This window comes from Ruegeria sp. CDSA236 (assembly GCF_059611285.1).
The window spans coordinates 505,301-729,021 of sequence record NZ_JBXWPG010000001.1 but is presented as its reverse complement, the minus strand read 5'-3'; the positions used below and the strand labels follow the sequence as shown (position 1 = coordinate 729,021).

The window sequence follows — 223,721 nt, the reverse complement described above, 5'->3', positions numbered from 1 at the left end:
TTGCCGGTCGCTTCGGTCCGGTTGTCGCCGGTCAGGGCCAGCAGATAGTGAAGATCGGCGAAGATCAGGCAGCCATCTTCGGTCCGGGCGGCGCTGAGGTCGGCCAGTTCCTCCCAGCGGTTTCCAACTTTGACGCCCTCAAGCTCGAGCCGGGACAAAAGCGACGTGGCATTCGATATGTCTCGGTAATCGTCGGTTTTGTCCTGCCGGACATACTGGTCATACAGTTCCATAACCTGATCGACCTGGCCCAGGTCCAGATGCATCAGCGCCTTGTGCCACCAGACATGATAGCGAAAGTTGTTGCAATGCGCCCAGGCATCCTCGCGTCCGGCCAGCCAATCAAGACCTTGCTGCGCATTGCCGGTCATCTCGTGCACATGGGCCACTGCGTGCAGACCCCAGGCATCATCCGACACCATCCACAGTGCCTGACGTCCGGCGATTTCGGCTTTTTCATAGGCACCGGTTTCCTCAAGCGCGAAGGAATGGCACCCCAAAAGATATCCGCGGCCGGCGTGGTCGGGTTCATAAGCAGGCAGGACACGTTCGATCGACCGTCGCATACCAGCGGCATCTCCCAAGACAAACCGTGTTGCATGGCTGAGTTTCATCGCCAGCGAGTCCTGTGGGTGGAGGCGCAGAATTTCTTCAAACTTCTGGATTGCATGTGAGGGCAGGTCGGACAGGTAAAGGGCCAACGCGTCGACATAAAGCCGCTCGCGCTCAGTTACCGGTTGGCGATCCATAGCGGTGTTGGCAGCATTCAACGCTTCCGCTGCAACTGGCATCATCTCGCGCCGACCCAGCAAGACCAGGAACAGGCCTTTGATGGCGTGACCAAGCGCGAAATCGGGCTCAAGCTCTAGCACTTTGCCCAGATGCTGGGGTGTGACAGCTGAATGCGCCATGAAACCAAGCAGAACACCATTCCACGCCTCGACACTGGCCGAATGGCAAAGAGTGTTCATCTGTCCGAAAACATCTTGTTTCATGCGCGGGATCCAATCCATTTGCGATTTATTACTTTATTCGATTTAGCAGAGAGTCAGGCGGGGTCGTATCAGTATCGGCCCTGCTCTCGAATTGGTGAAAAGCTGTGTGTGGAAAACGTGAAAAAATCCGCCGATTCAACGGCATGTTTCAGCAATATGCCGCCTAGTAAGGCATTGTGTTTCAATCTTCAAATGGGTTCTTAGCGTTCAGGACTGCTGCAGTGTCCGCTCCGAACTGTGGCGGAGCCGTCCGGTAGGTAACCGGTGTCCGCGACAATTTCAGCGGGTTTCCGATCAGTTTTACCTCGGCCGGGGCGGCCTGCATCGCGATCTGCATTTGCCGCGCCGCGACCTGCTCGGTGTCAAAAACCTGATCCAGGGTCTGGACCGGCCCAACTGGTACTTTGCGTGCCTCAAGTTCTGCGATGACGGTTGTGGTGTCATATGACTGAACCGCAGGGCGCAATAGAGCGTTCAACGCATCCCGGTTTTCCAGCCGCGCCGGATTCGTCGCAAAGCGGACGTCATCCGCCAGATCAGGTTGGTCGATGAATTCGCAGAACCGGCGGAACTGACTGTCATTACCTACAGCAAGGATCACATGGCCATCGGCGGTTTCATAAACGTCATATGGAACAATATTTGGATGACCATTCCCACGGCGTTGTGGCACATTGCCGGATGTCAGATAATTCACGCCTTCATTGATCAGCCACGCAATCTGGGAATCGACCAGAGCCAGATCAATTTGCTGTCCCTCTCCGGTCTGGTCCCGATGGCGCAATGCTGCCAGAATGCCAACGCAGGCATACATACCGCACATGACATCAGCGATACCAACTCCAACTTTCATCGGCGCCCCTTGGGGATCGCCGGTCAGAGACATGACACCGCCATAGCCTTGCGCCATCAGGTCATATCCGGGCTTTGATGCGTTAGGCCCATCCTGCCCATAGCCTGAGATCGAACAATAGACGAGGCTAGGGAATTCCTGCGAGAGCGATTTGTAATCCAGCCCGTATTTCGCTAGCCCGCCGGGTTTGAAATTCTCGATCAGGATGTCCGCAAACGAGGCCAGCCGCCGAATTTCCGCCTGACCTTCGGGTGTGGTTATGTCGATGGCGACTGATTTCTTGTTGCGGTTGGCTGACATGAAATAGGCACTAAGATCCGATGGAACCCCGTCGGCATCTGCGACATAGGGTGGGCCCCACTGGCGCGTGTCGTCCCCTTTAGTGGCAGGGTTTTCGATCTTGATAACGCTGGCACCCAAATCGCCCAGCAACTGTGTGCAGGTCGGTCCGGCCAGAATGCGGGACAGGTCCAGAACCTTGACGCCCTTCAGGGGTCCTTCAGATCCGGCCATCATATCCTCCGCGATCAATCTCAGCAGCAATTACGGTGAACCTATCAGACTTGGTTGCCGCTTCCAGAGCATCCCTCAGTTCGGCGCGGGTGCGCACCGTGTGACCATTCCCGCCGAAGGCCCGGCCCAAAGCTGCAAAGTCGTGGCGGTCGAAATCGACGCCTACGTTCCCCATTTGCCGCTGACGCTGTTTCAATTCGATCAGGGCAAGGCTGGCGTCGACGAACACCAGGAAAATCGGGTTACCACCCATCTCGGCAACGGTCGACAGTTCTCCGGCGACCATCAGGAACCCGGCATCACCGGAAAAGCTGATGACCGGGCGCGTGGGTTCGGCCAGCTTCAGCCCGATGGCCATTGGCAGAGCGCAGCCCATGGTGCAGAGCGCCGAAGATTGGATCAGCCCGCGTTCTTCGGAACATCCCCACATCTGGCTGAGAAGGATGCGATGCGCGCCACTGTCAGCGGTGGCCAATGTCTCGGCAGGAAGAACCGCGCGGGTTTCCGCAATTACCGCGGCGGGACCCCATACGTCATCAGTAGGGAAGGCTCGCGCCAGGGCGGCCCGAACCTGTTCGGGTTCGCCGCCGGGCCAGGTGGCGCGGGCAGGGTTGCCCTTTGCAATGGCCTCGAGGGTCGCGCCGGTATCAGCCACCAGGTTCAACCCGGCCTGATGCATGTAGTGATCGTTCGGAACCGCCGAAATGTCGATGACGCGCTTTTCTTCGGGGTCCCAAATCTCGCGCCAGCCTGGGCGCATTTCGATCGGGTCATAGCCCAGACACAACACCAGATCGGCCTGTTCAACCAGCGGCACCAGATGGGTGTCAGCAAGCGGCGACAGGCCCGCGCCGCCAAGGCACAGTGGATGATCCTCGGGAACCACGCCCTTGGCCTTGTAGGTTGTCACAAAAGGAATGCCAAAATGTTCAAGGAACGCCTGCACCACATTGCGCGAGTCGTCATATAGAACATCCAGGCCGATAATCGCGATGGGCCGTTCGGCCTGTGCCACCCAGCGGCGGGCTTTTTCAACGCAATCCCCCTCGGGCGCGACGGCGGCAGGTTTGACAAGACGGCGGCGTTTGACATCGGTCACAGGCGCATCCGCAACCGAAATCGGCACGTCGATATGCACCGGTCCTGGGCGCGGTTGATTGGCCAGCGACACCGCTTTGTCTGCGATAATATCCGCGCCTTTGGCGGTCAGCATGAACGTCCCTTTGGTGATCGAGCGATAGACCCGTGCGTGATCCATGACCTGATGGGTGTATGTCAGCGCCTCATCTGCGTCGACACAGCCGGTCAGCACGATCATTGGCACCCGGTCCTGCAACGCATTGGCGACCACATTGATCCCGTTCATCGCGCCTGGGCCGAGTGTGGCCACCAGAATGGCCGGGGCGCCGTCGCGGTGATGCACCGCCTCGGCCATAAAGCCGGCCGCGTTCTCGTGTTTGGTCAGGTGAAAGGTTATCCCCGCCTTTTCCAACGCATCCACTAGGGTCAGCACCTCGCCACCTGGCATGCCAAAAGCGTGGCGGCAGCCAGCCTCATAAAGCCGTTGGGCCAGAATGTCCGCAGCGCGGGGCGACGAGTCCTGCATCAGTAAAGCTCCGAAAACTGTTTCAACGCAGATTGCGGAGGACAGACCCGGACGCAAGGCGCATCACGCCAGTGTGACTATTTGACAGCGGCTTCGGCCACGATCTGAAAGGTGTCATCCAATTCCTGGGCAATGTCCCTCAGGGGGTCTCCGCCCTCATAGATATAGGGCGCGAATACAAAGCTGGGCGTTTTATAGGATAGGGTGGCGGTGCCGTCCTCGTTTTCGGTCACGTAAAACCGGATCGGTGCTTCGATCATTGCGCGCACCGAGGTTTCCAGCACGCGCACCGCATAGTCATTGTTGAAGGCGCCGATCACCAGATTGCCTGGGATTGTAATTCCCCGCGCGGCGGCGGCTTTGGTGGGGCCGGCCTGCGTGACCACGATCAGACCGTTTGCCTTAACCGCCGATTTGGTGTCCGAGACTAATTCATCATAGCTTTTGCCCGTTGGATACACGGCCCATCCCGAGAGCGGTTCGTCGGCCCAGGCGGGCAGGGCCAGCAGGGCGAAGACGGTCCAAAGCAGTTTCATCCAGAGGCTTCCTTTTAAGGTGTCTGCAGGAATCCTGCCAGAAATGTGAGAACGTCGCACTCACAATCTTGTGTGCATTCGGGATTGCGCCGCGTCGCTTAAAGCCGCAGAAACGGGCGCAGGACGAAGGGAAAGGGCTGGTTCGGATGCGCCTGATGATCTGCAAAACCTGTGGCACCGCACGCGATCGGGCGGCCGAGGTGCAGGCTGTGAAGGACGCACTGAAAAGGGCTGGATTGACGGATCAGGTCGAATTGAGCGAACACGCCTGTTTCAGCGGCTGCGCGGAACCCACGGCGCTGGCTATACAGGCGCTGGGGCGCGCATCTTATGTGTTTTCGGGTGTCGATGTGGTGGCGGATGCTGCGGATATCGCTGAAACTTGCCGTACTTACCTGAACAGCCCGCAGGGCTGGATCGAAGACGCCCGACCCTGCGGGCGGCTTCGGATGTGTTTGCGTGCGCGTATTCCGGCGCTTTAGTCGACCTGAACCGTAACCGCAGCACGAACCGGCACGTTATCGACCGAAAGCGGGTTATGGCTGTTGGAATTCAGCGAAACCGAAACCTCGACCTCGCCTTTGGGCAACTGATCAATATGCATCCAACTGCCGTAAAGCCGGGCGAGCTTTTCTCCGTTGATGTAAACATGCGCGTGCCCTTCGCCTGCCATGTCTGCGGTCGATGCGTTCTGCGGTGCGAAGGTAAAGTTTTTTGGCATGACATGCAGGTTCCAGCCAGACATAGGATCCTGTGTCAGAGCGATGTCCAGTGTAGGTGCATCTGTGCCTGCCGGTAGGTTCAAGGCCGTGGAATGATCGTGGGCCATGGTCTCAGTGGGTGAGGCTCCGTGAAGAGACGGATCAGAATGGTCGTGGCCATCAAATGTGACGCCGTTTGCAGCAGCAATTACAAATCCTGTACCGCCGCCAAAGACCAGACCGATCACGAATAGAGCAAGTGAACGGGTCATTGTATTTCCTTGAAAACATAGGGAAACGCGCCAAGTTTACACCCGGCGCGTTCAATCTAAGTGCGATCAGGCCGTTGCTTCGGAATGTTGCGCTTCTTTCTGCCAGAAATAGCCAGCGAACGCGCCAACCAGAACCCATGCAACCAGACCGATTCCAAAAGCTCGTGCCGCGAACAACGCTCCAATTTCAGTCGGCACAGGGCCGGTGAAAACATCGGGCTCGGGTGCACCGATAAGATGTGGCACCAACAGAAGTACCGCGGCGATCACATAGCTGATCAGGTTACCTCCAAAGGCGATCAACCACATGGCGACAAGGGCTGCTGCAACTGTTGCGAACCACCAGACCTGACGCGCATAGACATCGGCTGCCGCGACACCCGGCACTTCGGGCGCAAGGGTGAAACCTGGTGCAAGGTGGAAAGCGATAAATCCGGCCAACCCCCAAAGAACGCCGGTCCGGCCATCAATCTGATGCCCTTGACCTTCGGCTACCGACATCAGCGCAACCATCACCAGCGCATAGCCGGTATAGGTCAGCATGGTAAAGATGACACTCAGCGCATCACGCGTCAGTTCAGAGAACATGCGCGGCAGTTCGGGATGAGCCGATACGGTCTCGGCCCCGAAATGCACCAGCTCTCCGGATTCATAAAGCTCGGCATGCAACAATACTGGTTGCACAAATACCAACTGCAGCAAGGCGGCAATCAGCCCCGCTGCAGCACCAGCGAACAACGCGCTGGTCAATATACGACTGAACACGGTCTTAGTGGCAGGGGAAGCCGGTCGCGTGACGCACGTCATGCGCTGCATCATGCAGGGCCGCTGCCTGAACGTGACCGGTCAGCGTAATGAGGCCCAGACCCAGAACCACTGCAAACATGACCGGAACAAAGCCTGTACGCGCGGCGGATGCTGTTTTCGTTTGTGTTGCCATTTTGTATTCTCCTCTGCCGCCGCACCCGACGGCCGGTGTTTCGTTTTTGCGCCTGGCAGGTCTCCTGGCTTGCGGGTCGATGCCTCTGTTCGCCTTCCCCCCGGAGAACCGGGAGTGGCTGGTTGAACAGGGGCTCTCCGCTTACAGTCGCGGGGGCGGCTTTGGAGTTGACCACCGAGGCAGTCGCACCAAATTCCCTCTTAGCATCCGGATTTCTCCGGCAGGACCAGACACCCCCATTTAGCCGCTATAGCTGTGGCGGTGCAATCATCATTTGCGACGTATTGTGTCAGATTATGCGCTTTTTCAGCAAATAAATATCCATGATCCAACCATGGTCGGCACGGGCATGGGCGCGGCGGTCCAGAATCTGCTGCGCAACCTCGGCCAAAGGGCCTTTGATCAGGATTTCCTCTTTCATGCCGACATATGCGCCCCACCAAATGTCCAAGTCTTCCATGTCCAGGTTTTGGAATGAACATTCACCATCCAGCATCACCGCCACGTTTTCTGCGGTTTCCGGCCATCCTTCGTCCCGGATGCGACGACCAGTTGTGACGATATAGGGCGCGCCCAGTTCGTTGATCGGAATCGCATGGGCCGCCGTCAGCGCTTGCAGCGCTGTGATGCCGGGAATCACGCGTGTTTCTGGCTGAGGGGTCAAACGTGCCGCGATTCGCAGCGAACTGTCATACAGCGACGGATCCCCCCAGATCAGCAGCGCCACATGACGGGCCTTCGGGTGGGCTGCGATGGCCTCCTGCCAGCGCAATGCAATCGCGTCGTGCCATTCGTCCACTCCGCGTAAATAGCCATCATCGGCACGGCGTTTGGGAATGTCGAAATACGCGATTTGCGGAGGAGTATCCGCGACCTGAGCGATGATCTGCTCGCGCAGCCCTGCCAGATCGGCCTTGTTTTCGCCCTTGCGGGGGATCAGGATCAGGTCCGCCGAACGGATCGCCTGCGCCCCTTGAAATGTCACATGATCCGGGTTGCCGGTGCCAATACCGATCAGCGTCAGGTCAATCATTTTCGAACTCTGCCAGAGGTCCATACAGGATCAGGGCCGGGGCGGTGCCGATCTCGGTTTCCAACTGCTGCGACAAGGCACCGATGGTCGAGCGTTGCAGCTTTTGTTCGGGGGTCGAGACGGATTCGGCCATCAATGCAGGCGTGTCCAGCGGTAGGCCGTGCGAATGCAGGGCGCCAACCAAAAGGGGAAAGGTGCGCTTGCCCATAAATACGACGGTCGTAGCCTGTGGATCAGCCAGTGCTGCCAGGTTCAGATCTTCGGGCAGTTTGCCACTGACATCGTGGCCGGTGACGAATTGCACGCGCCGCGCGGTCAGTCGCCGGGTCAGCGGAATGCCTGCCGCTGCCGCCGCCGCTACCGCCGAGGGGATGCCGGGGATGATTTCATAGTCGATCCCGGCCTCTTGCAGGGCCACCAGTTCTTCTTCAAGCCGGCCGAACATGCCGCCATCACCGGATTTCAACCGCACAACATGCTGACCGGTTTGTGCATATTCGACCAACAAGCGGCTGACGTGATCCTGCTTGGGCGAGGGGCGCCCGGCGCGTTTGCCGACACCAACCAGATCAGCATCCTCGCGGGCGTGGCTCAGGATCGGGCCGCTGCTGAGGTCGTCAAACAGCACCGCATCAGCTTTCTGCAACCTGTCTACCGCCTTCAGCGTCAGCAATTCCGGGTCGCCGGGGCCTGAACCGATGAAGGACACAAAACCACTCATGCCGAGGCCTCGGCGATCAGATGAAAGAATGTCCCGGTGACATTGCCTCGCACCGATCCGGTTTGCGGGCCTTCCGCGCCTTCGGCGTCGAACACGCGTGCCAGCGGCGCGTCAGGCTGTTCGATGATCGAGCAATAGTGGAACTCATGCCCGCGTAGCGCTGTGCCTTCGGCAAATCCAGCCATCGAGGCCAGTAATTCTGCCTTGCGATAACCCAGGTTGAACTTGCGCTTTTCATAGGAGGTCACAAGGCCCAGAAGTCCCGCCATTTCGTGCCGGGCACCCTCTTTGTCGATCAACGCCTGACCCAGCGCCATGTAGCCCCCGCATTCGCCATGCACAGGTCTTGTCTCGGCATGTTTGCGCAGCCCAGTCTGGAAGGTGTTGGCGGCGGCCAATGTGCCTGCGTGCAACTCGGGATACCCACCCGGCAGCCAGACCAGATCGGCATCCGGGGCAGGGGCTTCATTCGCCAGTGGTGAAAACGGTAGGATTTCTGCACCCGCCGCGCGCCAGCCTTCCAGCAAATGCGGATAGGTGAACGAAAACGCAGCATCCCGGGCCAGTGCGATCCGCTGCGCCGGAGGGCGGGGCAGCACGGCTGACGATGGCCTATTTGGGCTTGAGGAAGCCGCCCGCTTGATCGCCTCCAGATTGACATGTTCACGCAGGAACGCAGCATAGCCGACAATGGCGCTTTCCAGATCGGGATGTTCCACCGCCTGGATCAAACCCAAGTGCCGCTCGGGAAGTGTCAGGTCTCCGCGTCGTGGCAGAACGCCCAGAACCGGCAGGCCTGCACGTTCCATACCCAACCGAGTCAGACGCTCGTGGCGCGGGCTGGCGCAGCGGTTCAAAATTACCCCGGCAAAGGGCAGGTCGGGGTTGTACATCCGAAACCCCAGCGCCGTGGCTGCAGCTGATTGCGCCTGACCGCCGACATCCAGAACCAACACCACAGGCCAGCCCATACGCTGCGCGGTTTCCGCGCTAGATCCATGGCCAATCTCACCGGGTTTGGCGACACCGTCGAACAGACCCATCGATCCTTCGGCTACGACGATATCCGCGCCGTCAGCCTGTGCCGATATTGCGTTCAGCAGAGGATCGCCCATCGCCCAGCTGTCCAGATTGAACGAGGCGCGCCCAGCCGCCGCCCGGTGAAAGGCCGGGTCGATATAGTCAGGGCCGCTTTTGAAAGGTTGAACGGTCAGGCCATCCTCGGCCAGCGCACGCAGCAGGCCCAGCATCACGGTGGTCTTGCCAGTCCCCGAAGACGGTGCCGAAATCAGAATGCCCGGAGGGTTAGTCATCACCATGGCTCCAGCTTGACCAAGGGCTGTCCGCGCTTTGCGGGCGATACCGGCGGTCGTAATCCTTTGAATACAGGCAGCTTTCGCCAAACCCTTCACCAGCCAGTGCTGGACCCACCATGATCAGCGCTGTGCGTGAGATGCTCTCGTCCAGCGCGTCTTTCAGCGTCGCCAGCGTCGCACGGATGATCCGCTCGTCGGGCCAGCTGGCACGATAGACCACGGCCACCGGGCATTCGGCGCCATAGGCCGGGGTCAGATCGGCGATCACAGTGTCTAGATTGCCGATCGACAGGTGGATGGCCAGCGTCGCCCCGGTACGGGCAAAATTCGCCAACGTCTCGCCCTCGGGCATCGACGATGCGCGTCCCGGTGTCCGAGTCAGGACCACTGATTGCGCAAGTCCGGGCAGGGTCAGTTCCGTGCCCAGAGATGCGGCTGCAGCGGCAAAAGACGGCACGCCGGGGGTCACGCTGACCGGGATGCCCAATTCCTTGAGGCGGCGGATTTGTTCGCCCATCGCCGACCAGACCGACAGGTCGCCGGAATGCAGTCGCGCAACATCCAGACCGGCCTGATGTGCGGTCTCGATCTCGGCCATGATTTGATCCAGATCCATCGCCGCCGTGTTCACGATCTTGGCGTCGTCGGGGCAATGGCCCAGAATTTCCTCTGGCACCAGCGAACCCGCATACAGGCAGACCGGGCAAGCGGCGATGATATCGCGCCCCCGCAGGGTCAGCAGGTCGGCGGCGCCCGGTCCAGCGCCAATGAAATGAACGGTCATGTCTGTCCTCCGATGGCGATGGCGCAGGTGGCCAGCCGGTCGTCTGAAATCTGTCGGGGTGAGATCAGCCGCGCACCAGGTCCGGCGGCGGCAAGGGCGGATGCTTCGGCGACGCTGCCGGTGCCATAGGTGGCGCGGCTGCGGGTCGAGCAGGTGAGGGTGCGCTGCCCAGCCAAATCGGCGGGAGCAATGAAATGCAAGGGCAGGGCAATGGCCGAGGCCAAATCTGTCAGCGCGGCGTGGCCTTCCTTGTCGGCAACCGTGGCCAGCGCGTCCACAGAATGCCCAACACTGGCCTGATCATAGGCGGTGCGCAGGCTGTCCAGCGTAGCGGTCGAGGAAAATCCGATGCCTGCGACGATCATAGCGTCACGCTCCATTGCACCACCGGATAAGCCGATTTCCATCCGCGCCGTGGCCCCAGGGTTGAGGCTTGTGCCAGCTCGATACGCAGCAGCTCGCCGCCCAGCTTATCCTGCCATTGCGCCAGCAGAGCTTCGCTCTCCAGTGTCACAGCATTGGCCACAAGCCGCGTTCCAGATGGCAGAGCCGCTTGCAGCCATTGCAACAGATCCCCGCTTAGCCCGCCACCTATGAACACCACATCGGGCAGGGGCAGGCCGTCAAGCGCATCCGGGGCGGTGCCGTGCACCACCTGCAGCCGGTCCTGACCCAGCGCGTCGGCATTTCGGCGAATGCGCTCGGCGCGGTCTTCGCGGGGTTCGATCGTTGTGGCGCTGAGCGTTGGGTCACACATCAGCCATTCGATGCTGATTGACCCGGTGCCGCCGCCAATGTCCCACAGATGCTCGTCCCGCTGCGGGGCCAGCGCCGATAGGGTCAGCGCACGGATAGGGCGTTTGGTGATCTGGCCGTCGGTCTCAAAAATCTCATCCGGTTTGCCAGAGGCGCGCGGAAAGGCTTGTCCACCGCCAGCAACCTCGAGCCCGACGCAGACCGGGTGATCGAACCCACCCAACAGCGCCTCGGTCAGCGAGACACTGCGCGCCCGTTCGCGCGGGCCGCCCAGGGCCTCCATCACATGCAGGTGTGTGTCGGCAAAGCCGGTGTCAGTCAGATAGGTGGCAAGTTCCGTCACGGCCTTACCATCGCGCAACAGCAGAATCGCGCGCAGGCCGGGGGCCAGATGCGGGCGCAGCCGGGTCAGCGGGGCCGCGTGCAGACCAAATGTCTGCGTGCTTTCCAGCGGCCAGCCCAACCGCGCAGCGGCCAGCGAAAACGTCGATTGGCCGGGCAGGGCGGTCCATTCCCCGGCCTCGAAATTCCGTGCGATCACGGATCCGGCACCGAACCAGAACGGATCGCCCGAGGCCAGAACCACGGTTGATCGCCCGCGAAAACCGGTCAGGATCGGCAGACCATCGGCAAAGGGCATGGGCCATTCCACCTGCTGGGCCCCGAAATCGGGAACCAAGAACAGGTGTCGCGGTGGCCCCATGATGATTTCGGCGCGTTCCAGCACTTGACGGCTTGCGGGGGGCAAGCCATCCAGTCCATCTTCGCCCAAACCCAAAACGGTCAGCCATGGAGCTTCAGACATGTCCAACCTCCTGATATTGGGCGGCACGACCGAGGCCAACGCGCTGGCAAAAGCCATAGCTGAGCGGGGTATTCCCGCGACCTATTCCTATGCAGGACGTGTGGACAACCCGCGCCCGCAACCTCTGCCGGTACGTGTTGGCGGGTTCGGTGGGGACGAAGGGCTGGTGAAATATATCCATGACCACAGCATAAGCCACGTGATCGACGCGACCCACCCTTTTGCCGCCGGGATGAGCCGTAACGCGATTGAGGCCTGCCATGAGGCACAGATTCCGCTGGCGGCGCTGACACGGCCCGAATGGACCACGCAACACGGCGACAACTGGCAGCGTGTCCCGGATATCGCTGCAGCCGTGGCCGCCTTGTCCGGTGATCGGCAGCGCGTGTTTCTTGCGGTCGGGCGCATGCATCTCGAAGATTTCGTCAGCCAGCCCCAGCACCATTACCTGTTGCGGCTGGTGGATGAACCCGATGTCCTGCCCTTGCCGAATTGCGAGGTTGTCGTGGCGCGCGGACCCTTTGCCGAGGCTGATGACCGGGCGTTGATGCAGCGCCACGGCACGCAGCTGGTGGTATCCAAGAACGCGGGCGGCGCCGGCGCGCGCGCCAAACTGGACGCCGCGCGGGCGCTGGGCGTACCGGTGCTGATGATCGACCGTCCAGCCCTGCCGCAGCGGCTGGAACTGTCGAGCGTTCCGCAGGTTCTGGACTGGCTGGCTCATTCCGGGGTGAACCTCGGCGTATAGACGATCGGGTCACTGTCGCGTTCGATCACGCGCGTCAGGGATGAGCCGACGATCACGACGGTTTGCATATCGGCCATATCGGGCGTGGCCTCGGCCAAAGTCGAAATCCGGATCGCCTCATCCGCACGCGAAACAGCGCGGGCGAACAGGATCAGCCGTTCGGGTTCGCATTCCTCACGCAGAATTTCCAGTGTTTTGACAAAGCCTTCGGGGCGGGATTTCGAGCGGGGGTTGTAAAACGCCATCGCGAAATCCGCTTGCGCGGCCAGACGCAGGCGCTTCTCAATCAGAGGCCAAGGTTTGAGGTTGTCACTCAGGTTTATGGTGCAGAAATCATGCCCCAGCGGGGCACCTGCACGTGCTGAGGCCGCAAGCATCGCGGTGATCCCGGGCAGCACCTCAACCGGTAGGTCACGCCATTCACGGGGGCCGTTTTCCAGCGCTTCGAACACCGCTGCTGCCATGGCAAATACACCCGGATCGCCCGAGGATACGACCACTACGCGCTTCCCTTCGGCCGCCATTTGCAACGCATGCTGCGAACGGTCGATCTCAACCCGGTTGTCGCTGGCATGCAGCGTCAGGCCGGGGCGTTCGGCGATGCGCGCGACGTAAGGAATGTAGCCGACGACATCCGTCGCCTCAGCCAGCGCAGCGGTCACTTCGGGCGTCACCAAAGCCTCGTTTCCTGGCCCGAGTCCTGCGATCTTGACCCAACCGCTCATGGCCGCCGCCCTTGTCCGTGAACGATGATGATCGAGAAATACGGAGTGATCCCCTCGCAATTTTCCGACAATTTGCACAAGCGTTGATTGGGCATCTGAGCGTATTCCACGATCCAAGCACGGTCATACAAACCGGCCGTCTTCAAGGCCCGCTTCACTTTGTCGATATTGCGCCCGATCTTCATCACTACCAGCGCGTCGGTTTGCGCCATCCGATGTGCAAGATCATCCTCGGGCAATGTGCCTACCAGCACGGTCAGAACATCATCGCCCCATGTGATCGGATCGCCAGTTGCGGTCCATGCGCCGGACATTCCGGTGATCGCAGGCACGACTTCTACTTCAGCTCCGCTGCGTAGGCGATTGTAAAGATGCATGAATGATCCATAGAAAAACGGATCTCCCTCACACAGGACCACCACGTCTTCGCCCTGATCCGACAGTGTCTTCAGATGCGCGGCACAATCTTCATAAAACGCCGAGAGCAGCTCATTGTACCGCGGATCACTCAATGGAATTTCTGTGGTCACGGGGTATTCCATCGGGAATTCCACCGCGCCTTCTGGGATCATGCCATTGACGATCTTGCGGGCCTGACCACTGCGACCCGGTTTGCGGAAAAAGGCCACGTGACGTGCTGTGCGCAGTAGGCGGTCGGCCCGGACGCTCATAAGGTCCGGATCGCCGGGGCCGAGGCCCACGCCGTATATCTTGCCCGCGTTCATTCGGCGCGGCTCGCGATGGCGTTGATGGCTGCGACTGTGATGGCACTGCCGCCGAGGCGGCCCTTGACGATGCAGGACGGCACTGGCTGCGCCTCCCACAGAGCGTCTTTAGATTCGACCGCACCGACAAAGCCCACCGGGCAGCCGATGATGGCCGCAGGGCGCGGGCAGTCGGGGTCTTCCAGCATGTTCAGCAGTTGGAACAGGGCGGTGGGCGCATTACCGATGGCCACCACGGCGCCTTGCAGATGCGGGCGCCACAACTCCAGCGCAGCGGCGGACCGGGTGTTGCTCATCTCGGCAGCCAGCGGACGCACACGTTCGTCGTGCAGGGTGCAGATTACCTCGTTTTCGGCGGGCAGGCGGAACCGGGTCACACCCTCGCTGACCATGCGGGCGTCGCACAGGATCGGTGCGCCGTCTTCCAACGCGGCACGGGCCGAGGTCACAAAACCGGTTGAGAAATGCACGAACTCTTCCAACCCCACCATACCTGCCGCGTGGATCATCCGAACGGCGACCTGTTCCTCATCGGCGTCGAACCGTGCCAGATCGGCCTCGGAACGGATGGTGGCAAAGCTTTGTTTGTAGATCGCCGCGCCGTCGGTTTCGTATTCATAGGGCATCAGGAGAAGTCCATGGTCATAAGTGTTTCGGGGCTTAACCCGCGCAGGTTTGGCTCATCTCCCGCGCGGCCTTGTTTGACAAGATCAAATCGACCATCGTGGCCGACCAGGGTGACATCAGCTGGTCCCATGCGCGCGCATCCTTTAGCACAGCCCGAGACATGCAAGTGGCCGGGAATACGCGAGGCCAGCGCGCGGGCGATATCGCGGGTCTCCACCTGCGCCTGCGGGCAGAGCGGGGCGCCGGGGCAGGCGTCAGTGGTCATCAGCGGGTCGGTGCCATCGGTGACGAACGCTGGGGCGGGTATCGCCGCCCCGCCTTCCATCAGGAACAGCCGCCAAGGGGTGACCCGCAGCGCAGAGGCACCGCAGGTCTCAATCAGCCCCGCAAGCCCGCGCGCTGGCAACTGACCGAACGCGGCTCCGTAAAACGCACCCAGCTCCACGATGCCCGGTTCAGGCAGAGCGCCAACATCACCCGGTGCGCTGCCTTGGCATTCTGACGGCAAATCCTGTGACGCAACCAAGCGGGCCATGCGCCGGGCCTCGGGAGTTTGGTGATCCGCGAACCATTCGGCCAGCGCGATCAGGTGGTCGATGGCGATTTTTTCGGTCACGCGACGCCCTGTTTCGGCGCCATCAGCGCGTAGGATCAGCCCGTCGGGGCCTGTCTCCAGCCGGATATCCGCCGAATCCCCGACCAACAGGCGATTTGGTCCGGTGTCGATGGCAAACCCAAACTTGGCTGGTAGCGACGGCAATTCACCCAACCGGTCGATCAGTTCCTGCGTCAGTCGTGCGGTAAGATCGCCGGATTGGTAGAGCGGCGTCACCAGAATATTGCGCCGCACCTCGATACCCGGTTCCGCATCCAAAAGGTTCAGCGCAGCGAGTTCTTCTAGCAAAGGTTGGTGATCGGCCTCGGCCACACCGCGCAGTTGCAGATTGGCGCGGTTGGTCAGGTCAATTGTGCCATTGCCAAACCGGTCGGCAAGTTCGCACAGGCCTAACATCTGCGCAGCCTCAAGGCGCGCCAGCCGCGGCCGAACCCGCACGACCAACCCGTCCCCCGACATCATCGGGCGATGGGCGCCGGGGCACCAGCCCTGAACGATCGGTGCACTCATCCCAACCCCTCCAGATCGGCTCGGATCGAGTTTCGGCGCGTGTTCCACAGGCCAGCCTCGAGCAGCGCACGGAACCGATCCTGCATGGCCTGATGCGCCTGTGGGTTCTTCTCTTGCAGAAAGGCATCAACCTCGGCGTTACCCAGTGTGGCATCGTGGTAGATGTCAAACAGATGCGGTGCAACGGTTCCCGACAGATGGGCAAAGCTTGCCATATGATCCAGCGTTGCCGCGATCTCGGCGGCGCCGCGGAACCCGTGCCGTTGCATTCCTGCGATCCAGTCAGGATTAGCCGCGCGCGCGTGGACAACGCGGCTGATTTCCTCAGACAGGGTTCGGGCGCGGGGGATGTCTGGGTTGGTATTGTCCAGATGGTACAGCTGCGCAGTACCGCCAGTGACTTTCTTGGCGGCGGCAAAACCGGCCTCATGCGTGGCATAGTCATTGGCCAACAGCAGATCGGTTTCGGTCAGGTCCTGAAGGTGAACAAAGCTATCGGCGTGGGCAACGCGTTGGGTTATACCATCGACATCCCGTGCAATTTGCTCGCCCTCAAGCGCAAAGGAACTGGCATCCAGCCAAGCCTGACCGGCCTGTGCGCGCGCTTCGTCCGTATAGATTTCGGATAGCTGCGTCATGTTCAGGCCATAGCTGCCGGGGGCGGGGCCATAGACACGGGCGGCCGGTGCCTGCCCGGCATATGGGTTCCAGTCTGCTGCCTCGTCCCGTTCACACAATGCTCGCACTGCCTGGCCATACAGCGCAGAAAGCGTCGGGAATACATCGCGGAACAGGCCCGAGACACGCAAGGTCACGTCTAGCCGTGGACGGCTGAGATCAGTGATTGGCAGCACCTCGATGCCGGAAACCCGCTCCGACCCCTTGTCCCAAACCGGTTTCACACCCAGCAGGTGAAGCGCCATGGCGAATTCTTCACCCGCAGTGCGCATCGTGGCCGAGCCCCAGAGGTCGACAATCAGCCCCTTGGGGTAATCGCCTTCTTCCTGCAGATGCCGCCGCACTAGTTCCTCGGCCAGTTTGACACCTTGGGTATAGGCCGCGCGTGTTGGAACCGAACGCGGATCGGTGGTGTAAAGATTTCGCCCTGTCGGCAGCACGTCCGAGCGCCCGCGATAGGGTGAGCCAGACGGGCCAGCCTCGATCCGTTTCCCGGCCAGTGCGTCCAAAAGTGATTGACGTTCCGCATGCGCCGAAGGCGTGGCATCAAAATTGCCGGTCACTTCGGGGACGCGGCCAAAGACGTGCAAGCCGTCGCCGAACTGGCTTTCTTTGATGTCGCAGACAAATCGGTCGATACGGGTGATCGCTTCGGCGGTACAGCTTGCCTGATTCAGACCCAGATCGCTTTCCAGACCAATGGCCTGCGCCTCATCCCGTATGTCTTCTTGTAGTCGGTCGCGGCGTTTGGGGTCCAGCCCGTCGGCGTTCGAGAATTCGTCCAGCAGGGATTCCAGCAGCACCATACGGTCCGGCGTGTCACTTGTTCGCATCGGGGGCGGGATATGGCCCAGTGTAACCGCGCCGATCCGGCGCTTGGCCTGTGCGGCCTCGCCGGGGTCATTCACGATAAAGGGGTAGATCACCGGCAGATCTCGGACCAACGCCTCAGGCCAGCAGTTTTGGGACAGGGTGACCGATTTGCCTGGCAGCCATTCCAACGTGCCATGCGCGCCGATATGGATCAGCGCATCCGCGCCATGCCCCTTACGCAGCCAGAGATAGAAGGCAACATAGCTGTGGCGCGGGGTGCGCGAAAGATCGTGATAGTCGTCATCGCGCAGCTCGGGCGTGCCGCGTTCCGGTTGCAGCGCGATCAGTGTCTTGCCCCTGTTCAAGGCGGTAAAGTGGAACGCACCATCGGCAAAAACCGGGTCGTCCTCAGGCTTGCCCCAGACGGATTGCAGATCCGTTTGCAACTGTTCCGGCAAGTCTGCCAGCGCGGTCTGATAGGCCGCGAGCGGCCAAGACAGTCGCGCATCCAGAAGCGTCTCGGCAATCGGCGCGCCAGGTGCGGTGTCATAGCCTTCGGCCTGCAGATCAGACAGCATCGCCTCGGCCGAGGCCAGCGCATCCAGGCCAACCGCATGGGCCATCTGCCAGTCCTTGCCGGGATAAGTCGACAGCACCAACGCTGGGACCTGATCTGGCTTGGGTTTGTCGCTTAGGCGCAGCCAGCCGTCCACCCGATCAATGATCGCCTCAACCCGTTCCGGCTCGGGGCGGTGGGCAAAACGGGAATATTCCAGATACGGGTCGCGCTTGCCCGGTTCCTTGAACGAAGCGATGCCCGCCGAAATGCGGCCATCCACCTCGGGCAGGACCACATGCATTGCGAGGTCGGCGGGGGACAGCCCGCGTTCCGCATCGACCCAAGCCTTGCGGCGTGCGGTGGACAAGGCGACCTGAAATACCGGCACATTGGCGGCGTCCAGCGGGGACGTTCCCGAGGCGCCTTTGCCCGAAAAGGAGGTGGCGTTGATGATTGCCGAGGGGGCCAGCGCTACGACCTGTTCGCGCAGCCAGTCAGCGGCGGTAGGGGCTTTGAGCGACGGCGCAAATAGGCCAACAGCCTGAAACCCACGCGCATGCAGACGGTGGATCAGGGCCGCGACCGGGGCAGTGTCTGCCGAGGTCAGATAGGCGCGATAGAAGGTCACGAGGATGCGCTTGGCATCACCGGCGAATGCGGTATCCGCCGGGATCACACCGCGATCCGGGCACCATACGCCACATTCCGGGATCGTCTTGGCCCCCATCACCGGGCCAGAATAAAGCCCCGCGGCCAGTGCCATTTGCGCCAGCGCAGCCTGCGCTGCGACCTCACCGCCTGTGTCGCAAAGATGCGCCAGCCGCCGCAGGGTTGAAACGGGCAGGGTAGAATAGTCATCCAGTCGCGTATCTTCACGTCCATCCGCAGGCAGCACAGCAACGGCCATGCCCTTGGCGTGGGCCAGTGCCAGAACCTGCTGCAACCCGTAGGACCAGTAGGGCACGCCACCGATCAGGCGGATCAGAATGCCTTTGGCGCCCTCCAGCGTCTGCTCGACATAGGTGTCGACAGAAAGCGGGTGCTTCAGCGCCGTCAGATTGGCCAGCCGCATGGTCGGCATCCGACCTTCGGGTCCACCACCACGATGCCAGCCTGCCGCGAAAGCGCCAAGGTCACTGTCGGAAAAGGACAGCACCACCAGATCCGCCGGGCTCTGGCCCAGATCGGTTGGGGTCTCCGTTTCCTCTAACCCGTGGCTTTCGCGGAAGACGACGTGCATGGCTTACTCGGCGGCCTCGGTTACACCCACGAGGATTTCGCGGATTTCAGCCTCTTTGATGTCGTCATGCTCGGCGATGACCACCAGACGCGAGCGACGCTCTTCACCTGGCTCCCACGGGCGGTCGTACTGATGACGCACACGGGCCCCGACGGCCTGCACCAAAAGGCGCATGGGTTTGCCGGTAACAGCGGCATAGCCTTTGACCCGCAGGATGTTCAGTTCATTCGCCAGACGTTCGATATTGGCGACCAGCTGGGCCGGATCGGTCTGTTCCGGCAGCTCGACAATGATGCTTTCGAAATCATCATGCTCGTGATCGTGGTGGCCATCGTGATGGCTGGGACGTGCCTCCATGTCATCTTCGGCAGCGGCCTCAAGCCCCAGCACAACACGTACATCCACAGCGCCTTCGGCCACTTCGACCACGGGCAGCGGGCGCGGAGCCTCTGCCGCGATGATTTCCTTGGCCTTGGCGACCCCCTCGGGGCCAGCAAGATCAGGCTTGGTCAGCAGAATGATGTCGGCGCAGGAGATCTGGTCCTCGAACACCTCGGATAGCGGCGTTTCGTGATCAATCGAGTCATCGGCCAGGCGCTGGGCATCCACCGCAGCGACATTCGGGGCAAAGCGACCGGCGGCCACAGCTTCGGCATCGGCCAGAGCAATTACGCCATCCACGGTGATTTTCGAGCGGATATCCGGCCAGTCGAACGCTTTCAGCAGCGGCTTGGGCAAGGCCAAGCCAGAGGTTTCGATCAGAATGTGATCGGGGCGCGGCTCTAGCGCCATCAGCGCCTCGATGGTCGGGATGAAATCATCTGCCACGGTGCAGCAGATGCATCCATTGGCCAATTCCATGATGTTTTCCGCCGGGCAATCGGGGATCGCGCAGGATTTGAGGATATCGCCATCGACGCCAACATCTCCAAACTCGTTGACCACAATGGCCAGGCGCTTGCCCTGCGGGTTCTGCATCAGATGACGCACGAGCGTGGTCTTGCCCGAGCCCAGAAAGCCGGTGATCACAGTGACGGGCAGTTTTTCGAGATTGCTCATATCTAAGCTCCAATCGGGGGAATGCGGGCCGCACAGTTTTTGCGGAAATGTTCAGGACGTTCGCGCCATTTAACGAGGCCATCTTGGGTCGCGAGATATTTGGTCGCGCCTTCAACAATGGTCTCGACATGATCGGTTTCATCGAGATGCTCATAGACAAAGGTCCAACGTTTGGGTCCGCCACGCAGCACAATCGAGCAGCCCTGATCGCAATTTGAAAGGCATTCTACTGCCTTCAAAGTGACGCCATCAGGAAGTTCTGCCTGCTCCAACGCCTTGTGCAGCAACGCCCCAGGACGATCTGCATCATTCTCGACGGGCAGGCCGCGGCGGCAGGTCGTGCACACCAGCAGTTCAACAGGTGTGGTCTCGGTCATGTCTCTCATCCCCCCAAATCCTCTTCGCGGGGGACGGGGTTTCATGCGGGCCACGTATTGCGACATGGGCCCGACACCGGATCACCCCGTCCGGTTTCAACTTCGGATGTTGGCAGGTCTCCCGGCTTGCGGATGTCAGAGGCTGGCCTCTGGCAGATGTCCCGCCTTCCCGGCCTGTCTGGCCAGTGGCTTTGGGCACCCTCTCCGGTCACGGTCGCGGGGGCGGCTGCGTTTGACGGTTGACCGCTGACGCATTCCCTTTTCATCTGCATGTGCAGACACCAACGGATGGGACATGCGGCACGGGCAGGGGGCTTGTCAAGCGCGGCAGACGCACGGAAATCATCGAGAATGGAAAAGCGACCTGCCAATGCCTGTCAGCGGCATGTTTGGTCAGCCATATGCAAAATGACCGCAGGCGAACTTGGGCTTTGCGCCTCGAAGATATCCAGACGAAAGGATTCGCGGGCCCGTTACTTCAAAGGGCATATCGCGTGGAATCGATAGAGCGGTCAAATTTACCGGCCGAGCCAGTGAGTTCACCGCCTTCTGATCAATCCGGTGTCAAGCTTCACTCAGCAGAGCACTGCCGTGGCGAGACGGCGTGTCGCAGGCTCGAAAAGCCGAATGCGAAGCAACTGTTTGAAAGTATTGGAGGCGAGTACCTGTTTTGAAATCGAACCCTGTCAGAATTAATAGATAATAAAAACAGATACTTAAACCCATCTCGCATTCTTCGTAACCAAGAAATGTTGCGGGATTTGTTGCGGGATTTTGGTCAGCTCATTTAGAGATCCAAATTTTGTCGTGCTGCTGTGGGTAAGTGTTTGCTGACGCTTTAACTTCGGACGAAACATAGCCTCTTTGAACCCGCTTTAAACCAGTCCAAAACTTTCGAATTTCCAATATGCGAGAGTTCTTTGAGTAGTCGACGTAATGATCTTCATTCTGACCGTCTTTTCGTCTCATAATGGAGGCGTGTTTAGGATAGTCGCCTTTGGCGATCTGTAACACATGGTCGGCGGAGTGGAGCGTGTTTAAAGCACCTTCCAAGACAGCCTCGGTAGCTGCCCTGAAGTCTTCGTGACAAAGTGCGAGGCACGAAATGAACCCTCGTGCAAAGAACTTCAAGTCCAAATGCTTAAAGCCCAATGCACTAACTTCATCTCTAGTGCGTCGTTTGAGTCTGTCAGAACTACAGAAGTCCTCGACCGAAATCTTAGGGTCAGTTGTAATTCGTAGGCGAGTCGGTGTGTCATCTCTGACGTTGTCCGTTGGTGACTGATTAAAGTCGCCGAATGCGAGAGTTCCCAGAGGCAAACGGTTGTGCAAAGCATGATTGCGAAGCTCGTACATAACTCGGTACTCAAGGCTGCCATCAAAAACAGAACTGAAGCTGCTTTGAAGGTCTATTTGTCTTCCAACAAGTTTAGAAAGCAAAGACATGCGCCTATGCAATTGTTCCTCGTAGACTCTAGACGCCGTAAGTACTGAGATCAGCTTAAGGTTCACATTTTGCCTAGCGTCGTCGAAGAAGTGATCAACGTCTCGTTGCATGTCCTTCTCGAAAAGATACCTAAGTCCGACGCTGATCAGGCTTTCTTCAAACTCGATGAAGGCATTTGCCAATAGGGTAAATGTGTCTTCTACGTCCCAAATTGGCTTGATGACATTCTTGGCATGAAGGATTTCATTGAAACGATCTTCGTCAATTTCGACAGCCATTCCCCCAATAAAACCTTCCGCGAGAAGAAACTGTGCCATGAAAATACCTGTTGCTGTCTAAGCGTTTGCGACCCAAAAATCCGCTCCATTTTAAATGAGAGCGAAACACGGATTTAGAGGGAACAAGTCCCCAAAAAGTCAACAAGAAACGTGTTGCGGGAAATGTTGCGGGATTTTGCAAAAAGTTAACGTGCGAAAGCCGGGCAACTATTTGAAATCAAACAGTATCAGATGGTTAGGTTTTTTCGGTGTTAACTTTTATGGAGGCGAGTACCGGAATCGAACCGGTGTACACGGATTTGCAATCCAGAAAGAGCGTAAGCGAAAACAACGGCTTAAGGGTGCAAAACACCCCCTGACAAAAAGTGAACAAAAAGCGAAAGTTTCAAAGCCAAATTCGCCGTTTCAAAACGAAAAAGGCCCCGTCACAGCGGCAACTGTGAACCGGGGCCAAATAGAAAAAGCCTGTCAGCTTTCGCAGTACGTTAGCATGAGCAAGCGCCACACCGCAAACGCTCAGTCGGCTTTTTCGCGGCCGTTGACCGGTGAGGTGGTCCAATGAGCTGGCGCATCGCAAATGAATGCGCCGAGCGCCGCTTTGGCAGTGCCGCACGCAAGCAGATCATCATGTTTCTGGCCGACAAGGCGAGCGATGATGGCTCTGGTATCTGGTGCTCCAAGGGGACTATCCAGCGCCACACAGAGCTCAGCGAGAGCACGGTGAAGCGCACGATCATCGACTTCCTGCGCGAAGGCATTCTGATCGAGACAGGGCGGCGGCATTGCAAGAACGGCTACACCGTCATTTACCGCATCGTTCTGGAGCGCGTGGCCGCGCTCGAACCCACGGCTGAGCCCGACATCGAGACGGGGGTCACTGTGAACCCCGTCCAGCATGACCCCGGTACGGGGTCCACGGTGAACGGGGTACGGGGTTCACGGTGGACCCCAAACCATCCTAAAACCATCCATAAACCACCTACGCGCAAGCGCGAGGCGGCGGAGGAGGTTGAAGATCTTGAAGCTGAGAAAATCTTGGCGGCCTATCCCGAAGACAGGATCCGAGATCGGCGGACCAGTCTGCGCCTAATCGCAGCGGCTGTGAAAGCCGAGGTGGAGCCCGATGATCTGAAACAGGCGGTCAAAGCCTATGCGAAGGAAAGCGAGGGCTTCACGCGCAGCAAGGTCTGCTTCTCAGACAATTGGTTCAAGATGCGCCGGTGGGAGAAGGGACTGGCCCAGATACAGGCCGATCGCAAAAAGGCGCGAGAGGCCGAAGCCAATGGCCGTGCGAGTCTTGCCGAGTGGATTCACGAGTGTCATCCTCTGTGCCGCCACATCACCAACCGGCAGATCGAGGACTTGATCGCGTCAAAGCTGGTGACGCCTGAACAGGTTCGCGCGGCGGGGCTGCAGGTATGAGTGCAGCTCGCATGTTACGCTGTGGCGCAAAATTTATATTTTTACGTTGCGGCGTAATTTTCTTTGATTTACGCTGTGCCGTAAAAGGAGCCGCATCATGGACCTCACTGCACGAACGGCCGAGCAGATCGGCGAGGCACTACGCCGGACGCGCAAAGCGCGCGGCTGGACCCAAAGCGATATCAGCGCGCGCACGAATTTGCGCGTCGCGACGATTTCGTCGCTCGAGAATGGCGACGCGGGAACCAAGCTCGCCACTGTGCTCGCTGTCATGGCGGCTCTTGGGCTTGAGTTCCGATTGGTGGAGCGCGGTGGCTCGCTTGAGATTGAGGATATCTTCTGATGGCCAAACGCGGGCGTAGCGGCACGATGCAGGTGCTTCTGAATGGAAGGCTGGTGGGGGCTTTGCGTCTCGCAGGCTCGGGCGCAATCAGCTTCACCTATGATCCGGACTGGCTGTCGTGGGAACACGCCATGCCCATCTCTCTGTCCCTGCCTTTGCGTGAAGAGGCGCACCAGGGCGGACCTGTGATTGCCTACCTGGAAAACCTGTTGCCCGACAATCAGGCGATACGTGAACGTGTCGCCGCTCGGGTGCGCGCTGGAGGTACAGACGCATGGCACATGCTGGAGAAGATCGGGCGCGATTGCGTAGGTGCCTTGCAGTTTGTTTCGGGTGAGATCCCCGAAGTTGGCGCGCTCGAGGGCGAGCCCGTGTCTGAGGCGCAGATAGCGGATATGCTGCGCAACCTTGCAAGTGCTCCGCTTGGCTTGGACGAGGAAGACGACTTCCGCATTTCCATTGCAGGGGCACAGGAGAAAACGGCGCTGCTGCGCCATGAGGGCGCATGGATCCGTCCATCGGGGCTTACCCCAACGACCCATATCCTCAAGACCCAGCTGGGTGTTTTGCCCGCAGGGATTGATCTATCCGACAGCGTTGAAAACGAGTATTTCTGCATGAACTTCTGCCGTGCCATGGGCATGGATGTCGCAGAAATCGAGATTGCCGACTTCGAAGACGTACGAAGCCTTATCGTAACGCGGTTCGATCGGCGCTGGACCAAGGATGGCCGATTGATCCGCCTCCCGCAGGAAGACTTTTGTCAGGCGCTCTCGGTCCCACCCAGTCAAAAATACCAAATGGATGGCGGGCCGGGGATCACCGAAGGGGTCGGGTTGCTGAAGGGCAGTGATGACCCCGAGGCGGATCAGCGCGCCTTCTTCCGCGCACAGGTGCTGTTTTGGCTCCTGGGAGCGACGGACGGGCACGCCAAGAATTTCAGCATCGCATTGCGCCCTGGTGGTTTCCTTATGACCCCGCTTTATGACGTGCTGAGCGCGCAAAAAGCCGTGGATGATGGTCAAATCCGCCAGAACCGGATGCGCCTCGCGATGGCGGTCGACGGGCACTATCGGATCAATGAGGTGGTGCCTCGCCATTTCCTGCAGGCTGCAAAGACGGCTGGTTTTGGTGTGGCGCTGGCGGAAGAGGTCTTGTCGAACATCGCGATGGGGCTTGAACCCGCCTTGGACAAGACACTTGCAGACTTGCCGGATGGGTTCCCGCAGCCATTGGCCGAAGCCATTGTTGCTGGCGCACGACGTCGCTCAGCTGCCTTTGATGCCGTATGATCCGCAGGTCATATTTCCGCTTTATGATCGGTAGATCATATTTACTGAGAGAAATCTGCAGGCCCAGTACAGGAGTTGCAGCGTTCCAGGCCAGCTTTGACGGTCCAGCACAGGGATTGATGGCCAACCCAGATCCTCAGCGCCGTGTTTCTGATTGCTGAACATAAGCGGGCAGCCGTGCCGGACGCGGTGCAGGCCCCGCTTCAACAAGAAAATTCCCCTGCGCCAGCGCATTCCTCGCGAGACAAGTTTCTCGCTGACAGCCCCTTGGTGCCAGCTTTGGTCATGTTCATCGAAACACTCAAAGTGAGGATCAAAAAATGGCTACTCAAACTCTGAAACTGAACGTCAAAACCGGCGAAAAAGACGGCAAGAACTTCTGGGACCGCTGCGGCGTCCTCTTCGTGAACACCGACGACACCGGCAGGTCCGCAAAGGTGAAACGTCGTCGACCGTGGTCAAATACGGGACGTTCACCCGAGAGAACGAATTGGGCATCGAGGAAGAGCTTCCCTATGCGCGCGCATACCGCGTTTTCAATGCCGATCAGATCGAAGGTTTGCCGGAGGACTACTACATCCGGCCCGAGGCCCCGCGCGACCTGGGGACGGCGGCAGACCCCGAACTTGAAGCGTTTTTCGGCCGGACGGGTGCTGAGATCCACACTAGCGACGACCCACGCGCCTATTACAGCCCCGCCAAGGACCACATCCACATGCCGCCGATTGCCACGTTTCACGATGCAGCAGGCTATTATGGGACGTTGGCCCATGAGCTCATCCATTGGACCGGCAGCGAAAAGCGGCTTGAGCGGATCAAGAAATTTGCGAACCGTGAGGCCTATGCCTTTGAAGAGCTGGTGGCGGAAATCGGCGCTTGTTTCCTTGGGGCTCAGATTGGCGTTGCTCCGGAGTTTGACCAAAGCGCAGCCTATGTCGAAGGGTGGCTGAACGCTCTCAAAGAGGACAAGCGGGCGATTTTTCGCGCGGCGTCCGAGGCGCAGAAGGCAGCCGATTTTGTCCTAGCAGCCGCAGGTCAATCGAAAGCGGCCGCAGCATGAGCGGCCCCGCTATCTTGCCCCCGATGACGTGCCGCAAATGCGGCGCGTCAAACCCTGTGATTTTTCTGGCACCGGTCATCGTTAAATGCAGTTGTTCGTGCGTTTGCTTGGATTGCGCCGAGGCCCGTTCGTGGCTGGACCCGGACGGCAACTTGAAGCCCGGTGTTGAGCTTTGAGCACCTGCGCCCCGCCTCATGTGGCGGGGCGCAGGCATTTTGAACCATATGACAAATTGTGGCCCGTGCTGCTGCGCACGAGCCGCCCTGAGAAACGGACTGTGCGGAGGCTCGACCGGCTTTCAGCCCACTCACCTCCTTCAGGCTTCTTTTAATTTGATTGGTCCGCCCAACATCCCTGTCGCGTCCCGTCGATGGGCAAGCGCCGCGCGGGCGCGTCGTCAAAGCCTGCAACCCGTGTCCTCGCGCGGGGCGCGCTGCGGGCCGCACCAGTTGCTGGCTTTGACCCATTGACTGGCCGCTCTTGGGCCGTGGGTCGGGCTGTGCCCCCACCCACTCTGTTCCGCCGAATACATGCGTATTCGGTCAGATCAGATGGCCGGTGTGCAGCCCATCGGCGGAAGGGGGCGCACGCCCCAACCGCAGCATCCAAAAGGAGGCCACAAATGGCTCACAAATATCAGTCCCCGAAATTCTGGACCTGCGACTGTGATCGGATGACCGGCGGTCACATCATTGACGGGCTCTATAGCACCTGCATCTATTGCGGGAAGCATCGGCACGAGCTGAAGGAGATCGTTGTTCCGTCAGGTTTGGGCGGCGTGTTCTGTGTCGAGATCCTCAGCGTCGAGGATGATTGCGCCAAGATGAAGGTGGCCAAAAGCTCGAACGGCTTTGACGCGCTACCGCCCTTCACTGTGTCGTTCAAAGACATCGCGCCGCGTTGGAAACACAAGGCGGGAGAAATCCAATGATCCCTGACTTTCATAGCGATGATTTTGCGACTGCGCGTCTGGAAGATACCGTCAGCTTGCGCAGCGCCGCCCGCGAGGCCCGCGCCACGCTTTACGCGGTGTTGAACCGGCTGGAACTGAACGATCTGGACGGTGAGGAGCAGCCCTATATCGACGATTGTCTTGGGGCTCTCGCAATCCTTGAGGAGGCGTTGCGATGACCTTGGAAGACATCAAAGCAGCAATGGACGCGGGCAACCGCGTTCATTGGGTCAACAGCGGGTATGTGGTGACGCGTGATCGCCTTGGGCAATACCTCATCACATTCACGCGGAACGGGTCGGCTATCGGTTTGACCAGTTGGGATGGCACCCGCCTGAACGGCAAGCCTGACGAATTTTTCATCGAGGAAAACGCCGAGGATTGCCATGAAGTATTCTGACATCAGGCAGGCGGCCCGTGAGGGCCGTGCCAGTGTGCATCTGCATGGGTTCTGTAATCTGCACGATGGCGGGCAGGAGTATTGTGATGATCCAGCACGGATCGATGGCTGGGCGATCTATGTCCGAGTGGAGACCCCGGATGATCCGCAACAGCCCTTTCATCTGCACGAGCTGCCCGACCATCAAACCTATGCCAGCGCCGAAAGCGCGGCCCGCGCAATAGCGCTGCAATTGCTTGGCGATGCGGAGGCGTGGGACCACGATTAGTGGTGCCGCGCCTCGCGCATGTGGCCGGGCTTTGCCCGGCGGTCACAGCCTAGGGCTGCTCCAAACGGAATACAGGCAGTTGATGCAATATTATAATATTGAATCAATTGTGGCGAAATGCCATAACAGGGCTGCCTGTATGATGCTGGCAAGAAATAGGGGTGATTACTTCACATGGGCCGACCGCGCGCACCACGGCACAAGCGACTGACGCAGAACCAGCGTTTTGCCATCGTGCGCAAGCGTGCCGAAGGGGTGCCAATCGAGGATCTGGCCCGTGAATTCGGCGTCACGACCCGCAGCATCTTCTACACGTTGAAGGCCGATCAAAGCCGCAAGTTGGATGCGCGTGTGCGCTCCGAACTGGTGAATGTCCGGCTGACGCCAAAGGAGCTTGCGAGCTTTGATGCGGTGCTGACGCGGCATGATATCAACAGCCGCGCGGAGGGATTGCGGCGGTTGATCCATGCCTCAAACGATCTCTTTCTTCCCGACGATGAACTGGCCAATCAGATGCAGGGGCTCTCTGCCTCGCTCAATCGCGCCGGCAACAACGTTAATCAGATTGCGCAGCGCCTGAATGAGGCAAAGCGACAGGGTAAGACGCCGCCCTACGGCAATTCCGCCCATGCCCAAGTGCGCGCCTTGGCCGGGCTGATCTTCGACATCGCGGACCAGGTTCAGGACATGGCGCAGCGCCGCCGCAGCGCGCTGTCCGGCGAGGTTGCCCGCGTTCTGGGAGGCTTTGCCGATGGCCCGGAATAGCGCCGTTGCCGCCGCGCAGGAGGCCTTCTTTGATCTCGACTGGAGCCGCATTCGCGGCAGCGTCCCGCGTACCCGTGCCAAGCAAATGGCCCGCGCCGCCATGGGGCATTCCCCCGCGATCTTCAAAGCCATTCGCGACGGGGGCACACACAACAAATCGCAGCTGCGCAACCAGCTGGAATACCTGACCACCAAGTCGAGCTTCATAATCGACAGTCGTGGCTCCTATGACGGTCAAAGCAATCTGTCAGCCAAAGAGATCGAGCAGGTCGCACGCCGGTTTTCAGCGCAGTGGAATGAAGGATTCCACCCAAAGCTCGGGCACACTTCTCATCTATTGATGGCTTTCCCGATTGGCACGCGCGGCGAGGATGTCGCCGAGATCACGCGCGAGATTTGCGAGAGGTTCTTTCAGGGCGAAGGCAGCCACTTTGACTACATCGCCGCCGTGCATGAGGACCGGGACCACCCGCACGCCCACATCGTTCTGAACCGGCGCAGCAAGGACGGTGAATTCTTCTTTCTGAAGGAAGGGCACCACTTCAACTACGACAGTTTTCGCGAGGCGATGGTCGAGGTGTCGGACCGCTATGGGCTGCGCCTTGAAGCGACGCGAAAGCTCGAACGTGGGGTGACGACAAAGACGCCAAGCGATGTAGATCAGCGTCGCGCGAAAGCCACGGGGCAGCAGCCGACCGAACGAGAGCGTGTGGGAGCAGAGCTTGACCGTGCCTTGGCTGAAGTCGCCCAGAACGCGCGGCTTTATCGCGGCCTGGCTGCCGAGGCCTCGCGCGAGAACCAGCATGACATTGCAGCTGCCTTGGACAAGGCCGCGATGCTTTTGGCGCAGGGCAAACCGATAGAAGCAGATGGAAAGGTATATGGCATGGCCGAAGAACAGCATTCGTTTGATGAGGTCGTGGATGCCTTTCACGACAAGATCAACCAAGCTGAACTCATTGTGGCGGACGCGCCTGTAGAGCGGCGCACGGCGCTCGAACATGAGCTGAACGACATCTATCGCTCTTTGTCACATCTGAGCCCAATGGGAACGCAGTCCCACACCTTGCTTGAAGACGCGTCCAAGAGTGGGATTTATTCCGCTGCGAACATACGGGCCGAGGCCCAAGGCGCTTTGCAGGATCCGGCGCTTGCCGAACGCCTCGAACAGGCTTTGAAAGGCACCGGCATTGACGCGCAAGAGGTGACACGTCGTGTCGAAATCGGCGCGGGTAATGCCGCGCTCGAGCGGCAATGGCTTGGGCAGGATCTGAAGGCGATTGCCGAAAAGGAAGGCTTTGACCTGTCACGCGCCGATGAGCTCGAGAAAGCGATCGACCGCCTTGACCAAGTGCACAGTGATCTTGGTCGATTGTTGGCTGATGCTGAGGTTCTCAAGGATAGTGGGTCGGTGGAGCCTGACCGGCAGGAAGCCATCACCGACCGGCTTCCGCCGATCACTGCTGAAATCCTGAGCCGTATGAGGGACAACCCAACCGCAGATCCATTCCGCAGCGATCTGGAGCGCGAGACCTTCAGGGCCGAACTGGAGGATCTGGCCGGTGAAGAAAACACCCCGGACTTGGCAATTGGCGATGAGACTGCGCTGGAGGAACATATCGAAGACCGCCTGGACCGGCTCTATGCGGCCAAGGCCTATCTGCAGAGCGATGCCGCTCTGGCGAACAGTGTGGCGATGGAGCACGTCCTCGACGAGATCGCCAATGAAGAAATCGACATTCAACGCGCGCGGCACGTCGATGCCGATAGCGAAAAGGGCATGACGCATGGGTAAGGCGCGGATCGCACTTGGCGTTATGAGCTTTGCTCTTCTGGGAGCGGTGTTGGGCTATGTTCTGGCGGCAGCCTTTCTGACATTCCGATGGTTCGGGGTTGGGGCGGATATCGATTTCCTGATGCTGGGGCGTGGCTATTGGGATCTTCGAGCGACCCATCCGGGCGATATACAGATCGTTCACTTGATTGTCGGGATCAGCACCAGTGCCGGTATTTTGCTCAGTGCCGTCCTGATGAACGATGTGCTGACCAAATTTGGGGAAACCCACTGGCAGCACATGTCCGAGATGAGGCGGAACGGCTTTTTCGGCAAGCCTGGCCATGGCTTCGTCCTCGGCAAAATGGGCAAACCCAAGAGCCGCAAACCCTTCGTGATGTCCAAGGTGTTCCCCCATGCCCTGATCGTCGCCCCGACCGGGCGCGGTAAGACGACGGGTTTCGTCATCCCGAACCTTCTGACCTATCAGGGCAGTGCCGTGGTGCTGGATGTGAAGGGCGAAAACTTCGAGGCGACGGCACGCCATAGGGCAGCGCGGGGCGACAAGGTGTTCCGGTTTGCGCCCACTGATTGGAAGGATGGCCGCTCGCACCGGTACAATCCTTTGCTGCGAATATCGGCGCTGGAAAACGTCGACCGCCAACAGATGGAGCTGCAACTCCTGGCCTCGCTGTTTCTGCAAGCAGATAACGACCGCGTCCAAGGGCTCCTCGATGGCGGTATCGATCTGTTCGTGGCGGCAGGGCTTTTAGCGTTCGAGCGCAAGCGACCGACCCTGGGCGAGATCTACCGGATCACGGCCTCTGGCGGTGACAAGCAAAAGGAATATCGCCGCCGCGCCGATGAAGTGGTCAATCCAGCCGCCAAGCTTATCTTCATGCGCATGGCCTCGACCAACAATGACACGCTGACGTCTTATCTGTCGCTCTTGATGACATCTGGCCTCAAACAATGGTCCAACCCCGCCATAGACCGGGCAACCGCAACATCAGACTTCGATTTCCGCGACATCCGAAAGACGCCGTTTTCGGTCTATCTCGTGGTTGAGCCGCTCATGGTGAAACCCCTCGCGCCACTGATCCGCTTATTCTTTTCCGATTTGCTGGCATCGTTGCAGGACCATGAACCCGGCAAAGACGAGCCTTGGCCGGTGATGATTATGCTCGATGAGTTCAACCGCCTCGGCAAAATGCCCATCGTTCTGGACAGCATCGAAACTCTGCGCTCTTACCGCGCCAATCTCGCGATCGTCACCCAGACCATCCCTGCGCTCGATGAAATCTACGGCGAAAATGCCCGGCGTGCCTTGCAGGGCAACGCGGGCATCAAGCTCTATCTGACCCCCTCAGATGAAAAGACCATCGAAGAGCTCAGCAAAGCCGTTGGCAAAACTACCAAGCGCGTTGTGACCCGCTCACGGTCGGTCGGCCGCAACCCATTCGCGGGGCGCAGTATGTCTGAACGGACGGAAGAGACGCCTTTGTTACCTGAGGATGAGGCCCGTCGCATGGATCTTGATGACATCGTTCTGGTGGTCGACGCGCAAATGCCCGTGCGCGCCAAGCGGATCAAATACTATGAGGATCGGTTCTTTAAGCAGATCTTCGACAAGCAAACCGGCGATCTGCCATATCCGTCAGCTGGTGACCAGATGCGCGGGCTGCAAGGGCAGATCAAGGCGCTGGAGGCTAAGATTGGAGCGCTTGAGATGCCGAAAGCGGTTTCAGGTGACGGCTCTGGAGGTGGTGAGAAACGGCGCGATGAGATTGAAGAATTGGCGTCCGGTAGTCAAAATGCTCAGTCAGATGAACAGGCCAGTTTGGGTGATTATCAGGCCGGAACTGAAAGGGTGGAACGGTTCATGGAAGAGGCTGCTCGGAGATAACGGGCCGATTCCAGACTTTCGCTGCAGGTGCAAATTCACTTCTAGGCTAAGAATTCTTAGTTGGTTCGACGTCAAGAACGATGACGTCAAATCGCTCCCGTTGTTCCTGCGACAGCATTTCCTTCAAGGTTCGTTCCAAATCTTTTGCGTTGGAAGGTTTAGCGATTCCTGCTGGTGCCTTTGGTAGCGCTCCGGCGCTCAATCCAAACCAAAAAACCAGATAGATACCGAAGCCGTCCGCACCTGGATCATCGGCATAGTCTTGAAGTTGCTCCGTAACTGCCGTCCACAATTCAGTGTTGTAATGGCGCTTTGCTTCTATTGGCAGGTTTCTTCCAGCCCCGGTTGCAAGGAGAATGTCTGCCCTTCGCCCACCAGCTCGCTGCGCTTCTGACAAAGCCAAATCAACGGAAAAGCTTTCCAACTTTGGCCGAATGACGGTCAAGGCCTGGTCTCGGCAGACATTTTCGATTTTTGGATTTACAGCCTTCCCGTTTTTGTCGGTATTCCAATAGCCACTCCAAGCAGGAAGATCTCCTCGGCTAATCTCTTCCTGATAGCCCCTGAGGACCTCAACCATAACGGCGCGGAGGTCTGATGCGTTGATAGGGGGACCTCCGGCCAATGTCTCTTGGACCTGCTTTGTTGATGGATGATTGAAAGTGTCATCCCTTATTTGCTTCAAGTTGTTGGAAATTGCGTGGCGGAGTTCACTTTCCCAGGCTTTCAGAACAGGCAAATCACGCAGCTGAGTGAGCGTTTTTCTTGCTTCTCGATCGGCGATTTCAGCCAAGCTGTTGATTGAGTGCTGAATGGTATCTCTAGGGCCGAACATGTCGCCAGCAGGCGAGAATTCTGGTCCAAGAATTTCAACCACGGCTCCGTGATAAGAGAGTCTGTCATGTGTTCCAGCGAGTGGGAACGACTTAGTGACGGTTTCATTGACGTTTGAAAGCTCTGCCAGAGCCTTGCCGGCCTTTGCGAAGGTACTCAGAAATTGTTTTCTCCACTCGCAAGGGGAGATTGCAAATGCAACCACTGACCAGACTTGCTTATTTTCCTTTGAGACGGCGTTATCTGACATTTTCGCTTTACAGACTTTCAGAATTTCCTCGGCAGGCCACTGATGTACAGTTGCTTTGACCAATGATCTCAGAACTTTGGGAGGGAAATCATGGCGCTTGTCAAACAACTTAGACAACGCCAGGGACGCAGTTTTTGATCGTGTTTTGCCGCAGGAGAAGTCATGAACCAAATCGATGTCGATTGTATCGTCACCTTGTTTTAGCGCGATACGGGCGTCCAGCTCTCCCAGCCAAAAACTGACCAGCAAGTCGCTTGCAAGCTCGCCCTCATGATCCAGCTTGCGAAGTGCCCAGCCTTTCAACTGGCTCCGATGCTCTTCGTCTTCGCAAAAGAACCTATTCAGGAGGACCAATAAGGCGGCTTCAAGGGGTAACTTATCCAGCGCCTGAACGTTCTCTTCCTTCATGTGAATGCTTACCGCTGCTACGATGGCGGTTTCCATGCAGTTACGGCTTTGTTTCGCCCGTAAGCGCCCAAGCTCGGACACAGAGATACCGAGCCCTATTTCAGCTCGACGCATGAAACCGGCTATGATCGAGTCGGAAATTTCAGCTGTGAAATGGTTTTGGAGGTTGTCTGTCGACCACTCGCGCTTCAAGCTATCCACAAAACCGAAATAGACCATCGCTGCATGGTCGAGGTTACCTTCTCCGGACCTTAGAAGCGAGTGGCCCTTGTCCCAGTTTTCGATTCTCTTTGCTCGATCACTCTCGGCCTCCAACGCTCGCTCAGCTTTGTTTGCCGCTTGCCTACCCATGTGTTCAGGAATTTTGCAGCTCACCAAACTGGAAAGAATTACTCCCTCACCAAGATTCTCTTTGATTACGTCATAGGCGTCCCAGTAGACGGGCGCTGGACCATCCAATCTTCTGCAAACATCTGCAACGGCTGCGAGCAGTCGCTTATCGGCATCTTCGATGGGTTTCGCATCCACCAACGCAATGAAATCACTACCAAATAGCTTCGAGTAGAAGCCTCGGGCCAACGCCCGTAGACTTGCCATTGAACTCTGCTTTTCTTTCGGTTTGACCCAAGGAGAAATCAGCCCTCGAATGCACTTTTCAGATGGAGCCCGACCGGTCGCTTCCGTGAAGTTGAAATATGGCATCCATGGCCCGTCGTCCGGAGTTACCGAGTTCAAGACTTCTTTGAATAGCATAGTTTCATTGTCAGGGGCCTTGTCCAGCCATTCGGCGACCGCTTTCTTCGTCTCCCTTGAATCATTGTTCCAACGATTATGGCCAGCATTCTTCAGCCACTTCCAAAGAGTATTCGCAGTCAGTAGCTCCTGAGATCGGATCGTTGCTGATAAGATCCGGTCCAGATCATGAGAGATCCCATAGCTTTTTCTACGTTTATCGGATTTGGGTCTCCAACTTTCGACGGGCACGTCGAAGAATTCCACAATTGGATCAGCCTCCAAGCGGCGCACCAGGCGCGAAAGACGTCCAATTGTGTTGTCTTCTTCCGATATTTCGTAGTCAGTGAATATGGAAATTACGTCTGAAAAACCTAGATCCTCCGCGTCAAAGCGTGCTGCGATGTAAGCGCGTAGATTTTCTCGTCCGTTTGAGGGAGGCTCTGTGTCTAAGTCGTCAAACAGGGATCGCATTGCTGCCTGGGGCCGCGCTTCTCCGTTCATCCATGCGTCAAAAGCTCTCCAGCGCTGCCACTCGGCGCGCTTGGGGTCCAATGCTATGCTTCGCAATAGCGGCCGCAAGCTTTCCACAGGTTTGCCTGTCGTGAGGATATCGTAAACAGTAGCAAGTGAGTGACCTGGTCCGGCATTGCCGTTCAATATAGCCTTCAGGGTGGGTGCCAAGTCTTCGCCTGCCAGGGTATTTAGCGCGGTATCGCCCTCACTATGCGAACGAAAGAACGGATCATCCCTATCGAGTGAGAGGAGTAACTGTTTACGTGTTTTGGCAGAAAAGGCACCGGCGTCCCCATAGGCCACGACCGTCAAAGGGTCCTTGGCACATAGAACTGCGGCGAGATCTTGCTTGCCCAGCTTTTCCAAATGAGCAGCCAGCCAAGCATATATCCCCCGCAGTTCGGTGGGGGATTTTTGATCTGTGGAGCAGATAAGAGCCAGTACGCGAGATAAAGGAACGCGCGAAATGTGCGAAGTACCTACGGCCCTCTTCGCCAGAAATCGTGCTGCAAGAAACTCGGCTACACTTCGGTGGATGGGCTCAAACTCTTCACCCTCTCCGGTAAACAAAGGCGTGTCGAGCGTCTCGTCGACAAGAGCATTTTCTAAACCTATCTCATCGGTTCGTTGGAGTTCAGTTGCATCGATGGTGCTTGGTAGCATGGCATTTGACGACCAAAATGCACGGGCGCCCGTAACAAGTAGCAGAGCGCTAAGCTCTTCTGCTGTGCTCAGTATTTCAGAAGCAGATTTTGCAGGTTGAAACCGACGTTCTTCATTGTTTTCGTGGCACAATTGGCTGGTTGCAGCTTCGAAGACATCATACCTAGTTTCGGGCCAATCGCCCTTTGCGGACACTACCTTTTCCAGTAGAATAAGGCTAAGTGGGTTTTCAAGGAACGCACCGGCACCCTTCTTTAATCCTTCGTCGTAGAATTGTTCAGGGCTTTCTATCCCAGTGGATGCGAGTATCGTAATCGCCTCTTCCCTCTCAAGGGGTAGCAACCTTGCAACGACGATGTCATCAGTATGCCCATACTGCTCATTGATTGCGTTTAAATCTGCGTCCTTACGCCAATCCTGTGATCGGCAGGATAAAAGCCAACCGTTTGGGCATTTTTTTTGCAGCGATATCGCAAGAAAATTGGCTTTATCTGCGGCGGAACCGTCAGAGCGATATTCGTCAAGAGCATCAAGATAAGCTCTCTCAGAGAAACAGTTTTCAGTCGGCGAATTTACCAGAGTTCTAACGTTGATCTTTTGAGAATGCGTGTCTTGAGCTTCTTGTCTCAAGACAGCAGATTTTCCCATACCAGGTTCGCCGATCAAGACCACGCGTTTGAAGCGTCGAAGGTCGCGAACAGAACGAATCAAGTGGGCGTCTTTGCTGATACCCTCAACAACGCTTACTCGGCGATCCAATGCGACTTGAGATGTTTTGGTATTCAAAAGTCGATCCACTCGAATTGTTCCATTGTCGGCCATAGCTCTACCGTTGCATGAAACCCCGTTGCAACAACCTTGTAGCGACGTTGTTCAGGCGCGATACTGGAGTGGGGAAGGACTAACGTCGTGTCCAGCACCTTCCGACGCTGCGGCGCAGCAATAGGGCGACTATCAAATGGCCGCTAAGGGCTCACTGCGTGAGGCCAACTAGCAGTAGTCATCGAATGTTTCGCCACGTTCCCAAGGCAAGCCTTGAGCTTCAGTCAGGGCCTTTTCCGCTCCGTCGCGCATAAAAAACGTGCCCTGGCTCTCATGAACAAACATTCCTTTTTCAAAGGTGATTTTTGAGATTGACCATGGTTTGATGGCGTCCTCGCCGTGTTCGCCGAGCAAGTAGATGGCATTATCTCCGCCAATCATCGCCACGTCTCCGACCTTTGTTTCTCCCCAAGGGGAAATTACTGCGACCGCCCCCTTCACCAAGCGGGATAGGTATTCTTTGAGTGGCTGTTCGGCTGCAGTGCCGGGACAAAGAGGAAATTCAGCTGGCACGCGCCAGTTGCGTTGAAGGGCTCCAACCGTCTTGGATGCGACCAGTTCTTCAACTGGTTCTTCAACCGTCGCTTGGCCCCGGCCAAAAACCCAGTCCCCAAGCCGGCCTCCTGTTGAGGCTTTTTCGGACGCTGCCCAACTAAGCATTCGCTGCCGACTGTATTCGGCTTCTGATCGCGAGACATTCCTCATCCACTCGAAATCTGCGGTGAGTGTCCCATTCTTCGGAGTTCGCGGGTCAGCGAGAAATTCCTCGATGCTGCCATACAAATTCTGGATCCGCTTCGCAGTGATCGGGTTGAGGAGAATATTCTCCAGGCGCGTGACCCATCGTAGGTTTTCAGGACGGTTGTTTCGGCGGTTTGTATCGATGTGATCTACCACATGACTCTTACTCGGTTGTTCTCCATGAAATGCTGTCGCAACAATCCGATGAAGTTTATGATCCGAGATGGTCATATAGCCATCGCTTTTGCTTGGATTTCCAAACGTCCAAGTCTCATCAAGCGGTCGCTTCCTCTGATCTTGCCGTGCACGGCGAAGGACCGAACCATTATCGCGAACGCAGTAGCTTTCCCCACGATAAATACACTCAACTTCCGTGTTGAAAATTGCCAATCCTTCCACGATCGGGCTCCTTCTATAATCTTTCAGCATATCACGCGGGACATCTTCCACCCTGAAATCGAAATGGTGTGTTGAGATCACGGCATCAAGGTTGAAAGGCGAGTTTGGCTGCTTGGCAACGCAGCATCAAGCTCGGACTCAATGTCCGTAGGGGCCGGTAGAATTGGGCTTGGGAATGATTTCGGGTGGGAGATAGGATGCTAAGGCATCGCGTATAAGTTTGAAATATGGTTGATATTAGCGGGGCAGAGATCGGATTGAACTATGAAGATGTTAGACGACGAAGACCTGCAAACACTTCAGCATGAAGTGCAGCGGTTGCTGGGTCGGTGCATGTTACGGCTACAACAGTATGAGCGGCTGATTAAAGCCATGGTGGCGCATCAAAAGGTCTCAGGACCGTTTCATGACTTGGAGCGGGCAAAGGCAACGCAGATTGACGAAGCGGCCCGCAAGACGCTCGGCACCTTGGTTGGTGATCTTCTTGGATCGTATATTGTTGCCGATGAGATCGACCCTCCCGAAATGACGACAACCAGTTCTCCAGAGAACGTCAATTGGTTCGCCATGCAGATGTCACTTGGCTTGCCGGATGCAGAGTTCGTCCGCGTTGAGAGTGATCTGAGAGAAATGGTAGTTCTAAGGAACAATTTGGTTCATCACTTTATCGACCAGCACGACCTCTGGAGCCCGGATGGATGTCGTGCCGCGCAAGATGCATTGATCATGGCATACGATCGTATCGACCATCACTTCGGACAACTTCGTGAATGGGCCGAAGACATGGACAAAATACGGCATACGATGTCAGAATTCTTGCAGTCGAAGGAATTCGAAGAGCTATTTGTCAATGGAATTGCCCCCGACGGAAAAGTAAATTGGGACGCCTCGGGCATTGTGAGCGCGTTGCGAGAAGCATTCGGTGCGTTAGCTGTCGGTGGGTGGGTACCTGTGGCTGCAGCTGGCAAATGGGTTGCCAAGCGTTACCCCGATCAACTGCCCGCCAAGTATGGATGCCTCAGTTGGCGACAGGTTGTGCATAACGCACCCATCTTAGAGCTTCGGTATCTTGAAATGGATGGACAGCGCACCGCTTGTTATCGTGAGAAGGATAGTTCCGCGACGCAGCAATAATTTCGCTAACGTTGCATGATAACTATGTTATATCCCACAGTCGCTTTGAAGTCTGCATGGCTACAAGTTCGATCTTGTGATTGCAGGGTAAGTGCGGAAACCTATTCTAGACGCTTCGCTCGATCTGCCACCCTCTGAACCATCGAAACGGTCGCACCACCTGCCTGACGTATCCCAGCCCCAGCGATTTCAGCATTTGACCTTGTCCCAAACCGTGCTCGCGCCCGGGACCCCTTGGTGCCGACCAATCCCTTGGCGAAGCCGTCGGGCCCCGGAATGCTTGGCGGTCCGGCCATCATGAAATTGCCCGAGATTGAACGGACGATCAGGGGGGTGGCGATGATCATGCCGCCAGCGAGGAACATCATCATGAAGAAGGGCACCAGCGCGCCGATGTTGCTTGCGCCGGAGGGATCTCCGAGTTCAGTCATGAGCGAGCGGGACATGCCGACGACGGTGGAAAACACGCCTGCGATTACGAGGGGGTAGAGCGCGTAGGACACCGTGCTGGACAGCCAGCGGTGGAAATAGTCTTTGCTGACGTCGAACAGCGAAAGCGCGATCATGATGGGAGCGATGCCGATCATGAAGGCCAGCATGATTTTCGCGAAGATCAGGACAAGGCCGCAAAGCGCGCCGATGACGCCGAGGAGGAAAGCGCCGATCGCACCGATCATGGCTCCGGCCATCCAATGCATGTTGTCACCGGCCGCGTTCAGATAGTCGCCAAATTCTTCGATGAGATCGTCGAAGGCCTCGGCAAAGTAGGATGCGCCTGCACCGCCGCCGCCAAGCCCGGCCACCATGCCGCCCGCGAGCTGGTCGAGCCCGCTGATGAGGGCGCTGGCTACTGCGTTGAATTGGACCCAGTTCATCGCAAAGAGGGAGATCAGCATGAGCTTGAGGGCGAACCAGAAGGCGGTCCGCCCATCCATGGATTTGTACTGAAACACCATGTTGAGGAAGATGCCGATCACCCCGAGCGTCGAGGCCACCGCAATGACGCTGCCAAGCTGTCCGGCGACGTTGCCAAAGGTGGTTTGGGCTGCGTCATCCAGAAAGTTATCGGTGGTCTCTACCATCCAAGTGACGACACCCATCGGATCCTCCTCGGTTTGGCTTAGGTGCTGTCACCAGTGCGACGTTTCAAGAAGGCCTTCAGGATATGCTCACCGTCGAAATCCGGCACGACGGAGACCAGCTCCCAGCCATCTTGGCCAAGGGCGGTCAGCTGCGTCTCGATCTTCGGTGGCTTTGTCTTGGCGGTTTTGATCTGTTCAATCTTGTATTCAAACATGGGCTGTTTCCTTTGAATGGGCCGGATCAACCGGCAGGTAGAATTCGGTAATGCCGCGCGCACCTTCATGGCGACCGGCTTGGATGATCACATCGATCGAGCGTGTGATGTAGTCGTTCATGTCCTGGTAGGTCATGGGCACATTTGTCTTCAGGGCTGCGATGGCGAGGCGCTGGACTGCCAGCTGAGGGGTTTCTGCGTGCAGCGTGGTGAGAGAGCCACCATGGCCGGTGTTGATCGCCTCAAGAAATGTCATGGCCTCTTTGCCGCGCACTTCGCCCAAGACGATGCGGTCCGGCCGCATGCGCAGGGTGGAAGTCAGCAGGACATCAGCGCTGCGCGTGGCTTCATCGCGATCAGACATCAGCGTGACGATATTGGGTTGCGTCGGTAGCAACTCAGCGGCCTCTTCGATGGTAACGATGCGCTCGTCGGCAGGCACGAAGGAGAGGATCTTGCGCGCAGTGACGGTCTTGCCGGTCGAGGTGCCGCCGGACACGATCATGTTGAGCTTGTGCGTTACGCAGAATTTGATCGCGGCGTCGATGTCGCCGGTGGCCACGACATCGCGCAGCTCGGAATTGCGTTTGCGTCTTGCCCCCTCATTGCTGCGCTCTTTTCCGAACAGGTAGGACAGTTTGATCTGATCCAATGGCAGGTCCGCAAAGAACCGCAGGGAAATCGCGTAGCCGCCATTAACAGCGGGGGGCTGGATGACTTGCGCGCGGATCGGGCGGTCACGGTAGGCGATGCTGACCGACACGATCGGTTTGGTCCGGCTGAGCGTGGTGTTCGCGGCGGACGCAATCTGATTGCCGAGGTCTTTGATCTCATTGGGCGAGAACTGTCGATTGACGCGCCGCATGAAGTGATCCCCCTGAAACTCGGCCCACAGCGTACCGTCAGGATTGATGCAAAGCTCGATCAGCTTGGGGTCACGCGCCTCGGGGATTTTGTCCATCGAGCTTTGCAGGTAGCTGGCAGCCATGATCAGAAGATCTCCAGATCGCGGTCGACCATCACGGTGACGCGGGCACCTTGATCGACATAGATCACGGGCGAGACAGAGAGATATTCGCCGATCGCGCTTTGGGCGCTGTCTTGCAGGTCATCGCCAATGCCCTCCAGAACATCAGAGGTGATCTCATCTTCGGTGTTTTGGGCTGCCACGGCGGGCAAGGCTCCGATCAGAGATATCAGGGCGGCTGACCCGAACCGCGTGCCAAAACGGCTGTCGACGAAACCGGTTGTGCCGGAGCGGCCCAGTTCATCGCCACCGAAGGCGCTGATTTCAACGGTCTGGTTGCTGGGCAGTATGATCCGGTCCCAGGCGATAATCACGCGTTGCTGTGCGATGTCGAGACCAGATTGATACCGCCCGATCAGACGCGCGCCGCGCGGGATCAGGATCCGTGAGCCGTCATAGGCGTGGACATCTTCCGATACCATCGCGCGGACCTGTCCTGCGAGCGAGCTGTCGATTGCTGTCTCAAGCACAGCCTGGATCATCGTGCCCTGAACAACTGTGTTTGACGGGTTCACGATCACTTGGGCTTGTGTCACCTCGGCAGGTTCAGCACCATTGCGGACAAAGTCTGTGTCGCCATCAAGCCGCCGTTGCTGCGTGGCGGTTTCATTGTTGCCGCTGCCCGAGCCGCCGAAAGCAATGATTGGGCTGGCGATACGGGCTTGCAGCTCTTCAAGTTCGGCTTGCCGCCGCCGTTCCAGCTCCTGAAGGCGCAGTTCCTCGGCCGTCGGGCCGGTTGGTGCAGGCGAGCGCGGGGCTTCCAGGCGTGCAAGCTCCAGATCGTTCTGCAGGCGCTGGATTTGCCGCGCACGTTCTTCCAACTCTTCGCGCAAGGCGGTTTGCGTTGCTTCTGCCTCGCTGCGCAGGGCGTCGATTTCTGCGCCCAAGGTATCCAGTGCCTCGAGGTCGACAGTTGGGGCTTCAGGTGCAGGTGCGTTGCGCATGGCTTCGAGCTCGCGCCGCATGGCGTCCATTTGCGCGCGCAGCTCTTCTGTTTCGCTGTCTGGTTCCGGCTCCGGCGGCGGGGTTGTGTCAATCGGTGCAGGCGTGGGCTCGAGCGCACCAAAGCCCGGTCCGGCTGCTTGGAACTCATCAGGAGACGCAGTTTCCAGACTTTCGGGGGCTGAGCCGCCAGAGAACAACAACATGAGTCCCCCAAGGGCTGCGATTGCCACAATGCCTAGGGCAATCGTGCCAGCAGACGGCCGCGATTTTCGGTTTTGTGGTTTTCCTTCAAGCGCTTCGAGGCGCTTCTTAAGCTCAGCTGTTTCACTCATCGGGATTTGCCTCGCTCATCTCTTGGATGCAAATCTCGTCCTCGCCGAGCCTGAGAACCCATCGATCGCTTACACCTGACACGCGGATCACTCCATCCGGTCGCGCGAGCGCATTCACGCTGCGCTCATTGCCGCCGGACCAACGAAAGATCGCAGGCAGCGGTGCGTTTGCGGCAAAGCGGAAGTAGGTGAAGGTGCCGTCATCCCAAATCTCGCGCGGGGTGATTTCGGACCGCGCGCTGACGCCATAGGCGTGGTTTGAAGGTTGGCTTGCGGCCACACGAGATTGACGTGGTGCCGCCTCAGGATAGGTGAAGCGAATAACGTAGAAGGTCGGCGAACTCGCCTCAGTGACGTTGAAATAATAGCTGCGCCGATTTGTGTAGACGGTGATGTTTGTATGTGCGCCGCGCGTAACAGGCTTGATCGCAAAAGCCTGGCCACCGGGTACGCCGTCGAGAAGGAACCCTTCAGTGTCGCCCGCAATGATCGAGCGGATGGTCTCGCCTTGGCCAAACTCGATGCTGGTCACATGGGTCAGGCTGGTGCGGATGCGGTAGACCTGCCCATCCTGATAGGTGGCCAACCGGACGCGGGCATCATAGGGGCCTTGGCGCGGCTGGGTTTCTGCATAGGCGATGCCAGAAAGCGGTACGAGGAAAGCGAGGATCAGGAACAGGCGGCGCATTGGTTACTCCAGACGATCCGAGCGGATCGCGTATTCGGTGACTGTGAAGCCAAAGGGGTTCTGCCAGACATCGTCGATCGACCGACTATTCTCGGGACGAAACTCAAACATCAGCGTTGCGGTGAAGCGACCGTTTTGAGAGCCGCGCGGTGAGTTGAGCCGCTTGCGAAGACGCACCTGGGCGCGATTGGCGCTGATGTGGGTGATCGAGAGCACTTCGACTTCAAGCCGGGCATCCGTTCCATAGCTATCCGGCGGATAGGCCTCATGGCCGCTGGTCCAAAGCGCGCGCAGCCCTGCGGCGGCCGCGCCGTCCGACTGGTCCAGGACCCGCCGCACGCGCACATCATTGTCGAGCTGATTGTATGTCTCTCGATCAATGACATAGCGGTAGACCTGTGCCTCAATGATAGCGGGGCGTTCCGTGAGTGAGACCGCTTCAACCACGGCATTGGGGAGGGCCATGCCGGTTTCGCTATCAAAGGGCACGATCATGGGCGGCGGGTCCACGTCGAGCAGGGCAACGAGGGTGGCGGCGAGGCAACCTGCCATGCCAAACGCCATACCTGTCAGCCCCAGCTTCTGCCACATAAGCTCGCGTCGTCGTGCTCCGTAGACGAGCTCTTCTTCGATGATTTCTGCCTCGCTGCTCATGGGGTCAGTCCGCACGCAGGTCTGGCAAGGTGAAGTCCATGTAGCGGCGCTCTTCAGCCAGTGTCGCGGCATCCACCACGCCAGATTGGCCAGCGCCGACCGTCTGGATGGCTTCGAGTTCCCACATGCGCGTCATGGCAATGGCCAGCTCGGCTGTGACGCGGGTGTTGTGATCGACGGCTTCCTTGAGCGTTTCCATGTCCGGGATCAGGGAGACCAGCTGCTCGACCCGTTCAAGGGATTGCGCGGCCTCGTCATAACTGTTCTCAGCGGCTGCTGACATTACGGCCCCAGTGCCCGCCTGACTGGCAATACGCTCGGCCCCCGGATTGCCGCTGCTGGCCATGTCCGACAGGCTGTCTTGGTCAAAGCCCGCATCTTCCAGGGCTTGCGTCATGCGGCCTTCCATTTGAGGGGCGGCATTTCCAATGAGGCCGCTGAAATCGCCGCTTTGGATTTGCCGGATGGTGCCGAGGAGATCTCCGAATTCCTGATCGAGGAGCCCGTCGAGATCACCGCCCATGGCCATCTCGATGATGTCCGTCGCGCCGGTCAGCGCGGCGTAGGTCTCGTTGAGCGTGTCGAGTTGCTGCTGCACCAGATCGAGCTGTTCGAGAAGCGTGTCGAGCTGGTCGGTCTGGATCCCGAAATCCTCCAGCATCTGCTGCAGCTGACGAATTTCCTGCGCGATGTTGCGCGTGTCGACCGTCGGAACGCCTTGGGCAGACACAGGTGAAGCAACCAGCAACGTGCAAGTGGCAACGGTGGATAGAAAGCGGGCCTCCAGATCGAATTGCATGAAGTCTTGTTCTCGCGCCTGAGCGGCCGCCATGGCCAGTTCTGCGGCGCTAAGCGGACGGGTATGGGCGGCCTTGAGGCGCGTGCGAATTGAGATCAGTCGAGCGAGCTCGGCCCGCGCGTAGGTGTTGAGCGACATGGCCGCATGAATGTCATCTGTCTCGCCAATGCGGGTTATGATGTCCTGCACGCGAAGCGCGGCCGCTTGCACCGAGACCATGGAATAGTCGCCGTAGATCCCCGCACCGAAAGAGGTCAGGCTCATGGTGGAATTGGCGAGCAAAACCGGATCGATGGTGCCAAGCGCATCAACGCCACCGACACGAGCAAGGTAGAGATTGTAGCGCTCAGGGATTACTTGAACGTAGTGCTGGGTCTCAGCAAAGGGCGGCACGCCGCTGTAGCGCTGCACATTGCCGGGACCGGCATTGTAGGCCGCCAGACCGTGAATGATGTTGCCGTCAAACATGGTGAGCATCTGCGCCAGATACCGTGCACCGCCCGTGAGCTGGATGTAGGGGTTCTCGTAGTAGGCTGGGTAGATACCCAGATCCTGCGCCGTACCTGGCATGATCTGGGTTAGGCCGAATGCACCAACAGGCGAGCGCGCGCCGATGGTGAAGCGGCTTTCTTGCCAGATCAGCGCCTGCAACAGGCAGCGCCATTGCTTGGGCGACAGACCGGCCGCGCGCACGCCGGACATATGATGCGTTTCTTGGGCGGCGCGAATGATCAGCTGTTCGATCGAGCCCGAGGCATCGCCGAACATCTGGGCTGCGCCGGGATTCGGGTCTACCGGGCCATAAAGAGTTTCAGCGGCGCTCTCTGGCGATGAACCAGCTTCCAGGCTTGCGACCAGTGCACCTGAGTTCCCGCTGACCAACGTCGTGGCATCAAGGATGTCTTCCAGCGCCTGAATTTGTTCTTGCTCGAGCTCTTCAAGCTCTTCCTCTTTGGTCAACCGATCCCGCTGAAGCGCCAAATCTTGTTCGCCCTGCTGCAGCACACGCTCGCGCTGCAAGAACATGCCCGCATCAAACGTGGGCACGCCTTGGGCCGAGGCAATTGGCGCGGCCAGCGACAACAAGCCCGCTAGGATATGCGGGCGAAAACTATTCACTCAGTCCACCAATCGGCCCGAGCGGCTCGAAATTGCAATTGCTGCGGCTCACCTCGGCAAAGGAGTTGAAGCATTCAGCTTCAGACGGTCGGTATTCCGCGCAGGCTGTCAGGGTCAAAAGGGTGAGGGTCAAGGCGAACAATCTACGCATCAATCTGTCTCCAAAATTCGGGGTTCTGGCGATAATCCGCGCCGACCAGCGCTTCGCCTTTCTCCATGCCGCCAAGGATCGTGAGGTAAGTGCCAAGGGCGCTCAGATCAGCATCGATTACCACCGAGCCTTGATCATCACGCACCAGTGCCAGACGGGAGCTGCTGCCTGTGCCGAGCAATACGCTCAGCTCTTTGTCAGTGAGCCCCAGCATGGTGTAGTCGCTGGCCGAGGCGCGGATGTTGGGAAGCAAAAGCTGCGTCGGTACGGCCTCGACAATCGTCTTGCCGATGCGGGTTTTCTCAAGCTGGCTTGCGTATTGGGTCATCATCACGACGACGGCGTTTTGTTTGCGCGCCGTGACAAGCCAGTTGCTGAGCCGGTCCGCGAAATACGGGTTGTCGAGCGCCTTCCAGGCTTCATCGATGATGATCAGCGTCGATTTGCGATCCTCGATCACCCGCTCCACCCGACGAAACAGGTAGGACAGGACCGCCATGCGTTCCTTCTCGCTTTCGCTGTCGAGAATGCCGGTCAGGTCGAACCCCACGACATCACCATCGAGCGAGAAGGTATCCTCAGAGCTTTGCCCGAATATCCAGCCATAGCGGCCATCTGAGGTCCATTCCTGAATTCGTTCGAACAGATCCCCTTCATCTGCACCCGCCACAAAAAGTGAGGCCAAATCCTGCCAGTTGCGAAGGGCAGCATCACTGGCTCCGGCGTTCTGGCGTACCACCTCTTGAATGCGGTTGATCTGAACAGGGCTCAGAGGCTTGTCGGTGCGATGCAAGAGCGTGGCCAGCCAATCAGACAGCCAGGCTTGCCCACGTCCGTCGATTTCTGTGCGGAGAGGGTTGAGGCCTGTCGCTTCACCCGCTTTGATGGCGCTGTAACGCCCGCCATTGGCCCGCACGGCCATTTCCATGCCCGCACGATAGTCGAAGACAAACACCCGTGCGTCGCAACGCCGGGCTTGGGTCATGAGGAAGGCCGACAGCACTGACTTGCCTGAGCCAGGACGGCCGAGGATCAAGGCGTGCCCGCCCGTCGGCTCTTTGTCTGGCTGACCCGTCTCATGGTAGTTGAACAGGAAGCCCGAGCGTTCAGGTGTTGGAAACAGGGTGATCGGCTTGCCCCAAGGCACTTTGTGTCCGGGTTTGCCCAGTTGACCGCGATGTAGCGCCGCGAGATCGGCAAAGTTCGTGTTGGTGATGGCGGCCTTGCGGCTGCGCATCTGCCCATTGCCCGGATGCTGCGCGAAATAATGGGTCCGAGTCGCAAAGCTCTCATTCACCAGATTGACCCCTTCACTGGCCGCGATGTTGCGCACCTCGGCGGCAATTGCTTCCAGCTTTTCCTCGGTCTCGGCGAAAACCGTGACTGTCATGTGATGATCGCCAAAGCTGAGCCGTTTGGATTCCAAGTCGTCCAGCGCGTCGACCAGTTCTTCGGCGAGGGAAATCGCGCCGTCATCGCTGGCCTTCATCAGACGCTGTTGGCGCTTGATCCGGCTGGCCATGATGTTGCTGTTGATCGGTGTGAAGGAGTGCGTGACCACCATGTCGACCGGCAGGTTCAGTTCATCGAACATGGTGCAGCAGGTTTTGGCTGGGTAAGTCTTGATCGCAAAGCTGGTGCCAAACCGCTTGCCCGCCGTCCCATCGTCGAGCGTGAAGCTTCGCCCCTGAAACGTGACGCGGGTGTTGGCAACATCCTCGGCAATGATGCCAAAGCGGGATTTTGCGAAGAGGGGTCGCTCTTGGCCGATATTGAGCGCTCCGAGGAACCCGAGTAGCTCGCCGCTTTCAGCGCCGAGCAGGCGCGGGTTCATCTCGGCAAAAGACGACAGCAGAAACCCAACGACCTCTTCGAGCTTGCGCAGCTGCTTGGCTGTCCGGCCTTTCAACTGAGCGATCGAATCTGAGCGCTTCAGGCGCAATCGCGCGCCCAAGGGAGGGCGTTTCAGCACAGTGAGCGTCAGTGTCTTGTCCCGCAGACCCGCCCGCGCCATCGCCTTTTGCCAGCGGGTGTCCAACTCTTGCGCAAACCCTTCTTCGGGCACCTGCGGCAGCGCGGTCTCAATCGCCCTGGAGACCTTGTGCACGTAGAAACTGTACTCTGGCCCAATCTGCGCAATGATCGCCGCGAAGAGCGCGCGGATCTTCTCCAAATGTGCGTCATCGCTGGTCATGCTGTTGACGCCATCAATGCGGATGCACTGGAACAGCGCATTGCCGCGCGTGCGGATCGTTACGTCATTCACGAGACTGACATAGGGCAGCATGCTGGCCATTGGGCGCTCTTTGCGCGCCCAGTCCGGCAGCGTTTCAAGATCATCCGAGGGGTCACGGAGCATAGCTGTCCCCCGAATGGATCTTGCGGTTCGGGGTGGGCGGCGTTTCCTGCAGCGTAGTGACCATAACTTCAAGAAAGGCCGGATCCCAATCCGCCGTTTTCCACAGCGCAGGATAGGCCAGAGCGGCGATGGTGATCACCGGCCAGCTCTGGACCCACAGAAACAGCAACACAAACCCGAAGAGCCAAACCATGGCATACATGATCGGCAAGCCGATGAGCTTTGGCGGCCGGATTAGGCCCAGGAAGAGGCGGGTTTGCGTTGCCATGCCGGATTTACGCGCCCCAGATGGCGGTCACGATGGTCGGCGCAGCTGCGATGCCTGCGATAGCGACCAGTACCCAAAGGGCCTGGCGGAAATCCAGAACGCCGAAGAGCCAGGAGAGAAACACACCGATCAAGGCCAAGGTGCCGATGACAATGCCTAAGGGGCCGGTGATCGTGTCGACGATACCCTGCAAAAGGTTTTGCACCGGCGAGAGGTCGATGCTTTGCGCAAGCGCCGGGTTAGCAATCATCAAGCTGGCCAGAGCCAGCGACAGGATCGTGCGGAATTGTATGTGCATCAGGAGACTCCAGTCAGTCGGTCACGCACGGCCACGACGCGGCGCACATGATTTTGGGTTTCTCGGTAGGGAGGGATGCCGCCATGGCGCGCGACCGCGTCAGGCCCCGCATTATAGGCAGCAAGCGCGAGTTCGGGCGTGCCGAACTGCGCCAACATCATCAGAAGGTAGCGGGCAGAGCCGTCGAGGTTTGCCTGCCAGTCATGCGGATCCACGCCGAGCTGTGCGGCCGTTGCGGGCATCAACTGACCGAGGCCGATCGCGCCTGCGGAGCTGCGCGCGTTTGGGCGATAGGCGCTTTCGATCTCGATATTAGCTTGAAAGAGTGCCTGCCACTCACTCACCGACAGGCCTGCCTGGCGCAACGCCGGGTGCCCGCCATAACGATGCGCGGTACTTTCAAGCGCTGCTAGGATCTCGGGCCGGGGGACTGCGCGGGTGGGTGCAGGAGGGGGAGCTTCAGGTTCCGGCGCTGCGAATACGATCAGCTCTGGTGGGTTTGCGCCAATACCATCGACGTAGCTTTGCGCGAAACCTGATTGCGGTGCTTTGGTCTCCAGCTGACCATCTGCACGCATGGAAAGCACGAAGCCTTCAGAATAGGCGGGGGCAGCAAAGAGTGCTGCGAGGACAGCAAGGGGCTTAGCTCGCGTCGTCCAGTTTGTGCGAGGCGACTTTGCCCTCGAACATGGGGATAGAGATGATCGAAGCACCGAGCCCGGCAAGGAAGCTAGATAAGCCGTTGATTGTCTTGAATTCTCGCGCAGCCATGTTGTTGCGCGCGGTAACGAGCAAGCGGCGCGTCTCGCCGTCTGGCGAGACACAATGCACGGTCCAAACTCCAGACCACTGAGCACCTGTACGTGTGGGCTTAACTCGGCACACGACATCTGCCGAATGTCCTTCGGCGAGCAGTGTGCGCAGCCCTTCTTCGCTGACAACATTGGGGGCGTCTTGCATCAAATTCATAGGATCGAGCCTTGCAGAATTGTGCATTGGCCCGGCAGTCCCTCATGGACTAACGAACCGATACAATATTATAATCTTGCAATCAATTGGTGCAACCTGAGTTGTTGCACCCTTCATGCGTTGAAACAAATTTACTGCAACGGAGTGGCTGAGCCAAGATAATAAGGGGCTTTTGAAACAAACGTGGGCGGCTCTGGCTGTTTTGAGTTGGGAGTCATCCCTCCACCTGTAAACAATTGTACATGATTCAAAATTCTTTTCAGTTTTTTGCTCATAGGCCTGTCGGTACAAATCATCGCTACAAACAAGGCGAATTTTGGCTTGGAGCGTTTCTCCGTCCCTGTTTCGCCGATAACAAGGAGGAAAGAAATGTTCAAGATTTCAACGGGACTCGGGTGCTTATTTGCTGCGGCAATCACCGCCTCGGCGGCCCAGGCAGACGACTGCGGTGAAGTATCACTGATGCAGGCCGATTGGGGGTCGGCGCAAATTGTGACCGCGGTCTCGAAGTTCCTGATGGAGCAAGGCTATGGTTGCGAAGTGACGACGGTTCCGCTCTCGAGCAACCCCGCGCTGGCATCCGTATCCGAGACTGGAGAGCCTGATATTCTGACTGAAATCTGGACAAACGGCGCGCCGGCTTACCAAGGGCTGGTTGACTCAGGTGCAATCATTCCTGTGACCGAAGTTCTATCAGATGGCGGTGTCGAAGGGTTCTTTGTTCCGAACTACCTTGTGGAGGAGCATCCGGAACTGGCAACAATTGAAGGCATCGCAGCCAATCCCGAACTCGTCGGAAATCGCTTTCACAATTGCCCCGAGGGATGGACTTGTCTGAATGTCAGCACCAACCTGATGAAGGCAGGCGGGTTGATTGATGCAGGCATTGAAAACTTCGTGCATGGATCAGGCGAAACCCTTGCGGCTTCGATCGCTGCCGCCTACGAAAACAAAGAGCCGTGGTTCGGCTTTTATTGGGCACCGACATCGGTACTGGGCAAATACCCGATGACCCTGGTCGATATGGGCCCCCATGACCCTGAAAAGCACGCCTGCAACATCACAGCGGAATGCGACACGCCAGCAATGAGCGCCTTCCCTCGCAGTGAAGTGGTTACAGTTCTTTCCAAGGAATTCATGGCTGAAAACGCAGAAATCTCTGAGCTGATGACAAATCTGTCCTTCACCAACGCACAGATGGGCGAAACGCTGGCATGGGTCGAGGACAACAATGCCTCCTACGATGAAGGTGCTGTGCACTTTCTGACGACCTACAAGGATGTCTGGGGGGCGTGGCTTAACGATGCTGCGCGCGACAAACTTTCCGCATTGCTGCAGTAAACTGCACGGACAGGGGCATCCTCAGCGATGCCCCTAACGCACTGAAGTAGATCGGAAAGTGGGATAAATGGCCTTCTATGACAAGTTATTCAGCGCATTGGGTTTGAGCGAATGGTGTGGCACGTCAGACGATAAAGCGCCTCTTTCGCTGGCGGACCTTGCGGCGCAAGCAGGAGGAGAAGAGGCCTCTGGACCGCTCATGCCAATTCCCTCGTTTGATAATCTGCACGAAAGCTGCAACCGCATATGGCAGTCGCGCGATGTAACCAACGGGATCGAAGAAGGGTTTCTGGCAGCCAAACCGGTCCTGAAAACCGTTCTGGACCCGATCACACAGCCATTGAGCTGGATATTGGATGGCGCACTTTGGCTGTTTGAAGCGACGCCATGGTTCATCATGGTCCCGCTTCTGGTGGCGATTTCCTGGTACGCGTCGCGTTCGCGCCCTGTGACGATCTTCGTCGCCGTCTCGATTATGCTGCTGGCCGTCGTAGACCACTACGATGTGGCGATGCAGACTCTGTCGATCATCTTTGTATGTACGACGATATCGGTGCTGTTCGGTGTACCCATTGGCATTGCCATGTCGAAATCTGACCGATTGCAAAAAAGCGTGGTTCCGTTACTCGACCTGCTGCAGACCCTGCCGACCTTCGTGTACCTGATCCCTCTGATTTTCTTGTTCTCGGTCACGGAATCCAAACTCTACGGGATTGCAATCATCCTTTACGCGATTGTCCCTGTGATCCGCCTGACCGATCTGGGCATCCGGCTTGTCGACAGGGACGTGATTGAGGCGGCCAATGCCTTTGGCATGACAGATCGCCAGAAACTGTTGCGGGTGCAACTCCCTTTGGCGTTGCCCAATATCATGGCCGGAATAAACCAGACCATCATGATGAGCCTTGCCATGGTCGTGATCGCCTCCCTGGTGTCGGCACCCGGTCTGGGCGTGAACGTGTTGCGCGGTATCCGGAACCTTGAACTGGGTGTGGGCATCGTCGCTGGCATCGGCATCGTGCTGCTCGCAGTGATCCTTGATCGCGTGTCCAAAGCAGCTCTCACACGGGTCGATAAAACCCAAGTCAAACACTAAGGAGCCTGTTCGATGACACAACCAATGGTCAGCCTGTCCGGGCTCTATAAAATCTTTGGCACCCGCGACAAGGACGTGTTGCAGCATGTCAAAGGAGGCATGGGCAAGGAAGAATTGTTGGCACGGCACGGGCACGTATTGGGTCTCAACAACATCAACGTCGATATGCAGGCGGGCGAAATCACAGTTGTCATGGGCCTGTCAGGCTCGGGCAAATCCACGCTGATCCGCCACCTGAACCGATTGATCGAACCCACTGCGGGCGAGATCATCGTGCAGGGTGAGGATGTGATGCAACTGTCCGAGGACGGGTTGCGCCATGCTCGACAGGAAAAGATGTCGATGGTGTTCCAGAAGTTCGCGTTATTGCCGCACAAGACCGTGCTGAAGAACGCAGGCATGCCGCTCTCGGTGCGCGGCGAGGACGAGGCGACTTGCGACCGTGAAGCCGCCAAGTGGCTGGATCGCGTGGGTCTGAGCGGGTTCGAGAACCATTATCCAGCGCAATTGTCCGGTGGGATGCAACAGCGTGTGGGCATTGCCCGGGCGCTGACCGCGAACACACCGATCATGCTGATGGACGAGGCTTTCTCGGCTCTTGACCCACTGATCCGAACCGACATGCAGGACCTGCTGCTCGAGCTGCAAAAAGAGCTGCACAAGACCATCATCTTCATCACTCACGATCTAGATGAGGCGTTGAAGCTGGCCGATCACCTTGTGATCCTTAAAGACGGCTTTGTCGTGCAGCAGGGCGAGCCGCAGCATATTCTGTTGAACCCCAACGATCCTTACATCGAAGACTTCGTGAGCGACATCAACCGAGCACGGGTTCTGCGGGTCCGCTCGATCATGACCCCGCTGGACGGTGGCCAAGTGCCAGAAGATGCCCATGGCGAAGTGGACGTGAACGACACGCTCGAAAGCATGATCGCGCGGTCCGGCGGGGATACGTCACACGCCTATGTCGTCAAGGATGGGGAGAAGACAGTCGGCTCACTGGATATGACTGAACTGGTTCGCGCACTCGTCCCTCGCGTCGCATCCGAAGCAGGCGCACGTCAGTCCTGACGCGCGCTGACGACAAAGCTGGAATTCATCAGATCAGGCCCGAAATAGCCGCATGGTTGGGTCGGCTTCGATCTGTTCGAACAGCCAGTCAACAAACGTATCGAGCTTTGGGTTGGGTGCACGTTCTTTTTGCGTCGCCAGATACCAGCTGCCTGGCTCGGGCACCGAAATATCAAACGGTTTGACCAGGCGCTCCCTTTCAAGGTCACGCGTGCAAAACGGTGCTCTTGCGACGCTGATACCGTGATTTTTTAGAACAGCTTCACGGACCAGCGGGTAATTGTCGAAAACAGAGCCAAATTTCATCGTTTCGCGATCTAAGCCCGCCGCATCCAACCAGCAGTCCCAGTCATCCGGCTCATTCCATGTGTTTGGGACACTCAGCAACAGGAAATTTCTTAGCTCTTCCAGCGGCATTCCACCGCTTGCGGCTTTCAAGGCCTCCGGAGCACATACCGGGTAGATATCCGTTTCGAACAAGGGGCTATAGTCAAACCGTTTGTCAAATGGTGGCGCGTTGAACACGCCCACATCGAACCGGTGCATGTCATAATCACCGTCTTCAAAGGTAGAGACGATGCGCACGCGTGTGTCCGGATTATCCTGAAGAAAGTCTGCCAATCTGGGCTGTAACCACATTGTATTGAAACTTGCGTAGGACTGAACGAGCAACACGTCCGGTTCCTCAGGTGTCTGGATGCGCCGAGTGGCTTTGATGATTCCCTGAATGTGTTCGCGTATTGGCGGGTAATATTGCTCGCCAGCCGGTGTTAGCTCGACCGAACGGCTTGTGCGTTCCAGTAGTTTAACACCGATTGTTGTTTCTAATGCTTTGACCTGGTGGCTGACTGCCGCATGCGTCACACAAATCTCGTCAGCGGCCTTTCGGAAACTCTTGTGACGCGCCACCGCCTCAAAAGCGCGCAGTGAAACCAGCGTGGGCATGTGAGTGGTCATTGCTGCATCTCCTCGATGAAATCAATTCTGCTTACCCTCAAGCAGAGTTATCCGACGACGGGCGCGAATATAGCAGGGTATTGATACTCTTTTTCATAACCTGTCAGGGGGTAGCACGCAATTCGCGGTGCGATGTGATCGGTTAGAATTTCTTGATGAAAGGAAATTTCTTTCAATTCTTCAACTGGGTGAGAAATGCCAGATTAGCAGATAGAGATGTTATGGGATTCCACCTTCATGCCACCACTTTCACCTTCGCCAAATGCATATGGCTATCCGTTGCTGATTAAACACTTGCTGGCCGGATCCCAGCTCGCGTCAGCCAGCCAAGAGATCGTCAGCGGCACCGAAATGCGACTGAGCTACGCGGACTTGGGCAAACGCGTGCGCCAACTTGCCAATTCTTTAAAGGCGAGCGGGATACATGAGGGCATGCGCGTCGGTGTCATGGATTGGGATACGCACCGTTATCTTGAGTGTTTTTTCGCGATCCCGATGATGGGCGCGTCCCTTTTCACGATCAACGTGCGTCTGTCTCCTGCTCAGGTTCTTTATACGATCAACCATGGGCAACCGGATCTGATCATCGTGCACCGCGATTTCATGCCGCTCATTGAGGGTATCAAATCGGGCTTTGATCGGGACATCATCATCGTGCCGATTGGAGACGGAGAAGGGTATGAAGAGTGGATAGGCGAGGCCCCAGGCTGCTTTGACTTCCCGGACTTCGATGAAAACCAAACGGCAACCCTGTTTTATACGACCGGGACCACCGGCAATCCCAAGGGGGTGAGCTATTCACACCGGCAGTTGGTCCTTCACACATTGGGCTTGATCGCAGGTTTCGGCGCATGGCCCGGGAATGCCGGATTTCATCGCGGCGACGTCTACATGCCGCTGACGCCCTTGTTTCACGTCCACGGCTGGGGATTTCCATATGCCGCAACGATGCTGGGGCTGCGTCAGGTCTATCCCGGTCGATATGACCCTGACACAATCTTGCGATTGATTGCAGACGAAAACGTCACCTTTTCACACTGCGTGCCCACGGTTCTGTCAATGGTGCTCGACCATCCGGGCTGCCCACAAATTGACCTGGACAGATGGAAAGTGATCATTGGCGGGGCCGCTTTGCCGCGAGGCCTGCAGGACCGCGCCGCGGCGGCAGGCATATCCTTACATGCGGCCTATGGGATGTCCGAAACCTGTCCGTTTCTGACGGTGGCCGATTTGTCCAGCAATGACCCCGAGATGCAGGCGCAAACCGGCTTTCCCGGCCCGCTTGTCGACCTTCGTGTTGTGACACCGGATATGCAGGACGTTCCACATGACGGCGAAACAACCGGCGAAGTTGTTGCTCGGGCTCCCTGGTTGACACAAGGCTATCTGGATAATGCGCAAGCCTCGGATGAGCTTTGGGACGGTGGGTATCTGCATACCGGGGATGTTGGATATATCCGCGAGAATGGATCGTTGCAGATTACTGACCGCCTCAAGGATGTGATCAAGACCGGCGGCGAATGGATATCTTCACTGGCACTGGAAAACATAGCATCGTCTTGCAGCGGCGTTGAGGACGTCGCAGCAATCGGGCTGCCGCACGCGAAATGGGGCGAAAGGCCAGTGTTGGTCGCTCAAGCCGCAAAGGATGCCGACCCGGATCTTGTGCGCTTGAGAGTCATTGAAGCAATCCAGTCGCGTGTCGGTGCAGGCGAGATCTCAAAATGGGCAGTTCCAGACGAGATAGTCTTTGTCGACCGCCTACCTAAAACCAGCGTCGGCAAGCTCGACAAGAAACTCGTGCGGAAAGATATTTCAACGCGCTCGGACTTTAAATCATGACAGACAAGCAACGCCGTATTCAGGCGCTTATCGGGTCCATTGTCACCTATCTGCAGGCTCACAGAGCTGCCACGCGCGGCGTTGACCTGACGTTGGACAAGCTGGCAGCCATGGACCTGAAGGGTGAGAGGCTCATTGATTTACCTCCCCAAGGAACCCGGCACGATGAGGTTCTGAAGAACGCCATCGCCGGGATTGTCGCCCCCGAATTGCAGGAAATCGCAGGTTGTCTGAAAGCGGCCAAGGATGATCTGATCTGGCGCGAAGACAACGCCCAATTCTATCCCCCTGGTGCCGAATTGGGCGAGGGATACACAAAGTGTAACCTACATACTCTGCTGATTGGGCCAGACGCATGTGGACATCACCATCCCGATTTCAACCTTGGCATTTTCATGCTGGGTCCAAGGACGCTGTATCGCGACCACAACCACGACGCGCCAGAGCTGTACCTGAACCTGTCCGAGAAATCTGGTTGGCGATTTGGCACCCGTGACTGGCAGGATTATCCGGCTGGATCACTTATCTGGAACGCGGCGGGCGATCCCCACGCCACCCGGGTCTATGACCAGCCATTCATCTCCGTCTTTGTCTGGCTCGAGAACGTGAATTCACCCTGCAATGTAATCCACTTCGACGATTGGGCAGAGATCGAACAAGATCTTGCCAAACAGTCCAATTGAGGTTTCCAAACATGATTTCCATTAAACACACCGAGGGTGTCGCTTTCATTGAGCTGAATGCCCCGCCAGTGAACGCTCTTGGCCTGAAGATGCGGCAGGCGCTTTCCTCGGCCATCCACGAGTTGGACGCCGATGAACAGGTCAAAGCTATCGTTCTATGCTCGGCTCTGCCGCTCTTTTGCGGCGGCGCTGACATCGCTGAGTTTCGTACAGGGGCAGTCTGGGACAAGCCGGACCTGCCAGACCTGTGTGTAACGATTGAAACCAGCAAGAAACCTATTATCGCCGCGATAGCAGGTCCCGCTATGGGTGGCGCGCTGGAGATTGCGCTTGCCTGTGATTACCGTGTCGCCACGCCGGATGCGGTGATGGGCCTACCTGAGATCAAACTGGGGCTGCTGCCTGGTGCCGGCGGCACCCAGCGACTACCCCGGATTGCCGGGCTGGAAGCGGCAACGCAAATGATCCTCTCGGGTGATCCCGTGAAAGGCGAATATGCCCTGTCTTGCGGGCTGGTCGACGCACTGTTTGAAAACAACCAGGATTTTCGCGCGCATGTTTTGGGTTTTGCCACCCGTGTCAGCCATGAGGGCGATCCAAAACGCAGTTGTGCGGATATGACCGTCACACACCCTGATCCGAAGGGATATCTGACGGGTTTCCGAGACCAGATAGCGCACACGTCCAAAAACCTTGTCGCCCCTGAACGATGTTTGGTGTCCATCGAGACCGCGTGCGAAATGCCGCTGGCCGAGGGGTTGGCACAAGAGAAGGCGGGTTTCGCTGAACTGCTCGACACACCTCAATCGCGCGCGGGGCGGCATCTGTTCTTTGCAGAGCGTGAATGCACCAAGGTTCCCGGCGTTACCCGTGCTGACCAACCACGTAGCATTTCATCGGTCGCCGTGATCGGTGCCGGAACAATGGGGCGCGGCATTGCCATCGCCTTTCTGCAGGCGGGGTATCCGGTCACGCTTCTGGAAACCACACAAACTGCGCTGGAACAGGGGCTGGATCAGGTCAGGGAGCATTTCCAACGCGCGGCCCAAAAAGGGCGGCTTAGTGCCAATCGGGCAGAGGCAATCGCCGCCAACGCCACTGGGACGCTTAGCTATGCAGACCTTGCGAAGGCCGACCTGATCATTGAAGCGGCGTTTGAAAGCATGAATGTCAAACGCCAGATTTTCGAAGCGTTGGGCCAGCACGCTAAACCCGGCGCGATACTGGCCTCAAACACATCGACGTTGGATCTTGATGAAATAGCTGCGGTCACGTCCCGTCCGGAGGATGTGATTGGTCTCCATTTCTTCAGCCCGGCGAACGTCATGCGCTTGCTAGAGGTGGTGCGGGGCGCCAAGACCGCTCCCGATGTCATTGCAACGGCAATCATGGTCGCAAAGAAGATCCGAAAGCTCCCTGTCACGGTTGGCGTGTGCTACGGCTTTGTTGGAAACCGGATGCTGGAACCATACTTCCGCGAAGGATCCCGTCTGCTTCTAGAGGGGGCGACACCGAAACAGGTGGATAACGTCCTTGAAGGCTTCGGCATGGCCATGGGCATTCATGCGATGGCAGATCTGGCCGGAGTCGATGTGGGCGCACGCGTGCGTCAGGAACGGCGTAGTGAAATCGCGCATGACCCGACATACCAGGTTGTGCAGGACAGGTTGTTTGAACTAGGCCGACTGGGTCAGAAAACCGGGCGTGGAAGCTATGTCTACGAGGGACGGACACGGGTCGAAGACCCTGAGATGGTTCAAATCAGTTCCGAGCTGTCGGACCTGCATGGCGTGAAACGCAGGGACATCGACGATCAGGAAATCCTTGAGCGATGTCTCTATCCCCTGATCAACGAGGGCTTTTTGATCCTTGAAGAGGGCATTGCAACGCGCCCGGGTGATTGCGACCTGATCTGGGTCAATGGCTATGGCTTTCCAAACTGGCGCGGCGGCCCGATGCACTATGCCGACGAGATTGGATTAAGCCAAATTCTGGAACGCATGACCCACTATCGGCAGTCGCTTGGCGCCTATGGCGAGATGTGGTTCACGCCTGCGCCTTTGTTGGAAGAACTCGCAACCTCGGGCGTGACACTTACCGCGTATTTTGATGCCAAAAAGGAAAAATCATGAGAGAAGCCGTTGTCGTCTCAACCGCCCGAACCCCGATTGGGGTTGCCTTCAAGGGTGCGCTGAACAACATTAAATCCCCTACCATGATGGGGCACGCCATTCAGCACGCTGTTGAACGTGCAGGCGTGGACCCCGGTTCGATCGAAGATGTCGTCATCGGATCGGTCTTGACAGCGGGAACCGCAGGCATGAATGTCGCTCGTTTGTCGACGCTGGCGGCGGGTCTTCCCAATACGGTGGCAGGACAGACGATCGACAGGCAATGCTCCTCCGGGTTGATGGCCATCGCGACGGCTGCAAAGCAGGTCATTGTGGATGGTCAGAATGTCGCCGTGGCAGGCGGGCAGGAAAATATTTCCGCCATTCAGAATGCCTATCTGAAATGGGCGGGCGATGAGAAAGATCCAAACGTTATCGCGAGGTCCGAGCATGCCTACATGCCGATGCTGATGACGGCGGAAAATGTGGCCCGGACCTATGGTATCAGCCGCGAAGTGCAGGATGAATACGCCGCACTTTCGCAAGGTCGGACCGCCCGGGCTCAGGCCGCTGGCGCCTTTGATGACGAGATCGTCCCGATCACAGCGATTAAGCGGGTCAAGAACCGCGAAACCGGAGAGGAAACCCTGGAAGAGGTGACCTTGTCAAAAGACGAAGGCAACCGGCCGGGCACGACGGCCGAAACTCTTGACCAGTTGAACCCGGTTGTCGAAGGCGGCGTGATCACTGCCGGAAACGCAAGCCAGCTTTCTGACGGGGCCTCGGCTTGTGTGCTCATGGAAGGCAAAATGGCTGAGCAGCGGGGCCTCACACCGCTGGGTATTTATCGCGGCATGGCTGTTGCAGGAAACGCACCGGAAGAGATGGGTGTCGGCCCGATCTATGCCATTCCAAAGCTGCTGAAGAATGCAGGTCTTCGCATCGAAGAAATCGGCCTTTGGGAGCTTAACGAAGCCTTTGCCTGCCAGGTTCTCTATTGCCGCGACCATCTTGGGATCGATCCCGAAATCTACAACGTGAACGGCGGTGCGATATCGATTGGCCACCCCTATGGTATGACAGGCGCGAGACAAGTCGGGCACGCTCTGATTGAGGGGAGGCGTCGTGGCGTAAAATACGTGGTGACCTCCATGTGTGTTGGCGGAGGCATGGGTGCCGCAGCACTGTTCGAAGTCGCCTGACCCCACTGAAATTAGTTCAAGCAGAGCGTTATCTGGTTCGGACATTGACATTCTGTCATCTGCGAAGGTCGCCATCTGCATGTGCCGCATTTCATGTCACCCGGAATTGGTGATACCTCCTGAGGCGTTATGACCAATGTCACACCAACGATCCTCTCCACCGTTTCCAGCCAGTTTGTCGATGACTGGCTGGTGGCGCTGCACGCCCTGTGCCCAGAGGCGCAGATGGCGTCGCTGCTTGGCCGGTCCGGTCTGAACGCGGATACGCGCTCGCCGAATGGTCGCGTCACGCTGGATCAGATCGTTTGCCTCTATCAACTTGCCGCAGTTGAGACCGGTGATGAGATGATGGGGCTTTGGAGCAGACCCGTGCGACCGCGTGCCCTGCAACACCTTCTGACGACAGTGCGCGAAGCCACATCCTTGCCATCTGCACTTTACCGGTTTTCGACCTTCTGGAATTTGCTGCTGGATGACTATCAGTTTGATCTGGATGACACTGACAGCGCCCTCACACTGAGCCTGAACCCGCAAACAGATGCACCTGTACAACGGTTTGGCCACATGCTGATCCTCAAACTTGCCCACGGGCTCATGTCTTGGCTGGCAGGGCATGAGGTTCCGGTTAAAGCCGTTGATTTCGCGTTTGATCGCCCGGACTTTAATCAGGATTACGCGATTATCTTTCCCGCACCCTTTCAGTTTGGCCAACCCGCCACTGCGATCTCCTTCTCCCCGAACGCTCTGGGCCCTGTGCAAGCGCGTAGCACATCTGATCTTGACCGGTTTTTGCAAAACGCGCCCCGGGACTGGATTTTCACCTCTTCGCGCGAGCACACCCAATCGCTGCGGGTGCGCACTTATCTGGGCCAAACGGGATGGGACGCGGCGACCCTGACCCAGACAGCATCCGCAATGCACATGACCCCGCGCACCCTGATCCGCAGGTTACAAGCGGATGGGACCTCGTTTCAGGCGATCAAGGATGCCCTGCGGCGCGACATCGCGATCCGCGACCTGCAGGCGGGACGCAAAAGCGTCGAGGCCATCGCACATGATGTCGGCTTTTCTTCAGCTGCCAACTTTCACCGGGCCTTTCAACGCTGGACCGGCAGCACCCCCAGTTCGTATCGCAGGACGAATATCTGAGACGCACTTTTTGTCACTTTTGGACAATACCCTGTCACCACGCGAGATAGAGCGAAGAAGTTTCTCCTGCTAAATCTTGCGCAATACATGGCGTTCTCACCTGGTTCTCCTCTAGAAGCTTAACCCGCTGCCTGCTCAGCAGGTTCTGAAGTGTGGCGTCATGTGAAAATAGCCGCTCACAAAAGGACCGACCAATGTCAGACAAACTCGCCACCATACTCCAAGCCGCACGCGACCACGCCGAGCAGGTCATCCTGCCCAATGTGGACGCCTGGAACGCCGCGAAGACATGGCCCCGTGATGCGTCGGACAAAGCCGGGGCCGCTGGCCTGACGGGGCTCTACGCCCCCGAAGAGTTTGGCGGCCAAGGCTTGCCCCTTTCAGAAGGCATTCAGGTCTACGAACAACTGGGACTGGGCGATGGTGCCTATGCCTTTGCCCTGTCGATGCATAACATCTGCACCTTCGCGGGCTGCGGTTATGGCACAGATGCCTTCAAGGAAAAATGGGCGCGGGATCTGACCTCTGGCCGCAAGCTGGCGAACTTTGCACTGACCGAACCGCAATCGGGGTCGGACGCAACAAACATGTATTCGCGGGCTGTGATCAATGATGACGGCACTTGGACGATCAGCGGTGCGAAGGCATGGGTCAGCTTGGCGACCGAGGCTGATATCTATTTCACCGTGGTCAAAACCAGTGACGCACCCGGCCACAAAGACATGGCGATGATCGCTATTCCCGCTGATGCTCCGGGCCTGAGCTTCGGCCCGATGTATGACACGCCATCCTACAACTTCCTGCCTATGTCCGAGATGTGCATGGACAAGGTCGTGGTCAGTGAAGACAACATCATCCTGCCAATCGGTCAGGGTCTGCAAGGTTCGCTCATGGCGATCGACATCGCCCGCGTCTCAATCGCATCGGGTTGCTGTGGATTGATGCAGTCGGCCCTGGATACGGCGCTGTCCTATTCCAAGAACCGCAAGATGTTTGGTGGCAAGAATCTCGATCTGGACGGGATCCAGTGGATGCTGGGCGAGGTTGCAACCGATCTTGAAGCCTCGAAACTGCTGTACCGCAAGGCGGCAGAGGTCCTTGGCACGCCCGAAGGCCCACTGATGGCCGCCCATGCCAAACGGTTTGTGCCAGATGCCGCAGTGAAGGCTGCAAATACTTGTACGCAAGTGCTGGGCGGCATGGGGCTGTTGCAGCCTTATGGTTTGGACCGTTTGTCCCGTCTTGCACAAATGCTGCGGATCGTGGACGGGACGACGGAAATCAGCCGCGTGGTCATCGGGCGGGCCCTGCAAAAACGTGCGGTGACCTTGCCTGATCTACCAGTACCGAAAGGATTCGGTGAAACCGGCTGAACATCCCAGCTCCCGGAGAGGTGGAGCCGACCTGAAAATCTCCTCAGAAATAGGTAAAATCGAAATACCGGCCGCACATTTGCGGCCGGTCACTCGAGATTGCAGACCTTGGTGCAAACGCAGCGAATTCACCCTTTGTCCCACCGCTCATTTCTTGCCTGAAGAAATCTCGCTGCGCCTGGCGCGAATGGCAGCTCTTCTTGCTGCAATGTCGTACTATAGATGATGCGTGCGGCAAAATATGTGCTGCGAACGCGCAGCGAGAAAATCAAACTCACAGAATGGGCTCATTCCGGCCCTTAGCCCCGATTTGCACCAAGGTCCGGTACTTCATGTCGCTCTGGGCAGATTGTCGATCGAAGCAGGCCGTCTTCGTGCAACGCGGCCTGCGTGTCGCCGTTATCCCACTGATACAGCAGACCGATTTCTTCGCCAGTCTTGATACACGTAATGCGACCGATGGCTTCGGCCGTCGTGCGAACACTCTCAAGTTCGGGCAAAACTAGCCCCTCTCGTTAAACAGTACCTTGGGAGCGATGTCGAGAGCATGGGCAATCCGCTCCAGAACATCGATCGATGCTGAGAATTTCGCGAGTTCGATCTCGCTGATGTAGCTACGATCCAGGTCGGCAGCTAATGCTATTTGTTCTTGGCTCAACCCTCTGGAATTTCTTAGATTCCGGATATTTAACCCTACTTGTTCCCGTAATTTCATGGCCTGTATTCGGCCAGATCACAAGAACCGCTCTACGGAATATATTCCACAAAACGCGCGCGAACATCATAAACCCTATGCTCGCATATGGTGTGAAGGTTGAGGTTGGAGCTAGTGTATCAATAATGAAGTAATGTAATCAAAAGGTATTTATTGATATGCGGTGCAAACTTATCAGGAATTGGACTGCCGGAGTTGCCTTGGCTTTGCTTTCAACCGTGGCTCCACAAGCGGCAAAAGCCTATCAGGTTGACTGCGCCATTCTGCTTTGCCTGGCTGGTGGGTGGCCCGCGTCAGCAGAATGTGCCCATGCCCGCGCCGTGTTTATCCGTCGGATCACGCCCTGGCCGATTGAGCCGCCGTTGCAAATCTGGCGCTGCCCGATGGGTGTTTCTGAGCGCGCGCCGTTGCAAAGTATTGATCCTAAAGTCTGGGAGGCCAGCAACCAAAATGGTCAAATGCTCGGCCACATCATTCTGGCACAGGTGGTCGAAGACGGTGCCGATATCGACATCAGTGGTCTGGAATTCGATTTTGTGCGCTCGATCCGTGTTTGGGATGTTCGGCACTACAGCCATCGCGAACGTGGCCGCGACGATGATTGTTCTGAGAGTTATAACATGCGCCTCGGGACCTACGGCACACAAGGCGAATTTGGCTGGCAACGCACGACACCAGCGGCCGCCCCGCAATGGGTTCTGCCGTCACGGCGCTGTTCGTCGTCAAGCTGGCGTCGCGGGGTCGGTGTCGAATGGGAAGATCACGCAGGCAACCGCGGATATGAGTGGGTGGCCTATTAGGGCTATTCCCCGATATCTTTCATGCGTTCCGCGATATCACCCGCAATGCGTTCATAGAGAGCGGCTTGCTTGTCTCTGGAGGAGCCTGGCTTCGGGTTTCTTCGGCGGATGCGTTTGGCGAGCCAGAAGAGCAGCCGCGCGGCGGGGTCTTCCAGTTTTTCCGGCACTGGGGCCGGATAGTTTTCTTCGAGTAGGGCAACGACCTCAGCATTCATACTGCGGTGGTTGGCCTCGGCTGCGAGGCGTATACGATCGCGCAGGCCGTCCGGCAGCCGCACGATGAACTTGTCCTGATTTTGAGCACCTTGTTCTGACATGGTGGCACTGTGCCATAAAATTCGATTGACGCAATAGTGGCTAAGTGCCACTAACAGGTTGTGGTTTCAACCTGGAGGCGTTTCATGAACAGTCGTAAACCAATGCAGCTTCGGCTTCCGCAAGAGCTCAAAGAGTGGATCAAGGCGGAGTCCGATCGCAACGGCAACTCCCAGAATTCTGAAGTGATCCGCGCCATTCGCGCGGCAAAGGACAGGCGCTCTACACCTGGAGCAATTGGAAATATCATTATGGATCAGGTCGATAATGCGCGTTGTTAACCCAGTGAGAGAGGTGTTGGTACTATGACCAAAGCAAGTGCACAGACGAAAGCGAAACAAGCGGCCTCGGCCTTTATCCGCGAGGCGCGGGAGGCAGGTTGGCAACGCGCGAAGTTCGAGATCAAACCCGATGGCAGCGTCATCGTTGACGCCAACATGGTGGCGGCCGAGGCAGTAGACGACTTCCTCAATAGTGATTTGAGAATGGGCGAATGACCCGCAAGAGCCTGCCAAAATACGTCTACAATGACGGAGGATACCTTCGGTTCATCCGGCGGTCGCGTGGTATCTCCGTCATGATGCACGAGGAAGCGGGCACGCCGGAATTTTGGGATCACTACAATCGACTGCTGAAGGGAAAGCCAGCGCCTGCGCCGGTGAGGCGCAATTTTGAAGCGCTGATTCTTAGCTACTACGAGAGTGACGCCTACAAGAAGCTGAAGCCCCGGACGAGATCCGACTATCGGCGGTACATCAGCCACATTCGTGAGATCTGGGCCGAGAAAGACCCGGCCAGGATCGAAACCCATCACATTTACGAACTGCACCGCGCCAATGCGGATCATTGGAGGCAAGCCAACTATCTCGTTCAGGTCATGGTCGTCTTGATGAACCACGCGCGATTGATTGGCTTTATCAAGAAAGAGCATGGCAACCCGGCGAAGGGCATCCCGCTCTTTAAGCAGCAGAGCGACGGCTGGGAGCCTTGGCCAGACGATGTTCGTGCCGAGTTCGAAGCGCTGGCTTCAAAGAGGGCGCGGCTGGTTTACGAGCTTTGCGTTGGTACAGGCCAACGCATTGGCGATGTCGTGAAGATGAAGTGGGAGCACTTTTCCGATGAAGGTTTCGATTTTACGCAGGGTAAAACCGACAAGCCGTTGTGGATCCCGCTTACCGACCGACTGAAAACCCATCTCGAAGGCATCGCGCGAACAGACGGCACTGTTGTGACCGACGCGAAGGGTCGACCAGTGAGCTACCGTATCGTTGCCGAGGAAATGCGTACCATCAAAAGGAAGATGAAGCACGAGAAGGCGAGCTACTACAAAACGCACGGGCTAAGGAAAAACGCGACGATCGAGCTGTATCTGGCAGGATGTGATGACGAGATGGTCAAGGCTGTCACAGGTCACTCAGGCGTTGAGATGCTGAAAAAGTACGGTGGGCCGATCCGGCAAAGAGAGCTCGCGAAGCGCGCTCAAGAGGCAAGAAACCAAATGGAACGAAGCAAGACCGAAACGTGAAAGTTTCAACGATTGTTTCAAAAATGGCAGTGAAGGAGAGTTAGGATGACGCAAGTCATTGATTTTATTGGAGGCGAGTACCGGAATCGAACCGGTGTACACGGATTTGCAATCCGCTGCGTCACCACTCCGCCAACTCGCCTTTTCAAGTAATATCAAATACTTGCCGTGGTGTGACAGGCGTTTTAGCAGCTTTAATCCGGGGCGTCCAGTGGGTTCGGTCTAAATTTGAGGAACTGAAAATTGGTTCACCCAATCGGATCACTCTAAAATCTTCACGACAGACGAAAGTTTCCACTTGCGGGCCGTTGCTGGTTTGCCCGGGATGTGGCACAAGCCAAGCAACCTTGGGAAATGAATGAGCGATCCAATGACAGATTTCGCAGCCCGCCGCCGCACCATGGTCGATACGCAGGTCCGGCCTTCGGACGTTACCAAGTTCCCGATCATTGATGCCATGCTGTCCGTCAAGCGCGAGAATTTTGTGCCAGACGCGCAACGCGAAGCCGCCTATGTCGAGAGTTTGATAGAACTTGAGGCTGGACGCTGCATTCTGGAACCGAGAACACTGGCCAAGATGCTGGATGTGCTGAACATTACCAATGATGAGGTTGTTCTGGATATTGCTCCGGCGCTGGGATATTCGACGGCTGTTGCAGCCCATATGGCGCAGTTGGTCGTAGCAGTGGAAGCGGATGAAGCGCTAGCTGCCGAAGCGCAAACGCTGCTGATGGAGGCTGACGCGGATAATGTGGTCGTTCACGTGGGGCCGCTGGATGAGGGCGCTGCCGAGCATGGGCCTTATGACGTGGTCATGATCCAAGGCGGCGTAGAAGAGGTTCCGTCTGCATTGATTGACCAGCTTAAGGATCATGGGCGTATCGCCTGCCTGTTCATGGAAGGTGATCTTGGGACAGTCCGTATAGGCCACAAATCAGGCGATCGCGTTACCTGGCGCCAGGCATTCAACGCCAGTGCACCTGTTCTGAAGGCTTTCTCGGCCGAGAGTGCATTTTCGCTATAGTCGGCGGGCAGATTTATCTGCTGCCTTGATTAGTTCAACACAAAGACGCAAACTGCCCTGAGGGCTGCGTTATTTTGATTTGAGAGGATTTCGCCATGCGTTTTGCAGCAGGAGGCAAGCTGGTCAGGACTCTGGCAGTGACTGCGGGTATTGCTCTGGGCACGTTGCCCGGTAAGGCGGTTTGGGCCGATAACCTGACCGATGCGTTCATCGGAGCTTATAATACCAGCGGTTTGCTGGAACAGAACCGGGCGCTGCTGCGGGCTGCGGACGAGGATGTGGCGATCGCGCTGTCGGCTTTGCGCCCTATTATCAACTGGACCGTCGCGGTTAGCCAAGACTATACGCGCAGCAGAAACAGTGGTGTTACGAACAGTGTTGATCCTTCGAACTTCTTCTCGGGCCTGACGCTGAGCCAGCTTTTATACGATGGCGGAGCCTCGATTCTGGGCAAGCAATCAGCGCAGGAAACGGTGCTGTCGACCCGGCAGGCGCTGATCGATATCGAACAGCAGGTCCTATTCCGCGCGGCGACCGCTTACCTGAGTGTTCTGCTGCAGGAAGAGACCGTATCGATTCGTCAAAACAACGTTGAACTGTCCGCAGAAGAGCTTCGCGCCTCGCAGGATCGTTTCGAAGTTGGGGAAGTTACCCGCACAGACGTCGCATTGTCTCAGGCTCAGCTTGCAAGCTCGCAGGCCGATCTGGCGAATGCGCGCGGCGATCTGAGCACTGCTCAGGCGGAATATGTGAACGCAGTTGGCAAACTGCCGGGCCGTACTGCTGGTCAGCCCAGCCTGCCAAACTTGCCCCGGTCCCAGAGCGAGGCCGTCAGCCTGGCCCAACGCAATCACCCATCCATTCTGTCCGCCCAGCATCAGGTGCGCGCCCTTGATCTGGTCGTGCAGCAGCAGCGCGCGGGCCTGGGTCCGAATGTCAGCCTGAACGCTGATGCGGGCGTCACCGAGAGCTATGATGACGACGATTATGTGAATGATGCGAGTATCTCGCTGAACTTCAGCCAGCCGATCTATGCGGGTGGTCGACTCGCGGCAAGCGTGCGCCGCGCAATGGCCTCGCGGGATGGGTCACGTGCCAATCTGCTGAATGTGCAAAAGAACATTACGCAGGGTGTGTCTGATGCCTATGTTCGGTTTCAAACTGCAAGCGCAAGCCTGAGGGCCTCTTCGGAACGTGTACGCGCCTCGGAAGTTGCGTTTGATGGTATCCGCGAAGAGGCAACTTTGGGTGCGCGGACCACTCTGGACGTGCTGGCTGCTCAGCAGGATTTGCTGGACGCGCAGCTTGCCGAAATTGCTTCCAGAACCGAGCGATCTCTGGCGGCTTATCAGTTGCTGCAGGCCCAAGGTTTGCTCACGGCCGAGCGTTTGGGTCTGGCGGTTCAGATTTACGATCCGACCCTTTACTATAATCTGGTGAAGAAAGCCCCCGCGCAGGTCAGCAAGCAGAGCAAAGATCTGGATCGGGTCCTGAAAGCACTGCGTCGGGACTAAACACCCAATACTGCCTGTTGTGAGGTCTGCATTGTTTGGCTACACTCGGACCTGAGGTTAGAGCGGTAGAAAACAATGACAGACAATGTCGTGAACTCCGGGATCGAAGACGTACTGTCATCGGTCAAGCGGCTGGTCAGCGAAGAAGGTCGAAAAGTTCCCGATCTGGTGCGTTCCAAGTCAGAGCGAAAGCCAGGGCGGCTTGTTCTGACTGATGCGCTCAGGGTTGGCGAGCAAACAGGTGTCGAGACGCAGCCTTTCAAGCTGGATGCTGAGTACAGCGCTGAAAAATCGGTGAAACCGATGCTTTTGCGCGCCTGCGATGTTGTTGCGGGTGATGAAGCGGAGTCGGCTACAGAGCATTCACCTGATCCAGTTGCGGAAGAGGGCATAGCCAAAAGTCTAAGTGCCAAAATTGAGGCGCTGGAAGCCGCGATCGCCAGGACCGAAGATCAGTGGGAGCCCGACGGTGACAGCGTAGATGCCTATTCAGGAACGCCAAATCAACCGTTGGAATGGCAACCCCAAGACGAAGCCCCAGATGCAGAGACTGAGACTGTTGAAAAGGCAGTGTTTGTACGGGACCCAGAGGTATCGGCTGCCGCGGATACAACAGGTTCAGAAGCAGATGCTGCCATGTCCCGGCTTGATGACGATGGCTTGCGCTCTTTGATTGCGCAGGTTGTTCGTGAAGAACTGCAGGGCGTACTGGGTGAACGCATTACGCGGAACGTTCGAAAAATGGTTCGCCGCGAGATCTACCGTGCGTTGGCCGAGCAAAAAGCCGAGTGAAAGTCAGCCTTTAATCGGCGTTTCAGCCAGTTCCAGCAAGCGATCCAGATCCATATGTCGTTCCAGATGGTCGGCCAGACGATCAAGCGTATCTTCGACACCGTCCTCATAGTGCAGGGTGGAAGAGACTCCTAAAAGCTGTAGGTAGTCGGCCCGAAATTGATCGGATGAGAATATACCGTGTAGGTAGCTTCCGCGTATCCGGCCAGTCCGATCAGTTGCGCCCTCCGGGCGGCCCTCGACCTCCAGCCAGGCGCGGGTGCAATCATTGCCTTCGGTGCGGCCCATATGGATCTCATATCCGGTTAGCGGTTGGTGCCCCGGCAGGGCGCGTGCAGTCCGCAGGGTCACCTTTTTCTCGCCGACCATAACGGTATCCACATCCAACAGCCCCAATCCATCGACTGTACCTGGCCGCCCGTCCACACCATCGGGATCAGCAATGGTGTTACCTAGCATTTGGTAGCCACCGCATAATCCCAACACGTGACCGCCACGTCGCACATGGGCATAAAGGTCGATATCCCAGCCCTGCGCACGAAAGTAAGCCAAATCGCCAATGGTTGATTTGCTTCCGGGAAGCAGGACCAAATCCGCATCGCCGGGCAGCGCGCGGCCAGCGGGCACGATCTCGACCGTGATGCCGGGTTCTGCCGATAGCGGATCAAGATCATCAAAATTGGCCATCCGTTCCAACTGAGGGACTGCAACCTTGCAGGAACCGCCACTGTGCGACCGGATATCCATCATATCTTCGGCTGGCAGCTTCCAGGCATCGTCGAACCAGGGCACAACACCGATACAGGCCCAGCCTGTTCGAGCGGCGATGTCATCCCGACCTTCGTCGAAAAGGGATACATCGCCCTTAAAGCGATTGATGGCAAAGCCTCGGATCATTGCCAGATCGCCAGCATCCAGCACGGCCTGAGTCCCGACGATCTGAGCAATTACCCCACCTCGGTGAATATCGCCGACAAGTACGACCGGCACACCCGCGGCGCAGGCGAAGCCCATATTGGCAATATCACCCTGACGCAGGTTGGTCTCGGCCGGGCTTCCGGCCCCTTCAACCAACACCAGATCAGCGTCGGTGCAGAGCCGGTCAAAACTCTGGCGCGCGGCTGTCATCAGCTTGGATTTATCCTTGCGGTAATCGCCAGCCTGCATCGTTCCGGCGCGTTTGCCCTGAATGATGATCTGCGCGCCTGTATCTGTTTCAGGCTTCAAAAGGACCGGGTTCATATCCGTATGTGTGGCGCGTCGTGCCGCCAACGCCTGTAGGGCTTGCGCGCGCCCGATCTCGCCACCATTTTCGGTTACTGCGGCGTTATTCGACATGTTCTGCGGTTTGAACGGCGCAACCCGCAGGCCTCGGCGCGTATAGGCGCGTGCCAATCCGGCCACCAGAACCGATTTTCCAACATTGCTGCCTGTGCCCTGAATCATGATGGCGCGAACCATGCCGAGTCTCCTGTAAGCTAACGCGCAGATGACCTGATTTAACGGTGAAGGGAAAGCCCCGGATGACGTGGCATTGTCATCATTTTTCAGTCATCGGGTGAGGGCGCAGTTTCGCACCGGAATTCATATTCGGGGTCTATGCAACAAAAAAACACGCCTCCATCAATAGGAGGCGCGTTTTTTCAAACAGACTCGTGTCTGTGATCAGGCGGCTTCGGCCTGTTGGGCGGCGTTGCGGCGCTCGCTTTCTTCGCGCGAAAGAGCGACCGAAGTACGCACACCGCGACCAACGAAATCCATCAATCCGCTGACAACCCGTTCATTTGGGTCGATACCCGCACAAGACAGCACTTCGCGCCCATCGCGCGAGCGTGCCCAGCGGGCGATCTGTTCTGGGCCATTGCCATACTTTTTGTCGTCGGCAATAGCATCATCCAGCGCAGCCAAAACGACAGCTGCGAAAAGTTTACGAGCACGGTTGCCTTGCTCATTGTTAAAGGCGGTGCCGTCAACGAAATCTCTCATCTCGTCTTCCTTGTTGTTCTTGCTCTTGCATTTTCGGCGTGACGGTTCTTATGACCTATTAAGTGCGATTCGGATACACCTAATGTGCATAGTTGCGTTGCGTCACGCGCATAGCTTGCTGCGGCTGCAGCACAAGGTGTCGTTGTCTTGTCAGGTGCGGCCACGCCAGATATAGGGTGCGCGACTGACGCATCAACCGTTTGTGAAGGATTTATGTAATGCCCAAGATAAATGGGAACGAAATTCGCCCCGGCAATGTGCTTGAGCATAACGATGGGCTATGGGCCGCTGTCAAAGTTGATCATGTAAAGCCCGGTAAAGGCGGGGCTTTTGCACAGGTCGAACTGCGCAATCTGCGCAATGGTTCCAAACTGAACGAACGTTTCCGCTCAGCTGACAAGGTCGAGCGTGTTCGCCTGGAACAGAAAGACCAGCAGTTTCTATACGAATCCGACGGCATGTTGGTGTTCATGGATTCCGAGACCTATGAGCAGATCGAACTGTCCGCTGATCTGTTGGGTGATCGCCGCCCGTTTCTGCAGGACGGCATGACTATCGTCGTAGAATTTTACGAAAGTGAGGCACTGAACGCCAAACTGCCACAGAAAGTGACGTGCAAGATCGTCGAGACCGAGCCTGTGGTCAAAGGTCAGACTGCTGCGAACTCGTTCAAACCGGCCGTCCTGGACAATGGTGTAAAAGTCATGGTGCCACCGTTTGTGGGCCAAGATGAAATGATCGTGGTGAATACTGAAACCATGGACTATTCGGAACGCGCCTAACTGCACTTCTGCTTCAAGACACCGAGAACCGCGACAGCCTGCGCTGCGCGGTTCTTTTGTTTTCACTCTTTGACGCGCCGGTATTTCTCGGGGTTCGGGCCAAATAGTTCGAGCATCAGTTCGAATTTGATCCGATTTGCGCTGACCTGGCGATAATAGGCGATCAGAAAGGCCGTGGGGCCTTGAATACGGCTGAGCCCACTGGTGGCGGCAACAACTGTGCCGACATCGGTTCTGCCCTGAAGGACAAGCCAGCCACCCAGCATCAGAACCCCAACCGTCCCGGCGCCGTTGATCACGCTTAGAAGGAATTTGGCCGAGAGCTTCCAGATGAACATCTTTCGGCGAGTTTCGTAGATTTTGTCGAATTCCGCTTCGATCTCGTGCGCGGCCGCGTCAATCTTTTCTGCTGTCAAACTGTCGGTGGCACGGCGCAGGATACGAACGCGTTCGGCGACAAAGACGTTCACTTTGCGTTGCGAAACCAGAACGATGATGATCTGCGGCGCGACCATTGAAAAAGCGATCAAACCCAGCCCCGGCTGTGTAGACGAGATATAGCCAATCACGCTGATCAGAGTGCCGATTTGGACCACGGGGTCGGAAAAGGCACCGCCTGCGAATTTACCCAGCTCTTCTGCTTCGGCAGAAATGGCGGTAGTCATGGTCCCCTTGCGCATGGTCTCGCCGGTTTCATCCAGATCGGCGGACCGGACCAGCAGCCTTTGCCGGATCAGGCGGATCATATCCTCGCCCAGTGTTCCCGCCCGATAGCCGAGCAGCCATTTCAGCCCCAGGCTCAGCAAGATAACCACCATCATGCCCGCACCAAGCAGGATCATCCGGTCCACAGATACATCGTCCGAGGTCAGGTGGTTGATGATATCGCGCTGAAACTCCAGCGGGACCGCTGCCAGAGCGGCAACCGCAATAGACAGGATGATAAGGATGATCTGCCGGGCGGAACTGGCACGCCAAATTGCTTTATACAGACGAAACATCAACTCACCCGGATCACTGAACCAAACCTAGTTTGGCAGCCTGTGCTGGGCGGATCAAATGGTTCCGGGGCTGGCGGGGCCATGGCCAGGCTGTATTCGAGAAATTTCATTCCGTCAGGCGCACGGTCGCGTCGCCCGCCTGCATATCGCTCTTGGCCCTGTCGAGCCTGAGATATGCGATCCCCTGGCCATCCGCTTGGGTAAACAGGCGCCCCACGGATTTCCCGTCAGCAGCTATTTCGGTTCCGACAGGCGTGGTGCCTGCGACAAGTACCGTGCGCAGCCCTTTACGCAGCTCGGTCTTGTGTTTCATGCGCGCGGTCACTTCCTGACCGACATAACACCCTTTTTTGAAATCAACGCCGTTCAGTAACTCGAACCCTGATTCCAGAATATAACTGTCTTCGGTCAGTTCGATTCCGGTTTCGGGAATGCAATGGAGCACGCGGATCGCGTTCCAATCGGTTCCGTCCTCGCTTTCCGCATCTTCGGTATATGCGCGCCAGCCCATATCTGAATGGCGCGGATCGGGCAGGGCCCCATCGGGTGCCAGGCCAGTGCCGCGTTGCAGATTCAGGCCGCTGGCTTCGATCGTTAGGTCGGCGCGCAGCTTGTACATGCTCAGACGTTTGATCAACCCGTCGGCAATAACCTCGGCGACGTCCAGCAAGATATCGTCACCCTCGCGTTTTAGAAAGAAATCGGCCAGATACTTGCCCTGCGGGGTCAGCAGCGCCGTATAGACCAGACCCCGATCAAGCCCGGCAATGTCATTGGTCACCAGCCCCTGCAAGAAGCTGTTAACGTCGGTGCCAGTTAGGCGCAGAATGCGGCGATTGGGCATGGCAGAGTCCTCGTCTTTTCCATGGTGCTCGTGATATATGAGAAGTCGCTCATAAGACCAGAGGATATCCGACGTGCCGGCACCGATCAGTATTGTAATTCCAACCCTGAACGCGGCCGAAACCTTGCCTGCTACACTTGGAGCGCTGATGGAGGGGCTGCGCGCAGGGTTGATCCACGAATTGATTGTGTCGGACGCAGGCTCTACCGACAAAACCCATGAAATCGCCGAGAATGCCGGGGCCAGGATCGTGACCGGAGAAGCCTCGCGCGGGGGGCAGCTGCGCCGTGGCTGTGCAGCCGCCAAAGCCGATTGGCTGTTGGTACTTCATGCGGATACGGTTTTGCAGGACGGGTGGAGCAATGTTGTGCGGGATCATCTGCCCTCGGGGCGACCTGCGGCGTTCAGACTGGCCTTTGTGGCCGCAGGCTTTGCGCCATCCTGGGTTGCCGGATGGGCCAATCTTCGTAGCCGGATCTTTGGGTTGCCCTATGGTGACCAGGGCTTGCTAGTCCGGCGTTCTGAATATCAAGATGCAGGCGGCTTCCCGGACCAGCCCTTGATGGAAGACGTGGCGCTTGCCAAAGAGTTGCGCCGCATCACGCTGTTGTCCGCCCGCGCTTTTACGAGCGCGGACCGGTATGAACGGGCAGGGTGGTTGCGTCGTGGTGGTCGGAATCTGTGGACTCTGATCCGCTATCTTCTGGGCGCTGATCCCGAGCGGTTGGCGCGGGCGTACCGGCAGTAAGCGTCGTTCTGAGTTCGACAATGGATTTGCCCAGCCGGAACGGGGCGGCGAAACTGACAAGGCACAGCGCAATGATCTGAAGCACCAGAATATGCCCGTTTTCCCGCAAATACTCCCATTCATCCTTAAGCTTGCCGACTTGAGTGACAAGGTCATCGTAACTTTGGGCCAAGATCAAATAGTCGCCTGCGATTGCGGGAATTTTCCTGCGCAGATTGTCGATAGCTTCCTGTGTCGGGTCATCCAGCGTTGTGAACACCAGAAACTGGTCGACGTCGAATGAATGCACCTTCGATGTCATCGCGCGCATGTCATCACGCTCTTCCTGGGCCTGCCGTCCAAACAGGAATTGTAGCCCCCTCAGAGGGGCGACTTCGTTTGTTACGGCAATAAACAAGGGCAGGTCAGCGTTGCTTGCGGTTGAGGCTGAAAGGAACTCAACTTTTTCGCACAGCGCTCCGATATCCTTGTCATAGGCTGGGTCGCAGAACCGCAATCGAAACCGCGCGGCGTCGCGGTCAAAGGCAAGTGTTGCGGCATAGGCAACGTCAATCTGCCGGTCCAGACGGGAACTGTCCGCTGTATAAAGCCCGGCCATCACCGCAACCAATGCGCCGACCCCGCCCAGAACCACCCAGACCAGATCAGCCAGTTTCCATGCGCGATGCCCGGCTGGTTTGCGAAACAGGAACGCTGTGCCAACTGTGCCGATCAGAAAAAACAGAATCAGCAGCGGCAGCTGGTTTTCGGTAATAAATGTCATGGAAACAAAGTGACCAACCGCCGGTCAAGTGGCAACACTCCTCACGGGCAGTTGTAGTTTTGGAACAATCCGAAGCTAAGAGCCCGAACTTTGACCGAATTTCCGAAACAGCTTGGTGCGATCAAAGGCCTGTTCCAGTTCGACCGTGCGATCTTTGACCGAATCCCAAAGCCGTTCCTGAACTTCGGCTATGGCGCATTCCATCAGGGTCAGTATCGCAGCCATCGAATCCCAGGCAGAAGGCACCGAGATGCGCGCCGCGAATGTGTGTTTGGCCAGCCGGTGGATTGGCGAGCGCCACTGATCGGTCAACAGCACGATTTCGGCCCCGCGCTCGTGGCAGAGCTGACCAATCAGCAGGCTCGCATTCTCATAGCGCCGGACATCCAGCGCGATCAGCACATCCCCTTGACGCACGTCCAACAGATCATGGGTCCAGGATGCGGCGACCGGCAACAGGCGGACATCCGGTCGGATCATTTGCAGGTGCAGATACAGGTATTGCGCCAGTGTTCCGGTAATTCGGCCACCGGTGATGAAAATACGCCGGTTCTGATCGCTCAGCAGGCTGCAGAAGCTATCGAATTCGTCGGGGTCGATCTCGTCGATTGTGCGCTTCTGGTTGGCCAGAGAACGCTGGGAATAGCGGTTGAGGATATGTTCTTCGGGCAAGTCATTCTGCCAGACATCACGTTTGGCTACTGGCCCCGAGATCATTTCTTTGACCTCACCACGCAGCGCGGCCTGAAATTGAGGATATCCGTCAAAACCGGTCTTTTGCAGCATCCGTGCAACCGTAGTGGTCGAGACTGAGGCGGTACTGGCCAATTCGGTAATACTACCCAGCCCGGCCATCGGGTAATCATCCAGCAGAACGCTGACCAGTTGCCGTTCAGACGGGGTCATCTTGTCCCGATGGGCCAGAAGCCTGTCTGTCACCCGCACTGGCGTGTCCTCCTATTATGCGACCAGACCATAATGTGAATAATTTTTCAGCAAGATCAAGCTTGGAAAAATTTATACAGAAAAAATATTGACAGGATGATGCGGTCTGTGGAAATTTTTCCACAATGTCTCATTTTGGAATCGCAGGACGGTAGATTGGACTTCGGCAAAGTTGTTCATACGGATTTGGCGGGCAATGCGCCTGTGGTCGTGCTGGTGTGCGAACATGCGTCTAATCGTATCCCGGCTTTTCTGGGTGATATGGGGTTAAGCGCTGAAGCACGCGAAAGTCATATTGCCTGGGATCCAGGCGCACTGGCCGTGGCGCAGGCTATGGCCAAACGCATGTCAGCACCTTTGGTCCATGGCGGGGTGTCTCGGCTGGTCTATGACTGCAATCGCCCGCCCGAGGCGGCGGGTGCAATGCCGATCCGCAGCGAGGATTACGAAATCCCGGCGAACATCAACATGTCGCCCGAGCAGCGAATGGTCAGAATCGAAAACGTGTATCAGCCGTTTTGCGCCGCTCTGTCGGATTTGATCGATCAGCACAGCGCTTCACTTAGGTTGATGGTGACAATCCACAGTTTCACGCCGATCTATCTGGGGCAGAAACGGCAGGTCGAACTGGGTATTCTGCACGGTGTGGACAACCAGTTTGCCACAGCGATGATGGCTGACGGAGCTATCGGCAGCCCCTTTATCATCAGGCTGAATGAGCCTTATTCTGCGGCGGATGGAGTAGCTCATACACTGGATACCCAGGCGCTGCCCCACCGCTTGCTGAACGTGATGATCGAGATCCGCAATGACTTGATCCGCACGCCTAAGCAGCAGGCAGAGATGGCCGATTGCCTGGTGCCCTGGATTGCGCGTGTTCTGTCCGGTTTTCAGGAAGGGGCGTCAGCGTGATCAAAGCGATGAGCGCATATGTCCGTATCGTGGATGCGATCAACTATCGGATCGGGCGGGTCATGATGTGGGGCCTGTTTGTCATGATGGGCATCCTGTTGTGGTCTTCGATATCAAAGACCTTCTTCCTACCGTCGCTCTGGACACTTGAAATGGCACAGTTTGCGATGGTGACCTATTACATCATGGGTGGGCCATATTCGATCCAGCTAGGGTCGAATGTGCGCATGGACCTGTTTTACCACAACTGGAGCCCCCAACGAAAAGCGTGGTTCGATGCATTTACCGTGCTTTTGCTGATCCTCTATCTCGGTGTGCTGTTCTACGGTGGGCTTGGATCGACGGCGTACAGCCTTGGTTATTGGGGCGACGAACCCGTTTCCTACTTCACCGGACTGCTGACCGGCAGTGAAGAGATCGGTCGGCTTGAACGTTCCTCGACCGCGTGGCGGCCGTATATCTGGCCGGTCAAATCCATCATGGTTTTCGGCTTCTTCCTGATGTTGCTGCAGGCAGTCTCGGAATTTTTCAAAGACATTGCGCGGATCAACGGGCAGGAAATCGGGGTACAGCAGGCATGAGCCAGGAATATATCGCCATCTTCATGTTCGCGTTGATGATGCTGATGCTGTTCACAGGTCAGCGCGTTTTTGGTGCGATCGGTGCGGTTGCGACGATCGCGGCGCTTTCATTGTGGGGAACCGGAGGGCAGGACATCACATTTTCAGCCGCGATGAAGCTGATGAAGTGGTATCCGCTGCTGACCCTGCCAATGTTCATTTTCATGGGCTATGTGCTCAGCGAAAGCAGGCTGGCGGATGACCTGTATCGCATGTTCCATGTCTGGATGGGGCCGGTGAATGGCGGGCTTGCCATCGGGACGATTGGTTTGATGGTCTTGGTTTCTGCCATGAATGGCCTCAGCGTGGCCGGGATGGCTATTGGAGCCACGATTGCTTTGCCTGAACTGTTGAGACGCGGGTACGACAAAACCATGGTGACCGGTGTCATTCAGGCCGGGTCCAGTCTGGGTATTCTTGTACCACCTTCGGTGGTTCTGGTGCTGTATGCGATGATCGCCCGTCAACCTGTGGGACAGTTATGGCTGGCGGGGATCGTGCCCGGGCTGATGATGGCTGGTATGTTCATCCTTTACATCTGGATCCGCTGCCGCATTCAGCCCGAGCTTGGTCCAGCGATGAAAGACGCGCACGAGGTTCCGCGGGCCGAGAAAATCCGGTTGCTGGGCGCGGGTGCGTTGCCGCTGATTATCTTCGCTGCGATGATGGTGCCCTTTGTGAACGGGTGGACGTCACTGGTTGAAAGTTCGGCCATCGGAGCGCTGGCGGCATTGGTGGTTTCGGTGGCCAAACGTCGAATGACCTGGGCGATTTTTGAAACCTGTACCAAGCATACGCTGGCGATATCGTGCATGTTCATGTGGATCATCCTTGCAGCACTTGGTTTTGGCGCGGTTTTCGACGGGCTTGGTGCGGTGAAGGCAATCGACAACTTGTTTACCGACCAGTTGGGCCTGTCACCCTGGATGATCCTGATCCTGATGCAGCTCAGCTTTATTGTCATGGGCACGTTTCTGGACGACACCGCGATGCTGGTGATTGTGGCACCGCTTTATGTACCGCTGGTTGGTGCGCTGGGCTTTGACTTGATTTGGTACGGGGTTCTGTACACGATCACCACACAGATCGCCTATATGACACCGCCTTTCGGCTATAACCTATTTCTGATGCGCGCGATGGCCCCACCAGAAATCACGCTGAGGGATATCTATGGCTCGATCTTTCCGTTCGTCGCCGTGATGGTTCTGGCGCTTACGATTATCATGATCTTCCCGGAACTGGCTCTTTGGCTGCCCGGCTATGTCTATGGAAATTAACAAGAATGCCTTTCGAAGAGGCACGAAGCACTTCAACAGAGAGGAAATTGACATGACGACAAGACGTAAGTTTCTGAAAACCGCCGGGGTAGGGGTCGCAGCCGCACCTCTGGCCGCACCGGCGCTGGCTCAAAGCACGATCACGTGGCGCATGCAGACCTATGCCGGTCCTGCGCTGGCTGCGCATGTGATCGACCCGGCAATCGAGATGTTCAACAAGATTGCCGGTGACCGGATGCAAATCGAGCTGTTCTATGCTGACCAGCTTGTTCCGACAGGCGAACTGTTCCGTGCCATGCAGAAAGGTACCATTGATGCGGTACAGTCCGATGATGACTCGATGGCGTCGCCCACCGATGTCACAGTATTCGGCGGCTATTTCCCGTTTGCCTCGCGCTATTCCCTGGATGTACCGGTTCTGTTCAATCAGTACGGTCTGAACGAAATCTGGGACGAAGAATACTCGAAAGTCGGGGTCAAGCACATCTCGGCTGGCGCATGGGACCCGTGCCATTTCGCCACCAAGGATCCAATCAACAGCCTGGCGGACCTGCAAGGCAAGCGTGTCTTCACTTTCCCTACAGCGGGTCGCTTCCTCAGCCAGTTCGGTGTGGTACCAGTTACACTGCCATGGGAAGATATCGAGGTCGCCGTACAGACCGGCGAGTTGGACGGCATCGCATGGTCGGGCATCACCGAGGATTACACTGTCGGCTGGGCGGATGTGACCAACTACTTCCTGACCAACAACATCTCAGGCGCCTGGGCCGGGTCTTTCTTTGCCAACATGGATCGCTGGAACGAGTTGCCGGAAGATCTGCAAACCCTGTTCCGTGTTTGCTGTGATCAGTCGCATTACTACCGCCAGTGGTGGTACTGGGGCGGCGAGGCCAGCTTGCGGGTCAATGGCGACAAGATGCAGCTGACCACGATCCCAGATGAGGAATGGGCACAGGTCGAAGGCGCGGCAATCGCATTCTGGGATGAGATTGCGGCAGAATCTGAGATCAAGGCGAGGGTTGTTGAGATATTCAAGCAATACAACGCCGACATGCTCAAGGCCGGACGGCCTTATCGTTACGGATAATAAGCAACTTCCCGACGCGGGTGACTCCTCTCGCGTCGGGTTTGGACATCACCTGGCGACACCTCTTATGTTCATATCAATCCCAATAACAGAGATGCGAAACCGGATGCACAGTGCTGCTCACCGGTCGGACGGGGTATGAACACATGGCCATCGCTGGTTTTCTGATCGAGATTTTTGCCGCAACCATGTTGCTGCTTTTCGCCGTTCGCTTGGTTCGTACGGGGATTGAGCGGCGATTTGGCGCGCTATTTCAATCGCTTTTGACCCGACATTCAAACAGTTTTGTCGCCGGTGGCGCGGGTATGGTTCTGGCCACGATCCTGCAAAGTTCAGCCGCCGTGGCGGTTTTGCTGACAGGGTTTGCGGCGGCCGGAATGGTCAGTTTTGGCATCGCCCTGGCGGGGGTTTTGGGGGCCGATCTGGGATCGGCTCTGGTCATTCAGATACTGTCTTATGATTTGGGATGGTTGCAGCCGGTGTTGCTGGCGCTGGGCGGGTGGCTCTACCTCAAATCCGATCGGGCAAATGTTCGCCTGATGGGGCGGATTGTTCTGGGTGTGGCCTTCATTTTGGTATCACTGCAATTTTTGCGCGATGCAGTTGATCCGATCCGTGAAAGTGCCTTTTTGCCGGCTATCGCGGGCTATCTTGAAAGCGACTATTTCAGTGCCTTCATCGTTGGGGCTGTGCTTGCCTTTGTCATGCACAGCTCGGTTGCGACAATCCTGATGTGCGTGACGCTGGTACAGATCGGGGCAATCCCATTCGCGGCGGGTTTGTCGTTGGTACTGGGGGCCAATTTGGGCTCGGCCTTTATTCCGATTTGGTTGACGCGCGACCAGATCGTTTCGGCCCGCCGGATACCGATAGCCAACCTGTTGCTGCGCGGCAGTGCGGCGCTTGTGATGCTGTTTGCTGTCAACGTCACCGGGACCCATGCCGCATTGATGATCAGCGGACCGGGGCAATCGTTGATCTTTGCCCATATTGGTTTCAACCTCGTGGTGTTTCTGCTGGCAACCGGGTTCGTCACCCGGATGGAAGCGCCGATGGCTTTGCTCATGCCCGAGACCGACCCTGAATCTGGTGTGGCAGATCAGTTCTCGGGTGCTCTTAATCCGCTAGGCGACCCCAGTGCCACAGGCCCTGATGTTGCGATGTCCTCGGTGCGACACGAATTGTTGCAGATGGTCACGCAGGTCGAACGCATGTTCCGCCCTGTGCTGGATATCTATGAGCGTGACGACATTGATACCATTGCCGCTCTGTCGCAGCAGGATGAAATGGTAAACGCCCAGTTGACGGAAATCCGACGCTTTGTCGCGCGGTTGCCGCGGCAGAATATGAGTAAGTCTCAGATCAAAGCCGCCCGTGGTCTGGTGGAATACGCTATTCGGCTCGAGGCCGCTGGAGATGTCGTGTCAAACAGAATGACGCGTTCAGCAAAGATTAAACACATGGAAAGGGCCGAGTTTTCCGCCCAGGGGTGGAAAGAACTCAAGGATTTACACGCCACCATTCAGGAAAGTTTTTCGCTGGCGCGACACGTTTTGTTGGTGGATGACGTCGACTGTGCCCGCCGTCTTGTTCTGGACAAGGCCGAGATCAAAAGGATGTCCCGCGACAGCCGCAAGGCGCATCTAAAGCGGCTGGAGCGTGGTCAAACGGAAAGTTTCCAGTCCAGCGATCTGCATCTGGAGGCACTGCGCGCTATGCGCGATCTGCACGGCCATATCGCGGCCATCGCCTATCCGATCCTCTACAAAAGCGGACAGGTTCTGGAAACGCGGCTGGTTATGGAAATGGAGAAAGAAGCGGCCGAAGACTAACGGCCGTCGATGGGAACAGGGGCGCGGTGGGCCCGATTGTGATGAAGGATGAACATGATGGGCCATGATGTTGTGTTGGCGGACCTCAAAACCAAGGTTGAAGCAGGTGAAGTAGACACCGTTCTTGTTTGCATGGTGGACATGCAGGGGCGGCTGATGGGCAAACGGTTTCACGCCGGTCACTTTGTGGCAGGCGCTTGGCAAGAGACCCATTGCTGCAATTATCTGTTGGCGACAGATCTGGAAATGGGCACGCCTGACGGATATGCCTCGACCAGCTGGGAGCGGGGCTATGGCGATTACGTCATGAAACCTGATCTCAGCACATTGCGCCCGGTGCCGTGGCTTGAGGGCACGGTGATGGTGATGTGCGATGTTCTGGATCACCACACACATGAAGAGGTCCCGCACGCGCCCCGGTCGATCCTGAAGAAACAGGTCAAACGCCTGAAAGCCATGGGTTACGACGCGATGTGCGCCACCGAGTTGGAGTTCTTTTTGTTTGAGAAGAGCTTTGACCAGATCCGCAAGGAAGGCTTTCGCGATCTGGCGCCGATCTCGGGCTATAATGAGGATTATCATATCCTGCAGACCACCAAGGAAGAGCATGTGATGCGTCCTATCCGCAATCATTTGTGGAACGCGGGCATCCCGGTCGAGAATACGAAGGGCGAGGCCGAGACCGGTCAGGAAGAGTTGAACATCAAATACGCCGCCGCCATGGAAACGGCCGAGTATCACTCGATCGCCAAGAATGCGGTGAAGGAAATCGCCTGGCAGCACGGGCATGCGGCCACGTTCCTGCCGAAATGGCATCATGACAAGGTTGGCAGTTCATCCCATGTGCATCAGTCGCTGTGGTCTGAGGGAAGGCCAATCTTTTTCGACGAAAAAGATCCGCTCGGCATGTCGGCAGTAATGAAAAGCTATATGGCCGGGTTGTTGAAATACGCTGCCGATTATACGTGTTTCATGGCCCCCTACATCAACAGCTACAAGCGTTTCCAAAAAGGAAGTTTTGCGCCGACGCGGATCATCTGGTCGGTCGACAACCGCACCGCCGGTTTCCGACTGTGTGGTGATGGAACCAAATCGGTTCGCGTGGAATGCCGTATTCCGGGCTCGGATATGAACCCGTATCTGGCGATTGCTGGTATGTTGGCGGCGGGTATCGCAGGCATCGAGGAGGGGTTGGAGCTTGAACCACCAACCAAAGGCGATGCGTATCAGAGCGAGTCCGGCATGATCCCCGGCAACCTGCCCGCTGCGCGGGATGCCCTGCTTGGCTCAACCATGTTGCGGGCCGCTATGGGGGACGAAGTTGTTGATCACTATGCGCGCGCCGCCGAGGTGGAAATCGAGGAATTCGAAAGCGTGGTTACTGATTGGGAAATTGCCCGCGGGTTCGAACGGGCCTGAGGGTGGACGAAGCTTGGGGCCCTGCCTGCCGCTATTGGTGCTTGAACCAATGGCGCATCAATGACGGCCCCCGAGGTTTGTGTTGGCCAGATAAAGCAGGAGATTCTGCTTTTTAGAGGATGGAATGGAGATGGGGCAGATGTTGAAATGCATCTCGCCGATCGATGGATCGGTTTATGCTGAGCGCGAAACCTTATCGCGCGAAGCAGCGTTTGAGGTGGCTGCGCGGGCCAGGGAAGCGCATACAGCCTGGGCAGCACGCCCATTACAAGAGCGAATTGATCTTGTGATGGCGGGTGTCGCCGCTGTTGGTGCGATGAACGACGAAATCGTGCCCGAGCTGGCCCATATGATGGGGCGCCCAGTGCGCTACGGCGGAGAGTTCGGCGGGTTCAACGAGCGCGCCTGCCATATGGCCGAGATCGCGCAGGGTGCACTGGCCGATATTGCGGTGGGCGAGGATGAGATCTTCAGGCGCTATATCAAACGGATTCCGCACGGGGTGGTCTTTGTCGTGGCGCCCTGGAACTACCCGTACATGACTGCGATCAATACGGTGGCCCCGGCGTTGATTGCGGGCAATACCGTGGTGCTGAAACACGCGACCCAGACCTTGTTGGTGGGTGAGCGGATGACGCAGGCTTTCCATTCGGCAGGTGTTCCTGAGGATGTGTTCCAGAATGTGTTCCTGAGTCATGATGTGACTAACGATTTGATCGCTGGAAATGCGTTTGATTTCGTGAACTTCACTGGCTCGGTCGGTGGTGGTCAGGCGATGGAACGTGCGGCGGCGGGCACATTCACCGGGGTCGGTACCGAGTTGGGCGGCAAGGATCCAGGCTATGTCATGGACGACGCCGATCTGGACGCAGCTGTTGATACGCTGATCGACGGTGCGATGTTCAACGCGGGCCAGTGCTGCTGCGGGATTGAGCGGATTTATGTGCACGAAAGCCTGTATGATGCGTTCGTTGCCAAAGCGGTTGAGATTGTTCAGGGCTATAAGCTGGGCAATCCGCTGGATGCAGAGACGACGATTGGACCGATGGCCAATATACGCTTTGCCGATGAGGTCCGCGCGCAGATTGCCGAGGCAGTCGCGGATGGCGCAGTTTCCCATATCGACACTTTCCCCGAGGATGATGGGGGGGCATATCTGACCCCGCAAATCCTGACCAATGTCACACACGACATGCGGGTGATGCGGGATGAGAGTTTCGGCCCTGTAGTTGGTATCATGAAAGTGTCGTCGGATGACGAAGCCATCGCGCTGATGAATGACAGCGAGTTTGGTCTGACCGCCAGCCTCTGGACCCGCGACGTGGACCGGGCCGCGCGGGTCGGTGACCAGATTGAAACTGGCACCGTCTTCATGAACCGCGCAGATTATTTGGATCCGGGCCTGTGCTGGACCGGTTGCAAGAATACCGGGCGTGGCGGTGGTCTTTCTGTCATCGGCTATCACAACCTTACCCGCCCCAAATCCTACCATCTGAAGAAGGTGACATCATGAGCCTGTCTGGAAACTGGTCCTATCCGACCGCGATCAAATTCGGCGCTGGCCGCATCAAGGAACTGCCCGAAGCCTGCGCTGCGGCCGGAATGAAACGCCCTCTGCTGGTCACGGACAAGGGGTTGGCTGATCTGCCGATCACCTCGGCGACGCTGGATATTCTTGAGGCTGCGGGTCTGGGGCGTGGCCTGTTTAGCGAAGTGGACCCGAACCCCAATGAGAAGAACCTTGAGGCCGGCGTTGCGGCGTATCGGGCAGGCGACCATGACGGGGTAATCGCATTTGGCGGTGGCTCGGGGCTGGATCTAGGTAAGATGGTGGCCTTCATGGCCGGGCAGACGCGCCCGGTCTGGGATTTTGAGGATATTGGCGACTGGTGGACCCGCGCCGATGCCGATGTCATTGCTCCGATCATTGCGGTGCCGACCACCGCCGGGACGGGGTCAGAGGTGGGGCGCGCCAGCGTCATCACCAATTCGGAAACCCACGCGAAAAAGATTATCTTTCACCCTAAGGTACTGCCAACCGTGGTGATCTGTGACCCGGAACTGACCGTGGGGATGCCGAAATTCATCACCGCGGGCACCGGTCTGGACGCCTTTGCCCATTGTGTTGAAGCGTTCTCTAGCCCGCATTACCACCCGATGTCACACGGCATCGCGCTGGAGGGGATGCGGCTGGTCAAGGACTACCTGCCGCGCGCCTATACCGATGGCACTGATATTGAAGCCCGTGCCCAAATGATGAGCGCGGCAGCGATGGGGGCCACGGCCTTTCAAAAGGGCCTCGGCGCGATCCACGCGATGAGCCACCCGATTGGCGCGGTGTTCAACACCCATCACGGGACGACCAACGCGGTCTGCATGCCCGCGGTGCTAGAGTTCAACGCCCCCGCCATCGCCGACCGGTTCCAGCAGGCCGCGGCCTATCTGGGCATCGATGGAGGCTTTGACGGGTTCCGCGCCTTTGTGCAGGAGTTCAACGACAGCCTGGGCATTCCGCGTCGCCTGTCCGATCTGGGCGTGACCGAGGCGGCGATCCCTGAATTGGTACAGGGTGCAATCATCGACCCATCTTGCGGTGGCAATCCGATTGAGCTGACCGAGGAGAACCTGACGGGGTTGTTCAAGGCAGCGCTGTAGTCCGCAAAGACGTGTCGCACCTTCTCGTTAGGAGGGGTACGCGCTATCCAACCAATGCTTGATGCAAAGCATCAGGTGCGCGCGTGCCCCATCCTCGAGTTTGGTGGAGAGATGGTCGGATCGTGAGCCGACTAGGCTCCACTGTCCAGTGCTCTAAAGATGGGCCAAGTTTCGCTCTCAGGCATCTGGACTAATGTGAAGCGCTCCTCGAAGTTTTCGTTCTCTTCGTCACAATAAGTGGCTATCGCTACCAATTCACCCGATGGAACGTCCATCAAGTCAGTAAGCCCAGTATCCAGCGTTTCGCCCTTCTCTAGATGGAGCGTGCTGATTTGCTTGATCAGGTTGTTTCCTTCCAGGAATTTCAGGTTGAATCTTGAAATGCTGTTTCCAACGTTCGTCACTTCACCTTGAAACTGGAATTTGGATTCTCTCCGCCCCGCAGAATAAGCTCCGAATCTGACGTTCAGGTCTGGTCGTAGAGCTCTCTTTCGGCGCAATTCATGAATACCCAACACCTGACGCTCGTGCTCTAAAGTCTCTTTGGTAGCGAGAACCATAGCTTCCTGTTGCGCAACCGATTGCCGCAGTTCATTGGCTTGCAGTCTGAGCGCCTCTACACTGTTTTTTAGCTCTCTGCTTTGTTGGAAGTAACCAAGAACCAACCAAAAGATTGCAAGCGGACCGAAAGCGCCAGCGAAAAAGTCTCCAAGTTCGTTGAGCGAAATTGGTGCCAGTCTTATTGCACCTAGAAACGCTGCGACCGGAATTCCACCGATAAATAGAACTAAGTAAATGCCTGTTGCTATCAAGCCAATTCGGCTCAATCTGTCACGATATCGCATTCAAACATCAAACATCCAACTCCTCCACAAACCGCGCGTTCTCCTGAATGTATTGGAACCGCAGTTCGGGTTTCTTGCCCATCAGACGCTCGACCAGATCGCCGGTTTCGCCGGGTTCGTCCTCGTCTATGGTGACGCGGATCAGTTTACGCGAGGCCGGGTCCATCGTGGTTTCTTTCAGGTCCTTGGCATCCATCTCACCCAGACCCTTAAAGCGTGAGACGTCGATCTTGCCTTTGCCGCCCAGACCTTTTTCCATCCATACGTCGCGCTCGGCCTCGTCCAGACAATAGACGCGTTTGGCGCCTTGGGTCAGGCGATACAGCGGCGGGCAGGCGAGGTAGAGGTGGCCCGCGTCGATCATGGGCCGCATCTGGGTAAAGAAGAACGTCATCAGCAGCGCCGCGATATGCGCGCCGTCGACATCCGCGTCGGTCATGATGATGATCTTATCATAGCGCAGGTCATCGACGTTGAAACGGGTGCCGAGGCCCACACCCAGCGCCTGGGTCAGATCGTTGATCTCGGCATTGGTGCCCAGCTTGGAACTGGCCGCGCCCAACACGTTCAGGATTTTGCCGCGCAGGGGCAGCAGCGCCTGTGTTTTGCGGTTGCGGCCCATCTTGGCCGAGCCGCCCGCCGAGTCGCCCTCGACGATGAATAATTCGGTTCCGTCGCGGGTTGAACTGGAACAGTCCACCAGCTTGCCGGGGAGACGAAGTTTCTTAGTGGCGGACTTGCGTTGCGTTTCCTTTTCAGCCCGTCGGCGCAGGCGCTCCTCAGACCTTAGAATGAGGAAGTCGAGGATCGCTCCGGCGGACTTGTTATCCGCGGCCAGCCAGTTGTCGAAATGGTCACGGACCGAGTTTTCGACCAGCCGCTGTGCTTCGACCGTGGCGAGGCGGTCTTTGGTTTGGCCAACGAATTCAGGCTCGCTGATGAAGCAGGACACCAGGGCGCAGCCGCCGGTGACCAGGTCGTCGCGGGTGATCTGCGCGGCCTTTTTGTTGTTGATCAGCTCGCCGTAAGCTTTGATGCCCTTGAGGACAGCGGCCCAGAACCCGGCCACATGGGTGCCGCCTTCGGGGGTGGGGACGGTGTTACAGTAGGATTGGATGAACCCGTCGCGCGAGGGCGTCCAGTTGATCGCCCATTCGACCTTGCCCGGCGCGTTGAACTTTTCGCGAAAGTCCACGGTTCCGGCAAAGGGCTGATCGGCATAGGTGGACGAGCCGTTCATCGTTTCCTTCAGGTAATCCGACAACCCGCCGGGAAAGTGGAACGTCGCCTCGGTCGGGGTTTCGCCGTCATCGATGGCGGTTTTCCATCGGATTTCGACGCCCGAGAAAAGGTAGGCCTTGGAGCGGATGGATTTGAACAGCCGCGCGGGTTTGAATTTGTGGTGGCCAAAGATGTCGGGGTCGGCATGGAAAGTTACTGTTGTACCGCGCCGGTTGGGGGCAGCGCCGACCTTTTCGACGGGGCCCTGAGGTACTCCACGCGAGAAGCGTTGTTCGAACAGCTGTTTGTCCCGGGCCACCTGAACAACCATGGAATCCGACAAAGCATTGACCACAGATGCGCCAACCCCATGCAGACCGCCCGAGGTCTGATACGCCTTACCCGAGAACTTGCCGCCCGCGTGCAATGTGCACAGGATGACCTCAAGCGCGGATTTGTCTGGGAATTTCGGGTGCGGATCGATCGGAATGCCGCGCCCATTGTCGCGCACGGTCAGGGCGTAATCTGCATGCAGTTCGACCTCGATCCGGTTGGCATGGCCTGCCACCGCTTCGTCCATCGAGTTGTCGAGGATTTCAGCGACCATATGGTGCAGCGCACGCTCATCCGTGCCGCCGATATACATGCCGGGGCGTTTGCGAACAGGTTCAAGACCTTCGAGCACCTCAATGGATGAGGCGTCATAGGTATTGGTCGCTTCGGGCGTCAACAGATCGTCGGGCATATGGGCTGCTCTTGTTTTTGAGTTTCCCCCTATTATGGCAGGTGATGTGGTCCGGGGGAAGAGGGACGCGAGGTGTTGTGGATGGTTTGGGGCTGGTTGGCCGATTAGAGGATAATCAATATGGTTGCGGCACCAGCTATCACTAATGGAAGCGATGCGGACGAAGCAGACCTTGAGTGAACGCGCCTACGGTGCCAAAAACACTACATGGAAGAAATCAGTCGGCAACTACTTTATCAAAGGCTTCGCAACCGCTTGATCGAGTTGCTTGATATGTATTCGTCTTTAGGCGACATCGCTACACTTGGGGCCTATGAGATGATTGAGTTGGTCGGTGACTTGTTGCCGCTCGATTACGATGAGGCTCCCAAGGTATTCAGCGAAAAGGAAATAGAAGCCATTTCTAAGTTTGCAGAGCTTGCCGAATACGCAGCCGATGCAACTGAAGAAGATACTTGGAGCGTCGACTGGTTTAAGAGTTCGGAGGAATGGGTCAGCGTGTCCAAATTCGCAAAACAGGCATTGGTTGTCTTCTCCGAACGCGGACGCTTTTCCGAGGAACGCGAAGAGGTTTTTGCGACATAGTACGCAGCTGGTTTGGGCTCAGAGCAGAAGTTCGACGATTTCGTTTCGCGACCTGTTCTAAGGCCTCTTAGGCTGCGGATAACAAATCACCGCGACAGCAGGAATCTTAAAATGAGCTGGATAAAAACCATCCCCTACGATACGGCCACTGGTCGGTTGAAGAAACTCTACGACCGCGTCACCGGCCCCGACAACAATGTCGACAACATCATGATGGCGCATTCCTTGCGGCCGCATTCGATGGAAGGACATATGGCGTTGTACAAGAATGTGCTGCACCATTCGGCCAATCAGATTCCCAAGTGGTTTCTCGAAACTCTGGGTGTCTGGGTCAGTTCTCTGAACCACTGCGGGTACTGTGTCGAGCATCATTTCAACGGGTTGCAAAGGCTGTTAGGCGACGAAGTGCGCGGTAATGCAATCCGTGCCGCGATCGAAGCTGGGACACCCGAAAGCGCACCATTGGAGGCTGCTCAGGTTGCGGCCATGTTGTATGCGCGCAAGCTGACGCAGGCCCCGGCGGATCTGGTGGAAGACGACATAGCCGTCCTGCGCAACACAGGGTGGGACGATGGTGAAATCCTCGAGATCAATCAGGTCTGCGCCTATTTTGCCTATGCCAACCGCACCGTTCTGGGGCTGGGATGTTCCACCGAGGGTGACATTCTGGGGCTGTCCCCCAATAACTCGGCTGATCCTGCTGATTGGGGGCATAAATAGGCCTCAGCCGTCTGTCCACTCGATGATTGCCTGTGCCATTGCTTCGGGCTTCTGGTGGTGTAACCAGTGATCTGTGCCCGGAATATCGACTCGTGTGAGGTCGGGCGCGAAATCTTCCAGACCGTCTGTCGTCTCGGGCAGCAGCGCTTTGTCATCGGAGCCCCATAGCAAAAGATGTGGGCAACGAACCATCAGCCGCTCGACCGGAAGCCGGGGCAGGTCTGTGCAGGGCTCGCCCGGTTTCGCCACAACCAGCGGAGAGGCCCGATACCAGCTCAGCATGGCATTCAGACGACCGGGACGGGCCCATTCAGTTCGATAGTCCTCCATTCGGGCATCGGACAGCCAGTCCAAGCCCATCCCGTGGCGAAAGAAACTTTCCAAGCGGGTAAAATTGTTCGCGGCAAAGTGTGTTGCGGCATCAGGGGCCCGTAGCGCGTTAATATATTGAGAGGCCGCGGATTGTGCGCCGCCCGATGCCATAGCCCGTTGGAAGGGCACCGGGTGAACGCCGTTTGCGATGATCAGGCGACCGACGAGATCTGGGCGGAACATGGCCAGGCCATAGGCGACCGCGGCGCCCCAGTCATGGCCCAGAACACTGATTGGCGTATCCAGACCTTCGACAAGTGCGATCATATCCGAGACCAGCTCGGACGTGGCATATTGGCCGACACCCTCTGGTGCCCAGCTTTGGCCGTAACCGCGTTGATCAGGGGCAATGCAATGGAAATGAGATGCCAGATGTGGCGCCAGATCGGCCCATGCCTCACCATATTCCGGAAAGCCGTGCAGCATCAGCAAGGGTGGCAGGTCGGATGACCCCCAACGGCGAATATGAAACCTCTGGCCATTCAGGATCTGAAATCGGGTTTCCATGTTTCTTGGCCTTTTCGCCGTATAAGTGAATTTGGTTTGACCCCAATCAAAGCGCGAAAGCTTCGGTTCTGCTAGCCGTTTTTTCGAACAGTGAAAAAAAGGAGAATATGTATGGATGCAGCTGCGCAACCCGAGCAAAATCTACCACGCGTGAATGACGAAACACCTGTTGCAGGTGCTGTTTCCGAGCCAAGCCCGGAAAAGATCCGCAAGGCATTCGAAAGCGGAAGATATCCCTATCATCGCAAGATGCCCCGGCGGGTCTATGAGGCCGAGAAGGCCAAACTGCAGGCTGAATTGCTTAAGGTTCAGCTGTGGGCGCAGGAAACCGGTCAACGGTTCGTATTGCTGTTTGAAGGGCGCGATGCGGCTGGTAAAGGCGGTACAATCAAACGGTTTATGGAACACCTGAACCCCCGTCAGGCGCGCGTGGTCGCCCTTAACAAACCCACCTGGGAAGAAAAGGGCCAATGGTACTATCAGCGCTATGTGCACGAGCTTCCCACCGTTGGTGAAATGGTGTTCTACGACCGCTCTTGGTACAACCGCGCCGGGGTCGAGAGGGTGATGGGGTTCTGTTCTCCGAACGAGTACCTAGAGTTTATGCGCCAGACGCCAGAGCTTGAACGGATGTTGGTGAGGTCGGGAATTCAGCTTTACAAATACTGGTTTTCGGTCACGCAACCCGAACAACAGCGGCGGTTTCAAAGCCGTGAGACCGATCCGTTGAAGCAATGGAAACTATCTCCGATCGACAAGGCAAGCCTTGGCAAATGGGATGACTATACCGAGGCGAAAGAGGCGATGTTCTTTTATACAGACACCGCTGATGCGCCCTGGACCATCGTGAAATCGAATGACAAAAAACGCGCTCGTCTGAACTGTATGCGCCACTTTCTGTCGACACTTGATTACCCGGACAAGGATCACGGCATTGTTGGCGAGCCCGATCCTTTGATCGTGGGTCAGGCGCATCATGTGATCCACCGATCCGAGCATATTCTGGGCAACGCGCTGCATCCTGACGCCCGCTGCTAGGCCTAAGGTTCGGGGCAGGGCACCTGTCTCGGATCCATGTCTCACTCTGAAATTTCTCTGTTCCGGTCTTGTCCCGGCCTTTCCCCGGGCCTATGGCTGGTGGAATGAATAAGGTGATGACATATCAAGGCCATTTCCGTGCCATTGCCGTCCTGGGCCTGCCATTGGTTGGCGGGCATCTGGCGCAGTTCGCAATCGGTCTGACGGACACGATCATGCTTGGCTGGTACGGGGTCGAAGCTCTGGCGGCGGTCACGTTGGCCAGCAGCTTTTACTTTGTCCTGTTCCTGTTCGGGGGCGGGTTCGGTCTGGCCGTTATGCCAATGGTGGCAACAGCCGCTGCCGAAGACGATGAAACCAGCATTCGCCGTTCGACCCGCATGGGGCTCTGGTTGTCGTTGCTATATGCAGCAGTGGTAATGCCATTGCTGTGGTGGTCATACCCGATCTTGATCGCCACAGATCAGGATCCACAGGTGGCAGAAACTGCATCGGAATACCTGCGGGTTGCAGGCTGGGGTCTGTTCCCCGCTCTGGTGGTAATGGTCTTGAAGTCCTACCTTGCGGCGTTGGAGCGAACCCAGGTTGTTTTGTGGATCACTGTTGCAGCTGCGGTGGTGAACGGTCTGACCAACTATGCTTTGATCTTTGGCAACTGGGGTGCGCCTGAACTGGGCGTGATGGGCGCCGCTATCGCTTCGGTCGTGACGCAGACCGTGTCGTTAATTGCGGTTATCATCTATGCTGTAAAAGTTCTGCCCGAGCATAGCCTGTTCCAAAGGTTTTGGCGGCCCGACTGGGAGATGCTGCTGAGCGTTCTGAAGCTAGGCATACCCATCGGGCTGACCCTGCTGGCCGAAGTGTCTCTGTTCGCGATGTCGGCCTTTATGATGGGCTGGATCGGTCAGGTGCCGCTGGCGGCGCATGGGATCGCTCTGAACCTCGCCTCGGCGACATTCATGGTGCATCTGGGCCTGTCCAACGCCGCCACGATCCGGGCGGGCAATGCGCTTGGCCGCAAGGACCGCGCGCATCTGGAAAAAGGAGCCGTCGCCGTGACAGGGATGTCCCTTGTGGTGTCTATCCTGACAATCATCCTGTTCCTGACCTGCGCCGAGCCTCTGATTTCCGTATTTGTGGAACCGCAGGATCCGAAACGCCCCGAGATTCTGGCCATAGGTACCGGATTGCTGGCCATGGCTGCGTTGTTCCAGCTGGTGGACGGTGCACAGGTGATCGCGTTGGGCCTTTTGCGCGGATTGCAGGATGCCAAGGTGCCAATGGTCATGGCGGGGCTAAGCTATTGGGTCGTCGGAATTCCGGCGTCCTACTATTTTGGGTTCATCCGCGGCATGGAGGGCGTCGGTGTCTGGTTGGGCCTTGTGCTGGGTCTTGCCTGTGCCGCCGTACTGTTGATGGCGCGCTTCTGGTTACGATCAGTGCGTATGATCGCTGAACCGGCAGCGTGAAGGCAAATTAGCCTTTGTTTAGCCGGTCGGCTTTCTTCCGAACCAATACGCTGCGCAGATCATGCATCGCCAGTAGTAGCCGGTCCGTAACGTCCTCGAGCTGTTGGTCAGTCGCTTTGGACTGGGCCCACTGTGTGGTTAGGTTCAGATAGTCCACCGCGCGGTGAATATCGTCGATATCGCGCTGCGCCAGAAGATCTTTACGTTCTGCCATCCAGCGCTCGATTTCGGCCTGATCCGCCTCAGTCAGAGCGCGCTGACCCTGCGGCTTCACCTCTCCATTGCGGATGTTGATGACCGCGATCTGGTTCATTTCAATCCGACGTTGGCGGTTTTCCGTGTCGATCCGGAAAACCGCGGCACCGTTTTCGCGTATGCGGAAATAGTACTCAGGCAATTCGGCAGTCATAAGGTCTCCGATCAGGTCAGCGAAGCACAAAACCTCTGAATGCGCGTGCAGGCTTCGGTCAGCGCTTCATCTGACGTAGCATAGCTGACGCGGAAGTTGGGGGACAACCCAAACGCAGCGCCGAAGACGACTGCAACGTCAGCCTCTTCCAAAAGCGCGGTTGCGAAGGCTTCGTCTGTGTCGATCAAAGTGCCTGCAGGCGTGGTCTTTCCGATCAACCCGGAAATGGAAGGGTAGACGTAAAACGCACCTTCCGGAGTTGGGCAGGTCACTCCTTCGATCTGGTTCAGCATGCTGATGACCAGATCACGGCGGCGCTTGAACGTTTCATTGTTCGGGGCCAGAAAGGACTGTGTACCGTTCAGCGCCTCTACCGCCGCCCATTGGCTGATCGAGCAGGGGTTCGAGGTCGATTGCGACTGAACCTTGCGCATTGCCGCAATCAATTCGGTAGGCCCTGCTGCATAGCCAATCCGCCAGCCAGTCATCGCATAAGCTTTGGATACACCATTGCAGGTCAGGGTGCGGTCATAAAGCCTGGGCTCGACTTCGGCCGGTGTGCAGAATTCAAACCCGTCATAGGCCAGATGCTCGTACATATCATCTGTCATTACCCAAACATGCGGGTGCCTGATCAGGACATCGGTCAAAGCTCTCAGTTCCGCCCGGCTATACCCTGCACCGGTTGGGTTGGACGGAGAGTTGAAGATGAACCATTTGGTCTTTGGGGTAATAGCTGCCTCAAGCTGTTCAGCGGTTAGTCTGAAACTGTTCTCCAAGGTCGTTTCAACTGTCACAGGCGTTCCCCCTGCCAGAAGAACCATATCGGGATAGCTGACCCAATAGGGCGCAGGTATGACCACCTCATCGCCCGTGTTCATGGTGGCCATCAGCGCGTTATACAACGTCTGCTTGCCACCGGTTCCGACCGAGATCTGAGCAGGCGAATAGTCCAGTCCATGATCACGTTTCATCTTGGCGCAAACCGCCTGCTTCAGCTCTGGTATGCCATCGGGCGCGGTGTATTTGGTCTTTCCAGCGGCGATGGCCGCCACCGCAGCATCCTTGATGTTCTGGGGCGTGTCGAAATCTGGCTCTCCGGCGCTTAGGCCAATTACGTCTCGTCCGGCTGCCTTTAATTCGGCCGCCTTGGCTGTCATCGCGATTGTTGGAGATGGTTTTACGCGTGACAGTGTCGCAGACAGGAAACTCATGGTCGGCCTCAGTTTGTATGTTTAGCCTGACTGTCATAGGGTGCGCCCGAACGACGATCAAGCGATATAAAACAAGAGATTTGGAGACCCCGATGAACGACGAAAATGACTGGTACGGACCCGACGCGGCGACATTCGGAGACCGGCTGGCAGGGGCGCGTGAGGCAGCGGGGATGACGCAGGCACATCTGGCCCGCAGGCTGGGTGTCAAGAAGTCTACGATTGCCGCCTGGGAAAATGATCTGTCTGAGCCCCGGGCCAACCGACTGTCGATGATGGCAGGCATGATCAACGTTTCGATCATGTGGCTTCTCACCGGTGAGGGCGACGGGATGGACGCCCCTGTCGAGGCTGGAGAAAACGCACCTGACCTGGCCAGAATCGTATCCGAGCTTCGTTCAATCCGAGGCGAGATGCGCGCCAGCGCCGAGCGGGCTGCAAGGCTGGAGAAACGTGTGCGCATGATGCTGGAGGCGGAATAGTGGCCGAACCGCGCAATGTCAGGATCAAACGGATGAAAATGCGTTCCATGCGACGCGGCATCAAAGAGATGGATCTGATTCTGGCTGCCTATGCAGACCGCAATCTGGACTCCATGGATGCAACAGGGCTGGATGTTTACGACGCCCTGTTGCACGAGAATGATCAGGACCTGTATCAATGGGTCACCGGTCAGGTCCTGCCACCTACCCAATTCTCGGACCTTGTTTCCGAAATTGCACAAACCTTTCAAAAATAGAGATTATCTGGCTTAACTGATTTTTCGGCTTTTCGCTTCATTCTGCCTGAAACTGCGCGAATGAATCGGAGGATCGTATGAGTTTGGAAATGCAGGTCTCCGCGCCGGGGGTCAAAGGCTTCATGACCAGCTATCTTGAGGCACTTGCTCTGGTTGAGCGGCTTCATCGTTTGTTGTTGGATGTCATCAAAGATGAGTTTGAACGGGTCGGTGTTCTTGAGATCAACGCGGTTCAGGCGTTGCTTTTGTTCAATATCGGGGATCATGAGGTTACCGCTGGTGAATTGAAAAGCCGCGGCTACTATCAAGGCAGCAATGTCAGCTACAACCTCAAAAAATTGGTCGAGATGGGGTATATGCACCACCAGCGTTGCGAAATAGACCGCCGTTCGGTGCGTGTCCGGTTGACGCCACAGGGCCGGGAAATCCGCGATATCGTCTCCGAGCTGTTTTCGAGACATGCCGAAGGCCTACAATCGCGCGGCGTGCTTGGACAGGAAGGGATCGAAGACATTACCGGAGCATTGCGGCGGGTAGAACGGTATTGGACGGATCAGATCCGCTATATCTACTGATGCTTGGTCGGCCTCTGTCCCGCATCCGATAGGGTCAGGCCTTCAAGTTCGCGGATCAGTTTACGGGTCATTGCTTCTTCGTAATCGTCAAAGCCCAGGGCAACCTCAACAAAGGCGCCGGGGCCAAGGATGACCCATGCTTTGAAATAGGCCAGCAGCTCTCCGACCTGAACATAGCGGGTGCTACCGATGTCAGGGTCGTCGGCACCGATGACCAGTCCATTGATCGTGATACCGTCGTCAGAGAGCGTCTGTTTCGCATTTCTTGGATGCAGGCCGATATTGTGCTTTCCGTCCCCCGACAGATCCAATGTCCGCTTCCAGCAATCGGGTTTCTGGCCCAAAAGCTCGGCACCGAACAGCATGGCGGACCCGACGGCGGTTCCTTGCGGAGCGCCGCTGCGTTTCACATGGTCGAGCAGGGTGGCTATGCGCTCCAGATCGAGGTCCGATTGTACTGCGGTCCAGCCCAATAACAGGCGTTGGTGGCCGGGTTCGCTCCACTCATAAATCGCGATGTGTACCGGGTTTGCTGTGTCTGAAAGAAAGAGTTGCTTAATCTCGGGCCTGCGCAAAGCACCTGCCAAGCCGCCAAGCTGCAACCGGTATTCCGAGCTGTCGACTGATCCCGACACATCCAGGCCCAAAGCCAAAGCATGGCGGCATTCTGATGCCGCAGAGGTGGCCAATATGCTGACTATCGTTGCAAGCGCACGTATCATCGCTGGCCGGGGCCCGACAATGCGCCGATCTGCATACCTTTTAGTTCGCGTTCAAGTTTGCGCCGCATGGCGCGTTCGAAATCCAGGAACCCGTCGGCGATTTCCAGAAACGCGCCGGGGCCGTACAGGACATTGTTTTCAAAGAAGGGAATCAGGTACAGCTCGCCTTCGAAGTCGGCGGCATTAATGACCAGGCCATTCACAATCGTATTCTCAAAGGGAAAATGCCGATAGGCGGAATCCGGGCCATATCCATCGTTGTTCGAACCGTCACCTGACAGGTCTATGGTTTGAAAAAGACATGTCGGGGCCTGCTGCATCAGCGTCGCCCCAAAGGCTAGCGCATACCCCATCGCCGTGGCCGAGTCGCTGTCTGATCGGACCGATTGCTGTACCGTGGTCGCCGCCACCAGCAAATCGGTCTGCGTGTTGATCATCGTCCAGCCCAGTATGATGTGCTGAACGTCCCGGCCGCTCCATTCATAAACAGCCAGCGCGACCGGCATCGGCGAGGAAAAGAAGGCCTCGGTCACCTCGGGGGCAACCAACGCTGCGGCAAGGCCCTGCCTTTGCAGCGCGTCCTCTTCTGCGCTTACCGACGTTGAAATGTCCATTGCCAGCGCGAGCGCAAGGCGACAGGGCTCGGCCCGCAGGGGGCTGGCTAAAAAGGCTAGGCCCAGTGTGATCAACCAACGGATCACCAGTGCCCGGTGCTTTCCATGCTGGCCCAGGGTTCGGCCGGTTCCAGCGCATCACCGTTTTGTAGCAACTCTACCGAGATATTGTCGGGTGACCGCACAAACGCCATTCGGCCGTCGCGCGGTGGCCGGTTGATCACGACTCCATTGTCCTGCAGGTGCTGGCAGGTTTCATAAATATTGTCGACTCCATAGGCGAGATGGCCGAAATGGCGGCTGTCGTTGGGCAGATCGTCATCCCCATCCCAGTTATAGGTCAACTCGATTGGTCGATCCTCTTGCCCAGCGGGAGCCATGAAGATCAGAGAAAACCGCCCCTGTTCGCTGTCATAGCGGCGCGTTTCCTTAAGACCCAGCAACTTGTAAAACGCCATGGATTTGTCCAGGTCCTTCACGCGAACCATGGTGTGGAGGTAAGTGAGACCCATTGCGGGTTCCTTTCTGTTCCGGTGATGCCCTGCACCTTAGCGCGCGTACATCACGTGTCGAGAGGCCGCACGGACACAATTCTGAAAATGCAAATGTGGGCGCACATATCGCGGTTCCTGTCTTTTGATTGGCGATATATAGTGGCAGGCGACTCATTGCTGGAAAGGAAATTTCATGCCGCTGTCCTCTGACCAACTGGCCGAGATCGAAGCGCAACGGGCGCAATCGCATCCAACACGCCGTGTTGTAGCTGCGGGGATGGAGGAACACCTGTACACGGCGCATCAGGTTCTGGACCACGGTTTTGTGCGCGTGATCGACTATATGGGTGATGACGCAGCGATTTGTCAGGCCGCACGCGTGTCCTATGGCAAGGGCACCAAATCAGTGCAAAATGACGAAGGGTTGATCCGCTATCTGATGCGGCACTGGCACTCGACCCCGTTTGAGATGTGCGAGATAAAGTTGCACGTCAAGTTACCGGTTTTTGTCGCGCGACAGTGGATTCGGCACCGGACAGCGAATGTGAATGAATATTCGGCGCGCTATTCGATTTTGGACCGTGAATTCTATATCCCGGCACCCGAGCACGTGTCCGCGCAGTCCGAGATCAACAATCAGGGTCGCGGCGATACGTTGCAGGGCGAAGAAGCCGCCCGCGTCCTTGAGATATTGAAAGCTGACAGCGCGCGTTGTTATGACAATTACGAGGCGATGATGGGTCAGGACGGGCAGCAAGGGCTTGCGCGTGAACTGGCGCGGATGAACCTTCCGGCGAATATCTACACGCAATGGTACTGGAAGGTTGACCTGCACAACCTGTTCCACTTCCTGCGTCTGCGCGCGGATCCTCATGCCCAATACGAAATTCGTGTTTACGCCGATGCCATGTGCAAGATCGTCGCTGATTGGGTGCCGGCCGCCTATAAGGCGTTTGAAGATTACCGCTTGGGTGCGGTCAATCTTTCCGCGCAGATGGTCGACAGCCTGCGTCGGATGTTGGCCGGAGAGACGGTCACGCAGGAAAACTCGGGCATGACCGGGCGGGAATGGCGTGAGTTCGAGGCGATCATCAAGGAAAGCTGAGTGCGCTTGCCGTCTGTCTATACGGGGCGTCATGAAATGGTTGCGATCGTTTCATGACACTTTCAGTTTTGATCAAAACCGGTTGTCTGACCCTGTTCCTACCTCGCGTGGCACATGCCGAGTCCCCCCATCGTCGATGGTGATTTGCGAACCCACGGCTACATGCACCAAAAACTTGCGCTCCAGTTCACCTCTGAGCGGGCAAGAGCCGGGATGTGCGATCCTGAACAACTGATGGAAGTGTGGACTAGATAATCCGGCAACTGGACGATGGTGGTCACTTATGCGACCAGTACGTCCTGTATCGTGCCATGTGGCAAAATTGAACCACGCGCCCCGAAAGCAGCAGGGCGCCAGAATAGGCACATCACTTTCGATGGCCAACGGCCTGAAATTGGCCGTTGTCCTGATTTTCGTACCCGCAGTAACGGGATTTTACAGTGGCTTCAAATCTGAAGCCATTTGTCGGCCGTCACGTCCGTCTTCCAGTTCGTAAGCGACCTTCTGATTGTCAGCGAGTCCGGTAAGACCAGATCTTTCAACGGCCGAGATGTGAACAAATACGTCCTTGCCGCCTTCATCAGGGGCAATAAACCCATAGCCTTTGGTGGTATTGAACCATTTCACGGTGCCAGTTGGCATTTCCCGTGTCTCCTTCTACTTGCACGTTGTCCCACAAAATTGGTGGGGGTAGCGATTGACGTAACCGCAACACATCACCGTCTCGTCCACACGACACGGCCCGAATTACGTGTTTCGTCTTTTTCAACATTGCACGGTGAAGTAAAAAATCAAGAAATACCGGAATACACTGGCGAATTTGCCCATTATCAAGATCGAAACAGGAGCAGCCCGAAAATGCGCGTATATGGATTGAAGACTTGCGATACTTGCCGTAAGGCTATGAAATCGCTTGAGGGTTCGGATTTTATCGATGTTCGCGCGCAAGGTGTGCCGGATGCGGTACTGGCGCAGGCCCTAAAACGTTTCGGCGAGGCTTTGCTCAATACCAGGTCGACAACGTGGCGCGGGTTGGATGCAGAGCAGCGCAAAAAAGAGCCGCTGGAACTCTTGCAGGAACACCCAACCTTAATGAAGCGACCGCTTGTTGAGAAAGACGGTGCACTTTATCTGGGCTGGACGGCTGAAACGCAGGCAGCCCTTGGCGTTGGCTGAGTGGGTACTTATGTGGTTGGTCGCAAGCTAGAGGGTTCTAAATGCGTAACGCAGCGATGATTTTAGGGGTAGTTGCCGGTCTGATCGGCATGTTGGTCGGGTTTGTTGGCTATGGATATGTCGAGTTGATCGACAGGATTGGCGAAATCGACGGGATCGCCGAGCAGGTGGACAATGCGCAGTTGATCCGAACCGCGGCGATCCTTGCGCCTTTATTGGCTATTGCGGGCGGGGCGATGGCACATGCCCGCGCTCTGATTGGTGGCGTGTTGCTGCTGATTTCTGCGGCTGGGATGTATTATGCGTTCGGGTTCAATGTGTTCACCATGTTCCCGGTCGCCTTTGCCGCCGTGGCGGGTCTCCTTGGGCTGGCCGCGGGTAAACCGGACGAGCCCAAGGCACATTTCTGAGTTACTTCAGGCGCAGGATGCGATCGATCGAGATCGGGCCTGCGCCGTTTATCGCGATGACCAGAAGCAGGAAAGTCCACATCACGCGCTGATCCATCAAGGTAAGTGCGTTGTCGAACAGGCCTCCCAATTTGACGCCATGACCGGTCACGTCGACAATGGTCTGGACCCAAACAAACCCAATCATCCCAAGGGCTGCCACCCGGGTCAGCAGGCCGACCAGCAACAAGGCTGGCAGGACAAATTCGGCGACTGTTCCCAGAAAGATTACGACGCGTTGGAAAAAAGTCATCTGGGTTACGTCATAAAGTACGGCCTCTGCCGCTTTGGGGAAAATCTGCCCAAACGCCCCCGCTGACGGAGAGAAAATCGACCCGTCGATTTTCAGGGTGGCTGAGTTCCAGTAGTAGACAAGCAACACGGCAACAAAGACAAGACGCGCCAGGGTTGGTGTCAGCCAGTTGGCCGAGCTGTCGATCCGTCCCAGGACGTTGTTATGAAGAGAGATCAGGGCAGTCATGTTGCCAGCCTTTCAATAGTCACAGAAGTGATAGCGCCGCCCTGTAACAGCAGCGCCAGAGTGGCCCCAAGATCAAAATCCGGGGTGGTTTCGGTAGTGTTTTCAAATGCCTGTCCGATTGTGTTTCCGGCCTTCATCGCGGCGATCCAACCCGCCCCGCCTTGCGGCAGGGCCTGAGGAACAGGATCATATTCGCAGCGCGTGATCAGGGTATCTTCAGCACCAGCTTGGGGTTTCGGTGCGCCGTCTTCGGTATTGAACCGCCATATCGAAAAGATGGGCCAGTCCGAGCGCAAGATTTGCATCGAAGGTGCGAATTCCAATCGGGCCCGGAACAGATCTTCGGGTGGCACGGCTAACGCGTCGTCCGACGCTGGCACGCTGTCCGCCGCGTGGTAAGATCGGCGAAGGGCCAGCTCCAGTTGCGCCACATCGGGCAGGTACCCGATATGCGACAGCTGATCCATCCCGGCCAGGAAATCCGGAAACGCTTCGCCATAGAACATCATCAACGGCGAGGTTGGTGGGTGGCTGCGCAGAAAAAGCCCGGCCAACCCGTCCATGTTTTGCGAACCCAGCAACTTGGCGATAACCGGGAAGGCTTGATGCATGGCTTCGGTCAGCGAAACGGCAACATTGTTGCGATAGACACTGAAACGCCGTCCCGCCGGCTGATCCGACGCGTCTACAAGGCCCTCAGGCACCGACATGGCTGGATCCAGCAAAGCAAGGTGAAACTCTTCTTGCGACACGCTCATGCTGGAATGCGGTCCAGTGCCGCTTGGGCGCGATCGGCTTCTGCGCGCAAGACAGGCCAATCAGGGACGTCGGTATCCCATTCCACAAGAACAGGTTTTGGTCCCGATTGTTCAAGCACATAGTTCAGAAGCGCCCAAACCGGATCAACCACTTCTCGTCCGTGGCTATCGATCAGCAAGGGAAGCCCGTGGTCGTCTTCATCCTCATCATGCCCGCCAAGGTGGATCTCACCAACCTTGTCCAGCGGATAGGCGTCGATATAGCTCTGCGGTGAGAAGTCGAGATTTGTCGCCGATACGAAAACGTTGTTCACATCCAGCAAGAGCCCGCATCCGGTGCGGCCCGAAATTTCGCGCAGGAAGTCTGGTTCGGACCACGTACTTTCATCAAATGCTAGATAGCTTGACGGGTTTTCAAGCAGCATCTGTCGCCCAACGACATTCTGAACTTGGTCGATGTGATCGCAAATCCGTGCAAGGGTTGCGTCGGTATAGGGCAGGGGCAACAGATCATTCAGGAAGTGGCTGTCATGTGTCGACCAGGCCAGATGTTCGGAAAAGCTGGCGGGGTTGAGCCAGCCGACGAGGTGTTTCAAGCGGGCCAAGTGGTCTGTATCCAGCGGGCCTTCTCCGCCGATGGACAGGCCAACGCCGTGGACGGAAATCGGGAAGTGTTCCGACAAGTGCCGCAGCTGTGCCAGCGGTCGGCCACCATCGCCCATGTAGTTCTCGGCGTGGATTTCCAGCCATGCGACCGGTTGCGGGTGATCCAGAATCTGCTGGAAATGCTGAGGCTTATAGCCGACGCCTGGTGCCGCAGGCAGCCTGTTCGATCGGATTGTGCTGTCCAGCATCTGGTAACCTCGCGGTCTTGAAAAAAGAGGCGGGCGATTCTTGCCCGCCCCTCAGATTTGGCAAAAACTCAGGCTTATGCCGGCAGGTCACGCTCCAGCGGCTCGAGCGATCCCTTGCGGGCAGCGCCGTCAGCTGACTGAGGCAGGTCGATATCGGCGCAGGTGCCGGCATCTACCAGCGTCCAGGCATTGCCCTGATAATCAACAGTCGAGGTGCCCGCGCACGTGGTACCAGGGCCGGCGGCACAATCGTTCTGACCGGCCAGAGAAACGCCATAGCACTTTTCTTTGGCTTGTGCGGATGCGGTTGTGGCCATGCCTGAAACGGCTGCGGCTACGGCGCTTGCGATGACAAGGGATTTAGCGGTGTTCGACATCTCGGTTATCCTTTTGATGACTGCGTATGTCTGTGTTCGACAATGACAAAGGTAATGGGTTGCAGGTCACAGTTGAATTCACGAGCCTGTGTCTCACGAGCCCGTCAATGACTGTCATGACATCTTGCAAACTAATAGTTTGTTTTAGAAGAGATAAAACGCAAATGTTTCAATCCGGCCCCTCAGAGAGGGCCGGATTTTGTGCAATTTGCCGCTGATTGTTACAGCAGGTCGGGCGGCGTAGCGGCACGCGACAGTTCATTTGTTACAGCCTCAAGCGGCTGCACTTGTGTCTGTTTCTCACCAAGACGACGGACACTGACCGTGCGGTCCTCAACTTCACGGTGACCGACGGCCAGAATGACCGGAACTTTGCCGACCGAGTGTTCACGAACCTTATAGTTGATCTTTTCGTTGCGGATGTCCGCCTCGGCTCGGATACCTGCGGCCTTGAGTGTCTCAACCACTTCCTGCACGTAACCGTCAGCCTCGGAGGTGATCGAAGCGACCACGACCTGACGCGGGGCCAGCCAGAAGGGCAATTTGCCCGCGTGTTCTTCGATCAGGATGCCGATGAACCGTTCGAACGAACCCAGCGTTGCACGATGCAGCATGAAGGGGCGGTGCTTCGATCCGTCCGCGCCAATGAAATTGGCGTCCAGCCGCTCAGGCAGGTTGGGGTCCACCTGAAGGGTGCCGCATTGCCAGGTACGGCCGATCGCGTCGGTCAGGGTGAATTCAAGCTTGGGTCCGTAGAAGGCGCCTTCGCCTTCGAGAAGCTCATAGTCGTATCCTGCGGCCTTGCAGGCGTCACCTAGGGCTTTTTCGACCAGATCCCAGCTTTCATCCGACCCGATGCGTTTTTCCGGGCGCGTCGAGAGCTTGATGGTCCAATCATGGAAACCGAGATCGGCATAGACCTTCGACAGAAACGCGATGAATTTTGCAGTTTCAGATTCGATCTGATCTTCGGCGCAGAAAATATGCCCATCGTCCTGGGTAAAGCCGCGCACCCGCATGATACCATGCAGCGCGCCAGAGGGTTCGTACCGCGCGCAAGACCCGAACTCGGCCATGCGCAGAGGCAGATCGCGATAGGATTTCAGACCCTGATTGAACACCTGCACGTGGCAGGGACAATTCATCGGCTTCAGGGCGTTCACGGCCTTTTCACGGGCATGTTCCTCGTCGACTTCGACGATGAACATGTTTTCCTGATACTTGTCCCAGTGGCCCGAGGCTTCCCACAATTTGCGGTCAACAACCTGCGGTGTGTTGACTTCGACATAGCCGTCACGCTCCTGCATGCGGCGCATATAGTCCTGCAGGGTGGTATAGATCTTCCAGCCATTCGGATGCCAGAAGATCTGGCCGGGAGCTTCTTCCTGCATGTGGAACAGGTTCATTTCGCGGCCCAGCTTGCGATGGTCACGCTTGGCAGCCTCTTCCAGCATGTGCAGGTGCGCTTTCAGCTTTTCCTTGCCGGTAAAAGCCACGCCATAGATGCGTTGCAGCATCGCGCGGTCGCTGTCACCGCGCCAATAGGCCCCGGCGATGGACATCAGCTTGAACGCATCGCCCGGAACCTGGCCGGTATGCTGAAGGTGCGGGCCACGGCACAGGTCCTGCCAGTCGCCATGCCAGTACATGCGCAACGGCTCGTCGCCCGGGATGGCGTCGATCAATTCGACCTTATAGGGCTCGTTGTTTTCGGTGTAGAAATCAATCGCGCGCTGACGGTCCCAGACCTCGGTGGTCACGGTGTCGCGCTTGTTGATGATTTCCTTCATCTTTTTCTCAATCGCGCCGAGATCTTCGGGCGTAAATGGCTCGGCCCGGTCGAAATCGTAGTACCAGCCGTTTTCGATGACGGGGCCGATGGTGACTTTAGTGTCGGGCCAGATTTCCTGCACGGCGCGGGCCATGATATGGGCGAGGTCGTGGCGGATCAGCTCGTTTGCCTGATCTTCATCTTTCATGGTGTGCAGGGCGATTTCGGCATCAGATTCAATGGGCCATTGCAGATCCCAATGCTGGCCATTCACCGTGGCTGAGATGGCCTTTTTGGCCAGTGAGGTCGAGATGTCGGCGGCCACCTGCGCAGGGGTTACACCCACTTCATAGGATCGTGCATTGCCGTCAGGAAAAGTGAGAGAGATTGACTGTGCGTCCAAGGCCATGGCTGGCTCTCCTCGTCGGTTTGGCGCCCACTGAACGCCCGGTTGCGGGTTATGTTGTGTTCGCTTCATTTGTCAGGTGGGGGTGAACCTGTCAAGGGCCGGCGCGAGGGGCCAACCCCTCGCGCTCCCCGAGGTATTTTTGGCCAGATGAAGGGGTATCTGGGAATTGCACTTGGGGGTGGGGCGTGCATGATATCGGAAAAAGAAAAGAGGGTGTCATGGCAGCGACGAATTTTCTGGAAACGGCGCAGGGACGGCGGCTGGCCTATCACAAAAGCGAGGGCACCGGGCCAACCATCGTGTTTCTGGGCGGGCTCAAATCCGATATGGAGGGCACCAAGGCGGTGCATTTGGAGGCCTGGGCGAAGGGGCGTGGCCATTCATTTCTGCGGTTCGACTATTCAGGTCACGGTGAAAGCGGGGGCACGTTCGAAGAAGGATGCATTGGTGACTGGCATAAGGATACGCTGGCCGCGATCACGGAATTGACGGATGGGCCGCTGATTGTTGTCGGCTCGTCCATGGGAGGGTGGCAGGCGCTGCTGTTGGCCAAAGCGCTGCCAGATCGGATTCAGGGAATGGTGACCATCGCTGCTGCGCCGGATTTTACCGAGGACGGGTATTGGGCTTCATTCTCGGAAAACCAGAAACAGGCACTGGAAACTGTTGGCCATGTCGAGCTGCCTTCGGACTATATGGAGCCATACATCGTGACCAAACGGATGATCGAAGATGGTCGCCAACATTTGGTCCTGCGCAAGCCTCTGCATATGCCTTTTCCCGTGCGGTTTTTGCAAGGTACCGAGGACACAGCGGTTTCAATCGGAACAGCAGTGCGCCTGATTGAACATGCGTTCGGGCCCGATATGCGCCTGTCATTGATCAAGCACGCCGATCATCGCTTTTCGGATGGCCCATGCCTGGGGTTGATCGAACAAGCCGTTCTCGATGTGATGGCAGCCCAATAATGCGGATATTGGGTCGCGTTTTTCTGACATTGATCGTTGCGTTTGGCCTGATCTATTGGCTTGGCCCGCGTGAGAAGGTTGATCTGGCCCCAACATTTGACGCGCGCAAATTCGGTGAAGGGGTGCAGGTCTATCTCGAAAGTGTGGAATCTGCATTCGCCGACATCATTCCGGGGGTCGAAAAGCGAGTTATTTGGCAAGAGGGCTATAAAGAGCAGCGAACACCTGTTTCGATTCTGTATCTGCACGGGTTTTCTGCATCATCCGAAGAGATCCGACCGGTTCCCGATCTGCTCGCCGAAACGTTGGGCGCCAATCTGGTCTACACGCGGTTGCAGGGTCATGGTCGCGGGGGGGAAGCAATGGGTGAGGCGACGGCCTCGGGTTGGATGCAGGATCTTGCCGAAGGGCTGGCTGCCGCACGGGCGGTTGGGGATCAGGTCGTGGTGATTTCGACATCAACCGGCGGCACGTTGGCAGCTGCGGCCGCACTGAATGAAGAGCTGAGCCAAAACGTTGCGGGGATCGTATTTGTTTCTCCGAATTTCGGCGTTAAAGCGGCCGGAGCATGGATACCCGGATTGCCTTGGGCGCGCACTTGGTTGCCCCTGATGATGGGTGAAACCCGGGGCGTCGCAGGGGTGAACCCGGAAATGAACAAATTCTGGTCGGCGGTCTACCCTTGGCAGGCTGTGGTACCGATGACAGTGCTGGTGGATGTGGTCTATGCGCTGGATTTTTCAGACGCAAAGGTTCCCGCGTTGTTCTGGTTCTCGAATGAAGATCAGGTCGTGCGTGCCGACCTGACCCACGAGATTGCCAAGGCATGGGGCGCCCCTGCGTCGGTTGAGCTGGTAACAATGGGGCCCGGGGACGATCCTAATTCCCATGTGATCGCCGGGCGGTTGATGTCTCCGGGGCAGACCGACGAAGTGGTGGCTGGTATCCTGAGATGGTTGAAAACCTTGGGGATCGAGTGAGGAAGAAATAATGCGCAGACCAGGCAGTATGTGGAGCCTTGAAACCCTCGGTCGTGTGCGTTTGTCCCGTCATTTTTTCATGCGCGATTTTCTGTATTCGGAAATAAGCAATTTTCACGAAAAGCAGAATTTTCCAGACGATCCCAACCTTGCCATCGAAACTGGAAAGGCGCTTTGCGAAACCCTGCTGGACCCGCTTGAGGAGACCTTTGGCCGGATTGCCGTACGATCCGGCTATCGCTCGGCATCATTGAACCGTTTCGGTAATGAAAACCGGCTGAATTGCGCGCGAAATGATAACCCGCTTGAATGTCACATCTGGGATCGCGCGGTGGGTGATGATCGGATTGCCGGTGCATCGATCGTGATCCCATGGTTTGCGGATCAATATGAGGCGGGGCGGGATTGGCGGGATTTGGCGTGGTGGATGCACGACCATCTGGATTATTCCGAAATCTGGTTCTTTCCAAAACTCTGTGCTTTCAATCTGGTCTGGAGGCCTGTGCCTCATAAGCGCATCGACAGCTATATAGCGCCGCGGGGCTGCCTTCTGCGCCCAGGAGGCGCGCCTGGCGAGGGTGATCTTGAGCGGCAAAGACGATATGCGGACTTCCCCGCTTTTCGCGGTATCCGCTACCCCTGAACTTTAACTTGCCGAACCATACAAAACCTCTCATCCTGAAACTAATGACGACGATTTGAGTGACTTTTCCAAAGGAGGCGTTGTTTGATCGAGCCGTTGGTTCTTTTGCCCGGTTTGATGTGTGATGCGCGGGTATTTGAGCATCAGATGCGCGCCCTGTCACGTGATCGCGCCGTGACGGTCGCTTCGGTTTCGACTGCTGAACGGATTGAAGAGATCGCGCGGGGCCTATTGGTTCAGTTGCCACAACGCTTTGCATTGGCGGGCCTAAGCCTGGGCGCAGTAGTCGCTTTGGAAATTGTCCGATATGCACCCGAGAGGGTGTCGCGCTTGTGTCTGATGGCTTCGGATGCGCATTCGGAATCGCCCCAGACCGCAGCTGCGCGGGAGGAGCTGTTGGTCGCCGCCAAGATGGGTCGGTTAGAGGAAGTGATGCGTCGGCTGATTGGATCGGATTCGCTGGCCCCGGGGCCTCGACGTATTCCCATTCTTGCTGATGTCATCTCGATGGCGTTGGATTTGGGCCCGCAGGTGTTCGAGCGTCAGATTCGCGCGCTGCAGCGTCGCCCGGATCAGCAGGGCAACCTGCGCCGGATCACGGCCCCGACTTTGGTGCTATGTGGGGCGCATGACACGGTTGTTCCGGTGCGAAGGCATGCGTTCATGGCGGACCTGATCCCAAATGCAGAACTGCACGTCATCAAGGATGCAGGACATTTGCCTACGTTGGAATCGCCTGAAAATGTCACCGAGGCGCTGAAGACCTGGCTCAGCGTGAAGCCTGCGCTGGACTACGCGTAGAGCGCTTTACGCTGTTCTTTGCTGAGAATGACCGGGGTTGAGATCGTCTGGCCCGTATTCTGATCAAAGAACGGGGTGTCCCTCCAACTGCCAGAAAGCCGGGATTTTAGTACCCGCGTAACAATCCCGGCGATAGCGTAACCCAGTCGCTTGTGTTTGTGTTTTCCATCGGCCTGCGGAATGAACCCTTGGGTCGTAACCGGCCCTAAACAGTCCGGATCGGAAACTCGTTTCACATCAAAGCCCGCAAACGGAAATTTTGGAGTATTTGATGTCGTCGCCAGCGGTGCATTGCAGCAGCTGGCATACCAGCGCAGCATCCCCTTGGGGCCAAGGCGCATCGCGGCCAGGTGTTCGATGCCGCCGTCGATCCTGATTTCTTCAGGGGCCATTTGAAAAATGTCCACCGGTTCCGGCGCAGGGTCCGGTTGCCCGAAATATATCTGCGCGGCCCGGCAATCACGGCAAAAGCAGACTACATGCGTTCCGTACTGAACGCCTCTGGCTGTAATGCTGCCAAAGAGTTTTCCACAGTTGCAGGCGAAAGCCGTCTGTTTGGCGACTTTCTTTCCCATCGGCGTTAGGCCACTTTGTTGCGGTTGGCCGCTTTGCGAGAGGGTTTGCGGGCGTTGGCGTTCATAAATTCGATCACCAATGGGCGGATATTGTCGCGCCAGCTGCGGCCGGCGAAGATGCCATAGTGACCTGCGCCAGGTTCGACATGGCTGGCTTTTTTCGAATCCGGCAGCCCTGTACACAGCTCGAGCGCAGCAATGCACTGTCCAGGGGCCGAGATGTCGTCATTCGCACCTTCGACTGTTTTGACAGCAACGTTTGTAATTTTGCCGATATCCACCTTGTGCCCTGCAACAACAAACTCGTTGCGCGCGATTTCGCGGTTTTTGAAGACGCGTTCGACGGTCGAAAGGTAGAACTCGGCGGTCATGTCCATGACGGCGAGGTATTCATCGTAGAATCTGTTATGGGCATCGTGATCCGAAGCCTCGTCCCGCATAACCCTCTGGATCTGCTCGGAAAACGCCTGAGAATGCCGGTCCGAATTCATCGACATGAACGAGGCCAACTGCAGCAGGCCGGGATACACCATGCGCCCGACGCCCTTATACTTGAAGCCGACGCGCTGAATCATGGTTTCTTCCAGCTGCCCCATTGTCACGCGGCGGCCAAAATCGGTCACGTCGGTAGGTGTGGCATCCGGGTCAACAGGTCCGCCGATCAATGTCAGCGTGCTGGGTTGGGCTTTGGGTTCGACCTCGGCCAGATAGGCTGTGGCGGCCAGAGTCAGCGGCGCCGGTTGGCAGACGGCTACAACATGGGTGTCCGGTCCCAATTCTTTCATGAAATCGACAAGGTAAAGTGTATAATCCTCTACATCAAACTTACCTTCGGACACGGGGATATCGCGCGCATTATGCCAGTCTGTGATATAAACTTCGCAATTCACCAAGAGGCTTTTTACGGTGGACCGAAGCAAAGTGGCGTAATGTCCAGACATCGGGGCGACCAACAGCACCTTGCGGGGCTGTTCGGCGCGGCCATTGACACGTATATGTATCAAATCACCAAAAGGGCGTTCGATCACCGGGACAATATCGACCAGATGATCCTTGCCGTCTTCGCAAGTGAATGTACGGATTCCCCAGTCGGGTTTTACAACCATGCGCTGGAACGTCCGCTCAGTCACCTCGCCCCAGGCGGCCATCATGCTGAACGCAGGGTTGGGCACCATCGAAAACAGCGGATAAGAAGCCATGGCACTTGCCGTAGCACCCATCCACTGATTGGTGTTGCGCAGCGTTTCCATCAGATCGTAGGTCATCATGTAGCGCATGAAATGGGCCTCCTGAGTGTCAGCCTGATAATTCGGACCATTCGTCGCTTTGCCCCCCGACGCCCACGACGTTATTCTGCATAGCAGCGAGGTTAGGGTGGAATTGTTAAAATGACAACAAGTGAAGATAACGCGCCAGAGCTGTCCGAGGAACACCTTGAACGGATTAGAGAAAATATGACGAAAGTCGAAGAATTGTCGAAAAGGCTGATCGATGTGATGGCTGGCAAAGAGGCGCACACTCCCGCTTTGGACGGTCCGAATCAAGATCTTTTCGCAAGAGCAGCAACTTCGTATTTCGCCGAAGCGTGGCAGAATCCCGCCAAGCTTCTGGAACATCAGGTCGCCTTCTGGGGACAATCCGTTATGAACTTTGCTGAGGCTCAGCAGGCGCTGGCCGCCGGCGGGGTCGAGGACAGCGAACCCGGACCCAAGGATAAAAGGTTCTCAAACCCTCTTTGGGACACCAACCCCTATTTCCGGTTTATTCGCCAACAGTATCAGACAAACGCCGATGCAATCGCGCAGGCGGTTGCTTCGGTCGACGATCTGGACGGCAAGGACAAGCAGAGGCTGCATTTCTTTTCGCAACAGATCATTGACTTGATGTCTCCGACGAATTTCCTGGCCTCCAATCCCGACGCGCTGGAAAAGGCGGTCGAGACGGAAGGGCAATCGCTGATCAAAGGGCTAGAGAATCTAGTTGCTGACCTAGAAGCCAATAATGGTGAAATGGTTGTCAGACTGGCGGATGAATCTGCGTTCAAGCTTGGCGAGAATATCGCGACAACTCCGGGCGACGTGGTCTATCGCAACAGGCTTATGGAGTTGATCCAGTACAAACCCACGACCGAGACCGTACACGAAACCCCGATCGTTCTGTTTCCGCCCTGGATCAACAAATACTATATTCTGGACCTTAAGGCGCAGAACAGCCTCATCAAATGGGTGACCGAGCAGGGCTATACCCTGTTTGTTGTAAGTTGGGTAAATGCGGATGCTTCTCATGCCGAGGTCGGTATGGGCGACTATGTCGAAGAGGGATTTCTGACCGCCATCGAGACCGTCAAGTCGATCTGTAAGGTCAAGCAGGTCAATGCGGTGGGATATTGCATTGCCGGCACCACGTTGAGCCTGACGCTGTCCCTGATGAAACAGCGTGGCGACAAATCCATCAAATCGGCGACCTTCTTTACAACCTTGACCGATTTCGGTGAGCAGGGGGAATTCACGCCGTTCCTACAGAACGACTTTGTCGACGGCATTCAAGAACAAGTGACGAAAGACGGTATCCTAAAAGCATGGGTCATAGGTCGTACCATGTCGTTCCTGCGATCGAATGACCTGATCTACGGCCCCGCCATTCGAAGCTATATGATGGGCGAGACCCCTCCGGCGTTTGATTTGCTCTACTGGAACGGGGATGGCGCAAATCTTCCGGGCAAAATGGCAATCGAGTATTTGCGGGGGCTTTGTCAGAAAAATCAATTTGTGACCGACGGTTTCGATTTGCTTGGGCACAAACTACATATCCGCGACGTTGATGTTCCTTTGATGGCCATCAGCTGTGAAACCGACCATATCGCCGCCTGGAAAGATTGTTATCGGGGTGTGCAGCAGATGGGGTCACGTTCGAAGACGTTTGTCGTTTCGGAATCCGGTCACATAGCAGGCATCGTGAACCCGCCGAGCAAGAAGAAATACGGCCACTACACCAACCCTGATCTCAATGCGGATGCCGATGCGTGGATGAAAGAGGCCGATTTTCATAAAGGGTCCTGGTGGCCGCAGTGGGAAGCTTGGCTGAAGAAGAGATCCGGCAAGCAGATCCCCGCGCGCCAAGTGGGCGATTCGGGATACGCTTCCCTGGCCGAGGCACCAGGAACCTATGTTTTGGTGAAGGCAACAGATTGATTTTTAACAGTTTAGAAAAATATTGCTGCAGTGCAGCAAGAAAAAACTTGCAATGCTGCGATGCAGCAACGATATTATCCTCAAGCTGATGAAGCCCGGGGTTGGCCCGGATCGGCAAGCAAAGGATTTGGACAATGGCAAAGACTCAAGACTTTACCGCGACCCTGAAAGACATGATGGGTGCATTCCCTGTTGACACCACCGCTCTGGAAGGTGCGTTCAACACCACCGCGACCTTGAACGAAAAGCTGTCGGGCGTTGCTCTGGAAGCGGCTGAGAAATCGGCTGAGATTTCGAACAAATGGACCAAGGAAACCCTGGCCAAACTGTCCGATATGTCGAAAGCGAAATCTGACCCTGCAGATTACGCAAAAGCTGCAACCGACTACGCAAGCGCGTCGGCAGAAGTTGCTGCTGAAAACCTGGCTGCTTTCGCTGAAATCGCGAAAAAAGTTCAGTCGGAAACCGTTGAGCTGCTGATGGCTGCTGGCAAAAACGCTGCAGAAGACGCAACTGCCGTTGTCAAAAAAGCAACCAACGACGTGTCCACTGCTGCGAAAAAAGCAGCTGGCGCCAAGTAAGGTAAGATAGCGAGGCGCACCCACTCCTCCCATTTGGTGCAATCGCGTTGGGCGGGTCGAAAGACCTGCCCTTTCTTTTTGTTCTGCACTCGCATAATCTCTGCTGCAATGCATCATTCCTTGGGGAGGGTAGACGGTGTCAGAACAAGAAAAACCGTTGCTAATCAAACGATATGCCAGCCGTCGGCTGTATAACACTGAAACCAGTGACTATGTCACGCTCGAAGATATTGCGGCATTCATACGTGACGGTCGCGAAGTTCAGATCATAGACCTGAAGACTGGGGATGATCTGACACGGCAATATCTGCTGCAAATCATTGCCGAGCATGAAAGCCGCGGTGAGAATGTCCTGCCGGTGAACGTGCTGAACGATCTTGTGCGCAGCTATATGTTGCCGGGCGGAGGAGTGATGCCGCAATTCCTGCAAAGCTCGTTCGAAATGCTGCGCGAAAGCCAAAGCAAAATGATGGAAAACATGTCTGCGATGAATCCGATGACCCAGATTCCGGGTTTCGAAGCACTGCAAGCGCAGCAAAAGGCATTTCTGAAGGCGATGACCAGCGGCATTTCCGGCAGTTGGTCCGGTCCGGAAACGGATAGCGAGGCCAAACCCCAGTCGAGTGAGGATCTGGACGACATCAAGAAGCAGTTGGCGGAGTTGCAGCAAAAGCTGTCTAAACTGAACTGAATTTGTCCACACAATGAAATAGGCCCGCCGCTGGCGGGCCTTTTCGTTTGAATTCAGCTTGTTCAGGTTCCAAATGCGATTTTCGGGGCGGTAATTTCCCCTACTGAAGCCAACAGAATATCAGCGATCACATCCAGTTCCGCGCCTGTCAGGCGTACAGGCAGGCGCACGTCGCAAGCTTTCATCAGCATGTTTCGCGTTTGTGGCAGCTCGGTCTGTTCCGGCAGGAATTGCCAGTTCCAAAAGGCACGGGCGTTGTCTTCACTCAGGCCGAATACCTGAACTTTCACTCCGCGTGCTTCGGATGCTGCGGCAAAGGCGCGGATATCATCATCGCTTAGGTCAACCAGATTGAACTGGATCGAGTCCGGCGCCCGGCGCTCTGGCACCAGCGGGGCAGGCACGTTGATATAGGGCGATGAGTTCAGGCGCTCTGCCACATAGTCGTGGTTTTGCAACCCATCGCGGACACGGCGTGCCAATTCAGGCATCTGGGGACGGATTACTGCAGCGCTCAGGTTGCTCATCCGCAGGTTATACAGCGGCAACTGGTTCTGCCAGCGGCCAAAGGCCTCTTGGAGTTCCGATGAGTTGTCGCCACGCGGACCTTTGTGTTTCTTCCAGTTATGTTCGTAGGCGCCGGACATGATCACGGCACGCGCCACCAGATCAGCGTCGTCGGTTATCAGAATGCCACCTTCGCCCGCATTGATCATCTTGTAGGACTGAAACGAGAAACAGCCGATCTTGCCAATCGTCCCAATATTGCGGCCATGCCAAGTTGTCCCCAGCGAATGGGCTGCGTCCTCGATCACCGGAATGTCGCGCGCGCTGCACAGAGTCATGATCGCGTCCATATCCGAAGTATGTCCGCGCATATGGCTAATGATCACGGCCTGCACGTTATCCAGTTTGGCGGCAAAGTCATCCATGTCGATGCGATAATTGTCACCCACCTCACACAATACGGGGATGCAATCCGCATGTATGACCGATGAGGGCACCGCCGCAAAGGTAAAGCCCGGTATCAGCACCCGCGCGTCCCGCGGCAGACCCAGCGCCTTGAGCGACAGGAACAGTGCCGCCGAGCAGGACGATACAGCCAGCGCGTATTTCGTGCCCAGCAGTTCCGCGAATTCCGACTCGAGCAGCGCAACCGGAGCGTCCTGCGGCGCAGTGTAGCGGAACAGGTCGCCTGACTGCATCAGGGCATCAATGGCGTCGCGGGCAGCCGCTGGGATGGGTTCGGCGTCATGGACGTTCGGAGGCAGCGTCATATTTGGCATTCCTGAATTCTATCTTTGGGAAAGATAAAGCTAATGAAGTGTCAATCCAAGCCCTTAATCTTCAGGGTGGGGAAATTTCACTATTCTGACGTAGTCAGAGAGACACAGGTTGGCTTACCCCGCGTAGCGGGAAATTCTTTTGAACTTGCAACTTTGGGGGAAGTAAGGTGGCAATGGATCTTCTTTGACGTTGTTCTCGTATGATGGGTTGGATCACTGCATTGACTATCATTCGTTTGGCCCTCTGGGGCGCGCTTTCAACTTTCGCTTCGGCGGTTCACGCAGATTATCTTCTGTCGGATGGCACTGAAGTTGCGCCGCTTGAGATGTTTCAGGAATGCGATGTTTGCCCTGAGATGATTGCCTTGCCTATGGGTGAGTTCATGATGGGTGGACCACCGGGAGAATCGAAACGAAACTTTCATTGGGATGAAAAAGGGCGCCGACCCGCGACAGCGGAAGAGCCGTATATCGCGCATCGTGAAGGTCCGGTTCATAGCGTCAGAATAGATCTGTCCTTTGCCATGGGACGTAACGAGGTTACCCGTGATGAGTGGATGGCCTGCGTTGAAGATGGGGGATGTAGCAAATATGTGCCGGAAGATTTTGTAATCGGCGATAGTTTTGAGCGCATAGATCTTACGGGCAATCATCCAGTGAATGATGTGTCTTATTTGGATGCTTTGGCTTACACGGATTGGCTGAACAAAAAACTCGGGATAGATGCCTACCGCTTACCAACGGAAGCCGAATGGGAATATGCCGCCCGTGCCGGAACGCAGACTCCTTTTGCGCAAGGAGAGGAAGTTACGACGGATCAGGCCAATTTCCATGCCAAACCGACAGAAGAGATGATTGGTGAAAAGCGGCCGGATTTAGTGTGGCGCGGTTACCCAGTTCGCGTTGATGAACTTGATGCCTCCAATGCTTGGGGTCTTCAGCATATGTCGGGGAATGTCGGGGAAAGAACGATGTCCTGCTGGACAGCGACGCACCCGGGTTGGTCGACTTCCAGCCAGCACTTAGAGATGGCGAGATCAGTCGATTGTCACAGGCGGGTTGTAAAAGGCGGTTCTTATCCATTTGCTATGGATTTTTCGCGCGCTGCAAGTCGCGGTGGGGCGGGCATTGATTGGCGGTCAAAATTGACGGGCTTTCGTATCCTGAGAGAGTTTAAGTGAGTTTCTCTGACAATCTCGAAATCAGAATCCCAGCCGGTCCCGCAGGGAGAACCATGTCATCGCCAGCACCAGCAACGGGCTGCGTAGGGCTGCGCCGCCCGGAAAGGGCAGGGCGGGTACGCGGGACATGGTGTCGAACCCTTCGGCTTGGCCCTGAATGGCCATCGCCATCAACTGCCCGGCATGGGTCGCCGTGCCGACCCCATGGCCAGAATAGCCCGAGGCCGACAGGATATTGGGCGCAACCCGTGTCAGGTAGGGCATTCGCCGCATGGTGATGCCCAGAGTACCGCCCCAGGCATAGTCGATCTTTACATCGCGCAGATGCGGGAAAATCTCGGTCATCGGCTTGCGCACCTTGGAGGCGATATCTGTGGGGAAGCGGTAGCCATAGCTTTCCCCGCCGCCGAATAGCAGGCGGTTGTCGGCGCTGAGGCGAAAATAGTTCACCACAAACTTGGTATCAGCGACGGCGACATCCCGGGTCAGGACGCGGGCGGCATCGGTGCCCAAAGGCTCGGTCGCGGCGATGAAATTGTTGATCGGCATGACGCGCGACGCCACCTTGCCGTTCAGATCGCCGAGATACCCGTTGCAGGCCAATATGACGTGGTTGGCTGTCACCTTTCCCTGTGGGGTTTGCACGATGGCCGGATCGGTCTCGTCGATCCCGGTGACTTCGGTACCCTCAAAGATGCGCACGCCGGCCTTGGCTGCGGCATCAGCCAGCCCCAAGGCAAAGTTCAGCGGGTGCAGATGGGCCGCCCCCATGTCCAGATAACCTCCGCGATAGGTTGGGGATGGGCACAAGCCATGCGCCGCGCCTTCGTCCAGCAGTTCCATATGGTCATACCCATATCGCGCGGACAGATGCGCCGCGTGGTCGTGGAGGTCTTGCTGATCCCCGGTGCTGAGGCCCAGAACCGCCACGCCCGGTTTCAGATCACAGTCGATTTTGTGCTTTTCGATCAGCGATTTGACCAGATCCTTGGCATCTTCGGCCAGATCCCACAGCTTGGCGGCATCGTCATCGCCGACCAGGCGTTCAAGGTCTTCCTGATCCATCCGCTGGGCGCTGCCCAGCTGCCCGCCATTGCGGCCTGACGCTCCGAAACCAACGCGATGCGCCTCAAGGAGCACGACGTCGAACCCGGCCTCGGCCAGATGCAGCGCGGCGGACAGGCCAGTATAGCCGCCACCGACCACACAGACATCCGCTTTGGTATCCCCAGCAAGCGCGGGAAAACGGTCGAGTGTGTTGGCCGTCGCGGCATACCAGCTGGCCGGATACTCGGCCTTGCGGTCGTTGGAATAGAGGAGATTCATCGCGGCTTAAACGTTCATGAGCAGGTGCTCACGCTCCCACGGAGAGATGACCTGTAGAAATTCTTCATACTCGGCACGTTTGACAATGCCATAGACGCGGGCAAATTCCGGACCCAGCACCTCGTGCAGGGCGGTGGCCTGATCAAACAGGTCCAGCGCATTGCCCATGACCTGCGGGATATCACCGTCACCTTCGTAGGCGTCGCCATAAAACTGACGGCGCGGACGTTCCTGCTGGGTCAGGCCGAGATAGCCGCAGGCGAGCGACAAGGCGATGCCCAGATAAGGGTTGCAGTCCATGCCTGCGATACGATTTTCAACGCGCCGCGCCTCGGGGCCGGACAGGGGAACACGGATGCCGGTCGTGCGGTTGTCACGAGCCCATTCCAGATTGATCGGCGCGGCATGGTCTTTCACATAGCGGCGGTACGAGTTCACATAAGGTGCCATGACTGCCAGGCCTGCAGGCAAGTGGTTTTGCAGCCCTGCAATGAAGTTATAGAATGCATCCGTTTCGCCGCCCTGAGGTCCGGAAAAGATATTCTGTCCGGTTTCGATCTCGGTGATCGAGTGGTGGATGTGCATGGCCGATCCAGGCTCATCCGCAATCGGTTTCGCCATGAAGGTCGCAAAGCAGTTGTGTCGCAACGCGGCTTCGCGGATCAGGCGTTTGAAATAGAACACTTCATCTGCCAACTTGACCGGATCACCATGGCGCAGGTTGATTTCAAGCTGTCCGGCGCCGCCTTCCTGGGTGATGCCGTCAATCTCGAATCCCTGATGTTCGGCAAAGTCATAGATGTCGTCGATTACCGGGCCGAATTCATCCACCGCGGTCATCGAATAGGCCTGCCGCGCGGCCGCCGGACGACCCGAACGGCCCATCATCGGTTTGATCCCCTGCGCGGGGTCGACATTGGGGGCGACCAGAAAGAACTCCATCTCTGGCGCGACAATCGGTTTCCAGCCTTTGTCGTGATACATTTTTACGACGCGCTTCAACACGTTGCGTGGGCTGAACGGGATCGGCTCTCCGTCCCGGTCATAGGCGTCGTGGATCACCTGCAGTGTCCAGTCACCCGTCCAAGGAGCAGCGGAAGCAGTCGAAAAGTCAGGCTTAAGGATCATGTCCCGTTCAATGAAGCCGTCCTCTCCGGCGGCTTCGCCCCAGTCCCCGGTGATAGTCTGGTAAAAGATACTATCGGGTAGATGGAAGTAGGACTGGCGTGCAAATTTGGTGGCCGGAACCGCTTTCCCGCGCGCGATGCCGGGCAGGTCAGAGATGATGCACTCGACCTCATCCAATCGGTGACCTTCAAAATAGGTACGGGCTGCCTGTGGCAGTTGTTCTGTCCAATCGGCCATCAGGCCCTCTCTTTCTTCAAAAACTCTGCCATGAACTGTCCGATCTTCGGACTGTCGTCGCGGGTGGGCAGGCGGTCGGCGGCGGCCTGCATTAGATTGTCTGGAACGACTCCTTTGCCGCGTGTGTCCATCAGCCCTTCGATGAAGCTGTCGCCATACTCCGGGTGGGCCTGAACGGTCCAGATCGTGTCGCCATAGGCCAGCATGGCATTCTGGCAAAAGGCGTTCGAACCGGTTACTTGTGCACCGGCGGGCAGCTCTACCACCTGGTCCTGATGCCAGGCATTCAAAGTGACGGTCTGTCCGTCCAAATCGTAGTCCGTCCGCCCCACGGCCCAGCCCTGTTTGAACTTTTCAACTTTCCCGCCAAGGGCTTGCGCAATGACTTGATGACCAAAGCATATGCCGATCAGGGGTTTGCCGCTTTGATGGATGTCGCGGATCAGCGCTTCGAGCTTGCGGATCCAGGCATGGTCCTCATAGGCGCCATAGCGCGAGCCGGTGATGATCCATCCATCAGCATCGTCAAAACTTTGCGGAAAGTGATCGTCGACAACAGCATAGGTCACAAACTCAAAGCCGTTGCCATTCAGCAGCGCGCGAAACATGCCGTCATACTCACCGAACTGATCGTGCAATTCGTCAGGGGGGTGGCCGGTTACAAGGATACCGATTTTCATGGGTCACCAAATTTGATCAAATTTATTCTAGCTGAGCAGAACGAAGCGAGCAAGGGGCTCAAACCGCCTCGAGATAACTTAGCCAATGCTCCTCGGGTGGGCGTTCGTTAAAGCGCAGGATCTCTTGTCGCTTTGTCATGGCGAGATTGCTGATCAGCGGGGCGGGAAAGATGCGCGCAACTTGCGGATCGGTTTCAAGGGCGGTGATGGCTGAAGCCCAGTCGCCAGCGAGTTGCGGCAGGCCGTCGATCTCATATGCGTTGCCCGTGATCGGAGCTGGCGGTTCAGTTCCGTCCTCGATGCCGTTCAGCGCCGCACCGAGCACGGCGCTCAGCATGAGGTAGGGATTGATGTCACCACCAGCAACGCGATGTTCGATCCTGCGGGCAGAGGGCGCGCCGCCGGGAACGCGCAGCGCGGCAGTGCGATTTTCATAAGCCCAGCATGCCTCAGTTGGGGCATGGGCGCCGGGGACAAGCCGCGTGTAGGAGTTCCCGTGCGGTGCAAAAATCAGAGTTGAACCAGGCATTGCGGACAGACATCCGGCTATGGCTGAGCGCAAAAGATCAGTGCCTTCAGGCCCGCCATTGTCAAAGATATTTTGCCCATCCTGGTCGACGACCGAAAAATGGACATGCATCCCATTGCCCGCATCCTGGGCATAGGGTTTGGCCATGAAAGTTGCGGTAAACCCATGTTTGCGTGCAAGGCCACGAGTCAACACCTTGAAAAGCAACGTATCATCTGCGCAGCGCATGGCGTCCTGATGGTTCAGGTTGATTTCAAACTGGCCAATCCCGCTTTCGGAAATGGCAGTTTGAGCCGGGATGCTCATTGCCTCGCATCCGTCATAGAGGTCTGTGAAAAAGGCGTCGAACGCATCCATTTCCGCCATGGACAGGACTGCCTCGTCGACCAGCCGTCGCCCCGTCAAAGGATTGATCGGAGGCACCGGTCGTGCACCTGATGAGTCCAATAGCGTGAATTCCAGCTCGGTCGCCGCAACAACAGACCAGCCACGCTCGGCATAGCGTTGCAGCACCGAGGTCAGAGCATGGCGAGGGTCGCCGGCAAAGGGCGTGCCCTGATCGTCATACAGGGACATCAATACCAGCGCTGTTTCGGTTTCAAGCCAGGGAACTGGGACGGAGCCACGCTCGGTTGGCAGTAATATGCCGTCCGCGTCGCCTGATTCAAACACAAGCGGGCTATCCTCGATATCCGCGCCCCACAGATCAACATTCAATGCCGAAAAGGGCATCCGCACCACACCTTTACTCAGCTTGTCAGCATAAGAAGGAGGCACGCGTTTGCCGCGCAGCTGACCGTTAAGGTCGCATGCCGCTACGCGAAAACTGTGTAGGGCGTTCAGGTCCATCGGCGTCTCCATCACTCTGGTACCCCGAGGTTTAATCGACACAAAGCGCCTTGTCACGAAATTTGATCAAATTATCCCCGCGCCGTTTTTTTCGGCGCGGGGTCGGGACCTTATGCAAAGCTTATGCCGTTCTCGGCCATCGGCAGATCGGCAATCAAGGTCCCCGACATTGCCTTGATTGCGTTCGCGAGCGCGGGGGCCGAAGGCGGCGTGCCGGGTTCGCCCACGCCCGTGGGGGCTTCGGCCGAGGGCAGGATGTGGACGTCGATTGTAGCTATATCGCCGATCCGAAGGGGCTCGTAATCCGGGAAGTTGTATTGATCCACGGAACCGCCGGTCAGTGTGATCTGATCGCGCATCACATGCCCGATGCCATAGCCAATCCCACCTTCCATCTGGGCACGCACCACGTCGGGGTTCACCGCGATACCGCAATCGACAGCACAGGTGACCTTTTCGATCTTGATGCCGTCATCCGGATCGCCCGAGATTTCAACCACCTCAGCCACATAAGAACCAAAGGATTTGTGCACCGCAATACCTTGCGCGCGACCGGCAGGGACGTTGCCCCAATCTGCTTTCTCGGCCGCAAGTTTCAGGACACCGGCCTTGCGCTGTTGGTCGGGATTGCCCGCATCCGCCAGATGGGCGAGACGGAACTCAACCGGGTCACGGCCCGCGGCGGTGGCGGCCAAATCCATCATTGTTTCCATTGTATAGGCAGTGTGGGTATGTCCTACCGACCGCCACCATAGGACCGATGTGGCCTTGGGTGTGTCGGTCAGTCCAAGCGCCATCCCCGGAATATCATAGGGGCTGTCTGCGATGCCCTCGATCGAGCTGTGGTCGACGCCGTCATGCACTGCAACCGCTTCGAACGGGGTGCCCTTCATGATCGATTGCCCTGCGACCTGATGCTGCCATCCGACGATATTCCCCTCCGCATTCAACCCGACACGAACTTTGTGGCCGAAGGCCGGGCGGTAATACCCGCTGCGAATGTCGTCTTCCCGCGTCCAGACCAGTTTGACCGGGCGCGAGCGGTCAGTGACAACAAAGGCCAACGCGGCCTCAACCTGATAGTCCGCATCCGGTGTTGCGCGACGCCCGAAAGACCCGCCGGCCAGCATCGTTCTGATGTGGATTTTCTCGGGTGGCAGCTGAAAGATTTGCTGATACGCCATGTGCGGGCCGGTTGGCATCTGAGCGCCATCATGCAGAACGATGTCACCCTCTGCTGTCTGTTCGATTGTGCAGTTCAGTGGCTCCATCGGAGCATGGGCGAGAAGCGGGTAGTAAAAAGTTTTTTCTACGACCGTATCCGCTGCGTCGATCGCCGCCGAAACCGTGGCAACATCTGCCTTGTTCACGTTATAGGCGGGCTCGGCCTTCAGCGCGTCCATGATCTCGGCCTTGATCTGATCCGAGTGGCGGGTTTCAGCGCCGGACATGTCCCATTCGACCTCAAGCGCGTCACGCGCCTGAATCGCGGCCCAGGTGTTTTCGGCATAGACCGCAACGCCTGCCTGATTGGGCAGTGTGGTGGCGCTGATATAGCCTTTGACCTCTTTCGAGGCGCTGTCGTCAAAGCTGATGACAACACCACCGCGCGACTCCGGACGTTTGATCATCGCAACCATCTGGTTGGGCAGGTGGACATCCATGGCGTACATCGCTTGTCCGTTGCCCTTGATGGTCGAATCCGTGCGACGCACGGCCTCGTTTCCGATCAGGCGGAATTCCGAGGGGTCTTTCAGGCGCGGCTCGGTCGGCGCCTCAATCTGCGAAGCGGCCGCCACAAAATCGGCAATCGGGGCGGATTGATCACCTGCTTTGACGATACCCTCCTCAATGGTGATGCCTGATGCATCCACACCCCAGCTTTGGGCGGCGGCATTGATCAGCATCTCGCGGGCGGCAGCGCCAGCCTGACGGTATTGCAGCCAGGAATTCGCCATCGCGGTCGAGCCGCCGGTGCCCTGGAAGGGGCCGAACAGCAGGTTGTTATAGACTTGGGGGTTCGACGGCGCGAATTCGTATTTAATTTGGTCCATAGTGATGCCGATTTCCTCGGCGATAAGCGTCGGAAGGCCGGTCGCGGGGCCCTGACCCTTTTCGAAGTGTTTGACGATGGCGGTCACAGTGCCGTCTGCGTCAATCTTCACAAATGGGTTGAGCTGCGTCGTCTCGGACGAGGCCGCAGCCAGAACGCCATCGGGGCGGGCGCCAATCAGCAAGACGGCACCGGTAGCAGCAGCGCCTTTCAGAAAACCACGGCGAGAGGTGTTGATGGTCATGGATCAGGCCTCCAGAATTTCGGATGCGCGCTGGATACCGGCGCGGATGCGTTGATAGGTGGCACAGCGACAGGCGTTGCCGGACATGTAGTCGTCGATTTCTTCAACGCTGGGCTTTGGGTTTTCGGACAGCAATCCGACCGCCGACATCACCTGACCGGATTGGCAGTAACCGCATTGAACCACGTCCAATTCGACCCAGGCCTGCTGTACCGCGGCGCCAATATCGTTGTTTCCGACAGCTTCGATCGTGGTGATTTCGGCGTCTTCGACATCCTCAATATACGTCTGGCACGAGCGCACCGGCTCTCCGTCCAGATGCACGGTGCAGGCCCCACAGGACGCGACACCGCAGCCGAACTTGGTTCCTGTCATCTTCAGTTCGTCCCGGATTACCCACAGCAGGGGCGTGCCGGGCTCGGCCTCAACCGTGTGGGTCTGGCCGTTCAGTTTCAATGTCAAAGCCATTGGGGGGATCTCCTGTTGGGCTGGCTACCTGAATCGGTAAACTGGCGGGTTTACCTTAGGCAGGGGGCAGGGCGTTGTAAACCCGAGAGTTTACCTAGCGTTTGACCGGTTCATGTCAAAGGGTCTATAGCTTTGGAGCATGAATGACCTCAGCGCACCGAAAGCATCAAAGCATGCCCAGATCATCGAGGCTGCCGTAGCTGAATTCCAGGAAAAGGGGTTCTCGGCGGCCAGTATGGATCGCATCTCGGCACGGGCCGAAGTCTCCAAGCGCACACTGTACAAGTATTTCGAAAGTAAGGAAAACCTGTTCCGCTCGATCGTGGTTGAGCTGTCGAACCGCTTCTCTGAGGTTCAGGATATCAGATATGAAAAGGGCAGAGATATCCGCGCGCAACTGACAGATTTGGCTTGGGCCGAGGGTCGCATTCTGATGTCACCCGAGGTGATGGCGATGTCGCGTATGGTGATCAGCGAAACCTTGCGCAATCCCGACCTTGCGGTCGCCGCGCAGGGCAAATTGGACAAAACTGCCATCTTCTCGGCCATGCTTAAAGATGCGGCAGAGGATGGTCAGCTAAGCATCGATAACCCCGACATCGCGGGTCGTGAATTCATCGGATTGATCAAGAGCAGGGCATTCTGGCCCATGGTTTTTTGCGGGACCGTACTTAGTCAGGACGAAATGTCTGATACCATTCATCGCAGCGTCGAAATGATGATTTGCCGGTACGGTGTCGACAATCGGTAACGCGGTTGGCAGACACAAGGACGGCCTCTTTCGAATATGCTAAACCCCGGGCTGCCCGATTCGATGGGCAGGAATTTGCGGTTTCGATCCGTCTGATTGGAAACCGGGTGCGACGAGGACTCAGCATTGAATGACAAGGTAAGACAAGCCGCACGCCTGAGCGTCGCCCCTATGATGGATTGGACGGACAGGCATTGTCGCTATCTGCATCGGTTGCTGAGCACCGAGGCGCTGCTGTACACTGAAATGGTAACAGCGCCTGCGTTAGTTCGGGGTGGTGCGCTGCATTTGCTGGACCACAACCCGCAGGAGCATCCCGTGGCCCTGCAACTGGGCGGGTCGGACCCTCAGGAATTGGCACAAGCGGCCCGGTTGGGGGCGGATGCTGGTTATGATGAGATCAATCTGAATTGTGGCTGCCCGTCTGATCGAGTGCAATCTGGCACTTTTGGTGCGGTGCTGATGAAATCCCCTGACCGCGTTGCGGATTGTGTTGCCGCAATGCGCGAAGCCGTGGACGTAGATGTCACGGTCAAATGCCGCATTGGAGTCGACGACCAACAGCCCGAAGACATTTTGCCTGAGTTTCTGAGCCAGATCAGGCAAGCGGGATGCACACGGGTCACGATCCACGCGCGCAAAGCCTGGCTGCAAGGGCTCAGCCCCAAAGAAAACCGGGATATTCCACCCCTGGATTATGATCTCGTGCATCGGATGAAGGCGGAATTCCCGGATATGCACATCTCGATAAATGGTGGCATTGCTGATCTGGAACAGGCGCGCGGGCATCTGGACGCAGGGTTGGATGGTGTAATGATCGGGCGGGCTGCGTATCATCAGCCGTCAGACGTTCTGTCCAAAGCGGATCCTGTGATCTTTGGGGTTGGTCAGGCCACGGACCCGTTTGCTGTTGTCCGGGAAATGGTGCCTTATATCGAATGCCATCTTGCTGGCGGGGGGCGCTTGCACCAGATTACGCGACATATGCTAGGCCTGTTCGCAGGACGGCCGGGTGCGCGGGCTTGGCGACGGACCCTGTCTGAAGGTGCGGTGCATGACGGGGCGGGCCCCGAGGTTATGTTGCAGGCACTGGATCATGTCGCGCCTCTGACCGAGGCCTGAATGGTGGCAATACGGCAAAAGGTCGGTTGGGGGGAATGATGCCCGAAGTAATGTTGCTTGCTCAGATGCTGGTTCTTCTGCTGGTGATCGGAGCGCTGGCAGGCGTTTTGGCGGGTCTGTTGGGTGTCGGCGGAGGCATCGTGCTGGTCCCTGCTTTTTTCTATGCGTTTCAGACCCTTGGGTATGGCGGCCCGCAGTTGATGCAGCTGTGCCTTGCCACCTCACTGGCAACGATTATCGTAACCTCACTGCGGTCGGTTCTGGCACATAACAAAAAGGGTGCCGTTGATTGGGATATCCTGCGCAGTTGGGGTCCGGGCATCGCCATCGGTGCGGTGTTGGGCGTGATGGTGGCATCCGCTCTTCGGACCGAGGCATTGCAAGCCCTGTTCGGTGTATTGGGTATGGTGATTGGCGCCTATCTTGGTCTGGGTAAATCCGAATGGCGGCTTGGAGACGCCATGCCCAAGGGCCTGATACGCGCTCTCCTGTCGCCCTCGGTCGGCTTCCTATCAGTTCTGATGGGTATCGGCGGCGGCAGCTTTGGCGTGCCGTTAATGAGCTTGTTCAACACGCCAATTCACCGGGCTGTGGCCACGGCTGCCGGGTTTGGCGTGATCATCGCTGTGCCCTCGGTCATGGGGTTCCTGTTTCTCGAAATTGCCCCTGAACACCGCCCGCCCTTTACCATCGGCGCCGTCAATCTGATTGCCTTTGGGATTGTGGTCGCCATGACCATGATCACTGCGCCTTGGGGCGTAAAGTTGGCCCATGCGATGGATCCAAAGCCGCTCAAGCGGATATTCGCGGTCTTCCTGACTCTGGTCGCCCTGAATATGTTACGCAAGGCGTTGGGTTTTTGAGTTCTTTCGAGGAAAAGGGTTGGGTGAAATTTCCCCACGACCGGGCTATTCTGGACTGGGTATCTTATGCGCTGCCCGCAGCACGCGCTGCTGCGGCGGATCCGGAATTCGCGCATTGGCTGGACTGTGAAGGGACCTGGTTCATTGGGGTCGACGCGCTGAACAACGACACCGAGGGCAGGGTCCAGGGTTCCCCGGTTCTGACCGGGGCCGTCATGGATTTCATAGTGTCGCGTTATGGGTCGTTGCCATTGCACAAAGCCCAGGTCTCGGTCATTTTCCCCGGCTACCCGTTGCCCCGGCGCGGAGAGGGCGAGGCTGCTGCCCAGTATCGAGCAAAGCGGGATGCGGCCCATGTGGATGGTTTACGCCCGTCCGGCCCGGACAGGCGCCGAAGGGTCGAGGAACCGCATGCGTGGATACTGGGCATTCCATTGACTGATGCCAGCGAGAATGCGTCCCCGATGGTTCTTTGGGAAGGTAGCCACAAGATCATGCAGGCTGCATTTGCGGATGCACTTGAAGACAAGCGCCCGGAAACTCTGGATCAGGTGGACATAACAGATGTTTATCAGGCTGCCCGTCGTGAGGTCTTTGATACTTGCCGTCGCATCGTACTGCCCGCACGTCCGGGCGAGGCCTATCTGCTGCACCGCCACTGCCTGCACGGGGTAGCGCCATGGGGCAGCGGGGCTGAGGCTGGGTCGGATGGCCGGATGATCGCCTATTTTCGGCCTGAATGCGCTGGCGGTGTGGCCGAATGGATCAAATCCTCCTAACGTTCTGTCATTATACAGATTTGGAGGATTTTTTGATGATTGCTGTCCACAAAAACTCTGACGGAGCATTGATTGAAATCGAGCTTTCCGGCGAAGTGACAGGTACGGACTATTCCACAACATTGATCCCGGCGATTGAGGCCGCACTGGCCGAACACGACACGGTGCGGTTGTTGGCGATCGTGCAGCCAGAGTTCAAAGGGTACGATCTGAATGCGGTTTGGTCGGATACAAAATTGGGCCTCAGCCACTGGCGCGGCTTTGACCGAATTGGAGTGGTGGCGGATCAGGGTTGGGTTCAGACCAGTATCCGGCTTGCGGCTCCGCTTTTCCCTTGCCCTGTGCAGGTATTCGATCACGCGAATATTGAAGAAGCGCGCCGATGGTTGCGCGAATCTCTGGGCTCTATTCACGTTATTGATCTGGGCGGCCCCTGCGTGCAGGTCAGCCTGATGGGAAAACTCGACCCTGACGAATTCAAAAAGGCCGAAACCGATCTGGACTACATTTTGCGGGAGAAACAGGGGTTTCGCCTGCTGATTGATCTGTCCAAGTTTGACGGATGGCAAGGCCTTACGGCGCTTGCCTCGCATTTTCGGCTGGCCCGGGGGCATATTGGTAATCTGGATCGGGCAGCGGTTGTTGGCGACAAAGCCTGGCAACATCTGGCCCAACGGGTGGCCAGCCACATCCTTGGCACACGCACTCAGTTCTTTCCCGCCGAGGAAATTCAGAACGCCAAAACATGGCTTGCGTCTGGGTAGAAACGCAGCGGCTTGAGCCTGCTGTGACATTTACGTCAGGGCACAGAAATATCAGCGAGGATTTTTCTTGATCGATTGGTCAAAAAAGACGTACACAGATCGAACTCCTCTGCCGAGCCACTGCAGAGGATCGATTGTTGAAACGCGCCGCTGTGGGTTGCCACTCACTCACCAGCTGTCAACGAACTTGACCCCCTCGTAGTTCAGACCAGCCCGCAGCGGTGCAGATTCAGCAATCACATCCTTTTGTGGAAATCTCAGGCCTTGTTGAGCCGCCCCGCCCGGCCGCCGCGCCGTTTGGCAAGCAGCGGTTTGCGAGACGGTAGGTCTGCCATGATATCGGCGCGCTCAGAGCTGTCCATTTTCGACCAGCGAGAGATTTCGTCGATCGTGCGGTAGCAACCGGTACAAATACGTTCGGTCGGGTGCACAACGCAGATCTGGATGCACGGGCTTTCGACCTCGTTCCTTTTCCAAACCATGTTCGACATCAGCGTTTTCCGATCCTTAAAGAAAGCGCATTCTGTCCAGCGCGCCTTGCAGAATATAGCCTGCCGCGACGTGGTCGATAACCTGTCCGCGACGCTTTCGTGTCGTATCCGCCTCAAGCAGTGCCTTTTCTGCCGCAACCGTGCTGAGCCGTTCGTCCCAGAACCCGATCGGAACTTCGGTCAAACGGGACAGGTTTCGGGCAAAGGCACGGGTGGACTGGCAGCGCGGCCCTTCGCTGCCATCCATGTTTTTCGGCAGACCCAGTAGGATGCCCCCGATCTCACGGTCGGCGATGATTTCCAGCAGACGGGCAGAATCCAGAGTGAATTTCTTGCGCCTTACGGTCTCCAGCGGGCTTGCAACACCGCGCATCCGGTCCGAGACTGCAACCCCGATAGTCTTTTCTCCCAGATCGAGACCGATCAACGCGCTCATAGGCGCAAGCGCGCCTGCAAATTCCTCAAAAATGTCATGGATCATTGGGTCACCCCAGCCTGAGCTGCTGCCGCACCAAGGATATCCAGTGCGTTGTCATTGTCCGAGAATACGGATTGGGCTTCGGCGTAGATCGCGGTGGCCCGGTCGATGTCGCCAACCACCCCAAGGGCACCGATCAGTCGGGCCCATTCTTCGGGGGAGCCGCCTTCGGTTGCAAGCCTGTCTGACAGTTGCTCGACCATGCCAAGGATCATCTCTTGTCGCTCTTGTGCGGTCAGAGATGCAGCGGCCTCGATGTCATCCTCACCGGGGCCTGGGTTCCCTGCTGGTATAGGGGCGGCATTGAACACACCCGCACGAAAGGCCAGATCGTCCATCTGTGCGCGAATGGCCGTTGCCCAGGGGGCATTTGTCGGCGCGCTTCCAAGTGCATCCACCCAGATCCTGTAACCGATATCAGGTCGTCCGACCTGTACCATCATCTGTCCCAGGTAATACAAGGCCGGACCATGGCGTGGATCACGCTGCAATGACTGTTTCAATGCGTCTTCAGCTTCGGGCGAGATATATCCGTTGGTAGCAAGGATCATCATCTCGGCAAGATGCGAATAGACATCTGCGGGTGCAGTATTCCCGGACAGTTCGATCACACGTTGCTGCGCTTTGTAGGCGGCATGGAAGTTACCTGCGTTCGCCTCGTGCTGGGCAAGAAGGATATGTCCTTGTAGGTCATCAGGACGACCGGAAACGGTTTCGCGTAGTTGCCCGAGAAGAGAGGCATAGCTTTCGTCAAGCTGTGGCAGTGGTGCGGGTGGCGTGGCGGCTTCTGCCTCGGCCTGACTGGGGCGCTCTGTGCGCAGAGCATCGGCCATTTCTAGCCGCAATGACAGGGGCTGATCGGGGAGCCCGGCTGCACCAAGCTTCAGATACATCCAGGATCCTCCGCCAACCAGGATGGCCGCGACAAATATGGATGCCGCAACCGAGATCCATTTGGACGGCCCTTGCGGTTCAGACAAAGATTGCATCTGCGCATCAGCCGCAAGAATGCGGCGTGAAATTTCCGTGCGAACTCGCTCGGCATCTGCGTCAGCGATGACACCACGGGCCAAGTCTCGATCTACGCTGGCCAACTGTTCACGATAGACCTGCAAGTCATACGCAGTGGATGGTTCGCGCGTATCTCGCCTACGCAGTATCGAAATCCCAAGAAAAACCGCTATCAGGACGGCGGTGGCTATGATGAGGGCCCAGAAGGTCATGATAACTCCAAGATGGCTGTCCTGACTTAGACCTGTGGCGGGGCGGAAAAAAGGGACAAATGGCCGCGAGGGGGCTTCATGTCGCAATAATAAGGGCGATGTCGCAATAGTGCGATATTATGGCGTTGCACGGCAGGGGCCAAAGGCGGTTACACGGCATACCTGCGCCAATCACCGAACCGGATGGATTCGCTTATGAAACACTATTCAGCCTTTGCTGTGGCGCGCGAAGCGCTGCGCTATCATACCGGATGGGAACGCGCCTGGCGTTCGCCCGAGCCCAAGAAACGCTATGACGCCATTATTGTGGGGGCGGGTGGCCATGGTCTGGCAACCGCCTATTACCTGGGTAAGAACTATGGCATCCAGAATGTCGCTGTGATCGAAAAAGGCTGGCTGGGCGGTGGTAATACCGGTCGGAACACAACCATCATCCGCTCGAACTATCTGCAGGATCCGTCTGCCGCGATCTATGAAAAGGCGCGCAGCCTTTATGAGGATTTGAGTCAGGACCTGAACTATAACGTCATGTTCAGCCCGCGCGGCGTGATGATGCTGGCGCAGACCCAGCATGAAATCCGCGGCTATCAGCGCACGGCTCATGCGAATGCGCTGCAGGGTGTAAAGACTGAATGGATCACACCTGAACGGGTCAAGGAACTGGTACCAATCATCAATCTCGAAGGCCCGCGCTATCCGGTTCTGGGTGCGCTGTGGCAGGAACGCGGTGGCACCGCCCGTCACGATGCCGTGGCTTGGGGCTATGCGCGCGCTTGTTCCGCCATGGGCATGGATATAATCCAGCAATGCGAAGTGACCGGGGTTCGGTCACAGGATGGTCGTGTTGTCGGTGTCGACACCACCAAGGGTGCGATCGACTGTGACAAGCTGGGAATCGTGGTTGCGGGCCATTCCGGTCAACTGGCCGAAATGGCGGGCTTCCGTCTGCCGCTTGAGGCGATTGCTCTGCAGGCGCTGGTGTCTGAGCCGATCAAACCCTGCATGGACGTGGTCGTGATGGCCAACACGGTGCATGGCTACATGTCGCAATCCGACAAGGGAGAGATGGTGATCGGTGGCGGCACCGACGGGTTCAACAACTACACCCAACGCGGCAGCTTCCACCATATCGAAGAAACTGTGCGCGCGCTGGTCGAGACCTTCCCGATGATCTCACGCCTAAAAATGCTGCGGCAATGGGGCGGGATCGTGGACATGACCGGTGACCGGTCTCCGATCCTGTCGAAAACACCGCTTGGGAACTGTTTCATCAACGGTGGCTGGGGCACCGGTGGCTTCAAGGCCATTCCGGGGTCCGGCTGGGGCATGGCACAGCTGATGGCCACGGGCCATTCACCGCTGACCGAGGCGTTCTCGTTGGATCGTTTCAAAGAAGGCCGCTTCATCGACGAAAGCGTCGCGGCCGGGGTGGCGCACTGATGCAGATTTTCCGGCGAAAAATCTCGCGCGCCCGTTACTCAGATTTCGCATGCAGCATGGTCTCGCCTGCTGCCGAGAGGATGAACATATGCTGATCCTGAATTGCCCCTATTGCGGCGTCGATGCCGAAGAAACCGAATTGGCCGCCGGTGGCGAGGCGCATCTGAAGCGTTTCGGTCCGGGCTCGTCGGATGGTGACTTCCACGATTACCTGTTCATGCGTGAAAACCCTAAAGGCGTTCATTTCGAACGCTGGCGCCATGCGAATGGATGCGGCAAGTGGTTCCACGCGGCGCGCTGCACGCAAACGCTCGAAGTTTTCGGCACCTACTCTGCCCAGGTGTTTGAGCCGCCCAAAGAAATTCGCGAGGCGATCACCGCCAAGCGCCCTGGCTGGACGTGGAGAGAATACAAATGATCCGCGCCACCACCCGTAATTCCGCCTGCGAAAGGTCCGCATCATGAGCACCCGTCTCGCAAATCAAGGCCGGCTGATTGACCGGTCGAAACAGGTCACATTCTCCTTCAACGGCACTTCGATGCAGGGCTACGAAGGCGACACGCTTGCCTCTGCCTTGCTGGCTAATGATCAGATGATGATGGGCCGGTCGTTCAAGTATCACCGCCCGCGTGGTGTTGTCGCCAGTGGTGCGGAAGAACCCAACGCTCTGGTCGGTCTGGGGCAGGGCAATCGGTTCGAGCCGAACCAGCGCGCCACCACGACCGAGCTGTTCAACGGTCTGACCTCGATTTCTCAGAACCACTGGCCGAACCTGGAATTTGATATCGGTGCGATCAATACGCACCTGTCGCGGTTCCTGCCGGCTGGCTTCTATTACAAGATGTTCATTCATCCCAAGCCGTTCTGGAAACACGTCTACGAGCCGTTCATCCGCCAATCTGCCGGTCTGGGCAAAGCCCCCGACAAGGACAGCCGTGATGCGGATACCTATGAGCATTTCTACAACTTCGTCGATGTGTTGGTGATCGGTGGCGGTGTGGCCGGTTTACAGGCTGCCAAAGTGGCTGCTCAGACCGGTGCAAAGGTCATGTTGATTGAGCAGACCGCGCATTGGGGTGGCCGTGCCCCAGTTGATGGCGGCACAATCAATGATGAGCCTGTGGATAAGTTCGTGGAACAAACTGTTTCCGAACTAGAAACAATGAACAACGTCATCTTGCGCAATCGCTGCATGGGTGCAGGGGTCTATGACCATGGCTATGTGCTGGGCTATGAACGCCTGACGGACCATAAGCCTGGCGCACAAGGCCCGCGCCATCGCCTGTGGCGTATTAGGGCGAAACAGGTCGTGACTGCTACCGGAGCGATTGAGCGTCCGTTGTCTTTTGCGGGTAATGATGTGCCGGGTGTCATGCTGGCCTCGGCCATGCGGGACTATGTCGTGAACTGGGGTGTGACACCCGGTGAAAAGGTGATTGTGGCCACCAATAATGACGACGCCTACCGGACTGCGATAACCTTGAAACAGGCCGGTGTGGATATCTTGCGTGTGGTTGACGCAAGGGCTACCTCGGGCCCTCTGGCTGAAGAGGCGCGCCAACTGGGTATCCGCGTCGATGTGGGCAAGGCTATTGCCAAAGTCAAAGGCGGCAAACGCGTCAAGAAAGTTGCCATTTGCAATCAGGACGGCATCGGTGGCGCCCGTGAAGAGGTCGAATGCGACGCTGTTGCGATGTCAGGCGGCTGGTCTCCGGTCGTGCATATGTGGTCGCATTGCGGCGGCAAGCTGATCTGGGACGATGCCAATGCGCATTTCCGGCCGGATCCTGCACGACCCCCGCTTGGGGCCGATGGCGAAGGGTTCGTCGTAGCCGCCGGGGCATCGAATGGCCCGATGGCGCTGGGCGATGTGCTGGCCGATGCCGATGCAGCTGGTAAGGCCGCAGCCAAAGCGGCTGGATTCAAAACCAAACGCACCAAAGCGCCTGTCGGGGAAACTACGTCCGAGGCACCTATGGCTGCGGTCTGGTTGATGCCTGCGAACGCGGATATTCAACTGCGGATGAAGTCCTGGCTGGACTTCCAAAACGACGTCAAAGTTTCGGACGTGCAACTTGCCGCGCGTGAGGGGTATGAGAGCGTTGAACATACCAAGCGTTACACCACTCTGGGCATGGCAACGGATCAGGGTAAACTGAGTAACATCAACGGATTGGCGATCCTAGCCGATGCGTTGGACTCCGAAATCCCGAAGGTTGGAACAACAACGTTCCGCCCGCCTTACACCCCAATTTCAATGGCATCTATCGGCGGTGAGGCACGTGGTGAGGTGTTCCAGCCAATCCGCCGGACTCCGATGCATAACTGGCACGACAAGAACGGCGCCGATTGGGAGCCGGTCGGCCATTGGCGCCGGACCTATGCCTATGTTCGCCCGGGTGAAACCGTGCATGACGCCGTGAACCGTGAGGTGAAAAACACCCGCGAGAACCTCGGCTTGCTGGACGCCTCGACCCTGGGTAAGTTGATCGTCAAAGGGCCGGACGCAGGCAAGTTCCTGGACATGATGTACACCAACATGATGTCTACGCTGAAGATCGGCAAATGCCGCTATGGCCTGATGTGTTCCGAAAATGGCTTTCTGATCGACGACGGTGTTGTTGCTAGGATCGACGAAGACACATGGTTGTGCCACACCACCACCGGCGGGGCCGAACGTATCCACGGTCACATGGAAGAATGGCTGCAAACCGAATGGTGGGACTGGAAAGTCTATGTTGCCAACGTGACCGAGCAATATGCGCAGGTCGCCGTTGTTGGCCCCAACGCCCGCAAGGTGCTTGAAAAGCTCGGCGGCATGGATGTGTCGAAGGAGGCGCTGCCCTTCATGGAGTGGCGCGATGGCAAGATCGGCGACTTTGATTGCCGGGCCTATCGCATCTCGTTCTCGGGTGAGCTGTCGTACGAGATCGCCGTCCCTGCATCCCAAGGGCAGGCCTTCTGGGATGCGCTGACAGAGGCAGGCAAGGAATTCGGCGTGATGCCCTATGGCACCGAATGTCTGCACATCCTTCGGGCCGAGAAAGGCTTTATCATGATCGGCGACGAAACCGATGGAACCGTGATCCCGCAGGATCTGGGGCTGCATTGGGCGCTGTCGAAAAAGAAAGAGGATTACCTCGGCAAGCGCGCTCATTTGCGCAGCCATATGGCCGATCCCGAGCGTTGGAAACTGGTGGGTCTTGAGACTGTGGATGGTTCTGTCATCCCGGATGGGGCTTACGCAGTGGGCGAGGGCGTCAACGCCAACGGTCAGCGCAACATGATCGGTCGTGTGACCTCAACCTATTATTCAGCCAACCTGGGCAAAGGTATCGCCATGGGCTTGATCAAGCATGGTCCTGACCGCATGGGCGAGATTGTCGAGTTCCCGGGCACCGATGGCAAATCCTACAAAGCAAAGATCGTGGATCCGATCTTCTTCGACAAGGACGGGGAGAAGCAGAATGTCTGAACCCATCAGCGCACTGAACCACGCCAGCTATGAGGGCATCGCCAAGGTTGAAGAATGCGGCCTGCAGGGCATGATCACCCTGCGCGGCGACCTGTCCGACAAGGTTCTGGCCAAGGCCGTCAAAGACGCCACCGGTCAGAAAGTACCCGGCCAGCGCGAGGCATTTGTCGACGGAGACTGCGGTGTTTGCTGGATGTCCACCGACGAATTGCTTGTGCTTGTCCCATATGCCGAGGTCGAGGCCAAACTGGCCGCGATGACCAACGCGCTGAGCGGTGTGCATGCCCTGGCGGTCAACGTCTCGGATGCCCGCGCGGTGTTCAGCATCTCGGGCGCGAACGCTCGCGAAGTTCTGGGCAAACTGGCCCCGGTAGATCTGTCGGCTGACGCCTTCCAACCCGGCCAAATCCGCCGTTCGCGCTTGGCGCAGGTTGCCGGTGCGTTCTGGCTGGATGACGCCGAAACTCTCCGCGTCGTCTGCTTCCGGTCAACCGCAGACTACGTGTTCAAACTGTTGAAGGTCGCAGCGCAGCCGGGCAGTGAGGTCGGGGTTTATTAGGTTCCGAAGCTAGGAAAAAAAGCCCCGGATTTTCCGGGGCTTTTGCGGTTTAACCGAAGCTTAACCATCGATCACTTTGCATTTGCCTTGCCCTGAAGGCTTGTTGACAAAGTTGGCATTCACCCAGTTGCCTCTCAGTTTCACGGTGTTGTCAGAAGGGTCAATGCGGGCCGTGTAATTTACCCGGACTTTTTGGCCGCCAAACTCTGTCAACTCAACGCGCCAATCCAGCTTGTAACGCTTCTTTCTATCAATTTTCAGCTTAGCGGACTGCATTTCGTTGTGCCCGCTGGCTGTTTGCGCACTAACGCCGTCCTTATCAATAACAAAGATATAGCGGGGCGCGACCCACCCGGTTCCGTCGCGGTCGCGAACGGCACAATCGTAAGTAATTGTTTCAGCCGCCGCTGCCTGTGCAAAAACGGTAAAAATGGATGCTAAGAAAAGATATTTCATGGTTCCTCGTTTACTCGGTCTATCCAGAAGGGAAGACACCAAACAACGCGAGAGTTTCAAGCGCATATGCAACTAATGCACGAAAAAAATACTGCACCTTCTATTCGTGCAACACAACGGCGCGATACCGCTTCAACTCTTGAGGTTGCAGCAATTCTTCGACCTTTAGCGGGTGCTCGTTTTCGTCTTGAATTTCGGTGTAGAATGAAAGGCTTTCAAGGAGTTGAGATGTCCGTGTAAGCCGGTCTTCCTCGGCCAGAAGGGGCGAGTGGAGCGAAAGATAGAGGGCCGGGCGATGCTTTTTCAGAAAGGGCAGAAGGCTCGGCAGAACCGCAAATTCTGCCCCTTCGATATCCATCTTGACCAAGGAGACACGGGACAGGTCATTTACGGCCTCGAACTGATCCCACTCGATGGTCAATGCATCTGTCCCATGCACCCCGTCATGCAACAGTGAACTGGTGGAATCCCCGGGTTCACCGCGAACGGATGCCATACGGGCCACGCCGAATTGATCCGACAATGCGACGCCAAATGCCGAAACATTGCGAATGTCGTTCAGGTCCAGATTCCACGCCAGATGCCGAAACGCGGTAGGGTCCGGTTCGAAACACCAGACGTGGCGGGCTTTGCGGGCACCGTACAGCACCGTTGGGCCGATCCATGCCCCGATGTCCAGATAGTCGCTGTCCGGCGTTAGATATCTATCCAGCACGGCAAAAGTCTCGGGCTCCCACGCGCCGGCCGAGGCCTTGCGCCAGAACTTCGAGTGGTAGGGATCCAGCCGGAAAGGCTCGCCATTCAGGCTGCCCGCATAGTATCCGCGGGCGCGGTAAAACATCTTGCGCGCCTGAGTTAGCATCGCGGACCTCCGGGTTTTATGATCTCTGCCCTTGACCTGCGGCACTTGCCAAAGCATTTAACCTTTGGAAACCGCAACATTCATTTTCAACAGGGGGCCGAGATGGCTTTTGAACTTCCTGATCTTCCTTATGCACACGACGCGCTGGCAGCCAAGGGCATGTCCGCCGAAACATTGGAATTTCACCACGACCTGCACCACAAGGCCTATGTCGACAACGGCAACAAGCTGATCGCCGGTACCGAGTGGGACGGCAAGTCGCTGGAAGAAATCATCACCGGCACCTACGACGCAAATGCCGTCGCGCAAAACGGCATCTTCAACAACATCAGTCAGCTTTGGAACCACAACCAGTTCTGGGAGATGATGGGCCCCGGCGACAACGCCATGCCTGGCGAGCTGGAAAAGGCGCTGGTCGAATGCTTTGGCTCGGTTGACGAGTTCAAGTCGCAGTTCAGCGCAGCTGGTGCCGGTCAGTTTGGTTCGGGCTGGGCGTGGCTGGTCAAGAATGCGGACGGTTCGTTGGCAGTGACCAAGACCGAAAACGGCGTGAACCCGCTGTGCTTTGGTCAGACTGCTCTGTTGGGTTGCGACGTGTGGGAGCATTCCTATTACATCGACTTCCGCAACAAGCGTCCGGTGTACCTGTCGAACTTCCTCGACAATCTGGTGAACTGGGAAAACGTCGCTTCGCGGATGTGATCCAGTGACCCGTAGAGGGTTCATAAAGGGCCTGCTGGCAGTGATGCTGGCAGGCCTTTTTGCTGCCACGTATGGTTTCTTCATCGAACCCGCGCTGCGCCTGCGTGTTCGTAAGTGGCGGATCCGGCGCGCGGACTGGACCGCACCGCCGCTGCGGATCGCGGTTCTTGCTGATCTGCATGTGGGTGAGCCCTATGTGGGGCTGAAAAGAATCCAGCAGATCGTCCGGCGCACCAATGCCTTGTCTCCCGATCTTATCCTGTTGTTGGGTGACTACGCCGCCGGGCATAGGATAAATCTAAAACCTGTGAAAATTGCCGATCTGGCGCCAGTGTTGTCCGGATTGCAGGCAAAGCATGGTGTCTATGCGGTTCTGGGAAATCACGATTGGTGGGATGACCGGTCAGCCCAAAAGCGCAGGGGCGGGCCGAATCTGTACGGCGATGCGCTGAGGCGGAATGGTATCCGGGTGCTTTCAAACGAGGCCTTCAAACTGGATGGTGCCGGGATTTGGCTTGCAGGCCTCGAAGATCAGTTGGCGATTTATACGGGCAATGGTCGATACCAAGGGCTGGATGACCTGCCTACGACGCTTAGGCAGATCACGGATGATGCCCCGGTGGTGATGATGGCGCATGAACCGGATATCTTCCCCAAAATTCCTGATCGCGTGGCCCTGACCCTGTCAGGTCATACTCATGGAGGGCAGGTACGGCTGTTTGGCTGGTCGCCGGTGGTGCCCTCGAAATTCGGCAATCGCTATGCCTATGGTCACGTGCGCGAAGGCAATCGTGATCTGGTCGTGTCCGGGGGTATCGGATGTTCGATCCTGCCCGTGCGTTTTGGTGTAACGCCCGAAATTACGGTCATCGAACTGTCCTCCTAACCGGTGAAAACTCGCCTATAACCGCAGTTTCGCGGTCCGGCCGGATTGTAAGACGGCGCGCAGTGCTTACTTTAAGTGTGGCGGAGGAGAGAGCCGCAAATCACTTTAAAAAAATTCCAGGCGGCGCGGCGAAAAACAAAGCTGCGTAAACGGTTAGCCGTGCCTGAAACCCGAGGGATGGTCTCAGAAAAACCAAAACAGGAGATCACAATGGTCGCACTATCGCAGGGAACATGGATTGTCATTGCCGACGGGGAAAAGGCGCTGTTCATGGAGAATATCACGGATGCCGAAGACCCCAATCTGGTGGTTGTCTCGGTCGAAGAAAGCGACGGCTCAGGCGTCAGGCCTTCGGATCGGGCAGGGCGACGCTCTGACAACGGGCCCAATCAGAAATCAGCCGTTGAGGAACCCAAGTGGAAATCGCAGGCCAAGTCTCTGTTCGTGCAGGATGTGGCAAATCTGTTGAATCGCAAAGGCCTGAAGGGGGCATATAAGCGCCTGGTACTGGTCGCCAGCCCTCATGTTCTGGGGCTTCTGCGCCGCCGCCTGCACAGCGAAGTCCTAAGGAAAGTGGTGGCCGAGGTTGATAAGACCCTGACCAACCACCCGCTGAACAAAGTGGAACAGGTTCTGATCAGCCGTCTAAAACCCGCCACCTAGGTCTGCGGCAATCTGCGGGCGGGTCACACCGCCCGACTAGCCCTTATGCGGGACCAACATCGCTCTCAGGGTCGACATCGCCGTTTCCGGGCTGTCGACCCACGCTATGAAATCGGCCAGAGATGTGTCCGCAAATCCCTGGCCGATGACCTGCTGCACAAGATCATGGAGGGCATCCCAATATCCATCAACATTCATGACCAGAATGGGCTTGTCGTGCAGACCCAACTGTCGCCATGTCAGGGCTTCGAACAATTCGTCCAGTGAACCCGGACCACCCGGCAGGACAACCACCGCATCGGCATTCATGATCATGACCTTTTTGCGTTCGTGCATCGTTTCGGTGATCACGAACCGGGTCAAGTCTGTCTTGCCAACCTCGCGCTTTAGCAGGTGAACGGGAATCACGCCGAACGTGTCCCCTCCGGCGGCTTGGGCCGCACGCGCGACCTCGCCCATCAGACCCACATCGCCCGCGCCATAGACCAGTCGCCAGCCCTCCTGCGCCAGAAGCTGACCAAAGGAGCGGGCTGCGTCGGAATAGCTGGTTTGGGCGCCATTGCGTGACCCGCAATACACACAGACGGATTTCTGAGACATCGAGAGGCTTCTCCGGGGTTGTATCTGGGGTTTTGACCCGTGATAGCGGTATTGATAGATTGGCTCAACCGTCAGGCAGAATGCGTTGTAGATAAGGCATTTGCGCTGCGGAGTGAAAGGAAGAGTATGGATTCCAATTCGGGAAGCGAGAGCCCCAGATCTTTCACCTGGGGGGTGATCGCCGGTTTGCTGGTTCTGTTGGGCGTCGGCGGTGCATATTTTTCCGGCGCGTTTAACGGCACGTCTCTCGACCCAACAGCGCAGGAAGATGTGGCTGAGGATGCGTCTGAGAACGCGTCCGTTGCCTCGGACACAGAAGAAACCCCGCAGGCCGATGCGACGACTGATACGGATACGGCAGCAGCCGAGGCTCCGACCGAAGAGGCTGACGAGACCGCTGAATCGGCTGAGGAGGTTGCTGAACCGGCTGAGGAAGTTGCCGAAGTTACGCCTCCGGCCTTGGATCAGATCTTTGTTGAGCCTGACGGGAATGCTGTTCTGTCCGGAAATGCAGAACCCGGCGCCAAGGTGCGGGTATTGCTGGACGGTGAGGCAGTTCACAGCTTTACCGTTGATGACAGCGGGCAGTTTGCCGAATTCGTGTCGATCCCGTTTTCCACGGCCGCACGCGGTCTGACACTGGAAACCGATGGGGTCGATCAACCGGTCCGCTCTGATGACTATCTGATTGCGGCTTTGCCCGAACCCGAACCAGAGGTCGCATCGGTTGATACGGCGGAAACCACCCTCGCCGACGAATCCGCAGGCGGCGATGAAACCGAGGCGGGGCAGGTCGCTCAAACCGGCGACACATCTTCTGAAGAAACGGCAGATTCCACGCAAGGACAACAGGTTGCGATCCTGCGATCGGGGGAAGACGGGGTCGAGCTTGTCCAACCTGCGACGCCTCAGAGCACCGAACCTGATCAGGTCGCGTTGGATACGATCGGGTATTCAGACACGGGTGAGGTCGAGCTGACCGGCCGCGTGGCTGATGGTTCCGCGGTACGCGTGTACCTGGACAACCAACTGGTCGCTGATATGCAGCCCACGGATGATGGAAAATGGCGCAGCGAGATCGAAGGCATTGATCCCGGTGTGTATACGCTGCGTGTGGATGAGGTTGCCTCGGACGGCACGGTTAAAAGCCGTCTGGAAACCCCGTTCAAGCGTGAGCCTCTAGAAGTTCTGAGCGTGGCCGAAGTGGACGATGGGCCTGCACCCTCTCAGGAAACACCGGCCATCCGTTCGGTTACAGTACAAAAGGGTGATACGCTTTGGGCTATCTCTCGGGAACGATTTGGCGATGGTGTCTTGTATGTCAAACTGTTCGAGGCCAACCGAGGCGCGATCCGCGACCCGGATCTGATCTATCCGGGGCAGGTATTCACCATTCCGGAATAATCCTGTACCTCTGACCTTCCGGGGTCAGGGGCACTCTCTGACCGCAGTTCCGGTACGTGAAGAGACGAGTAGCCCCGATGAATTCCGACAATATCCCAAAATTGGACGCGCGCAGCTCTGGCTGGCGTACAATCCGGAAAGTTGCGCCTTATCTCTGGCCCGAGGATGAGCCCTGGGTTAAGCGCCGCGTTCTGATTGCTATGGGCATGTTGGTTCTGGCCAAGTTGATCGCGGTCTACACCCCGATTTTGTACAAAGGCGCGGTTGATAGCCTGGCGGGCGAGGGCGTTCCCCCCGTAGCGCTGGGTGCTGTTGGGTTGACGGTGGCATATGGTGTCGCGCGCATGATGACTGTTGGTTTGCAGCAGTTGCGGGATGCGGCCTTTGCTCCTGTCGGGCAGCGGGCATTGCGCGCACTGGCATTGGAGACTTTCCAGCATATCCACCAGTTGTCGATGCGCTATCACGTGACGCGGCGCACGGGCGGTCTGAGCCGTATTATCGAGCGCGGCGTAAAAGGGGTCGAGTTCCTCTTGCGTTTCCTGCTGTTTTCCATCGGGCCTTTGATCCTTGAACTGCTGCTTGTTGCGATCATTCTGATGTGGCTGTTTGATGTCTGGTATCTGGTGGTCGTCGCGGCAACGATCGCGCTGTATATCTGGTTCACATTTGCGGTGACCGAGTGGCGCGTGAAACTGCGCCGCGAGATGAATGATCAGGATACCGAGGCGAACCAGCGCGCCATCGACAGCCTGCTGAATTTTGAAACCGTCAAGTATTTCAATGCCGAAACGCGTGAAGCTGAACGGTATGATGTGTCAATGAAAGCCTATGCGGGGGCGGCTCTCAAGACGGCGTATTCTCTGGCGTTTCTAAATTTCGGGCAGTCCTTTCTGATCACCTGCGGATTGATCGGTGTAATGGTCTTGGCAGCCATCGGGGTGCAGGCCGGGACGCTGACCGTGGGCGATTTCGTTATGGTCAACGCCTATATGATCCAGATTACCGTACCGCTGAATTTTTTGGGTACGGTGTATCGGGAAATCCGCCAATCTCTGGTCGATATGGGCCAGATGTTTGACCTGTTGGAACAACCCGCCGAAGTGGTCGACAAGACCAATGCACCGGATCTGGATGTAACAGGGGGTGAGGTTACCTTGCATGATGTACAATTCGGATATGATGCTGAGCGGGAAATTCTCAAAGGTGTTTCCCTAACCATTCCTGCGGGCCAAACCGTAGCGATTGTGGGTGCGACGGGGTCGGGTAAATCCACCATAGGTCGGTTGCTGTTCCGGTTCTACGATGTCACCGGGGGCGCGCTGAAAATTGATGGGCAGGATGTGCGCGATGTCACGCAGACCAGCCTGCACGCGGCAATCGGAGTGGTGCCACAGGATACCGTGCTGTTTAACGATACCATTCGCTATAACATTGCCTATGGACGCGACGGGGCCACGCAGGAAGATGTCGAAGCCGCCGCCCGGGCTGCCCAGATCCACGATTTCATAGTCACGTTGCCCGAAGGCTATGACACCACAGTCGGTGAGCGCGGGCTAAAGCTGTCGGGTGGGGAAAAGCAGCGGGTCGGTATTGCCAGAACGCTGCTGAAAAACCCGCCGATCCTTTTGCTGGACGAGGCGACATCGGCGCTGGACACAGATACCGAACAAGACATCAAGGATGCTTTGGCCCATGCGGGCGAGGGGCGTACGGTTCTGACGATTGCCCATCGCCTGAGCACAATCGCCGAGGCAGACAGTATTGTAGTGCTAGAGCGTGGCAAAATCCTGGAGCAAGGCACGCATGATGAGTTGCTGAAACGTGAGGGGCGTTATGCCCAGCTTTGGAATCGCCAGCAATCGGATATGCAGGCGGCCTGATAGGCGGCCCAAACTATGTTACACTACAGATCACTCATCTGAGGTTTTGTTATGCATAGATATTTCCGCAAGTTCATTGTGCCAGCCATAGCGGCAGTTGCCACACTTACACCGGTCTATGCGCTTGGAGACCCCATCATCGGAATTTGGAAGACCGAGCCGGACCGGAAGAACCTCGTCTCTGACATCAAAATTACAGCCTGCGGTGACAAGTTCTGTGGTCAGATTTTATCTGCATATGACGCCAGCGGAAAAGCAGTACAGACGCCGAATATCGGAAAGAAACTGTTCTGGGATGTCGGCAGCCAAGGCGGTGGTAAATATGGCGGGGGTGAATTCTGGGTGCCGTTAGTGGATGTTGATGCAGTTCCGCAAATGACGCTGAAGGGTGACACTCTGATGGTCAAAGGGTGTGAACATCACATTTGTGCGCATCAAACCTGGACGCGCGAGTAAAACAGGGCTGGATTGCCCAACCCTGTTGCTCTTTATTCGGCTGCTTTCAGCGGTGAACCGGTCGGTTCTTTCCCGGAACTGTCAGCGCTCGGATCGTCGGTACGCAGCTCATCATCCCAGACCATTTCGGTTGCCTGAGCATTCATCGCGGCTTTACCGATGGCCATATCCAGCGCCACCTGGCTGGATTTTCCCGCTGTGGCGCGAGCCAAAATCTTACCCAACCAGATGGCATAGGTTGTCACCCAGACTCGCATAGCCAAAAGCGAAGGCGTCACGATCAGCGTCAGTACCGTCGCGATACCAAGGCCAAAGACAACTGCGGTTGCCAGCTGTTTCCACCACAGCGCTGTGGGGCTGTTGATCGAATACCCGCCGTTGATAAAGTCCAGCGACAGCCCGAACATCATCGGGGTAAGGCCAGCCATCGTGGTGAGTGTGGTCAACAGAACCGGACGAATGCGTGCCTCGGCAGTGCGTATGATCGCCTCGATCCTTGGCATGTACTGGCTATATTCCTGATAGGTGTCGATCAGAACAATGTTGTTGTTCACCACGATCCCCGCCAGAGCCACAATACCCGTTCCTGTCATGATGATCGAGAAGGGCTGTTGCATCACCATCATACCAATCAGAACACCTGTAGTGGACAGTACCACGGCCAGCAGAACCAGGATCGAATTGTAGAACGAGTTGAACTGCGCGAGCAGAATAACGAACATCAGCCCCAACGCGCCCATAAAGGCATTCACAAGAAACGCCCCGGATTCGGCCTGATCCTCCTGATCACCTGTCCATGTCCAGCTGACGGAACTGCCAAAAGGATCGGTTTCCAGCCATTCAGTCAACACAACAATCCGTTCGTTTGGGTTAATCAGACTGGTGCGCGCGTCACCGGATTCGATCAGCGTGCGCAAAGCATCGATACTTTCTGCCTCGGTCAGCATTATCAGTTCGAACTGAGTGCCATCGGGAAATGCCAATGCGGTAGCTGTGGGGCTTTCATCCTCTGCGAGTTCACGCACCACTGCCAGTCTTTGATCGGCCCCATCCGGTCCTGTGACCACAACATTGCTCAGGCCGGGCTCAACATCCGCCTTCACGTCAAAATAACGTTCCTGATCGACACGGTTGATTTCGGCCAGTTTGGCGACTGGTTTGCGCGAGACAAAGTTGGACAGTGGCACCAAACCATCGACCGTGCGGACCTTGAGCGTGTCAAGCGTTGACAAGACACGATCCTGATCAGGCAGGCGAACACGGATTTCGATTTCATCATCCACGTTGTCCGGGCGCATTTCGCCCAGCAAAAGGCCACGCGTAACAAGCTGTACCATCGCACCGACGGTGGCTACGTCTGCGCCAAATCGGCCTGCTTTGGCGACATCAACGTCAATCTGCCAGTCGATGCCGGGCAAGGGCAGCGTGTCCTCGATCTTGATAAGGCCCGGGGTGGCGTCGAATACCTCACGCGCGGCCAGGGTGGCTGATGTCAGCTCTTGCCAGCCATCCGCCTTGATCCGCAGATGGACAGGTTTGGAAGAGCCTGGCCCTTGCTCAAGCGGCAAGGTCTCAACGATGATCCCCGGTAGCTGCGCAAGCTCCCTGTTCAACTCTTCAAGAACATAGTCGCCGTCATAGTCTGGCGCCACTGTGTGCCGGTCTAACAATCCTCCGAAAATCGGTTCCGAGACGTTCGGTCTGTCTTCCCAAGGGATGATTTCGAACTGAACCTGACCAACGGTATCCGCCGGGGATTGGCCACCAGGTCCACCGGTGTCCAAACCACCTTCACCAGCGAATGCAAAGACGTTGATAACAGCCGGGTGCGCACTGATAATCTCTTCTGCGGCGAGTACCATCTGGTCTTTTTCGGCCAAAGAGATATTGCCGCGCGCACGGACATAGGCCGTGGCCTGCTCTGGTTCGCTTTCAACGAAGAATTCAACACCGCGGTTGTTTTTCCCAAATGCGGTCATGACTGAAGCTACAGCAAGGCCAATCACCACAATTGATACAATCGGCATGATCGGGTTGCCCACAAGGAATTTCACCACATGCCCAAAGCGTGTGTGTTCGCGGCTGGTCTGCACATGCTCAACCGGGGCGCGTTCGATTTTTGTCGCGCTCAGGGTGACCGACCCGGCAAACGCACCTAGCATGAACAGGATCATTCCAAGAACCGAACTACCTGAATCGACCAGGTAATTCGGGTTCAGTGTCTGCATCGCCCCCAGGAAGATCAGGTATAACGACGGGGGAACCATCGCTGCCCGAACCCACCAGGCTGTTCGCGCCCTCAGCCAGTTCGACGACCGGTCAAACACGCGGCTGAGGCGGCCGGAAACGCCGCCCATCACGGGCAGGTAGATCAATGCAACGATCAACGACGCCGACAAAACGAATATCAGCGTAACTGGCAGCATCCCCATGAATTCGCCCGGAACGCCGGGCCAAAAGAGCATAGGCAAAAAGGCGCATAATGTCGTAGCTGTCGAGGATACGATCGGCCAGAACATCCGTTGTGCGGCTTCGACATAGGCATGCATGGGACCCACGCCCTCGTTGATCCGCTTGTCGGCATATTCGACCACCACGATGGCCCCGTCGACCAGCATTCCGACCGCAAGAATCAAACCGAACATGACGATGTTCGAAATGCTGACCCCCATCACCGCAAGGAATGCAAAGCACAGCAGGAATGAGGTTGGAATCGCAAAACCCACCAGCAGGGCGGCACGGGTCCCAAGCGAGGCCAGAATGACAATCATAACCAGCGCAATAGCGGTAAGAACCGAACCCTCAAGCTGGCTGACCATCGACCCTACGATCCGGCTCTGGTCGTTCGAGGTGCCCAGTTTGATCGCCGCCTGCATCTCGGCTGGCCATTTGGATTGGGCCGCTGCGATAGAGGCTTTGACCTCGTCGACCGTGTCGATCAGGTTATAGCCTTTGCGTTTGACGACCTGCAGTGCCACGGTGGCCTCGCCGTTGAAGCGGGCGGTGCCTTCGCGATCTTCGAAAGTATAGTTGATTTGCGCCAGCTCGCCCATGGTCACGACGCGGTCGCCATTGACCTTGACGGGTAGGTCATACACGTCTTGGGCGGTCTTGAAAGACGAAGGGATCTTGACCGAGAAGGTGCCTTGATCGGTTTCCACCTCACCAGCGGCGATCAGCTGGTTGTTGTTCTGAACAACATTGATCAGCTCGGCGGCGGTAACGTTATACGCTTCCAGCCGCAGCGGGTCGATGATCACCTCTAGCAATTCGTCTCGATTGCCAGCTATCCCTGCCTCAAGCACGGAATCCAATGCTTCCAGATCATCCTGCAAATCTTTGGCGACACGGGCCATTGTTCTTTCAGGAACAGCCCCGGTCAGATTGACAATCACAATCGGGAATTCAGAAAAGTTGATCTCGGTCAGGGTATATTGCTCAGCCCCTTCAGGAAAATCGGCCTGGGCACTGTTCATGGCGTCGCGGACATCGGCCATGATCGCCGTCTTGTCCCATCCAAAATCGAACTCCAGCGCGACACCGGCATAGCCTTCGGCAGCCGTCGACGTCATTTCTTTGAGACCGTCCAGATCAGCCAGCTCGGTTTCCATCGGCTTGACCAGCAGGTTTTCCGAGTCTTCAGCGGAAATGCCGGGGAACTGAACCGAGACGAAAAGCGCAGGGATTTCGATATCCGGCTCACCTTCTTTCGGCAGGCCAACATAGGCGTATCCACCTACGATCAAGGAAATCGCGATAAATGCCAGAACCATTCGGGCTCGGCCAGCGGCCCAGCTTACTATTCCGGTCATTGCACTGCATCCCGATAAGTTGGCTCAACCATCACGCCGCGAGTCACGAATTCTTGCCCGACAATGATGATGTCCGCCGTTTCCGGCAACCCGTCGACCCAGACACCCTCGGAGGTGTCGCGCAACAAAGTGACCGGCAGGAAATCCACAATGTTCCCATTTCCAACGGTCCGTACACCAACTTTGCCATCGTTATTCAGCGTCAGTGCGGACTGAGGCAGCAGATGTGCCTTGGTCCCTTCAGCCGAGATTCGGATGTCCGCAGTCTGACCGTCCCGAATTGTCAGGTCGGGGTTAGGAACGGTAATCTCGACCTCAAAGGTCCGGGTGGTCTCATCGGCCGACCGGCTAAGGAATGTGACCCGCCCAGAGACCTGAAGCCCCGAGATCAGCTGGGCCGAAGCCTCGGACCCTACGATGATCCGGTTTACATCTGCCTCGGGAACAAACCCGACCAACTTGATTGGGTCCAACTGGATCACAGTCGCACACAGCGACCCTGGTTGCATAAGGCTTCCAAGCTCAGCTGTGTCACTTTCTAACAGACCCTTGAATGGAGCTTCGATCGTCTGGCGTTCGATTTCACGTTCGGCGGCCTCGACTTCGGCTGATGCCGCTTCGATACCGGCACGTGTTGCTTCCAGCCCGGCTTCGGCGCTTTTGATACCAGCCTGGGCTGTACTCATTTCTGCCTCGCTGGAAATCCTGCGGGTTTCCGACCCAAAACCGGTCTCTGATAGCTTTCGTGCGGCTTTCAAGTTGATTTCGGCTTCGGCTACGCGCGCATGTGCCTCCAGCAGACGCGCTTCGGCTTCGGGCACCCGGCTTTTGGCTTCAAGCTTGGCGGCTGTTGCTTCGGCCAGGCTTGCCGGACGGGTGCCTGGATCCAGCTCACATAACAAATCACCGGCTTCGACAAAACTGCCCTTGCGCTTGGGTTCTGATACGACAGTTGACGTCGTTTCGGCCAGAACTTCGACCTCGCGGTTTGCTCTGGTTTGTCCACGCAGAGTCACTGCACTGTCTACTTCGCGGGCGACAGAGCGCTGTGCAACCACACGGATTACGTGCCGATCCTCCGCGGGAATTTCAGAAGATTCTGCCTCGGACGTAGTGCCCGGGTTTGAATCATCGCGGCCGGCGAATGCTAATAATGCATCCCTTTCGAATACCAAATAGAACAAGGCAACAATCACCAAAAAGGCGTTTACGAATGAAATCAAACGCATACAGGGTCTCTCCCAGAATTCTTTGCCGACTGTCCCTCGGCGCGCATGCTTAGAAATGGGGGCTTGGCCTCATCTTTTCCACACTAAACTGAATAGTTCGGTTCACTTTTTTCTGCAAGGGTATCCGCAGGTGGGGGAATTGTATGAAATCGTACCCTTGGCTTGGCAATGGCAGCGGGGTATGACATTGCCCAATATCACAGAACACAAGCCCGGGGAGCAGGGATGAGCGACGTCGACAGTTTCATTGATGAGGTGACCGAAGAGGTGCGCCGCGACCGTCTGTTCTTGCTTTTGCGCCGTTGGGGTTGGGTTGGCGTAGTGGCGGTTGTTCTGATCGTTGGTGGTGCCGCGTTCAACGAACTACGCAAGGCGCGCGCAACCAGTCAGGCACAGGATCTGGGAGATGCGATTCTGGCCGCTATGGCACAGAATGAGTCCGCCGATCGTGCCGATGATCTTGCCTTGGTACCTGCACCAACACCCGGTGGAGATGCGATTGTAAAGATGCTGCTTTCTGCCTCGCAGACCGAAATTGAGTCCGGGCAGGGCGCTGTTGAGAGTCTGAACGCCATTGCGGTTCAGGGTGATCTGCCTGAAATTTACCGGGCCATCGCGACCTTCAAGGCATTGCTGCTGCAAAGCGAGACAATGCCGGTAGCAGACCGGCGTCAGCAATTCGAAGCGCTGGCCGTGCCGGGAGCCCCATTGCGGTTGCTGGCAGAGGAGCAACTGGCACTGATCGAAGTGTCCGAAGGTCAAGTCGATGCCGCCATTTCCCGTTTGCAGGCAATGCGGCAGGACGCTGAAATCGGCGTAGATCTGCAGCAACGCGCAACACAGTTGATTGTTGCGCTGGGTGGTGAACCGGAACCGCTGGTCGCACGGCAAAGCTGAACCGGTAGAAAATAAATGACAGGCAAGTTCGGAGTATCATGGTGATTAGTCTCTTCCCCCGTATTGGGTTGCCGGTCGCGGTTGTTTCCCTGACATTGCTGGCGGCTTGTCAGGAGCCCGAGGTCATCCTGCCCGGAGCTCGTGAGGACATCCGACCCACATCCGACAATGAAACGGTTGAGACCCAGGGGGCCAAGCCGATCAGCCTTCCTGCCCAGACGGCCAATGCCAACTGGTCACAAAGCCCGGGAACCGCGGCGTATCGGACGACAAATGCCTCTTTGCGTAATACTCCACAGAAACTGTGGTCAACGTCGATCGGTGATGGAGATTCGCGCAAGCAGCGCATCACGGCCGAGCCGGTCGTTGCAGGTGGTTTGGTCTACACGCTGGATTCCGGAGCGACCGTTTCAGCGGTCTCACCGCAGGGGCAGGTTGCCTGGAGTACAGATCTAATCCCTGGCACCGACGGGGATTCAGATGCAACTGGCGGTGGATTGGCCTATGCCAATGGCGTTCTTTATGTGTCTTCTGGTTTTGGTCGCCTGACCGCTCTGGATGGCAAAACCGGTGCCATTCGTTGGCAAAAGCGCCTGAATGCTACGGGCAGCGGCTCACCTCTGATAAATGATGGCCTGCTGTATCTTGTTGCCGGAGATGAAACCGGATGGACGATTGATACAAAAGATGGGCGCATCCTCTGGCAGGTTCAGGGCACCCCCAGCGTTGGCAATGTGTTGGGTGCGCCTGCGCCGGTGATTGCCTCGGATTTTTCGGTGTTTGCATTTGGCTCGGGCGATATAGCTGCAACGTTCCGCAGAGGTGGTATTCGCCGCTGGAACGCGTCGGTTGCTGGTGGGCGTCGCGGGCGCGCCGCAGCGCAGATCGTTGACGTAACAGGCGGCCCGATGGTGGTCGGCGATACCATCTATATCGGCAACCATTCGGGCCGCACCGTGGCATTCGATTCCACTTCGGGTGAGCGGAGATGGACCGCGGATGAAGGCGCCGTTGATACGGTTTGGCCGGCTGGAAACAGCATCTTCCTGATTAGTGACCGCAGTCAGTTGGTGCGTCTGGATGCCTCGGATGGCTCGATTGTGTGGGCGCAGGACTTGCCTGGATTCGTCAAGGACAAGCCTGGTCGGCGTGGCGCAATCTATGCGCATTACGGGCCGATCATGGCCGGTGGGCGTATCGTTGTTGCATCGAACGATGGTTATCTAAGGTTCTATAACCCGCTCGACGGCACGCTGGTTCACCGCGTCGAGGTTCCCGGCGGTGCCACTACGGCGCCAGTTGTTGCCGGGCAAACCTTGTACGTCGTTTCGACCAAAGGTGAACTGCACGCTTTCCGTTGACGACAAGATGCGCTAAAGGGCGCGTCTGAGTCTTGAAAGTTGAGTAACATGTCCCTGACCCTCGCTATCGTGGGGCGCCCCAATGTGGGCAAATCCACTTTGTTCAACCGCCTCGTCGGCAAACGACTGGCATTGGTCGACGACCAGCCAGGTGTTACGCGCGATTTGCGCGAAGGCGAAGCGCGTCTGGGCGATCTGCGCTTTACCGTTATTGATACGGCGGGTCTTGAGGATGCGACAGACGACAGCCTTGAAGGCCGGATGCGACGCCTGACCGAGCGCGCCGTGGACATGGCTGATGTGTGCCTGTTCATGATCGACGCGCGTGTGGGGTTGACGCCCACAGATGAGATGTTTGCCGAGATTCTGCGCAAACGATCGAAACACGTGATCCTTGCGGCCAACAAAGCCGAAGGTTCGGCGGCTGATGCCGGTGTGCTCGAAGCTTATAATCTGGGTTTGGGCGAGCCGGTCCGCCTGTCGGGTGAACATGGCGAGGGGATGACCGATCTTTACGCACATCTGATGCCTCTGGCGGATGCTGCTGCGGAAAAAGCGATCGAAGAAGCGCCCGAAACTGATATCGAGCTTGATGAAGACGGCGAAGCCGTAACCCCGTTGATCACCGACGCCAAGCCGTTGCAAGTTGCCGTTGTTGGTCGCCCGAATGCCGGAAAATCCACCCTGATCAACAAGATCGTTGGCGAAGATCGCTTGTTGACCGGACCCGAGGCTGGGATCACACGCGATGCAATCAGCCTGCGGATCGACTGGGCCGACCCCGAGGGTGAAAGCACACCGATGCGGATCTTCGATACTGCGGGGATGCGCAAAAAAGCCAAGGTACAGGAAAAACTAGAGAAGCTTTCTGTATCGGATGGTTTGCGTGCAGTAAAATTTGCCGAGGTTGTGGTGGTGTTGCTGGATGCGGCGATTCCGTTTGAACAGCAGGATCTGCGCATCGCGGATCTGGCCGAACGCGAGGGCCGAGCCGTCGTTGTCGCCATTAACAAATGGGATATCGAAGAGGACAAGCAGGAAAAACTGCGCGATCTGAAAGAATCGTTCGAACGTCTTCTGCCGCAGTTGCGCGGCGCGCCACTGGTCACGGTTTCCGCCAAAACAGGGCGGGGGCTTGAGCGCCTGCGTGCTGCTATCCTACGCGCCCATGATATCTGGAACCGCCGTGTGCCGACTGCTGCTTTGAACCGTTGGTTGATCGCAATGCTGGAACAGCACCCGCCGCCAGCGCCGCAGGGTCGCCGGATCAAGCTGCGGTATATGACTCAGGCCAAAACCCGCCCCCCTGGATTCGTGGTTATGTGTTCGCACCCCGACAAGATGCCTGAAAGCTATAACCGTTATCTGGTCAACGGCCTGCGTGAGAGTTTCGATATGCCCGGGACCCCCATCCGACTGACCTTGCGCGGACAGGGAGACAAGAACCCTTATAAGGGACGGCGTAAGAAAAACGCAGGTGCCTTGGCCAAACATTTGAAGGGACGCGCGTAACTGCGCCAATCTGTTGCATTTTTCATCTCGGGGCGTGACAGCCCTTTGATGGCGCGCTAGCATTCGCTGGCGCGCTTTTGTTTCCAAGCGTGTCGCTTGTTTGCGGGAAGACCGCACCCATTTTTAGAATCACATTGCAACGGGCCATTGTGGGGAGCCGACGGAATGGATTTGAGAGAATACACACGTCAATACGCGGTTCAGGACAATGGATTGGCCGCGATCAGCTACTTTGGGACTTTCGCGGTCTATTTCTCATCGTTGGCATTAGCCATCATCTATGTGGACCGCTGGTACGTCATGATGCCTGCCGGGGTGGTTTTCGCGTTTTCCGCTGTTCGCCTTTACGTGCTGCAGCACGATTGCGGGCATCATTCGCTATTTGTAACGCTTGCACAGAATGAATGGGCAGGGCATGGGCTTTCCCCGTTCACTTTCGCTCCATTCGAAGTGATGAAGCAAAACCACAACCTGCATCATTCCGGCATCGGCAATCTGGAACATCGTGAGACCGGCGAAATTCATACCATGACCGTGCGGGAATGGAATGCGGCGAACTGGTGGTCGCGGCTGTATTATCGCCTATACCGCAACCCGTTTGTGCTGGTACCGGTCGGAGCACTGTTTACTTATTTCATTCGCTACCGCTGGCCCAAGAATACGGTGCGGTTCGGCGTCAAAGGCGTGCTGCTGCACAACCTGTCGATCCTGATATTCCTGGGCCTGCTGTATCTGATCGCCGGTGCGACCGGTATTTTGGTTTGGGTGGCCTTTTCCTTCCTTGGCGGGATGTTGGGAGTTTTCCTAGTCTATCTTCAGCATAATTTCGAAGACACATACTGGGACCGTCGCCCAGATCTGGATCCGAAATTGGCTGCGCTGCAGGGGTCGTCGGCGCTGGATTTCGGCTGGTGGTTTGATAATGCGGTGGCCTGCATCACATTGCACGACATACACCACTTCAACGCGCGCATCCCGTCTTACCGGCTGCGGGAATGCCACTATAACCTGCCGTCCGAGTATACGCCGCGTCGGATCAAATTCCCCGAGGCGGTAGCGGCTTTGAATCTGAAACTGTGGGATGAGGACACTAAACGGCTTGTGCCTTTCCCGCCCAAAGATCAATCCCGGGGGCTGGTCCGTAGCAGCTAGCCGGTATTCCGGCCCGATGTGAGAAGGAAAGGAACTCTGATGACCGCAGTGACCGATGTAAAGGGTGTAGGCGAGGCGCTTGGGCAAGCGTTGATTGCCAATGGCTTCAAGACCGCAGAAGACCTTGCGAGCGCGAAACCCGCAGAGCTCGTCAAAGTTCCCCGCATTGGTGTGGCACGGGCACCGGTTCTTATAGCGGCGGCGAAAGCAGCTGTTTCAGCCAAAACCACGACTGCGCGCGCGGCAACCAAGCGCCCAGCTGCTCGTAAGGGCGTTATTGCTGCCGCCCGCAAGCGGGCTGAGGAATCCGCCCAGAAGGCTGCTGAAGAGAAAGCCGCTGCTGAAGCCAAAGCGCGAAAAAAGGCCAAGGCAAAAGCCAAGGCTGAGAAAGCTGCCAAAAAACTGCTGGAAATGGAGGCCGCATTCTCAAAGGCAAAGGACAAGGTGAAAGCCAAAGCCAAAAAGGATAAAAAGTCCAAAAAGGACGACAAGAAAAAAGATCAAAAGAAACAGGACGCCAAAGAGAAAGTCGGCAAGAAGAAGAGTAAGAAAAAAGATAAGAAAAAGGCGAAGAAGTAGACCTCCTCCGCCTTTTGATTTTCTCAGGACCGGCGCAGTTGGTTAGCGCCGGTTTTCTTATGCCAGTGTGCCGTCCCGCTGTAAGGTCAGTTTACCGCCAAGATAGGGGGCCAGAACCTTGGGCAAGGTCACGGTACCATCGGCGTTCTGACCATTTTCCAGCACGGCGATCAGGCAACGGCCGACAGCTAGACCGGAGCCGTTCAGTGTATGGACGTATTCCGGTTTGCCACCCGCTTCGGGGCGGAACCGCGCGTTCATGCGGCGGGCCTGAAAATCACCACAAGTCGAGACCGAACTGATCTCGCGATAGGTATCCTGTCCGGGCAACCACGCCTCGATGTCATAGGTACGGCGCGCGCCAAAGCCCATGTCGCCCGTACACAGGATCACGGTGCGATAGGGGATGCCCAGCTTTTCCAGAATACCCTCGGCACAGCGCAGCATGCGTTTTTGTTCGTCGTCCGATTTGTCCGGATGGGTGACCGAGACCATCTCGACCTTTTCGAACTGGTGCTGGCGCAGCATCCCACGGGTGTCTCTGCCAGCGCTGCCAGCCTCGGACCGGAAGCACAGGGAATGCGCGGTATAGCGGCGAGGCAGATAGCTTTCTTCGATCAGCGTTTCATTGACGATATTGGTCAGCGACACTTCGGAGGTTGGGATCAGCCACCAGCCTTCACGGGTCTGATAGCTGTCCTCGCCAAACTTCGGCAGTTGCCCGGTGCCCTGCATCATTTCGGACAGAACCAGAACCGGGCCGTTGACCTCGGTCAGTTCGTTTTCGTTGATATGTGTGTCCAGCATGAACTGTGCCAATGCGCGGTGAATGCGGGCTACGCCACCGGACAGCAGCACAAAACGCGAGCCGGACAGTTTCGCGGCGGTCTCAAAATCCATACCGGTCTGGACGGCTTCGATCTCAAAATGCTCTTTGGGCGCAAAATCCAGTGTGGGCGGAGTGCCCCAGCGGTTGACTTCGACATTGTCGTTTTCATCCGCGCCTTCGGGCACATCTTCGGCGGGCAGGTTGGCGATGCGGATCAGTTGATCGGTCAGAAGGGCGTCCAGATCCTTGGCCTCGGTCTGCATCTGGGCAATCTCGGCCTTTTTCTCGGCGACCAGCGCGCGCAAGCGCTCGAACTCGACCTCATCGCCACGCCCCTTGGCCGCGCCCACCTCTTTAGAGGCTTTGTTCTGCTCGGCCTGAGCGGTTTCGGCGGCCAGAATCTTGGCACGGCGGCTTTCGTCCAGGCGCAACAGGTCCGACGACACCGGCGCGTCCCCACGGCGCGCAAGGGCGGCGTCGAAAGCGGCTGGGTTTTCGCGTATGGCGCGGATGTCGTGCATGGTTCAGGTCCTTAAATGCGTGAATCACTGAACCTGCTTATGCACCATATGAAAGGCAGGGTGTAGCACCGGTTACGACTTATCCGTTCCCTCGTGTGCTTCATGTGCCAGATGGCCATCCCAGCCTTCAGTGGGGATTTTCGGCTCGGGTGGATCGGCGATGTAAGACGGGGTCATAATCTGCACATTGTTCTCATTGAACACAGCCACAATATTGCGATGCAGGTCTGACCGAATTTTCGGGATGATGCTGCCCCGCGTAGTATAGCCGTTGATCTGATAATTGATCGCATAGTCGGCCAGAGCGGTCCACAAAACGAATGGTTCTGGCTTTGCCTTGATTGCCTTTGTCCGGCGCGCGGCTTCGATCAGCATCGCTTCGACCTTCTCCGTAGGCTCCTCATAGCCGATACCAACAGTCGTATGCAGCAACAGCCCGCTACCATCTGTTTTCTTTGAAAAGTTGATCACATCCGAATTCATCAACTGCGCATTTGGGATCGAGATCAACTCGTTCTTGATCGACTTCAGGTGGGTCTCCATCAGCTTGATCCGTACAACGTCGCCGATGTGGTCGCCGATCTGGATGCGATCGCCGATCGAGGTTGAGCGGCGGTAGATCACAAACAGCCCAGCCAGCATGTTGGAGACCACCGAATTCGCGCCAAGCGATAGCATCGCACCCACCAGAATAGTCAGCCCCTGAAACGCTGCGGAATCCGAGCCTGGGATATAGGGTACTGCAAACACCAATGCGATCAGGATGACCAAAACGCGGGCAATGTTGAATGTCGGGTTTACCCAATGGCTTTCAAAATCGCCCAGTTCGAATGTGCCGGCCTCGACCGCGTCAAAGAACACGCGCATCCCTTTGATGATATACATCGCCAACCAGGCGATCAGCGCCAGCATGATAAGGTTGGGGATATAGCTGACCACTCCTTTGAAGATCAGCAGAACCGGTTCGGTCAGATAGGTCAGCAACAGCTGAGCGAAATACCGGGTTTCGGCAAAGGAAAGCAGAACAAAAGACAGGTAGTAGTAAAAGCCCAGAAAGAAGACGACCAGCAATATGAAGTTCAGACCGTAACTGACGAGGGCTGCAATGGCTTCGGCTTGAACGCTTTTGGCTGTTGCCGTTTCCACGTCCTTCAGATGGCGCGATACGAATTTCAGCGTACGCCGTCTGATGCGCCGGTGCAGCCACAGAATAAAGGCGATGAATACGGCAAACCCCAGCGTCCAGCCCAAAGCCTCAAGCGCGCCGGATACACGCGCCTGTTCGGTTCGGTTTGCGCGGTAAGCGACAATCGCATCATGGATGGCCGAGCCATGGAGATAAGTGATGACGTCCAGCTCCATCTGGTCCATTTCGGCATCGGCGACGGTGACCGTCGATACCGGCACGCCATCAACCAGAATACGCGTGCCCAGTTCCGTATCCTCATAAGTGATAGTAACTTCGGGATTTTCCGAGGACAGGGCCACTTGAATAATGTTGTTCTGAACGGTCTCGGCCCGTTCGGGCGCGGGCAGGGCGCTGGATCCGCGCAGGAAAAACAGGCTTTCGCCGTCGATGATGACCGGCGCTTTGAAATTCTCTGATTGTTCAGAGGTTTCAGGCGTTTCGATTGGCGCATCCTGTGCTAGCGCCATCGCTGTGCTGAACATAATCCAGACAAGCGTGAACCAGATGCGCGAAAGCGTGCCAAGCGTTTGGATTAATTGAATCATCGGTCCTCCTGCCGGCCAACTATATCCCAGCCGAGCCCGGATCAAAGGACCGATCTGCGACCCCGGCGTATTTCTTTGATCATTATGAGCCAATCATTGTAAAAACCTGTGCTGCCATTCCTTGCAAACAGGTGGTTCAGAGAATAGGTTCTCGCAAAATTTGCGGAGCATTTTCGCAGTACCAAACCAAAAGGAATGTCCCATGGAAGGTGGCGCAATCGCCCAGTTTCTCCCGCTGATCCTGATTTTTGCGATCATGTATTTCCTGCTGATCCGTCCGCAGCAGAAGAAAATGAAGGAACATCAAGCCATGGTCGAGGCCGTGCGCCGGGGCGATCAGGTCGTTACCCAGGGTGGGCTGATTGGTAAAGTGGCCAAGGTCAAAGAAGGCGATAACGAGATCGAAGTCGAAATCGCCGAGGGAGTCAAAGTCCGCGTGGTTAAATCGACCATTTCGCAGGTTCTGAACAAGACTGAGCCGGCGAAGTAACTTCGCGATATAATCCCTTGAAAAGGCAGGGTAATGCTGCAAATTGATACCTGGAAGCGGGTTCTGATCTGGCTGGTCTGCGTGACTGGCTTGCTGATGGCCCTGCCGAATGCGTTTTATACGCGCGTTGAACAATCCAATGACGCCAAGGCGGCGATTGAGCTTGGCGTCGACACTCCTGAAATGCAGGCCGAGGCGGCGCAATGGCCGAACTGGCTGCCGTCGTCGCTGGTCAATCTAGGGCTGGATCTGCGTGGTGGCGCGCATCTTTTGGCCGAAGTTCGGGTGGGTGACGTCTACGAATCCCGCATGGACGCCATGTGGCCCGAAATTCGGGATGCGCTTCGGGACGAACGTGCCACTGTGGGCACCATCCGTCGCCAGGACGCGGCGCCTGATGAGATTCGCCTTCGCATCAGTCAGCCCGAGGGCATGTCCCGCGCGCTGGAGGTTGTCCGCGGTCTGGCCCGTCAGGTGCAGACCCTCAGCGGTGTAGGGGCCACGGATATCGAGGCTCGCGCCGAAGGTGATACGATCATTGTACAACTTTCTGAGGCCGAGAAGCTGGCGTCAGACGACCGCACCGTGCGTCAATCGCTGGAAATCATTCGCCGTCGGATTGACGAGGTGGGCACCCGCGAGCCGACCATCCAAAGGCAAGGCACCGACCGTATCCTGATCCAGGTGCCAGGTATCGGCAGCGCAGGAGAGTTGAAAGAGATCATCGGCACGACCGCGCAACTGACCTTTAACCCCGTTGTTGGGCGCGGAACCGACCCCGATGCGATAGCGGGCGTTGGCGAAGAGGTGGTGCCGTCGATTGACGAAAATGGCGTCTATTACACGTTGGATGCCGCGCCTGTTGTAACGGGCGAGGAACTGGTCGATGCGCAGCCCGCGTTTGACCAGAATGGCCGCCCGGCGGTGAGTTTCCGCTTTAACACCTCTGGCGCGCGCAAATTTGGTGATTACACGCTGGAAAACATCGGGGCACCCTTTGCCATTGTTCTGGATGACGAAGTGATCTCAGCCCCGGTGATCCAAAGTCATATCCCCGGCGGGTCTGGTATCATCACCGGTAATTTCACCGTTGAGGAAAGTACAAATCTGGCTGTCCTTTTGCGCGCAGGGGCACTGCCCGCCGGGCTGGAGTTTCTGGAAGAAAGAACCATCGGCCCCGAGCTGGGCCAGGACAGTATCGACGCGGGTAAGGTGGCAACCGTCGTGGCCTTTGTCGCGGTGCTGACATTCATGGCGCTCAGCTATGGCCTGTTTGGTATCTTCGCCAATATTGCGCTGATCATCAACGTTGGCCTGTTGTTCGGTCTGCTTTCCCTGATTGGGGCGACGTTGACCCTGCCTGGGATCGCGGGGATCGTTCTGACGGTAGGGATGGCGGTGGATGCCAACGTACTGATCTTCGAGCGTATCCGAGAGGAACTGAAATCTGCCAAAGGTCCTGCCCGCGCGATTGAGCTGGGTTATGAAAAAGCGCTGTCGGCCATTCTGGACGCCAACGTGACCACCTTCATTACCGCTGTAATCCTGTTTGCCATGGGCAGCGGGCCAGTGCGCGGGTTCGCAATCACTTTGGGTCTGGGTATTCTGACCTCGGTCTTCACCGCGATCTTCGTGACGCGCCTGATGATCGTGATTTGGTTCGAACGCCGCCGTCCGAAAACGATCGAGGTTTGACATGAGACTGAAACTCGTACCCCAGAATACCTCGTTCGATTTCTTCAGTCGCTGGAAGATCTGGCTGGGTATCTCGGCCTTGATGATGATTGTCGCGTTTACGTCATTCATGCTGCAGGGCCTGAATTTCGGCATTGATTTCCGTGGAGGGACCACCATTCGGACCCAAAGCGCGCAGGAAATCGATGTCGGCACATATCGTGACGCTATTGCGCCGCTTGGACTTGGCGACGTGACGATCACCGAGATTTTCGATCCGAGCTTCGGGCCAGATCAACATGTCGCGATGATCCGCATTCAGGCGCAGGATGATGCTGAGGCTGTCAATGCGGCCACGATTGAACAAATTGGCGAAGCTCTTGCCGCAGCGGACCCCGGGTTGAAACTGCCCTTCGAAAGCGTCGAATCTGTAGGACCCAAAGTCTCGGGAGAGCTTATCCAGACCGCCGTAATCGCGGTGGTGCTCGCCATTGGGGCGGTGCTTGTCTACATCTGGCTGCGGTTTGAATGGCAGTTTGCGCTGGGGGCTGTCGCTGCGCTGGTGCATGACGTCATCCTGACTATCGGCATCTTTTCCGAACTGCAGATCCGCTTTGATCTGGCGATCATCGCTGCGCTGCTGACCATCGTGGGCTATTCGTTGAATGATACGGTGGTCGTGTTCGACCGGGTGCGCGAGAACTTGCGGAAATACAAGAAAAAGGACCTAAAGGAGGTTTTGAACCTTTCGATCAACGAAACGCTCAGCCGGACAGTCATGACCTCTGTCACCACCTTGCTGGCGTTGATTTCGCTCTATGTTCTGGGTGGGGATGTGATCCGCGGGTTTGTCTTTGCTATGATTTGGGGTGTGATCGTAGGTACCTATTCGTCCGTCTTTGTGGCCTCAACCATCCTGTTGTGGCTGGGCGTCAAGCGCGACTGGTCCAAGCCATCAAACACTTCTGGCAACCAGTTTGCCAACATCGATGCCTGAGTATTTTGGCCAGTCCCCCACAGGGCTGGCCATCATAGTTTTTGCTGCCTTTCTTGGCGGTGTAGTGCGCGGCTTTTCCGGATTTGGGACCGCCCTGATTTTCCTGCCAATCGCAACCCCATTCCTTGATCCTTTCAAGGCGCTGACGTGCCTGACAATCATGGATATTCTGGGCCCGCTGCCCAACCTTCGCCGGGCCTGGCGCGAGGTCGACAGGGGTGATCTGGTCCGTCTGGTGGGAGGGTGCGCACTCGCTCTGCCATTGGGGCTGTGGTTGCTGACCACGGTCGATCCACATGTATTTCGCTATACCGTTAGCCTGTTGGCGTTTCTTATGCTGGCTATTCTGGTGTTCGGTCTGCGCTATCACGGTCATGTCAGTCGAAAAATGGTTTTGGGAATAGGAGGCGCTGGTGGGTTTTTGGGCGGTGTCGCGGGCCTGCCCGGACCGGCCGTTATCTTGTTCTATATGTCTCGACCTCTGCCCGTGGCCGTGATCCGTGCGACGATTCTGTTATACCTTTTCGCCTTTGATTTTCTTCTGCTCGGGTACCTGACTGGCATGGACCGTATCACGTTGCCTGCTGTTATATTGGGTCTGGCTCTGGCGGTCCCCAATCTGGCTGGTAATTGGCTGGGTGGTTGGATGTTCCGGCCCGAGCGGGAAAAGCTGTATCGTGCCGCTGCGTATCTGGCGATAGCGCTTGCAGCCTTGTCGGGCTTACCGCTTTGGGGCTAGATGCCTCCTATGCGTATGAATGAAATCTCTTATGACAATGCGGCCCCTGTTGACGGATATGGTCCTGGGTTTTTCCGCATCGGTGGTCAGGTCTATGACGGGTCGGTGCTGACCGGCCCTGCAGGATCAGCGAAATGGGGCGGGTACGACGACAGGGATGGTCTGTTGAAATTGGCGGGTCAGGTCGATGTGCTGTTTATCGGAACCGGCGCTGAGCTGGCCCATATTCCTTCTGATCTGCGCGCCGCCTTGGAAGATTCGGGGATCGGGGTTGAGATCATGAACTCTCCGTCCGCGTGCCGCACATACAATATCCTGTTATCCGAAGGGCGCCGCATTGCGCTGGCGCTGCTACCGGTCTGATCGGATTCTTTTCCTCTGGCCTTACGCTTAGATGCCACCCAAATACGTTGCTGTCGGTATGCTGCGGCAAATCCCGCCTTTTGCCTCTGACGGCAATAGGATAAGCGGGATTCATGACATTGACCGTGACCGACCTGTCGATCGCCCGAGGGGGCGTTCCTGTGCTGGAAAATCTCAGCTTTTCGCTGGAGCCCGGAAAGGCGCTTATCCTGCGCGGGCCGAACGGGATCGGTAAAACAACGCTGCTGCGAACGCTGGCAGGCCTGCAGCCTCCGCTTGAGGGGCAGATCGACGGGGCTGAGGACCGGATCGCCTATGCCTCACATTCCGACGGACTCAAGCCGACTCTGACCGTGGTGGAAAACCTGTCGTTCTGGGCGCAGGTCTTCGGCAGTCACAGCATTCAACCGGCCCTGGATGCGTTTGCTTTGACTGAGCTGTCGGATCGCCATGCAGGCAATCTGTCGGCAGGCCAGAAACGTCGATTGGGGTTGGCGCGGATGTTGGTCACCGAACGACCGATCTGGATGTTGGATGAGCCCACTGTGTCGCTGGATAAGAATGCAGTGCAGATGTTTGCTGACGCGGTGCGCGCGCATCTGGGGCAGGGTGGGTCTGCCCTGATTGCCACCCATATCGACCTTGGTCTGGACGGAGAGGTCCTGGATGTGGGGCCCTACAAGGCTAAACCGAAACCTGTCGATGATCTCGACGGAGGTTTCCTGTGATCGCCCTACTTTTACGTGATTTGAAACTGGCCTTCCGTGCGGGCGGTGGGTTTGGCCTTGGCCTGGCGTTTTTTCTTATCGTCACCGTGCTGGTGCCTTTTTCAGTTGGCCCGCAATCCGCGTTGTTGTCCACGATTGCACCTGGCGTGCTATGGCTGGGGGCGCTTTTGGCCTGCCTTCTGTCACTTGACCGGCTGCTTGCGCTGGACTGGGAGGACGGCTCGCTCGACCTATTGGCGACGGCGCCCCTGCCGTTAGAAGCGGTCGTAACGATCAAGTCTTTGGCGCATTGGCTGACCACGGGCTTGCCACTGGTTCTGGCCGCGCCCTTCCTGGGCGTTCTGCTTAATTTGCCTTTGCCCGGCTTTTTCTGGCTTGTAGTCTCACTTTTGATTGGCACGCCCGCGATGAGCGTCATCGGAACCTTTGGCGCCGCTCTTACGGTCGGCTTGAAACGCGGCGGATTGCTGCTGTCGCTTCTTGTGCTGCCTCTTTATGTACCGACGTTGATCTTCGGGGCCGAGGTCGCGCGCCGCGGCGCAACAGGAATGGAAACGCAGACACCCTTGTTGATGCTGGCTGGGATCACTGCGGCGACGATTGCCCTGTTACCTTTTGCCAGCGCCGCCGTGTTGCGCATTAACCTACGGTGACACAGTGTAACTTTGACGGATGTCAATTGAGAATGAACCCGACTCGGACTAGATAAGGCCCATGTCTATCGCAGCCAAAGCCAATACCCTCTGGGAATATGCCAATCCGCGCAAGTTTCTTGCCACCAGTGAACGGGTGATGCCGTTCTTCTGGGGCGCGGCTTTGGTTTGCATCGTCATTGGTCTGGTGTGGGGATTTTTCTTCACACCCGATGATTACAAGCAGGGATCGACCGTCAAGATCATTTACCTGCATGTGCCCGCCGCACTGATGGCGATTAACTGCTGGCTTATGATGCTGGCGACCTCTCTGGTTTGGCTGGTTCGCCGTCATCATGTCAGTGCGCTGGCTGCGCGCGCGGCCGCACCTGTGGGCATCGTGATGACATTGATTGCGTTGGCAACCGGGGCGATTTGGGGGCAGCCCATGTGGGGCACCTGGTGGGCCTGGGATCCACGTCTGACCTCATTCCTGATCCTGTTCCTCTTCTATTTGGGCTATGTCGCCTTGTGGGAGGCGATCGAAGACCCTGATACGGCTGCCGATCTGACCTCGATCCTGTGTCTGGTGGGGTCGGTCTTTGCTATCCTCAGCCGTTATGCGGTGAATTTCTGGAATCAGGGGCTGCATCAGGGCGCTTCTGTCCTGCGGGCTGGTGCCGTGACTGGAGCGGATACCGAAGAGAAGGTCAGCAATATCTATTTCTATCCTCTGCTGCTGTGCATTGTCGGGTTCGTGTTGTTGTTCATCGCCTTGGTACTTTACCGCACGGGTACTGAAATTCGCACGCGTCGGACCAAGACTCTGCTGGCGCGGGAAAGGGCAAACGGATGATCCCTGATCTTGGAAAATATGCCGATACGGTGCTCTGGTCCTATGTGGTTTCCATCGGGCTTTTGCTGGCGCTGGTTCTGGTCAGCGTGATGCGGGGCCGCAAGAGCCAGGCTGAATTGGAAAAAGTTGAACAGAGGATAAAGCGCAATGGCTAAGATCTCGCCCCTGATGATTGCGCCTCCGTTGATATTTGGTGCCTTTGCTGTACTTGCCGGTATTGGCATGTTCCGTGATGATCCAAACGCTTTGCCCTCGGCCCGTGAGGGCCAAACCGCGCCACCGGTTGTATTAACAGATTTTGCAGGCAAGCCACAATTTGACGACGCAACGCTGCGCGATGGACAGATCAAGCTTGTGAATTACTGGGCCAGTTGGTGCGCGCCCTGCCGGGTAGAGCACCCGAACCTGCAGGCCCTGTCGGATGAAGGCATTCCTGTCTACGGTATCAATTATAAGGACAAGCTGGAAAATGCCGAGGCATTCCTGAACGAACTTGGTGATCCCTATACGGGTATCGGCCGGGATGAACAGGGACGCATGGCGCTGGACTGGGGCGTTTACGGCGTACCGGAAACCTATGTGGTCGACGGCGACGGAACCATTATCCTGCGCTTTGCTGGGCCGATTACCCAGCGCGTCATCGAAGGAACTATTCGACCCGCTTTGGAAAAGGCTAAGGCCGATTAACGCGGCAGGGTGAGGGAAGAAACACCAGTCTTCTGAATGATCTGGTCACAATCATCCATCTTGGTGCTGTCACCGTAGCCCCTCTGGTTGGGCAGAACCAAGTGGGAGGTCGGTGAAAAAGCCAGGCACAGCATCCTGGCGCAAATGGAACGTAAAAAGGGCGCCCGACCGGGCGCCCTTTTTAGTTTGCTCAGAGATCTTAGTCGGCCTTGGCCAGGTTCCGCAGCACGTAATGCAGCACGCCACCGTTTTCGATATATTCGATTTCGGGCGCGGTATCGATGCGGCACTTAAGGGTTATGGTTTTCTCAGAACCGTCACCGTAGGTGATGGTGCAGGGCACCTCTTGCAGCGGCTGGATCGTATCCAGACCGTGGATCGAGACGGTTTCATCACCCTTCAAGCCCAGCGTTTTGCGCGAGTCGCCACCGGTGAATTCGAACGGTACAACGCCCATGCCAACCAGGTTCGAGCGGTGGATACGCTCAAAGCTTTCGGCGATCACCGCTTTGACACCCAGCAGAGCTGTGCCTTTGGCCGCCCAGTCGCGCGACGATCCGGCGCCGTATTGCTCGCCACCGAATACAACCAGCGGCGTGCCCTGTTCCTGATAGGCCATCGAGGCGTCATAGATTGAAGTCTGCTCGCCATCGGGGCCTTTGGTATAGCCGCCTTCAACCGCGTCCAGCATCTCGTTCTTGATGCGGATATTGGCAAAGGTGCCGCGCATCATGACCTCGTGGTTGCCACGGCGCGACCCGTAAGAGTTGAACTCGCGCGGTTGCACCTGACGGTCGGTCAGATACTTGCCAGCCGGTGTTGTCGTGGCAAACGAGCCTGCAGGCGAGATGTGGTCAGTGGTGACCATATCGCCTAAAATGGCCAGAACCTTGGCGTCTTCGATGTTCGAAATTGTGCCCGGCTCGGTCCCCATGCCCTGGAAGTAGGGCGGGTTCTGGATATAGGTCGAGGTCGGTGGCCAGTCATAGGTTTCGGCATCGGTGGTATCGACCGCTTGCCATTTCTCGTCGCCTTTGAAGACGTCTGCATATTTCGACAGGAACGCCTCACGGGTGACCGTCTGTTCGACCAATTCCGCCACTTCTTGCTGGGTCGGCCAGATGTCTTTCATGAAGACATCATTGCCGTCCTTGTCCTGACCGATCGGTTCTGAGGTCAGGTCGATATCCATCGTACCGGCCAGCGCATAGACCACGACCAGCGGCGGTGAGGCCAGATAGTTGGCGCGGACGTCCGGGCTGATACGGCCTTCGAAGTTGCGGTTGCCCGACAGGACAGACGTGGCGACCAGATCGCCTTCGGCAATCGCCTCAGACAGCTCTTTCTGGATCGGACCCGAGTTGCCGATACAGGTCGTGCAGCCATACCCAACAAGGTTAAACCCGATCTTATCCAGATCTTCCTGCAGGCCCGCGGCCTCAAGATAGGCAGATACAACCTGCGATCCTGGTGCCAGCGAGGTCTTGACCCAGGGCTGACGGTTCAGGCCCAAGGCCGCGGCTTTGCGGGCCACCAGACCAGCGCCGATCATCACATATGGGTTCGAGGTGTTGGTGCAGGAGGTGATCGATGCGATCACAACTTTACCGGATTCTAGGGTATAGTCTTCGCCTTTGACGGCGACTTCCTTGCCCATGGGTCGCTTGAACGTCTCGGCCATTTCCCTGGTGAACGCCGCCTTGGCACCGGTCAGAGCAACATAATCCTGGGGGCGCTTCGGGCCCGAGATCGCGGGAACGATGGTGCGCATGTCCAGCGACAGGGTGTCGGTGTAGATCGGCGCGTAATCTGCGTCGCGCCAGAAGCCGTTTTCCTTGGCATAGGCTTCGACCAGCGCGATGCGATCTTCGTCACGGCCGGTGTTACGCAGATAGCGCAGCGTTTCACCGTCAATCGGGAAGAAACCACACGTCGCGCCATATTCCGGGGCCATGTTGGCGATGGTTGCCCGGTCGGCCAGCGGCAGACGGTCCAAACCTTCGCCGAAAAATTCGACGAATTTGCCCACAACACCCTTTGCGCGCAGCATTTCGACGACCTTCAGAACCAGATCGGTGCCGGTGGTGCCTTCAACCAGATCTCCGGTCAGCTCAAAGCCGACAACCTCGGGGATCAGCATCGAGATCGGCTGACCCAGCATAGCGGCTTCGGCCTCGATCCCGCCGACGCCCCAGCCCAGAACGGCCATGCCGTTGACCATGGTGGTGTGGCTGTCGGTGCCGACCAGCGTGTCGGGATAGGCAACCTCATCCCCGTTCTGATCCGTGTCGGTCCAGACGGTCTGCGCCAGATATTCCAGGTTCACCTGGTGACAGATCCCGGTTCCGGGGGGCACAACGCGGAAGTTGTTGAAGGCACCCTGACCCCATTTCAGGAACTGATACCGTTCCATGTTGCGTTCGTATTCGCGGTCAACGTTCATCTGGAACGCGCGCGGGTTGCCGAATTCGTCAATCATGACCGAGTGGTCGATGACTAGATCAACGGGGTTCAGCGGGTTGATCTTCTGCGCGTCGCCGCCCAGAGCCTTGATACCATCACGCATGGCGGCCAGATCGACCACCGCCGGAACGCCGGTGAAGTCCTGCATCAACACGCGGGCAGGGCGATAGGCGATCTCGCGGGGGTTCTTGCCACCTTTGGCACCCCATTCGGCGAAGGCCTTGATGTCGTCGACCGAGACGGAGAACCCGTCATCTTCGAACCGCAACATGTTTTCCAATACCACCTTCAGGGCGGCGGGCAGTTTCGAGAAATCACCCAGGCCGGCCTCTTGCGCGGCGGGGATCGAGTAATACGAGATGGACTTGCCATTCACGCTCAGGCTGCGGCGTGTCTTGGCGGTATCCTGTCCGACTTTGATGGGCATCTGTGGCCTCCCTCTCAAATGACGTGGAATATGGGATTCGCTGAGGGCTATCTGCATCACCCAAGCGCGCGGTTCAAGGTCCAACAGACCAGGTGCGGCAATTTTTGTATACCATTGCACACATTTTTGCGTAAACCTTGTGTCACCGGTCTCAAGAAACCTTGATTGGTGCTTGATCAGCGTTCCGTCTAAACCAGTAATGCACCCCATGAAACCCGAGAGCAAACATGTTCAAATCTGCAACCGCAACCGCGTTGGCATCCCTGTTCCTGGCTACTTCGGCCATTGCAGAAAGCGGACCCGTAGTGGTGGAGCTGTTCACCTCGCAGGGATGTTCGTCCTGCCCCCCGGCTGACCGAATCATGCACGATCTGGCCAATCGGGATGACGTCATCGGGTTGGCGTTGCATGTAGATTATTGGGACTATATCGGATGGGAGGATGAATATGCCGACCCCACCCATACTGAGCGTCAGCGCAGCTATGCCGGAAATTCCGGGCGTACGGTGATCTATACGCCTCAGATGGTAGTTAATGGTCAGCAGGATATTGTAGGGGCAGATACGGCAAAGCTGGATTACCTGATCGGCGACCATTCCAAGGCCGCTCCGCTGGCGTCGGTTTCGGCCTCACGTACAGGAGATAACGTAACTGTCGACGTTTCCTCGATCAGTTTGCCACCGGATCAGGTCTATGACATCCGGGTGGTGCAATACACGCCAATGCGCCATGCTTCGATCCGGCGCGGAGAGTTGGCCGGACAAGAACTGGATTATGCCAATGTGGTCGAGGCCTGGACAGTAGCCGGGCAATGGGACGGGACAGCGCCTAAGACCTATAAGGTATCTTTGACGTCAGATTTGCCGGCCGTTGTGTTGGTGCAAGGGGTTGGCCATGGGCCGATTATTGCGGCAGCACGCGTTCGCTGATCAGGGCATGTCTTTGGCTTGGACGCCTAGCCCGTTCCAGGTTTTCCAGCGACGATGAATCCAGAACCACTGACCCATATGCTGTCGGACAACCGCCTCGAGGTCATCATTGGTGAACTGGGTCATCGTCTTTGGATCCGTATGTGGGACCGGTTCGTGCAGGATGATTTCGAAATCAACCCCATTGGGCTGACGCACCGCATAGCACGGAATCAGGACGGCTTTGTATTTCATTGCCAGTTCAGCATTCAAAACCGACGTCACGGCCGGTTTGCCGAAAAAAGTCAGCTCTTCCCCGCCATGTGCGTGCAGGTCTGACACAATAGCGATGATCCCGCCTTTTTTGAGTGTCCGCACCATTTCGACCATCCCGCGACGGCCTTGTTCGAACATCGGGGCGCCGGTTTTGTAGAACGCATCGACATACATGTCGTTGAAGTAGGGGTTCGCCATTCGACGGTAGAGGCAGCCAATAGGCTGACCGCTGCGTTCTTGAAGGGCGATACGCGCGGCCAGGTAATGGCCGAAATGCGCAGTGATCATCATCACAGGTCGCCCCTCCGCCAAGGCGGAATCAAAGGCGGCAAGACCCGTACCCGTGACTTTGGCAAAGCGTTGGCGTTCTGTGAAATCCTCGGGCGAGAAGTGCTCCATGATCGCGCGCCCGGCGTTGTCAGGAACGGCCTTGCAGATGCGTTTCACTTCGGATTCAGTCAGGTCCGGGCAGGTGAGTTTCAGATTGCTGCGTACTCTTTTCGAGAACCCGACCAACGGTGCAAGGTTTCTCGCTATGGCGCCCATTGTGGCAATGCGTGTCTCATAGGGCAGCAACCGTAACGCTTTGATAACGCCTTTCAGGAACATGCCGGATACATAGTATTTGCCAAGCTCGGACCTGCTTAGTTCAGACTTTTCAACGGGCATCAGAAGGTCTCGGCGTCTGTTGTGAATTGCCGGGTCAGACATACAAGCCGATCGCGGTAACCACAAGCTTTCTGCTCGGCCAGAGATTTAGGCGCGCTTACTCTCTTTATTCGTCACCGTCATCATCCCGGAGCGTGATGGTTCCCTCATCGACAAGTGTCCGGATGGCGCCAATGATCTGGGTCATCGCCTCCTCGGCATCGGGTTGTTTGATTTTTCCGACCTCATCCATTTCTTCGCGCAGGTTTTCGGCCATACGCGACGACATGTTGGACAACAGGTAGTCAACCGATGCCCTGTCTCCTTCCGTTTCTGCACCGGCGAGCGCTGTAACCAGGACGGGTTGTTCCACACCGCGTAGAATGGTCGGTACATCGCGGGGCAGAATGCGAGACGGAATATGGGCGAAGGTAAAAATGGATTGGCGAACTATGGTGGCAAAATCGGCGTCTTCTTCTTCTAATGCGCTCAGCAGGCCGTCCCGGGTCGAGGCAGCGGACTGATTCAGTATCGCGCCAACGCGGGCACCCGGTCCGTCGGCAAACGCTGTGGCAGGGCGCTGATCCATCTGAGCCGCCAGCGACCATCCGATCCGCTCGACGGCCTCTGGGCTGACATTTGCTGTTTTCGAAACCGCATAGGTAATACGCCGAGCAACTGGGCCGGGAAGGTGCCCTAGCAGTTGCGCAGCTTTGGCGGTTTCAAGTTTCGATAGCATCACGGCCGCAATCTCAGTGCTTTCGGCCTGCGCCATTTCGGCCAGATCTTCTGTAGGGATCTCTCGCAATCGCTGCCAAGGATCGCCGATCTGGCGTATGCCGGCCACTTTACGCAAACGCGCCGCAGTTGCCGGGGCGATTTTGCCGTTCACCACATCCAAAGCGCCCGCCAGACCATGTGGAAAGGACAGGCCAACACTGTCCAGCGCATCTGCAAATTCACCGGCAACTGCGTCCAAGGTAACCCGGTCGACAAGGCCCATTTTGCCCAGTTGGTGGGTTAGCTTTTCCTGTAAATCGTCGGGGAGCTCTTCCAGCGGAATGTCCGCCCCATCATTCAGCAAGAGACGCACAACCACCGCCGCCTTTTGTCGGCTGCTGAGGCTGCGGGCCACCAAGCGAAGGTCGTCATCGTTTTCTTTGGCCAGCTGGGCAGAAGCCCCCGGGGCCACCTGTACCAATGTGTTTGTGTTCTGCATCTGCCTGCGGTGCCAATGTTCCTGTTCCACAGGCAGATTACAGAGAGTCGGGTAAAGAAAGGCTGAAGCTTAGTAGTTGTAGGTCAGTCCGGTGCGGATCGCCTCGCGCAGGGAAACCTCTGCCCAGGTTCCTTCGCCGCCACGTGCTTTGATTTCACGCCACTGCGCAATCGCCAGATCAGTTTTACCCTCGGCGACAAAGCCTTGCGCCATATAGGAACGTGCCAGGATATTGTCGGGATTTGCGTTAATTGCACCTTCATAGAACAGGTTCGCCAGTTCCAGCTTGCCCATCTTCCGATAGGTAAATCCCCAATAGGTCAAGACGCGATCGTCATTCTGGTCCATCACGCGCAGCACGCCTTGGGCGTTTTTGAACTGCCCGTCATAGGCCAGTTCACGCACGGCGTGGTACAGCTGATCCTGAGTGAAATTGGTGTTGCTGGGCTTTACGCATTTGCCCGCGGCCTCATCATAGACTCGTCCGAACAGACATTTCTTGGTGGTGTTTGTTGTTTTTGGCGGCGTCGATCCCCCGCCGCCACCTGCGGCATGAACCATGGGGGCAAATGTAAGGGCCTGAATTGCAATAACCGAAGCTAGGATGAGGCGCATAATTGGTCTCCGTTCGTAGGGCTGCTCAGAATAAGCATAGCGCGTTCTATACAAAAGCTAACAACTGATCGCGCGAATTTATTCACAAGTTTGAAAGCTCGACCAATCTTGACGTAACCAGACAAAGAAAAACCCGCACAAGATCATTGTGCGGGTCTGTATTGCGTGAGCTTGACGAAATTTTACTCGCCAAACACCCGGGCAAAGATCGTATCGACATGTTTGGTGTGATAGCCGAGATCGAATTTCTCTTCGATCTCCTCCTTGCTCAACGCGGCGGTCACGTCAGTATCCGCCAGAAGTTCTTCTTTGAAGTCTGTGCGGTGTTCCCAGACCTTCAACGCGTTGCGTTGAACCATAGCATAAGCCTCTTCCCGGCTGACCCCTGCCTGCGTCAGCGCCAGCAGAACCCGCTGGCTCATCACTAGACCGGGGAACTTGTTCATGTTCTCCATCATGTTCTCGGGGAAGATCAGCATTTTGTCGATCACGCCCGTCAGTCGAGCCAGAGCAAAATCCAGTGTGATCGTGGCGTCCGGCCCAATCATGCGTTCTACCGAGGAGTGTGAGATGTCGCGTTCGTGCCAGAGCGCCACATTCTCCATCGCCGGGATCACCGCCGCGCGCACCATGCGCGCCAGCCCGGTCAGGTTCTCGGTCAGTACAGGGTTCTTCTTGTGCGGCATCGCCGACGACCCTTTCTGCCCCATCGAGAAGAACTCGGCCCCCTCAAGAACCTCGGTCCGCTGCATGTGACGGATTTCAATGGCAACGTTTTCGATGCTGCTGGCGATCACGCCCAACGTGGCAAAGAACGCGGCATGGCGGTCGCGGGGGATGACCTGCGTGCTGATCGGTTCGGGCACCAGTCCCAGCTTGTCGCAGACATGCTCTTCGACCTGAGGGTCGATATTGGCAAAGGTGCCGACCGCGCCGCTGATCGCACCTGTTGCAATCTCGGCCCGTGCGTCGCGCATGCGGGATAGGTTGCGATCCATCTCGGCATAGAAGCGCGCGAATGTCAGGCCCATTGTGGTGGGCTCGGCGTGGATGCCGTGGCTGCGGCCGATGCGGACAGTGTCCTTATGTTCGATCGCGCGGCGTTTCAGAGCGGCCAGCAAACCTTCGAGGTCGGCGATCAGGATGTCGGCAGCGCGGGTCAGCTGAACGTTGAAACAGGTATCCAGCACGTCCGAGCTGGTCATGCCCTGATGCACGAAACGCGCTTCATCACTGCCGACATGCTCGGCCAAATGGGTCAGAAAAGCGATGACATCGTGTTTGGTGACGGCCTCAATCTCATCAATGCGGGCCACATCGAATTCCACATCCTTTGCCTTCCACACGGCATCGGCGTTTTCACGCGGTATCACGCCCAGATCGGCCATGGCGTCACAGGCATGGGCCTCGATCTCGTACCAGATGCGGAACTTCGTCTCGGGCGACCAGATGGCGACCATGTCGGGGCGGGAATAACGTGGAATCATTGGCAGCGGCACCTTTTTATGATTTGGCAGAGGTCGTTGCGGCGCGGTTTAAACCCAGCCGCCCTACGGAACAAGGCGCGAGTGCGGTGATGAGACGGTTTGCCCTGATTTTATCCCTTTGGCCTGGTGTTGCGGCAGCGACAGAGTTCTGGCCGCTGACGGGTGATGAAATTACCGAAGCCTTGTCGGGCAAAAAACTAACTTATGGCGACGGCATCTGGCAAACATTCGACCAAAGCGGGGTGACCCATTATTTTTCGGGTCGTCCCAGCACCGGAAAGTGGGCCGTGCAGGGCGATCAGTATTGCTCGGTTTGGCCGCCTTCGGATATCTGGGCGTGTTATGATGTTCTGCAAAGCGGTGTCATCATTCGATTTATTGACGACGCAGGCGAGATCACAGACGGGTATTATCCCGAATGACCTTTCCAAACGAACTGACCGACTTCGAAGGGGACTGGAGCCTGTCACGCACCATTCGGGATGCGCGGGCCGGGCAGGTGGTTTTGGCCGATGGCTCTGCGCGATTCACAAGGTCCAAAGACGGTCTGATCTATGACGAGACGGTAACTCTGCGCATTCCGGGCCAGCCCGAGATGATGGGAACGCGTCGCTACCTGTGGCACGACAAGGGCGACAGGGTTGTGGTGCATTTTGATGACGGGCGTTATTTCCACGCTCTCAAGCTGGGCCAGGCGCAGGCTGCGGATCACCATAATTGCCCGCCGGACAGCTATGACGCAGTCTATGATTTCTCGGGCTGGCCCTGCTGGAGGGTCCGTTGGACCGTGTCCGGCCCCCGGAAATCATACGAAATGAATACGGAATACATGCTGCGGTAGCGTAATCATCTTGCAGATGCGGCGCTGACAGGGCATTCCTGTTGCAGAATCTCGGTCCGTTTAGGGAGAAACAACATGAATGCGAACGTATTGGCCAATGCATTTGGCCCTCGTGAAGGGACGGCGCTGCGCGTCAAACAGGTGGTTTTGGTTGCTTTGGGCATCGTTGCCTTGGCAGTCGCCGCCAAGATTAAAGTGCCGATGTGGCCGGTTCCAATCACCATGGGTACATTTGCGGTTCTGACTATCGGCACCGCCTATGGCGCACGGCTGGGTCTGGTAACCATGATGGGCTATCTGCTGATCGGCGCGCTGGGCTTTGACGTGTTCGCGGGCTCTTCGGCTGAAAAATTCGGCCTTACTTACATGATGGGTGGCACAGGCGGCTACCTGGTCGGATATGTGCTGGCAACCCTGATGCTGGGTACGCTGGCCGCGCGCGGCTGGGACCGTTCGGTCGTGAAAATGGCGCTGGCGCTGGTACTGGCCAACGTTCTGATCTATGTCCCCGGCCTGCTGTGGCTGGGCCAGCTCTATGGCTGGGACCAGCCGATCCTGGCATGGGGCCTGACACCATTCCTGGTGGGTGATGCGATCAAGCTCGCGCTGGCCGCGCTGCTGATCCCCGGCCTGTGGAAGCTGGTGGGCGACGCCCGCACCTAAACCACAGTCAACCTGGTTGACATGAACCGCGCCCGGAGCGATCCCGGCGCGGTTTTTTGTTGCGCCAACAAGAGGCTGGACAAAACCGGTCGACACAGTTCAAGCTGTAGCAATAGAAACAACAGGTTATTCAGATATGCCTAATCTATTGAGGGCTGTAACCCTTTCCTGCGCGGTTGTTTGCGCCGGGGCAGGGAGTGCAAAAGCCGAAACACCGATCACCTATACTGATGAAGGGCGCGCCTTGTTCAGCTTTGCGGTACCAGATTTTTGGTCGGTTCGTACTGGCGGCCCGCGTGAGGTCGATGACACCGAGCTGAACGATCCCCGCGCGGTTGCCCGGGTCATGGGGATCAAACCGGTAACGGATGACAGCGTATGGATTGGATTTGTCTCGCCATCTGGTGTGTCATCCATCGACGGTGGCCTGCGATACCTTCAGGATATCGACAAGTTTCTGGTCAAAGATCCGATCGTTTCGGAAACAGTCGCAACCCGGATCGGAGGTCTGCCAGCGCGGGTTATCCGCGGTACCGGCACCCGTGATCGGCGGGGGATAAATTTCACGGCCACAGTGATTGACTTGCCGCGTGATCGCGTGGCTGTCGCAGTGGCCGTATTAAGAGACGGCGCCGACCCTGGCTATGTGGACGACCTGAATGCCGTATTCGCGTCATTCCGGTCGCTTCAGTGAGGAGGTTTGGATGACTCGTAAGCTGATGAAACGGTCGATCGCCGCGCTGGTATTCGGTTTGACCAGTATCACCTTGTCTGCCTGCGACGGCGTGACGGTTGGTGTGGGATACGGATATGATCCGTTCTATGACTCGATGCTTTGGAACGACTACTATCACGACGTTGATGTGGACATTGATGTAAATCGTCCACCGCAGGGTAAGCCTCCGGTCAAACCCAAACCTCCGGTCGCCAAGCCCCCGGCGCGCCCACGCCCCCCTGTCGCCAAGCCCCCGGCACGTCCACCGGTTGCCCGGCCGCCAGTTGCCCGGCCGCCTATTCACCGCCCGTCACCGCGGCGGCGCTGATGCGGATCACGACAGCAATTCCGTCGTGATTTTCGCTGTTCCTTCAAGTGTCCTGTGAACAGGGCACTTGTCGGCGATTTCAAGCAGACGTGCGCGCTGATCCTGATCCAAGGGGCCCTCGAGCCGGATTTTGCGGCGGAACAGATCGACCTTGTTGTCAGTGATCAGACCCGCATCCTGTGCGTGGACCTTGTTATGGCAAACATCGACAGTGATGCCTGTTAGTGGCCAGCCCTTGCGCCGCGCATACATCCGGATTGTCATCGAAGTACAGGCTCCCAGACCCGATGACACAAAGCCATAGGGCGACATACCGCGGTCGGTGCCTCCATATGAGGCCGGTTCGTCTGCTACAACATGATGCTTGGGGCCGGACTGAATGTCTTGCTGGAATCCGTTGGGATCGGCCTCAGTCACCCGCACTACGCCTTCGGGCGCACCCGGTGGTGGGGCAGGCGGGCGCAGCACCACATAGCGCGTAACCCAAGCCGCTATTACATCTGCAGCATATTCCGCATCCGCCGCGCGTGTAATCAGGTGATCAGCGTCGTCCAGCGTCACGAAGCTTTTGGGATGTTTGGCTGCCAGAAAGATCGCGCTTGCATTGTCGATACTAACCGTTTCGTCGCGTGGCGCATGAAGTATCAGCAGCGCGGCCTTCAAATCCGCAATCGCAGGGGTTAGCGCGGATTGGGCGATATCTTCGACGAACGCTTTGCCAATACGGAACGGGCGACCACCCAAAGTGACCTCGGCCGATCCCTCTTGTTGGATTTCCGACAGTGCGGCGTCGAAATGGTGCGAGACATGCCCTGGATCGGCAGGTGCGCCCAGCGTCACAACGGCCTTAACACTCGAAATACCAGCTCGGGCGCGCAGAACCGCTGCCCCTCCGAGAGAATGCCCGACCAGCAGAGACGGGGACATGTTCCGTCCAGCCAGATACCGTGAGGCGGCAATCAGATCCTCAACATTCGAGGTGAAGGTGGTGTTTGCAAATTCGCCGTCTGAATGACCCAAGCCTGTGAAATCAAACCGCAATACCGCGATACCCATCGCTGCCAGACGGGCTGCGATCCTGCGCGCGGCCGGGATATCTTTTGAACAGGTAAAGCAATGGGCAAACAATGCCGTAGCAAGGACAGGCCCGTCCGGCAGGTCGAGGCGTGCAGCCAGTTGGTGGCCGTCGTGACCGGCAAAGGTGATGCGTTCGGTGGGCATGGCAGTTCCTTACGTCATGAGGTGCCTCAATATTGTGGCTGCCAGCGAGGGGTCTCAACCCCTATGTAAGAAGCGTCACGGGAAGGTGAGACTGGGTCAGGGGCCGGCGGAGCTCTGGTGCGATAGATTGCATCAACTTTTGTGATGCATTCCCAATCAAACATTCACTTTAATAAAGCGAACGCCACCCTCATCTTGAGCCTGTCGAACACAACCAGCCACGGAGGCAACAATGGTACATCTCACTTCTCAGCCACATGGCACAAATCTTCGAGTAGATTTACTGATCGCTATCGCCGTAACTGCGGTCGTCAGTTTTGCCGCGGGTCAGAACTGGACACAGCCGACATCTTTTGCCAGCACCGAAATCGAGGACTGGCATGGGAACGTCAAACGGTCAAACTGGCCGAACTGAAGGGTCAGGCCAGCCCCATAAGCTGTGGGTCAAAGGGATAGGTGGACAGGTTTTCATACCCATCCTCAGTGATCAGAACCTGATCTTCGAGTTTGATTGAGAAATCTGCACCTATCTCGCCAACCGCGGCTTCGACGCACAGAACCATGCCCGGTTCCAGTTGGTAATCGTAGGCACCTGCAACGGCCTTGTCCGGATAGGCGACCAGAGGCCACTCGTCACACAGGCCAACGCCGTGCATCAGGCAGCCGTATTTCTGGTCCTGAAACTTGCTATCCAACCTATGGCTGTTGGCGGTCAGTTCAGGGATCATAACGCCGGGTTTCAGCATCTCCATATTTGTCATGATATGCTCATGCGCGTGCTGCATGGCATAGACCATATCCGGGCGGGGTTTCTCGTCCCCGATCCACCAAGTGCGCGAGATATCGATGCAGATGCCGTAAGACCCGATCAAATCGGTATCGAAGGCGATGATTTCATTCTTTTGCGTGATCCGGGGACCACATTCCTGAAACCACGGGTTGGTGCGTTGGCCCGAGGCCAGCAGGCGGGTTTCGATCCATTCCCCGCCGCGCCGGATGTTTTCGGCATGCAGAATGGCCCAGATGTCGTCTTCCGAGGTTCTTCCGTCTCCGACATTAGCGCGGGCAAATGCCTCCATCTCGGCCACCGCGGTCTCGCAGGCGTGGTTGGCACATCGCATCGCCAGAATTTCGTCCGGGCCTTTCACGGCGCGGGACTTTTCAGTGACTTCCTCGCCTTCCATGATCTCGAACCCCTGGGCCTCAAGGGCGCGCAAACCGTGCAGCATGATCTTGTCCACAGCCAGCCGCTTGTTACCGCCGCCATGCGCATCAATCAGCGCCCGCACTTCGTTCGAGAGTACATCCGCGGCAACATCGACCTTGTCGCCGCGATCGAAATAGAACAGGTCGGCGCCCGACCGCTGTTCCTTCACTAATGGGTTGAATTGGCTTAGAAAAGGTGAGTTTTTATAGTCCCAGATCACCATATACCCGTCGGCACATAACAGCACTGCGCGGAAGGGGTTATGCGTGTTCCAGAGCTGCATGTTGGTGCTGTCTGTGGCGTATCGAATGTTCAGAGGATCAAACATCAACAAGCCACCATAGCCACGATCAACGATGGCCTTGGTCAGACGTTTCCACCTATACTCACGCATCCTCTCAAGGTTCGGCAAGGTCAGGCCGGCGGCTTCCCATTCGGCGAAGGCCAGCTGTGTGGGGCCGATCTCGATCCGGTCCAAATCATTGGGAGTGCCGTCCCCAAGCGCTGTGCCTTTGGTGGGGTCGATCTTGCGGATATCTCTATGGTGACGGTTCATAGTAGCCCTCCCTGCCTGTCTATCGAGCGTGAAGAAGCATTCTTTCAGCGTCTTGATAATTTGCGACCGCCATCCGTCGCTTTTTGACCGACAAGTCGAAGTACCGATGTTAGGTCGGGCTCATGACGACCATTTTGCAGACCTCTACTCCCTATGATCCTTTGAAACCCCGCCCGCTGCCGGGTATTCAGCCCGCCAGTATGGAAACTTGGTTGCATCAGGACGAAGCGTTCGCGGCCCAGATGGAATATCGGGAAGCGTTGCTGAAAGAGCGTCACGCTGATGTTCTTGCGCTGGCGCCCGAAGCCGAACCCGCCGCACAAGAAGTCTTGGACCTGGTGTTGCAATATGCGTATCCCGGATGCTCAGACCTCGTCACGAGAGCCGATGGGCAGAAGGTCCAGATTGATCGGCAGGCCCCAATGGAAACCCTTTGCAGACTGGTGCAGGAGGATATCTGTATCTTGCAAAAGCAAGGGGACGAACATGTTTTGACTGGCGCGGTTTTGTGTTTTCCAGCCAGTTGGCGACTGTCAGAAAAATTAATGCGTCCCCTGATCGACATCCATGTACCGGTCAACAGCTACGACGAAAGCATCGCGCGCCGTGTCCAGCGGTTGTTTGATGGAATTCAGCCCGATAAGCCGCTCTGGCGGTTTAATGCGCTGTGGTATGAGGATGCCGATCTGCATCAGCCTCGAAGCGCTACAGAACCGCGCGAGGTCAGTTCACCCGGAGCCGCGTGCTATTTGCGCAGCGAGCGGCAAACATTGTTGCGGCTGCCGAAAACGCGGGCTGTGGTTTTTTCGATCCACACCTATGTTCTTGAGGCTGGAAGCCTTCGCCAAAAAGAAAACCCCACCTGACGGCGGGGCTTCCTAGGAGGGTCTTATTGGAATTAGTCTACATGCCTAAAGCAGTTGCCACACCGGCAAAGGCACCGCTGGTGCTGAGCGCTGATATTGCAACCGAATAGGCAAGTACCTGAGTATTCAGGCGGAAATCTTCACCTCGGATCAGGTTGACGGCAGCCATCGAGGCCGCGATCGGGACCGACACGCTGGCCACGGCACCCGTAAGTCCCCAACTGGTAAGTCGCAGGATATCATTGGGTTTCTCGTGGTCGAGGGGGGGAGTGTCGGTCCGATCATCCGGTTTCTGCTCGATCGGTTCTGTCCGAAAAGCAATGCTAAGCAACTGCTCGTCTGACAGCTGGATTGGCCGCGCATGTGAGGTCTGCGTTTTGTTTCTTGGCTCATCCAGATCTTCTGTCTCCGTTAATTCAAGACCTGCAAACGGCCCGGAAACGGATTCGAAAATTTGTTTTCTGTCCCGCTGTTTAACGGGCGCCAGAGTGTCAAAAGCACTCATGAATTGTTCCATGGTCAGGACTGTATTCGGAGACAGCCATTCCACGCGCTGAGTCGCACAGATATCAACCATACGATACAGGATCACAACAAGCATAAGCTCCGAGATCTCGCTGTCGTCCAGCAAGGCGGAAACAGGGGTAATTGTGACCGTCAACCGGTTTTCGGGCAGGGTCACCCGGGGTTTCGAGACGGTCCTCAGACCGGCCGCACGGTCCCGCCGTTCAAACCGGTCTTCTGTTTCAGCCAGTTGGGTATCCAGCGTAAGGCGCACAAGGTACTGACTTGAGACGATGCTCGCCTCGGTCGTGTTCAAGATCGTTTTGCGCTCAACAAGATGGCCGTAATCTTCCAGGGTCGCCGCCACGATGGCACCAAACCGCTCGATCGCGCCATTGGTCTTGCCTGTGAACTGCAGGCCGCCGTGATAGCTGTGCTTCGGAGTCACTGCGCATTCCTTTGTGCATTCCGTCAGATGACTCAAATTATCAACAGATAAGGGAAAGAATTGGGCGGAAATGGAAAAAAATGAGAAATCGGCAAGATTGATTACGCATTGGAAACCTAGGCATTTTAAGGGCTATTTAGCGTCTGTGGCGACAATGTGTCTGAATTGCGGTCGCCCTACATGACAGACCGACACAATCATCCGTCGATTCGAGCAGCCATGATTGCGATGGATTCTTGGTACACCGTCGCGGCATTCCACTGTTGAATGACCGCAAAATTCGGTTGGCCCGGTTGATATCCGCGTCCGGGCTTCCAGCCCTTTTTACGCAGGAAATTAGCGGTCGAGGCCAGCGCATCGGTCATATTGTAGAAATCGACCTGACCGTCACCCGTGGCATCCACACCGTATTCCAGGGCATTGCCCGGCAGAAACTGTGTATGTCCCAGCTCACCATGCTTGGCACCAACAGTGTTGGTCGTAATGCTGCCTTGATCGACCAGCTTCAGTGCTCCGATAGCGTGGGGGACGAAGAACTCGGATCGGCGACAATCATAGGCCAAAGTGGTTATTGCTGACACAACCTGGCTGTCACCCATGAAATTTCCAAATCCTGTTTCCATTCCGTGAATAGCGATCAGAACGCCTGCTGGCACCCCATACTGGCGCTCGAGCGTCGCATAGAACTGAGGGTTCCTGGCTTTGCGCTTACGGCCCTGCGCTACGATGGTATCCGCGCCGCGGATCTGCATGAATTTGTCCAGCGAGTATTTAAAACTCTTTTGGTTTCGGTCCGCGGCAATGGTTCGGGTGGCGTATTGGCTTTGGCTCAGCGCCTGCAATCCCTTCTTTTTTACTCCCGCGCGCCGAGCTTGCTTTGCGAAATCCCGCTTCCAGGTCTCAAATCCATTTCCGGTGTTGCCACAGGGAGCCGCTGCCGCAAAGCCAGGTAGAGAAATTGCCAAAATAAGAGCAAGCCGAAGCATCTTGTAATCCGATCCAATGAAATGACAGGGGCAGCCTAGGCAGGGAAGCCGCACACGAAAAGGGGTTAATAAAGGTCGAGTTCCCCGGTGCCCTTCAGGCTATCAAACCATTCATCCGGCGTTTTGTCGATTTTGGCGTGCTTGACCATCATGGCGTTCATATTGGGAAGCCCTGATGAATCTGGCCAGTTTTCAGGTTGCCACATATCCGACCGGATGACGCATTTAGGGCAATGTGCAAAAGCGGTCTCGATATGAATCATAAGGGCTAGCTTAGGCGCGCGATTATTCACTGCCATACTGTTCAGCAAGTCCGGGTCAATACATATGCGCGCGGTTCCTCGGATGCGCAAAGTCTCCAACTTGCCAGGCACTAGGAAGATCACACTAACACGCGGGTCCTGTATTATATTGTGAAACGTGTCAGTCCGCTTGTTGCCTGGGCGGTCGGGAATGGCGATCAGAGTGTCTGAGATCAGCCGAACAAACCCTTCGGGATCCCCACGAGGAGAAATATCCAGATAACCACCCGGATTGGCCGAAGCTATCAGGCAGAAGGTCGACTTGGCGATAAAGTCGCGGCACATGCCGTCCAGCGCGGCTTGTTCCTTGGCGATGATCTGGGGAAGGGGCGCGCCGGTGATGCGCTCCAGTCCCTCTTTCGAAGTGACGAAATCCGAGAACGGGGCGAATGCGGTTTCGGCTGACATGCGATCTCTCCTAACCGGGGTAATGGCAAGTGTGAAAGATCGGGCCAAACGAAACAAGGGGCGCCCGATGGACGCCCCTATAGAGTTATCGTCGAAAATGCTGGATTAGCAGCTGTAATACATGCCGTATTCAACCGGATGCGGCGTGTGTTCGTAGGTTTCGACTTCGTCCATCTTCAGTGCGATGTAGCCGTCGATCTGGTCTTTAGTGAACACGTCGCCCTGCAGCAGGAAGTCGTGATCCGATGCCAGGGCTTCCAGAGCTTCACGCAGTGAACCGCAAACCGTCGGGATGTCGGCCAGCTCTTCGGCCGGCAGATCGTACAGGTTCTTGTCCATGGCTTCGCCCGGATCGATCTTGTTCTTGATGCCGTCCAGACCAGCCATCAGCAGCGCGGCAAACGCCAGGTAGGGGTTTGCGGCCGGATCAGGGAAGCGAGCTTCGACGCGCTTGGCTTTCGGGCTTTCGGTCCATGGAATACGGACACAACCCGAACGGTTACGAGCCGAGTAAGCACGCAGGACGGGGGCTTCAAATCCGGGGATCAGACGCTTGTAGCTGTTGGTCGCCGGGTTGGTGAAGGCATTCAGTGTCTTGGCGTGCTTCAGGATACCACCGATGAAGAACAGTGCCTCGTCCGACAGATCAGCATACTTGTCGCCAGCAAACAGAGGCTTGCCGTCCTTCCAGATCGACATGTTCACATGCATGCCGGTACCGTTGTCGCCTGCGATTGGCTTCGGCATGAAGGTCGCCGATTTGCCGTATGCATGCGCCACGTTGTGGATGATGTATTTGAACTTCTGCAGCTCATCTGCCTGTTTGGTCAGGCTGTCAAAGATCAGGCCAAGCTCGTGCTGGCACGACGCAACCTCGTGGTGATGCTTGTCGACCTTCATGCCCAGACGCTTCATGGTCGACAGCATTTCCGAACGCAGATCCTGGGCTTCGTCGATCGGGTTGACCGGGAAGTAACCGCCCTTAACCCCCGGGCGGTGGCCCATGTTGCCCATTTCGTATTCGGTGTCGGTGTTCCAGGATGCATCAGTTGCATCAACTTCGTAAGATACTTTGTTGATGCTGTTCGAAAAACGCACATCGTCGAACAGGAAGAATTCTGCTTCTGGGCCCATATAGGCCACGTCGCCGATACCGGTTGCTTTCAAGTAGGCTTCGGCTTTCTGGGCGGTGCCGCGCGGGTCACGCTCATAAGCTTCACCGGTGTCGGGCTCGACAACTGAGCAATGCACGCAGATGGTTTTCTCTGCGTAGAACGGATCGACATAGGCGCTGTTGGTATCGACCATCAGTTTCATGTCCGAGGCTTCGATGGACTTCCAGCCAGCGATGGAAGAGCCATCGAACATGAAGCCTTCTTCGAGGAAGTCTTCATCTACCTGATCGGCCACCAGGGTGACGTGCTGCAGTTTGCCGCGCGGGTCAGTGAAGCGGACGTCGACATATTCGGCGCCTTCGTCCTTGATTAGCTGAAGAACTGCGTCCTTGCTCATTCTCTTGATTCCTCTGAATTGAAGATTTGGTCTTGTTACAGTGCGTCCGAACCGGTTTCGCCGGTACGGATGCGAATTGCTTGTTCGACGGGTGAGACAAAGATCTTGCCGTCGCCGATCTTGTCGGTTTTGGCGGCGGAAACGATGGCTTCGATGGCGGCATCGACCAGATCGTCGTCCAGCACAACCTCGACCTTCACCTTGGGCAGAAAGTCGACCACATATTCCGCGCCGCGATAAAGTTCAGTGTGACCTTTCTGACGGCCAAACCCCTTGACCTCGATCACGCTGAGGCCCTGGACTCCGACGTCCTGCAGCGCCTCTTTCACTTCGTCCAGTTTGAACGGCTTGATGATCGCTTCGATCTTCTTCATACCGGGCTCCCTTTAACTCTTGTCAGGATGGCACTGACCACGTCTAAGATCGGGCGGCAATGTGAATGAGAAAATGGCGATGCCGGGTTGCATGGAAATTGGATGGCCGGTGAAATTTTGAACAGTTTGCACAAAAAATAGTCGAAATTGAATCGCGCGAGGGTTCAGCATGACAGACTTACTGACTGCAGCACAGATGCGGGCGATCGAACAAGCGGCCATTGAGTCCGGTGATGTGACCGGTCTTGAGCTGATGGAACGGGCTGGGCAGGGTGTTGTCGAGGCGATTTTCGAGGAGTGGCCAGAGTTGGACAAGCGAGGGGCCAGCCCCTCGCGTTCCCTGACGTATCCGCGGCCAGATGAAGAGGATCCGTTGCGGGCAGTTGTCTTGTGTGGGCCAGGAAACAACGGTGGGGACGGGTTCGTCGTGGCCCGGCTTTTGCGGGAGCAAGGGTGGGAGGTCGCGGTGTTTCTGTATGGTGACCTAGAGAAGCTGCCGCCGGATGCGCGGGTGAATTATGAGCGGTGGCTGGAGCTGGGGGAAGTTATACCTCTGACTGAAAAGGACATGCGCAAGGGTGGTTCTGCCGATCTTTACGTTGATGCTCTGTTTGGGACGGGGCTGAAGCGCGGCTTGGACGGAGAATTGTTCAAGGTCGTTCGGCATCTTTCTGGTGTGAACGGGGAGCACTATACCGACCGCCTGGTCAGCATAGATGCCCCATCCGGCTTGTGTTTGGACAGTGGGCGGGTGTTGCATCAAGAGCCATTGAACCTATGGCCTCGCGAATTTTTGGACGGTGTACCCGCAGAGATGCGAAACAAGGTAGCTCCTGCGGGCGGCGCGCGTGCATTGCATGACCGTTTTGCTTGGTTGACAGTGTGTTTCGACAGCCCAAAGCCTGGGCATTTTCTGGCGCAAGGACCGGATTTGTGTGGCAAGCTTGTTGTGAAAGACATCGGTATTTCCACACAGCGTTGCCGCTTTAACGGTGAACCATACGACAGTGCGTTCACATTAGGTCCCAAGCCTTTTCGCAGGGCGAGCCGACCTGCTTTTCTAACCCTTGCCGAGGCACCTGGCCGCGTGAAGGACGAGCGAACATGGGTTGGGTTGCCGCTTTATCGCTTGCCCAAATTCAAACAACAACACAAGTATTCCCATGGACATGCGCTGATCCTGTCCGGTGGTTCTGGCAAGACCGGCGCGGCGCGATTGGCGGCGCGGGGTGCTTTGCGGATTGGGGCCGGGTTGGTGACATTGGGTGTTCCTCCGGCGGCACAGATGGAAGTTGCGGCGCAGGTAACCGCGATCATGTTGCAGCGGGTTGAAGATGATAATGCACTGTCGGAAACCCTTGAAGATGAGCGCTTGAATGCTTTGTGTCTTGGCCCCGGTTTAGGTCTGGAGCGAGCACGGCATTTGGTGCCTGTTGCCTTGGCCTCAAAACGAGCGACAGTTCTGGATGCGGGCGCACTGACGGCGTTTGCAGACGACCCGCTGACGTTGTTCGACATGCTGCATGACGGTTGCGTGTTGACCCCGCACGGGGGCGAGTTCGCGCGGCTGTTCCCGGATATCTCGGAAAAACTGAAAGCGGTTCCCATCAAGGGTCCGGCCTATTCCAAAGTGGACGCCACCCGAGAGGCTGCCAGGCGGGCAGGGTGCGTGGTTTTGTTCAAGGGACCCGATACCGTGATTGCGGAGCCGAACGGGCAATGCTCAGTGAATTCGGCCGTTTATGAACGTGCGGCGCCCTGGTTGGCGACAGCCGGGGCCGGGGACGTGTTGGCGGGGTTTATCACCGGGTTGCTGGCGCGGCGGTTCTCGTCCTTGCAGGCCGCGGAAACTGCGGCATGGCTGCATGTGGAATGTGCGCGATCCTTCGGGCCGGGGTTGATCGCCGAAGATTTGCCCGAACAGTTGCCACGGGTTTTGCGGGAAGTAGGTCCTTAATCGCCTCGGCGAAAATCCGCCGCTGCAGTATTCGATGTCCCAAAATGAGCGTATGGTGAAATTCAGGTCAGGCGTCAGTATTGCGGCAAGCGGTCTGGGTGACTTGGATGACATATATTCTATCGTTTTGAAGTAGATCAAATTAACACCCTTCAGCTGCGGTTATATTCGCACAAGATGCGTGAGCTGAATGGGCCCGAGACAGGGGATCATAGAGAAATCGCGCACAAGCGAGCAGTGCCCGTAAATAGATCCATTATGGTGAATGACTATGACCCAGAAAGTATCGATAAGCACGATTGCGACTTGCCTGACCGCTGCATCGGCCATCCCAGCAGCGGCGGAGCTTAGATATAACAACAACAGCGGCGGTTATGTTGAGCTGTATGGCCAGTTTAACCCCGTAATTGTCTCAGTTGACGACGGGGATGAGACGGAAACCCGTTTGCTGGACAATGATCTGTCCAACAGCCGTGTAGGGCTGTTTTTGATGCAACCCTACGGTAGCAATGAGTTTACCTTCCGTTTCGAATCCGGTCTGGGCCTGCCGAGCACGGGGAGCGCCAACCAGGATGGGACAAATGCCGATGGTTGGAACCGTGAAGATATTCGGCACGTCGATTTTGCGTTGAAGGGCGGCTATGGTAAGTTTTCTGCCGGGCAGGGCAGCATGGCCTCGGATGGAGCGGCCGAATCCGATCTATCCTATGTTGGCACGGCGCTCTATTCGTTCACCAATGATGAGAATGGCGCCTTCTTTTATCGTGAGTCTGATGGAATGCTAAGCGGCATTACCGTTGGTGACACATCTGATAACTTCGATGGTTCAAGGCGCGGGCGCATTCGCTATGACACGCCAGATTTAAACGGGTTTTCGGCAGCGATAGCCTATGGTCAGAACATCCTGTCCAGCAGCGATGACGATGATTACTACGATGTGTCGGTGTCCTATGGAAATACCTTATCCAACGGGGTGGAGATTGCTGCATCCCTCGCCTACGCCGTGCGCGATTACGATAGCAGATCCGGGGAGAGAAAAGACACAATCGGGTCCGCCTCGGTTCTGCTGCCCAGTGGTTTCAGCGTAACCGCAGCTTTGGGTACAAGAGATGACACTTCCAGCGGTGCCAGTGACCCGAATTATTGGTATGCGAAGCTTGCGTATGAAGACGATTGGGTGTCATGGGGTAAGACTGGTATCGGCATCGACTATTTCGACGGATCTGATTTTTCGATCGACGGCTCGAGTACGAAGGCTTGGGGTATCGCTGTGGTACAGCGCATCGACAGTATCAATACCGATGCCTATTTGAAATACCGTAACCATGATTTCGATGACACCACGAGTTTCGATGACAACGAGGCTTGGGTGCTGGGTGCGCGCTGGAAGTTCTGATCCCGCGAACAATTCCTCAAGAACGCTCCGGCCAGGTCCGGGGCGTTTTTTTGGTCAAATCGGCGGCAAAACAAGGCTGATCCGGGCTTTGCCCCTTGCACGCGGGCGGCTGGGCAAATAGAAGGCCTCAAATTTGCCCGGCGCGCCGTTTTGCGCGCCCCGAATCCTATGGGGACTACCATAATGCAGGTTACCGAGACGCTGAACGAAGGTCTGAAACGCGGCTATAACATTGTCGTATCCGCAGCTGAGTTGGACGACAAAGTTAACGAGAAACTGGTCGAAGCACAGCCTGAAGTCGAGATGAAGGGCTTCCGCAAAGGCAAGGTACCGATGGCACTGTTGAAAAAGCAGTTCGGTCAGCGTCTGCTTGGCGAGGCGATGCAAGAAAGCATCGACGGTGCAATGAACCAGCATTTCGAAGACAGCGGTGAGCGTCCGGCACTTCAGCCTCAGGTGAAGATGACCAATGAGGATTGGAAAGAAGGCGACGACGTACATGTCGAGATGTCTTATGAGGCCCTGCCTGCCATCCCTGAGGTCGACTTGAAATCGGTTGAATTGGAAAAGCTGGTTGTCAAAGCCGATGACGCGGCCGTTGAAGAAGCGCTGGGCAACCTGGCCGAAACCGCGCAGGATTTCAAATCCCGCCGCAAAGGCTCGAAAGCCAAGGACGGCGACCAGATTGTGTTCGATTTTGTTGGCAAGGTTGATGGCGAAGAGTTCGAGGGCGGATCCGCTGAAGACTATCCGCTGGTTCTGGGTTCCAACAGCTTCATCCCCGGTTTTGAAGAGCAGCTGGTTGGCGTAAAGGCCGAGGAAGAAAAAGACGTAAACGTCACCTTCCCCGAAGAGTACGGTGCCGAGCATCTGGCCGGCAAAGACGCTGTGTTTACCTGCACCGTCAAGGATGTGAAAGAACCCGTCGCCGCCGAGATCAACGACGAGCTGGCCACCAAATTTGGTGCAGAAGACTTGGAAGCGCTGAAAGGCCAGATTTCAGAACGTCTGGAAGCGGAATATAGCGGTGCTTCGCGGGCGGTGATGAAGCGTGCTCTGTTGGACGCATTGGACGTGAAGGTTTCGTTTGATCTGCCACCGTCGCTGGTAGATGCCGAGGCCAAGCAGATCGCACACCAGCTGTGGCACGAAGAAAACCCGGAAGTGGAAGGCCACGACCACGATGAGATCGAGCCGACCGACGAGCACAACAAGCTGGCCGAACGCCGCGTGCGTCTTGGCCTGTTGCTGGCCGAGCTGGGCCAGAAGGCAGAAGTTGAAGTCACCGATGCCGAGATGACCCAAGCGATCATGAACCAAGCGCGCCAATACCCTGGTCAGGAACGCCAGTTCTTTGAGTTCGTGCAGCAGAACGCTCAGATGCAGCAGCAACTGCGCGCGCCGATCTTCGAAGACAAAGTCATCGACTATATCGTCGAGCTGGCCCAGGTTGCGGATAAAGAAGTCAGCAAAGACGACCTGCAGAAAGCCGTAGAGGCATTGGAAGAGGAGTAATCCTCTTCTGCCCATAGAATTCTTATGGGCACAAAAAACGGAGCCGTCTGAAAAAGACGGCTCCGTGTGGGTGGCTTTATGCTATGAGGTGAGGGGGTCAGGCCTCATGAGCAAAAGCACGGGGGGTCCTTAGTAGAGCAGTTTTCTGCTCTGGGGTGAACCGATCCGAAACTGCTTCGATCAGGTTCAATACAGCTTCGGCTTCGGCTTTTGTGGTTGCCGAATTCATCTGTTCGACAAAGTATTTTTCCATCTGGCTTAGTGGCTGGTGGTCGTAATTCGCCACACCTGTATCTGCCGGTGTTTTGTTTCTGGCATACAGATCTATTGCCTGCTCGTCCGTCAGGAATACATCGTGCGCGATGTTCGCATATTCCCGAATTCCGGAAATTCTCTCATCTGAGCAGTCCATCAAAGCGGCCATGGCTACGACTTTACCCATGGGCTTAGCACTGCCGAGGTAGTCATAAGGCGCGTTACCGGACCTTTGCAGAACGCGGTTCATAACTGGATCAATCACCGCGATCGAGTCAAGAACGCCAGCCGCTTTGGCATATTCGAAAGAGCCAATCATAACTTCGCTGGTCACATAGGATACAGAATTTTCACCGCGCCCTCGGCCCAGTTTTTTAGTATCGACACAGAACCGGGTGGCTTCCCAGACTTGCGCGCTCCGAATTGGAGGTTCTCCATCCAGGATCGAATGGAAAACATCGGACAGCATATGCGGTCCTTTGGTTTGCAGTAGTCTCATGCACCCGACAACGTCCCCCTCGTCGTCGATGCTGACTACATGTGCTGGATGCAGATCATCGAAGTGGTCGCGCTCGCGCCCATCCTCAATATTGACCTCCCAACCAAGGCGATCGCCGAAAACACGAGCGCGCAGTTTGAACATGTCATCCAAGACATCTTTGAACTTATGTTGATTAATACCATCAATAACGATGATCATTTCCATCCCCCTACAGTCTGGTTACCGTAGGGATTAGGTTAACCAAGAAATAAGCGCAGACTATTAGGGATTTCCCGTAGAAGTGCTTTTTTTTTGATTAACCAGGGGCAATTAGGCCCAGGCCGATCGCACGACCAATAGCCTGTGAGGTGGTCAGTGCGCCCAACTTTTCACGCCCGGACCGCATATGAACTTCGACGGTACGGTGTGAAATAGACAAAATATCACCGATATCTTGTTGCGACTTTCCATCAGCTACCCATTGGAGGATTTCCTGTTCGCGTGTGGACAGCGTGGGCAGGTAAAGAGCTTTGGCCAGCAAGCCGGATTGCATAACAGTATCGTGGGCTTGAACGGCAGCAAGTTGCAGATCACCCATGACATGTTTCTTTAGCTTATCCCATTCGGAATCCGAACAGTCCCGGGTAACGTTTAACAGTCCGCATTCACCATAAGGTCCACGAACAGGAACTGTTAACCCTCTGGAACTAATGCCAAAATCATGGGCGTCACGGAACACCGCGTTGAACTTCTCGTCCTGATCAAAGCGTCCCCAATCAACGGGTGCAATGCTTAGGACAGATTGATAAAGCGTCGGATCGAAGTGATGAAAGCCCTGGCTGCCATAGTGGATTTTCCACTCATCAGGATAGTTTGCATAGCCCTGCACATCACCTTTCACAGGGTTAAAGGTGGCATAAGACGCATAGTCGAAGCCAAGCTCTTCGCAGACGGCGTTTATAACGTCAGCGGCCGACTTCTCTGTGTGGTCGACCGCGGCCAAATCTATAAGTTTCACCTGTCCAACCCTTGTGGCGGCATATCTCTCCCCCAAGACATGCCAGACTTGTCCTTAGGGGTATACGTTGCGTCAACCACAGGGCATTGTGCAAGCAAATTGTTCGCCTTGTGTAGTCATATTGCGATGTAATGGCAACAGAATGGTCCGAAACAGCAAGTCTCAGATGATTCGTTTCGGGGTAAATCCGGTTATTCCGGACGTAGCCCTGTTTCGACCAGCATCCCACGTGCCTTTGCTTCGGGATAGAACCCTTTTGCGTAAAGGAATATGGCGCGTTGCTGGTCCCCGTCGGACAATAGCCAAGCGCCCCGCAGATATTTCCCGGCAAATTCGAGATTTGTGTCTGCATCCAAAAGGCCTTTGGCGTTTCCAGTATACCCCATTGAACGAGCTGTGGCCGGCAGGATTTGCAGCAAGCCATAATAGGGCCGATTCACAGCCCAAGGTCGGTGAGTGCTTTCGCGAATTGCTAGCTTGTGCACCAGTTCGCGCGGCACTTCGTAGTGGTCGGCCCATTTGTTTATGGAGGCCCGCAGTTCCGGTGTTTCGTTGGGATAGAGCGGAGGATCAAACGTGTTCTGGGTTGGGGTATCGGGCCCTCCGCACGCCGCAAAGGGTGCAATTATCAATAATGCCAATACACTGCGGCGCAGAAGAAATGTCATTGATCGTCTCCGAATAGTTATTATGCGATGATAGGAAACCTATTGATGACCGCAAGCAAAGGCCGGGGCCCAAGCTGGATTTCGCCGGGCGGAGGCATAAAAAAGGCCGCACAGATCGTGCGGCCTTTCTTGTTCAATTCGAAACCCGAGGATCAGGCTTTGGCTTCGTCTTCTTCGGCCGAAGCATCCTGAGCAACCAGATCGTCGTCGTCGGAAGCGGCGGAACCGATATCGTCGAACAGCTCGGCGATTTCGAATTCTGCGGCGGCTTCTTCTTCGGCGGCCAGTTCCTGAATCGATTTGCCCGATGCCTGTAGTTCGGCTTCTTCTTGCGAACGGGCAACGTTCATTTCGATTTTCACTTCAACCTCGGGGTGCAGTTTAACTGCGACTGTGTGCAGACCCAGGTCCTTGATCGGTGCGATCAAGGCAATCTGCTTCTTGTCGACGGTGAAACCTGCTTCGGTAGCGGCGTCTGCGGCGTCACGCGGGGTGACCGATCCGTACAGTGCGCCGGCATCCGAGGCCGAGCGAATCACGATGAATTGCTGTCCGTCCAGCTTTTCAGCCAGCGCTTCAGATTCTTTCTTGGATTCCAGGTTGCGGGCTTCAAGCTGCGCTTTCTGGGCTTCGAACGACGCGATGTTGGCGTCCGATGCGCTCAGCGCTTTGCCCTGAGGCAACAGGAAGTTGCGGGCATAACCGGACTTGACGTCAACGACGTCGCCCATCTGACCCAGTTTCGCAACGCGTTCCAGCAGGATAACTTGCATGTCAGTATCTCCTTACTTAACGGCGTAGGGCAGCAGGGCGAGGAAGCGGGCGCGCTTGATAGCACGGGCCAGTTCACGCTGCTTTTTCGCCGAAACGGCGGTGATGCGCGAAGGTACAATCTTGCCACGCTCAGAGATGTAACGCTGCAGCAGACGAGTGTCTTTATAGTCGATCTTCGGCGCGTTCTCACCCGAGAACGGGCAGACCTTGCGGCGGCGGAAAAATGGTTTTGCGGCCATGGTTTAGTGTCCTTTCTTCAGGCGTTAATCAACGGCGCTCGCGGCGGCCTTCGCGCTCGTCGCGCTTCTGCATCTGGACCGAAGGGCCCTCGTTGTGCTCGTCGACCTTGATGGTCAGAACGCGCATAACGTCGTCATGCAGGCGCATCAGGCGTTCCATTTCCTGAACGGCGCCAGCGGGAGCGTCGGTCTTGAGGAAGGAATAGTGACCCTTGCGGTTCTTGTTGATCTTGTAGGCCATCGTTTTGACACCCCAGTACTCGCTGTCGATGACGTTGCCGCCATTGTCAGCTAGAACGGTGCCGAAATGTTCGACGAGGCTTTCTGCCTGCGCGTTGGACAAATCCTGACGCGCGATCATTACATGCTCATATAGTGGCATGTGCACTCCTGTTTCTATCAAGGCGCATTTCATAGGCGGGGCCGTTTCGTCCTTCGCGACCCTGCCACGAGAGGCTGCGCGATTCATGTCGTTTGCGAAGGATGGCCCGATATACACGTTTGTACGCTGGGGGCAAGGCCTGCCACAGATGCCTTTGTGAAGTCGCGCTATTTCCTCTGCGCTGCCCAATTCCTGACGCTTTTCGGCTCAAAGTTGTTTTGTATACCGGAAATTAACCGGACTGACAAAAGTTGGAACGGCAACCTGAGAAACAGGGTACTGAAAATGACCGCGATTAACACAAATACCTTCGAGAAATCCGCCACAGGCGTAAGTTTTGAAAAGTCAGTGCCGGTGCTCATTAGCTTTGCACCAAATTGGAAAGCTCGGATGGTTCTGGCCCGTCTGGCCGGTGCGCTACTGATAGTTTCTGCCTTTTCCATGTGGTTGATGCCCAGCACGGCAATGGCCGCCGAAGTCTGGCCGATCAAATTGGCGGCCTCGCTGATGTTCCTTCTGGTAGGTGTCAGCCTTCTGACCATCGAAGTTCTGGACGCGCGTCCTGATGCGTATTTTGACCCGATCCGCCGCGAGGTCCGGGTATTGCAAAAGAATGAAAATGGCCGCCCGCAGACAGTTTTGCGCCGGAGCTATGACAGCCTGGGTGGTGCCCGTTTCATTGAAGACCAGATCGAGTTGTTCGATGTGGACGGCAGCTTGTTGATGAAATTGCCGCTTGAATCGGCGGATGTCAGCCGAGCGCTCAAAGGTCAACTTAGCGGAAGTGTAACAATTTTCGCCTGAGTTTTATTCTGTTCAATTAAGAACAGATATTGTGAAATAATATTACTTGTGTGCTGCCCTAGGGCAGCACATTTTCGTTGTCGAGCAACCCAAGAGGTTTGCATCTACAAAATTGCGGAGATTATCATGAAATCCACCCTTCTTGCAGCAGCGCTCGCGGTTTCGGCCACAACGGCATTTGCCGGCGCCGAAAAATACGTTCTGGACTCCAGCCACAGCCAAGTTCTTTTCAGCTATAACCACCTTGGCTTCTCGACCACCCATGGCATGTTCTCGGGGTTTGAAGGCGAGATCATGTTCGATCAGGAAAACCCGGCTGCATCCAGTGTTACAGTATCCATGCCAGTGGTCGAGATGATTACCGGTTGGAAGCCACGTGAAGACCACTTTATGTCCGAGGATTTCTTTGGTGTGACCGAAGGAGAAATGGTGACCTTTACCTCTACTGGTATCGAAGTCACGGGCGAAAACACTGCCAACATCACTGGCGATCTGACTATGAACGGCGTGACCAAATCGGTTGTTCTGGATGCCAAGCTGAACCAGGTGGGTGAACATCCTATGGCAGGAAAGCCCTGGGCCGGTTTCGACGCAACCACCACCTTAGTGCGTAGTGAGTTCGACCTTGGTCAGTTTGCGCCATTCGTAAGCGACGAAGTTGAACTTCAGATTTCAGTCGAAGCCCAGAAGGCCGACTAGTACCATTACAACGAGTTGAAACGAGGCCGCCGGAGTAACCCTTCGGCGGCCCATTTTCTTAGTTGCCACGTTTTGCTGTAAGATTAACTGATACTGTAACAACAAAACCCAGCGAATCCTCGGTCGACTGCGAAGTGCCGATGTCGAAATCCAGCCGGTTCAGTTCAAGCTGTCCTGAAATAGCTGCGCTGTCACCCTGAAGGTCGAGGGTAAATGGCAACACTACGTCCACACTCTTGTCGCGAATGGTCAACGCGCCGCGCGCTTCGTACCCGTCCTCAGTTTTGAAGAGATCAGCTTTGAATTGAGCGGTTGGAAATTGCGCACTGTCGAAGAAATCAGCACCCATTGCCTGATCTGTGACTGTCCCGAGCTTGAGCGATGTTATCGCGATTGTGACATCTGCTGATCCTGCTAGGCCCGGCATGGGTGGATCTTCGAAAGCGATTGCAGCGGTCCAATCGGAAAAGCTGCCGGTTACCGGGCTGCCCAGCTGGGTGATGGTAATGCTTAGATTGCCTTCCTGGACGTTCCAGTCGGACTGTACCTGGGTCAGTTCTGCGACCTCTGTGCCAGCTGTAGATTGGTGGTCAAACGCGCCGATTGACCATCCTCCGACCAGAACGGCACCCCAAATGGCCAAAGAGGCCAATGCGGGGGTCATTGAATGGCTTTGCTCTGGCGGTTCCGGTGCATCCGAGGCGCCCGGCATCATTCGGCGCAGCGTGCTGTCTTTATCGATAATGTGGTGTTTTAGCGCCCCGGCGACGTGCAGCGCGACTGAACCGGCCAGTGTCCAGACGAACAGCCAATGCAGGCTTCCGGTCAGCTCTGCCAGATACTCGGATTTTGGTACAAGGGGTAGGCCCTGCCCGAAGGGCCACAAAATCGGAGCGAAACCTTCGGCGGCAGCGTGATGGGTCCACCCGGTTAGTGGGGCCAGAACCAAAGATGCGTAAAGCAGCCAATGCACGGTTTCAGCTGCAAAGGCCTCGGGCTTGTTCTCGGCGTTCAATAGGCCGGGTTTGGTCTGTGTTATCGCCCACAAGATACGCGCGAGCGCGACGAAGAAAACAGTGACCCCGACGGTTTTATGGAGAGAAAAGAGGCTGGCGGCGCGTGCAATGTCATCTTCGGTTGTGGCTATAGCAGGATCATAAATCGCATGAGCCAATCCGTTGGCGACCCACCCCAGAGGGAATGCGGTGAAGATAAGTAACGCGGTCAGCCAGTGAAAAGTCTTGGTTACGCTTCCATAGCTTGAGAAGGTGTTTGACGAAGGCATCTGAGGCTCCGGAAGGTGGATCGTATGCAACAACCTACCGCTACAAGCCTAGGACACAATAGCAAGGGATGCACAGAGCCGGTGCCAAAGTGCAGAGATCAGGCAAAGCTTGTGCCGCGCGGTCTGTCGGTTTACACCCCGCGGCAACCTAACGTCATCCAAGAGGTTGCAATGACACGCGCATTTGTTTTCCCGGGGCAAGGTGCCCAGACTATCGGTATGGGCAAGGCTCTGGCCGAGGCCTATCCGGCTGCACAGGCTGTATTCGACGAGGTGGACGAGGCGCTTGGGGAAAAGCTGAGCGATCTGATCTGGGAAGGTGATATTGCGGACCTGACCCTGACCCAGAACGCGCAGCCAGCACTAATGGCAACCTCGATGGCTGCGATGCGGGCCCTGGAGGCCAATGGGATTTCGATTGCGGATGCTGGTTTTGTCGCTGGGCATTCGCTGGGGGAATACTCCGCGCTCGCTGCGGCAGGGGCATTGTCGGTCGCTGATACGGCGCGCCTTTTGCGCACCCGCGGGCAAGCGATGCAGAGTGCGGTTCCCGTTGGAGAGGGCGCAATGGCCGCTATTCTTGGATTGGATCTTGATGCTGTGCGCGCTGTTGCAGACCAAGCTGCGCAGGGTCAAGTTTGTCAGGCTGCCAATGACAATGATCCCACACAAGTCGTGGTATCAGGCGCAAAGGCTGCCGTGGAACGCGCCGCCGAAATCGCCAAAGAAAAAGGCGCCAAGCGCGCGGTCATGTTGCCCGTCAGCGCACCTTTCCACTGTGCATTGATGCAACCTGCCGCTGATGTCATGGCCGAAGCCCTGGCAAATGTCGAAATCAAAGCTCCTGCCGTGCCATTGATTGCCAATGTGCGGGCCGAGGCTGTCACAGATCCCGATCTGATCCGTGGGTTGCTGATCGAGCAGGTCACAGGTTCGGTTCGCTGGCGCGAAAGCGTATTGTACATGGTTGCGCAAGGCGTGAGTGAAACTTGGGAAATCGGGGCGGGCAAAGCTCTGTCCGGTATGATTCGCAAAATTGACCGTGCGATCGTTGGTAAAGCTGTCGGTACGCCTGATGACGTGCAGAATGTGACACAGGCCGAATCGTAAGACACCGAGCATCAAGAGGAAAACCGAATGTTTGATTTGACAGGTAAGAATGCACTGATCACCGGTGCATCGGGCGGGATCGGTGGCGAAATTGCGCGAAGTTTGCATGCGGCCGGTGCAACTGTGGCTTTGTCTGGAACGCGAGTTGAGCCGCTACAGGCTCTGGCCGACGAATTGGGTGAACGCGCCCATGTTCTGCCCTGCAACCTGAGTGATGCCGAGGCGGTGACAGCCCTTCCGAAGCAGGCTGCTGAGGCAATGGGATCGGTTGATATTCTGGTGAATAATGCAGGGATCACGCGAGACAATCTGTTCATGCGCATGTCCGATGAAGAATGGCAGAGCGTGATCGACGTCAACCTGACATCTACTGCCCGTCTGTGCAAAGGCGTTTTGAGGGGCATGATGAAAGCGCGCTGGGGCCGGATCATTAATATCTCATCGGTGGTGGGTGCGACAGGGAACCCGGGACAGGCCAACTATGCTGCATCCAAAGCAGGCATGGTGGGCATGACCAAATCGTTGGCCTATGAGGTTGCCAGCCGTGGAATCACCGCCAATGCGGTGGCACCCGGTTTCATTACGACTGCGATGACCGACAAACTGACCGAGGATCAGAAATCTGGGATTTTGACGCAGGTTCCTGCCGGTCGTATGGGTGACCCCTCGGAAATTGCTGCGGCTGTGCTGTATCTTGCAAGTGCCGAAGCCGGATATGTTACCGGAACCACCTTGCATGTGAACGGCGGTATGGCCATGTTGTGAGCGCGGATCGAGGTGGGCGCGAAAGCGTTTGCCTCGGGCGTTGTCTGTGTTATAGGCGGCGCACATATGCAGGGGCTGGCCGGATGGTCAACCTTCTACTTACCCGGTAATCGGGGACCTAAACCGCCCAGAACGGGCACATCAAGGCCAGCCTGAGCGGGCAAGGGCAGAACCGGGCACTATGCCCTGAAATGAAATGAGGAATAGACATGAGCGACGTCGCAGATCGCGTTAAAAAGATCGTTGTTGAGCACTTGGGTGTTGAAGAAGATAAAGTGACCGAAAACGCGTCCTTCATCGACGATCTGGGTGCAGACAGCCTGGACACTGTTGAGCTGGTTATGGCCTTCGAAGAAGAGTTCGGCATCGAGATTCCTGATGACGCAGCCGAAACCATCCAAACTTTTGGCGACGCCGTCAAATTCATCTCTGAAGCGTCTTAAGACCTTCTTTATCCGCTAAAACGGCGCTTCCGGGCAACGGAGGCGCCGTTTTTTTTGCCCAGCCGGAATTCGCGCTTGCCAGATAGCTATTGACCCGCAACCATTTACGCGAGGCAGGAAATTCTGAGCGGGCAGGGCATGCTACGATCCACCCCGATGATAAATACGGCACGTCTGATGCTTTGCGCTATGCGTCCCGACGACTTTAGTCGTTACGCTGAGATTTGGCGGAACCCTTGTGTTGTGCGCCATCTTGGCCGGGAACCGCTATCGCGGGGCGAAGCGTGGGAATCCTTTCTGAGGAATGCCGGCCACTGGCAGATGGCCGGTTTTGGCCAATGGGCCGTCTTTCGACAGTCGAATCGTCAGATGATAGGTCAAGCTGGCTTTTTCTATCGTAATCGAGGGTTAGGCGACGACTTCGACAGCTTTCCCGAGGCCGGATGGCTATTGGCACCAGAGGCCCAGGGGCAGGGATTTGGTCTTGAAGCGGCTCAGGCCGCACATGACTGGTTTGACAGAATAATGCCTGGACCACTGGTTTCCCTGATTGATGCTGAAAACCACGCGTCGCAGAATCTGGCGGCAAAGCTGGGTTATGAGCTGATGGCCGAGCGCGACTATATGGGAAGTCAGGTGAACCTGCTGAAAAGAAACGGGCCGCCCAAACTGGCTTAACCTTTCTCTTTGATCGTGCCGCAAATTGCCTTTGGTTTGCCGAAACTGGAAATTCTCACCGATAGGGTTGAGGGTATGGTATCCTCTATTGACGTTGCGATTGAGCGGAGGAGCAAGCTCATGAGGATTTACCCTACGATGGAACTGCAGAACGGCCGCTGTGTCACACTGGACAAGGGTCGTCTGGATGAGGCCATGATTTGGCACGTGAATCCCGCAGAAACGGCACGCAGTTGGGCCGATGCTGGAGCCGAGTGGATGCACTTGACCGATTTTGACGCGATTGAAGGGCGCGATACCAATTCGGAGATGGTTGAAGAGATCATCCGTTCTGCCGAAATCCCTGTGCAGTTGGCAGGTGGTATGAGAACGCGCGAGCAAGTCGAGCACTGGATCGACAAGGGCGCAGGCCGGATTGTTATCGGCACTATGGCTGCGTGGGATCCAAATCTTGTGAAAGAATTGGCCAAACTCTATCCGGACCAAATCGTTCTGGCCGTAGACGTTTGGCAAGGCTTAGTGATGACCGACGGTTGGCGTAGTCAAAGTGCGTTTACACCAGAGGCCTTTATCGAAGCGTTTTCAGAGACGCCGTTTGCGGCAATTCTGGTCACTGATATCGATAGCGACATGGAAGACGTTGAGGCACAGCTGGGCCTGATCTCGGGGCTGGCAGAGACATCTCGCACACCGATCATCGCAAGCGGTGTGGTCCGCACGACAGATGATATCTCGCGGTTGGCTTATATCCCGAATATTTCGGGCGCCTTGGTTGGCCGCGCGCTGTTCAGAAAGACGCTCGAGCTTTCAGATGCGCTGAATGTTGCCAGCACAGCGCACGAACCGGTTGCGGCGTTTCAGTAAGATTTCTTCCAAAACAACAGGTTCCGCCCTTTCATGTCCAATGAAAGGGCGGGCTTTCATCTGGCCAGGAGCCGCATTGCAAGAGTGTATACTGTAGGTGTTCCGCTCAATCTGCTTGTGTGATGATTGCGCCTTGCTCTTGCCCCCGCACCCCGGCCCGGGGTATGAGCGTTTCTCAAACAGGAAGCAGGCAAGAGGCATTTTATGCGCAGAGTCGTTGTAACCGGTCTTGGGTTGGTCACTCCATTGGCCAGCGGGGTCGAGGAAACATGGTCGCGGTTGCTGGATGGAGAATCCGGTGCAGGCCCGATCACGCAATTTGATGCTGAGGCAAGTGGGGTCACCACAACGTATGCCTGCGAAGTTCCGCGAGGCGACGGCACCGACGGGACATTCAATCCTGACGACTGGATGCCGCCGAAAGAGCAGCGCAAGATCGAAGACTTCATTCTGTACTCGATTGCAGCTGCTGAAATGGCCTGCAAGGATTCCGACTGGCTGCCCGAGGATGAAGAGGCGCGTTTGCGCACTGGCGTTCTTATCGGTTCAGGTATCGGTGGGCTGGGTTCCATTGCAGCAACGGCTAACCTGATCCGTGACAAGGGCCCTCGACGGGTGTCGCCTTTCTTTATTCCTGGCGCGCTGATTAACCTGGCCTCGGGTCAGGTGTCGATCCGCCATGGATTCAAAGGCCCGAACCATTCGGTTGTGACTGCATGTTCGACCGGTGCTCACGCTATTGGTGACGCAAGCCGCATTATCCGTGCCGGTGACGCTGACGTAATGGTTGCCGGTGGTGGCGAAGGGTGCATTTGCGAAATCGGTATCGCTGGATTCAACGCTTGCAAGGCGCTGTCGACCAAATACGCGGATAACCCCAAAGCAGCCAGCCGCCCCTATGACGTCGACCGAGACGGTTTTGTCATGGGTGAAGGTTCGGGCATCGTTGTTCTGGAAGAGTACGAGCATGCAAAAGCGCGTGGCGCGAAAATCTATGCCGAAGTTCTGGGCTATGGCATGTCCGGTGATGCCTATCATATCACCGCCCCCAGCGAGGACGGCGACGGCGCAGAGCGTTCGATGAACGCGGCACTGCGCAGCGCGGGGCTGGAGCCGAAAGACCTAGATTATATCAACGCGCATGGCACATCTACCATGGCCGATACCATCGAATTGGGTGCGGTCGAGCGTATGTTGGGCGAGCATTCCGCGAATGTGACGATGAGCTCGACCAAATCGGCCACTGGCCACCTGTTGGGCGCTGCAGGCGCGATCGAAGCCATTTTCTCGATCCTCGCAATCCGCGATCAGGTTGCGCCACCGACGATCAATTTGGACAACCCAGCGGTCGAGACGCAGATTGATCTGGCTCCGAATGCTAAGCGTGAGCGCAAGATTGATGTGGCGTTGTCAAACTCGTTTGGATTTGGCGGCACCAATGCAAGTGTGATCTTCGGAAAGGCCAGCTAAATGTGGCGCGCTTTGGCCTCCAACATGCTGACCATCCTGGTGGTCGGCCTGTTTCTTGCCGGTGGACTGATTTTGTGGGGGCAGGCGCGATACAAGAATGCGGGCCCTCTGGAAGCTGCGATGTGTTTGCAGGTCGAACGTGGCTCGAACATGACGCAGGTCAGCCGACAGCTGGAGGATCAGGGCGCGATCAGCAGCGCTACGATATTCCGTATGGCGGCGGATTATACCGACAAGGCACCTCAGCTGAAGGCAGGCAGCTTTCTGGTCCGCGAGGGTGCTTCGATGGAGCAGATCATTGATGAGATTACGCGGAGCGGGGCCAGTACCTGCGGATCCGAGATTGAGTACCGGATCGGTGTAACCCGCATACAAACCCGTGTACGCGAATTGAACCCCGCAACATTGGATTTCGATGAAATCGCATCGTTCGATGTAGCGGAAGAAGAAATACCCGCGGCTTATACCCAAAAGCGCGAAGACTCGGACACACGGTACCGGGTCTCGATTGCTGAAGGTGTTACATCCTGGCAGGTGGTTGAGGGTCTTAAGCAGATCGACGCGTTGACGGGAGATATCCCTGAAATACCGGCCGAAGGGGCGCTGGCACCGGATAGCTATGACATTGTGCGAGGTGCCGATCGGGCGGCAATCCTGCAGTCGATGCAGGATAAGCAGCAACTGCGCATTAACGCCGCCTGGGAAGGGCGGCAGGATGATTTGCCAATCAAAACCCCCGAAGAGATGCTGATTTTGGCGTCAATCATCGAAAAGGAAACTGGTGTTCCGCATGAGCGTGGACAGGTCGCTAGCGTATTTCTAAACCGGCTTGAGCGAGGCATGAAGCTGCAGACGGACCCGACTGTAATCTATGGTGTCACCAAGGGGCAGGGCACGTTGGGCCGAGGCCTGCGCCGCAGCGAACTGCGCCGTGCAACGCCTTGGAACACTTATGTGATTGATGGGCTCCCGCCAACACCTATCGCAAATCCTGGTCTTGCAAGTCTTGAAGCCGCAGTTTCGCCCGAAGCGACTGATTTTGTCTTCTTTGTTGCAGATGGCACCGGCGGACATGCTTTTGCCGAGACACTGGATGAGCACAATCGAAACGTCGCCAAATGGCGTGAGATTGAGGCCGAGCGCCAAAGCACCGGAAACTAAAAAAGGCGCCGCGAATAGCAGCGCCTTTTAGATTTAGGCGGCGGAGGATCGACGCGGTCGCCGACGTTTTGGGCCTCCGGGATTGCCCGACTTGTTAGCTGCTTGCGGCTTTGGACCACGGCGACGGAACCCTCCGCCTTTCCGCGATTTTGCGGGTTCGGCGAACTCGGGCATTGTGCCGCTGGCGACCGGAACCTCAATTTTCATCAGTTTCTGAATCTGCTTCAGTTGATCCAGTTCATCCGGTGCACAGAAAGCGATCGCCTCGCCTTCGCGGCCGGCACGGGCGGTTCGGCCAATGCGGTGGACGTAGTTATCCGGCACTTCGGGTAGGTCGTAGTTGATGACATAGGCAACGCCCGGGATGTCGATGCCGCGAGCGGCCACGTCTGTTGCCACCAAGACATTTATTTCGCCTGCGCGGAAAGCTTTGATCGCCCGGTCACGCTGTCCCTGACTTTTGTTGCCATGGATCGAGGCGGCGTTGAAGCCGTCGGCCACGAGGCCCTTCATCAGCTTCTCGGCGCCATGTTTTGTACGCGAAAACACCAGCGTCAGAGCTTCTTTGTCCGCAGACAAAATCTCGCGCAGTTTGCTCGGTTTTTCCGCGCGGCTCAGGAAATGAACCGATTGGGTGATCTTGTCGGCGGCTTTACCCGGAGGGGACACTTGAATGCGTTGCGGGTTTGTCAGGTAGGCCTGGCTGAGTTCTTCCATCTGCTTGGGCATAGTGGCAGAGAACAGCATCGTTTGGCGGGGCGTGCCCAACTGCGGTGCAATCCGGCGCAGAGCATGAATAAAGCCCATGTCCAGCATCTGATCGGCTTCGTCCAGTACCAGATGACGTACCGAGCCGAGGTCGACCGCTCTGCGTTCCATCAGGTCGATCAAACGACCAGGGGTGGCAACCAGAATGTCTGTGCCGCGTGCCAGAAACGAAATCTGCCTACTGATGGACTGACCGCCAACAACTGTCGCCACACGCAGCTTCGTATTCGTGGTCAAATTGCGCAGGCTATCTGCGATTTGGTTGACCAGTTCACGGGTCGGGGCAAGGATCAGAGCCTTGGCGGTTTTCGGCGCAGGCTTGCCGGTCTGAGCCAGCAGGTGGTCGATCAGAGGTAGGCCAAAAGCCAGCGTCTTGCCGGTGCCGGTCTGGGCAAGGCCCAGAATATCGTGCCCCTGCAATGCCATGGGGATTGCCTGGTTCTGAATCGGAGTGGGTTGTGAAAAATTGGCGCGTTTCAAAGCGTCGTTCAGGGCCGGGGCAAGACCCAGCATATCAAAGTCGAACAAATATCATTCCTTTTTTGCCCTTGGCGACTGGATCACCACGGGCGACATAAATCAGCAGCGCAATATGCGATGCCAACAGGGTTACGCTAAGACTCTGGATGCACAGGCGTTTCCTGCGGCATCCGGCCGTCGCATTCAGAACCCTGCGTGAAGGGGAACTATGGGGTGAATCGAGCGCTGTGGAGCAGGTCGGACCTGCCAATGCTCACGCGTCAGCGCTTTGTTAAGGCGCTCATGCAGGTTGCGGGGCGGAATGTCAAGCTGTGCGTTATAGATCACATCCGGCGAAAAGGATCGTTGTGGGCTGTCTGCAACCTTTAAGCAGTGAGATTGACCGCTTGGTTGATCGCAAAACCTGTTCTTACAGCTCGATATGTAGGGAAGGGCATCCGCGCGGCAGTTTCAATGTCCCGTCGGATCCAGTCGAGCGCCTCTAGCTGTTGAAGGGACGACGATAGCGCCCGATCCGTGATCGATACCAAATCCGATTTGATGGCGGAAAAGCGGTGCGGAGTGCCGGTGAGTGCTAGGATCGGGACGGTCCAGGATTTACGGACGAGCTTGAACTTGGTGTCATCCGGAACGGCGTTTACGATTGCGCTGGCCATACTGGCGGTTTCGATCCCCGGCAGGGTTAATCGGAATTCAGGGCGCAATGGGTGCCCGTGGCCCGGATTCCTTTCGATCAGGTCAAGGCGTATGAGATGGTCCAGGCTTGCCGCGAAGGCAGTTCTTCCTGCGCTGGTGGCAGCAAGCAAAGCGGCCTGCCTGCCAGGAGTGCCGGAATGCATGAGTGCCAGAATATTCAGCGACCAAGCTCGGGAGGTCAGCTTGACAAGCAAATTAATGTCCATAAAGTATAGTTAATATAATTTAGCTCAAAAGGAAAGATTGATGCCCCTTGTTTCTTTGAAAAACACGATCACGCTTGCGATTTCGGTTCGGGACCGCCATGCAAGCGCCGAATGGTTCAGCGACAAATTGGGGTTTGAAATTGCCCATCACATAGATGAAGCGGGTTGGAGTGAGATGCGCACCAATGTGGACGGTGTCACATTGGGGTTAGGAGAGCAGGCCAAGCCTTCGCCGGGGAATTGCGTTCCAGTGTTTGAGGTCGCCGATATCACCACCGCCCGCAGCGCGTTAGAGGCTGCAGGGGTGGCCTTCGATGGTGCGACGGAAACGATCGAAGGGATGGTCAGCACGGCTACGTTTTATGATCCGGATATGAATGCGCTGATGCTGGCGCAGGATTTGACTGGCAGCGGCTAAAGACTCCGGCAGGGAAGAAAATATTAACCTGCACCGCACGTTCCCTGTTGCGTGGGTGTTGCGCAAATCATTGACTTTTCGGACTTAATTTGGTACGAACTGTGTCATGCTAGAAGAAGTGGGCAACGGCCTCGGGGTAACACCCGGCGGCCGTTTTTCGTTTCTCTCGTGCGGAGAAAACTCACGCATGAGGTCAATACGCAAACATGACTTTAATTACCCCGGAAGAGCGGATTTCCCAGACGGCTGACTTGTTGCAGTCACTTGAGACATCCATTCGCGATCTGCGCAAAGCAGCGGAAGAACTGCGCAGGCAGATCGGTGCCGGGGAGGATGCAGATCTTGCTGGTGCAGGCAAGCAACTGGGTCAGCTTGAGGGGCTGATCCGAAGTTGCCAAAAAGTGGAGACAAGCTTTGTCGAACAACATCACAGACAAGCCGGAATTGCCCAAGGGGGCTATGCGCTCGACCTTGATCGGGCACGATCTGAGATCGGGTGCAGGCTGGCTCGCCTCCGCGCCTGCTGCGGTGCAGGACAGATTTCTGAGTGAGATCGGGGAGGGGGGGCTATGCGCCCTCCCTTTCCTGTTTGAGTTCTGGGCTCTGCCGCATCAATTGCCGCCCGAGGGCGATTGGCGGTCGTGGGTGATCATGGGGGGGCGTGGGGCCGGTAAGACCCGGGCCGGAGCTGAGTGGGTGCGGTCTGTGGTCGAGGGGGCATTGCCGTTGGACAAGGGGGCGGCCTGTCGTGTGGCCTTGGTCGGCGAGACCTTTGATCAGGTGCGCGATGTGATGATTTTTGGCGATAGCGGGATTTTACAATGCTCGCCACCGGATCGTCGGCCTATCTGGAAGGCGTCGGAACGCAAGCTGATCTGGCCCAACGGGGCCGAGGCGCAGGCGTTTTCAGCGCATGACCCCGAGGGATTGCGGGGGCCGCAATTCGATGCAGCCTGGGTGGACGAGTTGGCCAAGTGGAAAAAGGCCGGGGAAACCTGGGATATGTTGCAATTTGCGCTGCGGCTGGGGGATCAGCCTCGGGTCTGCGTGACGACCACCCCGCGCAATGTGAAAGTGCTAAAGAGTTTGCTGGCGTCGCCCTCCACCGTGCAGACCCATGCGCCTACCGAGGCGAACCGGGCCAATCTGGCGGGGTCGTTTTTGGAGGAAGTGCGCGCGCGTTATGCGGGCACACGGTTGGGGCGGCAGGAGTTGGACGGTGTGCTACTGTCGGATGCTGAAGGGGCGCTGTGGACCGGATCGATGCTGGAGGCGGCGCGTTGTGCACAGGAGGCCGAGCTGGACCGCATCGTGGTGGCGCTGGACCCTGCGGTGACGGCGGGGGCGGCTGCGGATGCTTGCGGGATTGTCGTCGTTGGAGCGTGTTTGCAAGGGCCGCCCGAAGAGTGGCGCGCCTTTGTGCTGGCCGACCGGACGGTGCAGGGCGTCGGCCCGGCGGGCTGGGCGCAGGCGGCGATTGATGCGATGGATGAATTTGCGGCCGAACGGCTGGTGGCTGAGGTCAATCAGGGTGGCCAGCTGGTGGAAGAGGTCGTGCGGCAGGTGGACCCTCTGGTCCCGTACCGCGCGGTGCGGGCGTCACGCGGTAAGGTCGCGCGGGCCGAGCCTGTGGCGGCTTTGTACGAACAGGGGCGGGTGGCCCATGTGGCCGGGTTGGACGCGCTGGAGGAGCAGATGTGCCAGATGACCGCGCGCGGGTTTGAGGGGCAGGGCTCACCCGACCGGGTCGACGCGTTGGTCTGGGCGCTGCATGAGTTGGTTGTCGGGCCTGCGGGGGCGTATCGGCGGCCGAGGGTAAGGAGTTTGTGAGCTTAGCGATCAGGAAGGAATGACGACAACAGAGCTTTAACCAAGCTTTGCTATCAACTGTTTGCGGCTGGTTTCTGCAGATTTGACAGTTTAAAGGCTAAGCTATGCAAAAAGTCACAGTAACCAGTACCAACAGATTTGATTTAAAAGATATTCTCGCCCCCGGCGAAAAGTTGCTCTGGTCGGGTGAACCCGGATACGGACGCAAGTTCTTTCAGGCGGTAGGTGAGGAGCGGAAGATTCATGTTTTCCTGTTGGTCGCTTCGGTCGTCATGTGGGCTACTATTCCATTCATCAATGCCGATGCCGAGTTTGGCCGTTTTGAGGCGTATTGGATATACGGAGCAGTAACGTTCGCTTTCGTTGCCTTTTCGTTTAGCATCGCGAGTCAGCGGCACTACGTCCTGTATAACTTGGCCTATTTTGTTACGAACAGGCGGGTAATTGTTTGCCGGCGAGGTAGAAACTGGAGGCTAGGTGTCCGGCTCTATGTCGTTTCGTGTGAACATTCAGCGAAGTTTTCGTATTCAATAGTCGATAGTCGCCCTTATCCATCACTTGAAGTTGGCATTCTTCTTTCCGAACAGCAGGTGCAACCATTCGGGCTTGGGCTGTCCCATCCCGGCCATCCGATACTCTTTGGCAGGACATACTACCCTATACTGTTGGACTATGTTCCGGAGGCTGAGGAACTACTCACAATGATCCGATCTTGACGGCGTGATGTAGCGGATACCACAGGAGTGTCATGAGCATTAGATTTGACCTCGTTTCGGCTGCGTAGCCCCATCTCAATGCAGCTACAGCTATCCCGTTGCCCACCCTCCGTACGCCCCATTCCCAAGGCTTAAACTTCTTTCCGTCATAACTCCTTTCAACAAGCCGGGCAGAGCGGCGGCAGAAAGGAGCACAGATGGTATTCGATTTCTTGCGTCGTGGATCGGCTGATGAGGCGCCCGAGGCGAAGGCGAGCGCGGCGGGGCCTGTGGTGGCGTGGCAGACCGGGGGGCGCGTGGCGTGGAGTCCGCGGGATGCGGTGTCGCTGACGCGGACGGGGTTTGCGGGGAACCCGGTGGGGTTTCGCTCGGTCAAGCTGATTGCCGAGGCGGCGGCGGCGTTACCTTTGGTGCTGCAGGATCAGGCGCAGCGCTATGATGTACATCCGATCCTGTCCCTGATGCGCCGTCCGAATGCCGCACAGGGGCGGGCAGAGTTGATGGAGGCCTTGTTTGCGCAGTTGCTGCTGTCGGGCAATGCCTATGTTGAGGCGGTTCAGGCCGAAGAAGGGCTGCCGGTTGAGCTGCATGTCTTGCGATCCGACCGGATGAGCGTGGTGCCGGGAGCGGATGGCTGGCCCAAGGCGTATGATTACGCTGTGGGCGGCAAGAAACACCGGTTTGCGGCGGAAAACATCTGTCATATCAAATCGTTCCACCCGCAAGATGATCACTACGGGTTCTCGCCGATGCAGGCTGCGGCGATGGCGATTGATGTGCACAACAGCGCGTCTCGGTGGTCAAAATCGCTGCTCGACAATGCAGCGCGACCTTCGGGGGCGCTGGTTTGGAAGGGCGGTGATGGCCAAGGGGTGATGGCCGAGGATCAGTTCCGGCGTCTTTCCGATGAGATCGAGCAGAACTATCGCGGGGCGCGCAATGCTGGTCGTCCGATGGTTCTGGAGGGGGGCCTGGATTGGAAGCCGATGGGCTTTTCGCCCTCGGACATGGAGTTTCAGAAAACTAAAGAAGCCGCCGCCCGCGAGATCGCGCTGGCCTTTGGGGTCCCGCCGATGTTGCTGGGGATCCAGGGCGATGCGACCTATTCGAACTATCAGGAGGCCAACCGGGCGTTTTACCGCCTGACCGTGCTGCCCCTGGTGACGCGGGTGGCGGCGGCGGTGTCGGCGTGGTTGGCGGGCTTTACCGGCGAAGAGCTTATGCTGAAGCCCGATCTGGATCAGGTTCCAGCGTTGTCCGCCGAGCGGGATGCGCTTTGGTCGCGGGTCAATGGGGCTGAGTTCCTGACTGACGCAGAAAAGCGTGCTTTGCTGGGGCTGCCGGAGCGTGCGGATGGCTGAAGGATATCCGCCATTCGATTGCGCGCCAGGCTTGCGGCTGGCCGCGCATGAGCGGGTGGCTGAGATCCAGCATGAACATCTGTGCAGGCGGCTGGATCAGATCGAAGAGATGATGGAGCGGCTGGAGAGGCGGTTGTGGCTGACGGTCTATGGCGTGGCAGCGGTGATCCTGGCGCAGGCGTTTCAGTCATTCCTTTCAGTAACACCATGAATTCAGCAAGTTACATGGAGAAGTTTATGGACTTGGAACATAAGTTCGCACGGTTCGGAGAGGGCCTTTCGGTGACCGAGGACGCGGTGATCGAAGGTTATGCCAGCCTGTTTGGACAGGTGGATCAGGGCAGTGACGTGGTGCAGAAAGGTGCGTATCGCGGTTCGCTTGAGAGGCTGGGCACAGCGGGTCAACGGGTCAAGATGCTCTGGCAGCATGACCCGGCGCAGCCCATTGGTGTCTGGGATGAGGTGCACGAAGATGACCGGGGCTTGTGGGTCAAGGGACGTCTGCTGGAAAGCACTCAGAAAGGTCGCGAGGCGGCCGAGTTGATCCGGGCGGGCGCAATGGATGGCCTGTCGATTGGCTATCGTACCAAGCGCGCCGTGAAGAATGACAAGGGCCAGCGGGTCCTGACCGAACTGGAGCTGTGGGAGGTGTCGCTGGTGACGTTCCCGATGCTGCCCAGTGCGCGGGTGGCGGCAAAGGGGGTGGACCCCGAGGCCGAGAACACCTGGCGCAGTATTGCCGAGGTGTTTGATCACGCCCGGCAGGAGCTGGCGCGAACCTAGCGCGCCGAAACCTCACCCCCCAAAAAGGAAGTGCTGATGAGCAAGACCGAAACCCCGGCCTTGACCGGAGAGGGTGTGCCCCTGGTTCAGGAGGTGAAGCAGGCGATGACTGGCTTCGTGAACGAATTCAAGGGCCTGAAGGCTGAAGTTAAAACCAAATTGCAACAGACAGAAGAGCTACTGACCATGCTGGATCGTAAATCAACCATCGCGGCACGCCCGCATCTTGCGGCCTCAATCGAGGACGGCGCACCGCATCAGAAGGCATTTGATGCCTATGTGCGCTCGGGTGAGGATGACGGCCTGCGTGGGCTTGAGATGGAGGTGAAATCGCTCTCGAGCGCTGTGAACAGTGACGGTGGGTACCTGATTGACCCGCAAACCGCCGAGATCATCAAGTCGGTGCTGAAATCTACGGCCTCTATCCGCTCGATTGCTTCGATCGTAAATGTCGAGGCGAATTCGTTCGATGTTTTGATCGACCACACGGATGTCGGTGCGGGCTGGGCGGATGAAAATGCTGCGGCGAGCGAAACCAGCACCCCGTCGATTGACCGGATCTCGATCCCGCTGCACGAGCTGAGCGCACTGCCCAAAGCCTCGCAGCGACTGCTGGATGACAGCGCGTTCGATGTCGAGGGTTGGCTGGCCGGTCGTATCGCGGACAAGTTTGCACGCGCTGAGGCCTCGGCCTTTATCAACGGCGACGGTGCGGACAAACCCAAGGGTATTCTGAACCACGCCAAGGTCGACAACGATGTCTGGGATTGGGGTAACATTGGTTATATCCCCACCGGCATCGATGGCGGTGTCGAGGCGGATGCCATTGTGGACGTGGTTTATGCGCTGGGTGCGCAGTACCGGGTCAACGGGACCTTCGTGATGAACTCGAAAACTGCTGGTCTGATCCGCAAGCTGAAAGACAGCGATGGCCGCTTCTTGTGGTCGGACGGTCTGGCTGCTGGTGAGCCGGCGCGGCTGATGGGGTATCCGGTGCTGATCGCCGAAGATATGCCGGATGCGGGAACCGACAGCTTTTCGATTGCTTTCGGTGACTTCCAGGCGGGCTATACCATCGCCGAGCGTCCGGACCTGCGCGTATTGCGCGATCCCTTCAGCGCCAAACCGCATGTTCTGTTCTATGCGACCAAGCGCGTCGGCGGCGATGTCAGCGACTTTGCTGCGATCAAACTCGTGAAATTCGGCACCGCCTAAAGCGGGCTGAATCCCGGGGGGCCTTCGCCCCTCGGGGCGGCGGGCGCGGGTCGGGGTGAGACCCCTGCGTTGTCTAGCTGCTCCCCTCCGTCCGAGCAACGTGGGGCGGCGCGTGCCCGTCAATTCCTGAAGTTACGGCCCCGGAGGGGTCCGAGATTGCGGAGTGAATGGATGATGTTGATCGAAGAAACCGCCATCGCGGATGCGGCGCTGCCGGTGGATCAGTTCAAGGCGCATTTGAGGCTGGGAACAGGCTTTACTGGTGCCAGCGTGCAGGATGAAGTGCTCAAGGGCTTCTTAAGGGCGGCGATTGCTGCGATTGAGGCGCGTACCGGGAAGGTACTTATCACGCGTGAGTTTTCCTGGAGCCTTAACAGTTGGCGTGACCCTGCGGGCGAAGTGCTGCCTGTGGCGCCGGTCTCGACCATCAATACGGTCAGTTTGACGGATGCAGCGGGTACTGAAACCGCCGTTTCGTCTGACAGATACAGATTGGATCGCGATAGCCAGCGCCCGCGGATACGCCCTGCCGGGGCTGTCTTGCCCGCTATTTCGACCGGCGGATCCGTGAAGATCGCGTTTATCGCCGGTATTGCCGGGGAATGGTCAAGCTTGCCGGCAGATCTTGGGCAGGCGGTTCTGCTGTTGGCCGCGCATTACTATGAATACCGGGATGAGACCACGTTGGGTGCCGGCTGTATGCCCTTTGGCGTGACCAGCCTGATCCAACGCTATCGTGTGGTTCGTTTTGGTGCAGGGGTGGCCCAATGAAGGCGCCCCGGCTGAATAGAAAACTGTTGCTTGAATCCTCCGTGCGCACCGCTGATGGCGCCGGTGGGTATCTGGAAACATGGGTCGCCTTGGGCTCGGTTTGGGCCGAAGTCACTGCGCGCAGCGGGTCAGAGCGAAATGTTGCAGGGTTGCCGGTTTCGCGTGTCGGCTACCGGATTGTGGTTCGTGGCGCGCCCGAAGGATCGACCATGCGCCCCTCGCCGGATCAGCGGTTTGCGGAAGGCACACGCCGTTTCGTTATCCGCGCCGTCGCCGAGCGGGACCTGCGCGGCCAGTACTTGATCTGCTTTGCGGATGAGGAGGTGGCGGTATGAGCTATGGCGTTTCAGCCGCGTTGCAGGCGGCAATTTACCAGAAATTGTCGGAAGACACACAGATCAGCACTCTTTCAGGTGGAGCGATCTATGACGCCGTTCCAGCGGGTTCAGTTCCGCAAACCTATGTGACGCTGGGCCCGGAAGAGGTGCGCGATGCCTCGGACCGGTCGGGGACCGGTGCGGTGCATCGGTTCACGGTGTCCGTCGTGTCCGAAGCTGCCGGGTTCGGTGCAGCAAAAACGTTGGCGGGGGCGGTTTGTGACGCCCTGGACAGTGCGGGGCTGACCCTGGATCGAGGCCGATTGGTCGGGCTGTGGTTCGAACGTGCCTCGGCCCGTCGGACCGGAACGGGCGGCGCGATCCGCCAGATCGACCTGAAATTCCGCGCCCGCGTGGAAGACGATTAAGCAATCAACGGAGAGAGCAAATGGCTGCCCAGAACGGAAAAGACCTGTTGGTCAAAGTGGATATGAACGGCTCAGGCCTGTTCGAGACCATTGCGGGGCTGCGTGCCACGCGGGTCAGTTTCAACGCGGAAAGTGTCGATGTGACCAGCCTGGAAAGCCAGGGTGGCTGGCGCGAGCTTTTGTCGGGCGCGGGGGTCAAGTCGGCCTCGATCTCGGGCTCGGGCGTATTCAAGGACGCGGGAACGGATGAGCGCGCGCGACAGCTGTTCTTTGACGGTGAGACACCGGGTTTTCAGATCATCATCCCGGATTTCGGGATTGTTGAAGGTGCGTTCCAGGTGACCGGCATCGAATATGCGGGCTCTCACAATGGCGAAGCGACCTATGAAATGAGCATGGCAAGCGCCGGTGCTCTGACCTTTACGGCGCTGTAACGATGGCCAATCCGTGGACAGGAGAGGTGGCACTGACCATCGATGGAGAGCAACGGGTTCTGAAGCTGACGTTGGGCGCTTTGGCGGAACTGGAACAAGAGCTGGGCATCGGGACATTGGTTGAACTGGTGCAACGGTTCGAAGGTGGCGCCTATTCCAGCGGCGATGTTCTGGCGCTTATCGTCGCCGGGTTGCGAGGAGGCGGGACCAATGTCACCCGCGCTGACCTGCTGAGTGCCGAGATTGAGGGTGGGCCAATGCACGGAGCCCGTGCTGCGGCCGAGCTGTTGGCAAGGGCCTTCATGGTGCCGGGGCAGGCATGAGCGGGTTCGACTGGCCCGCATTGATGCGGGCCGGGTTCCTCAGCCTGCGCCTGACACCGGACCAATTCTGGAACCTGACCCCGGCCGAGCTGCGGCTGATGCTGGGGCAGGGCGCGGGCATGCCTTCGATGAACAAGATGGGTCTGGACGCGTTGTTGGCGGCCTATCCGGACAAGACAATAGGAGAGCGTGATGACGGATCGTGACGGGTTGGACGACCTGCAGGAACGCGGCGAGGCGCTTGGCGACTCGCTGGGTGATGCGGCGTCAATGGCCGCGGCATTTGATGGGCAGATGAAGCGCATCAAGGCGGCGTTTGAAGAAACGGGTAAGGATGTGGCGACGCTGGAGCGTGGCATGTCCGGCGGCCTGCGACGGGCGTTCGATGGCGTCGTGATGGACGGAATGAACCTGTCCGATGCGCTGGATGTGCTGAAAAACTCGATGATCCGCACCGCGTATTCGGCGGCGATCAAACCGGTCACGGATCACTTCGGCGGCCTTCTTGCCAATGGGATCGGCGGCTTTGTGAAGGGCATCCTGCCTTTCGCGGATGGCGGCAGTTTTAGTCAGGGACGGGTGATGCCCTTTGCCAACGGCGGAGTGATTAGCGGCCCGACTACGTTTCCCATGCGTGGCGGCACCGGGCTGATGGGCGAAGCCGGCCCCGAGGCCATCATGCCCCTGGCCCGCGGAACAGACGGGAAATTGGGCGTGCGCATGTCGGGCGGTGGTTCTGCGGTAAACGTGGTGATGAACATCACCACCCCGGACGTACAGGGTTTCCGTCGAAGCCAAAGCCAGATCGCGGCCCAGATGAGCCGCGCGCTGGGTCGTGGCAATCGCAACAGGTAGATCAGGGAGCAGATCATGAATTTCCACGAGGTGAGATTTCCGGCCAGCCTGAGTTTTGGTTCGGTCGGTGGGCCCGAGAGGCGCACGGATATTGTGACGCTGGCGAACGGGTTCGAAGAGCGCAATACCCCCTGGGCGCATTCGCGGCGTCGCTATGATGCCGGTCTGGGTATGCGATCCTTGGATGACATCGAAACGTTGATCTCGTTCTTCGAGGCGAGGCAGGGGCAGATGTTTGGATTTCGCTGGAAAGACTGGTCCGATTTCAAATCTGGTGCGGCTACGGGCGAAGTTGCCCAAGGCGACCAGATCATTGCGCAAGGTGATGGCGTAGCGACAGAATTCCAGCTGGTAAAGACCTATTCCTCGGGTGGATTCAGTTATGTAAGGCCGGTCGTCAAACCCGTATTGGGAACCGTCCGCGTGGGCGTCGAGCAGGACGAGATGCGTGAAGGTGTCGACTTCGGGGTGGATCTGAACTCTGGGTTGGTCACGTTCTATTCGCCTCCGCCTGAACGGGTTGATATCACCGCCGGCTTTGAATTCGATGTGCCAGTGAGGTTTGACACCGACAAGATCCAAACAAGTGTCGCGAGTTTTCAGGCAGGGGACGTTCCGAACGTGCCAGTGGTCGAGGTGCGTGTCTGATGGCGGGTGACAAACAGGCACTGCAGGCCCATCTGCAGAGTGGTCTGACAACGACCTGTCGGTGTTGGGCGATTACGCGCACAGACGGTGTTCAGTTTGGCTTTACCGACCATGACCTGAAGCTGAGCTTTGAAGGCCTGGACTTCAATGCAAGTTCGGGTCTGACGGCGGCCGCGATCGAGCAGGCAACGGGGCTGTCCATTGATAACTCGGAAGCAATGGGGGCGTTATCGGATGTCGCGGTAACCGAAGAGGATATCGAATCCGGTCGTTTCGACGGGGCCGAGGTGCGGGCATGGCTTGTGAACTGGGCCGATCCATCGCGGCGAATGTTGCAGTTCCGCGGATCAATTGGTGAATTGCGACGGGCAGGTGGGGCTTTTTACGCCGAACTGCGGGGCCTGACAGATAAGTTGAACCGACCTTTGGGCCGGATTTACCAAAAGCCCTGCACAGCCGTGCTGGGCGACAAGGCGTGCGGGTTCAACACCGATGCCCTGGGATACTCGGCCGAAGCTGAGATCGTCGGTTTGACGGGTGGCAGTATTTTGCAGCTGCGAGGGGCGGAAACTCACCTTGAGGCATGGTTCGAACGTGGTCGGCTTGATGTGCTGACAGGCCGCGCGGCTGGGCTGTGGGGGGCGGTTAAAAAGGACCAAAAGACCGACACGGGCCGATCGGTTGTTCTGTGGTCAGCCATCAGCGGAGGATTGGCCGAGGGCGACCGGGTGAGGCTGACTGCGGGTTGCGACAAGCGCATGACGACCTGCCGCCTGAAGTTCAATAATATCACGAATTTTCAGGGCTTTCCTGACCTGCCTTCCGAAGATTGGGTGATGGCGGTTCCCAAGAAGAACGGGGCAAACAGGGGGGGCAGCAGACGATGATCCCGATTAAGCAAAGCATTGTTGATGAGGCCAGAAGCTGGCTAGGCACCCCGTATGTCCATCAGGCGTCGGTCAAAGGCGCCGGAACGGACTGTCTGGGGTTGCTGCGTGGCGTATGGCGCGCGGTGCTTGGGCACGAACCTGAGGCCGTCCCGATCTATAGCATGGATTGGTCTGAGCCGCAGGGCGAAGAGCGCATGTGGGCCGCAGCACGTCGCCATCTTGTCGAGAAAGATCCAACGCGGTTTTCGGTCGGGGACGTGTTGCTGTTTCGCATGCGCGAAAGTGGCGTTGCCAAGCATTTGGGGATTGTCAGCACTTGCGGCGACATCCCCCGCTTCATTCACGCGTATTCCGGACATGGCGTCGTCGAAAGCGCTCTAAGCGACCCGTGGCGACGGCGGGTTGTTTCTTGTTTTGAGTTTCCCACGGAGGATATCTAAATGGCGACGATATTACTGTCTGCGGCGGGTGCCGCTGTTGGCGGGGCCATTGGCGGCACGGTTGCGGGTCTGTCCACGGCAGTTATCGGCCGTGCCATTGGCGCGACTCTTGGCCGGGTCATCGACCAGCGGCTGATGAGCCAATCGGTGATGGGCAGCGGCAGCGAAGTTGTGGAAACCGGCCGGTTGGACCGTTTTCGCCTGACCCAAACGGGTGAGGGCGCTGCTGTCGCCAATATCTTTGGTCGAATGCGTGTTGGCGGGCAAGTCATCTGGGCTTCGGATTTTCTGGAAACCCGCAGCACCAGCTCTACCACGCAGTCGGTTGGGGGTGGCAAAGGCTCGCCGAAACAGCCCGAGGTTACGACGACCACCAACAGCTATAGCTATTCAGTTTCGTTGGCGGTTGCGTTGGGTGCGGGGCAGATCTCTGACGTGCCGCGTGTCTGGGCGGATGGCGAAGAGATTGAGCGCAGTAGCTTGAATATGCGCGTTTATCCCGGCACCGACGATCAGCTGCCCGATCCGTTGATCGAAGCGATCGAAGGGACTGGAAACGTCCCGGCCTATCGTGGCACCGCCTATATCGTGATCGAAGATCTAAAGCTGGGCGCATTTGGAAACCGTGTCCCGCAGTTCTCGTTCGAGGTTGTGCGGCAAGAGCAGCCCGGATTGCCCGATACCGAGAATGCGCTGTCACATATCGTACGGGGCGTGGCGCTTATGCCCGGGACCGGTGAATATGCACTGGCGTCCCAGCAGGTGAATTACACAAAAGGCCGCGGCCGCAGTTGGGCGGCCAATGTGAATTCAACCTCTGGTTTGCCTGATCTCGTGACGTCCACACAAGCCTTGAAAAGTGAACTTCCGGGCTGTGAAGCCGCCTCTTTGGTTGTGTCCTGGTTCGGAAGTGATCTGCGATGCGGTCAATGCAAGATACAACCAAAGGTTCTGCAAAATGGTATCGAAGGCAAAAATATGCCCTGGGGTGTCGCGGGGCTGACAAGGGCAACCGCCCAGATCGTTCGTCAGGAAAATAACGAGCCCGTCTATGGCGCGACACCAGCGGACGCGTCGGTCATTCAAGCGATCCAACACCTTAAGCAAGAGGGGAAGCGGATCATGTTCTACCCGTTTATTCTGATGGATCAGATCGGTGGAAACGGATTGCCCGACCCGTGGTCAGACGCCAGCGATCAGCCGCACCTTCCCTGGCGCGGTCGCATCACTCTGAGTGTTGCGCCTGGGCGGGACGGGTCTCCGGACCAGATGGCTGAGGCCAATGTTCAGGTGTCCGATTTCTTTGGTCAGGCGCGAGCGGATGATTTTGTCATCGGAAACGGCACGGTTTCCTATTCTGGCCCGCAGGAATGGGGGTTGTGCCGATTTATTCTTCACTACGCTGCCTTGTGTAAGGCGGCAGGTGGGGTGGACTCCTTCTGTATCAGTTCGGAAATGCGTGGTCTTACCCAGATTCGTGGCCTAAACGGATTTCCGGCCGTTGAGCAGCTGCGCGTTTTGGCAGGGCAAGTGCGTAGTATTCTGGGGCCAGACACAAAGATCGGTTATGCGGCGGATTGGAGCGAGTATTTCGGCTACCAGCCAAATGATGGCAGTGGGGATCGCTACTTCCACCTCGATCCGCTTTGGGCGGATGACAACATAGATTTCGTCGGTATCGACAATTACATGCCTCTGTCCGACTGGCGGGACGGTGAAGATCACGTGGATGCGGATGCCGGCGCAAAATCCATCTACGATCTTTCCTATCTGCGTGGGAACATCGAAGGTGGCGAAGGCTATGACTGGTATTATGCCTCGCCCGAAGAAGAGGCGGCACAAATCCGTACGCCGATCGAAGATGGTTCACATAACGAGCCGTGGATCTGGCGATATAAGGACGTTCGCAACTGGTGGTCACAACCGCATCACGAGCGAATCAATGGTGTGCGTAGCGACAACCCGACTGACTGGTTGCCAGAGTCCAAGCCCATCTGGTTCACTGAGCTCGGTTGTGCGGCAGTAGACAAAGGCACCAACCAGCCCAACAAGTTTCTAGACCCTAAATCTTCAGAATCCGGGTTGCCGAAATATTCAAACGGGCTTCGGGACGACTTTCTGCAGACGCAATACCTCAGGGCGGTTCTTGGCTATTGGTCGGACGCAGATATCAATCCAGTTTCATCCAGCTATGGCGGCCCGATGGTGGACGTGTCCAATGCCTATGTCTGGGCGTGGGATGCGCGGCCCTATCCGACCTTTCCAAACCTGCGCAGCCAGTGGAGCGATGGGGCCAACTATGCCCGCGGCCATTGGCTTAATGGGCGTTCCGGCTCACGAACGCTGGCCTCTGTTGTAACCGAGCTTTGCCATGCTGCCGGTGTTACCGAGATTGATGTCTCGGGCCTTTACGGTTCCGTTCAGGGCTATGCGGTTGAACAGGTTTCGGATGCCCGTTCGGCATTGCAACCGCTCATGCTGCGGTATGGTTTCGATGCGCTTGAACGCGAAGGAAAGCTGATCTTTCAGATGCGGGATGGCGCACGTGCCCTGACCCTGAATGAAGAGCAGTTGGCCATCACTTCGGACATTGACGGACACGTGGAATATCGTCGCGAGGCTGAGGCGGAAATCTCTGGCCGTGTCAGGCTGCGCTTTGTTCAGTCTGATGCTGACCATGAAATAGTCTCGGAAGAGGCTGTGTTGCCTGATGATGAAACCCATTCGGTATCGGTAAATGAGATGCCGTTGTCCATGACGCGGGCCGAGGGGCGTCAAACGGTGGAACGTTGGCTGAGTGAGGCGCGTGTCTCGCGTGAAACGGCTAGGTTTGCATTACCGCCTTCGCTTTTGAATGTCGGGGCAGGGGATGTTGTGCGGCTTGTCAGTGGTGGGCAGGAAGCGCGCTATCGCATTGACAGGCTTGAACAGGCCGAAATGCAACTGGCCGAGGCTGTCAGGATCGAGCCCGGCGTTTACACACCGCCAGATGCCCCCGCTGATGAAGTTACAGCGAAGCCATTTGTCGCTCCGGTGCCGGTGCTGCCGGTATTCTTGGACCTGCCTCTGATCACCGGTTCCGAAGTGCCGCATGCGCCATATCTTGCGGCTGCAGCAGACCCTTGGCCAGGAAGCGTTGCGGTGTATGCCGCATTAAGCGATGAGGATTACGCGTTGCAACAGGTGATAACAGGGCAGGCCATAATAGGCTTCACCGCAAGCCCGATGCGAAGGGCCAGTACCGGACTTTGGGATGAAGGCGATGCCTTACGTGTCAATCTTGTAGATGGCGTCCTGGAGTCCCGTCCACGGTCTGCCTTGTTAAACGGCGCAAATCTTGCAGCGATTGGCGACGGAACGCCCGGCAATTGGGAGGTGTTCCAGTTCGCGGATGCTGCTCTGCAAGAGGAAGGTGTCTATACCCTATCCGGCCGGTTGCGCGGCCAGCTGGGGACAGATGCAATCATGCCCGATGTCTGGCCCGAAGGATCAATGTTCGTGTTGTTGGACGAACGTGTCTTCCAGACAGGGTTGTTGCGGTCAGAACGTGGCCTGACCAAACATTACCGCATCGGCCCTGCAGCCAGAGGGTACGAAGATCCCTCTTACGAGCATCTGGTCGAGGCCCTTGAAGGCAATGGTTTGCGGCCCTATGCCCCCTCTCATCTTCGCGTGCAGCAATCCAGCTCGAGGGACGTGTTCTCATGGGTGCGGCGGACACGTCTGGATGGCGATGACTGGTCCGGGCTGGATGTGCCGTTGAATGAAGAAACCGAAGCCTACCTTGTTCAGGTCCGGCAGAATGGTAGCCTGATCCGCGAAGAGGTCGTTGCCCAGCCGGATTGGCACTATACGTCATCCATGAAGGCCACGGATACTGTTACAGGGTCTTTTGAGGTTTCGGTTTCGCAGATATCTGCGGCTTACGGACCTGGATTGCCTGTCAGGCTGCAGGTCGGATAGGCGCGGTGCGGCCCGTATTGCACGGAGATGTCAGCACGGCGGCGCGTGTTTTGTTGAACGCGCCGCCCGATCAGCGTGACCGTTTATGCCGACGTATGATTGCCGAAGCTGAAACGGCTGATGGCCATGTAAGTAAAACAGGGCGGCTACACCCGTTGTTCGGCAACGGTTCGTTAATGGCTGCGGCGCGAAACCGGCGCCTTGCCGCCGAACCCTCATTCGATGATCTGCAGTATTGCCGGTGTTTTGAGACGGTGCTGCGTCATTTGATCCGGTTCCGCATCAACCAGAAGCACAGCTGACACATCTGGTTGCGGCGAGGTCCAATTCCAGTCGGCCATTTGGAATCGGCTCGCCGCAATCTTCGCAGAATCCGTATTCTTGACTTTCAATCCGCTTCAGCGCGGCCAAAAGGCGTCGGTATTCCAGGTCCCGATTGACTTGGTGCGCCTTGGCCATGGCCTGGTTCTGTAGCGCATCCATCCGGCTCAGACGACCGATAGATTGTTGATCCAGTTCAACAACAGATTGCGCATCTTTCCCGGCCTGCGACTGGCGCGCCAATTCGTCCAGCCTGACAAGGATTTTCTCGTTGATTTGCTTCAGGTCAGCCTCATTCATTTTCGTTGCTTTGCCGATCACGGGTTTGCGTTTGGCGTTTTAGCCACTAAATGGCATTCTAGGCGCAGCAAAGGATCAAAAGCCATGTTGGAAAAGCGCAGTCATGTCACACCCGTAGATCCCGTTTGGGATCGCATCACGACCGAGGCTCAGGCCGCGGTCGAGAATGAACCACTGATGGGTGGATTGGTGCACGCCTGTATTCTGCATCATCGCAGCCTGACCAGAGCATTGTCCTATCGCGTTTCCGCTAAACTATGCTCGAACGAAATGTCGATGATGGTTCTGCGCGAGATCGTGGACGAAGCTTATGCTGACGATCCCCATTTGATTGAGGCCGCCCGCGCAGATCTGATGGCGGTCTACGAGAGGGACCCGGCCTGCCACCGTCTTCTGCAACCGATCCTGTATTTCAAGGGTTATCAAGCGATGCAGGCCTACCGCGTCGCCCATTGGCTATGGCTCAAGGGGCGATATGATCTGGCCTATTTCTTCCAGATGCGGTCCTCCGAAATCTTCGGCATCGACATTCACCCGGCTGCCAAAATCGGCAAGGGGATCATGATCGACCATGCTCATTCCATCGTGATCGGTGAAACGGCCATCGTTGGCGACAACGTTTCGATGTTGCATTCGGTCACGCTGGGCGGGACCGGAAAAGAAGAGGAGCAACGTCACCCCAAGATTGGTGATGGCGTTTTGATCGGCGCCGGCGCCAAAGTCTTGGGCAATATCGAAGTGGGCCATTGTAGCCGGATTGCCGCCGGTTCGGTGGTGCTGCAAGAGGTGCCACCTTGCAAAACCGTTGCCGGTATTCCGGCCAAGATTGTCGGTGAAGCAGGATGTGACCAGCCCTCGATCTCGATGGATCATATGCTGGGCAAAGATCACTAGATCTGAAGGTTCTTAAAGAAAAAGGCCGCCCAGAAGAGGGCGGCCATTTTTTAGTCAGATATCAGGCCAGCATGACCATCGGGTTTTCCAGATTGTCGACGATCGCCTGCAGCAGCTGCGCACCGAGGGCACCGTCGATGACCCGGTGATCGACCGACATCGTAACCGACATGACCGTTGCAACCGTCAGTTCGCCATCGTCACCAACAACAGGTTTCTTTGCGCCAGTGCCGACGGCCAGAATGCCCGCATGCGGTGGGTTCACGATAGCGTCGAAATTGTCGATGCCGAACATGCCCAGGTTCGAGACCGCAAATGTGCCGCCCTGATACTCATGCGGGGCCAGCTTGCGTTCGCGGGCACGGGCAGCCAGGTCCTTCATCTCGGTTGAAAGCGCTGATAGCGACTTGGTGTCGGCGTCTTGCAGGACCGGCGTGAACAGGCCACCTTCGATCGCGACGGCAACGGCCACGTCCGAGGGTTTCAGCTGCAGAACCCGATCTCCCGCCCAGACGGCGTTGCATTCGGGCACCTGTTGCAGCGCATTGGCCAGGGCCTTGATGATGAAGTCATTGACGCTGAGTTTGACGCCACGGGCCTCAAGTTGCTTATTCAACTGACCGCGGAATTTCAGCAGTGCATCCAGCTTGATATCCCGGCGTAGATAGAAATGCGGGATGGTTTGTTTGGCCTCTGTCAAGCGCGCGGCGATGGTTTTGCGCATCCCGTCCAGCTTAACCTCTTCATAATCGCGGGATTCGTACATCCGCATGACCATATCCGTCGAGGGGCCGGTTGGCGCGGCTGTGGAGGCTGGTGCTGATGCGGCCTGTACAGGGGCAGCCGCCACAGCAGGGGCTGCGGTTGCGCTTTCGACATCCGCCTTGACGATACGCCCATGTGGGCCGGATCCACTGATTTGCGCTAGGTCGAGACCTTTTTGCGCAGCGATGCGACGAGCCAAGGGCGAGGCGAAGATACGACCGCCATCTGCCTTGACCGGCGCTGCCGGGGCGGGGACGGGCGCTTCGGACGCCGCTGGAGCGGAAGCCTCGTTGCCCGTGGCGGCTGGCGCCGCCGCCGGAGCCGCTGCACTGATATCATCAGCGCTTTCGCCTTCTTCCAGCAAAACCGCGATGGCGGTGTTGACTTTGACCCCTTCGGTTCCTTCAGGGATCAGGATTTTGCCGATTGTGCCTTCGTCAACGGCCTCGAACTCCATCGTGGCCTTGTCGGTTTCGATCTCGGCCAGCAGATCTCCGGAGGAGACGGTGTCGCCCTCTTTGACTAGCCATTTGGCAAGCGTGCCTTCCTCCATGGTCGGCGACAGGGCGGGCATCAGAATTTCGGTGGGCATCTGTCTGTTGCTCCCTTACCGGTAGGTCACTTGTTTGACGGCTGCGATCACCTCGTCGGTGGTCACCAGCGCCAGTTTTTCGAGGTTCGCTGCGTAGGGCATCGGAACATCCTTGCCGGTGCAGTTGATGACAGGCGCGTCGAGGTAATCAAACGCTTCCTGCATCACCACCGATGAGATGTAGCTGCCGACCGAGCCTTGCGGCCAGCCTTCTTCGACGGTCACAAGCCGGTTGGTCTTCATCACCGAATTGATGATTGCGCCAGTGTCCATCGGGCGGATGGTACGCAAGTCGATCACTTCGGCGCTGATGCCGTCCTCGGCCAGTTTATCGGCGGCTTCTAGTGCGAACTGCATGCCGATGCCAAAGCTGACGATGGTCACGTCTGTGCCCTCGCGCCAGATGCGGGCCTTGCCCAACGGAATGCTCAGGTCATCCACCTGCGGTACTTCGAATGAACGACCATAGAGGATTTCGTTTTCCAGGAAGATCACCGGGTTCGGATCGCGGATCGCGGACTTCAGCAACCCTTTGGCGTCGGCCGCTGAATAGGGCATGACGACCTTGAGGCCGGGGATCTGCATATACCAGGCCGCATAGTCCTGACTGTGCTGCGCGGCCACGCGGGCGGCGGCACCGTTCGGACCCCGGAACACGATGGGACAGCCCATCTGACCGCCGGACATATAGAGCGTCTTCGCGGCCGAGTTGATGATCTGGTCAATCGCCTGCATTGCGAAGTTGAAGGTCATGAACTCGACAATCGGTTTCAACCCGCCAAAGGCCGAACCAACTGCGATCCCGGCGAAACCATGCTCGGTGATCGGAGTATCGATTACGCGCTTGGCGCCAAACTCATCCAGCAAACCTTGCGAGATTTTATAAGCGCCCTGATACTCCGCGACTTCTTCACCCATGAGGTAGACGTCACCGTCATTGCGCATTTCTTCGGCCATGGCGTCGCGCAGGGCTTCACGCACGGTTTCGGACTTCATCTCGGCATCAGCTGGCCAATCTGGGGACAGATCTACCTTAGGTGCGGCTGGGGCAGAGACAGGAGCAGGGGCCTCAACCGCAGCAGGGGCGGCTTCGGTCGTCGCTGCGGCTGCGGGTGCAGCCGCGGGCAGGGCGGAGGCGTCTTCGCCTTCTTCGACGAGGATGGCGATAGGGGTATTTACTTTGACCCCTTCTGTGCCTTCAGCGATCAGGATCTTGCCCATGATCCCTTCATCAACGGCTTCAAACTCCATCGTGGCCTTATCGGTTTCGATTTCGGCCATGATATCGCCGCTTGATACGGTGTCGCCTTCCTTGACCAGCCATTTGGCCAGCGTGCCCTCTTCCATCGTGGGGGAAAGGGCGGGCATGAGAATTTCGGTTGCCATGTCTTAATCGTCCTCTCAGGCGTAGATATCTGTCCAAAGCTCGTCCAGCGACGGCTCGGGGCTTTCTTTCGA

At 57.0% G+C, this 223,721-nt stretch carries 232 protein-coding genes, 1 tRNA gene, 1 pseudogene and 2 riboswitches (2 of these 236 running past the window's edge); of the genes and pseudogenes, 130 read left to right on the top strand and 104 right to left on the bottom strand.

What is annotated here, in order from left to right:
* The 4 genes from AC2FLB_RS03715 to AC2FLB_RS03700 form a co-directional block, all read right to left on the bottom strand.
* On the bottom strand, window positions 1-995 hold the 5' portion of the coding sequence (locus AC2FLB_RS03715; protein ID WP_271947985.1) for a tetratricopeptide repeat protein. The gene continues 376 nt to the left of window position 1, outside the view; 995 of the gene's 1,371 nt are visible here — the first part of the coding sequence; the start codon lies at window positions 993-995; the stop codon falls past the left edge of the window.
* 181 nt (window positions 996-1,176) lie between these two features.
* Complete coding sequence (locus tag AC2FLB_RS03710) at window positions 1,177-2,361, bottom strand: CaiB/BaiF CoA transferase family protein (RefSeq protein ID WP_142632866.1); 1,185 nt, start codon at window positions 2,359-2,361, stop codon at window positions 1,177-1,179.
* Window positions 2,348-3,967 carry a thiamine pyrophosphate-binding protein gene (locus tag AC2FLB_RS03705; protein WP_496705813.1) on the bottom strand — a complete coding sequence of 540 codons (1,620 nt, stop codon included), beginning with the start codon at window positions 3,965-3,967 and terminating at the stop codon, window positions 2,348-2,350. The genes AC2FLB_RS03710 and AC2FLB_RS03705 overlap by 14 nt, the downstream gene beginning before the upstream one ends.
* Before the next feature lie 77 nt (window positions 3,968-4,044).
* On the bottom strand, window positions 4,045-4,503 hold the full coding sequence (locus tag AC2FLB_RS03700) for a DUF302 domain-containing protein (RefSeq protein ID WP_271947979.1): 459 nt from the start codon (window positions 4,501-4,503) through the stop codon (window positions 4,045-4,047).
* A 68-nt stretch (window positions 4,504-4,571) separates the two neighbouring features.
* Between AC2FLB_RS03700 and AC2FLB_RS03695 the strand changes: the two genes are divergently transcribed.
* On the top strand, window positions 4,572-4,985 hold the full coding sequence (locus AC2FLB_RS03695) for a DUF1636 family protein (RefSeq protein WP_496708654.1): 414 nt from the start codon (window positions 4,572-4,574) through the stop codon (window positions 4,983-4,985).
* Here AC2FLB_RS03695 and AC2FLB_RS03690 read toward each other — a convergent pair.
* The 9 genes from AC2FLB_RS03690 to cbiE all read right to left on the bottom strand — a co-directional run bounded on the left by AC2FLB_RS03690 (window position 4,982) and on the right by cbiE (window position 11,831).
* Window positions 4,982-5,476 (bottom strand): hypothetical protein, encoded by a 495-nt coding sequence (locus AC2FLB_RS03690; RefSeq protein WP_496708653.1) that lies wholly within the window; start codon window positions 5,474-5,476, stop codon window positions 4,982-4,984. The two genes, AC2FLB_RS03695 and AC2FLB_RS03690, sit on opposite strands and share 4 nt — an antisense overlap.
* Before the next feature lie 66 nt (window positions 5,477-5,542).
* Complete coding sequence (locus tag AC2FLB_RS03685) at window positions 5,543-6,241, bottom strand: CbtA family protein (RefSeq protein WP_281971819.1); 699 nt, start codon at window positions 6,239-6,241, stop codon at window positions 5,543-5,545.
* A gap of 4 nt (window positions 6,242-6,245) precedes the next feature.
* The gene (locus AC2FLB_RS03680; protein ID WP_142632876.1) at window positions 6,246-6,416 is read right to left on the bottom strand and encodes a CbtB domain-containing protein; all 171 of its coding nucleotides are present in this window, start codon (window positions 6,414-6,416) and stop codon (window positions 6,246-6,248) included.
* Between the two features lie 37 nt (window positions 6,417-6,453).
* A riboswitch (cobalamin riboswitch) is annotated at window positions 6,454-6,662 on the bottom strand.
* 43 nt (window positions 6,663-6,705) lie between these two features.
* Window positions 6,706-7,449 (bottom strand): precorrin-6A synthase (deacetylating), encoded by a 744-nt coding sequence (cobF, locus tag AC2FLB_RS03675; RefSeq protein WP_281971820.1) that lies wholly within the window; start codon window positions 7,447-7,449, stop codon window positions 6,706-6,708.
* Window positions 7,442-8,170, bottom strand: a complete 729-nt coding sequence (gene cobA / locus AC2FLB_RS03670) for a uroporphyrinogen-III C-methyltransferase (protein ID WP_496700609.1) — start codon at window positions 8,168-8,170, stop codon at window positions 7,442-7,444. Before cobA ends, cobF begins: the two co-directional genes overlap by 8 nt.
* Window positions 8,167-9,489, bottom strand: coding sequence for a cobyrinic acid a,c-diamide synthase CobB (locus tag AC2FLB_RS03665; RefSeq protein WP_496708652.1), 1,323 nt, complete (start codon window positions 9,487-9,489; stop codon window positions 8,167-8,169). The genes cobA and AC2FLB_RS03665 overlap by 4 nt, the downstream gene beginning before the upstream one ends.
* On the bottom strand, window positions 9,476-10,270 hold the full coding sequence (gene cobM / locus AC2FLB_RS03660; protein WP_496708651.1) for a precorrin-4 C(11)-methyltransferase: 795 nt from the start codon (window positions 10,268-10,270) through the stop codon (window positions 9,476-9,478). The genes AC2FLB_RS03665 and cobM overlap by 14 nt, the downstream gene beginning before the upstream one ends.
* Entirely contained in the window at window positions 10,267-10,635 is a 369-nt protein-coding gene (locus AC2FLB_RS03655; protein ID WP_496708676.1) for a cobalamin biosynthesis protein, read from the bottom strand. The genes cobM and AC2FLB_RS03655 overlap by 4 nt, the downstream gene beginning before the upstream one ends.
* Window positions 10,632-11,831 carry a precorrin-6y C5,15-methyltransferase (decarboxylating) subunit CbiE gene (gene cbiE / locus AC2FLB_RS03650; protein WP_496708650.1) on the bottom strand — a complete coding sequence of 400 codons (1,200 nt, stop codon included), beginning with the start codon at window positions 11,829-11,831 and terminating at the stop codon, window positions 10,632-10,634. The genes AC2FLB_RS03655 and cbiE overlap by 4 nt, the downstream gene beginning before the upstream one ends.
* Here cbiE and AC2FLB_RS03645 point away from each other — a divergent pair.
* Complete coding sequence (locus AC2FLB_RS03645; protein WP_496708649.1) at window positions 11,830-12,579, top strand: cobalt-precorrin-6A reductase; 750 nt, start codon at window positions 11,830-11,832, stop codon at window positions 12,577-12,579. The two genes, cbiE and AC2FLB_RS03645, sit on opposite strands and share 2 nt — an antisense overlap.
* On the opposite strand, the gene cobJ is transcribed toward AC2FLB_RS03645, so the two are convergent.
* The 8 genes from cobJ to AC2FLB_RS03605 form a co-directional block, all read right to left on the bottom strand.
* Window positions 12,552-13,304: a precorrin-3B C(17)-methyltransferase gene (cobJ, locus tag AC2FLB_RS03640; protein WP_496708648.1), complete on the bottom strand. Its 753-nt coding sequence runs from the start codon at window positions 13,302-13,304 to the stop codon at window positions 12,552-12,554. The two genes, AC2FLB_RS03645 and cobJ, sit on opposite strands and share 28 nt — an antisense overlap.
* Window positions 13,301-14,029, bottom strand: coding sequence for a precorrin-2 C(20)-methyltransferase (locus tag AC2FLB_RS03635; protein ID WP_496708647.1), 729 nt, complete (start codon window positions 14,027-14,029; stop codon window positions 13,301-13,303). Before AC2FLB_RS03635 ends, cobJ begins: the two co-directional genes overlap by 4 nt.
* Window positions 14,026-14,655 (bottom strand): precorrin-8X methylmutase, encoded by a 630-nt coding sequence (locus AC2FLB_RS03630; protein ID WP_496708646.1) that lies wholly within the window; start codon window positions 14,653-14,655, stop codon window positions 14,026-14,028. The genes AC2FLB_RS03635 and AC2FLB_RS03630 overlap by 4 nt, the downstream gene beginning before the upstream one ends.
* The gene (cobG, locus tag AC2FLB_RS03625; protein ID WP_496708645.1) at window positions 14,655-15,782 is read right to left on the bottom strand and encodes a precorrin-3B synthase; all 1,128 of its coding nucleotides are present in this window, start codon (window positions 15,780-15,782) and stop codon (window positions 14,655-14,657) included. Before cobG ends, AC2FLB_RS03630 begins: the two co-directional genes overlap by 1 nt.
* The gene (cobN, locus tag AC2FLB_RS03620) at window positions 15,779-19,072 is read right to left on the bottom strand and encodes a cobaltochelatase subunit CobN (RefSeq protein ID WP_496708644.1); all 3,294 of its coding nucleotides are present in this window, start codon (window positions 19,070-19,072) and stop codon (window positions 15,779-15,781) included. The genes cobG and cobN overlap by 4 nt, the downstream gene beginning before the upstream one ends.
* Window positions 19,073-19,075: 3 nt before the next feature.
* Window positions 19,076-20,131, bottom strand: a complete 1,056-nt coding sequence (gene cobW / locus AC2FLB_RS03615) for a cobalamin biosynthesis protein CobW (RefSeq protein WP_142632900.1) — start codon at window positions 20,129-20,131, stop codon at window positions 19,076-19,078.
* Between the two features lie 2 nt (window positions 20,132-20,133).
* The gene (locus AC2FLB_RS03610) at window positions 20,134-20,508 is read right to left on the bottom strand and encodes a DUF1636 family protein (protein WP_142632902.1); all 375 of its coding nucleotides are present in this window, start codon (window positions 20,506-20,508) and stop codon (window positions 20,134-20,136) included.
* Between the two features lie 94 nt (window positions 20,509-20,602).
* Window positions 20,603-20,809: riboswitch (cobalamin riboswitch) on the bottom strand.
* Window positions 20,810-21,291: 482 nt separating this feature from the next.
* On the bottom strand, window positions 21,292-22,272 hold the full coding sequence (locus tag AC2FLB_RS03605; protein WP_496708643.1) for a hypothetical protein: 981 nt from the start codon (window positions 22,270-22,272) through the stop codon (window positions 21,292-21,294).
* Between the two features lie 151 nt (window positions 22,273-22,423).
* On the opposite strand from AC2FLB_RS03605, the gene AC2FLB_RS03600 reads away from it, so the two are divergent.
* From AC2FLB_RS03600 to AC2FLB_RS03545, 12 genes are all read left to right on the top strand, one after another.
* Window positions 22,424-22,795, top strand: a complete 372-nt coding sequence (locus AC2FLB_RS03600) for a hypothetical protein (protein WP_496708642.1) — start codon at window positions 22,424-22,426, stop codon at window positions 22,793-22,795.
* A complete protein-coding gene (locus tag AC2FLB_RS03595; protein WP_496708641.1) occupies window positions 22,792-23,655 on the top strand; it encodes a hypothetical protein in 864 nt (287 codons plus the stop codon). Before AC2FLB_RS03600 ends, AC2FLB_RS03595 begins: the two co-directional genes overlap by 4 nt.
* Before the next feature lie 97 nt (window positions 23,656-23,752).
* Window positions 23,753-23,998: a helix-turn-helix domain-containing protein gene (locus tag AC2FLB_RS03590; protein ID WP_036560649.1), complete on the top strand. Its 246-nt coding sequence runs from the start codon at window positions 23,753-23,755 to the stop codon at window positions 23,996-23,998.
* Entirely contained in the window at window positions 23,998-25,290 is a 1,293-nt protein-coding gene (locus AC2FLB_RS03585) for a type II toxin-antitoxin system HipA family toxin (RefSeq protein WP_496708640.1), read from the top strand. Before AC2FLB_RS03590 ends, AC2FLB_RS03585 begins: the two co-directional genes overlap by 1 nt.
* 454 nt (window positions 25,291-25,744) lie before the next feature.
* A complete protein-coding gene (locus AC2FLB_RS03580; RefSeq protein ID WP_496708639.1) occupies window positions 25,745-26,350 on the top strand; it encodes an ArdC family protein in 606 nt (201 codons plus the stop codon).
* 622 nt (window positions 26,351-26,972) lie between these two features.
* Complete coding sequence (locus AC2FLB_RS03575) at window positions 26,973-27,281, top strand: hypothetical protein (RefSeq protein WP_496708638.1); 309 nt, start codon at window positions 26,973-26,975, stop codon at window positions 27,279-27,281.
* Window positions 27,278-27,481 (top strand): hypothetical protein, encoded by a 204-nt coding sequence (locus AC2FLB_RS03570; protein WP_282094172.1) that lies wholly within the window; start codon window positions 27,278-27,280, stop codon window positions 27,479-27,481. Before AC2FLB_RS03575 ends, AC2FLB_RS03570 begins: the two co-directional genes overlap by 4 nt.
* Complete coding sequence (locus AC2FLB_RS03565; RefSeq protein WP_496708637.1) at window positions 27,478-27,702, top strand: hypothetical protein; 225 nt, start codon at window positions 27,478-27,480, stop codon at window positions 27,700-27,702. The genes AC2FLB_RS03570 and AC2FLB_RS03565 overlap by 4 nt, the downstream gene beginning before the upstream one ends.
* A complete protein-coding gene (locus AC2FLB_RS03560; RefSeq protein ID WP_496708636.1) occupies window positions 27,689-27,970 on the top strand; it encodes a hypothetical protein in 282 nt (93 codons plus the stop codon). The genes AC2FLB_RS03565 and AC2FLB_RS03560 overlap by 14 nt, the downstream gene beginning before the upstream one ends.
* A 174-nt stretch (window positions 27,971-28,144) precedes the next feature.
* Window positions 28,145-28,735, top strand: a complete 591-nt coding sequence (locus AC2FLB_RS03555; protein WP_496708635.1) for a hypothetical protein — start codon at window positions 28,145-28,147, stop codon at window positions 28,733-28,735.
* Window positions 28,722-30,530, top strand: a complete 1,809-nt coding sequence (locus AC2FLB_RS03550) for a relaxase/mobilization nuclease domain-containing protein (protein ID WP_496708634.1) — start codon at window positions 28,722-28,724, stop codon at window positions 30,528-30,530. Before AC2FLB_RS03555 ends, AC2FLB_RS03550 begins: the two co-directional genes overlap by 14 nt.
* The gene (locus tag AC2FLB_RS03545) at window positions 30,523-32,415 is read left to right on the top strand and encodes a type IV secretory system conjugative DNA transfer family protein (RefSeq protein ID WP_496708633.1); all 1,893 of its coding nucleotides are present in this window, start codon (window positions 30,523-30,525) and stop codon (window positions 32,413-32,415) included. The genes AC2FLB_RS03550 and AC2FLB_RS03545 overlap by 8 nt, the downstream gene beginning before the upstream one ends.
* A gap of 46 nt (window positions 32,416-32,461) precedes the next feature.
* On the opposite strand, the gene AC2FLB_RS03540 is transcribed toward AC2FLB_RS03545, so the two are convergent.
* Window positions 32,462-36,640: an NACHT domain-containing protein gene (locus tag AC2FLB_RS03540; RefSeq protein WP_496708632.1), complete on the bottom strand. Its 4,179-nt coding sequence runs from the start codon at window positions 36,638-36,640 to the stop codon at window positions 32,462-32,464.
* A gap of 168 nt (window positions 36,641-36,808) precedes the next feature.
* Window positions 36,809-37,780 carry an HNH endonuclease signature motif containing protein gene (locus tag AC2FLB_RS03535; RefSeq protein ID WP_496708631.1) on the bottom strand — a complete coding sequence of 324 codons (972 nt, stop codon included), beginning with the start codon at window positions 37,778-37,780 and terminating at the stop codon, window positions 36,809-36,811.
* Window positions 37,781-38,044: 264 nt separating this feature from the next.
* On the opposite strand from AC2FLB_RS03535, the gene AC2FLB_RS03530 reads away from it, so the two are divergent.
* Window positions 38,045-38,914, top strand: coding sequence for an OST-HTH/LOTUS domain-containing protein (locus AC2FLB_RS03530; RefSeq protein WP_496708630.1), 870 nt, complete (start codon window positions 38,045-38,047; stop codon window positions 38,912-38,914).
* A 101-nt stretch (window positions 38,915-39,015) separates the two neighbouring features.
* On the opposite strand, the gene AC2FLB_RS03525 is transcribed toward AC2FLB_RS03530, so the two are convergent.
* The 13 genes and pseudogenes from AC2FLB_RS03525 to AC2FLB_RS03465 form a co-directional block, all read right to left on the bottom strand.
* Entirely contained in the window at window positions 39,016-40,014 is a 999-nt protein-coding gene (locus tag AC2FLB_RS03525; protein WP_496708629.1) for a TrbL/VirB6 family protein, read from the bottom strand.
* 20 nt (window positions 40,015-40,034) lie between these two features.
* Complete coding sequence (locus AC2FLB_RS03520; protein WP_496708628.1) at window positions 40,035-40,211, bottom strand: DUF4177 domain-containing protein; 177 nt, start codon at window positions 40,209-40,211, stop codon at window positions 40,035-40,037.
* Window positions 40,204-41,199, bottom strand: a complete 996-nt coding sequence (locus tag AC2FLB_RS03515; protein WP_496708627.1) for an ATPase, T2SS/T4P/T4SS family — start codon at window positions 41,197-41,199, stop codon at window positions 40,204-40,206. Before AC2FLB_RS03515 ends, AC2FLB_RS03520 begins: the two co-directional genes overlap by 8 nt.
* Window positions 41,200-41,201: 2 nt before the next feature.
* A complete protein-coding gene (locus AC2FLB_RS03510) occupies window positions 41,202-42,515 on the bottom strand; it encodes a TraB/TrbI/VirB10 family type IV secretion system protein (RefSeq protein WP_496708626.1) in 1,314 nt (437 codons plus the stop codon).
* A complete protein-coding gene (locus tag AC2FLB_RS03505; RefSeq protein WP_496708625.1) occupies window positions 42,508-43,203 on the bottom strand; it encodes a TrbG/VirB9 family P-type conjugative transfer protein in 696 nt (231 codons plus the stop codon). The genes AC2FLB_RS03510 and AC2FLB_RS03505 overlap by 8 nt, the downstream gene beginning before the upstream one ends.
* A 3-nt stretch (window positions 43,204-43,206) precedes the next feature.
* Window positions 43,207-43,857, bottom strand: coding sequence for a VirB8 family type IV secretion system protein (locus tag AC2FLB_RS03500; protein ID WP_242106853.1), 651 nt, complete (start codon window positions 43,855-43,857; stop codon window positions 43,207-43,209).
* A 4-nt stretch (window positions 43,858-43,861) separates the two neighbouring features.
* Window positions 43,862-44,656, bottom strand: coding sequence for a type IV secretion system protein (locus tag AC2FLB_RS03495; protein ID WP_496708675.1), 795 nt, complete (start codon window positions 44,654-44,656; stop codon window positions 43,862-43,864).
* Window positions 44,639-45,775 (bottom strand): annotated as a pseudogene (locus tag AC2FLB_RS03490) (lytic transglycosylase domain-containing protein); the annotation flags it as partial. The pseudogene AC2FLB_RS03490 and the gene AC2FLB_RS03495, both read right to left, overlap by 18 nt.
* Window positions 45,776-45,918: 143 nt before the next feature.
* On the bottom strand, window positions 45,919-48,285 hold the full coding sequence (locus AC2FLB_RS03485) for a VirB4 family type IV secretion/conjugal transfer ATPase (RefSeq protein WP_496708624.1): 2,367 nt from the start codon (window positions 48,283-48,285) through the stop codon (window positions 45,919-45,921).
* Window positions 48,275-48,553: a VirB3 family type IV secretion system protein gene (locus tag AC2FLB_RS03480; RefSeq protein WP_496708623.1), complete on the bottom strand. Its 279-nt coding sequence runs from the start codon at window positions 48,551-48,553 to the stop codon at window positions 48,275-48,277. Before AC2FLB_RS03480 ends, AC2FLB_RS03485 begins: the two co-directional genes overlap by 11 nt.
* Before the next feature lie 7 nt (window positions 48,554-48,560).
* Entirely contained in the window at window positions 48,561-48,851 is a 291-nt protein-coding gene (locus tag AC2FLB_RS03475; protein WP_496708622.1) for a TrbC/VirB2 family protein, read from the bottom strand.
* On the bottom strand, window positions 48,851-49,429 hold the full coding sequence (locus tag AC2FLB_RS03470; RefSeq protein ID WP_458878744.1) for a lytic transglycosylase domain-containing protein: 579 nt from the start codon (window positions 49,427-49,429) through the stop codon (window positions 48,851-48,853). Before AC2FLB_RS03470 ends, AC2FLB_RS03475 begins: the two co-directional genes overlap by 1 nt.
* Before the next feature lie 64 nt (window positions 49,430-49,493).
* Window positions 49,494-49,820 (bottom strand): hypothetical protein, encoded by a 327-nt coding sequence (locus tag AC2FLB_RS03465; RefSeq protein ID WP_014880576.1) that lies wholly within the window; start codon window positions 49,818-49,820, stop codon window positions 49,494-49,496.
* A gap of 369 nt (window positions 49,821-50,189) precedes the next feature.
* Here AC2FLB_RS03465 and AC2FLB_RS03460 point away from each other — a divergent pair, with 369 nt between their 5' ends.
* The 3 genes from AC2FLB_RS03460 to AC2FLB_RS03450 all read left to right on the top strand — a co-directional run bounded on the left by AC2FLB_RS03460 (window position 50,190) and on the right by AC2FLB_RS03450 (window position 53,328).
* Complete coding sequence (locus tag AC2FLB_RS03460; protein WP_102859944.1) at window positions 50,190-51,161, top strand: ABC transporter substrate-binding protein; 972 nt, start codon at window positions 50,190-50,192, stop codon at window positions 51,159-51,161.
* A gap of 67 nt (window positions 51,162-51,228) precedes the next feature.
* Entirely contained in the window at window positions 51,229-52,257 is a 1,029-nt protein-coding gene (locus AC2FLB_RS03455; protein ID WP_496708621.1) for an ABC transporter permease, read from the top strand.
* Between the two features lie 12 nt (window positions 52,258-52,269).
* Window positions 52,270-53,328 carry a quaternary amine ABC transporter ATP-binding protein gene (locus tag AC2FLB_RS03450; RefSeq protein WP_074738238.1) on the top strand — a complete coding sequence of 353 codons (1,059 nt, stop codon included), beginning with the start codon at window positions 52,270-52,272 and terminating at the stop codon, window positions 53,326-53,328.
* A 33-nt stretch (window positions 53,329-53,361) separates the two neighbouring features.
* On the opposite strand, the gene AC2FLB_RS03445 is transcribed toward AC2FLB_RS03450, so the two are convergent.
* A complete protein-coding gene (locus tag AC2FLB_RS03445) occupies window positions 53,362-54,285 on the bottom strand; it encodes a LysR substrate-binding domain-containing protein (RefSeq protein ID WP_074738240.1) in 924 nt (307 codons plus the stop codon).
* A gap of 237 nt (window positions 54,286-54,522) precedes the next feature.
* Here AC2FLB_RS03445 and AC2FLB_RS03440 point away from each other — a divergent pair, with 237 nt between their 5' ends.
* From AC2FLB_RS03440 to AC2FLB_RS03415, 6 genes are all read left to right on the top strand, one after another.
* On the top strand, window positions 54,523-56,127 hold the full coding sequence (locus AC2FLB_RS03440) for a fatty acid--CoA ligase (protein ID WP_496708620.1): 1,605 nt from the start codon (window positions 54,523-54,525) through the stop codon (window positions 56,125-56,127).
* Window positions 56,124-56,810 (top strand): dimethylsulfonioproprionate lyase family protein, encoded by a 687-nt coding sequence (locus tag AC2FLB_RS03435; protein WP_014880570.1) that lies wholly within the window; start codon window positions 56,124-56,126, stop codon window positions 56,808-56,810. The genes AC2FLB_RS03440 and AC2FLB_RS03435 overlap by 4 nt, the downstream gene beginning before the upstream one ends.
* 11 nt (window positions 56,811-56,821) lie before the next feature.
* Entirely contained in the window at window positions 56,822-58,942 is a 2,121-nt protein-coding gene (locus AC2FLB_RS03430; protein WP_496708619.1) for a 3-hydroxyacyl-CoA dehydrogenase NAD-binding domain-containing protein, read from the top strand.
* The gene (locus AC2FLB_RS03425) at window positions 58,939-60,123 is read left to right on the top strand and encodes an acetyl-CoA C-acyltransferase (RefSeq protein ID WP_496708618.1); all 1,185 of its coding nucleotides are present in this window, start codon (window positions 58,939-58,941) and stop codon (window positions 60,121-60,123) included. Before AC2FLB_RS03430 ends, AC2FLB_RS03425 begins: the two co-directional genes overlap by 4 nt.
* A gap of 129 nt (window positions 60,124-60,252) precedes the next feature.
* Window positions 60,253-61,272 carry an AraC family transcriptional regulator gene (locus tag AC2FLB_RS03420; RefSeq protein WP_496708617.1) on the top strand — a complete coding sequence of 340 codons (1,020 nt, stop codon included), beginning with the start codon at window positions 60,253-60,255 and terminating at the stop codon, window positions 61,270-61,272.
* Between the two features lie 194 nt (window positions 61,273-61,466).
* The gene (locus tag AC2FLB_RS03415; protein WP_496708616.1) at window positions 61,467-62,645 is read left to right on the top strand and encodes an acyl-CoA dehydrogenase family protein; all 1,179 of its coding nucleotides are present in this window, start codon (window positions 61,467-61,469) and stop codon (window positions 62,643-62,645) included.
* Window positions 62,646-62,944: 299 nt separating this feature from the next.
* Here the strand turns inward: AC2FLB_RS03415 and AC2FLB_RS03410 are convergent, their stop codons facing one another.
* Entirely contained in the window at window positions 62,945-63,145 is a 201-nt protein-coding gene (locus AC2FLB_RS03410) for a hypothetical protein (RefSeq protein ID WP_188671721.1), read from the bottom strand.
* 2 nt (window positions 63,146-63,147) lie between these two features.
* Entirely contained in the window at window positions 63,148-63,360 is a 213-nt protein-coding gene (locus AC2FLB_RS03405; protein ID WP_496708615.1) for a helix-turn-helix domain-containing protein, read from the bottom strand.
* A gap of 158 nt (window positions 63,361-63,518) precedes the next feature.
* On the opposite strand from AC2FLB_RS03405, the gene AC2FLB_RS03400 reads away from it, so the two are divergent.
* On the top strand, window positions 63,519-64,160 hold the full coding sequence (locus tag AC2FLB_RS03400; RefSeq protein WP_014880565.1) for a hypothetical protein: 642 nt from the start codon (window positions 63,519-63,521) through the stop codon (window positions 64,158-64,160).
* Window positions 64,161-64,162: 2 nt separating this feature from the next.
* Here AC2FLB_RS03400 and AC2FLB_RS03395 read toward each other — a convergent pair whose 3' ends face one another.
* Window positions 64,163-64,477 carry an Arc family DNA-binding protein gene (locus AC2FLB_RS03395; RefSeq protein WP_014880564.1) on the bottom strand — a complete coding sequence of 105 codons (315 nt, stop codon included), beginning with the start codon at window positions 64,475-64,477 and terminating at the stop codon, window positions 64,163-64,165.
* 84 nt (window positions 64,478-64,561) lie between these two features.
* Here AC2FLB_RS03395 and AC2FLB_RS03390 point away from each other — a divergent pair, with 84 nt between their 5' ends.
* The 3 genes from AC2FLB_RS03390 to AC2FLB_RS03380 are packed head-to-tail and all read left to right on the top strand — an operon-like array spanning window position 64,562 to window position 66,000.
* A complete protein-coding gene (locus AC2FLB_RS03390) occupies window positions 64,562-64,756 on the top strand; it encodes an Arc family DNA-binding protein (RefSeq protein ID WP_014880563.1) in 195 nt (64 codons plus the stop codon).
* A 24-nt stretch (window positions 64,757-64,780) separates the two neighbouring features.
* Window positions 64,781-64,972, top strand: a complete 192-nt coding sequence (locus tag AC2FLB_RS03385) for a hypothetical protein (protein ID WP_014880562.1) — start codon at window positions 64,781-64,783, stop codon at window positions 64,970-64,972.
* Window positions 64,969-66,000 carry a site-specific integrase gene (locus AC2FLB_RS03380; protein WP_496708614.1) on the top strand — a complete coding sequence of 344 codons (1,032 nt, stop codon included), beginning with the start codon at window positions 64,969-64,971 and terminating at the stop codon, window positions 65,998-66,000. Before AC2FLB_RS03385 ends, AC2FLB_RS03380 begins: the two co-directional genes overlap by 4 nt.
* A 68-nt stretch (window positions 66,001-66,068) precedes the next feature.
* Here AC2FLB_RS03380 and AC2FLB_RS03375 read toward each other — a convergent pair.
* Window positions 66,069-66,142 (bottom strand) — tRNA-Cys (locus tag AC2FLB_RS03375).
* A gap of 228 nt (window positions 66,143-66,370) precedes the next feature.
* Here AC2FLB_RS03375 and AC2FLB_RS03370 point away from each other — a divergent pair.
* From AC2FLB_RS03370 to AC2FLB_RS03360, 3 genes are all read left to right on the top strand, one after another.
* The gene (locus tag AC2FLB_RS03370; RefSeq protein ID WP_496695971.1) at window positions 66,371-67,024 is read left to right on the top strand and encodes a protein-L-isoaspartate O-methyltransferase family protein; all 654 of its coding nucleotides are present in this window, start codon (window positions 66,371-66,373) and stop codon (window positions 67,022-67,024) included.
* A gap of 95 nt (window positions 67,025-67,119) precedes the next feature.
* Window positions 67,120-68,538, top strand: a complete 1,419-nt coding sequence (locus tag AC2FLB_RS03365) for a TolC family outer membrane protein (RefSeq protein ID WP_496692410.1) — start codon at window positions 67,120-67,122, stop codon at window positions 68,536-68,538.
* A gap of 75 nt (window positions 68,539-68,613) precedes the next feature.
* A complete protein-coding gene (locus AC2FLB_RS03360) occupies window positions 68,614-69,330 on the top strand; it encodes a hypothetical protein (RefSeq protein WP_271947944.1) in 717 nt (238 codons plus the stop codon).
* 3 nt (window positions 69,331-69,333) lie between these two features.
* Here AC2FLB_RS03360 and AC2FLB_RS03355 read toward each other — a convergent pair whose 3' ends face one another.
* On the bottom strand, window positions 69,334-70,791 hold the full coding sequence (locus AC2FLB_RS03355) for a cobyric acid synthase (RefSeq protein ID WP_496708613.1): 1,458 nt from the start codon (window positions 70,789-70,791) through the stop codon (window positions 69,334-69,336).
* 204 nt (window positions 70,792-70,995) lie between these two features.
* Complete coding sequence (locus AC2FLB_RS03350) at window positions 70,996-71,316, bottom strand: DUF6280 family protein (RefSeq protein ID WP_108785849.1); 321 nt, start codon at window positions 71,314-71,316, stop codon at window positions 70,996-70,998.
* Window positions 71,317-71,534: 218 nt separating this feature from the next.
* Between AC2FLB_RS03350 and efp the strand changes: the two genes are divergently transcribed.
* Window positions 71,535-72,098, top strand: coding sequence for an elongation factor P (gene efp / locus AC2FLB_RS03345; RefSeq protein WP_142632922.1), 564 nt, complete (start codon window positions 71,535-71,537; stop codon window positions 72,096-72,098).
* Window positions 72,099-72,160: 62 nt separating this feature from the next.
* Here efp and AC2FLB_RS03340 read toward each other — a convergent pair whose 3' ends face one another.
* Window positions 72,161-73,099, bottom strand: a complete 939-nt coding sequence (locus AC2FLB_RS03340) for an ABC transporter transmembrane domain-containing protein (RefSeq protein WP_142632924.1) — start codon at window positions 73,097-73,099, stop codon at window positions 72,161-72,163.
* Window positions 73,100-73,205: 106 nt separating this feature from the next.
* Window positions 73,206-73,943, bottom strand: a complete 738-nt coding sequence (gene ygfZ / locus AC2FLB_RS03335) for a CAF17-like 4Fe-4S cluster assembly/insertion protein YgfZ (protein ID WP_496708612.1) — start codon at window positions 73,941-73,943, stop codon at window positions 73,206-73,208.
* Window positions 73,944-74,016: 73 nt separating this feature from the next.
* Between ygfZ and AC2FLB_RS03330 the strand changes: the two genes are divergently transcribed.
* Window positions 74,017-74,691, top strand: coding sequence for a TIGR04283 family arsenosugar biosynthesis glycosyltransferase (locus AC2FLB_RS03330; RefSeq protein ID WP_496708611.1), 675 nt, complete (start codon window positions 74,017-74,019; stop codon window positions 74,689-74,691).
* Between the two features lie 838 nt (window positions 74,692-75,529).
* On the opposite strand, the gene AC2FLB_RS03325 is transcribed toward AC2FLB_RS03330, so the two are convergent.
* Window positions 75,530-76,399: a MurR/RpiR family transcriptional regulator gene (locus tag AC2FLB_RS03325; RefSeq protein WP_142632930.1), complete on the bottom strand. Its 870-nt coding sequence runs from the start codon at window positions 76,397-76,399 to the stop codon at window positions 75,530-75,532.
* A 156-nt stretch (window positions 76,400-76,555) separates the two neighbouring features.
* On the opposite strand from AC2FLB_RS03325, the gene AC2FLB_RS03320 reads away from it, so the two are divergent.
* From AC2FLB_RS03320 to AC2FLB_RS03285, 8 genes are all read left to right on the top strand, one after another.
* Window positions 76,556-77,311 (top strand): N-formylglutamate amidohydrolase, encoded by a 756-nt coding sequence (locus AC2FLB_RS03320; RefSeq protein WP_496708610.1) that lies wholly within the window; start codon window positions 76,556-76,558, stop codon window positions 77,309-77,311.
* A gap of 8 nt (window positions 77,312-77,319) precedes the next feature.
* Window positions 77,320-77,892 carry a TRAP transporter small permease subunit gene (locus tag AC2FLB_RS03315; protein ID WP_496708609.1) on the top strand — a complete coding sequence of 191 codons (573 nt, stop codon included), beginning with the start codon at window positions 77,320-77,322 and terminating at the stop codon, window positions 77,890-77,892.
* The gene (locus tag AC2FLB_RS03310; protein ID WP_281971849.1) at window positions 77,889-79,208 is read left to right on the top strand and encodes a TRAP transporter large permease; all 1,320 of its coding nucleotides are present in this window, start codon (window positions 77,889-77,891) and stop codon (window positions 79,206-79,208) included. Before AC2FLB_RS03315 ends, AC2FLB_RS03310 begins: the two co-directional genes overlap by 4 nt.
* A 52-nt stretch (window positions 79,209-79,260) precedes the next feature.
* A complete protein-coding gene (locus AC2FLB_RS03305; RefSeq protein ID WP_142632938.1) occupies window positions 79,261-80,295 on the top strand; it encodes a TRAP transporter substrate-binding protein in 1,035 nt (344 codons plus the stop codon).
* 146 nt (window positions 80,296-80,441) lie between these two features.
* Window positions 80,442-82,127, top strand: coding sequence for a Na/Pi cotransporter family protein (locus tag AC2FLB_RS03300; protein WP_142632940.1), 1,686 nt, complete (start codon window positions 80,442-80,444; stop codon window positions 82,125-82,127).
* 57 nt (window positions 82,128-82,184) lie between these two features.
* A complete protein-coding gene (locus tag AC2FLB_RS03295) occupies window positions 82,185-83,546 on the top strand; it encodes a glutamine synthetase family protein (protein ID WP_271947924.1) in 1,362 nt (453 codons plus the stop codon).
* Window positions 83,547-83,676: 130 nt separating this feature from the next.
* Window positions 83,677-85,059 carry an aldehyde dehydrogenase family protein gene (locus AC2FLB_RS03290; protein WP_496708608.1) on the top strand — a complete coding sequence of 461 codons (1,383 nt, stop codon included), beginning with the start codon at window positions 83,677-83,679 and terminating at the stop codon, window positions 85,057-85,059.
* Window positions 85,056-86,201, top strand: coding sequence for an iron-containing alcohol dehydrogenase (locus AC2FLB_RS03285; protein WP_496708607.1), 1,146 nt, complete (start codon window positions 85,056-85,058; stop codon window positions 86,199-86,201). Before AC2FLB_RS03290 ends, AC2FLB_RS03285 begins: the two co-directional genes overlap by 4 nt.
* A gap of 131 nt (window positions 86,202-86,332) precedes the next feature.
* On the opposite strand, the gene AC2FLB_RS03280 is transcribed toward AC2FLB_RS03285, so the two are convergent.
* On the bottom strand, window positions 86,333-87,046 hold the full coding sequence (locus AC2FLB_RS03280; RefSeq protein ID WP_496708606.1) for a hypothetical protein: 714 nt from the start codon (window positions 87,044-87,046) through the stop codon (window positions 86,333-86,335).
* Between the two features lie 7 nt (window positions 87,047-87,053).
* Window positions 87,054-89,012 carry a DNA topoisomerase IV subunit B gene (gene parE / locus AC2FLB_RS03275; protein ID WP_271947914.1) on the bottom strand — a complete coding sequence of 653 codons (1,959 nt, stop codon included), beginning with the start codon at window positions 89,010-89,012 and terminating at the stop codon, window positions 87,054-87,056.
* 207 nt (window positions 89,013-89,219) lie between these two features.
* Between parE and AC2FLB_RS03270 the strand changes: the two genes are divergently transcribed.
* Together AC2FLB_RS03270 and AC2FLB_RS03265 are read left to right on the top strand one after the other, a co-directional pair.
* Complete coding sequence (locus AC2FLB_RS03270) at window positions 89,220-89,597, top strand: hypothetical protein (RefSeq protein ID WP_496708605.1); 378 nt, start codon at window positions 89,220-89,222, stop codon at window positions 89,595-89,597.
* Window positions 89,598-89,708: 111 nt separating this feature from the next.
* A complete protein-coding gene (locus AC2FLB_RS03265; RefSeq protein WP_496688555.1) occupies window positions 89,709-90,317 on the top strand; it encodes a carboxymuconolactone decarboxylase family protein in 609 nt (202 codons plus the stop codon).
* A gap of 3 nt (window positions 90,318-90,320) precedes the next feature.
* Here AC2FLB_RS03265 and AC2FLB_RS03260 read toward each other — a convergent pair whose 3' ends face one another.
* Window positions 90,321-91,196, bottom strand: coding sequence for an alpha/beta fold hydrolase (locus tag AC2FLB_RS03260; protein WP_496708604.1), 876 nt, complete (start codon window positions 91,194-91,196; stop codon window positions 90,321-90,323).
* Between the two features lie 111 nt (window positions 91,197-91,307).
* Here AC2FLB_RS03260 and ppk2 point away from each other — a divergent pair, with 111 nt between their 5' ends.
* Window positions 91,308-92,234, top strand: coding sequence for a polyphosphate kinase 2 (ppk2, locus tag AC2FLB_RS03255; protein ID WP_142632960.1), 927 nt, complete (start codon window positions 91,308-91,310; stop codon window positions 92,232-92,234).
* Window positions 92,235-92,350: 116 nt separating this feature from the next.
* On the top strand, window positions 92,351-93,703 hold the full coding sequence (locus tag AC2FLB_RS03250; protein WP_282021853.1) for an MATE family efflux transporter: 1,353 nt from the start codon (window positions 92,351-92,353) through the stop codon (window positions 93,701-93,703).
* 7 nt (window positions 93,704-93,710) lie between these two features.
* Here AC2FLB_RS03250 and AC2FLB_RS03245 read toward each other — a convergent pair whose 3' ends face one another.
* Complete coding sequence (locus AC2FLB_RS03245; RefSeq protein ID WP_271947903.1) at window positions 93,711-94,112, bottom strand: hypothetical protein; 402 nt, start codon at window positions 94,110-94,112, stop codon at window positions 93,711-93,713.
* Between the two features lie 11 nt (window positions 94,113-94,123).
* Window positions 94,124-95,326: a pyridoxal phosphate-dependent aminotransferase gene (locus tag AC2FLB_RS03240; protein WP_496708603.1), complete on the bottom strand. Its 1,203-nt coding sequence runs from the start codon at window positions 95,324-95,326 to the stop codon at window positions 94,124-94,126.
* A gap of 92 nt (window positions 95,327-95,418) precedes the next feature.
* Between AC2FLB_RS03240 and AC2FLB_RS03235 the strand changes: the two genes are divergently transcribed.
* From AC2FLB_RS03235 to AC2FLB_RS03225, 3 genes are all read left to right on the top strand, one after another.
* On the top strand, window positions 95,419-95,808 hold the full coding sequence (locus tag AC2FLB_RS03235) for a helix-turn-helix domain-containing protein (RefSeq protein ID WP_496692395.1): 390 nt from the start codon (window positions 95,419-95,421) through the stop codon (window positions 95,806-95,808).
* Window positions 95,809-95,840: 32 nt separating this feature from the next.
* Complete coding sequence (locus AC2FLB_RS03230; protein WP_282021852.1) at window positions 95,841-96,065, top strand: succinate dehydrogenase assembly factor 2; 225 nt, start codon at window positions 95,841-95,843, stop codon at window positions 96,063-96,065.
* 77 nt (window positions 96,066-96,142) lie between these two features.
* A complete protein-coding gene (locus AC2FLB_RS03225) occupies window positions 96,143-96,640 on the top strand; it encodes a MarR family winged helix-turn-helix transcriptional regulator (protein WP_271947897.1) in 498 nt (165 codons plus the stop codon).
* Here the strand turns inward: AC2FLB_RS03225 and AC2FLB_RS03220 are convergent.
* The 3 genes from AC2FLB_RS03220 to AC2FLB_RS03210 are packed head-to-tail and all read right to left on the bottom strand — an operon-like array spanning window position 96,634 to window position 98,488.
* Window positions 96,634-97,362: a DUF1194 domain-containing protein gene (locus AC2FLB_RS03220; RefSeq protein ID WP_496708602.1), complete on the bottom strand. Its 729-nt coding sequence runs from the start codon at window positions 97,360-97,362 to the stop codon at window positions 96,634-96,636. The two genes, AC2FLB_RS03225 and AC2FLB_RS03220, sit on opposite strands and share 7 nt — an antisense overlap.
* Window positions 97,359-98,063 carry a DUF1194 domain-containing protein gene (locus tag AC2FLB_RS03215; RefSeq protein ID WP_496708601.1) on the bottom strand — a complete coding sequence of 235 codons (705 nt, stop codon included), beginning with the start codon at window positions 98,061-98,063 and terminating at the stop codon, window positions 97,359-97,361. Before AC2FLB_RS03215 ends, AC2FLB_RS03220 begins: the two co-directional genes overlap by 4 nt.
* Window positions 98,060-98,488 carry a VOC family protein gene (locus AC2FLB_RS03210; RefSeq protein WP_142632976.1) on the bottom strand — a complete coding sequence of 143 codons (429 nt, stop codon included), beginning with the start codon at window positions 98,486-98,488 and terminating at the stop codon, window positions 98,060-98,062. The genes AC2FLB_RS03215 and AC2FLB_RS03210 overlap by 4 nt, the downstream gene beginning before the upstream one ends.
* A 175-nt stretch (window positions 98,489-98,663) precedes the next feature.
* Here AC2FLB_RS03210 and thyX point away from each other — a divergent pair, with 175 nt between their 5' ends.
* On the top strand, window positions 98,664-99,575 hold the full coding sequence (gene thyX / locus AC2FLB_RS03205) for an FAD-dependent thymidylate synthase (protein WP_281971864.1): 912 nt from the start codon (window positions 98,664-98,666) through the stop codon (window positions 99,573-99,575).
* Window positions 99,576-100,010: 435 nt separating this feature from the next.
* Here thyX and AC2FLB_RS03200 read toward each other — a convergent pair whose 3' ends face one another.
* Complete coding sequence (locus AC2FLB_RS03200) at window positions 100,011-100,217, bottom strand: cold-shock protein (RefSeq protein WP_142632979.1); 207 nt, start codon at window positions 100,215-100,217, stop codon at window positions 100,011-100,013.
* A 216-nt stretch (window positions 100,218-100,433) separates the two neighbouring features.
* Between AC2FLB_RS03200 and AC2FLB_RS03195 the strand changes: the two genes are divergently transcribed.
* Window positions 100,434-100,751, top strand: coding sequence for an ArsC/Spx/MgsR family protein (locus tag AC2FLB_RS03195; RefSeq protein ID WP_496692461.1), 318 nt, complete (start codon window positions 100,434-100,436; stop codon window positions 100,749-100,751).
* Between the two features lie 41 nt (window positions 100,752-100,792).
* Window positions 100,793-101,161 carry a hypothetical protein gene (locus AC2FLB_RS03190; RefSeq protein ID WP_496708600.1) on the top strand — a complete coding sequence of 123 codons (369 nt, stop codon included), beginning with the start codon at window positions 100,793-100,795 and terminating at the stop codon, window positions 101,159-101,161.
* Window position 101,162: 1 nt separating this feature from the next.
* Here AC2FLB_RS03190 and AC2FLB_RS03185 read toward each other — a convergent pair whose 3' ends face one another.
* The 5 genes from AC2FLB_RS03185 to thrS form a co-directional block, all read right to left on the bottom strand.
* The gene (locus AC2FLB_RS03185; protein WP_496692392.1) at window positions 101,163-101,681 is read right to left on the bottom strand and encodes a hypothetical protein; all 519 of its coding nucleotides are present in this window, start codon (window positions 101,679-101,681) and stop codon (window positions 101,163-101,165) included.
* Window positions 101,678-102,439: an HvfC/BufC family peptide modification chaperone gene (locus AC2FLB_RS03180; RefSeq protein ID WP_496708599.1), complete on the bottom strand. Its 762-nt coding sequence runs from the start codon at window positions 102,437-102,439 to the stop codon at window positions 101,678-101,680. The genes AC2FLB_RS03185 and AC2FLB_RS03180 overlap by 4 nt, the downstream gene beginning before the upstream one ends.
* Window positions 102,436-103,293, bottom strand: coding sequence for an MNIO family bufferin maturase (gene bufB / locus AC2FLB_RS03175; RefSeq protein ID WP_496695924.1), 858 nt, complete (start codon window positions 103,291-103,293; stop codon window positions 102,436-102,438). The genes AC2FLB_RS03180 and bufB overlap by 4 nt, the downstream gene beginning before the upstream one ends.
* 74 nt (window positions 103,294-103,367) lie before the next feature.
* Window positions 103,368-103,670, bottom strand: a complete 303-nt coding sequence (locus tag AC2FLB_RS03170) for a BufA1 family periplasmic bufferin-type metallophore (protein WP_142632987.1) — start codon at window positions 103,668-103,670, stop codon at window positions 103,368-103,370.
* 221 nt (window positions 103,671-103,891) lie between these two features.
* Window positions 103,892-105,850, bottom strand: a complete 1,959-nt coding sequence (gene thrS / locus AC2FLB_RS03165; RefSeq protein WP_496708598.1) for a threonine--tRNA ligase — start codon at window positions 105,848-105,850, stop codon at window positions 103,892-103,894.
* 218 nt (window positions 105,851-106,068) lie between these two features.
* On the opposite strand from thrS, the gene AC2FLB_RS03160 reads away from it, so the two are divergent.
* The 4 genes from AC2FLB_RS03160 to AC2FLB_RS03145 all read left to right on the top strand — a co-directional run bounded on the left by AC2FLB_RS03160 (window position 106,069) and on the right by AC2FLB_RS03145 (window position 109,242).
* Window positions 106,069-106,818: an alpha/beta fold hydrolase gene (locus AC2FLB_RS03160; protein ID WP_496708597.1), complete on the top strand. Its 750-nt coding sequence runs from the start codon at window positions 106,069-106,071 to the stop codon at window positions 106,816-106,818.
* Window positions 106,818-107,798, top strand: a complete 981-nt coding sequence (locus AC2FLB_RS03155; RefSeq protein ID WP_496708596.1) for an alpha/beta hydrolase — start codon at window positions 106,818-106,820, stop codon at window positions 107,796-107,798. The genes AC2FLB_RS03160 and AC2FLB_RS03155 overlap by 1 nt, the downstream gene beginning before the upstream one ends.
* A gap of 28 nt (window positions 107,799-107,826) precedes the next feature.
* Entirely contained in the window at window positions 107,827-108,441 is a 615-nt protein-coding gene (locus AC2FLB_RS03150) for a hypothetical protein (protein ID WP_496708674.1), read from the top strand.
* Window positions 108,442-108,525: 84 nt separating this feature from the next.
* Window positions 108,526-109,242 carry an alpha/beta fold hydrolase gene (locus AC2FLB_RS03145; RefSeq protein WP_142632994.1) on the top strand — a complete coding sequence of 239 codons (717 nt, stop codon included), beginning with the start codon at window positions 108,526-108,528 and terminating at the stop codon, window positions 109,240-109,242.
* Here AC2FLB_RS03145 and AC2FLB_RS03140 read toward each other — a convergent pair.
* A complete protein-coding gene (locus AC2FLB_RS03140; RefSeq protein WP_496708595.1) occupies window positions 109,233-109,817 on the bottom strand; it encodes a DUF6151 family protein in 585 nt (194 codons plus the stop codon). The genes AC2FLB_RS03145 and AC2FLB_RS03140 overlap by 10 nt on opposite strands.
* A 5-nt stretch (window positions 109,818-109,822) precedes the next feature.
* Window positions 109,823-111,094, bottom strand: coding sequence for a polyhydroxyalkanoate depolymerase (phaZ, locus tag AC2FLB_RS03135; protein ID WP_496700579.1), 1,272 nt, complete (start codon window positions 111,092-111,094; stop codon window positions 109,823-109,825).
* Between the two features lie 111 nt (window positions 111,095-111,205).
* Here phaZ and AC2FLB_RS03130 point away from each other — a divergent pair, with 111 nt between their 5' ends.
* From AC2FLB_RS03130 to phaR, 3 genes are all read left to right on the top strand, one after another.
* A complete protein-coding gene (locus tag AC2FLB_RS03130; RefSeq protein WP_496692387.1) occupies window positions 111,206-113,008 on the top strand; it encodes a PHA/PHB synthase family protein in 1,803 nt (600 codons plus the stop codon).
* A 134-nt stretch (window positions 113,009-113,142) separates the two neighbouring features.
* A complete protein-coding gene (locus tag AC2FLB_RS03125; protein WP_142633002.1) occupies window positions 113,143-113,589 on the top strand; it encodes a phasin family protein in 447 nt (148 codons plus the stop codon).
* A gap of 136 nt (window positions 113,590-113,725) precedes the next feature.
* Window positions 113,726-114,280, top strand: a complete 555-nt coding sequence (phaR, locus tag AC2FLB_RS03120; protein ID WP_142633004.1) for a polyhydroxyalkanoate synthesis repressor PhaR — start codon at window positions 113,726-113,728, stop codon at window positions 114,278-114,280.
* Between the two features lie 62 nt (window positions 114,281-114,342).
* Here phaR and AC2FLB_RS03115 read toward each other — a convergent pair whose 3' ends face one another.
* On the bottom strand, window positions 114,343-115,557 hold the full coding sequence (locus AC2FLB_RS03115; RefSeq protein ID WP_496708594.1) for a DegT/DnrJ/EryC1/StrS family aminotransferase: 1,215 nt from the start codon (window positions 115,555-115,557) through the stop codon (window positions 114,343-114,345).
* 212 nt (window positions 115,558-115,769) lie between these two features.
* On the opposite strand from AC2FLB_RS03115, the gene AC2FLB_RS03110 reads away from it, so the two are divergent.
* Entirely contained in the window at window positions 115,770-116,747 is a 978-nt protein-coding gene (locus AC2FLB_RS03110; RefSeq protein WP_496708593.1) for a formylglycine-generating enzyme family protein, read from the top strand.
* Window positions 116,748-116,768: 21 nt separating this feature from the next.
* On the opposite strand, the gene AC2FLB_RS03105 is transcribed toward AC2FLB_RS03110, so the two are convergent.
* The 6 genes from AC2FLB_RS03105 to AC2FLB_RS03080 form a co-directional block, all read right to left on the bottom strand.
* On the bottom strand, window positions 116,769-118,073 hold the full coding sequence (locus AC2FLB_RS03105) for an NAD(P)/FAD-dependent oxidoreductase (protein WP_496708592.1): 1,305 nt from the start codon (window positions 118,071-118,073) through the stop codon (window positions 116,769-116,771).
* A 6-nt stretch (window positions 118,074-118,079) separates the two neighbouring features.
* Window positions 118,080-119,438 (bottom strand): glutamine synthetase family protein, encoded by a 1,359-nt coding sequence (locus AC2FLB_RS03100; RefSeq protein WP_142633012.1) that lies wholly within the window; start codon window positions 119,436-119,438, stop codon window positions 118,080-118,082.
* Entirely contained in the window at window positions 119,438-120,118 is a 681-nt protein-coding gene (locus tag AC2FLB_RS03095) for a type 1 glutamine amidotransferase (RefSeq protein ID WP_496708591.1), read from the bottom strand. The genes AC2FLB_RS03100 and AC2FLB_RS03095 overlap by 1 nt, the downstream gene beginning before the upstream one ends.
* Before the next feature lie 58 nt (window positions 120,119-120,176).
* The gene (locus tag AC2FLB_RS03090; protein WP_496708590.1) at window positions 120,177-121,496 is read right to left on the bottom strand and encodes a glutamine synthetase family protein; all 1,320 of its coding nucleotides are present in this window, start codon (window positions 121,494-121,496) and stop codon (window positions 120,177-120,179) included.
* 110 nt (window positions 121,497-121,606) lie between these two features.
* Complete coding sequence (locus AC2FLB_RS03085; protein WP_496708589.1) at window positions 121,607-123,793, bottom strand: molybdopterin cofactor-binding domain-containing protein; 2,187 nt, start codon at window positions 123,791-123,793, stop codon at window positions 121,607-121,609.
* 3 nt (window positions 123,794-123,796) lie between these two features.
* A complete protein-coding gene (locus AC2FLB_RS03080) occupies window positions 123,797-124,261 on the bottom strand; it encodes a (2Fe-2S)-binding protein (RefSeq protein WP_496688520.1) in 465 nt (154 codons plus the stop codon).
* A gap of 139 nt (window positions 124,262-124,400) precedes the next feature.
* Between AC2FLB_RS03080 and AC2FLB_RS03075 the strand changes: the two genes are divergently transcribed.
* The 5 genes from AC2FLB_RS03075 (at window position 124,401) to AC2FLB_RS03055 (ending at window position 128,540) form a co-directional block, all read left to right on the top strand.
* Window positions 124,401-125,012: a TetR/AcrR family transcriptional regulator gene (locus tag AC2FLB_RS03075; RefSeq protein ID WP_496708588.1), complete on the top strand. Its 612-nt coding sequence runs from the start codon at window positions 124,401-124,403 to the stop codon at window positions 125,010-125,012.
* 126 nt (window positions 125,013-125,138) lie between these two features.
* The gene (dusA, locus tag AC2FLB_RS03070) at window positions 125,139-126,134 is read left to right on the top strand and encodes a tRNA dihydrouridine(20/20a) synthase DusA (RefSeq protein ID WP_496708587.1); all 996 of its coding nucleotides are present in this window, start codon (window positions 125,139-125,141) and stop codon (window positions 126,132-126,134) included.
* Between the two features lie 38 nt (window positions 126,135-126,172).
* Entirely contained in the window at window positions 126,173-126,997 is an 825-nt protein-coding gene (locus tag AC2FLB_RS03065) for a sulfite exporter TauE/SafE family protein (RefSeq protein WP_496708586.1), read from the top strand.
* Window positions 126,998-127,020: 23 nt separating this feature from the next.
* Window positions 127,021-127,776: a phytanoyl-CoA dioxygenase family protein gene (locus tag AC2FLB_RS03060; protein ID WP_281994424.1), complete on the top strand. Its 756-nt coding sequence runs from the start codon at window positions 127,021-127,023 to the stop codon at window positions 127,774-127,776.
* A 35-nt stretch (window positions 127,777-127,811) separates the two neighbouring features.
* Complete coding sequence (locus tag AC2FLB_RS03055; RefSeq protein ID WP_281994425.1) at window positions 127,812-128,540, top strand: SpoIIAA family protein; 729 nt, start codon at window positions 127,812-127,814, stop codon at window positions 128,538-128,540.
* Window positions 128,541-128,797: 257 nt separating this feature from the next.
* On the opposite strand, the gene AC2FLB_RS03050 is transcribed toward AC2FLB_RS03055, so the two are convergent.
* Genes AC2FLB_RS03050 through ccmI form a run of 3 tightly spaced genes read right to left on the bottom strand, consistent with a single transcriptional unit; the run spans window position 128,798 to window position 130,732 of the window.
* A complete protein-coding gene (locus AC2FLB_RS03050) occupies window positions 128,798-129,031 on the bottom strand; it encodes a DUF1289 domain-containing protein (RefSeq protein WP_142633031.1) in 234 nt (77 codons plus the stop codon).
* 16 nt (window positions 129,032-129,047) lie between these two features.
* A complete protein-coding gene (gene ruvX, locus AC2FLB_RS03045) occupies window positions 129,048-129,512 on the bottom strand; it encodes a Holliday junction resolvase RuvX (RefSeq protein ID WP_142633033.1) in 465 nt (154 codons plus the stop codon).
* Window positions 129,509-130,732 (bottom strand): c-type cytochrome biogenesis protein CcmI, encoded by a 1,224-nt coding sequence (gene ccmI / locus AC2FLB_RS03040; protein ID WP_496708585.1) that lies wholly within the window; start codon window positions 130,730-130,732, stop codon window positions 129,509-129,511. The genes ruvX and ccmI overlap by 4 nt, the downstream gene beginning before the upstream one ends.
* Window positions 130,733-130,927: 195 nt before the next feature.
* Between ccmI and AC2FLB_RS03035 the strand changes: the two genes are divergently transcribed.
* The 4 genes from AC2FLB_RS03035 (at window position 130,928) to AC2FLB_RS03020 (ending at window position 136,207) form a co-directional block, all read left to right on the top strand.
* Window positions 130,928-132,172 carry a sarcosine oxidase subunit beta family protein gene (locus tag AC2FLB_RS03035; protein ID WP_271947765.1) on the top strand — a complete coding sequence of 415 codons (1,245 nt, stop codon included), beginning with the start codon at window positions 130,928-130,930 and terminating at the stop codon, window positions 132,170-132,172.
* Window positions 132,173-132,260: 88 nt separating this feature from the next.
* The gene (locus AC2FLB_RS03030; RefSeq protein WP_142633040.1) at window positions 132,261-132,590 is read left to right on the top strand and encodes a sarcosine oxidase subunit delta; all 330 of its coding nucleotides are present in this window, start codon (window positions 132,261-132,263) and stop codon (window positions 132,588-132,590) included.
* A gap of 43 nt (window positions 132,591-132,633) precedes the next feature.
* Window positions 132,634-135,648: a sarcosine oxidase subunit alpha family protein gene (locus tag AC2FLB_RS03025; protein ID WP_496708584.1), complete on the top strand. Its 3,015-nt coding sequence runs from the start codon at window positions 132,634-132,636 to the stop codon at window positions 135,646-135,648.
* Window positions 135,641-136,207, top strand: a complete 567-nt coding sequence (locus AC2FLB_RS03020) for a sarcosine oxidase subunit gamma (protein WP_281994429.1) — start codon at window positions 135,641-135,643, stop codon at window positions 136,205-136,207. The genes AC2FLB_RS03025 and AC2FLB_RS03020 overlap by 8 nt, the downstream gene beginning before the upstream one ends.
* Window positions 136,208-136,267: 60 nt before the next feature.
* Here the strand turns inward: AC2FLB_RS03020 and AC2FLB_RS03015 are convergent, their stop codons facing one another.
* Window positions 136,268-136,663, bottom strand: a complete 396-nt coding sequence (locus tag AC2FLB_RS03015) for a hypothetical protein (protein WP_142633046.1) — start codon at window positions 136,661-136,663, stop codon at window positions 136,268-136,270.
* Window positions 136,664-136,763: 100 nt separating this feature from the next.
* A complete protein-coding gene (locus AC2FLB_RS03010) occupies window positions 136,764-137,525 on the bottom strand; it encodes an FkbM family methyltransferase (protein WP_496708583.1) in 762 nt (253 codons plus the stop codon).
* 102 nt (window positions 137,526-137,627) lie between these two features.
* On the opposite strand from AC2FLB_RS03010, the gene AC2FLB_RS03005 reads away from it, so the two are divergent.
* The 3 genes from AC2FLB_RS03005 (at window position 137,628) to AC2FLB_RS02995 (ending at window position 139,776) form a co-directional block, all read left to right on the top strand.
* Complete coding sequence (locus tag AC2FLB_RS03005) at window positions 137,628-138,227, top strand: superoxide dismutase (RefSeq protein WP_142633050.1); 600 nt, start codon at window positions 137,628-137,630, stop codon at window positions 138,225-138,227.
* A 4-nt stretch (window positions 138,228-138,231) separates the two neighbouring features.
* Entirely contained in the window at window positions 138,232-139,113 is an 882-nt protein-coding gene (locus AC2FLB_RS03000; RefSeq protein ID WP_496701366.1) for a metallophosphoesterase, read from the top strand.
* A 210-nt stretch (window positions 139,114-139,323) separates the two neighbouring features.
* Window positions 139,324-139,776 carry a host attachment family protein gene (locus tag AC2FLB_RS02995; protein ID WP_496692372.1) on the top strand — a complete coding sequence of 151 codons (453 nt, stop codon included), beginning with the start codon at window positions 139,324-139,326 and terminating at the stop codon, window positions 139,774-139,776.
* A 36-nt stretch (window positions 139,777-139,812) separates the two neighbouring features.
* On the opposite strand, the gene AC2FLB_RS02990 is transcribed toward AC2FLB_RS02995, so the two are convergent.
* Window positions 139,813-140,376, bottom strand: coding sequence for an LOG family protein (locus AC2FLB_RS02990; RefSeq protein WP_496692371.1), 564 nt, complete (start codon window positions 140,374-140,376; stop codon window positions 139,813-139,815).
* A gap of 126 nt (window positions 140,377-140,502) precedes the next feature.
* On the opposite strand from AC2FLB_RS02990, the gene AC2FLB_RS02985 reads away from it, so the two are divergent.
* The 3 genes from AC2FLB_RS02985 to AC2FLB_RS02975 all read left to right on the top strand — a co-directional run bounded on the left by AC2FLB_RS02985 (window position 140,503) and on the right by AC2FLB_RS02975 (window position 144,119).
* Complete coding sequence (locus AC2FLB_RS02985; protein WP_496700559.1) at window positions 140,503-141,780, top strand: LysM peptidoglycan-binding domain-containing protein; 1,278 nt, start codon at window positions 140,503-140,505, stop codon at window positions 141,778-141,780.
* 77 nt (window positions 141,781-141,857) lie between these two features.
* On the top strand, window positions 141,858-143,663 hold the full coding sequence (locus tag AC2FLB_RS02980) for an ABCB family ABC transporter ATP-binding protein/permease (RefSeq protein WP_496688505.1): 1,806 nt from the start codon (window positions 141,858-141,860) through the stop codon (window positions 143,661-143,663).
* Window positions 143,664-143,714: 51 nt separating this feature from the next.
* Entirely contained in the window at window positions 143,715-144,119 is a 405-nt protein-coding gene (locus tag AC2FLB_RS02975) for a DUF2147 domain-containing protein (RefSeq protein WP_496708582.1), read from the top strand.
* 32 nt (window positions 144,120-144,151) lie between these two features.
* On the opposite strand, the gene AC2FLB_RS02970 is transcribed toward AC2FLB_RS02975, so the two are convergent.
* Together AC2FLB_RS02970 and AC2FLB_RS02965 are read right to left on the bottom strand one after the other, a co-directional pair.
* Window positions 144,152-147,931 (bottom strand): efflux RND transporter permease subunit, encoded by a 3,780-nt coding sequence (locus AC2FLB_RS02970; RefSeq protein WP_496708581.1) that lies wholly within the window; start codon window positions 147,929-147,931, stop codon window positions 144,152-144,154.
* Window positions 147,928-149,160, bottom strand: a complete 1,233-nt coding sequence (locus AC2FLB_RS02965; RefSeq protein WP_496708580.1) for an efflux RND transporter periplasmic adaptor subunit — start codon at window positions 149,158-149,160, stop codon at window positions 147,928-147,930. The genes AC2FLB_RS02970 and AC2FLB_RS02965 overlap by 4 nt, the downstream gene beginning before the upstream one ends.
* A gap of 225 nt (window positions 149,161-149,385) precedes the next feature.
* On the opposite strand from AC2FLB_RS02965, the gene AC2FLB_RS02960 reads away from it, so the two are divergent.
* The 5 genes from AC2FLB_RS02960 (at window position 149,386) to AC2FLB_RS02940 (ending at window position 154,661) form a co-directional block, all read left to right on the top strand.
* Window positions 149,386-150,057 carry a hypothetical protein gene (locus AC2FLB_RS02960; RefSeq protein WP_142633066.1) on the top strand — a complete coding sequence of 224 codons (672 nt, stop codon included), beginning with the start codon at window positions 149,386-149,388 and terminating at the stop codon, window positions 150,055-150,057.
* A gap of 38 nt (window positions 150,058-150,095) precedes the next feature.
* Window positions 150,096-151,418 carry a PQQ-like beta-propeller repeat protein gene (locus AC2FLB_RS02955; RefSeq protein WP_496708579.1) on the top strand — a complete coding sequence of 441 codons (1,323 nt, stop codon included), beginning with the start codon at window positions 150,096-150,098 and terminating at the stop codon, window positions 151,416-151,418.
* Between the two features lie 48 nt (window positions 151,419-151,466).
* A complete protein-coding gene (gene der / locus AC2FLB_RS02950) occupies window positions 151,467-152,930 on the top strand; it encodes a ribosome biogenesis GTPase Der (protein ID WP_496708578.1) in 1,464 nt (487 codons plus the stop codon).
* Window positions 152,931-153,095: 165 nt separating this feature from the next.
* Window positions 153,096-154,082, top strand: a complete 987-nt coding sequence (locus AC2FLB_RS02945) for a fatty acid desaturase (protein ID WP_496708577.1) — start codon at window positions 153,096-153,098, stop codon at window positions 154,080-154,082.
* Window positions 154,083-154,121: 39 nt separating this feature from the next.
* Window positions 154,122-154,661: a helix-hairpin-helix domain-containing protein gene (locus AC2FLB_RS02940; RefSeq protein ID WP_496708576.1), complete on the top strand. Its 540-nt coding sequence runs from the start codon at window positions 154,122-154,124 to the stop codon at window positions 154,659-154,661.
* 57 nt (window positions 154,662-154,718) lie between these two features.
* On the opposite strand, the gene serS is transcribed toward AC2FLB_RS02940, so the two are convergent.
* Together serS and AC2FLB_RS02930 are read right to left on the bottom strand one after the other, a co-directional pair.
* A complete protein-coding gene (serS, locus tag AC2FLB_RS02935) occupies window positions 154,719-156,011 on the bottom strand; it encodes a serine--tRNA ligase (protein ID WP_496692364.1) in 1,293 nt (430 codons plus the stop codon).
* Between the two features lie 72 nt (window positions 156,012-156,083).
* Complete coding sequence (locus AC2FLB_RS02930; RefSeq protein WP_496692363.1) at window positions 156,084-157,745, bottom strand: mechanosensitive ion channel family protein; 1,662 nt, start codon at window positions 157,743-157,745, stop codon at window positions 156,084-156,086.
* Between the two features lie 202 nt (window positions 157,746-157,947).
* Between AC2FLB_RS02930 and yajC the strand changes: the two genes are divergently transcribed.
* The 10 genes from yajC (at window position 157,948) to AC2FLB_RS02880 (ending at window position 164,911) form a co-directional block, all read left to right on the top strand.
* Window positions 157,948-158,235, top strand: a complete 288-nt coding sequence (yajC, locus tag AC2FLB_RS02925) for a preprotein translocase subunit YajC (protein WP_142633080.1) — start codon at window positions 157,948-157,950, stop codon at window positions 158,233-158,235.
* A 33-nt stretch (window positions 158,236-158,268) separates the two neighbouring features.
* A complete protein-coding gene (secD, locus tag AC2FLB_RS02920; RefSeq protein WP_282021837.1) occupies window positions 158,269-159,930 on the top strand; it encodes a protein translocase subunit SecD in 1,662 nt (553 codons plus the stop codon).
* Between the two features lies 1 nt (window position 159,931).
* Window positions 159,932-160,906 carry a protein translocase subunit SecF gene (gene secF, locus AC2FLB_RS02915; RefSeq protein ID WP_282021836.1) on the top strand — a complete coding sequence of 325 codons (975 nt, stop codon included), beginning with the start codon at window positions 159,932-159,934 and terminating at the stop codon, window positions 160,904-160,906.
* Window positions 160,899-161,645: a sulfite exporter TauE/SafE family protein gene (locus tag AC2FLB_RS02910; RefSeq protein WP_496676192.1), complete on the top strand. Its 747-nt coding sequence runs from the start codon at window positions 160,899-160,901 to the stop codon at window positions 161,643-161,645. Before secF ends, AC2FLB_RS02910 begins: the two co-directional genes overlap by 8 nt.
* A gap of 9 nt (window positions 161,646-161,654) precedes the next feature.
* Complete coding sequence (locus AC2FLB_RS02905; RefSeq protein WP_142635082.1) at window positions 161,655-162,008, top strand: Mth938-like domain-containing protein; 354 nt, start codon at window positions 161,655-161,657, stop codon at window positions 162,006-162,008.
* Between the two features lie 113 nt (window positions 162,009-162,121).
* Complete coding sequence (gene ccmA, locus AC2FLB_RS02900) at window positions 162,122-162,736, top strand: heme ABC exporter ATP-binding protein CcmA (RefSeq protein ID WP_142633088.1); 615 nt, start codon at window positions 162,122-162,124, stop codon at window positions 162,734-162,736.
* On the top strand, window positions 162,733-163,389 hold the full coding sequence (gene ccmB, locus AC2FLB_RS02895; RefSeq protein ID WP_282021834.1) for a heme exporter protein CcmB: 657 nt from the start codon (window positions 162,733-162,735) through the stop codon (window positions 163,387-163,389). Before ccmA ends, ccmB begins: the two co-directional genes overlap by 4 nt.
* A 61-nt stretch (window positions 163,390-163,450) precedes the next feature.
* A complete protein-coding gene (locus tag AC2FLB_RS02890) occupies window positions 163,451-164,224 on the top strand; it encodes a heme ABC transporter permease (RefSeq protein ID WP_142633092.1) in 774 nt (257 codons plus the stop codon).
* Window positions 164,221-164,379, top strand: a complete 159-nt coding sequence (gene ccmD, locus AC2FLB_RS02885; protein WP_185956600.1) for a heme exporter protein CcmD — start codon at window positions 164,221-164,223, stop codon at window positions 164,377-164,379. The genes AC2FLB_RS02890 and ccmD overlap by 4 nt, the downstream gene beginning before the upstream one ends.
* Complete coding sequence (locus AC2FLB_RS02880) at window positions 164,372-164,911, top strand: DsbE family thiol:disulfide interchange protein (protein WP_142633094.1); 540 nt, start codon at window positions 164,372-164,374, stop codon at window positions 164,909-164,911. Before ccmD ends, AC2FLB_RS02880 begins: the two co-directional genes overlap by 8 nt.
* A 199-nt stretch (window positions 164,912-165,110) precedes the next feature.
* Here the strand turns inward: AC2FLB_RS02880 and acnA are convergent, their stop codons facing one another.
* Window positions 165,111-167,801, bottom strand: a complete 2,691-nt coding sequence (gene acnA, locus AC2FLB_RS02875; protein ID WP_496708575.1) for an aconitate hydratase AcnA — start codon at window positions 167,799-167,801, stop codon at window positions 165,111-165,113.
* A gap of 227 nt (window positions 167,802-168,028) precedes the next feature.
* Between acnA and AC2FLB_RS02870 the strand changes: the two genes are divergently transcribed.
* Window positions 168,029-168,730: a DUF1223 domain-containing protein gene (locus AC2FLB_RS02870; protein ID WP_142633098.1), complete on the top strand. Its 702-nt coding sequence runs from the start codon at window positions 168,029-168,031 to the stop codon at window positions 168,728-168,730.
* On the opposite strand, the gene AC2FLB_RS02865 is transcribed toward AC2FLB_RS02870, so the two are convergent.
* The 4 genes from AC2FLB_RS02865 to purB form a co-directional block, all read right to left on the bottom strand.
* Window positions 168,731-169,654 carry a lysophospholipid acyltransferase family protein gene (locus AC2FLB_RS02865; protein WP_142633100.1) on the bottom strand — a complete coding sequence of 308 codons (924 nt, stop codon included), beginning with the start codon at window positions 169,652-169,654 and terminating at the stop codon, window positions 168,731-168,733.
* Between the two features lie 106 nt (window positions 169,655-169,760).
* The gene (locus AC2FLB_RS02860) at window positions 169,761-170,852 is read right to left on the bottom strand and encodes a flagellar motor switch protein FliG (RefSeq protein ID WP_496692357.1); all 1,092 of its coding nucleotides are present in this window, start codon (window positions 170,850-170,852) and stop codon (window positions 169,761-169,763) included.
* A 69-nt stretch (window positions 170,853-170,921) separates the two neighbouring features.
* Window positions 170,922-171,467, bottom strand: coding sequence for a tetratricopeptide repeat protein (locus AC2FLB_RS02855; RefSeq protein WP_281971903.1), 546 nt, complete (start codon window positions 171,465-171,467; stop codon window positions 170,922-170,924).
* Between the two features lie 182 nt (window positions 171,468-171,649).
* Window positions 171,650-172,954 carry an adenylosuccinate lyase gene (purB, locus tag AC2FLB_RS02850; RefSeq protein WP_142633106.1) on the bottom strand — a complete coding sequence of 435 codons (1,305 nt, stop codon included), beginning with the start codon at window positions 172,952-172,954 and terminating at the stop codon, window positions 171,650-171,652.
* Window positions 172,955-173,043: 89 nt separating this feature from the next.
* On the opposite strand from purB, the gene AC2FLB_RS02845 reads away from it, so the two are divergent.
* The 5 genes from AC2FLB_RS02845 (at window position 173,044) to AC2FLB_RS02825 (ending at window position 175,501) form a co-directional block, all read left to right on the top strand.
* On the top strand, window positions 173,044-173,376 hold the full coding sequence (locus AC2FLB_RS02845) for a hypothetical protein (RefSeq protein WP_496708574.1): 333 nt from the start codon (window positions 173,044-173,046) through the stop codon (window positions 173,374-173,376).
* Window positions 173,373-173,795 carry a DUF6314 family protein gene (locus AC2FLB_RS02840; protein WP_496708573.1) on the top strand — a complete coding sequence of 141 codons (423 nt, stop codon included), beginning with the start codon at window positions 173,373-173,375 and terminating at the stop codon, window positions 173,793-173,795. The genes AC2FLB_RS02845 and AC2FLB_RS02840 overlap by 4 nt, the downstream gene beginning before the upstream one ends.
* Before the next feature lie 75 nt (window positions 173,796-173,870).
* Complete coding sequence (locus AC2FLB_RS02835) at window positions 173,871-174,458, top strand: biotin transporter BioY (RefSeq protein WP_142633110.1); 588 nt, start codon at window positions 173,871-173,873, stop codon at window positions 174,456-174,458.
* A 136-nt stretch (window positions 174,459-174,594) separates the two neighbouring features.
* Entirely contained in the window at window positions 174,595-175,152 is a 558-nt protein-coding gene (locus tag AC2FLB_RS02830) for a hypothetical protein (RefSeq protein WP_496692354.1), read from the top strand.
* A 10-nt stretch (window positions 175,153-175,162) separates the two neighbouring features.
* Window positions 175,163-175,501 carry a hypothetical protein gene (locus AC2FLB_RS02825; protein WP_496688465.1) on the top strand — a complete coding sequence of 113 codons (339 nt, stop codon included), beginning with the start codon at window positions 175,163-175,165 and terminating at the stop codon, window positions 175,499-175,501.
* Between the two features lie 6 nt (window positions 175,502-175,507).
* On the opposite strand, the gene AC2FLB_RS02820 is transcribed toward AC2FLB_RS02825, so the two are convergent.
* Window positions 175,508-176,722 (bottom strand): bifunctional alpha/beta hydrolase/OsmC family protein, encoded by a 1,215-nt coding sequence (locus tag AC2FLB_RS02820; RefSeq protein WP_496692352.1) that lies wholly within the window; start codon window positions 176,720-176,722, stop codon window positions 175,508-175,510.
* 232 nt (window positions 176,723-176,954) lie between these two features.
* Here AC2FLB_RS02820 and AC2FLB_RS02815 point away from each other — a divergent pair, with 232 nt between their 5' ends.
* Window positions 176,955-177,137: a hypothetical protein gene (locus AC2FLB_RS02815; protein ID WP_496692351.1), complete on the top strand. Its 183-nt coding sequence runs from the start codon at window positions 176,955-176,957 to the stop codon at window positions 177,135-177,137.
* A gap of 4 nt (window positions 177,138-177,141) precedes the next feature.
* Here AC2FLB_RS02815 and dddP read toward each other — a convergent pair whose 3' ends face one another.
* Window positions 177,142-178,485, bottom strand: coding sequence for a dimethylsulfonioproprionate lyase DddP (gene dddP, locus AC2FLB_RS02810; RefSeq protein WP_496708572.1), 1,344 nt, complete (start codon window positions 178,483-178,485; stop codon window positions 177,142-177,144).
* A gap of 122 nt (window positions 178,486-178,607) precedes the next feature.
* Here dddP and AC2FLB_RS02805 point away from each other — a divergent pair, with 122 nt between their 5' ends.
* Window positions 178,608-179,351 carry a heme-dependent oxidative N-demethylase family protein gene (locus tag AC2FLB_RS02805; RefSeq protein ID WP_496692349.1) on the top strand — a complete coding sequence of 248 codons (744 nt, stop codon included), beginning with the start codon at window positions 178,608-178,610 and terminating at the stop codon, window positions 179,349-179,351.
* A 37-nt stretch (window positions 179,352-179,388) separates the two neighbouring features.
* On the opposite strand, the gene AC2FLB_RS02800 is transcribed toward AC2FLB_RS02805, so the two are convergent.
* The 5 genes from AC2FLB_RS02800 to AC2FLB_RS02780 all read right to left on the bottom strand — a co-directional run bounded on the left by AC2FLB_RS02800 (window position 179,389) and on the right by AC2FLB_RS02780 (window position 183,885).
* Complete coding sequence (locus AC2FLB_RS02800; protein ID WP_246097123.1) at window positions 179,389-180,303, bottom strand: hypothetical protein; 915 nt, start codon at window positions 180,301-180,303, stop codon at window positions 179,389-179,391.
* A gap of 197 nt (window positions 180,304-180,500) precedes the next feature.
* On the bottom strand, window positions 180,501-181,289 hold the full coding sequence (locus AC2FLB_RS02795) for a lytic murein transglycosylase (RefSeq protein ID WP_496692348.1): 789 nt from the start codon (window positions 181,287-181,289) through the stop codon (window positions 180,501-180,503).
* Between the two features lie 65 nt (window positions 181,290-181,354).
* On the bottom strand, window positions 181,355-181,999 hold the full coding sequence (locus AC2FLB_RS02790) for an MSMEG_1061 family FMN-dependent PPOX-type flavoprotein (protein WP_496692347.1): 645 nt from the start codon (window positions 181,997-181,999) through the stop codon (window positions 181,355-181,357).
* A gap of 105 nt (window positions 182,000-182,104) precedes the next feature.
* Window positions 182,105-183,511 (bottom strand): type I glutamate--ammonia ligase, encoded by a 1,407-nt coding sequence (gene glnA, locus AC2FLB_RS02785; protein WP_142633127.1) that lies wholly within the window; start codon window positions 183,509-183,511, stop codon window positions 182,105-182,107.
* 35 nt (window positions 183,512-183,546) lie between these two features.
* On the bottom strand, window positions 183,547-183,885 hold the full coding sequence (locus AC2FLB_RS02780; RefSeq protein ID WP_142633129.1) for a P-II family nitrogen regulator: 339 nt from the start codon (window positions 183,883-183,885) through the stop codon (window positions 183,547-183,549).
* A gap of 169 nt (window positions 183,886-184,054) precedes the next feature.
* Between AC2FLB_RS02780 and AC2FLB_RS02775 the strand changes: the two genes are divergently transcribed.
* The 3 genes from AC2FLB_RS02775 to tig all read left to right on the top strand — a co-directional run bounded on the left by AC2FLB_RS02775 (window position 184,055) and on the right by tig (window position 188,753).
* Window positions 184,055-185,842, top strand: coding sequence for an NAD(P)H-hydrate dehydratase (locus AC2FLB_RS02775; RefSeq protein ID WP_496692346.1), 1,788 nt, complete (start codon window positions 184,055-184,057; stop codon window positions 185,840-185,842).
* Window positions 185,843-186,113: 271 nt separating this feature from the next.
* Window positions 186,114-187,238, top strand: coding sequence for a porin (locus AC2FLB_RS02770; RefSeq protein WP_496708571.1), 1,125 nt, complete (start codon window positions 186,114-186,116; stop codon window positions 187,236-187,238).
* A 183-nt stretch (window positions 187,239-187,421) separates the two neighbouring features.
* Window positions 187,422-188,753 (top strand): trigger factor, encoded by a 1,332-nt coding sequence (gene tig / locus AC2FLB_RS02765; RefSeq protein WP_271948081.1) that lies wholly within the window; start codon window positions 187,422-187,424, stop codon window positions 188,751-188,753.
* A 97-nt stretch (window positions 188,754-188,850) separates the two neighbouring features.
* Here the strand turns inward: tig and AC2FLB_RS02760 are convergent, their stop codons facing one another.
* From AC2FLB_RS02760 to rpsF, 6 genes are all read right to left on the bottom strand, one after another.
* Window positions 188,851-189,708, bottom strand: coding sequence for an acyl-homoserine-lactone synthase (locus AC2FLB_RS02760; protein WP_142633135.1), 858 nt, complete (start codon window positions 189,706-189,708; stop codon window positions 188,851-188,853).
* Between the two features lie 97 nt (window positions 189,709-189,805).
* A complete protein-coding gene (locus AC2FLB_RS02755; protein WP_185956601.1) occupies window positions 189,806-190,507 on the bottom strand; it encodes a helix-turn-helix transcriptional regulator in 702 nt (233 codons plus the stop codon).
* A gap of 191 nt (window positions 190,508-190,698) precedes the next feature.
* On the bottom strand, window positions 190,699-191,175 hold the full coding sequence (locus AC2FLB_RS02750) for a transglycosylase SLT domain-containing protein (protein WP_281994455.1): 477 nt from the start codon (window positions 191,173-191,175) through the stop codon (window positions 190,699-190,701).
* 152 nt (window positions 191,176-191,327) lie between these two features.
* Window positions 191,328-191,948: a 50S ribosomal protein L9 gene (rplI, locus tag AC2FLB_RS02745; protein WP_142633139.1), complete on the bottom strand. Its 621-nt coding sequence runs from the start codon at window positions 191,946-191,948 to the stop codon at window positions 191,328-191,330.
* 12 nt (window positions 191,949-191,960) lie between these two features.
* Entirely contained in the window at window positions 191,961-192,188 is a 228-nt protein-coding gene (gene rpsR / locus AC2FLB_RS02740) for a 30S ribosomal protein S18 (RefSeq protein WP_005608650.1), read from the bottom strand.
* A 28-nt stretch (window positions 192,189-192,216) separates the two neighbouring features.
* Window positions 192,217-192,570 carry a 30S ribosomal protein S6 gene (gene rpsF, locus AC2FLB_RS02735; protein WP_142633142.1) on the bottom strand — a complete coding sequence of 118 codons (354 nt, stop codon included), beginning with the start codon at window positions 192,568-192,570 and terminating at the stop codon, window positions 192,217-192,219.
* A gap of 285 nt (window positions 192,571-192,855) precedes the next feature.
* Between rpsF and AC2FLB_RS02730 the strand changes: the two genes are divergently transcribed.
* Together AC2FLB_RS02730 and AC2FLB_RS02725 are read left to right on the top strand one after the other, a co-directional pair.
* The gene (locus AC2FLB_RS02730; RefSeq protein WP_496691047.1) at window positions 192,856-193,374 is read left to right on the top strand and encodes a hypothetical protein; all 519 of its coding nucleotides are present in this window, start codon (window positions 192,856-192,858) and stop codon (window positions 193,372-193,374) included.
* A gap of 126 nt (window positions 193,375-193,500) precedes the next feature.
* On the top strand, window positions 193,501-194,073 hold the full coding sequence (locus AC2FLB_RS02725; protein WP_281971916.1) for a YceI family protein: 573 nt from the start codon (window positions 193,501-193,503) through the stop codon (window positions 194,071-194,073).
* A 58-nt stretch (window positions 194,074-194,131) separates the two neighbouring features.
* On the opposite strand, the gene AC2FLB_RS02720 is transcribed toward AC2FLB_RS02725, so the two are convergent.
* Window positions 194,132-195,358, bottom strand: coding sequence for a cytochrome b/b6 domain-containing protein (locus AC2FLB_RS02720; protein ID WP_496708570.1), 1,227 nt, complete (start codon window positions 195,356-195,358; stop codon window positions 194,132-194,134).
* A gap of 171 nt (window positions 195,359-195,529) precedes the next feature.
* Between AC2FLB_RS02720 and fabD the strand changes: the two genes are divergently transcribed.
* The 7 genes from fabD (at window position 195,530) to mltG (ending at window position 201,849) form a co-directional block, all read left to right on the top strand.
* A complete protein-coding gene (gene fabD / locus AC2FLB_RS02715; RefSeq protein WP_496691049.1) occupies window positions 195,530-196,468 on the top strand; it encodes an ACP S-malonyltransferase in 939 nt (312 codons plus the stop codon).
* Window positions 196,469-196,495: 27 nt separating this feature from the next.
* Entirely contained in the window at window positions 196,496-197,233 is a 738-nt protein-coding gene (gene fabG / locus AC2FLB_RS02710; RefSeq protein ID WP_142633152.1) for a 3-oxoacyl-[acyl-carrier-protein] reductase, read from the top strand.
* A 209-nt stretch (window positions 197,234-197,442) separates the two neighbouring features.
* Entirely contained in the window at window positions 197,443-197,676 is a 234-nt protein-coding gene (locus AC2FLB_RS02705; RefSeq protein ID WP_005982462.1) for an acyl carrier protein, read from the top strand.
* 138 nt (window positions 197,677-197,814) lie between these two features.
* Window positions 197,815-198,354 carry a GNAT family N-acetyltransferase gene (locus tag AC2FLB_RS02700; RefSeq protein WP_142633154.1) on the top strand — a complete coding sequence of 180 codons (540 nt, stop codon included), beginning with the start codon at window positions 197,815-197,817 and terminating at the stop codon, window positions 198,352-198,354.
* 120 nt (window positions 198,355-198,474) lie between these two features.
* Window positions 198,475-199,218 carry a 1-(5-phosphoribosyl)-5-[(5-phosphoribosylamino)methylideneamino]imidazole-4-carboxamide isomerase gene (locus tag AC2FLB_RS02695; RefSeq protein ID WP_496691050.1) on the top strand — a complete coding sequence of 248 codons (744 nt, stop codon included), beginning with the start codon at window positions 198,475-198,477 and terminating at the stop codon, window positions 199,216-199,218.
* Between the two features lie 204 nt (window positions 199,219-199,422).
* The gene (fabF, locus tag AC2FLB_RS02690) at window positions 199,423-200,688 is read left to right on the top strand and encodes a beta-ketoacyl-ACP synthase II (RefSeq protein WP_496691051.1); all 1,266 of its coding nucleotides are present in this window, start codon (window positions 199,423-199,425) and stop codon (window positions 200,686-200,688) included.
* Entirely contained in the window at window positions 200,689-201,849 is a 1,161-nt protein-coding gene (gene mltG, locus AC2FLB_RS02685) for an endolytic transglycosylase MltG (protein ID WP_496708569.1), read from the top strand.
* 33 nt (window positions 201,850-201,882) lie between these two features.
* Here mltG and AC2FLB_RS02680 read toward each other — a convergent pair whose 3' ends face one another.
* Together AC2FLB_RS02680 and AC2FLB_RS02675 are read right to left on the bottom strand one after the other, a co-directional pair.
* On the bottom strand, window positions 201,883-203,145 hold the full coding sequence (locus tag AC2FLB_RS02680) for a DEAD/DEAH box helicase (protein ID WP_142633162.1): 1,263 nt from the start codon (window positions 203,143-203,145) through the stop codon (window positions 201,883-201,885).
* Between the two features lie 317 nt (window positions 203,146-203,462).
* Window positions 203,463-203,999, bottom strand: a complete 537-nt coding sequence (locus tag AC2FLB_RS02675) for a winged helix-turn-helix transcriptional regulator (protein ID WP_496688439.1) — start codon at window positions 203,997-203,999, stop codon at window positions 203,463-203,465.
* Between the two features lie 40 nt (window positions 204,000-204,039).
* On the opposite strand from AC2FLB_RS02675, the gene AC2FLB_RS02670 reads away from it, so the two are divergent.
* The 20 genes from AC2FLB_RS02670 to AC2FLB_RS02575 all read left to right on the top strand — a co-directional run bounded on the left by AC2FLB_RS02670 (window position 204,040) and on the right by AC2FLB_RS02575 (window position 219,693).
* Entirely contained in the window at window positions 204,040-204,417 is a 378-nt protein-coding gene (locus AC2FLB_RS02670; protein ID WP_496688437.1) for a VOC family protein, read from the top strand.
* Between the two features lie 206 nt (window positions 204,418-204,623).
* Window positions 204,624-204,968: a hypothetical protein gene (locus AC2FLB_RS02665; protein ID WP_496688435.1), complete on the top strand. Its 345-nt coding sequence runs from the start codon at window positions 204,624-204,626 to the stop codon at window positions 204,966-204,968.
* On the top strand, window positions 204,877-206,247 hold the full coding sequence (locus AC2FLB_RS02660; RefSeq protein ID WP_496708568.1) for a DNA-packaging protein: 1,371 nt from the start codon (window positions 204,877-204,879) through the stop codon (window positions 206,245-206,247). Before AC2FLB_RS02665 ends, AC2FLB_RS02660 begins: the two co-directional genes overlap by 92 nt.
* 104 nt (window positions 206,248-206,351) lie before the next feature.
* Window positions 206,352-206,963 carry a hypothetical protein gene (locus AC2FLB_RS02655; protein ID WP_496708567.1) on the top strand — a complete coding sequence of 204 codons (612 nt, stop codon included), beginning with the start codon at window positions 206,352-206,354 and terminating at the stop codon, window positions 206,961-206,963.
* A gap of 197 nt (window positions 206,964-207,160) precedes the next feature.
* Window positions 207,161-208,324, top strand: coding sequence for a phage portal protein (locus AC2FLB_RS02650; RefSeq protein ID WP_496708566.1), 1,164 nt, complete (start codon window positions 207,161-207,163; stop codon window positions 208,322-208,324).
* The gene (locus AC2FLB_RS02645; protein ID WP_142633175.1) at window positions 208,317-208,535 is read left to right on the top strand and encodes a GTA head formation protein, RCAP_rcc01685 family; all 219 of its coding nucleotides are present in this window, start codon (window positions 208,317-208,319) and stop codon (window positions 208,533-208,535) included. Before AC2FLB_RS02650 ends, AC2FLB_RS02645 begins: the two co-directional genes overlap by 8 nt.
* Before the next feature lie 26 nt (window positions 208,536-208,561).
* Window positions 208,562-209,107, top strand: coding sequence for an HK97 family phage prohead protease (locus tag AC2FLB_RS02640; protein WP_496708565.1), 546 nt, complete (start codon window positions 208,562-208,564; stop codon window positions 209,105-209,107).
* Between the two features lie 36 nt (window positions 209,108-209,143).
* A complete protein-coding gene (locus tag AC2FLB_RS02635; protein WP_496708564.1) occupies window positions 209,144-210,322 on the top strand; it encodes a phage major capsid protein in 1,179 nt (392 codons plus the stop codon).
* A 171-nt stretch (window positions 210,323-210,493) separates the two neighbouring features.
* Window positions 210,494-211,093: a head-tail connector protein gene (locus AC2FLB_RS02630; RefSeq protein ID WP_496691059.1), complete on the top strand. Its 600-nt coding sequence runs from the start codon at window positions 210,494-210,496 to the stop codon at window positions 211,091-211,093.
* Window positions 211,090-211,428: a phage head closure protein gene (locus tag AC2FLB_RS02625; RefSeq protein ID WP_142633184.1), complete on the top strand. Its 339-nt coding sequence runs from the start codon at window positions 211,090-211,092 to the stop codon at window positions 211,426-211,428. Before AC2FLB_RS02630 ends, AC2FLB_RS02625 begins: the two co-directional genes overlap by 4 nt.
* Window positions 211,425-211,838, top strand: coding sequence for a DUF3168 domain-containing protein (locus tag AC2FLB_RS02620; RefSeq protein ID WP_142633186.1), 414 nt, complete (start codon window positions 211,425-211,427; stop codon window positions 211,836-211,838). The genes AC2FLB_RS02625 and AC2FLB_RS02620 overlap by 4 nt, the downstream gene beginning before the upstream one ends.
* A gap of 20 nt (window positions 211,839-211,858) precedes the next feature.
* Window positions 211,859-212,272, top strand: a complete 414-nt coding sequence (locus AC2FLB_RS02615) for a phage major tail protein, TP901-1 family (protein ID WP_142633188.1) — start codon at window positions 211,859-211,861, stop codon at window positions 212,270-212,272.
* Between the two features lie 2 nt (window positions 212,273-212,274).
* Entirely contained in the window at window positions 212,275-212,595 is a 321-nt protein-coding gene (locus tag AC2FLB_RS02610) for a gene transfer agent family protein (protein ID WP_496708563.1), read from the top strand.
* On the top strand, window positions 212,592-212,801 hold the full coding sequence (locus AC2FLB_RS02605) for a rcc01693 family protein (RefSeq protein ID WP_496708562.1): 210 nt from the start codon (window positions 212,592-212,594) through the stop codon (window positions 212,799-212,801). The genes AC2FLB_RS02610 and AC2FLB_RS02605 overlap by 4 nt, the downstream gene beginning before the upstream one ends.
* The gene (locus AC2FLB_RS02600; RefSeq protein ID WP_496688416.1) at window positions 212,788-213,450 is read left to right on the top strand and encodes an RcGTA-type gene transfer agent tail tape measure protein; all 663 of its coding nucleotides are present in this window, start codon (window positions 212,788-212,790) and stop codon (window positions 213,448-213,450) included. The genes AC2FLB_RS02605 and AC2FLB_RS02600 overlap by 14 nt, the downstream gene beginning before the upstream one ends.
* Before the next feature lie 15 nt (window positions 213,451-213,465).
* A complete protein-coding gene (locus AC2FLB_RS02595) occupies window positions 213,466-214,098 on the top strand; it encodes a phage distal tail protein, Rcc01695 family (protein WP_496708561.1) in 633 nt (210 codons plus the stop codon).
* Complete coding sequence (locus tag AC2FLB_RS02590; RefSeq protein WP_496708560.1) at window positions 214,098-214,985, top strand: phage/gene transfer agent baseplate hub protein; 888 nt, start codon at window positions 214,098-214,100, stop codon at window positions 214,983-214,985. Before AC2FLB_RS02595 ends, AC2FLB_RS02590 begins: the two co-directional genes overlap by 1 nt.
* Window positions 214,982-215,428, top strand: coding sequence for an NlpC/P60 family protein (locus AC2FLB_RS02585; RefSeq protein WP_496705937.1), 447 nt, complete (start codon window positions 214,982-214,984; stop codon window positions 215,426-215,428). Before AC2FLB_RS02590 ends, AC2FLB_RS02585 begins: the two co-directional genes overlap by 4 nt.
* Window positions 215,429-219,391, top strand: coding sequence for a baseplate multidomain protein megatron (locus tag AC2FLB_RS02580; RefSeq protein WP_496708559.1), 3,963 nt, complete (start codon window positions 215,429-215,431; stop codon window positions 219,389-219,391).
* Between the two features lie 5 nt (window positions 219,392-219,396).
* On the top strand, window positions 219,397-219,693 hold the full coding sequence (locus AC2FLB_RS02575; protein WP_496691065.1) for a DUF7742 family protein: 297 nt from the start codon (window positions 219,397-219,399) through the stop codon (window positions 219,691-219,693).
* Here the strand turns inward: AC2FLB_RS02575 and AC2FLB_RS02570 are convergent.
* Window positions 219,674-220,012 carry a TraR/DksA family transcriptional regulator gene (locus tag AC2FLB_RS02570; RefSeq protein WP_496691066.1) on the bottom strand — a complete coding sequence of 113 codons (339 nt, stop codon included), beginning with the start codon at window positions 220,010-220,012 and terminating at the stop codon, window positions 219,674-219,676. The two genes, AC2FLB_RS02575 and AC2FLB_RS02570, sit on opposite strands and share 20 nt — an antisense overlap.
* Window positions 220,013-220,096: 84 nt before the next feature.
* Here AC2FLB_RS02570 and cysE point away from each other — a divergent pair, with 84 nt between their 5' ends.
* On the top strand, window positions 220,097-220,906 hold the full coding sequence (cysE, locus tag AC2FLB_RS02565) for a serine O-acetyltransferase (RefSeq protein ID WP_496676121.1): 810 nt from the start codon (window positions 220,097-220,099) through the stop codon (window positions 220,904-220,906).
* A 61-nt stretch (window positions 220,907-220,967) separates the two neighbouring features.
* Here the strand turns inward: cysE and AC2FLB_RS02560 are convergent, their stop codons facing one another.
* The 3 genes in view from AC2FLB_RS02560 to pdhA are tightly spaced (at most 15 nt apart) and all read right to left on the bottom strand, a layout consistent with a single transcriptional unit that may run on beyond the window.
* Window positions 220,968-222,263, bottom strand: a complete 1,296-nt coding sequence (locus AC2FLB_RS02560; RefSeq protein WP_496708558.1) for a pyruvate dehydrogenase complex dihydrolipoamide acetyltransferase — start codon at window positions 222,261-222,263, stop codon at window positions 220,968-220,970.
* Between the two features lie 15 nt (window positions 222,264-222,278).
* Entirely contained in the window at window positions 222,279-223,649 is a 1,371-nt protein-coding gene (locus AC2FLB_RS02555; RefSeq protein ID WP_496688402.1) for a pyruvate dehydrogenase complex E1 component subunit beta, read from the bottom strand.
* 15 nt (window positions 223,650-223,664) lie between these two features.
* On the bottom strand, window positions 223,665-223,721 hold the 3' end of the coding sequence (pdhA, locus tag AC2FLB_RS02550) for a pyruvate dehydrogenase (acetyl-transferring) E1 component subunit alpha (protein ID WP_142633213.1). Its footprint extends 933 nt past the window's final position; only the last 57 of its 990 coding nucleotides appear in the window; its start codon lies beyond the right edge, outside the window; the stop codon is at window positions 223,665-223,667.

Coding starts and splice junctions, on each gene's coding strand:
- AC2FLB_RS03710 (WP_142632866.1), bottom strand. CDS start 2,361: ATGGCCGGATCTGAAGGACCCCTGAAGGGCGTCAAGGTTCTGGACCTG.
- AC2FLB_RS03705 (WP_496705813.1), bottom strand. CDS start 3,967: ATGCAGGACTCGTCGCCCCGCGCTGCGGACATTCTGGCCCAACGGCTT.
- AC2FLB_RS03700 (WP_271947979.1), bottom strand. CDS start 4,503: ATGAAACTGCTTTGGACCGTCTTCGCCCTGCTGGCCCTGCCCGCCTGG.
- AC2FLB_RS03690 (WP_496708653.1), bottom strand. CDS start 5,476: ATGACCCGTTCACTTGCTCTATTCGTGATCGGTCTGGTCTTTGGCGGC.
- AC2FLB_RS03680 (WP_142632876.1), bottom strand. CDS start 6,416: ATGGCAACACAAACGAAAACAGCATCCGCCGCGCGTACAGGCTTTGTT.
- cobF (WP_281971820.1), bottom strand. CDS start 7,449: ATGATTGACCTGACGCTGATCGGTATTGGCACCGGCAACCCGGATCAT.
- cobA (WP_496700609.1), bottom strand. CDS start 8,170: ATGAGTGGTTTTGTGTCCTTCATCGGTTCAGGCCCCGGCGACCCGGAA.
- AC2FLB_RS03665 (WP_496708652.1), bottom strand. CDS start 9,489: ATGGTGATGACTAACCCTCCGGGCATTCTGATTTCGGCACCGTCTTCG.
- cobM (WP_496708651.1), bottom strand. CDS start 10,270: ATGACCGTTCATTTCATTGGCGCTGGACCGGGCGCCGCCGACCTGCTG.
- AC2FLB_RS03655 (WP_496708676.1), bottom strand. CDS start 10,635: ATGATCGTCGCAGGCATCGGATTTTCCTCGACCGCTACGCTGGACAGC.
- AC2FLB_RS03645 (WP_496708649.1), top strand. CDS start 11,830: ATGTCCAACCTCCTGATATTGGGCGGCACGACCGAGGCCAACGCGCTG.
- cbiE (WP_496708650.1), bottom strand. CDS start 11,831: ATGTCTGAAGCTCCATGGCTGACCGTTTTGGGTTTGGGCGAAGATGGA.
- cobJ (WP_496708648.1), bottom strand. CDS start 13,304: ATGAGCGGTTGGGTCAAGATCGCAGGACTCGGGCCAGGAAACGAGGCT.
- AC2FLB_RS03635 (WP_496708647.1), bottom strand. CDS start 14,029: ATGAACGCGGGCAAGATATACGGCGTGGGCCTCGGCCCCGGCGATCCG.
- AC2FLB_RS03630 (WP_496708646.1), bottom strand. CDS start 14,655: ATGCCCTATGAATACGAAACCGACGGCGCGGCGATCTACAAACAAAGC.
- cobG (WP_496708645.1), bottom strand. CDS start 15,782: ATGAGTGCACCGATCGTTCAGGGCTGGTGCCCCGGCGCCCATCGCCCG.
- cobN (WP_496708644.1), bottom strand. CDS start 19,072: ATGCACGTCGTCTTCCGCGAAAGCCACGGGTTAGAGGAAACGGAGACC.
- cobW (WP_142632900.1), bottom strand. CDS start 20,131: ATGAGCAATCTCGAAAAACTGCCCGTCACTGTGATCACCGGCTTTCTG.
- AC2FLB_RS03610 (WP_142632902.1), bottom strand. CDS start 20,508: ATGACCGAGACCACACCTGTTGAACTGCTGGTGTGCACGACCTGCCGC.
- AC2FLB_RS03605 (WP_496708643.1), bottom strand. CDS start 22,272: ATGGCACAGTTTCTTCTCGCGGAAGGTTTTATTGGGGGAATGGCTGTC.
- AC2FLB_RS03595 (WP_496708641.1), top strand. CDS start 22,792: ATGAGCTGGCGCATCGCAAATGAATGCGCCGAGCGCCGCTTTGGCAGT.
- AC2FLB_RS03590 (WP_036560649.1), top strand. CDS start 23,753: ATGGACCTCACTGCACGAACGGCCGAGCAGATCGGCGAGGCACTACGC.
- AC2FLB_RS03585 (WP_496708640.1), top strand. CDS start 23,998: ATGGCCAAACGCGGGCGTAGCGGCACGATGCAGGTGCTTCTGAATGGA.
- AC2FLB_RS03575 (WP_496708638.1), top strand. CDS start 26,973: ATGGCTCACAAATATCAGTCCCCGAAATTCTGGACCTGCGACTGTGAT.
- AC2FLB_RS03570 (WP_282094172.1), top strand. CDS start 27,278: ATGATCCCTGACTTTCATAGCGATGATTTTGCGACTGCGCGTCTGGAA.
- AC2FLB_RS03565 (WP_496708637.1), top strand. CDS start 27,478: ATGACCTTGGAAGACATCAAAGCAGCAATGGACGCGGGCAACCGCGTT.
- AC2FLB_RS03560 (WP_496708636.1), top strand. CDS start 27,689: ATGAAGTATTCTGACATCAGGCAGGCGGCCCGTGAGGGCCGTGCCAGT.
- AC2FLB_RS03555 (WP_496708635.1), top strand. CDS start 28,145: ATGGGCCGACCGCGCGCACCACGGCACAAGCGACTGACGCAGAACCAG.
- AC2FLB_RS03550 (WP_496708634.1), top strand. CDS start 28,722: ATGGCCCGGAATAGCGCCGTTGCCGCCGCGCAGGAGGCCTTCTTTGAT.
- AC2FLB_RS03545 (WP_496708633.1), top strand. CDS start 30,523: ATGGGTAAGGCGCGGATCGCACTTGGCGTTATGAGCTTTGCTCTTCTG.
- AC2FLB_RS03540 (WP_496708632.1), bottom strand. CDS start 36,640: ATGGCCGACAATGGAACAATTCGAGTGGATCGACTTTTGAATACCAAA.
- AC2FLB_RS03530 (WP_496708630.1), top strand. CDS start 38,045: ATGAAGATGTTAGACGACGAAGACCTGCAAACACTTCAGCATGAAGTG.
- AC2FLB_RS03525 (WP_496708629.1), bottom strand. CDS start 40,014: ATGGGTGTCGTCACTTGGATGGTAGAGACCACCGATAACTTTCTGGAT.
- AC2FLB_RS03520 (WP_496708628.1), bottom strand. CDS start 40,211: ATGTTTGAATACAAGATTGAACAGATCAAAACCGCCAAGACAAAGCCA.
- AC2FLB_RS03515 (WP_496708627.1), bottom strand. CDS start 41,199: ATGGCTGCCAGCTACCTGCAAAGCTCGATGGACAAAATCCCCGAGGCG.
- AC2FLB_RS03510 (WP_496708626.1), bottom strand. CDS start 42,515: ATGAGTGAAACAGCTGAGCTTAAGAAGCGCCTCGAAGCGCTTGAAGGA.
- AC2FLB_RS03505 (WP_496708625.1), bottom strand. CDS start 43,203: ATGCGCCGCCTGTTCCTGATCCTCGCTTTCCTCGTACCGCTTTCTGGC.
- AC2FLB_RS03500 (WP_242106853.1), bottom strand. CDS start 43,857: ATGAGCAGCGAGGCAGAAATCATCGAAGAAGAGCTCGTCTACGGAGCA.
- AC2FLB_RS03495 (WP_496708675.1), bottom strand. CDS start 44,656: ATGCAATTCGATCTGGAGGCCCGCTTTCTATCCACCGTTGCCACTTGC.
- AC2FLB_RS03485 (WP_496708624.1), bottom strand. CDS start 48,285: ATGCTCCGTGACCCCTCGGATGATCTTGAAACGCTGCCGGACTGGGCG.
- AC2FLB_RS03480 (WP_496708623.1), bottom strand. CDS start 48,553: ATGGCAACGCAAACCCGCCTCTTCCTGGGCCTAATCCGGCCGCCAAAG.
- AC2FLB_RS03475 (WP_496708622.1), bottom strand. CDS start 48,851: ATGCACATACAATTCCGCACGATCCTGTCGCTGGCTCTGGCCAGCTTG.
- AC2FLB_RS03470 (WP_458878744.1), bottom strand. CDS start 49,429: ATGCGTGCAGATGGTCAGCTGGAGACCAAAGCACCGCAATCAGGTTTC.
- AC2FLB_RS03465 (WP_014880576.1), bottom strand. CDS start 49,820: ATGAATTTGATGCAAGACGCCCCCAATGTTGTCAGCGAAGAAGGGCTG.
- AC2FLB_RS03460 (WP_102859944.1), top strand. CDS start 50,190: ATGTTCAAGATTTCAACGGGACTCGGGTGCTTATTTGCTGCGGCAATC.
- AC2FLB_RS03455 (WP_496708621.1), top strand. CDS start 51,229: ATGGCCTTCTATGACAAGTTATTCAGCGCATTGGGTTTGAGCGAATGG.
- AC2FLB_RS03450 (WP_074738238.1), top strand. CDS start 52,270: ATGACACAACCAATGGTCAGCCTGTCCGGGCTCTATAAAATCTTTGGC.
- AC2FLB_RS03445 (WP_074738240.1), bottom strand. CDS start 54,285: ATGACCACTCACATGCCCACGCTGGTTTCACTGCGCGCTTTTGAGGCG.
- AC2FLB_RS03440 (WP_496708620.1), top strand. CDS start 54,523: ATGCCACCACTTTCACCTTCGCCAAATGCATATGGCTATCCGTTGCTG.
- AC2FLB_RS03435 (WP_014880570.1), top strand. CDS start 56,124: ATGACAGACAAGCAACGCCGTATTCAGGCGCTTATCGGGTCCATTGTC.
- AC2FLB_RS03430 (WP_496708619.1), top strand. CDS start 56,822: ATGATTTCCATTAAACACACCGAGGGTGTCGCTTTCATTGAGCTGAAT.
- AC2FLB_RS03425 (WP_496708618.1), top strand. CDS start 58,939: ATGAGAGAAGCCGTTGTCGTCTCAACCGCCCGAACCCCGATTGGGGTT.
- AC2FLB_RS03420 (WP_496708617.1), top strand. CDS start 60,253: ATGACCAATGTCACACCAACGATCCTCTCCACCGTTTCCAGCCAGTTT.
- AC2FLB_RS03415 (WP_496708616.1), top strand. CDS start 61,467: ATGTCAGACAAACTCGCCACCATACTCCAAGCCGCACGCGACCACGCC.
- AC2FLB_RS03405 (WP_496708615.1), bottom strand. CDS start 63,360: ATGAAATTACGGGAACAAGTAGGGTTAAATATCCGGAATCTAAGAAAT.
- AC2FLB_RS03400 (WP_014880565.1), top strand. CDS start 63,519: ATGCGGTGCAAACTTATCAGGAATTGGACTGCCGGAGTTGCCTTGGCT.
- AC2FLB_RS03395 (WP_014880564.1), bottom strand. CDS start 64,477: ATGTCAGAACAAGGTGCTCAAAATCAGGACAAGTTCATCGTGCGGCTG.
- AC2FLB_RS03390 (WP_014880563.1), top strand. CDS start 64,562: ATGAACAGTCGTAAACCAATGCAGCTTCGGCTTCCGCAAGAGCTCAAA.
- AC2FLB_RS03385 (WP_014880562.1), top strand. CDS start 64,781: ATGACCAAAGCAAGTGCACAGACGAAAGCGAAACAAGCGGCCTCGGCC.
- AC2FLB_RS03380 (WP_496708614.1), top strand. CDS start 64,969: ATGACCCGCAAGAGCCTGCCAAAATACGTCTACAATGACGGAGGATAC.
- AC2FLB_RS03370 (WP_496695971.1), top strand. CDS start 66,371: ATGACAGATTTCGCAGCCCGCCGCCGCACCATGGTCGATACGCAGGTC.
- AC2FLB_RS03365 (WP_496692410.1), top strand. CDS start 67,120: ATGCGTTTTGCAGCAGGAGGCAAGCTGGTCAGGACTCTGGCAGTGACT.
- AC2FLB_RS03360 (WP_271947944.1), top strand. CDS start 68,614: ATGACAGACAATGTCGTGAACTCCGGGATCGAAGACGTACTGTCATCG.
- AC2FLB_RS03355 (WP_496708613.1), bottom strand. CDS start 70,791: ATGGTTCGCGCCATCATGATTCAGGGCACAGGCAGCAATGTTGGAAAA.
- AC2FLB_RS03350 (WP_108785849.1), bottom strand. CDS start 71,316: ATGAGAGATTTCGTTGACGGCACCGCCTTTAACAATGAGCAAGGCAAC.
- efp (WP_142632922.1), top strand. CDS start 71,535: ATGCCCAAGATAAATGGGAACGAAATTCGCCCCGGCAATGTGCTTGAG.
- AC2FLB_RS03340 (WP_142632924.1), bottom strand. CDS start 73,099: ATGTTTCGTCTGTATAAAGCAATTTGGCGTGCCAGTTCCGCCCGGCAG.
- ygfZ (WP_496708612.1), bottom strand. CDS start 73,943: ATGCCCAATCGCCGCATTCTGCGCCTAACTGGCACCGACGTTAACAGC.
- AC2FLB_RS03315 (WP_496708609.1), top strand. CDS start 77,320: ATGAGCGCATATGTCCGTATCGTGGATGCGATCAACTATCGGATCGGG.
- AC2FLB_RS03310 (WP_281971849.1), top strand. CDS start 77,889: ATGAGCCAGGAATATATCGCCATCTTCATGTTCGCGTTGATGATGCTG.
- AC2FLB_RS03305 (WP_142632938.1), top strand. CDS start 79,261: ATGACGACAAGACGTAAGTTTCTGAAAACCGCCGGGGTAGGGGTCGCA.
- AC2FLB_RS03300 (WP_142632940.1), top strand. CDS start 80,442: ATGGCCATCGCTGGTTTTCTGATCGAGATTTTTGCCGCAACCATGTTG.
- AC2FLB_RS03295 (WP_271947924.1), top strand. CDS start 82,185: ATGGGCCATGATGTTGTGTTGGCGGACCTCAAAACCAAGGTTGAAGCA.
- AC2FLB_RS03290 (WP_496708608.1), top strand. CDS start 83,677: ATGGGGCAGATGTTGAAATGCATCTCGCCGATCGATGGATCGGTTTAT.
- AC2FLB_RS03285 (WP_496708607.1), top strand. CDS start 85,056: ATGAGCCTGTCTGGAAACTGGTCCTATCCGACCGCGATCAAATTCGGC.
- AC2FLB_RS03280 (WP_496708606.1), bottom strand. CDS start 87,046: ATGCGATATCGTGACAGATTGAGCCGAATTGGCTTGATAGCAACAGGC.
- parE (WP_271947914.1), bottom strand. CDS start 89,012: ATGCCCGACGATCTGTTGACGCCCGAAGCGACCAATACCTATGACGCC.
- AC2FLB_RS03270 (WP_496708605.1), top strand. CDS start 89,220: ATGGAAGAAATCAGTCGGCAACTACTTTATCAAAGGCTTCGCAACCGC.
- AC2FLB_RS03265 (WP_496688555.1), top strand. CDS start 89,709: ATGAGCTGGATAAAAACCATCCCCTACGATACGGCCACTGGTCGGTTG.
- AC2FLB_RS03260 (WP_496708604.1), bottom strand. CDS start 91,196: ATGGAAACCCGATTTCAGATCCTGAATGGCCAGAGGTTTCATATTCGC.
- ppk2 (WP_142632960.1), top strand. CDS start 91,308: ATGGATGCAGCTGCGCAACCCGAGCAAAATCTACCACGCGTGAATGAC.
- AC2FLB_RS03250 (WP_282021853.1), top strand. CDS start 92,351: ATGACATATCAAGGCCATTTCCGTGCCATTGCCGTCCTGGGCCTGCCA.
- AC2FLB_RS03245 (WP_271947903.1), bottom strand. CDS start 94,112: ATGACTGCCGAATTGCCTGAGTACTATTTCCGCATACGCGAAAACGGT.
- AC2FLB_RS03240 (WP_496708603.1), bottom strand. CDS start 95,326: ATGAGTTTCCTGTCTGCGACACTGTCACGCGTAAAACCATCTCCAACA.
- AC2FLB_RS03235 (WP_496692395.1), top strand. CDS start 95,419: ATGAACGACGAAAATGACTGGTACGGACCCGACGCGGCGACATTCGGA.
- AC2FLB_RS03230 (WP_282021852.1), top strand. CDS start 95,841: ATGAAAATGCGTTCCATGCGACGCGGCATCAAAGAGATGGATCTGATT.
- AC2FLB_RS03225 (WP_271947897.1), top strand. CDS start 96,143: ATGAGTTTGGAAATGCAGGTCTCCGCGCCGGGGGTCAAAGGCTTCATG.
- AC2FLB_RS03220 (WP_496708602.1), bottom strand. CDS start 97,362: ATGATACGTGCGCTTGCAACGATAGTCAGCATATTGGCCACCTCTGCG.
- AC2FLB_RS03210 (WP_142632976.1), bottom strand. CDS start 98,488: ATGGGTCTCACTTACCTCCACACCATGGTTCGCGTGAAGGACCTGGAC.
- thyX (WP_281971864.1), top strand. CDS start 98,664: ATGCCGCTGTCCTCTGACCAACTGGCCGAGATCGAAGCGCAACGGGCG.
- AC2FLB_RS03200 (WP_142632979.1), bottom strand. CDS start 100,217: ATGCCAACTGGCACCGTGAAATGGTTCAATACCACCAAAGGCTATGGG.
- AC2FLB_RS03195 (WP_496692461.1), top strand. CDS start 100,434: ATGCGCGTATATGGATTGAAGACTTGCGATACTTGCCGTAAGGCTATG.
- AC2FLB_RS03190 (WP_496708600.1), top strand. CDS start 100,793: ATGCGTAACGCAGCGATGATTTTAGGGGTAGTTGCCGGTCTGATCGGC.
- AC2FLB_RS03185 (WP_496692392.1), bottom strand. CDS start 101,681: ATGACTGCCCTGATCTCTCTTCATAACAACGTCCTGGGACGGATCGAC.
- AC2FLB_RS03180 (WP_496708599.1), bottom strand. CDS start 102,439: ATGAGCGTGTCGCAAGAAGAGTTTCACCTTGCTTTGCTGGATCCAGCC.
- bufB (WP_496695924.1), bottom strand. CDS start 103,293: ATGCTGGACAGCACAATCCGATCGAACAGGCTGCCTGCGGCACCAGGC.
- AC2FLB_RS03170 (WP_142632987.1), bottom strand. CDS start 103,670: ATGTCGAACACCGCTAAATCCCTTGTCATCGCAAGCGCCGTAGCCGCA.
- thrS (WP_496708598.1), bottom strand. CDS start 105,850: ATGGCCTTGGACGCACAGTCAATCTCTCTCACTTTTCCTGACGGCAAT.
- AC2FLB_RS03160 (WP_496708597.1), top strand. CDS start 106,069: ATGGCAGCGACGAATTTTCTGGAAACGGCGCAGGGACGGCGGCTGGCC.
- AC2FLB_RS03155 (WP_496708596.1), top strand. CDS start 106,818: ATGCGGATATTGGGTCGCGTTTTTCTGACATTGATCGTTGCGTTTGGC.
- AC2FLB_RS03150 (WP_496708674.1), top strand. CDS start 107,827: ATGTGGAGCCTTGAAACCCTCGGTCGTGTGCGTTTGTCCCGTCATTTT.
- AC2FLB_RS03140 (WP_496708595.1), bottom strand. CDS start 109,817: ATGGGAAAGAAAGTCGCCAAACAGACGGCTTTCGCCTGCAACTGTGGA.
- phaZ (WP_496700579.1), bottom strand. CDS start 111,094: ATGCGCTACATGATGACCTACGATCTGATGGAAACGCTGCGCAACACC.
- AC2FLB_RS03130 (WP_496692387.1), top strand. CDS start 111,206: ATGACAACAAGTGAAGATAACGCGCCAGAGCTGTCCGAGGAACACCTT.
- AC2FLB_RS03125 (WP_142633002.1), top strand. CDS start 113,143: ATGGCAAAGACTCAAGACTTTACCGCGACCCTGAAAGACATGATGGGT.
- AC2FLB_RS03115 (WP_496708594.1), bottom strand. CDS start 115,557: ATGACGCTGCCTCCGAACGTCCATGACGCCGAACCCATCCCAGCGGCT.
- AC2FLB_RS03110 (WP_496708593.1), top strand. CDS start 115,770: ATGGGTTGGATCACTGCATTGACTATCATTCGTTTGGCCCTCTGGGGC.
- AC2FLB_RS03105 (WP_496708592.1), bottom strand. CDS start 118,073: ATGAATCTCCTCTATTCCAACGACCGCAAGGCCGAGTATCCGGCCAGC.
- AC2FLB_RS03100 (WP_142633012.1), bottom strand. CDS start 119,438: ATGGCCGATTGGACAGAACAACTGCCACAGGCAGCCCGTACCTATTTT.
- AC2FLB_RS03095 (WP_496708591.1), bottom strand. CDS start 120,118: ATGAAAATCGGTATCCTTGTAACCGGCCACCCCCCTGACGAATTGCAC.
- AC2FLB_RS03090 (WP_496708590.1), bottom strand. CDS start 121,496: ATGGACCTGAACGCCCTACACAGTTTTCGCGTAGCGGCATGCGACCTT.
- AC2FLB_RS03085 (WP_496708589.1), bottom strand. CDS start 123,793: ATGACCATCAACACCTCTCGCCGTGGTTTTCTGAAAGGCGCTGCTGCT.
- AC2FLB_RS03080 (WP_496688520.1), bottom strand. CDS start 124,261: ATGGCTTTGACATTGAAACTGAACGGCCAGACCCACACGGTTGAGGCC.
- AC2FLB_RS03075 (WP_496708588.1), top strand. CDS start 124,401: ATGAATGACCTCAGCGCACCGAAAGCATCAAAGCATGCCCAGATCATC.
- AC2FLB_RS03065 (WP_496708586.1), top strand. CDS start 126,173: ATGCCCGAAGTAATGTTGCTTGCTCAGATGCTGGTTCTTCTGCTGGTG.
- AC2FLB_RS03055 (WP_281994425.1), top strand. CDS start 127,812: ATGATTGCTGTCCACAAAAACTCTGACGGAGCATTGATTGAAATCGAG.
- AC2FLB_RS03050 (WP_142633031.1), bottom strand. CDS start 129,031: ATGTCGAACATGGTTTGGAAAAGGAACGAGGTCGAAAGCCCGTGCATC.
- ruvX (WP_142633033.1), bottom strand. CDS start 129,512: ATGATCCATGACATTTTTGAGGAATTTGCAGGCGCGCTTGCGCCTATG.
- ccmI (WP_496708585.1), bottom strand. CDS start 130,732: ATGACCTTCTGGGCCCTCATCATAGCCACCGCCGTCCTGATAGCGGTT.
- AC2FLB_RS03035 (WP_271947765.1), top strand. CDS start 130,928: ATGAAACACTATTCAGCCTTTGCTGTGGCGCGCGAAGCGCTGCGCTAT.
- AC2FLB_RS03030 (WP_142633040.1), top strand. CDS start 132,261: ATGCTGATCCTGAATTGCCCCTATTGCGGCGTCGATGCCGAAGAAACC.
- AC2FLB_RS03025 (WP_496708584.1), top strand. CDS start 132,634: ATGAGCACCCGTCTCGCAAATCAAGGCCGGCTGATTGACCGGTCGAAA.
- AC2FLB_RS03020 (WP_281994429.1), top strand. CDS start 135,641: ATGTCTGAACCCATCAGCGCACTGAACCACGCCAGCTATGAGGGCATC.
- AC2FLB_RS03015 (WP_142633046.1), bottom strand. CDS start 136,663: ATGAAATATCTTTTCTTAGCATCCATTTTTACCGTTTTTGCACAGGCA.
- AC2FLB_RS03010 (WP_496708583.1), bottom strand. CDS start 137,525: ATGCTAACTCAGGCGCGCAAGATGTTTTACCGCGCCCGCGGATACTAT.
- AC2FLB_RS03005 (WP_142633050.1), top strand. CDS start 137,628: ATGGCTTTTGAACTTCCTGATCTTCCTTATGCACACGACGCGCTGGCA.
- AC2FLB_RS02995 (WP_496692372.1), top strand. CDS start 139,324: ATGGTCGCACTATCGCAGGGAACATGGATTGTCATTGCCGACGGGGAA.
- AC2FLB_RS02990 (WP_496692371.1), bottom strand. CDS start 140,376: ATGTCTCAGAAATCCGTCTGTGTGTATTGCGGGTCACGCAATGGCGCC.
- AC2FLB_RS02985 (WP_496700559.1), top strand. CDS start 140,503: ATGGATTCCAATTCGGGAAGCGAGAGCCCCAGATCTTTCACCTGGGGG.
- AC2FLB_RS02980 (WP_496688505.1), top strand. CDS start 141,858: ATGAATTCCGACAATATCCCAAAATTGGACGCGCGCAGCTCTGGCTGG.
- AC2FLB_RS02975 (WP_496708582.1), top strand. CDS start 143,715: ATGCATAGATATTTCCGCAAGTTCATTGTGCCAGCCATAGCGGCAGTT.
- AC2FLB_RS02970 (WP_496708581.1), bottom strand. CDS start 147,931: ATGACCGGAATAGTAAGCTGGGCCGCTGGCCGAGCCCGAATGGTTCTG.
- AC2FLB_RS02965 (WP_496708580.1), bottom strand. CDS start 149,160: ATGCGTTTGATTTCATTCGTAAACGCCTTTTTGGTGATTGTTGCCTTG.
- AC2FLB_RS02960 (WP_142633066.1), top strand. CDS start 149,386: ATGAGCGACGTCGACAGTTTCATTGATGAGGTGACCGAAGAGGTGCGC.
- AC2FLB_RS02955 (WP_496708579.1), top strand. CDS start 150,096: ATGGTGATTAGTCTCTTCCCCCGTATTGGGTTGCCGGTCGCGGTTGTT.
- der (WP_496708578.1), top strand. CDS start 151,467: ATGTCCCTGACCCTCGCTATCGTGGGGCGCCCCAATGTGGGCAAATCC.
- AC2FLB_RS02945 (WP_496708577.1), top strand. CDS start 153,096: ATGGATTTGAGAGAATACACACGTCAATACGCGGTTCAGGACAATGGA.
- AC2FLB_RS02940 (WP_496708576.1), top strand. CDS start 154,122: ATGACCGCAGTGACCGATGTAAAGGGTGTAGGCGAGGCGCTTGGGCAA.
- serS (WP_496692364.1), bottom strand. CDS start 156,011: ATGCACGACATCCGCGCCATACGCGAAAACCCAGCCGCTTTCGACGCC.
- AC2FLB_RS02930 (WP_496692363.1), bottom strand. CDS start 157,745: ATGATTCAATTAATCCAAACGCTTGGCACGCTTTCGCGCATCTGGTTC.
- yajC (WP_142633080.1), top strand. CDS start 157,948: ATGGAAGGTGGCGCAATCGCCCAGTTTCTCCCGCTGATCCTGATTTTT.
- secD (WP_282021837.1), top strand. CDS start 158,269: ATGCTGCAAATTGATACCTGGAAGCGGGTTCTGATCTGGCTGGTCTGC.
- secF (WP_282021836.1), top strand. CDS start 159,932: ATGAGACTGAAACTCGTACCCCAGAATACCTCGTTCGATTTCTTCAGT.
- AC2FLB_RS02910 (WP_496676192.1), top strand. CDS start 160,899: ATGCCTGAGTATTTTGGCCAGTCCCCCACAGGGCTGGCCATCATAGTT.
- AC2FLB_RS02905 (WP_142635082.1), top strand. CDS start 161,655: ATGCGTATGAATGAAATCTCTTATGACAATGCGGCCCCTGTTGACGGA.
- ccmA (WP_142633088.1), top strand. CDS start 162,122: ATGACATTGACCGTGACCGACCTGTCGATCGCCCGAGGGGGCGTTCCT.
- AC2FLB_RS02890 (WP_142633092.1), top strand. CDS start 163,451: ATGTCTATCGCAGCCAAAGCCAATACCCTCTGGGAATATGCCAATCCG.
- ccmD (WP_185956600.1), top strand. CDS start 164,221: ATGATCCCTGATCTTGGAAAATATGCCGATACGGTGCTCTGGTCCTAT.
- AC2FLB_RS02880 (WP_142633094.1), top strand. CDS start 164,372: ATGGCTAAGATCTCGCCCCTGATGATTGCGCCTCCGTTGATATTTGGT.
- acnA (WP_496708575.1), bottom strand. CDS start 167,801: ATGCCCATCAAAGTCGGACAGGATACCGCCAAGACACGCCGCAGCCTG.
- AC2FLB_RS02870 (WP_142633098.1), top strand. CDS start 168,029: ATGTTCAAATCTGCAACCGCAACCGCGTTGGCATCCCTGTTCCTGGCT.
- AC2FLB_RS02865 (WP_142633100.1), bottom strand. CDS start 169,654: ATGCCCGTTGAAAAGTCTGAACTAAGCAGGTCCGAGCTTGGCAAATAC.
- AC2FLB_RS02860 (WP_496692357.1), bottom strand. CDS start 170,852: ATGCAGAACACAAACACATTGGTACAGGTGGCCCCGGGGGCTTCTGCC.
- AC2FLB_RS02855 (WP_281971903.1), bottom strand. CDS start 171,467: ATGCGCCTCATCCTAGCTTCGGTTATTGCAATTCAGGCCCTTACATTT.
- purB (WP_142633106.1), bottom strand. CDS start 172,954: ATGATTCCACGTTATTCCCGCCCCGACATGGTCGCCATCTGGTCGCCC.
- AC2FLB_RS02845 (WP_496708574.1), top strand. CDS start 173,044: ATGAGACGGTTTGCCCTGATTTTATCCCTTTGGCCTGGTGTTGCGGCA.
- AC2FLB_RS02840 (WP_496708573.1), top strand. CDS start 173,373: ATGACCTTTCCAAACGAACTGACCGACTTCGAAGGGGACTGGAGCCTG.
- AC2FLB_RS02835 (WP_142633110.1), top strand. CDS start 173,871: ATGAATGCGAACGTATTGGCCAATGCATTTGGCCCTCGTGAAGGGACG.
- AC2FLB_RS02830 (WP_496692354.1), top strand. CDS start 174,595: ATGCCTAATCTATTGAGGGCTGTAACCCTTTCCTGCGCGGTTGTTTGC.
- AC2FLB_RS02825 (WP_496688465.1), top strand. CDS start 175,163: ATGACTCGTAAGCTGATGAAACGGTCGATCGCCGCGCTGGTATTCGGT.
- AC2FLB_RS02820 (WP_496692352.1), bottom strand. CDS start 176,722: ATGCCCACCGAACGCATCACCTTTGCCGGTCACGACGGCCACCAACTG.
- AC2FLB_RS02815 (WP_496692351.1), top strand. CDS start 176,955: ATGGTACATCTCACTTCTCAGCCACATGGCACAAATCTTCGAGTAGAT.
- dddP (WP_496708572.1), bottom strand. CDS start 178,485: ATGAACCGTCACCATAGAGATATCCGCAAGATCGACCCCACCAAAGGC.
- AC2FLB_RS02805 (WP_496692349.1), top strand. CDS start 178,608: ATGACGACCATTTTGCAGACCTCTACTCCCTATGATCCTTTGAAACCC.
- AC2FLB_RS02795 (WP_496692348.1), bottom strand. CDS start 181,289: ATGCTTCGGCTTGCTCTTATTTTGGCAATTTCTCTACCTGGCTTTGCG.
- AC2FLB_RS02790 (WP_496692347.1), bottom strand. CDS start 181,999: ATGTCAGCCGAAACCGCATTCGCCCCGTTCTCGGATTTCGTCACTTCG.
- glnA (WP_142633127.1), bottom strand. CDS start 183,511: ATGAGCAAGGACGCAGTTCTTCAGCTAATCAAGGACGAAGGCGCCGAA.
- AC2FLB_RS02780 (WP_142633129.1), bottom strand. CDS start 183,885: ATGAAGAAGATCGAAGCGATCATCAAGCCGTTCAAACTGGACGAAGTG.
- AC2FLB_RS02775 (WP_496692346.1), top strand. CDS start 184,055: ATGACAGACTTACTGACTGCAGCACAGATGCGGGCGATCGAACAAGCG.
- AC2FLB_RS02770 (WP_496708571.1), top strand. CDS start 186,114: ATGACCCAGAAAGTATCGATAAGCACGATTGCGACTTGCCTGACCGCT.
- tig (WP_271948081.1), top strand. CDS start 187,422: ATGCAGGTTACCGAGACGCTGAACGAAGGTCTGAAACGCGGCTATAAC.
- AC2FLB_RS02760 (WP_142633135.1), bottom strand. CDS start 189,708: ATGATCATCGTTATTGATGGTATTAATCAACATAAGTTCAAAGATGTC.
- AC2FLB_RS02750 (WP_281994455.1), bottom strand. CDS start 191,175: ATGACATTTCTTCTGCGCCGCAGTGTATTGGCATTATTGATAATTGCA.
- rplI (WP_142633139.1), bottom strand. CDS start 191,948: ATGCAAGTTATCCTGCTGGAACGCGTTGCGAAACTGGGTCAGATGGGC.
- rpsR (WP_005608650.1), bottom strand. CDS start 192,188: ATGGCCGCAAAACCATTTTTCCGCCGCCGCAAGGTCTGCCCGTTCTCG.
- rpsF (WP_142633142.1), bottom strand. CDS start 192,570: ATGCCACTATATGAGCATGTAATGATCGCGCGTCAGGATTTGTCCAAC.
- AC2FLB_RS02730 (WP_496691047.1), top strand. CDS start 192,856: ATGACCGCGATTAACACAAATACCTTCGAGAAATCCGCCACAGGCGTA.
- AC2FLB_RS02725 (WP_281971916.1), top strand. CDS start 193,501: ATGAAATCCACCCTTCTTGCAGCAGCGCTCGCGGTTTCGGCCACAACG.
- AC2FLB_RS02720 (WP_496708570.1), bottom strand. CDS start 195,358: ATGCCTTCGTCAAACACCTTCTCAAGCTATGGAAGCGTAACCAAGACT.
- fabD (WP_496691049.1), top strand. CDS start 195,530: ATGACACGCGCATTTGTTTTCCCGGGGCAAGGTGCCCAGACTATCGGT.
- fabG (WP_142633152.1), top strand. CDS start 196,496: ATGTTTGATTTGACAGGTAAGAATGCACTGATCACCGGTGCATCGGGC.
- AC2FLB_RS02705 (WP_005982462.1), top strand. CDS start 197,443: ATGAGCGACGTCGCAGATCGCGTTAAAAAGATCGTTGTTGAGCACTTG.
- AC2FLB_RS02700 (WP_142633154.1), top strand. CDS start 197,815: ATGCTACGATCCACCCCGATGATAAATACGGCACGTCTGATGCTTTGC.
- AC2FLB_RS02695 (WP_496691050.1), top strand. CDS start 198,475: ATGAGGATTTACCCTACGATGGAACTGCAGAACGGCCGCTGTGTCACA.
- fabF (WP_496691051.1), top strand. CDS start 199,423: ATGCGCAGAGTCGTTGTAACCGGTCTTGGGTTGGTCACTCCATTGGCC.
- mltG (WP_496708569.1), top strand. CDS start 200,689: ATGTGGCGCGCTTTGGCCTCCAACATGCTGACCATCCTGGTGGTCGGC.
- AC2FLB_RS02675 (WP_496688439.1), bottom strand. CDS start 203,999: ATGGACATTAATTTGCTTGTCAAGCTGACCTCCCGAGCTTGGTCGCTG.
- AC2FLB_RS02670 (WP_496688437.1), top strand. CDS start 204,040: ATGCCCCTTGTTTCTTTGAAAAACACGATCACGCTTGCGATTTCGGTT.
- AC2FLB_RS02665 (WP_496688435.1), top strand. CDS start 204,624: ATGACTTTAATTACCCCGGAAGAGCGGATTTCCCAGACGGCTGACTTG.
- AC2FLB_RS02660 (WP_496708568.1), top strand. CDS start 204,877: ATGCGCTCGACCTTGATCGGGCACGATCTGAGATCGGGTGCAGGCTGG.
- AC2FLB_RS02655 (WP_496708567.1), top strand. CDS start 206,352: ATGCAAAAAGTCACAGTAACCAGTACCAACAGATTTGATTTAAAAGAT.
- AC2FLB_RS02650 (WP_496708566.1), top strand. CDS start 207,161: ATGGTATTCGATTTCTTGCGTCGTGGATCGGCTGATGAGGCGCCCGAG.
- AC2FLB_RS02645 (WP_142633175.1), top strand. CDS start 208,317: ATGGCTGAAGGATATCCGCCATTCGATTGCGCGCCAGGCTTGCGGCTG.
- AC2FLB_RS02640 (WP_496708565.1), top strand. CDS start 208,562: ATGGACTTGGAACATAAGTTCGCACGGTTCGGAGAGGGCCTTTCGGTG.
- AC2FLB_RS02635 (WP_496708564.1), top strand. CDS start 209,144: ATGAGCAAGACCGAAACCCCGGCCTTGACCGGAGAGGGTGTGCCCCTG.
- AC2FLB_RS02630 (WP_496691059.1), top strand. CDS start 210,494: ATGATGTTGATCGAAGAAACCGCCATCGCGGATGCGGCGCTGCCGGTG.
- AC2FLB_RS02625 (WP_142633184.1), top strand. CDS start 211,090: ATGAAGGCGCCCCGGCTGAATAGAAAACTGTTGCTTGAATCCTCCGTG.
- AC2FLB_RS02620 (WP_142633186.1), top strand. CDS start 211,425: ATGAGCTATGGCGTTTCAGCCGCGTTGCAGGCGGCAATTTACCAGAAA.
- AC2FLB_RS02615 (WP_142633188.1), top strand. CDS start 211,859: ATGGCTGCCCAGAACGGAAAAGACCTGTTGGTCAAAGTGGATATGAAC.
- AC2FLB_RS02610 (WP_496708563.1), top strand. CDS start 212,275: ATGGCCAATCCGTGGACAGGAGAGGTGGCACTGACCATCGATGGAGAG.
- AC2FLB_RS02605 (WP_496708562.1), top strand. CDS start 212,592: ATGAGCGGGTTCGACTGGCCCGCATTGATGCGGGCCGGGTTCCTCAGC.
- AC2FLB_RS02600 (WP_496688416.1), top strand. CDS start 212,788: ATGACGGATCGTGACGGGTTGGACGACCTGCAGGAACGCGGCGAGGCG.
- AC2FLB_RS02595 (WP_496708561.1), top strand. CDS start 213,466: ATGAATTTCCACGAGGTGAGATTTCCGGCCAGCCTGAGTTTTGGTTCG.
- AC2FLB_RS02590 (WP_496708560.1), top strand. CDS start 214,098: ATGGCGGGTGACAAACAGGCACTGCAGGCCCATCTGCAGAGTGGTCTG.
- AC2FLB_RS02585 (WP_496705937.1), top strand. CDS start 214,982: ATGATCCCGATTAAGCAAAGCATTGTTGATGAGGCCAGAAGCTGGCTA.
- AC2FLB_RS02580 (WP_496708559.1), top strand. CDS start 215,429: ATGGCGACGATATTACTGTCTGCGGCGGGTGCCGCTGTTGGCGGGGCC.
- AC2FLB_RS02570 (WP_496691066.1), bottom strand. CDS start 220,012: ATGAATGAGGCTGACCTGAAGCAAATCAACGAGAAAATCCTTGTCAGG.
- cysE (WP_496676121.1), top strand. CDS start 220,097: ATGTTGGAAAAGCGCAGTCATGTCACACCCGTAGATCCCGTTTGGGAT.
- AC2FLB_RS02560 (WP_496708558.1), bottom strand. CDS start 222,263: ATGCCCACCGAAATTCTGATGCCCGCCCTGTCGCCGACCATGGAGGAA.
- AC2FLB_RS02555 (WP_496688402.1), bottom strand. CDS start 223,649: ATGGCAACCGAAATTCTCATGCCCGCCCTTTCCCCCACGATGGAAGAG.